The following is a 222,419-nucleotide window of genomic DNA, read 5'->3' as shown; positions in this document are numbered from 1 at the left end:
ACCACGGCCGCATCGCCGCCCTGGCGGACGGTGCGCGCGAAGGCGGGCTGGAGTTCTGATGGCCCCGACCAACGAGAAGAGGAACCACTGATGGCAGCGCAGAGGCGTGGTGGCGGTCAGGGTGGCGACCGTCGCGACGGCCGCCGCGACGACCGTCGTGGTGGCGCCGACAAGGGCCAGTCGTACATCGAGAAGGTCGTCGCGATCAACCGCGTCGCCAAGGTCGTGAAGGGCGGTCGTCGCTTCAGCTTCACCGCCCTGGTGATCGTGGGCGACGGCAACGGCACGGTCGGCGTCGGCTACGGCAAGGCCAAGGAGGTGCCCGCGGCGATCGCCAAGGGCGTCGAGGAGGCCAAGAAGCACTTCTTCAAGGTGCCGCGCATCCAGGGCACCATCCCGCACACCGTCCAGGGTGAGGCCGCCGCCGGCGTCGTCCTGCTGCGCCCGGCCAGCCCGGGTACCGGTGTCATCGCGGGTGGCCCGGTGCGCGCCGTGCTGGAGTGCGCCGGCATCCACGACGTGCTGAGCAAGTCGCTCGGCACCGACAATGCGATCAACATCGTGCACGCGACCGTCGCGGGCCTGAAGGGCCTGAAGCGTCCCGAGGAGATCGCGGCCAAGCGCGGCCTGCCGATCGAGGACGTCGCGCCGGCCGCCATGCTGCGGGCGCGCGCCGCCGGCAGCGAGCCGCGGGCGGAGGTCGCCTCGTCATGAGCCAGCTGAAGATCACGCAGATCAAGTCTGTGATCAGCGAGAAGCAGAACCAGCGTGACACGCTGCGCACCCTGGGCCTCAAGAAGATCGGTCAGAGCACCGTTCGCGAGGACACCCCGCAGGTGCTCGGCATGATCCGGACGGTGGCCCACCTGGTCACCGTCGAGGAGGTCGACTGACATGGCGGACGCTACCGAGGGCACTCCCCTCAAGGTGCACGACCTGCGTCCGGCCCCCGGCGCCAAGAAGGCCAAGACCCGTAAGGGCCGCGGCGAGGCGTCCAAGGGCAAGACCGCCGGTCGCGGTACCAAGGGCACCAAGGCCCGCAGCACGGTTCCGGTCGGTTTCGAGGGTGGCCAGATGCCCCTCATCCGCCGGGTGCCGAAGCTGAAGGGCTTCAAGAACCCCAACCGGGTCGAGTTCCAGGTCGTGAACCTGGACAAGCTCGGCGCCCTCTACCCCGAGGGCGGCGAGGTCACGGCCGAGGACCTGGCGGCCAAGGGCGCGGTGCGCCGTGGCAAGCCGGTGAAGGTCCTCGGCACGGGCGAGATCTCCGTCGCGGTCCAGGTGAAGGTGCACGCCTTCTCCGGTGCCGCCAAGGAGAAGATCGCGGCCGCCGGCGGGACCGCCGACGAGCTGTAAGCGGGAAGACCGATGCCGGGGCCGTGTCCGCCTTGCGCTGAGGGCCGAAAGGTCCGCGCGCTCGGCGGGGCGGCCCCGGTCTCATCTGCTGTTAGAGTCACACCGGCGATAGTGGCCCTGCCTGGGCACTTCGCCGTACCTGGAACCGAAACCGGCCCCTCGGCTGTCATGTTGTCGTCAGTCGCGCAGGAGGAATGGTGCTGACCGCTTTCGCTCGGGCTTTTCGTACGCCTGACCTGCGTAAAAAGCTACTGTTCACGCTCTTCATGATCGTGGTGTTCCGCATCGGCAGCGTGCTGCCGCTGCCGAACGTGAACGTCAAGGTGCTCGCGGACACCGCGCAGGCCGCCAAGAACTCCAACAAGCTGTACGGTCTGGTCGACCTGTTCAGCGGCGGCGCGCTGCTCAAGCTCTCGGTGTTCGCGCTCGGCATCATGCCCTACATCACGGCGAGCATCATCCTGCAGCTGCTGACGGTGGTGATCCCGCGGCTGGAGGCCCTGAAGAAGGAGGGCCAGGCGGGCACCACCAAGATCACGCAGTACACCCGGTACCTGACGGTGGGCCTGGCGATCCTGCAGGGCACCGGCATCGTGGCGATGGCCAGCACCGGGCAGCTGTTCCAGGGGGTGTCCGGTGGCAACGACATCCTGTACGACACCGGCATCTTCCCGATCGTCACCATGGTGGTCTGCATGGTGGCGGGCACCGCGACGATCATGTGGCTGGGCGAGCTGGTGACCGACCGCGGCGTCGGCAACGGCATGTCCATCCTGATCTTCACCCAGGTGGTCGCGGTCTTCCCGGCGCAGTTCTGGAGCATCTACAAGTCCAAGGGCGCGTTCGTCTTCGCCCTGGTGATCATCGTGGGCCTGGCCATCATGGCGGGCGTGGTCTTCGTCGAGCAGGCGCAGCGCCGCATCCCGGTGCAGTACGCCAAGCGGATGGTCGGCCGCCGGATGTACGGCGGGACCTCGACCTACATCCCGCTGAAGGTCAACCAGGCCGGCATCATCCCGGTGATCTTCGCCTCGTCGCTGCTGTACCTGCCGGTGCTGGCGACGCAGCTGTGGCCGAACACCAAGTGGCTGCAGAAGGTGCAGCCCTACCTGCAGCAGGACAACCCCTGGCACATGGGTGTGTTCTTCGTCTTCATCATCTTCTTCACGTACTTCTATGTGGCGATCACCTTCAACCCCACTGAAGTGGCCGACAACATGAAGAAGTATGGTGGGTTCATCCCAGGCATCCGTCCGGGCCGGCCGACCGCCGAGTACCTCGACTACGTGCTGACCCGGATCACCACTCCCGGTGCGCTCTACCTGGGGCTCGTCGCGCTGATCCCGATGGTGGCGTTCGCACTCCTGAAGGCGACCAACGACTTCCCCTTCGGCGGCACGAGCATCCTCATCATCGTCGGCGTCGGACTGGATACCGTGAAGCAGATCGAATCCCAACTGCAGCAGCGCAACTACGAGGGTTTCCTCCGGTAGATGCGCATCGTTCTGGTGGGCCCCCCGGGAGCGGGCAAGGGGACGCAGGCCCAGTTCATCGCATCGCATCTGTCGATCCCGAAGATCTCGACAGGCGACATCTTCCGCGCCAACGTCAGCGGCGGCACCGAGCTCGGCCGGCAGGCGAAGGCGTACATGGACCGGGGCGACCTGGTCCCCGACGAGGTCACCATCGCGATGGTGCGCGACCGGCTCGGCGAGGACGACGCGCAGGACGGCTTCCTGCTCGACGGCTTCCCGCGCAACGTGCCCCAGGCCGAGACGCTGAAGAAGATGCTCGCCGAGTGGGATCTTCGCCTGGACATCGTGCTGGAGCTCGTCGTCGACGAGGACGAGGTCGTCCGCCGGCTGTCGGGCCGCCGCACCTGTGACAAGTGCGGCCGGATCTGGCACGTCGACTTCGACGACAAGCAGGACGACATCTGCGACGACTGCGGCGGTCACCTGTTCCAGCGCGACGACGACAAGGAAGAGGTCGTCCGGCACCGGCTCGAGGTGTACGCGGAACAAACGTCTCCGCTGGTTCAGTTCTACGCCGATGAGGGCATTCTCGTCGGTATCGACGCGACGGGGCCCGTCGAGGAGGTCACCAACCGCGCGCTCGCAGCCTTGCGCCCGCTGGAGAAGTGACCCCCTCGGTCCTGATTCCTTCGAGGGGGAGCACATGTTCAAGCGCCGCAGGCCTGCCGTCCAGGTGAAGACGGCCGAGCAGGTCGAGCTGATGCGTGCGGCCGGCCTGCTGGTGGGCCGCACGCTGGAGCTGCTGCGCGCGTCGGTCAAGCCGGGGATCAGCACCCTGGACCTGGACCGGATCGCCGAGCAGCACATCCGCGACAACGGCGGCATCCCGTCGTTCCTCGGCTACCACGGCTTCACCGGCACGATCTGCGCCTCGGTCAACGAGGAGATCGTGCACGGCATCCCGCGGGCCGACAAGGTGCTGCGGGACGGCGACGTCATCTCCATCGACTGCGGCGCGATCGTCGAAGGGTGGCACGGGGACGCCGCGGTCACCGTGCCGGTCGGCGAGATCACCCCGGAGCTGACCCGGCTCCTGGAGGTCACCGAGACGTCCCTGTGGCACGGTCTGGCGGCCGGCGTGGCCGGGGCCAGGCTGACCGACATGTCGCACGCGATCGAGTCCTACATCCGCTCTCAGGGCCGCTACGGCATCGTCGAGGGCTACGGCGGGCACGGCATCGGCACCGAGATGCACATGGACCCGCTGATCCCCAACCACGGTGAGCCCGGGCACGGACCCGTCCTGGAGCCGGGGATGTGCTTCGCGGTCGAGCCGATGGTGAACCTCGGCACCGCCGACACCCTGGAGCTGGAGGACGGCTGGACCGTCGTCACCACCGACGGCCGCCGCTCGGCCCACTTCGAGCACACCTTCGCGGTCACCGAGGACGGCCCCCGCGTCCTCACCGCCCTTGACGAGGGCCGGGAGTGGTTCGCCAAGCTGGGATTGCACACTTCCTCCTGACCGAAGGACATCGGCATGGCTCCCAACCCCGAGATCCGGGCCTCCGACGCCGATCGTGATCGCGTCGCCACGAGCCTGCGCGAGCACTGCGCCCTGGGGCGCATCACCACCGAGGAGCTCCAGGAGCGCATCGAGGCCGTGTACTCGGCCAAGACGCTCGGCGAGCTGGAGGCGGTCACCCACGACCTGCCCGAGGAGGACCTGCACACGCTGCCGGTCCCGGCGTCGCAGCGGACCCCGGGGAGCGCGTCCGTCGCGGCGCGGCGCGGCGGCGGCGTGGCCCCCCGGCACGACATGCGGACGGCCTGGGCGGGCTGGGCGTCGGTCAGCGCCGTCTGCACGACGATCTGGCTGATCACCGTCGTCACCGGCGGCGGGCTCCAGGGGTTCTGGCCGATCTGGGTGGCCGGCCCCTGGGGCGTCCTCATCCTGGTCGGCTTCCTGTTCGGCCGGCGCCGCGACTGACTACTCCACGTCCATCAGCGGGCGGTAGTTGCCGGTCGGGACGAAGTGCGTGGTGGCCTGGCCGTCGCCGGTGACCAGGTGCACCGCGAATCCGGCCGGCTCGCCGGTGACCGCGGCGCGGCCGGGCTTGCTGAGGTCCAGGAACAGCTGCCGGTAGGTGCTCGGGCAGGTGGTGGCGACGCGCCCGGCGAGCGACCCGGCCGAGCCGCGGTGCACGTGCCCGCTGATGATGCGGACGACCTGCGGGTGCCGGGCGACCACCTCGGCGAACCCGGCGGGGTCCAGGAAGCGCATGTCGTCGATGAACCGGATGCCGATCGGGTACGGCGGGTGGTGGGTGGCGACGACGGTGGGGGCGTCCGGCGCCGCCGCCAGGGCCTCGTCGAGCCAGGCCAGCCGCCCGGCGTCCATCGCCCCGTGCGGCTGCCCGGGGACGGTGCTGTCGCAGCACACCAGCCGGACGCCGGCGACGTCCACCGCGTACTGGACCGGGCCGTCGCCGCTGCCCGCGAGCGCCGGATGGTCGGCGAACGCCTCGCGCAGCGCGGCCGGGTCGTCGTGGTTGCCGGGCATCGGGTAGACGGGCATCGGCAGCGGCGACAGCAGCGCGTGCAGCCGGGCGTACTCGGCGGGCAGGCCGCCGTCGGCGAGGTCGCCGGTGAGCACCACCGCGTCCGGGCGCTCGGGCAGCGACAGCAGGCTCGACACCGCCGTGCGCAGCGCGCGCACCGGGCCGGAGGCGTCGTCCACCCGGCCGTCGCGGCCCGCGGCGAGATGGATGTCACTGAGCTGCGCGATGATCGCCATTGATCCCTACCCCCTTGGTCGAGCACATCATGGACCGCCCGGCGGGGCACGCCGGTCCCCGGTGCCGTGAAGCGCAGGAACGATCTTTGCGCCCGGTTGACCGCACTGTCGACCCGCCCGGGGACAACCTGGTGGTGGTCCCGGTCGGTCCCGGGGCCGGCCCGGGAGGGATCGATGGTCTACAGGCTGGCCGCCGTGGCGGTGCCCGCCGTCCTGGCGGTGGCGGTCGCCGCGCCGCCCGCCGGCGCGGCGCACGGCGACGGCGCGCGGACCGGCGCCGCGGCCTGCGGCGCCCCGTCCGTACCGTGGCGGAACCGGGCCTGGCCCGGCCTGCGCGCGGCGGTGCACTGCGCGAACGGCCGGGGGCCCGGCGGCGACATCAGCGTACGTCGGCCGGTGCCGGGAACGCCCGCGCCGCGCCTGGTAGTGCCCGAGATCACCGTCTCGGCCGGCGCGTCACCGGTGGCCACCGTGCCGACGTCGGTGGTGGTCACCGGCCCGGCGAAGGACGGCCGCCCGGGCGCCGCCGCCCGGCTGCTGGCGGCCGCGGGCCTGCTGCTGGCCGCCGGCGCGGGCGCGGTGCTGCTGGCCGAGCGCCGCCGGCGCGGGGGGAAGGCCGATGAGTGACCCGTGCCCGCAGCGGCGCCACCGCCGCGGCCGCTGCACACCGGCCGCCGGCCAGATCGTGCCCGGCTGCGGGTTCGCCGTCCCGGCGTCGGTGCCGCGCCCCGTCGCCGGGCCGCCGCCCGCGCCACTGCCCGCGCCACTGCCCGCGCCACCGTGGCCCGCGCCGCCGCCGGCCGGACGCGGGCCGGTGCCGCTCGGCGGCGGGCTCGGCCGGGCGCTGCCGGCCTCGGTCAGCATCCCGCGGATCGGGGTGAGCGCGCCGCTCGCCCCGCTCGGCCGGGAGGCCGGCGGCGCCATCGCCGCGCCGCCGCCGGACGAGCCGGGCCTGGCCGGCTGGTTCGCCGGGGGCCCGACGCCCGGCCGGCCCGGCGCCGCGGTGATCGTCGGGCGCCGCGACACCGGCGCGGGCCCGGCGGTGTTCGCCCGGCTGCGCGAGCTGCGGGCCGGCGACCTGGTCGGGATCGTGCGCGCCGACGACACCGTCGCGGTGTTCCGCGTGTCGGGCTCCGAGCAGGCGCCCAAGCACGCCTTCCCGGCGGCCCGGGTGCACGCGGCGGGGGAGCGCCCCGAGCTGCGCCTGATCACCTGCGCCGGCCGCTACGACGCCGCCAGCGGCGCCTACGCCGACGACCTCATCGTCTACGCGGGCCTCGCGGCCGCCTACCGCCTCACCGACCCCGCGCCCACGCGCTAGGCGACGTGCAGGACGGCCGACAGGGCCGAGGTGACGTCCTCGGGGGTGGGGGCGATGTCGGGGACGACGTCGCGCAGCGCCAGCCACCCGTTGATCGCCTGGGCGGTCGGCCGGGCCTCGCGCAGCTGCGGGTCCTCCACGCCGTACCAGGCGGCCACCTTCGACCAGCGCCACAGGCGGTGGCCGCCGGTGGACAGCTCCGAGGCCGGGAAGCCGCCCGGGCCGCGGGCGCCGGTGATCGACATGCGCACCGAGTCGACCGAGCGGCCCACCCGCTCGGCGATGTCGCGGATGGTCAGCAGCGGGTCGACCTCCACCCGCTGCACGTGCAGGCCGGGCGCGCTGGTCTCCAGGTGCGCCACCACCTCCATGATGGCCGCGGCGAGGGTGCCGCCCTGCCAGGTGCAGGAGGCGTTGCCGGTGCGCTCGGCGTGCTGCGGCTCGCTGATGATCGAGACCGTCACCATGCCGCCGGTGCGGTCGAACAGCGGGTCGAGCTCCTCCTCGTAGAGGGGACGGCTGAGCAGCAGCGCGAAGTCATAGCTCGGCATGCCGGTCCTCCTCTGACGTTTCTCTCTTGGAAAGGTACAACGCGCGGGCGAGGTATGCTGTTATCGGGAGACGTCTCCGCAGCCGTACCGTGTGCCGATTTCACGTTCGGCCTTGCGGTGGCGTAGACTCCTTTGTCGGTCCGTTTTCGGCCGCCTTCATCCCGCCCGATCGCCGTCGGCGTCGTGGCGTGGGTGCGGCCGGGTTCCCTCGGTGGCCCCTCCGGGTCCCTCGGGCGTTTCGGGCCGAGTCCAATGAGCCGATCAGCGAAGCGCGGAGGACATGCCCAAAAAGGAAGGCGCCATCGAGATCGAGGGCACCGTCATCGAGTCCCTGCCGAACGCCATGTTCCGGGTGGAACTCGACAACGGGCACAAGGTGCTCGCCCACATCAGCGGCAAGATGCGGATGCACTACATCCGGATCCTGCCGGACGACCGCGTCGTCGTGGAGTTGAGCCCCTACGACCTCACGCGCGGTCGGATCGTCTACCGCTACAAGTAACACCCACTGGGGTTGCCTCTCCTGCGCGTGGCGGCGCGGGGGTGACCCTGTACATCTAGGAGACCCAGTGAAGGTCAAGCCGAGCGTCAAGAAGATCTGCCAGAAGTGCCGCGTCATCCGCCGGCACGGCCGGGTCATGGTCATCTGCTCCGACCCGCGCCACAAGCAGCGCCAGGGCTGATCGCAGGCCCCGGCACCACATAACACGCGCATCGCAAGTCCTTCACACGGTGGCCGTACGGACCCGCTGGGCCCGTACGGCACGGTCGTGTGAAGGGGACCCTCGGACAGACGGAGGCCGAGGCCGCCACCCGGGCAGGGTGTGTGCGGACGCGACGTGCTCATACCTCCGCGATATGAAGGGAACTGCCCACGATGGCACGCCTCCTCGGCGTCGACCTCCCGCGCGACAAGCGCCTCGAGGTCGCTCTCACCTACGTCTTCGGCATCGGCCGGACCCGCGCGCTGGAGACCCTCGCGGGCACCGGTGTGGACGGCAACCTGCGGGTGCACCAGATCGGCGACGACGAACTGGTCAAGCTCCGCGACTGGATCGAGGCGAACTACAAGATCGAGGGTGACCTCCGCCGCGAGATCCAGGCGGACATTCGCCGCAAGATCGAGATCGGTTGCTACCAGGGCATCCGGCACCGCCGCGGCCTGCCCGTGCACGGGCAGCGCACGCAGACCAACGCGCGCACCCGCAAGGGCAAGAAGAAGACCGTGGCCGGCAAGAAGAAGGCCGGCAAGAAGTAGTCCGTCCGGACCTCTTCGGTCCGTCCGGATCGATGACCTCAAGAGTAGAGAGAGCAGATGCCTCCTAAGAGCCGCGTCGGCGCCAAGAAGGTGCGCCGCAAGGAAAAGAAGAACGTCGCTCACGGGCACGCCCACATCAAGAGCACGTTCAACAACACGATCGTCTCGATCACCGACCCCAACGGCAACGTGATCTCCTGGGCCTCGTCGGGCCACGTGGGGTTCAAGGGCTCGCGCAAGTCCACCCCGTTCGCCGCGCAGCAGGCCGCCGAGGCCGCCGCCCGGCGTGCGATGGAGCACGGCATGCGCAAGGTCGACGTCTTCGTGAAGGGCCCGGGCTCGGGCCGCGAGACCGCCATCCGGTCGCTGCAGGCGACCGGCCTGGAAGTGGGCTCGATCCAGGACGTCACCCCCGTCCCGCACAACGGCTGCCGGCCGCCCAAGCGCCGCCGCGTCTGAGGCCGGAGGAAAAGGAATCATGGCTCGTTACACCGGTGCCGACTGCAAGCTCTGCCGTCGCGAGAAGATGAAGCTGTTCCTCAAGGGCAGCAAGTGCGAGGGCCCCAAGTGCCCGATCGAGATCCGTCCCTACCCCCCGGGTGAGCACGGTCGCGGTCGTCCCAAGGAGACCGAGTACCTGCTGCAGCTGCGCGAGAAGCAGAAGGCCAAGCGCATCTACGGCGTCCTTGAGAAGCAGTTCAGCAACTACTACGTCGAGGCGAACCGCCAGGGCGGCAAGACGGGTGAGAACCTGCTCACGCTGCTGGAGCGCCGCCTGGACAACGCGGTCTACCGCGCGGGCTTCGCCAAGTCCCGCGACATGGCCCGCCAGCTGATCCGCCACGGCCACATCCGGGTCAACGGCAAGAAGGTCGACATCCCCTCGTACCTGGTCCGCGTGGACGACATCGTCGACGTCAAGGCCAAGTCGCTGGAGATGACGCCCTTCCAGGTCGCCAAGGCCGAGTCCGGCGAGCGCCAGGTTCCGGCCTGGCTCGGCGTCGACTCCGAGAAGATGCGGATCTTCGTGCACTCCATGCCGGTCCGCCAGCAGATCGACGCTCCCGTCCAGGAGCAGCTGATCGTCGAGCTCTACTCCAAGTAAGGGCTCACCAACGTCGCCGGAGATCCGCGGAATCTTTCCGCGGGTCTTCGGCGATACTGGGATGACACGCGGCGTCAAATAGCGGTCGCCGCTGGAAGAAGGAACACCCATGCTCATCGCTCAGCGTCCCACTCTCACCGAAGAGCAGGTCGACGAGTTCCGCTCGCGGTTCACCATCGAGCCGCTGGAGCCGGGCTTCGGCTACACGATCGGCAACTCGCTGCGTCGTACCCTGCTCTCGTCCATCCCCGGCGCGGCTGTCACCAGCATCCGCATCGAGGGCGTGCTGCACGAGTTCTCGACCGTTCCCGGGGTCAAGGAGGATGTCACCGACATCATCTTGAACCTCAAGGAGCTGGTCGTCTCCTCCGAGCACGACGAGCCGGTCGTGATGTACCTGCGCAAGCAGGGCCCGGGCGAGGTGACCGCCGCCGACATCGCGCCGCCGGCGGGCGTCGAGGTGCACAACCCCGACCTGCACATCGCCACGCTGAACAACAAGGCCAAGCTGGAGATGGAGCTGACGGTCGAGCGCGGCCGCGGCTACGTCTCGGCCGCCCAGAACAAGCAGCCGGGCCAGGAGATCGGTCGCATCCCGATCGACTCCATCTACTCGCCCGTGCTGAAGGTCACCTACAAGGTCGAGGCCACCCGAGTCGAGCAGCGCACCGACTTCGACCGCCTCATCCTGGACGTGGAGACCAAGCACGCGATGCTGCCGCGCGACGCGGTGGCCTCCGCCGGCAAGACCCTGGTCGAGCTGTTCGGCCTGGCCCGGGAGCTCAACGTCGAGGCCGAGGGCATCGACATGGGCCCGTCGCCGACCGACGCCGCGCTCGCCGCGGACCTGGCCCTGCCGATCGAGGAGCTGAACCTCACGGTCCGCTCCTACAACTGCCTGAAGCGCGAGGGCATCCACTCGGTGGGCGAGCTCGTGGCCCGCAGCGAGCAGGACCTTCTGGATATAAGGAATTTCGGCGCCAAGTCGATCGAAGAGGTCAAGCAGAAGCTCAACGACATGGGCCTCTCGCTGAAGGACTCCCCGCCCGGGTTCGACCCGAGCGCGGCGGCCGACAACTACGGCGACGACGACCAGTCCTACGCGGAGACCGAGCAGTACTGATCCGCGTACCCGCCCTGGACCGGGCCTTCCGGTCCAGGGTTTCGGCTGACGCCGGTACCTGACACGGCCGGCGCAGGAAGGAAGCACCATGCCTCAGCCCACCAAGGGCGCCCGCCTCGGCGGCAGCGCCGCGCACCAGCGCCTGATCCTGGCCAACCTGGCCACGGCGCTGTTCGAGCACGGCCGCATCACCACCACCGAGGCCAAGGCCCGGCGGGTCCGCCCGCTGGCGGAGAAGCTGATCACCAAGGCCAAGAAGGGCGACCTGCACAACCGTCGCCAGGTGGCCCAGGTGATCCGGGACAAGAGCGTCATCCACGAGCTCTTCACCGAGATCGCGCCGCGCTTTGAGAACCGTCCCGGCGGCTACACCCGCATCACCAAGATCGGGCCGCGCAAGGGCGACAACGCCCCGATGGCCGTGATCGAGCTGGTGCAGGAGCAGCTGGCCGCGGCCACCGCCCCGGCCAAGGCCGAGCAGCCGGCCGAGAAGCCGGCCCCGGCGGAGGACAAGGCCGCGGACGACACCGCGGCCGAGACCGAGACCGGCGAGGCCGCGGAGGCCAAGGCCGAGTAATCCGGCCGCTCCGCCGCGTCACGCGTGCAGGCCCGCCGTTCCGCAGGGGACGGCGGGCCTCATCTTTGCCAGACTTAGGGCATGGTCGGGTCAGGGGGGCGGCGGTCCGCCGGGGAGCGCGTCAAGGTGGTGTCCGGATGGGCAAGGCGGCACCACAGGAAGCACCGAACCGACCGCGAACGGACAAGGACGACCCCGCTGACATGACGGCTTTGGTAAGGCTCCGGCTCGACATCGGCTACGACGGGTCGGATTTCGCAGGCTGGGCGCGCCAGCCGAAGCAGCGCACGGTGCAGGGCGTCATCGAGGACGCCCTCGGCCGGCTGCTGCGGCTGGACCCGGCCCCGATGCTCACCGTCGCCGGGCGCACCGACGCCGGTGTGCACGCGCGCGGCCAGGTCGCGCACGTGGTGCTGCCCGTCGCGGCCTACTCGGCGCTGAACGGCACCATGCCGCGGCGCCTGGCGGGCCTGCTGCCGCCGGACGTGCGGGTGTGGCGGGTGTCGGTGGCGCCCGAGGGCTTCGACGCCCGCTTCTCGGCGCTGGCGCGCCGCTACGCCTACCGGGTGTGCGACGACCCGGTCGGGGTGGACCCGCTGCGCCGCCACGACGTGCTGTGGCACCCGCGGCCGCTGGACATCGGCCGGATGAACGAGGCCGCCGCGCTGCTGGTCGGCGAGCACGACTTCGCCGCCTACTGCCGCAAGCGCGAGGGCGCCACCACGATCCGCGAGCTGCAGCGCTTCGGGTGGGAGCGCGAGTCGCCGCGGCTGGCGATCGCGACCGTCAAGGCCGACGCGTTCTGCCACTCGATGGTGCGGGCGCTGGTCGGCGCGATGCTGGTCGTCGGCGACGGGCGGCGCGACGTGGACTGGCCCGCGCAGGTGCTGGCCGCGCGCACCCGGGACTCGGCGGTGAACGTGGCCCCGGCGCACGGCCTGACGCTGGAGGAGATCTACTACCCCGACGCGGGCGGGCTCGCGCTGCGCGCGCAGCAGACCCGGCGGGTGCGGACGCTGGGCGCGGCCGCCGACGCCGCCCCGGACGCCGCGGGCGCGGCGGCCGGGGAGCGCTGAGCGCGGCGCGGCGTCAGCCGCGGGCGCGGGCGTCGATCGGGCGGATGCCGTAGTCCAGGAACTGCTGGGTGACGTTCTTCAGCGCCGCCTCGCCGCCGGGCTTGCCGTCGGCGAACTGCGCGTAGGCGTAGATGACGTAGCGGCCGCGGACCGTCCCGGCGGCGTACCCGCCCGCCTGGTCGATCTGCTGGGAACGCTTGCCCTCCATGCCGCGGAACCACTCGTAGCGCTTGGGGTCGCCGGCGCGGCTGACCTTCAGCGCGGCGTCCTGGCGCGGCAGCACCGCGATGCCGGTGGTGACGGCCAGCGACTTGCCCTGGTCGATGTAGGTGACCCGGACGATGCTGCGGCAGCCCTGCTCGGTGAGCGCCTTGGCCATCGCGCCGCGCGCGGCGAGCGCGCACTTGTGGTTGACCGAGGAGCGGTCGCGCAGGTAGGTGCGGCCGCCGAGCTGGAGGGTCGAGGACGGGAACGCCTCGGTGAGGGCGAGCGGGCGGGTGTCGGACTTCTCGTCGGTGATGTCGACGGGCCCGGGCGCCTTGGTCGCGGGCCCGGCCGGGGTCTGGGACGCCGCCGGGGACGGGTCGGGCCTGGCCGCGGCCGGCTTGTCGCTGGAGCCGCCGACCAGGAAGAACCCGGCGGTGGCCAGGATCAGGACGGCCAGCAGGCCGCCGCCGACGAGCAGCGGGACGCGGTTGCCGCGGTGCTCGCCGTTCGGCCGGGGCGCGGCGGGGGCGTCGTCGAAGGGCGGCGGCTGGGCCGGCCGGTAGGATGGCGCGGGGATGCCGGTGCCCTGCGGCGGGGTGCCGCCCTTGGGCGGCGTGCCGCTCTGCGGCGGGGGAGCCGCGGCCGGTTCGGCGTCGATCGGCAGGCCGCCCTCCGCGTGGTACAGCGGAGTGATCACGATCGGGGCGGTGTCCTTGGTGGACGCGGGCTCCGGCGCGGCCGGGTCCTCCTCGGGAGCCGGGGCCGGCACGGCGCCCGCCGGCGGCGGGGTGGTGCCCGCGGGCAGGATCGCGTCCGGCAGGAGGACGGGCTGGGGCCGGGTGGCGTCCGGCCCGGTGGGGGCGGACGCAGCGGTGGCGTCCGGCCCGGGGGTGGACGCGGCGGTGACGACCGGGATGCCGTCCGGGTCGGTGTCGGCGGGGGAGCGCGGCGCGGCGGCGGGCCCGGCCGGCGTGCCGGGAGCGGCGGCGGGCGGCTCGCCGGTGGGAGGCACGGCGGTGGGAGGCACGGCGCGGCGGCCGTCGACGTGCCCGACGCCCGGCCCGGCGACCAGCCGGTCGGTGATCCCGGCGGACCGCTGAGCGGCCGGCGCGGGCGCGGCGGGTTCGGCGGGTTCGGGTGCCTCGGCCTCGGCCTCGGCCGGAGCGGGAGCGGCGGCTGGTTCCGGTTCGCCGCCCGCCTCGGTCTCGGACGCGGAGGCCCACCAGGGCTTCTGCAGGCCGAACGGAGGCAGCTTCAGGGCCGGCTCGTCCTTGGGTGCGGCCGGCTTGCCGAAGCTGGGCGGCGCCGCGGGCCCGGGGGCGGCGGCGTCGTCCACCGCGGGCTCCCGGGCCTCGTCAGATCCAGACATAAGCAGTCAGAGTATTCATACCCTTCAGTTTTTGAAGGGTTTCCCTTCGGTTTCCCGGTAGGCGAGCGCGAACGTCAGGTTGCTGCCCTTGATGATCTGCTGGGCGAACCCCTGCGCCGCGCTCTGGGCGGAGTCGGGGATCTTCTTGCCGCCCGGCCGCTCCACCCAGGTCATCACCAGGTAGTGGCCGCGCGCCTGGGCGGTGCCGACCGCCTCGGCCTTGCCGATGCCCTTGCTCGCGCCGGTGCCCGGCAGCGGCTTGAGGTAGGCGTCCTTGGCGAGGGCGACCTTCTCGGCGGCCTTGGCGGCCTTCTCGGTCTTGAGGTTCAGCACCCCGACGGTGCCGAGCAGCTTGCCGTCGCTGCGCACGTAGGTGGCGCGCAGCGCCTGGCTGCAGCCCGCCTTCTTGACGGTCGCGACGAGCTTGGCGCCGGAGACGGCCCCGGTGCAGGGGTCGGCCTTCCAGCCGGTGCGGGTGTACTTCTTGCCCTCGGCGCTGAAGGCGGACTTGCCGAACGCCTCCTTGAGCGACAGCGGTGTCGGGTCGGTGGCGCGACTGCCGAGTTTATCCGCCTTCAGCGGTGGCGCCGACGTCTGCGCCTTGACCTTCGGCTGCTTGCTGGTGGCGGCGACGGGGGACTTGGCGCCGTCCTTGGGCTTCGGGTCGTCCTTGAGCATCGCCGCCGCGCCGAAGCCGCCGCCGATGAGGACGACCCCGGCGACCAGCGAGCCGCCGATGATGAGGGGCAGGTTGCGCTTGCGGCGCGGCGGCGTCGGGCCGGAGCCGTCACCGAAGCCGCCGCCCTCGAATCCGCCGTTGCCGAAGCCGCCGCCGGCGTTGTAGGGGGAGCCGTCCTGGTTCTGCAGGCCGTAGCTGCCCGCGACCTGGACGCCCTCGCCGTCCTGCGGTCCGGCCGGGGCCGCGCCGAAGGACGGCGGGCCGAAGCCGCCGCCGGGGGCGGGCGCCGTCCGTCCGGCCGCCTCCTCGTCCCAGGAGACGGGGGGCATGCCGCCGGGGCCGCCGGGCGCCTCCCCGCGGGGGGCGAACGGGGCCTCTTCCTTGTCGGTGCCGTGCGAGGCGGCGTCATGCCACTCAGCACCGGGTGCGTACGGCTCCTGCGGCGGCTGCTGTGCCGATGGCCAGCCGCCAGGTTTGCCTTGATCGCCCGGGTAACCCATGACCTGGACCTTACCTAACGGTGGCCGTGACATGGGCGGAAACGACAGCGAGACCGGTCACGGCACCGCTGTGACCAGCAGAAATCCGCGGCGCCGGGCGGGGGGCAGGGGGCGTGGGGCGAGGCGGGCCGTCCCGCCCGGGCGGCCGGTCTCTGCCCGTGCATCCCGGTCGCTGCGGCATACTGGACGGTGGCCGGGAGACTGCCGCAACGAGCCGCTTTGACCCATGCCCGCGCGGCTGGGTATCCTGCCAGTTCGTGGTATGTGTCGACGCCTGCCCTCCGGGGCCGGTGAAGATCGCAACCAGTGTCGGTGCCCGGAGCGGTCCCAGGGCGGCGCGAGAACCAGGTGAGCACTCACGCAAGGTTCCCGCGCGGTCGTGCGTCCGCGACGCACAATCTGCCGGGCCCGGCCTCCCGGAGCGCCATCTCGGAGCGAGATCTGATCGGCGCGAGCAGGATATCCGCTGAGAAGTCGACAAGAAACGAAGGCCACCACCGTGCGCACGTACACCCCTAAGCCCGCTGACGTCCAGCGTCAGTGGCACGTCATCGACGCCACCGACGTCGTGCTGGGCCGGCTCGCCAGCCAGGCCGCGCAGCTGCTGCGGGGGAAGCACAAGCCGATCTACGCGCCGCACCTGGACACCGGTGACTTCGTGATCATCATCAACGCCGACAAGGTCGCCCTGTCCGGTAACAAGCGCGAGCAGAAGCGCGCCTACCGGCACTCGGGCTACCCGGGTGGTCTCCGCTCGGTCGCCTATGGCGACCTGCTGGAGAAGAACCCCGAGCGCGCCGTCGAGAAGGCGATCAAGGGCATGCTGCCCAAGAACACCCTCGGCCGCCAGATGTTCGGCAAGGTGAAGGTCTACCGGGGCCCGAACCACCCGCACCAGGCCCAGCAGCCGGTGCCGTTCGAGATCACCCAGGTCGCGCAGTAGCAGGCGGCGAGTAGCACCCAGCAGCACCCCAAGCCGTACGACCCCGTACGCAGCGCAGTACAGAGGCCGCCGGGGCACCCGCGCGAGCGGGCCAGCCGCCCTGGCTAGAAGACCCAAACAAGGAGAACCGTGACCGAGTTCACCGGTACGGAGACGCCCGCCGAGGGCGCCGAGCTCGACTCGTACGAGGACGCCCCCTCGGAGTACACCACCGAGACCCCCGAGATCGCCGGCGAGGCCACCCTCGGCCAGCCGATCGCGACCGGCCCCGCCGCCGGCACCGGCCGCCGCAAGCAGGCCATCGCCCGCGTGCGCATCGTCCCGGGCACCGGCAAGTGGACCATCAACGGCCGCACCCTGGACCAGTACTTCCCGAACAAGGTCCACCAGCAGATCGTGAACGAGCCGTTCGTCCTCCTCGGCCTGGAGGACCAGTTCGACGTGCTGGTCCGCGTCGGCGGCGGCGGCGTCACCGGCCAGGCCGGCGCGCTGCGCCTCGGCATCTCCCGGGCGCTGCAGTTCGCCAACATCGAGCACCGCCCCGCGCTGAAGAAGGCGGGCTTCCTGACCCGCGACGCGCGCGTGCCCGAGCGCAAGAAGGCCGGTCTGAAGAAGGCCCGTAAGGCGCCGCAGTACAGCAAGCGTTGATCGCCGGCACGAGCCGCCGCACCCGAAGCACGCGCCGCCGACCCCTCCGGTCGGCGGCACCCGGGTGCGGCGGCTCGTCCGCTTTTGCCAGCGTTTTTGGTATGTCAGTGGTTTTGTGCAGCGGTTTTCGGCTGCGCGGAGCGTTCGGGGGCCGTCCCAGCGGTAAGGGGACTCTCGAAGTGTCCGCGCGGCCTTTTTTCGTCTCTGGGAGTTGAGCAACTGTGGGTCGTCTGTTCGGGACCGATGGCGTACGCGGGCTGGCCAACCGCGATCTGACCGCCCCCCTGGCCATGGACCTGTCGGTCGCCGCCGCCCGGGTGCTGGCCTCGACCGGCGCGTTCGCCGGGCACCGCCCCGTCGCGGTGGTCGGCCGCGACCCGCGGGCCTCGGGCGAGTTCCTGGAGGCCGCGGTGGTCGCGGGCCTGGCCAGCGCCGGCGTGGACGTGCTGCGGCTCGGCGTGCTGCCGACCCCGGCGGTGGCCTACCTGACCCACGCGCTGGACGCCGACCTCGGCGTGATGCTGTCGGCGTCGCACAACCCCGCGCCCGACAACGGCATCAAGTTCTTCGACCGCAGCGGGCACAAGCTGCCCGACGAGCTGGAGGACCGGATCGAGGCGGCGCTCGGGCAGGACTGGGAGCCGCCGACCGGCGCGGGCGTCGGCCGGGTCCGCGACGCGCACGGCGCGGTCGAGCAGTACGTGGCGCACCTGCTGTCGTCGGTGCCGGTGTCGCTGGACGGGTTGAAGGTCGTGGTCGACTGCGCCAACGGCGCGTCCGCCGACGTGGCGCCCGAGGCGCTGCGCCGGGCCGGCGCCGAGGTGATCACCATCGGCGCGGCGCCGGACGGGCTGAACATCAACGCCGGCTGCGGCTCCACCCACCTGGACGCGCTGAAGGCGGCCGTCCGCGAGCACGGCGCGGACGCCGGCATCGCCAACGACGGCGACGCCGACCGCTGCCTGGCGGTCACCGCGACCGGCGAGGAGGTGGACGGCGACCAGATCATGGCGATCCTGGCGCTGGAGCTGCGCGAGGCGGGCCGGCTCGCCCGCGACACCGTGGTCGCCACGGTGATGTCCAACCTCGGCTTCAAGATCGCGATGCGCGAGGCGGGGCTGACCGTGCTGGAGACCGCGGTCGGCGACCGGTACGTGCTGGAGGCGATGAAGCGCGACGGCTACAACTTCGGCGGCGAGCAGTCCGGCCACGTGATCATGCTGGACCACGCCACCACCGGCGACGGCGTGCTGACCGGGCTGCACCTGCTGGCCGCGATGGCCCGCCGCGGCCGCCCGCTGGACGAGCTGGCCAAGGCGATGACCCGGCTGCCGCAGGTGCTGATCAACGTCAAGGGCGTGGACAAGTCCCGCGCGAAGACCTCGCCGGAGCTGGCCGCCGCGGTCGCCGCGGCCGAGGCCGAGCTCGGCGAGACCGGCCGGGTGCTGCTGCGCCCGAGCGGCACCGAGCCGATGGTGCGGGTGATGGTGGAGGCCGCCGACGAGGAGCGGGCGCGCGAGCTCGCCGAGCGCCTCGCCGAGGCCGTGCGCACCCACCTGGGCTGAGCGCGGGGACGGGCCGCCCGGCCAGGCGGCCCGTCCGTTCTCAGCAGTGGCCGAGGAAGTCCTGCAGGGCGTCGTGGTCGGCGCGGGTGACGGGCAGCTCGTACTTCTTGGCGACCTCGACGTACTTGACGCCGTAGGCGCACTGGAACGCCTTCTGCGGCTTCCACTCGCCCGGCCCCGAGTCGCTCTTCTGCCGGTTCGGCACGCCCCAGACCGCCAGCAGGTTGTCGCGGTCGTTGGCGAACTGCTCGCGCCGGTCGGCCGGCCACTTGGAGGCGCCCATCCGCCAGGCGAGCGCCAGCGGGTAGACGTGGTCGATCTGCACCTCCATGGCCTTGGCCTTGGTGAAGGCGATGTCCTTGCCGCTGTAGGGGTCGTTCAGCTTGCCCGCGACGACGATGCACCGGCCGCGCTTCTCCACGTCCTTCAGGTCGCGGGCGAGGACGTCGTCGCGCTGGCCGCAGCCGTTGTGGTCGGTGTCCTTCCAGGCGACGCCGAACTGGCGGCGGGTGTAGCCGGTGCCGGCCCCCTCGGCGCCGACGCGCAGGCCCGACAGGTCCTTGCGGGCGAGGGCGACGCTCTGCGCGGGCGGCTTGGACCCCGCCGCACCACCGCCACCGCCACCGCCGCCCCCGCCGCCGGCCGAGGGGGAGGCGCTCTTGTCGCCGTTGCAGCCGCCGAGCGCGACCGGGGCCAGCACCCCGAGCGCGGCCACCGCCATCGCGGTCCTTCTCCGTGCCGACCCGCTACCCGTCATTCCGCCACCGCCCTCTGTCGTCGCCGACGGAAATATCCCCCCGGCACCCGCATTAAACGGCATCGAACGGCGACGCCACACAGGTGGCACCGCACCGGATACGAGATCATGAGGGCGTGCTGCACCTGAGAGCGATCGTGCCCGCGGACCGGACGGAGCGCGCCTGCGCCGCGATGGCCGGCAATCCGGGCGTCACCAACATCGTCGTGGTGCCCGGCGCCGCCCGGGTCCCCGAGGGCGACCTGGTCACCGCCGACGTCGCCCGCGAGGCCGCCAACGAGGTGCTGCGCGACCTGCGCGAGCTGCACATCGAACGCGACGGGTCGGTGGCGATGGAGCACATCGACCTGTCGCTGTCGGTGGGCGCCGACCAGGCCGAGCAGCGCGCGCCCGGCGCCGGCGACGACGCGGTGATCTGGGACGAGCTGGACCACCTCACCGCCGAGGGTGCCGCGCTGACCTGGTCGTTCGTGGCGTTCCTGGCGCTGGCCACCCAGCTGGCCGGGATCGCCGCGCTGATCGACTCGCCGATCCTGGTGGTCGGCGCGATGGTCGTCGGCCCCGAGTTCGGCGCCATCGCCGCCATCTGCTTCGGGCTCTGCTGGAACCGGCGCCGGGTCGTGGTCGCGCTGCGCACCCTGCTGGTCGGCTTCACCGTCGCGATCGCCGTCACCTACGTGTGCGCGCTGGTCAGCCGGTGGATCGGGGTGATCGAGCTGGACCGGCTGCCGGCCGAGCGGCCGCTCACCGCGTTCATCTACAGCCCGGACCGCTGGTCGTTCATCGTGGCGCTGCTGGCGGGCGCGGCCGGGGTGCTGTCGATGACGGCGGGCAAGTCCTCGGCGCTGGTCGGGGTGTTCATCTCGGTGACCACCGTCCCGGCCGCGGGCAACCTGGCGGTGGCGCTGGCGCTGAAGCACCGCAGCGAGATCGACGGATCGCTGCTGCAGCTCGGCGTCAACCTGGCCGGAATGATCATCGCGGGGGTCGCCACGCTCCTCCTGCAGCACGGCGTGTGGACGCTCGTCCTCCGCAGGAGGGGCAGGCGGGCCGCCGGGCCTCGGCCTCAAGGCTGACGCGCGCCGCGCCGCGAGGCGCTAGGTTCGGGGCATGCCGCCGATCATCGCTGCCGAGGGGCTGACGATGAGGTTCCCCAGGGTCACCGCCCTGGACGACCTCACGGTGTCGGTGCCCCCCGGCGTCGTCGGTCTGGTCGGCGCCAACGGCGCCGGCAAGTCGACCCTCATCAAGATCCTGCTCGGGCTGCTGCCGCCGACGTCAGGGCGGGCCGGCGTGCTCGGCCTGGACATCGCCCGCGACGGCCTGCGCATCCGCGAACGCGTCGGGTTCATGCCCGAGTACGAGTGCCTGCCGCCGGACGTGTCGGCCACCGAGTTCGTCGTGCACATGGCGCGCATGTGCGGGCTGCCGCCGGCCGCCGCGCGCGAGCGCGCCGCCGACACGCTGCGCCACGTCGGCCTGTACGAGGAGCGCTACCGGCCGATCGGCGGCTACTCCACCGGCATGCGCCAGCGCGTCAAGCTCGCCCAGGCCCTGGTGCACGACCCCGAGCTGGTGTTCCTGGACGAGCCCACCAACGGCCTGGACCCGGCCGGCCGCGACGAGATGCTCGACCTGATCCGCCGCATCGGCACCGAGTTCGGCATCAGCGTGCTGGTCACCTCGCACCTGCTCGGCGAACTGGAGCGGGTCTGCGACCACGTCGTCATCATCGACGGCGGCAAGCTGCTGCGCTCGCAGGCCGTCGAGGCCTACACCGGGATGAGCGGCGTGCTGACCGTGGAGGTCGAGGAGGGCCGCGACGTGCTCGGGCGGCACCTGTACGACCAGGGCGTCAAGGTGCACCCCGAGGGCCGCTTCCTCATCGTCGAGATAGACGGCGAGGAGACCTACGACCGCATCCGCGACGGCGCGGCCGAACTGGAGCTGCGGCTGATCCGGCTGGAGCAGCGCCGGCACCGCATCGAAGAGGTCTTCACCGACCCGGTGCCGCCGCAGCCGCCGTCCATCACGAAGGGGGTGCCGCGATGACGGTGGGAAGCACCATCCATGACATCGGCTACCGCCACTACGACGGCCGCCGCCTCGGCCGCGGCTACGTGCTGCGCTCGCTGTACGTGCACAACCTGCGCGCCTGCCACGGCTTCGGCCGGCCCGCCCGCGCCAAGGTGATGCCGTCCATCCTCGCGCTGATCATGCTGATCCCCGCGGTGGTGGACGTCGGCGTGGTCGCCTTCACCAAGGAGCCCGGCGCGCTGATGCGCTACTCCTCCTACGCGGTCACCCTGCAGGTGATCATCGCGATCTTCCTGGCCGCGCAGTCGCCGGTGCTGGCCTCGCGCGAGCTGCGCTTCCACGTGGTGCCGCTGTACTTCTCCCGCCCGGTCGGCCCGCTGGACTTCGTGCTGGCCAAGTTCGCCGCCCTGGTCACCTCGCTGTTCGCGCTGATGGCGGTGCCGGTCACCGTGCTGTACGTCGGCGGCCTGATCGCCAAGGTGCCCGGCTCGGCCGACCAGCTGCTGCGCTACCTGGGCGCCCTGGTCGGGTGCGTGGTGTTCGCGCTGGTCCTGGCCGGAATCGGGCTGACGGTGGCCGCGTTCACGCCGCGGCGCGGGTTCGGCGTCGCGGCCGTCATCGCGGTGTACCTGCTGCCCACCACGTTCGTGCTGATCGTGCAGGGCATCGCCGAGGTGCGCACCCAGTTCACCCTGCAGGGCTGGATGGGGCTGTTCGCGCCGTTCAACCTGGTCGACATCGTCCAGGTGCGGCTGCTCGGCGCGCAGAGGTCCGCGGTCGGCGTCCCGCCCGGCATCGCCGGCGGCCTGATCGCGCTGGCGCTGTGCACCGCGATCGTGGCGGGTTCGATCGCCGTCCTGTACAGCCGGTTCCGGAAGGCGGGCCTCTCGTGAGCGAACTGCGGCTGGACCGGGTGTCGCGCTGGTACGGCAACGTGGTGGCGGTCAACGGCGTGTCGATGACGATCGGCCCCGGCGTGACCGGGCTGCTCGGCCCGAACGGCGCCGGCAAGTCCACCCTCATCCACATGATGGGCGGGTTCCTGGAGCCGTCCTCGGGCACCGTGACGCTGGACGGCGCGCCGATCTGGCGCAACCCCGGCATCTACCGCGTGCTCGGCCTGGTGCCCGAGCACGAGGCCGCCTACGACTTCCTCACCGGCCGGCAGTTCATCCTCGCCATGGCCAAGCTGCACAAGCTGCCCGACCCGGGCGCCGCCGCGCAGCGCGCCATCGACCTGGTCGAGATGGACTACGCCGCGTCCCGGCCGATCGGCCAGTACTCCAAGGGCATGAAGCAGCGCATCAAGATGGCCTCGGCGCTGGTGCACGACCCGGCGGTGCTGCTGCTGGACGAGCCCTTCAACGGCATGGACCCGCGCCAGCGCCTCCAGCTGATGGACCTGATCCGCCGGATGGCCGCCGAGGGCCGCACGATCTTGTTCAGCTCGCACATCCTGGAGGAGGTCGAGCGGCTGGCCAGCCACATCGAGGTGATCGTGGCGGGCCGGCACGCGGCGTCGGGCGACTTCCGCGAGATCCGCCGGCTGATGACCGACCGCCCGCACCTGTTCCTGGTCCGCTCGGCCGACGACCGGGCCCTCGCCGCCGCGATCATCGCCGACGGGTCGGCGCGCAGCGTCCGGCTCACCCCGAAGGGCCTGGAGGTCGAGGCGGTCGACTTCCGGCGCTTCACCCTGCTGCTGCCGCGCCTCGCCCGCGACGCGCAGGTCCGGCTGTGGGAGGTCGCGCCCTCCGACGAGTCCCTGGAAAGCGTCTTCTCCTACCTGGTGGCCCGATGAATCCCACGATCGCGATGATCACGTTCCGCGCCATGCTGGGGCGGCGCCGGGCGCTGCTGCTGTTCGCGCTTCCCCTGCTGCTGGTGGTGCTGGCGGTCGCGCTGCGGGTCACCGGCGTGGCCGACCTGGAGATCTCCTCGCTGGTCCTGCAGCGGTTCGCGATCGCGACGCTGCTGCCGCTGGTCGCCCTCGTCGCGGGCACCGGCGTGATCGGCCCGGAGATCGACGACGGCCAGATCATGTACGTGCTGACCAAGCCGATCCCGCGGCACGTGGTCGTGCTGACCAAGCTGGCGGTGGCGATCGCGCTGATCGCGGTGTTCGCGGTGCTGCCGACGTTCGTGGCGGGCCTGCTGCTCGCCGGGACCACCGCGCAGCTGGCCCTGGCGTTCGGCATCGGCATGCTGGCGGGCGGGATCGCCTACGGCGCGGTGTTCGTGGCGCTGGCGGTGGTCAGCCGCAACGCGGTGGTGATCGGGCTGCTGTACGCGCTGGTGTGGGAGGCGCTGCTCGGCAACTTCGCGCCCGGCGCCAAGTCGGCGTCGGTCCAGCAGTGGGCGCTGTCGGTCGCCGACACCTTCACCTCGGCGTCGTACGTGCGCTCGACGGTCGACCTGCCGGTCGCCGTCGTGCTGCTGGTGCTCGTCACCGCCGCGGGCACGCTGCTGGCGGTGCTGCGGCTGCGCTCGCTGACGGTGGCCGGCGCCGACTGAGCGGGCCGCTCCCGGCCGGGTCAGATGCGGCGCAGCCGGACCCGCTGGACGCTGTGGTCGCGGCCCTTGTGCAGCACCAGCGTCGCGCGGGCCCGGGTCGGCAGGATGTTGGACACCAGGTTGATCTCGTTGATGTCGCGCCACACCCGCTGCGCGAACGCCGCCGCCTCGTCCTCGTCCAGCCGGGAGTAGCGGTGGAAGTAGGAGCGCGGGTCGGCGAACGCGGTGCGGCGCAGCGCGAACAGCCGCTCGACGTACCACTGCCGGATGTCCTCCACCCGGGCGTCCACATAGATGGAGAAGTCGAAGAAGTCCGACACGCCGAGGGAGCCGGGCGGCGGCGCCTGCAGCACGTTCAGCCCCTCCACGATCAGGATGTCGGGCCGCCGGACCGTCTGCCGGGCGCCCGGCACGATGTCGTACTCCAGATGCGAGTACACCGGGATCTCGGCCTGCTCCGCCCCCGACTTGATCTCCGAGACGAACCGGACCAGCGCCCGCCGGTCGTAGGACTCGGGGAAGCCCTTGCGGTCCATCAGGCCGCGTTCGGCCAGCACCGCGTTCGGGTACAGGAAGCTGTCGGTGGTGACCAGCTCCACGCTCGGGTGCTCGGGCCGGCGCGCCAGCAGCGTGCGCAGCAGCCGCGACGTCGTCGACTTGCCGACCGCGACACTGCCCGCCACCCCGATGATGAACGGCGTGGGCTGCACCGGCTCGCCGAGGAACCCGCCGACGGTGTCGCGCAGCCCGCCGTCGGCGAGGAAGAACAGGTTCAGCAGCCGTGACAGCGGCAGGTAGACCTCCTCGACCTCGGTGATGTCGATCGGGTCGCGCAGCCCGCGCAGCGCGTCGAGCTCACCGGGCGTGAGGGGCAGCGGGGTGTTCTCGCGCAGGGCGCGCCAGGAGTCGCGGGAGAGTTCCACGTAAGGGCTCGGCACGCTGTCCATCCGCTCGTCATGACCGGGAGCGGCCATGGGTTCCGTTTCGCCGACGGCCCACGGTATATCCCCGTCAAGGCGGCCCTCGCAGGTAGGTCGGGGTGAGGCGACCGAATAGGCTGCTCACCATGTGCGGAATCGTGGGTTACGTCGGCTCCAGGCCGGCGCTGGACGTGGTGGTCGAGGGCCTGGCGCGGCTGGAGTACCGCGGCTACGACTCGGCCGGGGTGGCCTTGCTGGCCGAGGACGCGACGCTGGTCACCGCCAAGCGGGCGGGCAAGCTGGTGAACCTGCGGGAGGCGCTGGCCGAGGAGCCGCCCCCCGCCGGGACGCTCGGCATGGGGCACACCCGGTGGGCGACGCACGGCGCGCCGAACGACCGCAACGCCCACCCCCACACCGACTGCACCGGGTCGGTCGCGGTCGTGCACAACGGCATCATCGAGAACTTCGCCGCGCTCCGCTCGGAGCTGGAGGAGCTCGGCCACAAGCTGGTGTCGGAGACCGACACCGAGTGCGTCGCGCACCTGCTGGAGGACGAGCTGAAGTCCGGCGGGAACCTCGCCGACGCGATGCGCCGCGTCTGCCGCCGGCTGGAGGGCGCCTTCACCCTCGTCGCGGTGCACACCGGCGACCCCGACCTGGTGGTCGGCGCCCGCCGCAACTCGCCGCTGGTCGTCGGCGTCGGGGAGGGCGAGAACTTCCTGGCCAGCGACGTGGCCGCGTTCATCGAGCACACCCGCGACGCGATCGAGCTCGGCCAGGACCAGGTCGTGGAGCTGCGAGCGGGCGGCGTCACCGTCACCGACTTGGGCGGCGCGCCGGCCACGGTGCGCGAGTACCACGTCGACTGGGACGTCTCGGCCGCCGAGAAGGGCGGCTACGAGCACTTCATGCTGAAGGAGATCGCCGAGCAGCCGCGCGCGGTCGCCGACACCCTGCTCGGCCGGATCGGCGCGGGCGGCCGGCTCGTCCTGGACGAGATGCGCATCTCCGACCAGGAGCTGCGCGAGGTCGACAAGGTCGTCATCGTGGCGTGCGGCACCGCCAACCACGCCGGGATGATCGCCAAGTACGCCATCGAGCACTGGGCCGGGCTGCCCTGCGAGGTCGAGCTGGCGCACGAGTTCCGCTACCGCGACCCCATCCTGTCGCGCGGCACGCTGGTCATCGCCGTCTCCCAGTCGGGCGAGACGATGGACACCCTGATGGCCGTCCGGCACGCCCGCGAGCAGCAGGCCAAGGTGCTCGGCATCTGCAACGTCAACGGCTCCACGCTGCCGCGCGAGTGCGACGGCGTCCTGTACACCCACGCCGGGCCCGAGATCGCGGTCGCCTCCACCAAGGCGTTCCTGACCCAGCTGGTCGCGGTCTACCTGATCGCGCTCTACCTCGGCCAGGTGCGCGGCACCAAGTGGGGCGACGAGGTCTTCGCCATGATCCAGCTCCTGGCGCAGATGCCGGAGAAGGTGGACAAGGTGCTGGAGACCATGGAGCCGGTGCGCGAGCTGGCCCGCTCCCTGGCCGGCGAGCGCTGCGTGCTGTTCCTCGGCCGCCACGTGGGCTTCCCGGTGGCGCTGGAGGGCGCGCTGAAGCTCAAGGAGTTGGCCTACATGCACGCCGAGGGCTTCGCCGCCGGCGAGCTGAAGCACGGCCCGATCGCGCTGATCGAGCCCGGGCTGCCGGTCGTGGTCATCGTGCCGCCGCTCGCCCGCGACGTGCTGCACGACAAGATCGTCTCCAACATCCAGGAGATCCGCGCCCGCGGCGCCCGCACCATCGTGATCGCCGAGGAGGGCGACACCTCGGTCGAGCCGTACGCCGACACCCTGATCACGGTCCCGGCGGTGCCGACGCTGCTGCAGCCGCTGGTCACCACGGTGCCGCTGCAGGTGTTCGCCTGCGAGCTGGCCACCGCCAAGGGCCACGACGTGGACCAGCCCCGCAACCTGGCCAAGTCCGTCACGGTCGAGTAGCCGCCGCGCCCCGTTTCCCGGGGTGCCCGAGGGGATCCGCCTCGCCCGGCCACCGCGACGGCGGCGCGGGCGGGACGGATCCGTGCAGGCCGGCGGCTCAGAGGTCGAGCTCGCCGGCCTTCACCCGGTTCAGGAAGCGGCCCCATGCCCGGGGGCCGAAGGTCAGGACGGCTGAGGGAGCGCCGGGTCCGCTGGCGCGGACGCCGACCCGTTCGGCGGCGAGGCGGGAGACCTCGACGCACGCGGTGTTCGATGCGCAGCGACTGCTCTTGATCCAGGGGCGTGCGGATGCATTGCCGACTCGCATCCCACCTCCTACTGGCGCGGTGATAGGGGATGGACGGCGCCGGTGCCGCCTAGGTTGTACCCACTGCCGGTAACTTCACCTGGATCGGATCCGCGCCGGATCCAAGCGGTCACGTCTCTCGTGTCGGCTGGTAAACATGCGGCAGGACTGCCTGTCGATTCGCAATCATGTGGCAGGACTGCCTAATGTGGGCAGATGAGGGGCGGCAACCCCTCATCTGCCCTGTCGTGCTAGCTGCGTACCAGGGTGATGGCGATGGCGATCACGATCGCCAACAGCGCCAGGCGTACGGTCCGGTCTCCGTCTGCCAAGGCATACCGGACCGTACGCTCCCCTGCTCGCACCATGCTGGTCCACCAGTTGTTGTCGGGTTCTGGCATTTCTTACCTTCCCTTCTCAAAGCCCGCGTGGGGCGGGCGTTCTAGAGAGGCGGAGGGGCGTCACCGGATGTGAACCTACCTCCGGTGGCACCCCCGCTTCGTTATGTCCCTGGGATCGCCCTGCTGGAGGAGCGGTCGGACTTCAGCAGTCCAGGTCACCGTTCTTGATGCGAGCGGTGAATGTTCTCCAGTCGCTGGTGCTGAACTGCAGCACCGGGCCGTCCTCTCCCCGCTTGGTGTCGCGGGCGCCGATCTTGGCCGAGCCGAGGCGTGCGACCTCGACACATGTCCCATTTCCACCACATTGCGAGCTCTTGCGCCAAACGGTGCTATTTGCAGGGATAGAGGGCATGCTTGCCGCCTTCAAGAGTGATGGGTTTCTGGAGGCGCAGGTCCGGACCGCCCCTGCCGACATTACCCGGACATGGGTCAGGAAATGCGGTGGCCGGTTCCGTCCTGCGCTATCTGGACGATAGCAGCGTGAACGCGAAGGGCCTGGAAGGCGGTCGTCACTTGTTCGGCCTGCTCAAACACCGCCGCGGGAAAGCCAGTGGTCGCGGGCCTCGGCCAGCAGTTCGCGTGTCTCCGCCGCGCCGAGCGACTCCTCGTCGAGTTGTCCGAAGGCGCGCTTATATCTGTCGGTCTCCTTGTCGTCCTTGTGGAAGGACAGCGTGAGACTCTCGGTATGGACGATGTCGGGGAACTGCACATCGTGCGCGCGTGGGAATTTCAAGAGCGTGAAAGATGTAGCAAGCAGCGCCCTGGGGGTATCCAGCGGGAGGATTTTCAAAGAAACGTTCGGCAGGCGGGAGATCTGGCACAGGTGGTCGAGTTGCTCGGCCATGGTCGCCGGATCGCCGACCCGCCGCTGCAGGATCGACTCGTCCAGGACGGCCGACAGCTCCATCGGCTGCGGTCCGCGCAGCACCTCCTGGCGCCGCATGCGGGCCTCGAAGCTCTCCCTCATCTCCTGGTCGGTGAGGGTGGCCACCACCTCCCAGCCCGCGAGGACGCCGCGGGCGTAGGCCTCGGTCTGCAGCAGGCCGGGGACGACCAGGTTCTCCCACTGCAGCGCCGCGCTGGCCTCCGACTCCAGGGCGATCAGCTCGGCGTAGGTGGCGCCGAGCGAGGAGTACTCCTCCCACCAGCCGCGCCGGGTGGCGTCGTGGGCGAGCGCGACCAGCTCCTCCAGCCGGCCGCCCACCACCCCGTAGAGCTTCAGCAGCTCCACGACGTCGTCCACCCGGATGCCGGTGCGGGCATTCTCGAGCCGGCTGACCTTGGCCGTCGACCAGGAGAAACGCGCGGCGACCTCCTCACCGGTGAGGTCGTTCTGCTCGCGCAGCCGGCGCAGCTCGATGCCGAGACGGCGCTGGCGGACGGTGGGTCCTCGGGAGGTGCTCATGGTTTCCGACCTCTGCCGGGAGGGGGACAGGGGGTGACGGGTGCCGGAGGGGCGCCACGCGGTGGGGCGGTGGGCGGCCCGCCGCGAGGAGGCACGATGCCGGGTATCAGGGTGCTCCCTAGCGTCGCTCCTGATCGGGCGGTCGACAAGACAGTGTCGGGTGGGCAAGGCCGAATATCTCGGTGAAACTTGCAGAGCAACCTACGCTAACGCACACTCGGGATAGCGGCCAGAGTCCCTGCATCCTCATGCGATCCGCCGCGCCGGGCCCCCGCGCCGGTGCGGGGCGGTCGTGCGCGCACAGTCCCCGGCGCCCCGACGACGCGGCGCCCGGCTCCCGGCCACGCCGACCCGTGGCCTTCCTTCCCCGAGTCCTGCCCCACCCGGCAGGAGGGTCCGGCCCGCGCGCCGGAAGAACGGAGGGGTCCGGTGGACAACCTTCCCCTGCACCGGAGCATCCTCGCCGTCGACATGGAGAGGTCGACGAGCCCGCTCCGGACCAACCCCATCAAGGGCGACCTGCGCCGGCTGGTCTACGAGATGCTCGGCGCGGCGATGGCGCACGCCGGCGTCGGGCCGGACCGCCGCGATCCGCTGGAGGACCGCGGCGACGGCGTCCTGGCGCTGATCCACCCCGCCGACGACGTGCCGAAGTCGCGGCTGCTCAGCCGGCTCGTCCCCGAGCTCGGCCGGCTGCTGCTGGAGTACGACCTGGCCCTGCCGCCCGAGCAGTGGCCGAGCCGGGGGCTGCGGCTGCGCGCCGTCGTGCACGCCGGCGAGGTGCACCGGGACGCCTACGGCTGCTTCGGCGAGGCCGTCGACACCGCGTGCCGGCTGCTGGACGCGCCCCAGCTGAAGAAGTGCCTGCGCGACGCCGCGGGCCCGCTCGCGCTGGTGGTGAGCGAGGAGATCTACCAGGGCGTCGTCAAGCACGGGTACGAGGGCATCCCGTGCGGCGCCTACCGGCAGGCCGTGCGGGTCCAGGTGGCGGGGCGGCGGCGCCTCGGCTGGGTGCACGTGCCGGGCGAGGCCGTGGAGGTGGACGAGCCGCGGCCCGCCGCCACCGTCACGCCGCTGCGGCGGGTGGGCGCGGGGCATCCGGCGGCCTGAGGGGTGACGGGCGTGGCACCCTGGGTATGTGATCGTGGGTGTGGGCATCGATGTGGCGGACATCGCCCGGTTCGAACGGGCGCTGGAGCGCACTCCGGGGCTGCGGGCGCGGCTGTTCACCGCGGGTGAGAGCGGCCTTCCGGGGCGCTCCCTGGCCGCCCGGTTCGCGGCCAAGGAGGCGCTCGCCAAGGCTCTCGGCGCGCCGCGCGGCCTGCTGTGGACCGACGCCGAGGTCCGGCGCGGCGACGACGGGCGGCCGAGCCTGCACGTCAGCGGGACGGTCGCGGCGGCCGCGGCCGCGCGCGGGGTCACGCACTGGCATGTCTCGCTCAGCCATGACGGCGGCATCGCGACGGCGGTCGTGATCGCCGAGAGCCTTTAGGGGGCCCGATGCGGTACGCGCACGAGGTCGGCAAGGTACGGGCGGCCGAGCAGGCGCTGATGGCGCGCCTGCCCGAGGGCGCGCTGATGCGGCGCGCCGCGGCCGGGCTGGCCGCCGTCTGCGCGTCGCTGCTGCCGCGCGTCTACGGCGCCGAGGTGGTGCTGCTCGTCGGCGGCGGCTCCAACGGCGGCGACGCGCTGTTCGCCGGCGCGCGGCTGGCGCGGCGCGGGGCGCGGGTGAGCGTGGTGCGGGCCGGCGGGAAGATCCACGAGGCGGGGCTGGCGGCGCTGCGCGCGGCGGGCGGCCGGGTCCGCGCCGACGCCGCGGACGCGGGCGGCGCGGCGGCGGCGATCGACGCCGCCGACCTGATCATCGACGGGCTGACCGGCATCGGCGGCACCGGCGCGCTGCGCGAGCCGTACGCGACGCTGGCCGGGCTCGCCTCGCGCGCGCCCGGCACCGTCGTCGCCTGCGACGTGCCGTCGGGGGTGGACGCCGGCAGCGGCCGGGTCGAGGGCGCCGCCGTGCACGCCGACGTCACCGTCACCTTCGGCACCTACAAGCCCGGCCTGCTCATCGACCCCGGCGCCGCGCACTGCGGCGTGGTCGAGCTCGTCGACATCGGCCTCGGCGCCGACCTGCCCGACCCCGACGTGGTCGCGGCGTGGCCGGTGGACGTGCTGCCGCCCGAGCCGGGCCCCGAGTCCGACAAGTACCGGCGCGGCGTCGTCGGGATCCTGGCCGGCAGCGACGAGTTCACCGGCGCGGCCGTGCTCAGCACCGGCGGCGCGGTGCACGGCGGCGCGGGCATGGTGCGGTTCGCCTCGGTGCCGCACCCGGTGGAGCTGGTCCGGCACCGCTGGCCCGAGGCCGTCACCACGGTGATCGAGCCCGGCCCGAAGGCGCTGGAGAAGGTCGGCCGGGTGCAGGCGTGGGTCGTCGGCCCGGGCCTCGGCACCGGCCCCGAGGCCGAGGGGCTGCTCACCGCGGCGCTCGGCACCGACCTGCCGGTGCTGGTGGACGCCGACGGGCTCACCGTCCTCGCCCGCCGCCGCGACCTGCTGCGCCGCGAGGCGCCGACCGTGCTCACCCCGCACGCCGGGGAGCTGGCGCGGCTGCTCGGCGCCGACCGCGCCGACATCGAGGCGCGCCGGCTGGAGCACGTCCGGCGCGCCGCCGCCGAGCTCGGCGCGACGGTGCTGCTGAAGGGCTCGACCACGCTGGTCGCCGAGCTGGACCGGCCGGTCCGGGTGAACCCGACCGGCACCCCGCGCCTGGCCACCGCCGGCACCGGCGACGTGCTGTCCGGCCTCATCGGGGCGCTGCTGGCCAACGGGATGGCCGCGCTCGACGCCGCCGCGGCGGGCGCCTACCTGCACGGCCTGGCCGCGCGGCTCGCCGCCGGCGGCAAGGAGGAGGGCGAGTGGCGCGGCGAGGCGCCGATCAGCGCCGCCGACGTCATCACCGCGCTGCCGGACGCCTTCCGCGCCCTCGGGTAGGGCGAACCCGGCGCCCGGCGAATGCGTCCAAAAGGTATGGCGGGCGGACCGGCCGGGCGGAGAACGCCCCGGTCACCGCCCAACGGCGGGCACACTGGGTGACCATGAGGAGTCCTGCGGAGGCACGCGTCGACCTCGACGCCATCAGCGACAACATCGCGCTGCTGCGCGAGCGCGCCGGCGGCGCGGCCGTCATGGCGATGGTGAAGGCCGAGGCGTACGGGCACGGCCTGGTCCCGGCGGCGCGGGCGGCGCTCGCGGGCGGCGCGACCTGGATCGGCGTCGCCCGGACCGCCGAGGCGCTGCGGCTGCGCGACGCCGGCGTCACCGGCGTGCCGGTGCTGGTCTGCCTGAGCGTGCCCGGCGAGCCCTACGACGAGATCGTCGCGCGCGACGTCGACCTGTCGGTGGGCTCGCTGCCGCTGCTCGCCGAGGTCGCCGCGGCGGCGGAGCGGGCCGGCCGGCCCGCCCGCGTGCACCTGAAGGCCGACACCGGGATGAGCCGCGGCGGCGCCGCCGCCGCCGACTGGCCCGCGCTGGTCGGCGCCGCGCTCGCCGCCGAGGCCGCCGGGACGGTCCGCGTCGCCGGGATCATGTCGCACTTCGCCTGCGCCGACGAGCCCGACCACCCCGCCAACGAGCGGCAGCTGCGCGCCTTCGTGGAGATGAGCGAGCACGCCGAGAAGGCGGGGCTGCGGCCCGAGGTGCGGCACCTGGCCAACTCGGCCGGCGCGCTGCTGCGGCCCGAGGCGCGCTTCGACCTGGTCCGGCCCGGCATCGCCACCTACGGCCTGACGCCCGCGCCGCAGCTCGGCACCTTCGGGCTGCGGCCCGCGATGACGCTGGTCGCCGATACCGCGCTGGTCAAGCGGGTCCCGGCGGGCAGCGGCGTCTCCTACGGCCACACCTACACCACCGAGCGGGAGACGACCCTGGCCGTCGTGCCCGCCGGGTACGGTGACGGCGTCCCGCGGCACGGCTCCAACCTGCTGGAGGTGCTCGCGGGCGGCCGCCGGCACCGCATCGCCGGGCGGGTGTGCATGGACCAGTTCGTCATCGACCTCGGCGACGGCGCCCTGGCGCCCGGCGACGAGGTGGTGCTGTTCGGGCCGGGCGACCGGGGCGAGCCGACCGCGCAGGAGTGGGCGGACGCGCTCGGCACGATCTCGTATGAGATCGTCACCCGGATCGGTGCACGGGTGCCCCGGGTCTATACGGGGCGGCTCGCGGAGAGGGAGGGCCATGAATAGCGGGCACAGGCGCAGGATCGGCATCGCCGGCGCCGTCGCGGGCGTCGGCGCGGCCGGGGTGGGCGCGGCGGTCGGCGCGCGGCACCTGCTGGTCGGCCGGGTGCGGCTGCGCCCCGACCCCGACCGCGGCGAGCCGTTCGGCCGGCTGCGCGGCCGTCCGCTGGCGATCACCGCCGACGACGGGCTGCCGCTGCACGTGGAGACCGAGGGCCCCGACGACGCACCGCTCACCATCGTGTTCTGCCACGGCTACACCCTCACCCAGCACACCTGGCACTACCAGCGCCGCGACCTGGCCGGCGTGCCGGGCGTGCGGCTGGTGTTCTGGGACCAGCGCAGCCACGGCCGCTCGGGGCGCAGCGACCTGGCCAACGCCACCATCGACCAGACCGGCGCGGACCTGTACACGGTGCTGCGCGCCACGGTCCCCCGCCGCGGGCGGGTGGTGCTGGTCGGGCACTCCATGGGCGGCATGTCGATCCTGGCGCTGGCCGAGCGGCACCCCGAGCTGTTCGGCCGGCAGGTCGCGGGCGTGGTGCTGGTCAACACCTCGGCCGGCGACCTGCGCGAGATGACGCTCGGGCTGCCGCTGGTGCTGGCCAAGGTGCTGCGGCCGCTCGCGCCGGGCGCGCTGCGCGGCCTCGGCCGCCGCGCCGCGCTGGTGGACCGGGCCCGCGGCCTCGGCGCCGACCTGGCGTTCGTGGTCACCCGCCGGATGGCCTTCGCCGACAAGCACGTCAGCCCCACCGTGGTGGACTTCCTGGAGCAGATGATCCGGGCCTGCCCGATCGACGTGATCGCCGAGTTCTACCCGGCGCTGATGGCGCACGACAAGGCGGACGCGCTGCCGGTCCTGGCCAAGGTGCCGGTGGCGGTGCTGACCGGCGGGCAGGACCGGCTGACCCCGGCGGTGCACGGGCGGCGGATCGCGCAGGCGCTGCCGGACGCCGAGCTGACCGAGATCGAGATGGCGGGGCACGTCCTGCCGCTGGAGTACCCGGGCGTGGTCACCGGCGCGGTGCGCCGGCTGGTGGAGCGCGTCCGGGCCGAACCGAAGGAGAAGAGCGCGTGACCGGGGGGACCGGCGTGATCACGTTGACGGTGCCGACGGCCGAGGACATGCGGGCGCTCGGCGTCCGGCTGGCCGGGCTGCTGCGGGCGGGGGACCTGCTGGTGCTCACCGGGGACCTCGGCGCGGGCAAGACGACCCTGACCCAGGGAATCGGCGAGGGGCTGAAGGTGCGCGGCCCGGTCACCTCGCCGACGTTCGTCATCGCGCGGGTGCACCCCTCGCTGGCGGGCGGGCCCGGCCTGGTGCACGTGGACGCCTACCGGCTGGGGGGTTTCGCGGAGCTGGACGACCTTGATCTTGACGCCTCGCTCACCGATTCGGTAACGATCGTGGAATGGGGCGAGGGCCTGGCCGAGGGCCTGGCCGAAGATCGACTCGAGCTGACCATTTCGCGCGGGGCGCAGGACGCGGGCGAGGAGCGCACGGTAGCCCTTACCGGCGTGGGTTCCCGGTGGTCAGGGCTGTCCGCTGATCTTTCCTGAAACGCGAAAAATTCTCGCCTTTTTCCTATAAGTGCGAGAGACCACATTACGGCCGGATGTCGTATCTTTGCCGGAGCGAACCTCACCTTCGCGGTGTCAACACGTTCTCTCGAAACGGGAGTGGATCCGGTGAGTGGTAGCCATCGCAGCGGAAGTCACCGCACGGACAGCTACCGCGGTCCGAGCGGCGGCCAGCCTTCAGGCGACGGCCACCCCACGGGCAGCGGTGCGTATCGGCCAGAGGAGCAGGGCAGCGGCGGGTACGGGCCCGGTGAGCACGGCCCCGGCGGATACGGCTCGGGTCAGTACGGGTCCGGTCAGTACGGGTCGGGCGAGTACGGGTCGGGCGAGTACGGCTCGGGTCAGTACGGTTCCGGCCAGTACGAGACGGACCGGTACCGGACCGTCCGGCCCGAGTCGGGGCAGTACGGCACCGGCGCCGCGACGGGCGGATACCGCTCCCGCGAACACGGTTCCGGCGAATACAGGTCCGGCGAGCACGGGACGGGCCCGCAGCGCCGGGCCGGCTCGCGCCGCTCCACCGGCGGCCGCACCGGCAGCGGCAGCCACCGCGTCATGCGCGAGCGCCGCAGGGGCCGCGGCCTCGGCCTGCTGATCGGCGGCCTCGCGGCCGGCATCGGCGTGTGCGTGCTGGCCGCGTTCGCCATCTTCAGCGGCACCGGCGTGGGCCGCCACGACACCGGGCAGATCGTCGGCAGCAGCGGCGCCGCCGGCGCCGCCGGGACCGGCCCGACCGCCCAGTCCGAGCGCACCAGCGTCCCCGACGCCTGCGACACGCTGCCCGCGGCCGTCGCCGGCCGGCTGGCGCCGAACGCCGACCGCACCCCCGCCGACAACTACCAGAGCAACGACCGGCAGAACCAGTGCGTGTGGGGCGCCTACACCGGCGACCGCAAGCGGCAGCTCACCGTCGAGGTCCGCGCGCTCGCCGGCACCGCCGGCCGCACCCCGACCGACGTGGCCCACCGCTCCTTCGAGAGCGAGCGCGGCGCCGACGAGTCCGGCAAGGCGCTGCTGTCGGGGCAGGAGCTCACCAGCAAGTCCCGGCCGGACGACCTGGGCGACGAGGGCTACGTCATCTACAGCGTCGACAAGGGCGCCGGCGCGGGCGAGGCGATCGCCAACGTCCGCGTCGTCAACGTCCTGGTCACCGTGCACTACTCCGGCGGCAACGACGGCGACCCGCTGAGCTCGGACGAGGCGACCAAGGGGGCCGTCGAGGCGGCCCGCAGCATGGTGGACGCGCTGAACAAGCAGTGATCGGGCGCCCGCACCCGCCCGGCTGGACTAGGCTTCCCTGACGTGCTGGTCTTGGCTTTCGACACCGCGACCGCGGCGGTCTCCGTCGCGCTGTACGAGTGGACGCCCGGAGAGGGCGTGCGCAGCCGCGCCGTGGCCGAGGAGGCCGGCACGCGCAAGCACACCGAGCTGCTGGTGCCGGCCGTCGCGGCCGTGCTGGCCGAGGCGGGCGCGGTCCCGGCCGACCTCAGCGCGATCGCCGTCGGCGCCGGCCCCGGCCCCTACACCGGTCTGCGCGTCGGGCTGGTCACCGCGCGCGCCATGGGCGAGGCGCTGAAGATCCCGGTGCACGGCGTGTGCACGCTGGACGTCATCGCCTGGGCGTCGGCCCGGCAGGCGCCGTTCGCGGTCGCCACCGACGCGCGCCGCAAGGAGGTCTACTGGGCCCGCTACGCCTCGGCGGCCGAGCGCACGACGGCCCCGGCCGTCGGGCCCGCCGCCGACGTGCTGGCCGGGGCCGAGGGCGGGCTGCCGGTCATCGGCGAGGGCGCGGCCCTGTACCCCGATGTCCTCGGCACCTCCGGGCTCGGCCCCGAGCCGCTGCTGCCGTCCGCGGCCGCGCTGGCCGAGGTGGCCATCGCCCGGCTGGCCGGCCGCAAGGGCCCCGACCTGCTGCCGCCCGAGCCGCTGTACCTGCGCCGGCCCGACGCCAAGGAGCCCGGCCCGCGCAAGAAGGTCATGCCGGCGTGAGCGAGCCCGAGGAGGGGCCGGGCGCAGGCGAGGCCATGAGCGCCGCCGAGCCCAAGCTGCGCCCGATGACCTGGGACGACCTGCCGGCCGTGCACGCCCTGGACCAGGAGCTGTTCCCCGACGCCGCCTGGACGGTGGAGATGCTGCGCGGCGAGCTGGCCGACCAGCCGCGCACCCGGCACTACGTCGTCGCCGAGCGGGACGGGGAGGTCGTCGGCTATGCCGGGCTCGCCGCGGCCGGCGGGCAGGCCGACGTGCAGACCATCGGGGTCCGCGCGGACCTGCGCGGCGCCGGGCTCGGCGCGGCGCTGCTGGCCGAGCTGCTGGCCGAGGCCGAGCGCCGCGACTGCGGCGAGGTGTTCCTGGAGGTCCGCGCCGACAACGACCCGGCCCGCCGGCTGTACGAGCGGTTCGGGTTCGCGCGGGTCGGCCTGCGCAAGCGCTACTACCAGCCGTCGGGGACGGACGCCATCGTGATGCGCCGGCCGCGCGGCCGGCGGGCCGTGGGATTCGGCCGGGGGGAACAATGATCATCGATTCGGAGCCGCTGGTCCTCGGCATCGAGACCTCCTGCGACGAGACCGGCGTCGGCATCGTGCGCGGGCACACGCTGCTGGCCGACTCGATCGCCTCCAGCGTCGAGCAGCACGCCCGGTTCGGCGGGGTGGTGCCCGAGGTCGCCTCGCGCGCGCACCTGGAGGCGATGACCGCGACGGTGGAGCGGGCGCTGGCCGAGGCGCGGATCGCGCTCGCCGACGTGGACGCGTTCGCCGTCACCGCGGGCCCCGGGCTGCCCGGCGCGCTGATGGTCGGCGTCGCCGCCGCCAAGGCGTACGCGCTGTCGCTCGGCAAGCCGCTGTACGGGGTCAACCACCTGGCCGCGCACGTGTGCGTGGACCAGCTGGAGCACGGGCCGCTGCCGAAGCCGTGCGTGGCGATGCTGGTGTCGGGCGGCCACTCCTCGCTGCTGCTCGTCCCGGACGTGGCGAGCGACGTGCGCTCGCTCGGCTCCACCGTGGACGACGCGGCGGGCGAGGCGTTCGACAAGGTCGCCCGGGTGCTGGACCTCGGCTTCCCCGGCGGCCCGCACATCGACCGCGCCGCCCGCGAGGGCGACCCGGCGGCGATCGCGTTCCCGCGCGGCAAGTACGCCGACGGCACCTACGACTTCTCGTTCTCGGGCCTGAAGACGGCGGTGGCGCGCTGGGTGGAGGCCAGGCAGCGCGCGGGCGAGCCGGTGCCGGTCGCCGACGTCGCGGCGTCCTTCCAGGAGGCCGTGGTGGACGTGCTCACCGCCAAGGCGCTGAAGGTCTGCAAGGACAACGGGGTGGACGACCTGCTGATCGGCGGCGGGGTGGCCGCGAACTCGCGGCTGCGCGCGCTGGCGCAGGAGCGCTGCGACGCGGCGGGCGTCCGGCTGCGGGTGCCGCGGCCGAAGCTGTGCACCGACAACGGCGCGATGGTCGCGGCGCTCGGCTCGGAGCTGGTCGCGGCGGGGCTGCCGCCGTCGGACCTGGCGCTGCCGGCCGACTCCAGCCTGCCGGTGCAGCAGATCACCCTGTAGTCACCCGGTGGCGGGGGCGCCCAGTTCGGCCAGCAGGGCGGCGAGGTAGTCCTCGTAGAGGGGGACGTGGACCTCGTCGATGACGGCGCCGTCGCGCTCGGGCAGCAGGTCCAGCAGCGCCCGCACGTCCCAGTAGGGGTCGTGGGCGTAGCCGCCGGAGACCTGGTCGAACGCGGCGAGGAAGCGGGTGGCGGCCGAGGTGCCGTACAGCAGCGCCAGGCTGAGCCGCATCGCGGCGATGTCGACGGCGACCGGCCCGTAGGAGGCGTCGGACCAGTCGACCACGCCCTTCAGCCGCCCGTAGGACCACAGGGTGTTGTCGAGCTGGTAGTCGCGGTGGATGAACCGCGACGGCGCCTCGGGGGCGGGGCCGGCGCCGGTCGCGAACGCCCGGTCCCACAACTGCGGGCGCAGCGCGTGCCGGGGCGGGCGCCGCTCGTCCAGGCGGTTGGCGGGGACGTAGGGCGGCATCGAGGACGCGCCGCGCAGCGCGTGCACCGACAGCAGCGCGGCGGCGAGCTGGATGAGGTACTCGGGCAGGTCGCCGGGGGAGGGGCGGGGCGGGTGCCCGTCCAGCTGGGTGATCAGCAGCGTGGGCGCGTCGCAGTAGGCGCCCGCCGGGTCGGCGGCGACCAGCGCCGGGGTGGGCAGCTGGGCGCCGGCCAGCAGGGCCAGCGCGGCGATCTCGCGCTCGGGGGAGAACTCGGCGGCGGCGAGGCCGCCGTCGTGGGGGAGCCAGCGGCGCAGCACCAGCCGGTGCGGGCTGCCGGTGCGGCTCTCCACCAGCAGCGCGTGGTTGGCGTGCCCGGTGCCGCCGGCCAGCGGCCGGACGAGCCGCACCTCGGCGCCCCGGCCGAAGCATTCCTCGACCCAGCGCAGGGTGGCGGGGCTCGGCGGGAGGCGGAAGGCTGACTCGGTCACGAGATCCATCAAAACGGATCCCCATGGGTATTGGGAGTGATTTTGCGAAGACGGAACGTAACAAAGTGCACGTCATCGCCGACCGTTGGGCGGCCGCTTCGGGCGTGCCGGGCGTTCACGGGACAAAACAGAGCAGAGGGCGGGGCGTCCCGAGGGGGTTGCTCGTCGGGGCGCCCCGCGCCCTGCGGGCCCGGGCACCGCTCACGCGGCGCCGGTCATTCCTTTCCGTCGCGGCGCGGGCGCAGCAGCGCCTCGGCCAGGGCGAGCATCGTCTCCTCCAGCGTGGACAGCCGCTTCAGCACGTCCTCGTGCACCGCGGTGACCTGCTTGGTGACGTCGTCGTGCACCATGTCGACCTTGCGGCCGACCTCGTCCTGCACGTCCTCGAACCGGCCGCTCAGCGCCGCCTGCACCGCCTCGGCGCGGCGGGTCACCTCGTCCTGGACACCGTCCACGCGCTTGCCGAACTCCTCCTGGACGCCGTCGACCTGGCGCGAGACGTCCTGCTGGATGCTGCCGACCTGCTTGGTGACGTTCTCGTGCAGGCCCGCCACCTGGCGGGTGACGTCGTCGTGGATGACGTCGATGCGCTTGCTGACGTCGCTGTGCACGCCGGTGACCTGCCGGGACACCTCGTTGTGCACCGACTCCACCTGCTTGGTGACGTCCACGTGCACCGACTCGACCCGGCGGGACACGATGTCGACCTGGTTGGTGAACTCCTCCAGGGCGTCGTCGACCTTCTTGGTGACCTCCTCGTGGATGCCCTCGATGCGCTTGCGGACGTCGTCGTGCACGTCCTCGAAGCGGCGGGAGAACTCGTCCATCCGCTTGGCGACGTCGCTGTAGGCGGTCTCGGCGATCTGCGACATGGTCGCCTTGACCTCGTCCCGGTCCGGCCGCGCGCGCAGCTCCTCCACCAGCGGCTCGACCGCCTGGCCGACCCGCCGTTCCAGCGCGTCGAAGCGCTCGCTGTGGTCGAGTTGCGGGCGCTCGGCCAGCTCGGTCAGCTTGCGGTGCAGCTCGGTGATCTCCAAGGTGGCGGGCAGCTGCCCGATCCGCTCGTCGATGCGGACGAACCGGCCGTCCAGCCCCGTCAGCTTGCCCGACAGCCCCTCGAGGCGGCCATCGAGCCCGTCCAGCCTTCCGTCCAGCCCGTCCAGCCGGCCGCCGACCCCTTCGACCCGGCCGTTGACCGCCTCCAGCCCCTGCTCCACCCGCTCGGCCATCTCGCTCAGCGACTGGTCGACCCGGGTGCTGATCCCGGTGATCGAGTGCTCCAGCCGCTCGGAGTGGTGCCCGAGGTCGGCCAGCGACTTGTCCAGCCGGTTGAACCGGACCGACGCCGCCTCCATGCTGCCCTGCAGCTTGTCCAGGCGCTTGGTCATCTCCGCCATGCGCTGCGACGCCTGGTGGGTGGCGTCGGTGATGTGCTGCGCGGAGTCCAGGACGAGCTGGATGCGGTTCAGGCCCTCGTCGACGTGCTCGGAGACGACGCCGACGTCGGCCCACAGCGCCGGCAGCTCGGCGACCGGTTTGACCCGCTCGCTCACCGCGTCGAGATGCTCGGCGATGCCCTGGGCCCATTCCGGGGGCTTGCCGGTCAGCTCGTCGACCACGCCCCGGACGCCGTCCAGCTGGCCGGTGAGGCCGGTGAGCTCGCGCTCCCGCACCTCGCGTAGAAGCCACTCCATGCCTTCGAGCCGCTGGCGGATCTCGTCCAGCACCTGACCCTGTGTGCGCTGTTCATAGACGTGGTCCTGCGCCGCACGGGCGAGCAACTCCCGCATCCGGTCCGAGACCGGTTGACCCCCCGTCTGCAGGAAGTTGTGATTCGTTTCCACCCGATGCTCCTTCGTGTGCCGACGCGATGAAATGGCGCGCGGCAATGAATCGTGAAGGGCTCACTGTAGTGCGTGCAGAGCACCGCTATAAGACGGAGCAGGGAACATTACGAGTTCGGTGGAATGCGCTTGATATCCCGGAGGGGCGGGACGTGGCGATGATCCGCCGGGGTACCGGTTTCCCCGGGTTGGCGGGGGAATCGAGCATATGCGGTGATGGCGGCCGCACGTCCGGGCGGGACGGCGGCGCCAGGTGCCGATATATGGCGGCAGATCACCAGTTGGCGCGCGGCGGGATGGTCGCGGTCATGCCGGTGGCCATGATCGAATATTGCCCGCCGGGGCGCGTTCGAACCATTTCACGGTCGCATTCTGGGCGCTCACCCTCCGGCGGCGGACCCTATGTGCCGGTCGGCGCCGTGCTTTCCTGCTGAGGCGCGGATTGGCGTCGCCTATACGGCCTTGCCGGACCGCTGTAAATACTGGTCAACGCAATGCCGGAAAGCGGCTTGATTTGCGCGTCCATGGTGGGTTCCAGGGCCGGGCTTGGCGTTCGGCGCGGTCGCGAAGATCTTTGGGCTCGATCAGCGGGCCGGGCGGGCGAGCAGGGCCACCGGAGCCTCCCCGACCCGGGTCAGCACCACCGTCATCGCGGTGGCGCCGCGCGGCGCCCGGCGCGCGAAGCCGAGGTCGCGGCGCAGCTTGTCGACCTCCAGCGCCGACCCCCGCTTCTTGATCGTCAGCACGCCCACCTCGCGGCGCCGCAGCTCGGCCTTCAGCCGCTTCAGCGAGAACGGCAGCACGTCCTCGACCTCGTAGGCGGCGGCGAACGGCGTCGGGCGCAGCTCGTCGGAGGTGACGTAGGCGATGCGCGGGTCGGCCAGGCCGCCGCCCACCGCCGCCGCGACCTCGGCGACCAGATGGGCGCGGATGACGGCGCCGTCCGGTTCGTACAGGTAGCGTCCCCAGCCGCGCACGTCCGGATCGCCGAGGGCCGGGTCGGGGGTGAGGGTGGCGGTCCCGCCGGCGGTGATCAGGGTGGCGCGGCGGCGGACGTCGCCGGCCAGGCCGCCGAGCCACAGCGCCGCCTCCTTCACCTCGCCGCCGACCGAGACCCACTCGGCCTCGGCGCCGTCCGGGACGGCCTCGTGCGGGATGCCCGGCGCGACCTTCGCGCACGCCGCCGGCACCTTCCCGGCCAGGTCGAGGACGACGTCCAGCGGCGGCTCGTAGGAACGCGGGTCGAACACCCGGCCGCGGGCGGTGCGCCGGCCCGGGTCGGCGAAGACCGCGCCGAAGCCGGCCGGATCCTGCTCGGTCGCGTCGCCGACCCGGACCGACGCCAGGTCCTCCAGCCCGAAGACCGCGAGGTTCGCCCGCGCGACCTCGGCCGTCAGCGGGTCCAGCTCGACGCCCTCGCCGCGCAGGCCCGCGCGCGCACGGGCGAGCAGGTCGCCGCCGATGCCGCAGCCCAGTTCCAGTACCGGACCCGTCACGTGCGCGGCGAACCGGCGCGCCCGGTGGTCGGCCACGGCCGACCGGGTCGACTGCTCCAGCCCCGCCGGGGTGAAGAACATCCGCGCCGCGTCGTCGCCGAACTTGGCGCGGGCCCGCTCGCGCAGCCGCACCTGCGTCAGCGCGGCGGCGACCAGGCCGGCCGGATACCGCTCCCGCAGCCGCGACGCGGTGGCCAGCAGGCCGCCTTCGGTCACGTCCGCGCCGGCCGCCTCGGCGAGCACTCGCGCGCCCTCGGGTGTCAGCAGCGCGCGGAACCCCTCGATGTCCATACGCTGGACGTTAGCGACCGCCGGACCATGCCGCGGGTTGACCGTTCCCGTGTTGACGGGCTAGCGGGCGCGGCATAATGTCCATGACTGGCACTCTCCACGGTAGAGTGCCAATCAGCGCGACACAGGTTCGGTCTGGCACCCGCGACGACAGGCCGGTCCCAGGTCGCCTTCTCTGTCACATGTGCCGGACGGCCGACCAGGCCGTCCGAGGACCAATCGAAGGGGAGGTCAGATCATGACGACCGCCACCAAGGTTGTGCTCAAGCCGCTCGAGGACCGCATCGTCGTCCAGCCGCTTGAGGCCGAGACCACCACCGCGTCGGGTCTGGTGATTCCCGACACCGCCAAGGAGAAGCCCCAGGAGGGCACCGTCCTGGCCGTCGGGCCGGGCCGCGTCGACGACAAGGGCGACCGCGTGCCGCTCGACGTCGCCGTCGGCGACGTGGTGCTGTACAGCAAGTACGGCGGCACCGAGGTCAAGTACAACGGCGAGGAGTACCTCGTCCTCTCGGCCCGCGACGTCCTCGCGGTCATCGAGAAGTAATCACCCGTACGTGATGCGCCGCCCCGGCACCGCCCATCTGATGGGGGCGGGTCCGGGGCGGGTCGCGTGAAGGAGGAGTTTTTCTCATGGCCAAGATCCTGGAATTCGAAGAGGACGCCCGCCGCGCCCTCGAGCGCGGCGTCAACGCCCTCGCCGACGCCGTCAAGGTGACGATCGGCCCGCGCGGCCGCAACGTCGTCATCGACAAGAAGTTCGGCGCCCCCACCATCACCAACGACGGCGTCACCATCGCCCGCGAGGTGGAGCTGGAGGACCCCTACGAGAACCTGGGGGCCCAGCTCGCCAAGGAGGTGGCGACCAAGACCAACGACATCGCGGGTGACGGCACCACCACCGCCACCGTGCTGGCGCAGGCGCTGGTCCGCGAGGGCCTGCGCAACGTCGCCGCCGGCGCCTCGCCGCTCAGCCTGAAGCGCGGCATCGACGCCGCCGCCCAGTACGTGTCCGACCAGCTCCTGAAGTCGGCCCGCGAGGTCGAGGAGAAGGGCGAGATCGCGCACGTCGCCACCATCTCCGCGCAGGACGCCCAGATCGGCGAGCTCATCGCCGAGGCGTTCGAGAAGGTCGGCAAGGACGGCGTCATCACCGTCGAAGAGGCCCACACCATGGGCCTTGAGCTGGAGTTCACCGAGGGCCTGCAGTTCGACAAGGGCTACCTGTCGCCGCACATGGTCACCGACCCCGAGCGCATGGAGGCCGTCCTGGAGGACGCCTACGTGCTCATCGTGGACGGCAAGATCTCCAACGTGCAGGAGTTCCTGCCGGTGGCCGAGAAGGTCGCCCAGACCAAGAAGCCGCTGCTGGTCGTGGCCGAGGACGTCGAGGGCGAGGCCCTGGCGCTGCTGGTCGCCAACAAGATCCGCGGCACCTTCCTGTCGGTCGCGGTCAAGGCGCCCGGCTTCGGCGACCGCCGCAAGGCGATGCTCGGCGACATGGCCGTCCTCACCGGCGCCCAGGTCGTCAGCGAGGCCATCGGCCTCAAGCTCGACGGCGTCGGCATCGAGGACCTCGGCAAGGCCCGCCGCATCACCGTCACCAAGGACGCCACCACCATCGTCGACGGCGAGGGCGACCAGGACGAGATCGCGGGCCGGATCGGCCAGATCAAGGTCGAGATCGACAACTCCGACTCCGACTGGGACCGCGAGAAGCTGCAGGAGCGCCTGGCCAAGCTGGCCGGCGGCGTCTGCGTGCTGCGCGTCGGCGCCGCCACCGAGGTGGAGCTGAAGGAGAAGAAGCACCGCCTCGAGGACGCCATCTCGGCGACCCGCGCCGCCATCGAGGAGGGCATCGTCTCCGGCGGCGGCTCCGCGCTGGTGCACGTGGCCAAGGAGGGCTTCGACGCCCTCGGCCTCACCGGCGACGAGGCCACCGGCGCCGAGGCCGTCCGCCGCTCGCTGGTCGAGCCGCTGCGCTGGATCTCCGAGAACGCCGGCCAGGAGGGCTACGTCGTCGTCTCCAAGGTGCAGGAGCTGAAGCCGGGCCACGGCTACAACGCCGCCACCGGCGAGTACGGCGACCTGGTCGCCCAGGGCGTCATCGACCCGGTGAAGGTCACCCGCTCGGCGGTCACGAACGCGGCCTCCATCGCGGGCATGCTGCTCACCACCGAGGCCCTGGTCGTGGAGAAGCCGGAGGAGGCCGACGAGGCCGCCGCCGGCGGTCACGGCCACGGTCACGGGCACGGCCACTAGGCGTATCCGAGGGTGGCCTTCGGGGCACCTTCGTCGCGGCAGGGCCCCCGCCTTCGGGCGGGGGCCTTTGCTGTCCCTTGGGGCGGGTGCCGGGGTTTCGGTGGGGGCTTTGGGGGATTTTAGGGGGACCGTTCCGGCACTGTGACCATTCCGTTGTCACGCGTGGTGGAGACAGGCCGTAGCGCGCTGGGCATCATGCTCTACGTGACCGGTTCCTTGGGCGCAGGCTCTGTTCTCCACGACATGGCGAACCCATCACCCGACGCGGGGCGGGTGCGGCGGTTGCGGGCGGCCAAGGACGACGAGAACGACCTGCGGGAACTGACGCGGCTCGCCGTCGCCGGCGACGACGGGGCCATCGAGGTCCTCATCGGGCACATCCGCCCGATGGTGGTGCGCTACTGCCGGGCCCGGCTCGGGCGGGTGTCGGGGCAGTACCACATCGCCGACGACGTGGCGCAGGAGGTGTGCATCGCGGTGCTGTCCGCGCTGCCCCGGTACCGCGACATGGGCCGGCCCTTCGCGTCGTTCGTGTTCGGCATCGCCTCGCACAAGATCGCCGACGCGCTGCGCAGCGCGGTGCGCGCCGCGGTGCCCACCGAGGACCTGCCCGACGGGCCCGACGACCGGCCCGGCCCCGAGGAGACGGTGGTCCGCTACATCGAGGCGCAGCGCGCCCGGGACCTGCTGACCCGGCTGCCCGAGCAGCAGCGCGAGCTGGTCCTGCTGCGGGTGGTGGCCGGATTGTCGGCGGAGGAGACCGGTAATGTACTGGGCATGTCCGCGGGGGCGGTACGGGTCGCGCAGCACCGGGCCCTGGCCCGGCTCCGGGCGATGGCCAGAGAGGAGTCGATCGCTTGACGGGACGGAGCCCTGGCGCCCCGGATCCGGCCGAGCCTTCGCACTCCGGCGATGCCCCGGCCGAACCGCCGACCGATCCGGACCTGCTGCGCCGCACCGATGCGATCATCGAGGCCCTGGCGGCCCGGTCCGCCGCCACTGAGGCCGACGAGGGCGACCCGGCCGTCCAGGCGCTGCGCGCGCTGCTGGACGACGTGGACGAACCGGGCGGGCTGCGGCTGATCCCCGGCGGGGTGCCCGGCGCCCCCAAGAGCCGCCGCGGCCGCCGCACCATCGTCGCGCTCGGCATCGTCGGCGCGGTGCTGGCCACCACCGGCGTCGCGGCCGCGGGCAGCGGGATCATCGAGCAGCGCCGGCCCGCGCCGGCCGTCGCGCAGGGGACGCCCGCCGGGCCCGGCCCGAGCGCGCCGCCCGCCGAGACCGTCGTGGAACGCCCGCGGGCCAAGCCGAGGCCGGCCAAGCGCGCGGCCCGCAAGACGTCCCGGCCGAACCGCCGCAAGGCGTCCCGCAAGCCCCCCAGGGACGCCATCACCGAACTGCGGCGCCGGCTGGAGAACCTGCTCCCCACCTACCGCGGCCCCCACGGCCGCGGCCACCGGCCGCGGCTGCCCTAGCCCTCGCGCCCTTCCTCGCTGTCGATGACGCCGTCGACGTAGCCGCGGGCGTACTCCCAGCTCACGTAGTCGACGGGGTCGGGCGACAGGGCGGGCTCGTGGACGCGGGGCAGCCCCTGGTCGAGCAGGTGCCGCAGGTTGCCGTGCAGCAGGTCCCAGTCGATGTAGTGCAGCTTGCCGCAGTCGCCGCAGTCGACGGTGAGGCCGCGCACGCCGAGCGGTTCCAGCAGGGCCCGGAACACCTCCAGGTCGGCCAGGTCGGCGAGCACGTCCTCGCGCTCGGTGACACTGAGCGGGGCCGTGTCCTCGTCAGGGTCGCCGAGCGACGCCGCGGGATCGTCGGGATCCCCGGCGAACGGGTCGAGCGGGGCGTCATCGTGCACACCCCCACGCTACTGCCCCTCACCCCGCGAGGTGCACCCCCCGCTCTCTTCTGTGCGCGAACAGGCGCGGAGGGTGACCGGCGCGGGGGCGCCGGTGTCGGCAAGACCACTCCCGCGCCGGCGAGAACGGGCCACCCCGCGGGGCGGTCGCGCCTACCATGGAGGCAAGGTCGCTGTGACCTGGTCAGACGCCACCACCACGCCGGAAGGTAGCCATGAACCCCGCAGCCGAGCCCGCCAAGATCCTGCCGCCGGGCCTGACCTTCGACGATGTGCTGCTGCTGCCGGGTTATTCCGACATGCAGCCGGGGGAGGCCGACACCACGACCCGGCTGACCCGCAACATCTCCCTGCGCATCCCGCTGCTGTCGGCGGCGATGGACACCGTCACCGAGTCGCGCACCGCCGTCGCGATGGCCCGCCAGGGCGGCATCGGCGTGCTGCACCGCAACATGTCCGCCGAGGAGCAGGCCGAGCAGGCCGACCGGGTGAAGCGCTCCGAGGCCGGGATGATCACCAATCCGGTGACCTGCCTGCCCGACGCCACCCTCGCCGACGTCGAGGAGCTGTGCGGCCGCTACCGCATCTCCGGGGTGCCGGTCACCGACGTGCGCGGGGTGCTGGTCGGCATCGTCACCAACCGCGACATCCGCTTCGAGACCGACCTGACCCGGCCGGTCCGCGAGGTGATGACGCCGATGCCGCTGGTCACCGCGCCGGTCGACGTCGGCCGCGACGAGGCGTTCGCGCTGCTGGCCGCCAACAAGATCGAGAAGCTGCCGCTGGTGGACGGCGAGGGGCGGCTGCGCGGCCTGATCACCGTCAAGGACTTCACCAAGAGCGAGCAGTACCCCGACTCCACCAAGGACGCCGACGGCCGGCTGCTGGTGGCCGCCGCGGTCGGCGTCGGCGAGGACGCGTTCCGCCGCGCCCAGGCGCTGGTGGAGGCCGGCACCGACGTCATCATCGTGGACACCGCGCACGGCCACTCCAAGGGCGTCGCCGACACCATCGCCAAGATCAAGGCGAACGCGCGGGTGGACGTGGTCGGCGGCAACGTCGCCACCTACGCGGGCGCCCGGATGCTGGCCGAGGCGGGCGCCGACGGCATCAAGGTCGGCGTCGGCCCCGGCTCGATCTGCACCACCCGGGTGGTCGCCGGCGTCGGCGTCCCGCAGATCACCGCGATCTACGAGGCGGCCCGCGGCGCCCGCGAGGCGGGCGTGCCGGTGATCGGCGACGGCGGCCTGCAGTACTCCGGCGACATCGCCAAGGCGATCGTGGCGGGCGCCGACACCGTGATGCTGGGCAGCCTGCTGGCCGGCATCGAGGAGTCCCCCGGCGAGCTGATCTTCGTGCACGGCAAGCAGTACAAGTCCTACCGGGGCATGGGCTCGCTCGGCGCGATGCGCAACCGCGAGCGCGGCAAGTCCTACTCCAAGGACCGCTACGCGCAGGCCGAGGTGGCCAGCGAGGAGAAGCTGATCCCCGAGGGCGTGGAGGGCCAGGTGCCCTACCGCGGCCCGCTGGCCAACGTGGCGCACCAGCTCGTCGGCGGCCTGCACCAGTCGATGTGGTACGCCGGGGCGCGCACCATCCCCGAGCTGCAGGAGCGCGGCCAGCTCATGCAGATCACCTCGGCGGGGCTGAAGGAGAGCCACCCGCACGACATCCAGATGACGGTGGAGGCACCCAACTACCAGGGTCGCTGACCCCCGGCCGTAGGCTCTGTGGGGCTTGTTCGCCGCCGTGGCGGGAACACTCTCCATCTGTTCGTGGTGTGCGGTCGAGGAAGAGGAAGAAGCGCAGTGGCTGCTGAGGTTGAGATCGGCCGGGGCAAGAGCGGGCGCCGGGCGTACGCGTTCGACGAGATCGGCATCGTGCCGTCCCGCCGGACGCGCGACCCCGAGGAGGTCAGCGTCGCCTGGCAGATCGACGCCTACCGGTTCGGGATGCCGCTGCTGGTGGCGCCGATGGACAGCGTGGTCAGCCCGGCCACCGCGATCGCCGTCGGCAACCTCGGCGGCCTGGCGGTCCTGGACCTGGAAGGGCTGTGGACGCGCTACGAGAACCCCGAGCCGCTGCTGGCCGAGATCGCCTCGCTGGACGACGTGCGCGCCACCCAGCGGCTGCAGGAGATCTACACCGCGCCGATCAAGGAGGAGCTGATCGGGCGGCGGATCCAGCAGATCCGCGACGCCGGGGTGACCGTCGCGGCGCGGCTGTCGCCGCAGCGCACCGCGCAGTTCCACAAGGCCGTCATCGACGCCGGGGTGGACCTGTTCGTGATCCGCGGCACCACCGTGTCGGCCGAGCACGTGTCGGGCCGGGCCGAGCCGCTGAACCTCAAGCAGTTCATCTACGAGCTGGACGTGCCCGTCATCGTCGGCGGCTGCTCGACCTACACCGCGGCGCTGCACCTGATGCGCACCGGCGCGGCGGGCGTGCTGGTCGGGTTCGGCGGCGGCTCGGGGCACACCACCCGCACCGTGCTCGGCGTCGCGGTGCCGATGGCCACGGCCGTCGCCGACGTCGCCGCGGCCCGCCGCGACTACATGGACGAGTCCGGCGGCCGGTACGTGCACGTCATCGCCGACGGCGGCATGACCAACTCCGGCGACATCGCCAAGGCGTTCGCGTGCGGGTCGGACGCGGTGATGGTCGGCTCGCCGTTCGCGCGCTCCACCGAGGCGCCGGGCCGCGGCTACCACTGGGGCAGCGAGGCGCACCACGGCGACGTGCCGCGCGGCGCCCGGCTGGACCTCGGCACGATCGGCACGATGGAACAGATCCTGTACGGACCCTCACACGTCGCCGACGGTTCGATGAACCTCATCGGCGCGCTGCGCCGCGCGATGGCCACCTCGGGCTACACCGAGCTCAAGGAGTTCCAGCGTGTGCAGGTCGTGGTGGCGCCGCAGGCGCACTGAACCGCGCACCGGGTCTCACCCGCACGGGGTGGATGGTCTCTCCTTACTGTTGGGTAGGCAGTAGTCGACACCTACCCGACAGGGGGAGTTCGCGATGACGGGATCACCGGTGACCGGCCTCGGCAGCTCGCGCCTCGGGCCCGCCGAACGGGCCGCGGCGCTGGACCGGATGGCCGGCGAGGAGTTCGACGTCGTGGTGGTGGGCGCCGGCATCGTGGGTGCCGGCGCCGCGCTGGACGCGGCGACCCGGGGCCTGTCGGTGGCGGTGGTGGAGGCCCGCGACTTCGCCTCCGGCACCTCGTCGCGGTCGTCCAAGCTGATCCACGGCGGCCTGCGGTACCTGGAGCAGTACAACTTCGACCTGGTGCGCGAGGCGCTCACCGAGCGCGGGCTGCTGCTGCAGCGGATCGCGCCGCACCTGGTGCGGCCGGTGCCGTTCCTGCTGCCGACGACGCACCGGGTGTGGGAGCGCGGCTACTTCGGCGCGGGCGTCGCGCTGTACGACGCCCTGGCGTTCCAGATGGGCAGCAAGCGCGGCGTCCCGCACCACAAGCACCTGTCGCGGCGCGGCGCGCTGAAGCTGGCGCCGGCGCTGCGCAGGTCCTCCTTCACCGGCGCGATCCAGCTGTGGGACGCGCAGGTCGACGACGCCCGCTACGTCATGATGGCGCTGCGCACCGCCGCCGCCTACGGCGCGCAGATCGCCTCGCGCACCCAGTGCACCGGGTTCCTGCGCGAGGGCGAGCGGGTCACCGGGCTGCGGGTGCGCGACCTGGAGAACGGCACGACGGCCGAGGTGCGCGCCAAGCAGGTGGTGAACGCGACCGGGGTGTGGACCGACGACATCCAGGAACTGGTCGGCGGGCGCGGGCAGATCCACGTCAAGGCGTCCAAGGGCGTGCACCTGGTGGTGCCGAAGGACCGCATCCACTCGGCGACGGGGCTGCTGCTGCGCACCGAGAAGTCGGTGCTGTTCGTCATCCCGTGGGGCCGGCACTGGATCATCGGGACGACCGACACCGCGTGGGACCTGGACAAGGTGCACCCGGCGGCGTCGCGCGCCGACATCGACTACGTGCTGGAGCACGTCAACACGGTGCTGAACACCCCGCTCACGCACGAGGACGTCGAGGGCGTCTACGCGGGGCTGCGGCCGCTGCTGACGGGGGAGTCGGAGGAGACCTCCAAGCTGTCGCGCGAGCACGTGGTGGCGCACCCGGTGCCGGGCCTGGTGCTGGTGGCGGGCGGCAAGTACACCACCTACCGGGTGATGGCCAAGGACGCCATCGACGCCGTCGCGCACGGCCTGGACGGCAAGGTCGCCGAGTCGTGCACCGACCGGGTCGCGCTGGTCGGCGGGGAGGGGTTCCAGGCGATGTGGAACTCCCGGCACCGGCTGGCGGCCCGCTCCAAGGTGCACGTGGCGCGGATCGAGCACCTGCTGCGCCGCTACGGGACGCTGGTGGACGACCTGCTCGGCCTGATCGCCGAGCGGCCCGACCTGGCCAAGCCGCTCGGCGGCGCGGAGGACTACCTGCGCGCCGAGATCGTCTACGCGGCGTCGCACGAGGGCGCCCGGCACCTCAACGACGTGCTGGCCCGGCGGACCCGGATCTCGATCGAGACCTGGGACCGCGGCGTCGGCGCGGCGCAGGAGGCGGCGGACCTGATCGCGCCGGTGCTCGGCTGGTCCAAGAAGCAGCGCGACCGGGAGATCGAGTACTACCGCAAGCGGATCGAGGCCGAGCGGGCGTCGCAGGCGCAGGAGGACGACCAGGAGGCCGACGCGCGGCGGCGCGGCGCCCCCGACATCGTGCCGACGTCGGCGCCCTGACCGCGGCGCCCTGACCACGGCGCCCTGACCACGGCGCCCTGACCGCGCCGCGCCCGCGCCACGGCGCCCTGACCACGAATCCCTGCGCACAGTGAGGGGACACCACAAAATGGGTCATGTGGCCTCATGTGGCTAATGACACGAATGAAAACAAAGCATCGAATGTCGGAATAGCTGGTAATCTCCTCTCTTCGATCATGGTGATCGACGGGGCGGGGAGGCTGGGTAGTGCGGCGTTTCGCAACAGTGGCCGGGGGCTTGTTCATCGCGTTGGCCGTGGCGTCGGTGGACGCCGGTACGGCCGGCGCGGCCATCGCGCAGACTCCCGGACGGGTAGCTCCGGCCTCGCAGACCGCCTCGGCGCAGCAGGCCGTGGGGGTCCGGCTCGCCTCCTCGGTCCGGCTCGCCGCCAAGCCGAAGAAGAAAAAGAAGAAGAAGGCCAAGAAGCGCAAGCGCTACTACGTCAAGCAGGGCGCCCGCTTCAACCTGCCCACCGGCAACACCCAGCAGGCCGGCGCGATCGACCTGTATCTCAAGAAGCTCATCCGGCACGCGCCGAAGGGCTCGGAGATCGACGTCTCGCTGTTCCGGCTGCAGACCGCCGGCATGGCCAAAGAGCTGGTGCGCGCGCAGAAGCGCAAGGTGAAGGTCCGGATCGTCCTCGACTCCGACTCCCTGAACAGCCGGCCGGGCGTCTACAACTACCTGAAGCGCCACCTGGGCGCCGACACCCGCAAGCCGTCGTGGGTGCTGCTGTGCGGCAAGAACCGCGGCTGCATCGCGCCGTCGGTGCAGGGCCAGTGGAGCAAGAACCACAACAAGTTCTACGCCTTCTCCCACACCTACGACTCGCGCAAGGTCGTCGTGCAGACCTCCGGCAACGCGACCGGCGGCATGTACAACCAGTACAACGATGCCTACACCGCCACCGGCAAGCTGTACGACGCCTACCGGCGCTACTTCTATGACCTGGCCAAGCGGCGCCCGAACCCCGACTACTGGCGGACGTCCACTTACGGCAACCGCGCCGTCAGCCACTTCCCGAAGGCCTCCGGGGACCCGGTGGCCGACATCCTGGACCGCGTGCGCTGCACTCCCGGCACCAAGATCCGGCTGTCCAGCGGCATGTTCACCCGGTACGGCGTCGCCAGCCGGCTCTTCAAGCTCGACGAGGCCGGCTGCGAGGTGCGGATCGTCAGCGGGTCGCTCGGGGAGAGCACCACCAAGGCGCTGACCAAGCCCCATGGCAAGAACAACGGCCCGGACGTGCACTACTTCGTCGGCGCCCAGCCCAAGCGGGCGCACTCCAAGTACCTGCTCATCCAGGGCACCTACCAGGGCCGGTACCGCCGGCTGGTCTTCACCGGCAGCCACAGCTACACCGTCGACGCGCTGCGCCACAACGACGAGTCGATGCTGACCCTGGACGAGCGTGCGACGTTCGACGCCTACATGCGCAACTTCGACAGCGTGTTCGCCGCGGCCAAGGGCAAGCTGACCGGCAGCCCGCTCGCGCAGCCGAAGCCCGTCGACGACGACGCGAAGGACGACGACGGCGAGGCCCCGCCGACCACGCCCACCACGCCCACCACACCGACCACGCCGCCGCCGGCGCCCACCCCGACCGAGACCGCGACCCCGACCACGCCGGACGAGGGCCTGCCGCCCTCGACCGGGGACCCGGACGCGTCCCTCCCGGACGTTGACGTGGACGGTCCTCCGGACGCGGACGGCACCACCCCGCAGTAAGCGGGCGTATCGAGCACCACGGGTCCGGCCCGGCGCCATCGGCGCCGGGCCGGACCCGTTCGCGCCGGTCAGTCGGGGAGCGAGGTGCCGAGGACCAGGCGCATGCCGGTCTCGTAGAGGGCCGGGGACACCCGGTCGGGGTCCAGCAGGTGCTGGAAGGCCAGGCCGAGGTCGAGGGCCATCGCCAGGGCGGCGCGGTCGCGGGCTTCGACGGGGCCGGTCCCCGCACCGTCCGGCCCGTCGCCGTCGGGCAGGGCCGCCGCCAGGTGGTCGCGGCGTTCGGCGAACCAGTCGGCGATCCGCCATCCCGCCGCGTAGTCGCGCATGCCGTAGAGCCAGAACTCCACCAGCAGCAGCGGGCGCAGGCGCGCGCCCTCGCCCGTGACGCGGCGCTCGTAGGCCCGTCCGGCACGCTCCAAGCGCGCGCGCAGGGGGCGCGAGGTGTCGCGCAGTTCGTCGCAGACCTCGGTGCCGACGCGGTCGGCGGTGTAGCGCTCCAGCAGGGCGAGCAGCAGGTCGGACTTGCCCGCGAAGTTGGAGTAGACCGCTCCCTTGGTGAGGCCGGCGGCCGAGGCGACGTCGTCCAGCGAGGCGCCGTGGATGCCGCGTTCGGCCCACAGCCGTTCGGCCGCGCGCAGCAGCGCGGTCCTGGTGCGCTCCCGCCGTTCCTGCCTGCTGCCGCCCTTGGGGGCGGCGACCGGGCGGCCGCCGCCGTTGTGCCCTGTACCGCCGTGCCTCGGACCACCGGGTCCGAGGCCGCTGCGGGCGTTGATCATGGGGCTCCCTCCGTCACGGCGCCGGGCCCGCCGGGACGGGCCCGGGCGGGCGGCAGCGGACACCCGGGGCCGTCATGGCGGGGCTCGGCGCCCTCGACTCCTCCTGTATCCGGAATACACCGGAAGGGCGTGGTCGATCCCCCGGTTCGGCAACTCGGTGCGGCTGGAACGGTCCCATGTGCCCGGGGGCCGGAGCCGGGCGACGAAAAAGTGACGAGAGTGTGGCCAATCACCGCAAGTAGGTCATTACCAACGGGTAGCGAGTGGTGGCCGCCTGGTCATAGTCTGCGTGCATGGCAACTCCGACCCCCACCCAAGGCGCTGCGGAGCACCGGCTCCCCCAGAACGTGATCGAGCAGCTCGTCTCCCACATCGCCTCCGGCGGGTCGGAGACCACCACGATCCCGGCGCCCTTCACCGGCGAGCCCCTGGCCACCCTTCCCGTCTCCACGGCGGACGACGTCAAGGCCGCCTACGAGCGCGCGCGCGAGGCGCAGCGCGCCTGGGCCGCCCGGCCCGTCTCCGAGCGCGCCAAGCCGTTCCTGCGCCTCGCCGAGGCCCTGGTCGACCGCCGCGACGAGATCCTCGACCTCATCCAGCTGGAGACGGGCAAGGCCCGCCGCCACGCGATGGAGGAGTTCCTGGACGTCGCGCTCTGCTCGCTCTACTACGCGCGCCGCGCCGACAAGATGCTGAAGCCGAAGCGCCGCCAGGGCATGATGCCCGGCCTCACCCGGGTGCGCGAGCTGCGGCACCCGAAGGGCGTCGTCGCGCTGATCTCGCCGTGGAACTACCCGTTCGCGCTCGGCGCCAGCGACATCGTCCCGGCGCTGCTGGCCGGCAACACCGTCATCCACAAGCCCGACACCCAGACCTGCCTGTCCAGCCTGTGGGTGCTGGACCTGCTGACCGCGCTCGGCCTGCCCAAGGACGTGTGGCAGATCGTCGTCGGCGAGCCCGCCGAGATCGGCGACCCGCTGCTGGAGGAGGCCGACTACGTCTCCTTCACCGGCTCCACCCGCGGCGGCAAGGCGATCGCCGCCAAGGTCGCGCCGCGCCTGGTGAACTACTCGCTGGAGCTCGGCGGCAAGAACCCGATGATCGTGCTGGCGGACGCCGACGTCGAGCGCGCCGCGCGCGGCGCGCTGCGCGCCTGCTTCACCAACGCCGGCCAGCTGTGCATCTCCATCGAGCGGCTGTACGTGCACGAGGACGTCTACGACCGCTTCGTGCCGCGGTTCGCCGAGCTGACCCGGGCGATGAAGCTCGGCGCCGGCCTGGACTTCGACGCCGACATGGGCTCGATGACCTACGCCCGGCAGCTGGCCGCCGTCACCGCCCACGTCGACCAGGCCGTCGCGGCCGGCGCGACCGTGCTGGCGGGCGGCAAGGCCCGGCCCGACGTCGGCCCGCAGTTCTTCGAGCCGACCGTGCTGGAGAACGTCACCACCGACATGGACCTGTGCGCCAGTGAGACGTTCGGCCCCGTGGTGTCGGTCTACAGGTTCCGCGACGAGGACGAGGTCATCGCCCGCGCCAACGACACCGAGTACGGCCTGAACGCCTCGGTGTGGACCAAGGACGTCGCCCGCGGCCGCCGCGTCGCCGCCCGCCTGCAGGCCGGCACCGTCAACATCAACGACGGCTACGGCGCCGCCTACGCCTCCTACGACGCGCCGATGGGCGGCTTCAAGCAGTCCGGCGTCGGCCGCCGGCACGGCACCGAGGGCCTGCTGAAGTTCACCGAGGTGCAGACCGTGGCCAGCCAGCACCTGATGGACCTGGAGCCCCCCGGCTCCATGGGCTACGAGAAGTTCGCCGACCTCATGGCCACCGGCATCAAGACGATGAAGAAGCTCCGGATCAAGTAGGCGGGCGGCGGACATGACCTTCGACTACGACGTGCTGGTCGTCGGCTCGGGCTTCGGCGGCAGCGTCTCGGCGCTCCGGCTGACCGAGAAGGGGTACAAGGTCGGGGTGATCGAGGCGGGGCGCCGCTTCGACACCGCCCCGTCGGCCGGCCCGGGCGCCCGCTACCCCGAGCTGCCGAAGACCAACTGGCGGGTGTCGCGCTACATGTGGGCGCCCGCCCTCGGCCTCACCGGCATCCAGCGCATCCACCTGATCCGCGGCGCCAAGGGCAGCCGCGTCATGGTGATGGCGGGCGCCGGCGTCGGCGGCGGGTCGCTCAACTACGCCAACACCCTGTACGTGCCGCCGGAGCCGTTCTTCAAGGACCGGCAGTGGGCGCACATCACCGACTGGCAGGCCGAGCTCGCGCCGTACTACGACCAGGCCAAGCGGATGCTCGGCGTGGTGCAGAACCCGACGACGACCGCGGCCGACGAGGTCATCAAGAAGGTCGCCGACCGGATGGGCAAGGGCGGCACGTTCGTCAAGACGCCGGTCGGCGTGCACTTCGGCGACGGTCCCGGCGTGGAGTCCGCCGACCCCTACTTCGGCGGGGCCGGGCCGCGCCGCCGCGGCTGCCTGGAGTGCGGCGAGTGCATGGTCGGCTGCCGGCACGGCGCCAAGAACATGCTCACCGAGAACTACCTGTACCTGGCCGAGAAGGCCGGCGCCCGCATCATGCCGCTCAGCCGCGTCACCCAGGTGACGCCGCTGGCGGGCGGCGGGTACGAGGTGGAGATCGTGCGGACCGGCTCGTTCGGCCGCAACCGCAAGACCTTCACCAGCGAGCACGTCGTCTTCGCGGCCGGCACCTACGGCACCCAGAAGCTGCTGCACAAGCTGAAGAGCACCGGCCGGCTGCCGCGCGTCTCCGACCGGCTCGGCGCGCTCACCCGCACCAACTCCGAGGCGATCCTCGGCGCGGGCCGCCGCCACGGCGTGCCGGGACCGGACTACTCCAAGGGCGTGGCGATCACCTCCTCGTTCCACCCGACGCCCGACACCCACATCGAGCCCGTCCGCTACGGCAAGGGCTCCAACCTGCTGGCGGGGCTGCAGACCCTGCTGGTGGACGGCGACCGCCCCGGCGAGAAGCACCGGCCGCGCTGGGCCAAGTTCCTCGGCGAGGTCGCCCGCAAACCGCAGGACCTGGTGCAGCTGTTCGACGTGCGCACCTGGTCCGAGCGGACCGTTATCGCCCTGGTCATGCAGTCCCGCGACAACTCGATCACGCTGAAGCCCAAGCGCGGCCCGCTCGGCTGGGACGTGCGCGCGACCGAGGGCCACGGCGAGCCGAACCCGACCTGGCTGCCCGACGGGCACGAGGCGACCCGGCTGATCGCCGAGGAGATCGGCGGCGTGGCCGGCGGGACGTGGGGCGACCTGTTCGACGTGCCGATGACGGCGCACTTCCTCGGCGGGTGCGCCATCTCCGACACCCCCGAGCGCGGCGTCATCGACCCCTACCACCGCGTCTTCGGCCACCCCGGCCTGCACGTGGTGGACGGCTCGGCGGTGTCGGCCAACCTCGGCGTCAACCCGTCGCTGACGATCACCGCGCAGGCCGAGCGGGCCCTCTCGCTGTGGCCGAACAAGGGCGAGCCGGACCAGCGCCCCGCGCTCGGCGAGGCGTACCGGCGGCTGGAGCCGGTCGCGCCGAAGAACCCCGCCGTCCCGGCCGAGGCCCCCGGCGCGCTGCGGCTGCCGATCGTCGGCATCAGCTGACCCGGTCCCTCCTTCCCCTGGCCTACCCTTTCCTAAGCCCGGCCCGCCGGGCTTAGGAAAGGGAGCCTGTGGACAACGCCGACCTGCGCGGGGACTGCGCGAACTGCTTCGGCCTCTGCTGCGTCGTGCCGGCCTTCGCCGCGTCGGCGGACTTCGCCATCGACAAGCCCGCCCGCACGCCCTGCCCGAACCTGCTGGCCGACTCGCGCTGCGGCATCCACACCGGGCTGCGCGGGCGGGGCTTCACCGGCTGCACCGTCTACGACTGCTTCGGCGCCGGGCAAAAGGTCTCCCAGGTCACCTTCGGCGGCCGCGACTGGCGGGACGACCCCGGCACCGCGCGCCGCATGTTCGACGTCTTCCCCGTCATGCGGGACCTGCACGAGCTGCTCTACTACGCCACCGAGGCCCTCGCGGCCGTGCCCGCGCTGCGCGCGGAGCTGACCGCCGTCCGCGACGAGACCGAGGCGCTGACCCGGCTGTCCCCGGACGAGCTGTCGGCGCTGGACGTGGCGTCCCACCACCGCAAGGTCAACGCGCTGCTGCTGCGCGCGAGCGAGGCCGTCCGGGGCCGGGTGCGGGGGAAGAAGAAGGACCACCGGGGCGCCGACCTGATGGGGGCGCGGCTGAAGGGCGCGAACCTGCGCGGGGCCGGCCTCCGCGGCGCCTACCTGATCGGGGCCGACCTGCGGGGCGCGGACCTGCGGGACGCCGACCTCATCGGCGCCGACCTGCGCGGGGCGGACCTGCGGGGCGCCGACCTGACCGGGGCGATCTTCCTGGTCCAGTCGCAGCTGGACGCGGCGCGGGGCGACGCCACCACGAAGGTGACGCCGCCCCTCGTGCTTCCCGACCACTGGCACCCCGGGCACTGGTCCTAGGTCAGGCGCGGTAGGCCGCCCACTGCTCGCGCATGCGCTGCGCCTGTCCCTTGGTGAACTGGTACATGCACGAGTCGTAGGAGTAGTCCATGAAGTTGTGGATCGGGTCCGTGCCGGGCGCCGGGCAGGTGTCGCGGCCGGCCGGGCAGCCCGATGCGGGGCTCTCCTCCTCCGGGGTGTCGGCGACGCGGTCGCCGGCGGTCCCGCAGCCGTCCTGGAAGGTGTGGTAGAGCCCCATCCAGTGGCCGACCTCGTGGGTGGCGGTGTCGCCCTCGTTGTAGTTGGCGATCGTCCCGCCGGGCAGGCTCTGGTAGTGCACGACGACGCCGTCGAGCCTGGGCGCCGAGGCGTAGTCGCTCGGGAACGTCGCCCAGCCGAGCAGCTGGTCGCCGAGGTCGGCGGTGTAGAGGTTCAGGTCGGCCTTGCCGCCCTGGCGCAGCGCCCTCTTCATCGCGGCCTCGTTGCCCTCGGGGTCGGCGAACCAGGCGGGGTTGTTCGTCCGCCTGATCGACGCGGGCACCATGTAGATGCGGTGCTTGGCGAAGCCCTTGTTCATGACGGCGAGCTGCCGCAGGAGCTGCGACGCCGGGACGTTGCCGGCCGCGCCGTCGTGCACGACCTGGAAGTGCACGCGGACGACCAGCGGCTTCGTCGGGTCGGTGCGGGCGGCGCGCAGCGCCTTGGCCTTCCTGGCGAAGTCCTTCTCCATCGCGGCGGCCTTGGCGGCGCTCGGCTGGTTGCGTTCGACGGTGCCCGTCCCGGCGCGCACCCGGGCGTTCTGCGCGGCGCAGGCCGTGGCGGCGGGAGTGGCGGTGGCGGGGCCCGTGGTGGGCGCGGCCGCGGTGACGGCGATGAGCAATCCGGTGGCGGCGATGACGATCCGGACTCGTTTCACAGGACTCCTCGGGAGCGATGGAAGATCCGAAACCTGCTGCATCCTGCCTACGCCCCGACGAATCGTGCAACTACCGTCAAACTGCGCATGTCGGGCTACGTCCGATCGCGGGCGACACCGGCGTACCTTTGCTCCCATGAACGTCGCGGAGGAGGCCGCCCGCATCGAGGCGGAGCTGCGGGCGCTGGGCGATCCGGTCCGCGCCGAGAACGAGAAACGCTATCTGAAGAGCGATTTCTCCCACTTCGGAGTGCCTCTTCCTGTGCTGCGCAAGGCGGCCCTGTCCGCCGTCCGCACCCGGCCCGGCCGGACCGACCTGCTCGCCCTCGCGACCGCGCTGTGGGCGGTGACCGATGACGGCCGCCCGGTGCACGAGACCCGGATGGCCGCCATCGAGCTGCTCGTCCGCCGCGCCGAGGTGCTGGAGGCCGCCGACCTCGCCTTCGCCGAGCGCCTCATCCGCGCCTCGGCGAGCTGGGTCTACGTCGACGGCCTCGCCGAGAAGGTCGTCGGCGCCCTGGTCGGCCGGTACCCCGAGCTCGCCCGCGACCTGGACGCCTGGGTGGACGACCCCTACCTGTGGATCCGGCGCACCGCCCTGCTGGCGCTGCTGCCCGGCGTCCGCCGGGGCGAGGCGGACCTGGCCCGCATCTCCGGCTACGGCGACCGGCTGGTGCTGGAGACCGACTTCTTCATCCGCAAGGCCCTCGGCTGGGTGCTGCGCGAGCAGTCCAAGAAGGACGCCGCCTGGGTGCGGGACTGGACGGCCGCACGGGTCGGCGTCATGTCGGGCGTCACCCTGCGCGAGGCCGTCCGCCACCTGCCCGAGGCCGACGCCGCCGCGCTGCGGGCCGCGCACCGGAGCCGCTGATGACGGCGTACCGGGGGACGGTGCTGCACTTCAGCGGCGACCCGGCGGAGGAGGAGGGCAACGTCCACCTGGTGGAGGACGGCGCGCTGCTCGTCGACCCGGCCGGGCACGTCGAAGGGGTCGCGCCCTGGGCCGCCCTCACCGCCGAACAGCGCGCGGGCGCCGTGCAGGACTTCCGCGACGACCTGATCGTGCCGGGCTTCGTCGACGCCCACGCCCACTCTGGGCAGATCGACGCGATCGCGAGCCCCGGCGGCGACCTCATGGCGTGGCTGACCAAGAGCGTCTACCCGGCCGAGATGAGGTTCCAGGACCCCGGCTACGCGCGGCGGGCGTCCGGCGCGTTCCTGGACACGATGCTCGCGGCGGGCACCACGACCGCCTGCGTGCACACCACCACCTCCAAAGAGGCGACCGGCGCGTTCTTCGCCGAGGCGCACGCCCGGAACATGCGGGTGGTGGCCGGCAAGGTGCTGATGGACGACGGCGGAGGCGCCGCCCCCGCCGGATACCTGGACGCGAGCGTCGGGCAGGCCGAGGACGACTGCCGGGAGCTGATCGAGCGCTGGCACGGCCGCGGCCGCGTCCTCTACGCCGTCACCCCGCGGTTCGGCCCCACCTCCACCGAGGGCCTGCTGCGGATGGCCGGCCGGCTCTACCAGGAGCACCCCGGGCTGTGGATGCAGAGCCACCTCGCCGAGACCCGCGACGAGGTCGACCAGGTCCTGGACCGGTTCGCCGACCTGAAGCCGCGCTCCTACCTGGACGTCTACGACCGCTGCGGGATGGTCGGGCCGCGCAGCGTGTGGGCCCACTGCGTCTGGCCCGACCACGTGTACCGGGGGACCGGCGGCGGACACGACTGGGACGTGCTGCGCGACAAGGGCGCAGGCGTCGCCTTCTGCCCCACCTCCAACCTCTTCCTCGGCAGCGGCTTGTTCCCCTTCGCCCGGACGCGCCGGGCCGGGGTGCGCGTCGGCCTCGGCACCGACATCGGCGCGGGCACGTCCTACTCGCTGCTGGCCACCGCCGCCGAGGCGTACAAGGTCGCCGCGCTGCAAGGGGAGCCGTTCGACGCGCTGCGCGGCCTCTACCTCGCCACCCGGGGCGGCGCGGAGGCGCTGTCGCTGCAGGACCGGATCGGCGGGTTCCACCCGGGCGCCGAGGCCGACTTCGCCGTGCTGGACTTCGCCGCCACCCCCGTGCTGAAGCGCCGCACGGAGGCGGCCGCGGACCTGCGCGAACGCCTGTTCGCGCTGATGGTCCTGGGGGACGAGCGGGCCGTCCGCGCGGTGTTCGTCAACGGAAGGCGGTCCACGCCCGGTGCATCCGGGCGGCCTGACCCGAGGTGAACCCCCGCATGCAGGTGTCCCACGCGTAGTCCATGAAGTTGTGGACGGGGTCGCCGCCCGCCAGCGGGCAGGTGTCCTTGCCGCCGGGGCAGCCGTTGGTCGGGTCGCGCTCGGCCGGGGTGTCGGCGACGTGGTCGCCCTGCCGGTCGCAGCCGTCCTGGAAGGTGTGGTAGAGCCCGAGCCAGTGGCCCGTCTCGTGCACCGCGCTGAACCCGCGGTCGAAGTGCGCGATCGGGCCGCCGGGCAGGCTCTGGTAGTGCACGACGACGCCGTCCATCCGCGGCGCGCCGCGGTACTTCCACGGGAAGGTGGCCCAGCCGAGCAGCTCGTCGCCCACGTTGGCGCTGTAGAGGTTCAGCGTCCCCGGGCCGCCGCGGTGCAGCCGGTTCTTGAACGCCTTCTCGTGGTTCTCCGGCTCACGGAACCAGGACCCCTCGGCGGTGCGCGTGATCTTCTTCAGGGTGAAGGAGAACCCGGTGCCGGCGCCGCCGTACCCGCCGCCGTACGCGGTGTTCAGCGCCGCGATCTGGCGCCGGATCGCGGCGTCGGAGACGTTCCCCCTGGCGCCGTCGCGCAGCACGTGGAAGTAGACCGGGATGTTGACCCTGAACCCGCGCGTGCGCAGCGCGCTCGTCAGCTGGTCCACCTGGCCGAGCTGCGTCTCGGCGAGGTCGACCTCGGCGGCCGTCAGCTCGTTCGGCTCCCGGACGCCCGGCGCCCCCGGGTGCCGCAGCCGCGCCGCGTCACAGCCCCGGGCCGGCCCCGCCGCCGCGGGCGGGGCGGTGCCGGGCGCGGCGGGCACGAGCGCGGCGGCGAGCAGGACGGCGGCGGCGAACGGCTTCACGACACTCCCCTGAGGCGACACAGAGCGTCATCAACAGGTACCAGAGCGACACCGTCTCGCGCGGCGGCTCGCCGAAACAGAGAGAGGTCCGTTACCGCCGCGTGTCGACCGCCACCGGGATCGGCGCGTCGGCGCAGGCAGGGGCACCATAGACTGGGGTTTCCGGCTCGTGTCCTGCGAAAGGCTTTGTTGGTGGCCGTAGACCAGTCCTTTGACACCGTCATCGTCGTCGACTTCGGCGCGCAGTACGCGCAGCTGATCGCGCGGCGCGTGCGGGAGTGTCATGTGTTCAGCGAGATCGTGCCGTCCACCATGCCGGCCGCCGAGATCCTCGCCAGGAAGCCGAAGGCGATCATCTTGTCGGGCGGCCCCGCGTCGGTGTACGAGCCGGGCGCCCCCGACGTCGCCGACGGCCTGTTCGAGCTCGGCGTGCCGACGCTCGGCATCTGCTACGGCCACCAGGTGATGGCGCGCGCGCTCGGCGGCACCGTGGCCAACTCCGAGATCGCCGAGTACGGCGGCGCGACCGTCGCGCTCGCCGACCCGGGCATGCTGTTCGACGGGCTGCCCGCCGAGCAGGCCGTCTGGATGTCGCACCGCGACTTCGTGTCCGAGGCGCCCACCGGGTTCACCGTCACCGCGCGCACCGACGTGACGCCGGTCGCCGGCATGGAGGACCGCGCGCGCGGCCTGTACGGGGTGCAGTTCCACCCCGAGGTGCTGCACAGCGAGCACGGCATGGAGATCATGCGGCGCTTCCTGTACGAGGGCGCGGGCTGCCGGCCGAACTGGACGATGGTCAACATCGCCGAGGAGTCGATCGAGGCGGTGCGCGCGCAGATCGGCGACGGGCGCGCCATCTGCGGCCTGTCGGGCGGCGTGGACTCCGCGGTCGCCGCCGCGCTGGTCCAGCGCGCCATCGGCTCCCGCCTCACCTGCGTGTTCGTCGACCACGGCCTGCTGCGCAAGGGCGAGGCCGAGCAGGTGGAGAAGGACTTCGTGGCCGCCACCGGCGTCAACCTGCACGTGGTGGACGCCCAGGAGCGGTTCCTGGCCGCGCTCGCCGGGGTCACCGACCCCGAGGAGAAGCGCAAGATCATCGGCCGGGAGTTCATCCGGGTCTTCGAGGCGGCCGAGCGGGAGATCGTCGGCGAGTCCGACGAGCCGGTGCAGTTCCTGGTGCAGGGCACCCTGTACCCCGACGTGGTCGAGTCCGGCGGCGGCACCGGCGCGGCCAACATCAAGTCGCACCACAACGTCGGCGGCCTGCCCGAGGACCTGCAGTTCCAGCTGGTCGAGCCGCTGCGCACGCTGTTCAAGGACGAGGTCCGCGCGCTCGGCGAGCAGCTCGGCCTGCCCGCCGAGATCGTGTGGCGGCAGCCGTTCCCGGGGCCGGGCCTCGGCATCCGCATCATCGGCGCCGTCGACCGCGAGCGGCTGGACATCCTGCGCGAGGCCGACGCCATCGCCCGCGAGGAGCTCACCCGGGCCGGCCTGGACCGCGAGGTGTGGCAGTTCCCGGTGGTGCTGCTGGCCGACGTCCGCTCGGTCGGCGTGCAGGGCGACGGCCGCACCTACGGCCACCCGATCGTGCTGCGCCCGGTGACCAGCGAGGACGCCATGACGGCCGACTGGGCCCGGCTGCCGTACGACGTGCTGCAGAAGATCTCCACCCGGATCACCAACGAGGTCCGCGAGATCAACCGCGTCACCGTCGACATCACCAGCAAGCCCCCGGGCACGATCGAGTGGGAGTAGCCGACAACACGAGGGTGCCCTGCCAGGGCTCCCTCGAGCGTGGGTAGTCGGTACCCCGAGGCTGTGCCGCCCGGCTCTGTCGAGCAGGGGTAGCCGGTATCGCCAGGCTGCACTGCCCGGGCATGCTCGATCAGGAGTGAGAGCCCGAACGAAAGCCCCACGTGGAATCCACGTGGGGCTTTCGCATGCGCCGGCCGTTCAGCGGTCTTCGACCGTGAGCCGGACCAGCATGTCCACCAGGCTGTCGCGCTCGGCGGGCGAGAGGGCCGCCAGGAACTCCTCGTGGACCTTCGCGTTCGCCTGCGTCAGCGCCCCCGCGAACAGCTTCTCGCCCTTCCCGGTGAGGGTGACGGCGTAGCGGCGGCGGTCCTTGGGGTCGCGGGTGCGCTCGACCAGGCCCGCGCCCTCCAGGTCGTCGATGATCGAGACCATCGTGGTGCGGTCGATCCGGACCGCCTCGCCGATCTGCTGCTGGGAGAGCGCGCCGCGCCGGTGCAGCAGCGACAGCACCCCATAGTCGCGCGCCCGGATCCCGAAGGGGTGCAGCGCGTGCTCGAAGTCGGCGGTGACCAGTTCGGCCGCCTTGGCAAGCAGAAAGCCCACCGACCCCGACAACTCGGGCGAGAGCAGCTCCTCGCGCAGCGTGGGGCGGGCCGTGGGTTCCGCTTTCATCGAGCTCCTCAAAAGTCGTGGCGGGCCGCTCGTCGCGGGTCCCGCATGGGCAAGCGCACCGCGCCGCCGAGGAGGGTCCTCCGGTCGGCCTCGGCGGTCTCACGCTCGCCTCCAGAAAACCGTCATCTTTAGTGATGCTCAGTATAGGTGATTATCAAGGTTCTTCTAGAACCCGGGCGGCGGGGCGGCGGCGAACGCCCGGCGCGCCCTGCTTCGGCACTTGTGACCGACCGGCCTGCTCAAGGATTCCCGGCTTCATGGTGGCGGACCCGCTGACAATCATCTAGAGTGATGCTCAGTAAAGCTGATTATCACTCGACCGGCACATAGGGATGCCGGCGGCCGGTCACGAACGAGGAGAAGCGCGATGACCGATGTCAAGGGACTGGACTTCGCCGCCCTGCAGGTACGTGACCTGGAGCGCTCGGCCGCGTTCTACACCGACGTGGTCGGCCTGGTCCGGGCGCCGGCCTCGCCCCCGGGCGCGGTGGTGTTCGCCACCGAGCCGATCCCGTTCGCCGTCCGCACGCCGCTGGTGGACCTGGACGCGGTGGACCGGCTCGGCTGGGGCGTGGGGCTCTGGCTGCGCGCCGACGACACCGACGCCGTCCACGCGCGGGTGGTGGCGGCGGGCCGGCCCGTCGTCACCGAGCCGGCCGACGGGCCGTTCGGGCGGATGTTCGCCTTCGCCGACCCCGACGGCTACACCATCACCGTCCACGACAAGGGCTGACCGAGGAGCCGTCATGCAGATCCCGATCACGCCGCGGGGCCCGTTCTCGCTGGACGCGGCCCGGCGCTTCCAGGAGGGCTTCGCGCCCGCCGACTACCGCAACAACGGCGCGGCGCCGGCCTGCTCGGCCGGCGTCGCGGGCACGGACGGCACGCTGCGCTTCGCCTTCGCCGAGGAGTCCGGCTGGGCGCCGGGCGGCGCGGTGGTGCGGGCGGACGGCGCGCGCGTGCTCGTCGAGCCGTACGGGGAGGCCGCGCCCGAGCGGGTCGCCGCCCAGGTCGCCCGCATCCTGTCGCTGGACGTGGACGGGACCGGCTTCCCCGCGGTCGGCGAACGCGACCCCGTCGCCGGCGACCTGCAGCGGCGGTACCCGGGGCTGCGCCCGGTCTGCTTCAACTCGCCGTACGAGGCGGCCGCGTGGGCGGTCATCGGGCACCGGATCCGGATCGTCCAGGCGGCGGCGATCCGCACCCGGATCAGCCGCGAGCACGGCACCGCCGTGGACGTCGGCGGCGCCCAGGTCGCCGCGTTCCCCGCACCGGACCGGCTGCTCGCGCTGCCGTCGCTCCCGGGGCTGCCGCAGCTCAAGACGGACCGGCTGCACGCGGTCGCCCGCGCCGCGCTGGACGGCGAACTGGACGCGGCGACGCTGCGCTCCCTGGACGGCGGCGAGGCGCTGGCACGGCTGTGCCGCATCCCCGGGATCGGCCCGTTCTCGGCGGAGCTGATCCTGGTGCGCGGCGCGGGCGCGCCCGACCGGTTCGCCGCCACCGAGCGCCGCCTGCACGATTCGATGGCGGCGGCCTACGGCGTGCCCGCCGGCGACACGGCCGCGCTCGCCCGCATCGCCGAGGGGTGGGCGCCCTACCGGAGCTGGATGGCGCTGCTGTTCCGCTCCGACCGGGAGCGCAGTACCGGCGAGATCGCGAGCGGCCGCCGCGTCGTCGCGGCGTGAGGGCGGGGCCGCTTCACCGCCGGCTTCTCCCGCGCCCCACGGCACCGAAACCGCTGAGGCGGAGCAGCACCGGCGCGAGGACGAACAAGGCGGCCGCCAGGGCCGCGACCGCGACCATGGCCCCGCGCAATCCCACCGCGTCGGCCCACAGCCCGACATAGACCGGCCCGCCGAGGAACCCCAGGTAGGACACGGTCGTCACGATCGAGGTCGCGCGGCCGCGGCGGGACTCGCGGGCGTTGCGCGCGACGATGCCGAGCAGCGTCGGGAACAGCACCGCCGTCCCGGCGGCGGCCATCGCCAGCCCCAGACCCGCGACGAGCAGCGTGGGCGCGGCGGCGATGAGGAGCGTGCCGGCCGCGGCGGCCGAGGCGCCGGCGAGCAGGACGGCGCGCGCGTGCGCGGCCGTGAGCCCGCCGGCGGAGAACCGGGTGACCGCGACCGCCCCGGCGAAGACGGCGGGGGCGACGGCGCTCAGCCCCGCGCCCGAACCGAGCTCGCCCTGGGCGAAGACCGCGCTCCAGCTCTGGTGCGCGTTCTCGCCGGCGAACGCGAGCGCGCCCAGCACCCCGAGGAGCAGGAACGGGACGGCCGCGCGCCGGCCGAGCGGCGCCGGGGCGCACCCGTCCTCCCGGACGTCGCCGGCGGGCGGCGTTGTGAGCAGGAAGGCGCCCGCCGCCGCCGCGAGGACCGCGACGGCCGCGAACGGGACCACGAGCGGCAGCGACGCCGCCGCCCCCGTGGCGAGGCTCCCGAGGACCACCAGGGTGGAGAAGACGCCGTGGGCGCGGGTGATGACGGGCCGCCCGGCGGTCTTCTCGGCGCGCCCGGCGACCGCGTTCATGGCCACGTCGGCCGCCCCGCTGGTGGCGCCGACGAGGGCCAGCCCGGCGCACAGGCTCGGCAGGTCCACCGCGGTCAGCGCCACGACGGCGCCGGCGCCGCCGAGGGCGGCGATGGCCACGGCCGCGACCGGCGGCCCCCACCGGTCGAGCGCCCGGCCCGCCAGCGGCATCGCGGGCAGGGCGCCCGCGCCCACGAACAGCAGCGCGAGGCCGAGCCGGCCGTCCCCGATGCCGGCCTGGTGCTGGACCCGGGGCACCGCGGCGCCCCACACCCCCCAGAACGCGCCGAAGGCGGCGAAGACGATGACCGTCGAAGCGAGCAGGCGGCGGGTCGGGGGCATATGTGTAACGATACACAAGCCCGCTAGGCTGACCCCATGGAACCGTCCGCGGAACCGAGGCGGGTCACCCTCGCCCAGGTGGCCGAACTGGCCGGCGTGTCGGTCATGACCGCCTCCTACACCTACAACCGGCCCGACCGCGTCTCGGACCGGGCCCGCGCGAAGGTGCTCGCCGCCGCGGACCGGCTGGGCTACGCCGGCCCCGACCCGAGCGCCCGCTCACTGCGCCGCGGCAGCACCCGCACGCTCGGCGTCGTGCTGGGCGAACACCTCAGCTACGCGTTCGAGGACCCCGCGGCGGCGTCCTTCCTGGCCGGCATCGCCGACGTCTGCGCCGACCGCGGCTACGGCATGACGATCCTGCCGGCCACGGGCCCGCCGACCACGGCCGCCGTCGACGGGTTCATCGTCTGGACCACCTCCGACGACGACCCGATCCTGCAGGCCGTCCGGGCGACCAAGCGCCCCGCGGTGGTCCACGGCGGACCGGCCGTCCCCGGCATGGGCCTGGTCGGCATCGACGACCGCGCGGCGGCGCACGCGGTGGGCGCCGCCGCGTTCGCGGGCGCCCGCCGCCCGGCGGTGGTGAGCTTCCCGCTCTCCCGCGACCGGACCAGCATGATCACCACCGGCGCGGACATCACCGGCGTCGCCTTCCCGGTGACCCGCGCCCGCCTGGCGGGCTACCGGCAGGCGGCCGAAGACGCCGGCATCGCCTGGCACGACGTGACCGTCGCGGTGTGCGCGCGCAACGACGCCGCCGAGGCCGAACGGATCACCGCGACCCTCCTGGCCGCCGCCGCACCACCCGACGCGATCGCCGCGATGAGCGACCAGCAGGCCGCCGGCGTCGTCCGCGCGGCCGGGCGCACCATCGCGGTCACCGGATGGGACGACTCCCCGACAGCGGCGGAACTCGGACTCACCACCGTCGCGCAGTCACTGCGCGACCAGGGCGCCGCCTGCGCCCACGCCGTCCTCGGCCGCAGAACAGACACCCGGCCCGCGCCCTGGACCGTCGTCCACCGGGAAAGCACAAGGCCCGGCCGCTCCACATGAGCGACCGGGCCTGCAGCGTCCGTGCGTCAGACGGTGGCCGGAGCCAGCGCCGCCTCGCCCTCCAGCGTGAGGGCGACCGCGTGCACCACAGAGGCGATCTTGATGGCCTCCTGGATCTGCTCGCGCGGCATGCCCGCCTCGCGCAGCACCTTCTCGTGCGAGTCCAGGCACATGCCGCAGCCGTTGATGGCCGACACCGCCAGGCACCACAGCTCGAAGTCGACCTTGTCCACACCCGGCTTGCCGATGATGTTCATCCGCAGCCCGGCGCGCAGGGTCCCGTACGTCTCGTCGCTCAGCAGGTGCGTGGAGCGGTAGTAGACGTTGTTCATGGCCATGATCGAGGCGGCGCCCTTGGCCGCGGCGAACGCCTCGGCCGACAGGTAGTCGCCCGCCTCCTCGGCCAGCTCCCGGATGACCACCGGGTTCCGGCTGGCCAGCGCGGTGGCCAGCACGGTGCCCCACAGCTGCTGCTCGGTGAGCTGCGAGGTGGAGGTCACCGAGCCGAGGTTCAGCTTGGTGTCCTTGGCGTAGTCCGGGAGGGACGACTTCAGCGCGTCAACGCTCATGCTGTGGTCCTTTCGTGCGAACGGCCGGCCGCGGCGTCGCGGCCGGCCGTCGGAGTTGCCGTGGTGCGAGCCCGGATCAGGCGCCGGCCATCAGCTTGGTGGCGTCCAGGGTCGACTCGCCCTTGTTCCAGTTGCAGGGGCACAGCTCGTCGGACTGCAGCGCGTCCAGGACCCGCAGGACCTCCTTGACGTTCCGGCCGACGGAACCGGCGGTCACCATGGAGAACTGGATCTCGTTGTTCGGGTCCACGATGAAGGTGGCGCGCTGGGCGACGCCGTCCTCGGTCAGGATGCCGAGCGCGGAGGACAGCTCGCGCTTGAGGTCCGACAGCATCGGGAAGGGCAGCTCGCGCAGGTCCGGGTGGTCCTTGCGCCACGCGAAGTGGACGAACTCGTTGTCGACGGAGGCGCCGAGCACCTGGGCGTCGCGGTCGGCGAACTCCTCGTTGAGCCGGCCGAACTCGGCGATCTCGGTCGGACAGATGAACGTGAAGTCCTTGGGCCAGAAAAAGACGACTTTCCAGCCTTCGTAGGACTTGTGGTTGATCGTCTCGAACGCGTTGTCCGGGTCCAGCGAGACGCAGGCGGTGAGCTCGAACTCGGGGAACTGGTCACCGACAGTAAGCACGCACGGCTCCTTTGGTTTGCGAGTCTGTCGCCCCGGCGGACGGGGCAGGTGAGGTGGGAGGCGCCGCGGCGGCGCGAAGCGCCTGCTGCGGCCTCCGTGACTCAGAGTGCCGCACCCGCATTGAAAAGAGAAATCAACTATCCACATGAGTCTGATAGGTGATGCCTATCAGCCCTTGCGGCAGGGCCTTCCGGCCCCCAGGGCGCCGGCCGCATGACGAAAGTCACACCGCGGCCGCACCGTCCCGACAAAAGAGCGTGAAAACGAGTTCAAGTCAGAAATGCGCCATTCATCGTTCCCGTGCCGTCCACTCGATTTCGATCAGGCCCGGGTCGAACGGCCGGCGCCCGCGGCCCTGAGGATGGACGACCACGGCGCGGACGTCCTGCCTGAGGTGGTGCTTGCGTTCGCCGGCCGAGTAACCCTCCCACTCTTTGAGCAGAGCCGGGTGGCCGGTCCTGCGCTGCACCTTCGGCGGCACGCACCTGTCCATCAGTTCTGCCCGTTCCGTCTCCAGTTCCTCCATTAGATCGAGCGCCAGGGTGAGGGTGATGCGCTTGGCCAGGCGCCGCCGGTTGACCTCGGCGATCTCCCGCTCGACCTCGGCCAGGCGCTCGACGTGGACCGCGTCGGCCTTGACCGTCGCGCCGAGCGAACGGCGGACCTCGCCGAGGAAGGCATCGACCACGAGTTCTTCGATGGGCGGGCCGACCCGGGTGACGCCGCCGCAGCCACCGAGGTTGCTCAGGCAGGCGTAGCGGTAGCCGTAGCGCTCGTAGGAGGGGGACCGCTTGGGGTACTGGTTCGCGGTCAGCGGGAAGAGGCACTTCCCGCACCGGGCGATACCGGACAGCAGGTACTTCACCGCGGTCTCGTGCGGCCTGCTCAGCGCGGCCTTGTGCCCCGCCTTACGCTCCTTGATCACCTCCACGCAGGCCGCCCACTCGGCGGGCGTCACGATCGGCTCCCATGGCCCCATGACCGGCTTGCCGTCCATGTAGACGATGCGATCGGGCATCCATGGCTGCCCGCCGGCCTGCCGGTCCGCCTGCGGCAGGTGGGTGACATAACCGCAGTTGCGCGGGTTCACCAGCCGGGCTTCAACGGTGGAGTGCGAAAGGCTGTGCCTGGACGCGCTGTTCTTGTTCCGCTTGGGCGCGTAGCCCTCGGCGATCCATTCCTTGCGGACGGCGCCGACCTTCTTTCCGCCGGGAACGGCGCGGATCGCGGCGGCGAGGATTTCGGCCTCCTCGGGATGGAGGTGCAGCCGGTCCTCGTCCCAGCCGAAGGGGCGCGGGGCGCCGCGCATGACGCCCGCCCTGGCGAGGCGCTTGTTGGCGGCGGAGGCGCGGACCTTGTTCCGGTGGACCTCCATGCCGCCCATGGTGGCCTGCATCATGAACAGGGAGCGGCCTTCCTGCGTGGGCAGGTCGGTCCCGCCGGTCACCGCCCTGCCGGCCAGGCCGGGGTCGATCGCGTAGAGGCGGTTGATCCGGGCCGCGTCGTACTCGAGACGCGCGATGCGGTCGGAATGGTAGAAGCAGATGCCCCGGATGACGCCGGCCTCGAGATCTCGGAGCATCTCCTCGAAGCCCGCGCGGACGAGCAGGGGATCGGACGCCGGGGTGTTGTTGTCGTTGTAGACCTTGGCGACGTACCAGCCCTGCGCGGCGGCGAAGCCGCCGATCTCTTCCAGTTGAACGGCCACCTGGTCGCCTTCGCGTCGCCACGAGGCGGCGTTGGCCTTGAGCGCCTTGTCCTCCGACAGGCGCACATAAGCCCCGACGGGAACCAGGCCGGCAGGAGTTCGATTCGTTTGGGAGGTATTGAGGATTGCGCTATCGGGGGGCATGGGAATCAAAGTACTGCGCGAGCGGTGTCCTTGTTCGGCGGAATCCGGAACGCTGTGCGCCTTCGATTTAATAACCCGAAACCTGCTTTTAGGGCAAATGCGGCATTGACCTTGGCCATGATCGGTTGGCCGATGCGGGCTGGAAGCGCCTCCGGGTGCGCTCTACACTCCGGGCGTGCAGATCCCTACTGATGAGCAGATCCGTGCGTTGCACCTCAAGTACGCCCCCACCCCCGACGCGTTCGACATCGTCCACACCCACTGCGAAATCGTGTGGAAAGTCGCAGAGCAGCTCCTGGAGCAGGGCGCGCTGAGCCTGGACGCCGAGCTGGTGCGGGCCGGGTGCCTGTTGCACGACATCGGCGTCTACCGGCTGTACGACTCCGCGGGCGGGCTCGACCACGCGAGCTACATCCGGCACGGGGTGCTCGGTTACGAGGTGTTGCAGGCGGAGGGGTTCCCCGAGATCCTCTGCCGGTTCTGCTCCTGCCATACGGGGGTGGGCATCACGCGGGAGGACGTGCGGGAGCAGGGGCTTCCGCTGCCGGTGGCCGATTACGTGGCGGAGTCGGGTGAGGAGGAGCTGGTGATGTACGCCGACAAGTTCCACAGCAAGACCGATCCGCCCACGTTCGTCTCCGCCGACACGTACGCCGGCAACGTCCGGCGCTTCGGAGAGGCGAAGGAGGCGGCCTTCAGGGGGATGTGCGAGGTGTTCGGGCTGCCCGACCTCGCCCCGCTCGCCGACAAGTACGGGTACGCGGTGGTGTGACGGCCGTCCCGGGCTGATCGGCCGGTTCCGGCTAGACGGGGGTGCGGGCGTGGTCGGCGAGCAGGGCCGCGTACCGGCCGCCGCGCGCGGCCAGGTCGTCGTGGGTGCCCTGTTCGACCAGGCGGCCCTCGTCCAGGACGAAGATGACGTCGGCGTCGCGGACCGTCTCCAGCCGGTGGGTGATGGCGATCGTCGTGCGGCCGGGCAGGAGCGGGGCCAGGGCGTCCTGGACCTGGTGGGCGTTCTCGGTGTCGAGCGACGACGTCGCCTCGTCCAGGACGAGGATGCGCGGGTCGGTGAGGAGGGCGCGGGCGATGGCCAGGCGCTGCTTCTCGCCGCCGGACAGGCGCGAACCGCGCTCGCCGACGATCGTGGCGTAGCCGTCCGGGAGCGCCGCGACGCGGTCGTGGATGCGCGCCGCCCGGCAGGCGGCCTCCAGTTCCGCGTCGGTGGCGTCCGGCGCGGCGTAGCGGAGGTTGTCGGCGATGGAGGCGTGCAGGAGCACGGGTTCCTGGGTGACGACGCCGAACAGCGTGGCCAGCGACGCGCGGCGCAGGTCGCGCAGGTCGGCGCCGTCCAGCAGGACGCGGCCGGAGTCCGGGTCGTGCAGCCGCAGGACCAGGTGGCTCAGCGTCGTCTTGCCCGAGCCGCTGCCGCCGACGATCGCGGCGAACCGCCCGGCCGGGATCGTCAGCGACACGTCGTCCAGCACGGCCCGGTCGCCGTGCCGGAACGTCACGCCGTCCAGCCGGATCTCGCCGCGCACGTCCGCCTTGCCGACGGCCCGCGCGCCGGGCCGGTCCGGCGCGGCCGGGGCCAGGTCGAGGTACTCGAAGATCCGCTCGAAGACCGCCATCGCCGCCCGGTACTGCACGGCGACCTGGAGGAGCTGGCCCGCCGGAAGGAACAGCCGGGCCTGCAACGAGGTGAACGCCAGCAGCGTCCCCGCCGTCACCGCGCCGGTGAAGCCGGCCGCGACGTAGACGACCAGCGGCATGACCAGGAACAGTGCCTGGAGCGCCGTCGTCAGCGCCTGCGCCGACATCGCCGCCCGCAGTTGCAGGCCCGACAGGCGGCGGCTCTCGCCCTGGAACCGCCGCGCGCCGTGGTCGGCGCGGCCGAAGACGCGGGCGAGCAGGACGCCCGACACCGACAGCGTCTCCTCGGCGATGACGTTCATCTCCGCCCGCGACCGCTGCACCGCGCCGATCATGCGGCGCTGGTGGACGGCGACCTTCGCCGTCAGCCACGCCGTCACCGGCAGCAGCGCCACGGTGACCAGCGCCAGCCGCCATGACAGGACGAACAGCGCCGCCAGCGTCGTCAGGCACGTCACGGCGTTCGCGAGGATCGTCGGGACGGTGCTGCTGACGGTCGACTGGACCTCTCCCACGTCGCCGATCACGCGGGACTGCACCTCGCCCGTCCGGGTGCGGGTGAAGAACGTGAACGGCAGCCGTTGCAGGTGCGCGTACAGGTCGCCGCGCAGGCGCTCCATGACGTCCTCGCCCATCCGGCTCGCCAGGTAGGACTGGAGGACGCCGAGCCCGGCCGCGGCGGCGGCGAGCGCGATCATCACCGCGAGCAGCCCGCAGAGGAGGCCGATGCGCGGGCCTCCGGGGGCGAACAGCCCGTCGTCGATCAGGTCGCGGGTCAGGAACGGCAGCGCCGCGCCGAGCAGCGCCGCGACCAGGATCAGGCAGGTGATGACGCCGATCCGGCCCCGGTAGGGCCGGAACAGCGCCAGGACGCGGCGGTTCACCGCACCGCCCGCCCGTACAGGAAGTCGGTGAACGCGTCGATCAGCGGCAGCCCGGTCATGCCCTCGACGAACAGCCACTGCCCCTGCGGGTTGACCTCCAGCCAGACGTACTCGCCGTCGTCGGTGAGCTTGAGGTCGAAGATGCCCATCGTGAGGCCGAGGCGGCGCAGGACGGCGCGCAGCGCGTCCTCGATCCCGGACGGCAGTTCGTGCGGCACGGCCGGGATGTCGAGGTTGGGGCGCCAGTCCAGGTCTTCGGACTCCAGCAGCGCGGCCAGCACCCGGTCGCCGAAGACCTGCGCCCGGACGTGCCGCCGTCCCGGCACGAACTCCTGGTAGATCGCCGGGCAGACGCGCATGGCGGCGTCGTCGGCGAGCAGTTCCGCGCCGACCGTGACGGTCGCCGCCGGGGCCTGCATGACGCCCGCGACCGCCTTCACGATCGCCTTCGGATGCGCGTCGCAGAAGGCGCGGATGCGTTCGGGCGACTGGCTGATCAGCGTCGCCGGGAGGCGGAGCCCGATCTCGTGCGCCGCGCGGAGCTGGACGACCTTGTTCTGCGCCGTCCAGCAGGTGTCGGGGTGGTCGACCCAGCGGCCGTGGAACTCGGTGGTGAGCATGCCGAGCGCGGCGGCGCTGGTGTCGGTGGAGATGAGTTCCCGGTGGACCGGGTCGGTGACCTCGGGATTGGCGGACGTGCGCTGGTTGCGGAGCCGCCGGAACCAGATCGCGTCGAGTTCCCGCAGATTCACCGCCGTTCCGTCGGCGGCCGGGAAAACCGACACGTCCTTTTCCGCCGGCGACCAGCTCAAGCCGGGCGCACGGCTGAAATGGTCGCATTCGAAAATGTGCACCTGTGCCGGGTGGCGGCGTTCCAGCTCCGCTTTCACCGCATAGGCGTGCAGGTCGCGCTCATGCGTGACGACGGCGATCCGGGCGGGACTTTCGTGGCGACGCATGAGCGCGACCCTCCTTCTACTCAGTTACGGGCGACCAGGTCAGCGGGCGTAGTCGCAGTCGTCCCAGCCGTCGCCGGAGCCGCTGATCGTCTCGTTCGGGTGCATCGACTCGATGGTGTGCAGGTCCCACTCGATCTCGAGCCGCCCGATCAGCTCCCGCTCCCACGCGGCCAGCTTCGGCGCCGGCGTCAGCGCCATCCGCTCCTGCCCCACGTAGATCGCGGGCCGCACCGTGGTGTCCACCGTCATCGGCTTTTCCTTTCCCCGTGGCGACCGGCTTCTCCGTTCGCCTACGAAAGAAAGATTCGCCGACCCGGCAGACAGGCAGAAGGGACGCTGGTCCTTGCCGAAACGGGACTCAGAATGGCGTCGATCCCGCCCTTCCCGGGACGCGCGTCCCGGTTTCCTTTCGTGACGCCGAAGACCGAACCGATCCGTCTCCGCCGGCGTCCGCAGAACGGGCGGGACCAGCTCGGAAGAGGACGCGGAGGAACGCCGCCCTTGGTCTCGGCTCCCCGCCGTTCGTTGCGGACCACCGCTCGGCATGCCCAGGAGCAGCGGCCTCGCGGGTGGCGGCTTGTTCCTTCACCGCCTTGGGGGCGGGTCGTAGTAGCCGGGGCCGGCGAGCAGGACGGTGGTGAAGGTGGTGTAGCGGGCGATGGTCTCCTCGTCGTCCTCGTCCGGGTCGGGGACCATGGGGCGGGACATGCCGATGGAGAGGGACGGCACGGCCAGGTCGTGGCCGTCGTGCTCGTCCACGACGTCGTGGTGGGCCCGCAGGTGGGCGATCACCTGTTCGGCGGGGGTGGCGAATACGTCCAGGCCCAGCAGGAGGACCTGGGCCTGCGGGGTGGTTTCGGGGTGGCGGTAGAGCTCGATGGTCTGCACCGTGCCCTTCGAGCCGCAGTGGACGTGGGCGCCGACGGCCGAGTCGGCCAGCCGCCAGTCCAGTGGTTCGGCGCCGGGGTAGGGGGCGTAGGGCTGCGGGGTGCCCCAGGCCGCCAGGGCGCGGCCGGCCTCCTCGAACGGGGCGCCCAGGGGGATCGGGCCTGCGCCTTGCAGGGGTTCCAGTTCGATGATCAGCGGTGTCATGGCGCCTCCGGGGGCGGGGTTCTTCTCCGGGCTCAGCGGACATTCTCTGATGCTGTGCGCGCGGCGTCCGCGCAGGGTGGTGGGTATATTGGCGATCCGTTCGTCGATAGGGGTTTGTTATCAGTAGGCCGACCGTCGCTCAGCTGCGCGCGTTCCTGGCGCTGGCCGAGCATCTGCACTTCCGGGACGCGGCGGCGGCGCTGCGGATGAGCCAGCCCGCCCTGTCGGGGGCCGTGGCGGCGCTGGAGGAGACGCTCGGCGCGCAGCTGGTCGAGCGGACGACGCGCAAGGTGCTGCTCACCCCGGCGGGGGAGCGGGTGGCGCGGCGGGCCGAGGCGGTCATCGCCGAGATCGACCGGATGGTGGACGAGGTGCACGCGGTGAAGGGCGTGCTCGCCGGGCCGCTGCGGGTCGGGGTGATCCCGACGGTGGCGCCGTACCTGCTGCCCGCGGTGCTGCCGCGGCTCGCGGCCGACTTCCCCGAGCTGGAGCTGTCGGTGCACGAGGAGCAGACCGAGCAGATCACCGCCGAGCTGCTGGCGGGCCGGCTGGACGTGGTGCTGCTCGCGCTGCCCGTCCCGGCGCCCGGGGTGGCCGAGCTGCCGCTGTACGACGAGGACTTCGTGCTGGTCGCGCCCGCCGGGGCGGGGCTGGCGGGCCCGCTGGACCGGGACGTGCTGAACGACCTGGACGTCATCTTGCTGAACGAGGGGCACTGCCTGCGCGACCAGGCGCTGGACGTGTGCCGGCAGGTGGGCGCGCGGGCGGCGGCCGCGACCTACGCCACCAGCCTGGCGACGCTGGTGCAGCTGGTGTCGGGCGGGCTCGGCGTCACGCTGGTGCCCGAGACGGCGCTCGGGGTGGAGACGCGGCGGGCGCCGGGCCTGGCCGCGCACCGGTTCACCGCGCCCGCGCCGTACCGGCGCATCGGCCTGGGGTTCCGGCCGTCGTCGCCGCGCGCCCGGGAGTTCGAGCTGCTCGCCGGGGCGGTGCGCGAGGCCGTCGCCGCCGAGATCCCCGATGTGCGCCCGGTCCGGTCATGACCGTGTAAATCGTCGGTGTCCGGGCGTCAAGGGTGGGTCAGGCGATGGCCCGGCAATCTCTATGCGTGTCCGGCGTGTGACCCTGTGTGTCCATGCTTGCGGGCGTGCGGCGTTCCCCGAGCGCCGCCGTACCCCGCGCCGGACCCCTGGAGGGTGCCATGTCCGTCAAGCTCAGCGTCGTCGTGCCCGTGTACAACGTCGAGGAGTACCTCCGCGAGTGCCTGGAGTCGCTGGCGGGGCAGACGCTGCGCGACCTGGAGGTCGTGGTGGTGGACGACGGGTCGCTGGACGGCTCGGCGACGATCGCCAAGGACTTCGCCGCCCGCGACGACCGGTTCCGCCTCGTCCAGCAGCCGAACCAGGGCCTCGGCGGCGCGCGCAACACCGGCGTGCAGCACGCCTGCGGCGAGTACCTGGCGTTCGTGGACTCCGACGACGTGGTGCCGCCGGGCGCCTACGAGCTGCTGGTGTCCTCGCTGGAGCGCACCGGCTCGGCGCTGGCCACCGGCAACGTGCTGCGGATGGACGGGGACCGCACCTGGCAGTCGTTCCTGCACGAGAACGTCTTCAAGACGGCCGAGGAGCGCACCCACATCACCCGCCGCCCGCTGCTGGTGCGCGACCGCTGCGCCTGGAACAAGGTGTTCCGCCGGTCGTTCTGGGATGAGCAGGGCCTGGTGTTCCCGTCCGGCCTGTACGAGGACTCCCCGGTGGTGCTGCCGGCGCATCTGGCCGCGGCGTCGGTGGACGTGCTGGAGGACGTGGTCTACCACTGGCGCAAGCGCGAGGGGTCGATCACCGAGGGCCGCTCGGGCCTGGACAACTACCGGCAGCGCACGGACACGGCGCTGTCGGTGCGCGACCACGTGAAGCAGGCCGCGCCGGGCCTGCTGCCCGCCTACGACGAGCACGTCCTGATCGACGTGGAGCTGCGGGTGCTGCTGGAGGGACTGCCGCGGGTCCCCGACGAGGAGCTGGCGGGGCTGGTGGAGCTCGGCGGGGCGCTGGCGGCGCTGCCGGGCGAGGACGTGGTGGACGGCCTGCCGTCGCTGACCCGCGTCCAGCTGCACCTGCTGGAGCGCCGGATGACCGCCGAGCTGCTGGAGTTCCGGCGGTTCCTGCAGCTGGGCGGCGCCGAGCGCACGCGGCTGGTGCGGCGGGGGCTGCGGCCCCGCTGGTACGCCGAGTACCCGTTCTTCGAGGACCGGGAGCGGGGCGTTCCGGCCGACCTGTACGACGTCACCGACGAGCTGGCGGCCGTCGCGCGGGTGGACCGGTTCGAGTGGGCGGGGGACCGGCTGCGGGTGGAGGGCCACGCCTACATCGAGGGCCTGGACGCCCCGGACCGGTCCGACAGCCGGGTCCGGCTGTGGCTGGTGGCCGACGACCGGCGCGGCCTGCTGCGCGTCCCGGCGCAGCGGGTGCGGCGCCCGGACGTGACGGCGGCGGCGGGCCGGTCCACCGCGTCGCACGAGTGGGCGGGTTTCACCGCGGAGATCGATCCGGACGCGCTGACGGTGTTCGGGCGGCGGCGGCAGGTGGACTGGCGGCTGGTCGCCGAGATCTCCTGCCGGGGCGTGCGGCGCCGCACCGCGGTCGCCGCGCCGCGCGCGGCCCGGTACCGGTGGCCGCTGCAGCGGGAGATCGGCGGCGGGCTGCGGGTGCAGGCGATCGGGGCGAAGGGGTTCCGGCTGCGGGTGCGCCGGCACGGCGCGGTGCTGACCGGGCACCGGCGGGACGGCGGTGACCTGGAGCTGACGGGCGTGCTGCCGGACGGCCCGGGCCGCGGCGTCGCGCTGGTGGCGCTGGCGCCGAAGGAGAACCTGACGGTCGCGGGGCTCACCGCCCTCGCGCCGCTGCCGGAGGGCGGGTACCGCTTCACCGCGCGGTTCCCGCTGGCGATGCTGGCGGCGGCGGGCCAGTGCGGGAGAACAGAGGGCGCGGGGACGCAGCGCGAGACGACCTGGACGTTCGAGCTGACCGACGGCACCAAGCTGCTGCTGGACGACGGCCCGTCCGACGCGCGCCACCTCGTCGGCGAGGGCCGCGAGCTGGCGCTGACCCGCACCAAGCACGGCAACCTGTCGGCGGTGGTGCGGCCCGTCATGCCGGTGCTGGTGCGGGCCCGCTGGGAGCCGGGCGAGACGCTGGCGCTGACCGGGACCTGGAGCGGCGGGGATCCCAGGCCGGACACGCTGGTGCTGCGGCGCCGCCGTTCCAGCCAGGAGCATGTGCTGCCGCTGAGCTGGTCGGGCGAGCGTTTCTCGGCGGTGCTGTACACCGGGCGGCTGCCGGTGGCGGGCGTGGAGCTGCCGCTCGGCCGCGGCCACTGGTACGTGTTCGCGCGGGCCGGTGAGCGCGAGCTGTCGGTCCTGGTGGAGCGTGCGGCGATGCGGGAGCTGCCCGAGCCGCGTGTGGCGGGGCTGCACGAGATCGACGTGCACGCCACCAAGACCGACGCGCTGCTGCTGCGCGTGAAGGTCGCGCTGGCCGACGACGAGCGCGGCCCGTACGCGCAGGAGCGCCTGCAGACCGTCGACTATCCGTACTACCGGACGCTCCCGGTGCGCGACATGGTGCTGTTCGACGCCTACAACGGCCGTCAGCTGTCGTGCAATCCGCGCGGCGTGTTCGAGGAGCTGCGCCGCCGTGAGACCGGGACCGAGTGCGTGTGGGTCACCCGCGACGGCCAGTTCCCGCCGCCCGAGGGCGCACGCACCGTTCTGGCGGACAGCCGGGAGCACTACGAGGCGCTTGCGCGCGCGCGGCTGATCGTGGGGAACTGGCGGCAGCAGCCCTGGTTCGCCAAGCGGGAGGGCCAGACGTACGTGATGTGCTGGCACGGCACCCCGCTCAAGAAGGTCGGCTACGACCTGAAGGAGATGCCCTACAAGCGGACCGAGGGCGTCGACTGGATGAAGGACGACGTGCCGCAGTGGGATTTCCTGCTGGCGCAGAACGAGTTCTCCGTCCCGCTGCTGCGCAGCGCGTTCCGCTACGAGGGCGAGATCCTGGTCAGCGGCTATCCCCGCAACGACCTGCTGAAGCGGCCGGGCACCGAGGAGATCGCGGCGCGGGTGCGTGAGCGGCTCGGCGTCCCGCCCGGCAAGCGCGTGGTGATGTACGCGCCGACCTGGCGCGACGACTTCCACTTCGAGGTGGGCAAGCGCGCGTTCCAGCTGGAACTGGACGTGGAGCGGGCCGCGGCCGAGCTCGGCGACGACCATGTGCTGCTGCTGCGCACCCACTACCTGGTGACCGACAAGCCGCGCCGGGGCGAGAACCCGTTCGTCATCGACGTGTCGGACTACCCCGACATCGCGGATCTGTACCTGATCACGGACGTGTTCGTCACCGACTACTCGTCGTCGATGTTCGACTTCGCCGTCACCGGCAGGCCGATGCTGTTCTACACCTACGACCTGGAGCGCTACCGCGACCACGTGCGCGGCTTCTACTTCGACTTCGAGGCCGAGGCGCCCGGGCCGCTGCTGCGGGACTCCGGCGAGGTCATCGCGGCGCTGCGCGACCTGGACGGCGTGCGCGCGCGCCACCGCGACGCCTACGCGGCCTTCCAGGCCAAGTTCTGCCCGCACGACGACGGCCGGGCCGCCGCCCGGGTGCTCGACCGCGTCCTTTGAGCCCTGGCTCTGATTCCTGGCCCCGGGAGGGACCCGTGCCCGTCGAACCCAGCCGTTCCGTGGAGCCCCGTGGTTCTGTGGAGCTCAGCGTCGTGGTGCCCTTCCACGACGCCGAGCCCCACCTCGCCGCATGCCTGGAGTCGCTGGCCCGGCAGACGCTGCGCGACCTTGAAGTGATCATGGTGGACGACGGGTCGGCGGACGGCGGCGCGGTCGTCGCCAAGGCCCGGGCCGCGCGCGACCCCCGGTTCACGCTCCTGCAGCGCGACCGCCGGCCGGACGGCGGGCAGGGCCTCGGCCCGGCCCGCGACCTCGGGGCCCGGCACGCCTCCGGCACCTACCTGGCGTTCGTGGACGGCGGCGACGTCGTCCCGCGCCACGCCCTCGAGCTGCTGGTCGGCTCGCTCCGGCTGAGCGGCTCGGACCTGGCCGGCGGCGGGGTGCGGCGGCCGGCGGACGGCCGCCCGCTGGTGCCCGGCGCGTACCGGGAGACGGCCGTCGGCACGCACGTGCGGCGGCGTCCCGCCCTGGTGGAGGACGGCATCGTCGGCAACAAGGTCTACCGCCGCTCCTTCTGGGACGAGCACGGGTTCGCCTTCCCGGGCGGCCCGCACGAGGACGCGGCCGTCGCGATCCGCACGCACGTGCGGGCCCGCGCCGTCGACGTGCTCGCCGACACCGTCTGCTACCGGCGCGCGGAACCGCCGGAAGGGACCCGCGCGGAGCTGGAGCTGCGCGCCGCGTCGGTGTGCGCCGTGCGGGACCTGCTCGCCGGGCTGGCGCCCGACCTGCTCACCGCCTACGAGACGCACGCGCTGCGGACCGACCTCGGGGCGCTCGCCGAGGCCGTCTGCCGGATGCCCGCCGGGCCCGACCGGGACGCGGTGATGGCGTGCGGGCAGCGGCTCCTGCACGGCGTCGCGCCCGAGGCGCTGGCGGCGCAGCGCGCGCACGACCGGATCCGGTTCCGGCTGTTCGCCGCCGGGCTGCTCGACGAGCTCGCCGAGTTCCACGACTTCCGGCGGCACCGCATGCAGGACCTGCGGTACGTGCGCCGCGGCCTGTTCCGCCCCCGCTGGTACGCGGCCTACCCGCTCTTCGAGGACGCCGAGCGCAACGTCCCGCAGGACGCCTTCGAGGTGACCGCGGAGATCGAGGCGCGCGGCGCGGTCGACGAGGTGTCCTGGTCCGGCGGCCGGCTGCGGATCAGCGGGCACGCCTACCTGGACCGCGTCCCGATGACCCCGGGCGACCAGCACACCGTCAAGGTGTGGCTGCGCGAGCGCCGGTCCGGGCGGCGCGTCCCGCTCGCGGTCCGGCGGACGGTGCGGTCCGACGTCACCGCGCGCGCCGGGCACGCCCTGGTCTGCTACGACGGCAGCGGCTTCACCGCCGAGCTGGAGCCGGACGCGCTGCGCGTCGGCGGCGCCTGGCGGGAGGCGCGCTGGGAGCTGCACGCCGAGGTCGCCGTCCCGGGGCGGCGCGGCGAGCGGCGGCTGGGCAACCCGGTGCGGGGCCGCGGGCACTGGCCGCCCGCCACCGAGGTCGCGCCCGGTGTGCTGCTGCAGCCGGTCGCGGAGCCCGGCGCGGGCTTCCGGCTGGACGTCCGCCCGGTCAGGGCGATGGTCACCGGCTGGCGGACGGCGGACGGCACCGTGGAACTGACCGGGTTCACCCGGTTCGCCCCGCTGCCCGAGGCGCGCCTGACCGCGCGCCGCGTCCGGGGCGGCGAGGCGGCGACGGCCGAGCTCGACTGCATCCCGGCGGGCGACGGCACCCACGCCTTCCACGCCGTCCTCCCGGCGGCGGCGCTGCACTCCGGCGGCGACGCGGCGGAGGACGAGGTGCCCCGCTGCGTCGACGACGTGTACTGGCGCATCACCCTGCACGACGGCGCCAAGGACCTGCCGCTGACCCTCGATCCCGCGCTCCGCGAGCACCGCTTCACCGTGGCCGACCGCGAGATCGTGCTGACCCGCTCCCGCTACGGCAACCTGCGGGCGGTGGAACGCGCGCACCGGCCCGTCGTCCGCGACTGCGCCTGGCTGGCCGACGGCACGCTGCACCTCGGCGGCGACCACCTCGGCGGCCGGCCCGCCCGCCTCACCCTGCGCCGCCGCACCGGAGAGACCCGCACGGTGCCGCTGAGCTGGGACGGCGCCGCCTTCACCGCCGAGTTCGCACCGCACGCGGTGCTGACCTCGGGCACCTGGGAGGCGGCGCTGGACGGCCGGCCCGTCATGGTCGCGCGCGACCGCATCGCCGCGCTGCCCGCCCCCCGGACCGGCGAGCGGCACGAGATCGAACCCGGCGTCCGCGAGGGCGACGCGCTGCGGCTCACCGTCCGCCCCGCGCTGCCCGAGGAGGAGCGCGGCCGGTACGCGCAGGGGCTGATCCAGCGGGGCCTGTACCCGGTGCTGTGCGGCACGCCGCTGCGCGACACCGTCGTCTTCGACGCCGACGGCTTCGCCCGGTACGCGGGCGACCCGCGCGCCGTCCACGAGGAACTGCTGCGGCGCGGCACCGACCTGGACTGCGTCTGGCTGAGCCGGCGCGGCGACTTCACCGTCCCCGACGGCGGCCGCACCGTGCTGCTCGGCACCCGCGAGTCCTACGAGATCCTCGCCACCGCCCGCTACATCGTCGGGAACTGGTGCCTGCCCGAGTGGTTCGTCAAGCGGCCCGGCCAGTTCTACGCGCAGTGCGGCCAGGGCACGCCGTTCGAGCGCGGCCGGCCCGGCCGGTGGCCGTCGGGCGAGCCGGCGCGCTGGGACCTGATGGTCGCGCCCAACGAGTTCGCCGCAAAGGTGTGGCCCGCCCGGTACGGGTACGCGGGGCCGATCACCGTGACCGGGGCGCCGCGCAACGACGTCCTGCACCGGCCCGACCGCGCCGAGACCGCGGCGCGGGTGCGCGCCGGGCTCGGCCTGCCGGCCGACCGGAAGGCCGTGCTGTACGCGCCCGCCGGGCCGCCCGCCGACCTGGACCTGGGCCTGCTGCGGCGCGCCCTCGGCCACGACCACGTCCTGCTGCTGCGCACCCGCCCGGCCGCCCCCGGGGACGGCGAGGCCGTCGTCGACGTCTCCGGCCACGGCGACATGGCCGACCTGCTGGCCGTCGCCGACGTGCTCGTCACCGACCACTCACCGGTCATGGCCGACTTCGCCGGGACCGGCCGCCCGATCCTGCTGTTCGGGCGGGAGACGCCCCGGGACCTGATCGTGGACCTGGACAAGGAGGCGCCGGGCCCGCTGCTGCGCACCTGCGGCGAGCTCGCCGACGCGATCGGCGACCTGGACGCCGTCGCCCGCGCCCACACCGCCGCCCGCCGGGCGTTCGCCGCGCGGTTCTGCGCGGCCGACGACGGGCACGCCGCCGCCCGCGTGGCCGACCTGGTCTTCGGCCCCGACGCGGGCACGGGGCGGCCCGCATGAGCGCGGCCCCGACCGACAGACAGGAGACCACCACCGTGTCCGAGCCGGCACAGCCAGCGCCGCCGACCACGCCCGACGACGTCGAGGGCTGGTTCACCGCGCTGGACCAGCACCTGTTCACCTGGTTCCTGGACCGCCAGGAACGCCTGGACCAGCAGGGCGACCTGCTCGAGCTCGGCGTCTACCTCGGCCGCAGCGCCGTCCTGCTCGGCCGGCACCTGCGGGGCGGCGAGCGGTTCACCGTCTGCGACCTGTTCGGCTCGCCCGCGCCCGACGACGCCAACGACCGCGAGGTGGCCCGCGCCTACCCCGAACTCACCCGCGCCGCGTTCGAGCGCAACTACCTGGCCTTCCACGAGCGGCTCCCGGTCGTGGTGCAGGCCCCCACCTCGGTGATCACCGACTACGTGCGCCCGGACGGCTGCCGCTTCGCGCACGTGGACGCCTCGCGGCTGCACCGGCACGTCATCGCCGACCTGGCGGCCGCCCGCAGCGCGCTGCAGGCCGACGGCATCGTGGTCTGCGACGTGCGGGGCCCCGCGCACGCGCCCGGCATCGCCTCCGCGGTGTGGGCGGCGGTGGACTCCGACGACCTGAACCCGGTCTGCGTCACCGACCAGAAGCTCTACGGCACCTGGGGCGACCCCGAGCCGCTCCGCGCCGAGCTGCTGGAGCACCTGGCGGCCGAGGGCGTCCGGCACCGGGTCGAGGAGATCGACGAGCACCCCGTCATCCGGGTCAGCGAGCCCGCGCTGGAGCTGGAGCACGGGGACGGCGGGGACGAGACCGAGCGGGAGCTGGCCCGGCTGAAGGCGCGGCTGGACGCCTACCGGCGCGAGGTGGCCCGGCTGGAGGGGGAGCTGCGCAGCCGCAAACGGCAGGTGCGGGCGATCCGCCGGTCGCACAGCTACCGGATGGGGCGCGTCCTCACCGCCACGCCCCGCGCGGTGCGCCGCATCACCGGCGGCTCCTGAGCGGCCCTCACTCCGCGGGCCGGTGCGCGCGGGCGACCAGCCACGTCCCCGGCAGCCCGCCGGCCGCCGGGAGCCGCCGCTCGGCCGCCATCATCCAGCCCAGCACCCGGTTGGCGACCGGGCCGCGGTGCCGCGTCTCCCAGCCGTCCACCCGGTGCCGCCGCAGCCGCACCACCGGCCGCAGCAGCACGTTGCGGCTCCACATCGCGTCCAGGCTGAGCCCGGCGCCGGCGATGAGCGCGGCGAGGGTGTCGCGGCTGTGCCGGCGGACCCGGCCGAGCGCCACGTCGTGCGCCGACCAGAGCGTCAGGTCGCACGGCACCGTGATCAGCGCGGTGCCGCCCGGCCGCAGCACCCGGGTGAGCTGCGCGGCGGCGACGTGGTCGTCGTCGTAGCGGGCCAGCACGTCGAACGCCAGCGCCAGGTCGTAGGCGCCGGACGGCAGCGGCAGCAGGCGCGGGTCGGCCCAGTACGCCTCGGCGCCGCGCGCCCGGCACAGCTCCACCGCCCGCTCGACGGGGTCCACCGCGGTGGCCGACCAGCCGTGCGCGAGCAGGACCGCGCACCCGTCGCCGGTGCCGGGGCCGATGTCCACCGCGTGCCCGGGGCCGCCGAGGCGGCGCAGCTCGCGGGCGACCAGGTCGCGGCGCTCCCGGTACCACCAGTGGTCGGGCCCGGCGCCGGTGATCCGCTGCAGCTCTGCGATCTCCACGCGCCCAGTGCATCCGGTCCGTCGCGCTCAGTCACCGCCGACACCAATGATTGACCGGTCTTTTGCGAACGGCGGGGGCGGGCGGCCCGCGCGCTCAGCGCCTGCGGCGCCGGGCCAGGAACCGCAGGACGAGCAGCAGCGCCACCAGCGCACCGGCCGCCGGGAGGGCCCGCTTGGCGACGGACGGCCCGGCGACCTGCAGCAGGTCGATGGCGTCGTCGTCCGTGCGCCGCCGCATCGGCGTCACCGGCGCGAGCCTGGGCTCGGCCTCTTCCTCGACCGCAGGCTCGGCGACGGGCTCCAGCACCACGGTCTCCGTGACGATCTCCGTGACCTCGGCGTCCTCGCCGTAGGCCTCCTCCACGCGCGCGGCGGCGGCCGTGACCACCGTCGGCGCGGGCGCCTCCCTCGGCTCGGGCTTCGCAGCGGGCGCCGGAGCGGCCTCGGTGACGGCCTCGGTGACGGCCTCCACGACGGCCTCGGCGACCTCTCTGGCCTCCTCGGCGTCGACGGCGTAGGCCTCCTCCACGCGGGCGGCGGCGGCCGTGACCACCGTCGGCGCGGGCGTCACGTCCGGCTTCTCCGCGGCCGGGGACTCCAGCTCGGCGGCCAGGTTCCTGGCGAACCGCGCGATCAGCTTGGCGCCGACCTCGGCCAGGATGTTGCGGCCGAACTGCGCCGGCCGACCCGTCACGTTCAGCTTGGTGTGCACGGTGACGCGGGTGGAGTCGCCCTCAGATGCCGTAGAACCGCGCGAAGCGCGCCCCTCGGGCTCCCGGGGGGCGTGGGGGGGCGTCCCCCCTCGGGCAACAGGGTGCAGCCTCGCCTGCACGGTCGCCGCCGCGGTGCCCGGGCCGCGGGCCTCCTTGGCGGCGGCCTCGATCGTCACGGTCCGGGCCGCCTCGTCGGCCGAGGTGATGCGCGCGGTGCCCCGGTAGGTGATGGTCATCGCGCCGACCTTCACCCGCAACCGTCCCGCGTACTCGCCGTCCTCGGCCGAGTCCAGCGTCGCGCCGGGCACGCAGAGGGCCACCCGCTGCACGTCCAGCAGCACCGACCAGGCCTGCTCCACCGGCACCGGGACGGTGAATTCGTGGTCGAGCTCCATGGTTTTCCGTCCATTCTCGTCGGGACCTGCTCCCGCGACCCTACGACCGGCGCCGGAGCGGCCGCCAGGCGGTCCCCGGTCAGCCGCCCGCGGCGGCCGTGAGCGCCCGCGCGGTGAGCACCTTCGCCAGGTGTGCCCGGTATTGCGATGATCCGTGCAGGTCGGCGGGGGGATCGGTGCCCGCCGCGGCGTGCTCCCCGGCGGCGCGGAACGCGTCCCGCGAGATCGTCCGGCCCTCGGCGAACCGCTCCACGGCCGACGCCCGCACCGGCGCCGGGCCCATGTTGGTGAGCGCGACCCGGGCGTCCTCGACCGCGCCGTTCACCCGCCGCACCGCGCACGCGACGCCGACGACCGCCCACGCCTGCGCGGTGCGGTGGAACTTCTCGTAGTGGACGCCCCAGCCCGGCCCGGCGAGCTTGGGCACCCGCACCGCGACCAGCAGCTCGTCCGGTTCCAGCGCCGAGGTCATCCAGTCCACGAAGAACTCCGCCGCCGGGATCTCCCGCTCGCCGCGCGCGGACCGCACGTGCAGCACCGCGTCCAGGGCGAGCGCGACGGCGGGCAGGTCGCCGGCCGGGTCGGCGTGCGCGAGCGACCCGCCGAACGTGCCGCGGTGCCGGACGGCCGGGTCGGCGACGGTGGCGGTGGCCCGCGCGATCAGCGGCAGGTGCTCGCCGACCAGCGGGTCGTGCAGCACCTGGTGGTGGGTGGCCGTCGCGCCGATGACGATGGCGTCGCCGTCGTCGCGGATCTCGCGCAGCGCCTCGATCCGGTCCAGGTCGACCAGCACCTCGGGGTAGGCGAGCCGCAGCCGCAGCAGCGGCATGAGGCTCTGCCCGCCGGCGATGGCCTTGACGTCCTGGCCGGCGTCCTCGCCGGCGTCCGCGAGCGCGGCCACCGCCTCGTCGATCGTGGCGGGCCGGACGTAGTCGAACGTCGCCGGGATCATCGGGCACCTCCGGCGGAGCCGAGGCCGCCGCCCGCGCCCGGTTCCGCGCTCTCCTCGGGTTCGGCCCGCTGATTCAAGGCCCGCCAGACCCGCTCGGGCGTGCACGGCATCGGGACGTCGGACACGCCGAACGGCCGCAGCGCGTCCACGATCGCGTTGACCACCGCCGGGGTGGAGGCGATCGTGCCGGCCTCGCCGACGCCCTTGACGCCGAGCGGGTTGCCGGTCGCGGGCGTCTCGGTGCGGTCGGTGGTGAAGGACGGCAGGTCCGGCGCGGCCGGCACCAGGTAGTCGGCCATGGTGGTGGTCGTCAGGTTGCCCTCCTCGTCGTAGACGGCCTCCTCGTAGAGCGCCTGCGCGATGCCCTGGGCGAGGCCGCCGTGCACCTGCCCCTCCACGATCAGCGGGTTGACGACCTTGCCGACGTCGTCGACCGCGACGTAGGAGCGCAGCCGCACCCTCCCGGTCTCGGTGTCGACCTCGGCGGCGCACAGGTGCGTGCCGTGCGGGAAGGAGAAGTTGCCGGGGTCGAAGGTGGCGTCGGAGTCCAGCGACGGCTCGACGCCGTCGGGCAGGTCGTGCGCGGCGAACGCGGCGAGCGCGATCTCCTGGATCGTGGCGCCCGCCTCCCGGACGCCGCGCACGCTGAACCGGCCGCCGGTGAACTCCAGGTCGTCCTCGGCCGCCTCCAGCAGGTGCGCGGCGAGCACGCGCGCCTTGCCGACCACCTTGTCGCAGGCGTTGAACAGCGCGACGCCGCCGACCGCCAGCGACCGCGACCCGTAGGTGTCCATGCCCTTGTGCGACACCGCGGTGTCGCCGTGCAGCACCTTGACGTCCTCGAACGGCACGCCGAGCCGGTCGGCGGCGATCTGCGCCCACGCCGTCTCGTGGCCCTGCCCGTGCGCGGACGACCCGGTGATCACCTCGACCTTGCCCGACGGCAGCATCCGCACCGCGGCGTGCTCCCAGCCGCCCGCCCCGTACGACAGGGACCCGAGCACCCGCGACGGCGCGAGCCCGCACATCTCGGTGAAGATCGACACTCCGATGCCGAGCTGGACGGGGTCGCGCCGCTCGCGCCGGTCGGCCTGCTCGGCGCGCAGCTTGTCGTACTCGAACAGCGCGAGGGCCCGCTCGGTCGCGGCCTCGTAGTTGCCCGAGTCGTAGGTGAGCCCGGCGACGGTCTCGTACGGGAACTCGCCGTGCCCGATCCAGTTGCGGCGCCGCACCTCGATCGGGTCCAGGCCCAGTTCGGCGGCGAGCTCGTCCATCAGCCGCTCGATGGCGTAGGTCGCCTCGGGGCGGCCGGCGCCCCGGTAGGCGTCGGTGGGAGTCTTGGTGGTGAACACGCCGGTGCAGGTGAAGGAGTAGGCGCCCATCTTGTAGATGCCGGGGAACATGAACGCGCCGAGCAGCGGGATGCCGGGCGTCACCAGCATCAGGTAGGCGCCCATGCCGGCCAGCAGGTCGACCTTCAGGCCGCGGATCCGGCCGTCGGCCTCGGCGGCCAGGGCGAGCCGCTGGATCTGGTCGCGGCCGTGGTGGGCGGCCATGTTGCCCTCGCTGCGCGACTCGGTCCACTTCACCGGGCGGCCGAGCCGCCGCGCGAGCAGCAGGCAGAGCACCTCCTCGCCGTAGACCTGCAGCTTGGAGCCGAACCCGCCGCCGACGTCGGGCGCCACGACCCGGATGCGGTGCTCGGGGATCTGGGTGACGGTCGCCAGCATCAGCCGCAGGATGTGCGGGATCTGGGTGGCGGAGTAGAGCGTGAACTCCTCGCCGTCGGGTTCGCACAGCACCGCGCGCGGCTCCATCGCGGCCGGGATGAGCCGCTGCTGGACGTAGCGGCGCTCCAGCGTGACGGGCGCGTCGCGGAACGCCGCGTCCAGGTCGCCGTTCTCGAACACCCACCGGTAGCTGCGGTTGGTGCCGAGGTCCTCGTGCACGAGCGGCGCGCCGTCCTGGACGGCCCGCTCCATGTCGACGACGGCGGGCAGCGGCGCGTAGTCGACGTCGATGTCCTCCAGCGCGTCGAACGCCGCGTACCGGTCGCGGGCGACGACGCACGCGACGGGCTCGCCGGCGTAGCGGACCTCGTCCACGGCCATCGGCGGGTGCGCGGGGTGCTTCATGTCCTCGGTGACGACCCAGGCGCACGGCAGCGAGCCCTGCTCCGCCGCCAGGTCGGCGCCGGAGAGGACGGCGACCACGCCGGGCCGCTCCCGGGCGGCGGTGGTGTCGACGCCGGTGATGCGGGCGTGCGCGTGCGGGCTGCGCAGGAACGCCACGTGCAGCGTCCCGGCGGGCTGCAGGTTGTCGGTCCAGCGGGTCCGGCCGGTGACCAGCCGGGCGTCCTCGGACCGGCGGCGGGGGGTGCCTACCTCCGTCACGGGGTCACCTCCTGCCCCGGCGCCGGGGCGCGCATCTCGGCGGCGGCGCGGCGGACCGCGCGGACGATGTTCTGGTAGCCCGTGCAGCGGCACAGGTTGCCCTCCAGGCCCGCGCGGATCTCGTCCTCGGCGGGGTCTGCGTTCTCGCGGAGGAGGTCGATCGAGGCCATGATCATGCCGGGGGTGCAGTAGCCGCACTGCAGCGCGTGCTCCTCGTGGAAGGCCCGCTGCATCGGGTGGTGCGTCCCGTCCAGGCCGAGGCCCTCGACGGTGGTGATCGCGCGGCCGTCGGCCTGCACCGCGAGCACGGCGCAGCTCTTGACGCTGAGGCCGTCCATCAGGACGGTGCAGGCGCCGCAGTTGGAGGTGTCGCAGCCGATCGGGGTGCCGGTCTTCCCGAGCCGGTCGCGCAGATGGTGGACGAGCAGCAGCCGGGGCTCGACCTCGTCCTCGTAGGTGGTGCCGTCGACCTCGATCCGGATTCGTGGCATGCGTCGTCCCCCTGGGACGTCTCGGTTGTCGGCCTGCCGTGCTGTGACCGGACTCACATGTCGGCCACTAACGCACGTTATGCCGGACATGCCCGATCGACCAGACCCTGGCGGTCCTCGATCGCTACCGGTCCTCGGCCGGCGGGCCGAGCTCGATCCGGATCCGCGCGCCCCCGGCCGGCGACCGGCCGAGCTCCAGCGCGCCGCCGCTGTTCTCGGCCAGCCGCCGCACGATGTCCAGCCCGAGCCCGGACGACCCGCCCCCGCTGCGGCCGCGCCGGATCAGCCTGGTGTCGGGCAGGCCCGGGCCCTCGTCGTCGACGGTCAGCACCGCCCCGCCGCCGTCGCGGGGGACGAGCTCGACGGTGAAGGCCGTCCGCGGCGGGGTGTGCCGGAAGACGTTGCTGACCAGCACGTCGAAGACGTCGCGCAGCTCGGCCGCGGGGGCCGCCACCGGCAGCGGCCGGGCGGCGGTCCGGGTCGTCATCGGGCGGTCCTCGGCGTGCGTGAGCGGCTTCCAGAACTCGATCCGCTCGGCCACGACGGCCGACGCGTCGCTGGTGCCGCGCTCGCGCCCGGCCGCCCGCACGGCCGCGATGGCCTCGGTGACGGTGGTCTCCACGGCGTCCACCGCTCGGTTGAGCCGCGCGCGCTCGCCGTCGTCGGTGAGCAGGTCGGCCTCCAGCCGCAGCGCGGTCAGCGGCGTGCGCAGCCGGTGCGACAGGTCGGCGATCCGCTCCCGCTCGCCGGTGACCAGCGCGCCGATCCGGCGCGCCAGGAAGTTGAGCGCGCCCGCCACGTCGACCAGCTCCACCGCGCCGCCGCCCCGCGCCCGCGCGGACAGGTCGCCGGACGCCAGGCGCCGCGACACGTCGGCGACCTCGCGGATCGGCCGGGCCAGCAGGGTGGCCAGCACCGACGCGACCGCGACGCCGAGCCCGAGCAGCAGCACGCCGAGCAGGGTCAGCGCGGTCAGCGCGGGCCAGATGCCCTCGTACAGGCGGCCCTGGCTGAGGTAGGCGCGGATCACCGCGGTGCCGCCCTCCCGCGTGACGACCGCGATCAGCACCTCGCGCCCGCCGTCCACCTCGGTGGACAGGCTCTGGCCGCGTTCGGCCAGCCGCACCGCGGGCGTGCGCGCGAAGTACGGGCCGAGCACGGCCCCGTCGGAGTAGCGCACCGAGAAGTCGCCGACGTGCCGCAGGTTGAGGTCGCGCACCGACGACCCGACCACCGCGGGCTCCTCGCCGGCGACGGCGACCACCAGGGGCTGCGTCACCACGGCGGTGTCGATCACGGTGTCGTCGGCGGAGATCGTCCGCATGACCAGCAGCAGCGGTACCAGGAAGGCGACGAGCACCAGCGCGACGGTCCCGCCGACCAGCATGACCAGCTCGCGCCTGATCGGTGTGCGCCGCACGCTCTCCCCCTCCCGGCTCTCCCTCCGCACCCTAACCGACCTGCGGTTTCATGGCCTTCGCTTGACCTGCGGGCGGGATCCGGCGTGGCACGCTGGCGCGATGACGGACAGGCGGGTGGTGCTGGCCCTGATCGCGATCGGCGCCGTCGGGCTGGCCGTGGTGTCGGGCACGATCACCATCCGGGTGGCCACCGAGGCGATCACCGGGCCGCTGCTGCGGCCGCTGGGCCACGACCAGGTCGAGCGGGGGCTGCGCGGGCGCCCCGAGATCACCCCGGCGGCCTCGCCCGTCCCCGGCGCGGGCCGGACGCACTTCATGGCGACCCGCGCGGGGCGCGTGCTGGTCCGCTGCGTGGGCCGGGACCGCATCGTGCTGGCCGGGTGGAGCCCCGGCCTCGGCTACGCCGGGCTGCCGCGGGAGCCCGGCCCGGGCGCGCGCGTCGCGATCGAGTTCCGGGGCGCGGACGGCACGTACCGCATCATCGCGGCCTGCACGAACTCCGTCCCGCGCCTGCTGGAGTGACCCGCGGAGGCGGGAACGAGAACGCCCCGGCCTCGCGAAGAGGACGGGGCGCTCGCACCGGATGGGCTTCCCCTCCCACCGGCGACTCCAGTTTACCCCGCGGGGCGCGTCCTGCCGGGGAACCGGCCGGAGCGGTTCAAAACTTCGGCTCGACTCGCCCAGGAACGGGTTCGGGGGCCGAAGAGAGATCAATGCTGGACGGGTGAGCGAACACGACACGGCCGTCTCGGTGGTCGTCACCGGGACCGGCCCCGACCTGTCCGCGACGGTCGCCTCGGTGCTCGGCCAGACGCTGGCGGGCGTCCAGGCCGTGCTCGACTCCACCGCACTTGAACCGCCCGCGTCGGGGGAGTGGCGGGACGACCCGCGCGTGGCGGTGGGCGGGGAGCCCGCCGGCGAGTACCTGATGTTCGTGCGGGCCGGGCAGGTGCTGGACCGGCACGGCTGCCTCACCCTGCTCTCGGCCGCCGAGCGGGGCACCGCGCAGATCGTCTGCGGGGACGCCGACCGCTTCCCGGCGTCCCGGCTGTACCGGCGCGACCTGCTGTCCGACCTCGGCCTCTGGCCGGTCGAGGACGAGCACGCCGCCAAGGCCGTCCTCATGGCCGACCGCGTCCTGGTGCTGCCGCACGAGATCGTGCGGTACCCGGGCGGTCACCGGCCCGCCGGCCGGCCGCGGCGCCGCGCGCGCCTGCTGGACGTCGAGCGGCTGAAGCGGGTCGCCTACCGCCAGGTGCTGATGCGGCTGCCGGTCCGGCAGGGCAGCGCGGTGTTCGAGAGCCACGGCGGCCGGGCCTACGGCGGCTGCCCCCGCGCGATCTACGAGGAGCTGCGCGCGTCCGGCCACCGGGGCCGGATCACCTGGGCCTACACCGGCTCCCCGGACGGCTTCCCCGGCGGCGCGGACCTGGTCGAGCGGTTCTCCTGGGCGCACTACCGGGCGCTGGCGCGGGCGCGGTACTGGGTGGACGACCACGGCCTGCCGCCCACGCTCGCCAAGCGCCCCGAGACCGTCTACCTGCAGACCTGGCACGGCGCACCGGTCGAGTACACCGGGCTCGACGCGCCCGCCGCGAAGCTGGCGTCGCGCGCCGCCCGCAAAAGCATGCGGCGCGCGGCGGCCCGCTTCGACTACTTCGTGGTCGGCTCGGCCTATGAGGAGGAGACGCTCGTCCCGGCCCTCGGCGTGCGGGCCGAGCTGCTGCGGGTCGGGCGGCCGGGCAACGACCTGCTGGTGGAGGACCGCGAGCCCGACCGGGTGCGGCGGCTGGCCTGGGACCTCGGGCTGGACGGCCGCCCGTGCGTGCTGTACGCGCCGCGGGGCCCCGCCGCCGACCTCGGCGCGCTCGCCGCGGCGCTCGGCGACGACGTCGCGCTGCTGGCCCGCTGCGAGGGCGCGGCCCGGCCCGGCACCTGGACCGACGTGAGCCGCGTGCACGACCTGGCCACGCTGCTGCGGCTGGCCGACGTCCTGGTCACCGACCGGTCGCCGCTGCTGTTCCGGTACGCGCTGCTGGACCGCCCCATGATCTTCCACGCGCCGGACCTGGCCGGGCACCGCCACCGCCACGGCGCCTACCTCGATCTGGCCGCCGAGGCGCCCGGCCCGTTCGTGGCCGACCTGGAGGAGCTGAGCGAGGCGGTCCGCGCGCGGGCGGAGATCGCCGAGCGCTACCGCGACGCCCGCCGCGCGTTCGCCGCCCGCTACGCCGGTTACGAGACCGGCGCCGCCGCCGAGACGATCGTCCGCCGCGTCTTCCAGGACGGGGGATGAGGGGGCGGCTCGCGGTCGCCGCCGTGCCCGCGCTCGCCGCGCTGCTGCTCGGCGCGTGGGGCACCGGGCGGCCCTCGCTGTGGACCGACGAGATCGTCACGATCGACGTCGCGCGCCGCCCGGCCGGCCGGATCTGGGAGCTGCTCGGCAACATCGACGCGGTCCACGGCCTGTACTACCTGCTGATGCACGGCTGGGTGCAGGCGGCGGGCTTCTCGCCGGCCGCGATGCGGGTCCCGTCGGTGCTGGCGGTCGCGGTGACGGCGGCCGGCATCGGGCTGCTCGGCCGCGCGCTCGCCGGGCCCGGCACCGGCCTGCTCGCCGGGCTGGTCTACGCGTGCCTGCCGGTCGCCGGCCAGTACGCGCTGGAGGCCCGTTCGTACGCGATGGTCGCGGCCGTCGCGGTGCTGGCGACGCTGGCGCTGGTGCGCGCGGTGCGCTCACCGCGCTGGTTCGCCGGCTACGCGCCGGCGCTGGTGCTGCTCGGCTATCTGCACCTGTTCGCCGTCCTGCTGATCCCGGCGCATCTGGTGACGGTGCTGGCGCTGCGCCCCGGCCGCCGCGTCCTGGCCGCGTGGACGGCCGCCGTCGCGGCGGCTTGCGGGGCCATCGCCCCGCTCGCCTACGTCGCGGCAGGCCAGCGGGGCGCCGTGAAGTGGATCCAGCCGCGCGACATGGAATACCTGATGCACGCGGTGGTCTCCATCACCGGCGGCGTCGCCGCGACCGGCCTGGCCGGGGTGCTGTGTGTGTGGGGACTGGTGCACTGGCGTGCGGGGGAGCTGCCCAAGGTCGCCGTGCCGTGGCTGGTACTTCCGCCGGTGATCCTGCTGACGCTGTCGGAGCTGGAACCGCTGTTCGTCAACCGGTACCTGCTGTTCTGCGTTCCCGCGCTGGCGCTGCTGGTGGCGGCGGGCCTGACGTCCTGCCCCCGCCTGGTGGCGGTTCCGACCGGGGTCGTCCTGCTGCTGCTGGTGATGTCCGTGCAACCCGGCCTGCGGCGGCCCGACAGCAAATACCACGACGTCACCCCGGTGGTGCGGGCGCTGGCGCAGAACGCGCGGCCCGGTGACGGCCTCGTCATGGAGCCGTCGGTGACGCGCGGACTGGAATCGGCCTACCCCAAGGTGTTCCGCCCGCTGGTCGACCTGACGCTCGCCGTCCCGGCCGCCGACCGCGCGGCGCTGCTGGCCTCGCAGGTCGGTCCGCGCGTGCTGGCGCAGCGCCTGCGCGGCGTCGATCGGGTGTGGATGATCCGCCGCTACAACGGAAACCGGCAGGTCGCTGCGCGCGCGCGGGCCCGCGTCGCTCAGTTCCGCGCGGCGGGCCTGACGGTCCGCGCGGGGCAGTGGCGGGCCAAGCGGATGAAGCTGACCCTCTACGTCCGGTCCGGCCCGGCCGCCTCCCAGGGCGCGGTGACCGGGAAGTAGCGCTCCAGGAAGCCCGCTGCGGCCTCGTCCTTCTGCTCCTCGGTGAGGTCGCCGGAGGCCATGTCGTTGAGGCAGAACACCTCGCGGTCGCGGGCCTCCAGCAGCCGCGCCAGCGTGGGCAGTCCGCTGCCGCGGCTGAGCGGGACGGTGTCGGCCGACAGCTCGCCCGCGACGGCCTGCCCGGTGCACAGGCCGTAGTGGTGGTACAGCGACGACACCACCGACAGGTCGCGGCCGGACCGGATGCGGCTGCGCGCCGTCGCCGCGAATTCGGCCGCGAACCGCCGCTCCAGCTCGTCCAGGACGCTGCGCCGCAGCGCGTAGGGGGCGTGCTTGAACGCGTGCACGGTGCCGCGCCCGAACGCGCGCCGGATCAGCTCCCGGTTGTTCTTGGCCGCCGCGATCCAGGTCGGGTCGCGGTCGTCGCGCGGCCCCTGCGGGATCGCGGTCGGCGACGGGAAGCAGCGGGTCAGCCCGGCCGGGTGGAAGAACCGGCCCGGCGTCAGCGGCCGGCCGAGGAAGAAGTCGTCGTTGAGGTACAGGAAGTGCTCGCTGAGGCCGTCGATGTGGTGCAGCTGCGTCTCGATGGCGTGGGAGTTGTAGGTGGGCAGCGCGTCCGCGTCGGTGAAGACGTCGCGGTGATCGACGACGGCGATCCGCGGGTGCCCGATGTTCAGCCACGCCGGGACCTGCCGGTCGGTGACGATCCAGATCCGGCGCACCCACGGCGCGTACATCGCCAGCGAGCGCAGGGAGTACCGCAGCTCGTCGCGGCTGCGGTAGCGGCTCTCGCCGCCGTCGGCCGGGTGCGGGACGCGCTCGCCGAGCGCGGCCGCGCGGCGCTCCCGCCACGCCGGGTCGGCGCCGTCCACCCAGGTGTAGACGGCGTCGACGGGGAAGTCGGGCTCGTCGGTGAACGTCTGCGTGAACACCGCCAGCGAGGGGTGGCGGCGCCCGCCGACGGCCAGTTCGGCCGGTTCCAGGGCGCTCGCCGGGATGTCGCGGCCCACCAGGGTGGGGCGCGTGGCGCGCAGGCCGCCCGCCGGCGTGGACTCCCAGAACTCCAGGTCGCAGCCGCAGTCCGCGGCGAAGCGCAGGGCCTCGCTGGGCTGGGTGACCGGCCGGTACAGCCGGATGTCGTGGTCGGGCCAGCCGGTGACGTCGCGGGCGTGGCCGCCGGGTGGGGCGCCGCGTCCGATGGGCTCGGCGTAGACGGGGGCGTCCGCCAGCGCGCGCGCTATGGCGGCCAGCGCGTCGGCCCGCCGCTCCCGGCGGACGGCGATGCGGTGCCGCACCTCCGGGTCGCGCACCAGCAGGTAGGGGACGCCGGCCGCGTCCAGCACGTCCGAGACCGTCTCCAGGTTGAGGCGGGCGACGTCGTGCGGGCCGAGGTCGCCGCGCACGAGGACTTCCTGGTCTGGGGCCGGGACGGGATCTACGGCCACATTGGCCCGCAGCACGCGCGCCAGCCGCTGGACGAGCGTCCGGGTGTCCGCCGGTCCGGTGGTCGGCGGCGCAGTGACGGGCTGGACGAGAGGTGGTTCGCCGGATCGTGGCACGGAGTGCTTCTAGCCGGGATCGTGCCAAGGCAAGCGTCCAGGATCCGGCAAAGGATGGCCCCTACTCGATCAAGTGGAGTTAGAAGCGCCTTTCCGCGGCCCATGTCTTGAAAGGGGGCAACGGCCGCTTCGGGGGGTTCGCCGGGGGAGGGGTGCGGATGGAGGAGGGGCGCGATCTCTTTCTGGTCTGCAACAACATCGAGGTCCTCGGCGGCGTGCAGACGTGGGCGCACTACATGGCGCGGCTCTTCACCCGGCGCGGCCACCGCGTGCACCTCATCGGCATCGTGCGCCCGAAGCGCGTCCACGACCACGGCACGGACTTCCCCTATGCGCGGACCGTCCTGCACGAGCGGCCACCGGGCGGCAGGTGGGAGCTGCGCGGCGTCCGGGCGCGGGCGAGCCGGCGCAAGCGGGCCGCCCACGCCGAGCAGTGGCGCGGCGTCCGGCGGCTCGCCGAGATTCTGAGGGAGGCGCGGCCCGGCGGGGTCGTCGTCTGCGCGGAGGTGTGGGCGATGGAGTGGGTGCAGCGCGCCCTGCCCGAGCACCTGAAGGTCGTCGGGATGGTGCACGAGTCGTACCAGGCGTCCAAGATCGCGGGCCGGCATCCGCGGATCCTGCGGCACTTCGCGGGCGCCGACCGGCTGCTCGCGCTGACCCGCGCCGACGCCGACGACTTCGCCCGCGACGGCATGACCAACGCCGACTTCATCCCCAACCCCCTGCACGTCGTGCCGCGCCGGTACGCCGAACTGGACGCGCCCGTCGTCGTCCGGCTCGGCCGGCTGGACTACGAGAAGGGCCAGGACCTGCTGCTGGAGGCCTGGGCGCGGATCGCCCCGGACCGCCCGGACTGGACGCTGCGCATCCACGGCGCCGACAAGTCGGGCGGCAAGGAGGAGCGGCGCCTGCTCGCGCTGACCGAGGAGCTCGGGCTGGCCGGCCGCGTCGAATGGCCCGGCCCCACCAGCGACATCGAGACGGCCCTGTGCGCCGGGTCGGTCTTCGCGCTGACCTCCCGCGAGGAGGGCTTCCCCATGGCGATCCTGGAGGCGATGGCCTACGGGGTGCCGTGCGTCGCGTTCGACATCGCGCCCGGCGTCGGCGAGCTCATCACCGACGGCGTCGACGGCCTCGTCGTCCCCGCCGGGAACATCACCGCGTTCGCCGCCGCGCTGCACACCCTCATCGAGGACGGCGAGCTGCGCCGCAAGATGGGCCGCGCCGCCCGCGACTCGGTGCAGCGCTTCGCCCCCGACCTCGTCGCGGCCCGCTGGGAAGGGCTCTTCGACCTCCTCTACCGCTAAAGGGGCAAGTGAAATGGCACCCACGCTCAGCGTCGTCGTCCCCTTCCACAACGTGGAGGACTACTTCCTGCAGTGCCTGGAGTCCCTGGCGGCGCAGACCTTCGCCGACTTCGAGGTCGTCATGGTCGACGACGGCTCGCCGGACGGCTCCGCCGTCATCGCCAAGGCGTTCGCGGCCCGCGACCCGCGGTTCCGGCTCGTCCAGCAGGACAACCAGGGCCTCGGCCCGGCCCGCAACACCGGCGTCCGGCACACCGACGGCCGGTACCTGGCGTTCGCCGACAGCGACGACATCGTCCCCCCGCACGCCTACGAGCGGATGATCGCCTCGCTGGAGGAGACCGGATCGGACCTGGTCAGCGGCGCCGTCGACCGGTTCACCGCCGGCCGCCGCACCCGCGCCCGCTTCTACGGCGAGGCGTTCGGCCGCACCCGCCTGCGCACCCACGTCTCACGCGACCTGGAACTGCTGAACGACCGCACCGCCTGGAACAAGGTGTTCCGGCGCTCCTTCTGGGACGCGCACGGCTTCGCGTTCCCGGCGGGCGCCTACGAGGACGCCCCCGTCACCATCCCCGCGCACGTCCGCGCCGCGAGCGTGGACGTGATCAGCGACGTCGTCTACCACTACCGCGTCCGCACCACCGCCGACCGCTCCATCACCCAGCGCCGCACCGAGCTCGGCAACCTGCGCGACCGGCTCGACTCGGTGCACCGGGTGTCGGAGTTCCTGCGCGCCGAGGCGCCCCGGCTGAAGGACGCCTACGACCTGACCGCCCTGGGCAACGACGTGATGCTCTACATCGACGTCGTCGAGGAGGCCGACGACGCCTACCGCGCCGAGCTGTGCCGGCTCGTCCGCGACCACGTCCGCGGCGTGAACCCGCGGCTGATGCGCCGGCTGCCCGCGCTGAAGCGGCTGAAGTACCGGCTGGCCTACCTCGGCCGCCACGCCGACCTGGTGGCCGTCCGCGAGTACGAGCGCACCGGCCTGCCCGCCGGCCGCCCCGAGCGCCGCGGCCTGCTCCGCCGCCGCTGGTACGCGGGCCACCCCTTCCGCGGCGACCCGGCCATCCCCGACTCGATCTACGACATCACCGACGAGCTGCGGCTGGACGCGAAGATCGACACGGTCGCCTGGGCCGGCGACGAACTGGAGCTCACCGGGCACGCCTACGTGCCGGGCCTGCCGATGACGCCCGCCGCCCGCATCGACGTCTGGCTGGAGCACACCCTGTCGGGGCGCCGCGTCAAGCTGCCGGTGCGGCGGGTGCGCGTCCCGCAGGTCACCGCGGCCTCCGGGCAGCCCGCCGTCTCCTACGACCACTCCGGCTTCGCGGTGCGCGTCGACCCGGCCGCGCTGCGCGGCGTGCCGAAGTGGCGCGGCGCCGACTGGAAGGTGTGCGTCGCGGTCCGCGCGGACGGCGTCCGGATGTCGCAGCAGGTGCGCGGCTGCGGCCCGGCGGCGCAGTGGACGCCCTACCGGCACCTGTTCGAGGGCGTGCGGGTGCAGGTCGTCCCGGCGGACGGCGGCGTCGTCGTCCGGTTCCGCCACCCGCGCGCCGTCGCCACCGACGTGGCCGACGGGTGCGTCCGCGGCACGGTGCGCGGTGCGACCGGGCCGGACGACGCCGCGCTGCTGACCTGCCGCGAGCGGGGCACCGAAGCACGCGTTCCGCTCGAATACGACGACGACGGGACCTTCCGCTTCCGGCCGCCGCTCAGCGACCCGGCCGGGCAGGTCCACCACGACGTGTGGATCGTGGCGGGCGGCCGGAAGATCCGCCTGGCCGCCGGGGACGCCTTCCGCGAGCAGGCCCTCGGCCCGCTCGCGCTCACCGCCACCCGCTACGGCAACCTCACACTGGTGGAGGGCCCGTCCCAGCTCCTGATCACCCACGTCGAGTGGGACGGCGACGAACTGGTGGTCTCAGGCGACACGGGCGCCCGTCCCGCACGGGCGACCCTGCAGCGGCGCCGCGCGGGCGACCGGTACACCTTCCCGATGACCTGCGACGGGACCCGCTTCACCCTGCGCCTCCCGCTCGGCGCGATCCCCTCGCAGGCGGGCGTCCTGCCGCTCTTCACCGGCAAATGGGAGATCCACGCCGAGGACGCCGACGGCGCCCCGCTCGACATGCTCGCCGCCCGCTCCTGCCTGGCCGCGCTCCCGCCGGACCACGACGTCGCGGGGTTCCGCTACCGGGTGTGGCCGACGCGCGGCGGCGGCGACGGCCTGCACATCCACGCCCAGGTCGCACGCGCCGCCGACGAGCAGGGCCGCTACGCCCGCCGGATGCTCGAAGAGCACCACTACCCGGCGCACCGCCGCCGCCCCGTCCGCGACCTGGTGCTGTTCGAGAGCTACTTCGGCTGGCAGGGGTCATGCAATCCCCGGGAGATCTGGGAGGAGTTCCGGCGGCGCGGCACCGGCCACGAGCTCGTCTGGGTGCGCGGCGACCGGCACTTCGCGCTGCCGGAGGGGACGCGCACCGTCCAGCGCTTCTCCCGCGAGTACTACGAGCTGACCGCGACGGCCTCCATCATCGTCAACAACGTGGCGCAGCCGCCCTGCTACCGGCCCCGGCCCGGCCAGCTCTACGTGCAGACCTGGCACGGCACGCCGATCAAGAAGGTCGGCTTCGAGACGGACTGGTCCCGCGTCGAGTGCCGCGACCAGCGCCACCGCGAGCTGGCCGAGGACGTGTCCCGCTGGGACCTGCTGATCTCCCAGAACCCGTTCAGCACCGAGGTGCTGCGCCGGGCGTTCCGCTACGACGGCGAGGTCCTGGAGAGCGGCTACCCGCGCACCGACCCGGCGCACCGCCCCGGCCACGAGGAGCTCCGCGCCGCCGTCCGCGACCGCCTGGGCATCCCGGACGGCAAGCGCGCGATCCTCTACGCGCCCACCTGGCGCGACCACCTGCAGACCGACCGGTACGGCATCGCCGAGCACGACCTGTCCTTCGACCTGCACACCGCCGCCGAGGCCCTCGGCCCCGACACCGTGATCCTGCTGCGCCTGCACCACCTGCTGAACGCCGAGATCCCCTCGGACCTTCAGGACTTCCTCATCGACGTCACCGCCTATCCCGACGTCACCGGCCTCTACCTGGCGGCCGACGCCCTGGTCACCGACTACTCCTCGGCCATGTGCGACTTCGCGGGCCTCGGCAAGCCGATCCTGCTGTTCGCCCCGGACCTGGAGGAGTACCGCACCGGCATCCGGGGCCTCACCTTCGACCTCACCGAGAAGCGCCCGGGCCCGCTGCTGAGCACCTCGGCCGAGCTGATCGCCGCCCTGTCCGGACCGTTCACCGACCACGGCCGCCTGGCGGCCTTCGCCGCCGAGTTCGCCCCCCACGACGACGGCCGGGCCGCCGCCCGCGTCGTCGACCGCCTCCTGCGCTGAATCACCGCAGCGCGGCGACGATACGGGACAGTTTCGCGGGGTTGCGGACGTAGTAGAGGCCCGCGACGCGGTCGCCCTCGACGCGGACCGCCATGACGCCGTCGACCTCGCCGTCGACGCGGACGACGAGCGCCGGCCCGCCGTTGACCTCGGCGGGCTCGGCGGTGAACTCCAGGCCGTGCTTGGCGATGCCGCCGACGATGAAACGGGCGATCTTCTCGGCGCCGACGACCGGCCGCGGCGCGGCCTGCTTGATCCCGCCGCCGTCGCTCACCAGCACGACATCGGGCGCGAGCACGTCGAGCAGCCCCTGCGGGTCCCCGGTCTCCAGGGCGCGCCGGAACGACTCCAGCGCCGCCCGCGCCTGCCCCGGCGCGACCGCCGCGCGCGGCCGGCGGGCATCGACGTGCTTGCGGGCCCGGTGCGCGATCTGCCGCACGGCGGCGGGCGACTTCCCAACGGCCTCGGCGATCTCGTCGTAGCCCACGTCGAAGACCTCGCGCAGCACGAACACGGCCCGCTCGGTCGGCGCGAGCGTCTCCAGCACGAGCAACAGCGCCATCGACATGCTCTCGGCCAGCTCGGCGTCCTCGGCCACGTCCGGCGAGGTCAGCAGCGGCTCGGGCAGCCACGGGCCGACATACGACTCCCTGCGCCGCTTCATCGTGCGCAGCCGGTTGAGCGCCTGCCGGGTCGTGATCCGCACCAGGTAGGCGCGCTCGTCCCGCACCTGCGCCGCGTCGACCCCGGCCCACCGCAGCCAGGTCTCCTGCAGCACGTCCTCGGCGTCGGCCGCCGACCCGAGCATCTCGTAGGCGACGGTGAACAGCAGATTGCGGTGGGCGACGAAGACCTCGGTCGCGTGATCGCTCATGTCCGGCCCGGCTCCGGTGTTCTCAGCCATGGTCTCTCCTCCGCTTCGACCACAGGACACCGCGTATCCGCCCGCTGTGACACATGTGTCCCGGATCACCGCCCGAGCGTCCGGGCCAACACCTCCGTCCACCAGGCCAAGGTGTCGGCCGAGGTGGCGTCCTCCAAGCCCGCACTACGCCGGAACTCGGCGCCCACCACGGGATCCAGCGCGACGCCCTGGTGCAGCGCGGCCACCGCGAGCTGGACCTGCCGCCGGTCGACCTGCCCCCGTGCGCAGAGCGCGTCGACGACGGGCGACAGCATCCCGCTGCCGGGGTCGCGCCACCCCGACTGGTGCAGCGCGAGGGCCAGTTCGGCGTACCCGTCGGCGTACACCGCGGCGAGCGACCCCACGATCTGCCCGATGTCGTCGCCGCCGACCTTCTCCAGCCGCTCCTTGAGTCGGACGCCGCCATGCTTGAGCAGCGCCTCAAGGAGCCGGTCGCGGTTGCCGAAGTGGTGGTTGACCGCGGCGTCGGTGATGCCGACCCGCGCGGCGACGGCACGGACCTGGACCGCGGCCACCCCGCCGGTGGCCAGCAGCCGCTCGGCCGCCTCCAGGATGAGCCGCCTGGCCTCCGCCGGGTCCCGCCGCACGCGTGGTGTCATGGCGCCCACCATACCTTGACATCTCAAAGTAGCGCGCTACATTGAGGCTCCAAGGTAACTGCGAAGGGACGCGAGATGCCGACCACCGAAGAGATCCTCGCCGAGCTGCCCGCCACGCCCGAGCCGGCGGGACTGAAGCCCCTGTTCCGCGGCGTCTGGCGGCTGGCGCCGCCCCTCCCGGCCGGCCCCCGGGTGATCATCGGCATCACCGAGGGCGTCATCCAGGGCCGCGGCCTCACCGCCCGCCTCACCGGCCCCGCGGCGGACTGGCTCACCGTCGCCCCCGACGGCATCGGCACCCTGGACTGGCGCGGCCAGCTCGTCACCGACGAGGGGGCGGTCATCTACCTCCACGGAACCGGCCGCATGGACACCACCCAGGGCACCGGCGCCCTGGCCGTCGGCTCCTGCCTGTTCGAGACCGGCGCCAAGGAACTCCGCTGGCTCAACACCGTGCAGGCGGTCTACCGCTCCAGGACCGTCGCCTTCGGCACCCCCGAGGCCGCCTACCACGACGAGTACTTCGAACTGGTCTGACCCCGAGCCAGGACGCGGTGGCCGAACCGAGAGAGCCCTGGTCCTTGACCCGCCCGGCAGAGCGTCCGACGCTGTTCGCCGGAGGACCATGGTGAAACTGCTCGCCCCCGAAGACTGGATGCGTCTGCTGACCGGCTGCCGGCGGGAGGCGGTCCATCTCGAGATGCGCGACGTCTACGCCGTCGCCGACGAGAAGGACCGCTTCGCCCGCTGGCAGGCCGGACGTCCGCCCACTCCCGCCGAGGACGAGGAGTACTGGGCGGACTGGACGGACATGATCGGGCAGATCACCGGCTCGGGCCGCATGGTGCGACGGGCCCGGATCGTGTCCGAGCCGGTCACCGACTACATCCGTTACGAGCACGAAGGCACCGCCTTCAACATCGCCGCCGGCGAGCAGGTGCGCTGGCTTCCCCGAAGACACGCCTCGGACCTGGCCCTGCCCGGCAACGACTTCTGGCTGATCGACTCGGCGACCGTGGTGTTCAACCACTTCACCGGCGACGGCGAATGGGCCGCCAACGAGATCACCGCAGACCCCCGCGCCGCAGCGTTGTGCGGGACGGCATTCGAAGCCGTATGGCAGCGAGCGATCCCGCACCAGGACTACCTTCTGGCATGACGGCCCAGAACCATCACGCGAAGGGCCGACCATGCCCGACCTGCTGACCGGTGACCAGTTCGGCGAGCTGTTCCGCACCGTCCGGCATTCGGCGTTCCGGCTGGAGACACGTGATCGCTACAACGTTCCCGGTGAACGCGACTCGTTCGAGCGGTTCATGGCAGGAAGCCCTGATCTGCGTTCGGTCAGCGGCCGGCCTTGGCATGACATGACGCGCCGGGCCGCCGCAGAAGGGCGGCCCTTCTCCCGCGTGCGGGTGGTGTCGGTGCCGCTCGGGGATTACTCCCGCTACGCCCTGTGGGCCGCCCAGGGAAATCTGGAGGCCGGCGAAGAGATCCGCTACCTGGACCGCGAACATGCCGCCGAGCTCGGACTTCCCGCCCGGCCGCCGCTGGACGTCTGGCTGTTCGACGACGAACGCGCCGCGGTGCTCCACTTCGACGGTGACGACGCGTTCGTCGGCGCGGAGCTCATCGATGACGCGGCCACGATCGAGCAGTGCCGGCAGTGGCGCGAGACCGCGTGGAAGGCCTCGGTCAGCCGGGAAGAGTTCATGCGGAGCCTGTGACCCGCGTCCACGGCCACCCCTCATCAGCAGCTCGCAAGACGCTCGATGCGCGACTGCGTGAGCCACTCAAGATCGAGCCCGGACGGCGGATGAGGACAGAGGTACCGTCTGTCGGGTGACGCGCCCTCCCTCCGAACGGACCAAGTGGACGATCCATGGTGAGCGCGTGGTGGACGAGAACCGACACATCCGCCTCTCGGTCGCCAGCGTCGAACTGCCCAACGGAGTCGAGTTCGAGCAGTACGTCTTCCGGATCCCGCGATGCGTCATGACGCTTGTGCTGGACGACTCTGGCGAGAACGTGTTGCTCATCTGGCGGCACCGGTTCGTCATCGACCAATGGGAGTGGGAAGTACCGGGCGGATACGTCGACCCGGACGAGGATCCCGCCGCGGCCGCCGCGCGGGAGGCCGAAGAGGAAACGGGCTGGCGTCCCCGGAACCTGGAGTTCCTGTTCTCGTTCCAGCCGATGATCGGGTCGGCCGACGCGCCTCAGGATCTCTATCTCGCACGCGGTGCCGACCTGGTCGGCGAACCCCATGTCGACGAGGCCGAGGCCGTCCGCTGGGTTCCGCTGGGCGAAGCACAGCGGCTCATCCAACAGGGCGAGATCGTCGGCGCTGCCACGATCATGGGCATTCTCCACGCACTTGCAGCGCGGGCGCCCGCTGCTCGACCCGCGCGGAGATGAGCCCGGTGAACCTCAAGGTCGCGCCCTCTGACAGGGCGCCGGTGACCATTACGGCCGGTGGCTGCTGCCTGCGCCAAGCGGCCAGGACGGGCTCGGCAGGATGAAGCTGCGTTTCTCAGGGCGTAGGTAGGGTCGCCGGCATGACGGACTACCTCCAGGTATCCACCACCGTCGACAGCCGTGACGCGGGCATGGCGCTGATCCGGTCCGCGGTCGAGGCCAGGCTCGCCGCGTCCGGGCAGGTGTTCGGCCCGGCTGGGTCGGTGTTCCGGCACCTTGACGAGCTGGGGACGGGCGAGGAGTGGCAGGTGTTCCTGCGCACCACTTCGGACCGTTATTCCGAGCTGGAGAAGCATCTCGTCGACGAGCATCCGTGGGACAACCCCGAGGTGACGTACACCGTCATCGACGGCGGGTCGGCGCGGTACCTGGAGTGGCTCAGGCGGGAGACGACGTCGTAGCCCGCTCGATGACGGCGGCCACACGTCGACGGGGCCGCGCGGAGGTGGCTTCGGCGCCGATGGGAATCGAGGTCAGTACGACTGTCCTCACCGCGCGGTTGTACTGACCAGCCTTGACGAAGCGCTCGGGTCGGCCGAAGCTCCCGTTAGAGCAAGTCCGGGCAAGGGCCTGCGGGAGGACGGGATCATGCGGCTACGGTTTCTCGGAACGGATTCCGATCAGGGCGGTTGCCCAGCGATGTACGCCACTGACCGCGGCACCTACGTCGTGCAGGGCAAGCGTGTCATCGACGACACGGCCCTTGCAGACGTGCGCGACCTTGCCGACGATGAGACGGTCGTTGAGATCGAGCCTTCACTGGTCCGGCATCTGATCGAGCACTACAGCGACCACCACGCGAAGGGCTGACCGTGGCCGACCTGCTGACCGGAGAGCAGTTCAACGAACTGTTCCGCGCCGTCCGGCACTCAGCGTTCCGGCTGGAGACCCGCGACCGGTACAACTCACCCACCGAGCAGGAGCCCATCCGCCGGTTTCTGGCCGGCGATCCCGATGAGGACTACCTCGGCTCGCACGCCTGGAACGACATGACCCGGTCCGCGGCGGCAGAAGGACGCCCGTTCACGCGCGTTCGCATCGTCACGGTCCCGCTCGGGGACTACTCGCGGTACGCGCTGTGGTCCGCGCAGGGCAACATCGCTTCGGGCGAGGAGATCCGCTACCTGGACCGGGGCCGCGCCGCCGCGCTCGGCCTGCCCGTTCACCCGCCGCATGACGCATGGTTGCTGGACGAACAGCGGGTCGCGATCCTGCGGTTCGACGAGAATGACCGGCTGCTCGGCGCCGAGCTGCATGACGACTCGGCGACGGCCGAGCAGCACTGTCATTGGCGCGACACGGCTTGGAAGGCCTCCCTCAGCCGAGACGAATTCCTGCGGAGCCTGTAAGCCTGCATCCAATGCCCACCTCTCACCAACAGGCACGCAAGGACTTCGGGCAGCGGTTGCGCGAACTGCGCAAGGACGCACAGCCACGCCTGACACAGCGGCGGCTCGCCGAGCTGGCCGGCTGGCACGAGTCCAAGGTCTCCAAGATCGAGCACGGCACACAAACGCCATCAGAGGATGACGTCCATGTCTGGTGCCGCCTGGTCGGTGCTGATGAACACCTGCCGGATTTGATCGCCACCATCCGCAACATCGACTCGCAGTACCGGGAATGGCGACGTGAGTGGCGCGCGGGTGCCCGCCGCGGACAACAGGCATTCGGTGCCTATGAGGCCGATACCACGCTGTTCCGCGTCTTCGAGCCGTTCGTCATCCCTGGTCTTCTCCAGACCCGTGCGTACGCCTCCGCGCGGTTCCGCGACAACATCGCTTTCCACGGCATCGGCGGCGATGTCGAGGAGGCCGTACAGGCGCGCATGGACCGCCAGGATGTGCTGCGCAGAGGCGACCGCGACCGCCGCTTCCACATGCTGGTGTGCGAGGTCGCCCTGACGATCGGACTCGCCGACGATGAGGTGATGGCCGAACAACTGGATCGGCTTCTCACTCTGTCGATCATGCCGAGGCTAAGTTTGGGAATCATCCCGACCCGTGCTCGGCACCGCAGGGCGCCGCACTCGGGATTCTGGATCTTTGACGACCGCCTGGTGCTCGTCGACACTGCCGCCGCCGAACTGGCCATCACGCAACCACGCGAGGTCGCGGTATATGTCCAGGAATTCACAGTGTTGGCTGAATCTGCGGTCTATGGCAAGGCGGCTCGCGAGCTGATGACCGCCGCAATCCGGGCACTTCGAGGAAGCTGAAGCAAGTCCCTGGAGCCTGGCGCGCCCATGCTCTTAGCGTCGCTGATGTAGGCATCCGCCCACTCAGATGATGCGGTCCGGCCTGATGAGCCGGGACCCTGCCAGGAAGGGAGCCCCGGCTGTGGATCACCGTTTCGACCCGTACAGCACAGCAACCAACGCGCGGTCTCCGCTCTCGATCCCTGGGTTCGACGTTGAGGAACTCGGTGAAGACTGCTGGCGGGCGACCACCCGCTACGAGCTCACCGACTTCATGGCCAGCGTGGGCTGCCAGGGGACCGTCCACGGGGGAAGCCCCGAGGATCTGGCTCTGAACTGTGCGGCCGAGCGGATCAAAGCCGGCTGGGTTCGAGCGGCTGAGGCGCGGACGGACGAGGCGCCGTGAGCGGCCAGCCGCGTGGTGACGCGGGTGTCCTGGGCTACCTGCTGGGGAACGCGGGCTGGGAGGCCAGGCAGGTCGGGCATGAGCTCGTCCTGCAGGTTCCCGGCGGGCAGTTGCGGATCACTATGGTCACGCCGCACGGGAATCTGTCCTGGTGGAGCTGGCTTTTGCCCGACGGGTCCGTGATCCCGATCTGTCCGACGAACTTCTATGACCACGCGACCACGTTGATCGTCCGAACCCTCCGCAAGCACGTGGCTGCTGCTTATGGAGCGACACCGCCCGCTCATGAGTTGAGCGGGCGCGCATGAACGCCGTGCAGCCGCCCATCCACTGGCCGGCCAGGACGCAACGGCGCGGGCCGTTCGCACCGGACCTCGTGCTGCGGGGCTGGGAGGCCGCGCGTCCTCTGGACCTGGCGCGGGCGCATGGCGGGGGCTGCACGGCTCGGCACAACTCTCTTCGTGAAAGGAAACCCGACATGGCCAGGCACGGTGGCAAGGACGGCGACGGCAAGACCCCGGTCGACGGCGACTCGCCGCAGGGCGGCAAGCGTGGTTCGGGCGAGTCCACCAAGGACAACAAGGACGACGGGAAGCCGAGCAAGTGAGCGTCCCCACCCCAGGCGAGTATGTCAACGGCCTGGCCAGACACTTGTCCGCGATCGGCGCACTCACCCAGGACGAGTGGCGGGACGCCTTCGCCGCCGTCCCCCGGCACCTTTTCGTGCCGGACGTCGCCTGGGCGTCCCCCAACGGCCCCGGCAGCCCGTACCTGGTAGACCGGGCGGCCGACCCCGTGGCCTGGTGGGAGGCGGTCTACAGCGACACCGTCCTGATCACCCAGTACGACGACGGCGCGAGGGGCCTGGCCGCTGGCGGGACGATGCCCACCTCGTCCAACTCGGCCCCGAGCCTGGTGGCCAAGTTCCTGGAATGCCTCTCCGTGGCGGACGGCGACCGGATTCTAGAGATCGGCACCGGAACCGGCTGGACCGCCGGGCTCATGGCATCCTGCGTCGGTGCGGAGAACGTCACCTCGATCGAGGTCGACGAATCGCTCGCGAAGCAAGCGGCAGACAACCTCGAATCAGCCGGTCATACGCCCCACCTCATCGTCGGAGACGGCGAACACGGCCTGCCGGCCATGGCCCCCTTCGACCGGATTCACGCCACGTGCTCGGTGGCCCGCATCCCCTACGCATGGGTGCAGCAGACCCGCCCCGGCGGAGTGATCGTCGTCCCCTGCGTCAACGAGTTCAGCGACGGCGACGGCCATCTCGCCTGCCTGGAGGTCGGCGACGACGGGACCGCCACCGGGCGGTTCCCGCACGTCGCGAGCTTCATGATGCTCCGCGGCCAGCGCTACGACCCCCGCCCCCTGGCGTCCTACCTCCACCACGAGGACGACGCCGACAAAACCCGCACCACCCTCGATCCCCGGACCATCGGCCAGGCCGGTTATGCCGCAGAAATCGCCATCGGCGCCCGCGTCCCCGGCTGCCAGGCCCGGCTCTGCGAAGCAGACAACGGCTCGGGCGAGATGACGTACTGGCTCGTCACCCACAACTCCTGGGCCGTGGTCGAATACGTCCCCGGCCAAGCCACCTACGAAGTCGAGCAGTACGGCTCCCGTCGCCTCTGGGACGAAGTCGCCGCTGCCCACCAATGGTGGATCGACGCCGGAACCCCCGGACTCGACCGCTACGGCCTCACCGTCACCCCGGAAGAGCAGTACGTCTGGCTCGATTCGCCCCGCAATCTGATCCGGGCCGGAAGCTAGTACCGCATCAGAGAACCTTTGCCCGTAGTGACGTGGCGCGCCGCTCGGATGCTGGTCCGTGCGGCGCGAGATCAAGAAGATCGCCAAGTCCAAGCCGGCCGAGCACGGCCTGCCGTACTCGACCTGGAGCCTGGCCAAGCTGCCGGCTTCCTGGCCGCCGAGAGGGTGGTCGACGAGATCGGCCACGAGGGCCGGCGGGGCTTGCTCCGGGAGGAGGGCGTGTCGTTTCAACGCATAAAAGAGCAGGGCGGCATGATCCGCCGTTACGTCATCCGGCGGAAGCGGCACGCCGCTCGTCAGGGCAGGCGGGCGTGTTCGGCTCGGGTGGCGGCGATCCGCTCACGCGCGAGCGCACGGGCCCGCTCGGTGTCGTCGCCGGTGAGCCGGGCGAGGATCGTTGCGAGCGGCCTGCTCTGGCCCCCGCCGCCCCAGTGGCCCTCGGGGATCTCGGTGGGGAACACCCAGATCCGGCCGGCGTCACGCGGCCAGGCGCCGTTCTCCGCGTCGAGGATCGCCTCGGTGACCTCGGCGATGACGCTCGCGCGCTTCCGTTCGTCGAGCTGGCCCTCGGGGACGGACGGGACGACCTTGTAGCGAGGCGCGTCCGCGGGTTCTCCGCCGACATAGACGGCGGCGGGCCGGTGCAGCCAGAGCCAGGAGACGGAACGGGTCACCGGGTCGGCGGGGTCGAACCCCTCGTTGCGGATCAGGATCTCGGTGATGCGGTCCAGCAGGGCCGCCTCGGCGTCCGGCTGGAGCGCGCCGTCGGGAATGTACACGTCGAGCATGGGCATGGGGCGATCTCCTTTTGAGTTTAGTTTTTCAACTCAGGCCGGAGCCTACGCAGGCTGAGTACATCTTGTAAACCCAGATGGGTACACTCGCCCCATGGAGACGCGGCGGATCGACCCGGTGAACTGCTCGGTGGCGCGCGCCCTCTCGGTGGTGGGGGAGCGCTGGTCGCTGCTGATCGTTCGTGAAGCGCTGGACGGCGCGCGCCGGTTCGGCGAGTTCCACTCCCGCCTCGGGATCGCCAGAAACCTCCTGGCGACCCGGCTCGAGACCTTGGTGACCGCGGGAGTGATGCGCCGCGTGCCCTATCAGGAGCCCGGGGACCGGCAGCGCTTCGCCTACGAGCTCACCGAGCAGGGCCGGGCGTTGCGGCCCACACTCGTGGCGCTTCTGGAATGGGGCGACACCTACCTCGCCGACCCGCAGGGCCCGTCGGTCATCGTCCGGCACCGGCCCGCCGACGATGCGGGCTCCTGCGACGAGCCGGTCAAGGTCGTCCTCGAGTGCGCTGCGGGGCACGGCCATCTCGCCCCGGAAGACGTGTGCCGCACGCCCGGACCGGGGGCGCGCTTTGTGGAAAGCTCCTGAGATCCGGGCTCGTACTGAGCGGCTCATGATGCCGCGGCACTGGAAAGGGTTTGAAGAGGAGACGATCAGCCTGCTAGCTTCCAGTTGCTCGTGACACCGCCTGAGGAGGTGAGACCCCCATGAACGCTGTATCTCTGTGGGTGCTCCCCCTTCCGTCACGGCCGGGCGATTGATGTAGGTGTCGCCGGGAGCGCCTCGACAACAAGGCTCTCCCGAAAGGCAACACCGATGCATTCTCTTCAGTTCACTTCAGTGTCGTCGTCGAACGGCATGGTCGAGCGCGATTTCATCCTGGGCGACGTTCCCGGGGTTCTCTGGTCGCCGGTTTCCGGAGCCGAGCGCGCGCCTTTGGTCCTGATGGGCCACGGCGGCGGCACCCACAAGAAGCACCCGGCGATGTCCGGCCGCGCTCGTCTTCTCGTGGACGGCTGCGGCTTTCACGTCGCCGTCCTCGACGCGCCCGGTCACGGCGACCGCCCGCGCACGGCGCACGACGAGGCGGAAATCGCCGAGCTGTTCCGGGCGCGCGCCGCCGGCGAGCCGGAAGGCCCGATCGTCGTCCGCTACAACGACCATTTGGCGCGGCTCGCCGTCCCCGAGTACCGGACGCTTCTGGACGCCCTTCAGGAACTGCCGGAGATCGAGGGGCCGGCCGGCTACTGGGGCATCAACATGGGCACCGCGATCGGCATCCCGTTCGTGGCGGCCGAGCCCAGGATCACGGCCGCGGTCTTCGGCCAGCACTGGCCCGATGCGCTGGCCGAGAAGGCGAAGCAGATCACCGTCCCGATCGAGTTCGACCTGCAGTGGGACGACGAGCACATCTCGCGCGAGGAAGGTCTCGCGCTCTTCGACGCCTTCGCCTCGAAGGAGAAGTCCCTGCACGTGAATTCGGGCGGGCACAAGGAGCTGCCCCGGTTCGAGGCCGACAGCGCGGTCCGCTTCTTCGCCCGCCACCTCGGCGAAGCGGCCTGACGGAACGCCGCAGCCCCCGGTCCGGGCCGGGGGCTGCGGCTCCTGGGATGGCTAGCGGGCCGGGGTGAGCGGGGTCGAGTGCAGGACCTTGCCGTCGATGTCGCGCAGGTTGACGGTCAGGACGCCGCTCTCGCCGTCGATCTGGACCTGGCCGAAGAACTGGAAGCCCTCCGCCGGCGAGGTGTTGGCGTGCGGCGGCGCCTGCTGGAACTTCAGTTGCGGGCCGAAGGTGCCGTCGAGCTTGTTGGGGCCGAAAGCGCCCGCGTTCAGCGGACCGGAAACGAACTCCCAGAACGGGTCGAAGTCCTGGAACGCCGCCTTCGACGGGTCGTAGTAGTGCGCCGCCGTGTAGTGCACGTCCGCCGTCAGCCACACCATGTTCCGCACGCGGTGCTTCTTGGCGTAGGACAGCAGGTCGGCCAGTTCGCGCTCGCGGCCGAGGGGCGCTCCGTTGTCGCCCTGCGCCGCAGCCTCCAGCGCGGTGCCGTCCGGGACGACCAGGCCGAGCGGCAGGTCGTTGGCGATGATCTTCCAGGTGGCCTTGGAGGCGCGCAGCTCGCGCTTCAGCCAGGCGGTCTGCTCGGCGCCGAGCAGGCCGTCGCGCTGGGTGGCGGAGGTGTCCGCGCCGTTGGCGTCCTTGTAGGTGCGCATGTCGAGCATGAACACGTCCAGGAGCGGGCCGTAGGAGACCTTGCGGTAGACGCGGCCGCCCTTGGTGGCCTTGACGGCCGTCGGGGTGTATTCAAACATCGCGCGGCGGGCGCGGGCGGCGAGGACGTCCACGCGCTTCTCGGTGTACTGCGCCAGGTCCAGGATTTCGCCCGGGTACCAGTTGTTCAGCACCTCGTGGTCGTCCCACTGGTACAGCATCGGCACCTTGGCGTTGAACGCGCGCAGCGCGGTGTCCTGGAGGTTGTAGCGGAACTGCCCCCGGTACTCGGCGAGCGTCTCGGCGACCTTGGTCTTCTCCTGCGTGACGATGTTGCGCCAGGTGCGGCCGTCGGGGAGCTTGACCGTCTCGGCGAGGGGCCCGTCGGAGTAGACGTAGTCGCCGCTGCACAGGAAGAAGTCGGGGTCGACGGCCTCCATCGCGCGGAAGATGCGGTAGCCGCCGAGCTCGGGGTTGATGCCCCAGCCCTGCCCGGCCAGGTCGCCCGACCAGACGAACGAGACGTCGCTACGGGTCCGGGGCGCGGTGCGCAGCCGGCCGGTGACGGGCTCGGAGTCGTCCAGGCGGACGCGGTAGTGCAGTTCCTCCCCGGCGGGCAGGCCGCGCAGGAACGTCTTGCCGGTCAGGTCGGTCTCGGGGGTGACGTAGGGCCCGGCGTAGGTGCGGAAGTGCCGGAAGTCGGCGGTGCGGCTCACCTCGACCCGCATCCGGGCGGGCCGGTCCGCGCGCGCCCACACGACGGCCTCGTGCGCCGTCACCTCGCCCGCCTGCACGCCGTGCGTCAGGCCGGGGCGGCTGCGGATCAGCGCGGGCGCGGCCTGCGCGGCCGCCGTCCCGGTGCCGCCGAGCAGCGCCGCACCTCCCGCGATCATCCCGCCGCGCAGCACACTCCGCCGGTCCAGCTCCATCGATCACTCCGTTTCAGCAAGGTTCGGCGTCCGCAGGATCTCGGCGTGCGACGGCGGGCGGGCGGCCCGGAACCGGCCGTGGAGTGAACGGAAGGAGGATGGTCCTTCCGTGTCCGACTTGACAGCGCTCGGTGACGGAGTGTCTCCTAGGCGTATGCCAGCGCGTCTTTCCGTCTGCAGCCCCGTGGCCCTGCGCCGCGTGGCCAGCGCGCTGTGTCCTTCGTGTTGTTGTTGTCGCTGACCTCGGCGATCTTCCGCGGGTGACGTCTCCCCGCCGTTCTCTTCCGTCTTGACACACGAAGGACCTGTGATGGTTCCCGACCTCACCATGCGCGGCCAGGACGATCCGCACGGCCGCGTGCTGGCGCGCCGCCCGCCGACCGTCGGCCAGCTCGCCGCCCGCATCCTCGACCTGGCCGCCCGCCCCGGCGACTGGTGGGCGCTGGCCCGGTTCGAGCCGGACGCGCCCGTGCGGGTGCGCATCGGCGACGTCGACGGCGTCCGGCTCTGGCTGACGACCTGGCCGCCCGGCCACCGCACGTCCCTGCACGACCACTCCGGCACCGAGGTCAGCGCGCTGACCTCGGGCGAGCTCGCCGAGACCGTCATCTCCGCCGACGGCGTCACCGGGCGGCCGCTGCGCACCAACCGGGTCCGGGTGCACGGCGGCCGGCACACCCACGGGCTGGCCAACCCCGGCCCCGGCTACGCGATCACCCTGCACGCCGGCCTGCCGGCCTAGGAACGACGGAACGCCCCCGCGCGGACTGCGCGGGGGCGTTCCTCACGGGGGTCAGGCGAGGGCGGGCACCTTGTGCTCGGCCTCCTCCTTCGCCTCGGCCTCGGCGGAGGTCAGCTCGACGGGCGCGCCGTTGTAGACGTCCTCGTCCAGCAGCCCCTGCGACCGCGCCACGATCACCGGGACGGCCAGCTGGCCGGTCACGTTCAGCGTGGTGCGGGCCATGTCGATCACCTTGTCGATGGCGATCAGGTAGCCGACCGCGGCGAGCGGCAGGCCGACCGTGGTCAGCGTCAGCGTCAGCGCGACCAGCGCCGGGCCGGGGGTGCCGCCGGTGCCGAGCTGCCCGATCACCGCGGCGAGCGCGATCAGCAGGTACTGGCCGATGCTGAGGTGCACGCCGGTGTACTGCGCGACGAACACCGCCGCGACGGCCGGGTAGATCGCGCCGCAGCCGTCGAACTTGATGGTCGCGCCGAGCGGCTGGACGAAGCTGGCGTACTCGCGCTGCACGCCGTTGCGCTCGACCTGCACCCGCTGCGCGATCGGCAGCGTGGCCAGCGACGACGACGACACGAACGCGAACTGCAGCGCCGGCCAGGTGTTGCGGTAGAACTTCAGCGGCGAGACGCGGCCGAAGACGCGCAGCAGCACCGGGTAGCCGACGACCAGCATGATCGCGACGGCGAGGTAGATGGCGCCGGTGAACTTGGCCAGCGGGGCCAGCGTGCTCGGGCCGTAGGTCGCCACCACCGAGGCGATCAGGAAGAACGAGCCGATCGGGGTGAGCCGCACCACCCACCAGACGATCTTCTGCATGACGGCGTAGACGTCGTCGACCAGGGCGGTCAGCCGCTCGCCGCGCTCGCCGAGCGCGACCAGCGCCGCGCCGAACAGGACGGCGAAGGTGACCACGCCGAGCACGTTGCCCTCGGCCATCGCCTTGACGATGTTGGACGGGAACAGGTTGTGCAGGATCTGGGTCCAGGTGACCGCCTCGGTCTCGGCGCTCTCGCTGGCCAGCTTGCCGACGCCCTTGCCGGGGTCGACCAGCAGCGCGACGGCGAGGCCGACCGCGGTGGAGATCGCCGAGGTGACGACGAACCAGCCGAGGGTCTTGCCGGTCAGCCGGGCCACGCCGCCGACGCCGCGCAGCCGGCCGATGCTCACCACGATCGCGGCGAACACCAGCGGCACCACCACGACCTTCAGCAGGCTGGTGTAGACGCCGCCGAACGGGTCGAGCCAGTCGGTGGCGATCTTCTCGCCGTCACCGAGGTTGTTGATCAGTGCGCCGGCGGCCACGCCGAGCACGAGGGACAGCACGATCTGCTGCCAGAACTGCCACTGCCAGACACGCAGGTTCACGGGTAGGGACTCCGCAGGTCAGAGGGACGCCGTCCGGGCACGACACGGACGGCGCGGGGAAGAGGGGGGAGCGGTCAGCCCCGACACAGCACGCTCGCCAGGCGGCACAGATCGATGTGCAGCCGGGCGACGAGCCATACCCACTTCGCGGAGAACCTCACGGGGACATTCAACCCCGGTGTCCGTTTCGACTGTTCCCGATCGCGGAGTGATTCGCGTCACCTGCGGAAGCGGCGGGTCAGGATCCGCACGAACCCGGTCAGCCCGAGCCCCACCACGACCGCCGGGGCGAGGATCTCCAGCCGCACCGGCAGCCGCCCCGCCAGGCCGCCGGCCAGGAAGATCCCGGCCACCGCCAGGAAGAACAATCCGGTCACCACCGTGCCGGCGTCGAATCCGCGCCTAGCCATGCGACACCTCCACGTCACCGAACCGGCCGCGCACCCGCAGCTCGATCACCGGCGGGTCGGCCGGGCCGCCCTCGGGTTCCAGCACCTGCGTCGTCCGGGCGTTCGGGCCGCTGAACGTGCGCTGGCGCACCTTCAGGTCGCCGAGGCCGACCTGGGCGTTCAGCTCCACCCGCGCGCCGGCGGGCAGCCGCACGTTCAGCTCGCCGAACAGCACCTCGGCGCTGACGACGACCCGCTGCCCGGACCGGACCGGCAGCGCCGTCAGGTCCAGCGTCGCCGTCCCCACCCCGAGCCGGTAGGCCTGCTGGGCGCTGGTCATGTCGACGGGCCTCCACTCGACGTCGCCGAAACGGCTTCCCTTGGGCACTTCGTTCGCCACCCCACCCGCCAGCAGTGTGAAGGTCAGCAGCGTCCCCACCGTGGCGAGGCCGTGGACCCGGAAGAAACCGCCGAGCAGCAGGCCGCCGCCGACGACCGCGAGGGCGGCCGCCGCCACGATCATGAGCGCCTGCGGCTCCGGGTGGCTGCGCGCCAGCGGCACCGTCGCCGCGCCCACCCCGCAGGCGGCCAGGACGGTGAAGAAGGTCAGCGGGGACCGCTTGTCCTTCCGGGGGGCCGCCGGCGGCCGCGTCAGCGTGTCGGACGCCCCGTAGGCGGCCAGGTCGATCATCCCGTCGGGCACGCCGCCGCCGGAGGGGACGTACTTGTCGAGCGAGATCGGCCCCGGGGCCGGATCCGGATCGGCCCCCGGCGTGGGCGGATGCCCCTGCATGCGCTCGGGCAGGCCGCGCGCCACGCCGGCCAGGTCGACGCCGCGCGCGTGGGCGACCAGCAGGACCAGGCCGAACACCGTCAGCGTCGCGATCGAGTCGGTCGAGACGCCCCCGCCGACCAGCGTCCCGGCGACGCCGAGGCAGAGCAGCGCGCCGAGGAGGGCCAGCACCGCGTTCCCGTCGAACCAGCGCTTGAACAGCTGCTCGGCGAGGGAACCGGTGTCGGGCGCGGCCGGCATGAGGAGCGCGGCCGCGATGTAGAGCAGGATGCCCTGCCCGTGCGCGAGGACCAGGATGCCGAACCCGACCCGGAACACCACGGGGTCGATCCCGGTGTACCGGCCGAGGCCGGTGCACACGCCGGCGATGATGCGCCCCTCGGGGACGCGGGCGATCCGCTTGTAGGTCTGTTCTTCCTTAACGGGCTGCTCGGCCATGTCCACCATGGTGGTGGCCCTGGCACCCCGCGCGGTATCGGGGACGCCCCTGACCCGACCCTGGGGTTACCCGGATTGAGGCAGGAGCCTCGGCAGTGCGGCGAGCCCGACGATCGCCGCGGCCCCCGCGAGCAGCGCGGCGGCGGGCATGAGCGCGCCGCCGATCCCGGCCAGCGCCGCCGACGCCACGGCCGGGGCGTGGAAGCGCTTGGCCGCCACCATCGCCGCGACCGAGACGCCCGCCGCGACCGTTGCCGCGAGCGGGCCGGGCCCGGCGGCGAACGCCGCGGCGAGCCCGGCCGCGACCGACACCAGATGGCCGAGCAGCACCGCCGACGGCCGGGCGGGCGGCGCGTCGGGGGTGGTCGCGACCAGCGCGGCGGACGCGGCGAGCGGCGGCGCGAGCAGCGGCTCGGCGGCGACCGCCTGCACCACGGCGAGCGGGACCAGGAAGACCAGCGTCGTCCAGGCCGGGCGCAGCAGGGCGGTCACGCCGGCGGCCAGTCGTTCTCGGTCCCGCCGACCTTGTTGACGTAGTTGGTGAGGGTCTGCAGGGCGACCAGCGCGATGATCTCCAGGATCTGCTCGTCGCTCCATCCGGCGGCGCGGGCCGCGGCGGGATCGGCGTTGCCCCGCGACTCCGTCAGTTCCCGGGCGAAGGCGACGGCGGCGGCCTCCTTGGGGTCGGCGGAGGCGCCGGCCTTGGCGGCCTCGACCTCGGCGTCGCTGAGGCCGGCGGCCTTCTTGCCGCTGTAGGTGTGCGCGGCGACGCAGTAGCCGCAGCCGTTGGCGGCGCCGACGGTGAGGGCGATCCGCTCGCTGGTGGCGGCGGGCAGGGTGCCCTTCTTCAGCGAGCGGGACAGGCCGAGGTAGCCGTCCAGCACGGCGGGGGAGTTGGCCATGACGCGCAGCATGTTGGGCACCCGGGGGAGGCGCTTGGCCAGGTCGTCCAGTTTGGGGTCGTCCTGCACGGGCTTGATCATCATTGATCCTTATAACGGAACCTTGCGACGGATACCGTTATAACACAACGGAACTTTCATCGTCCATCCGTTAGAATGGGGGCATGGACGATCCGCTGGCCCTGCGCTTCGCGAGCACGATCCGCGCCACCCGGAGCGGCCTGACCGACGCCCTCGACACCCCCGAGGGCCTCGCTGCCTGGCTGCAGGCCCAGGGGCTGCCCCCCTCTGATGACCACGCCGGGATGGTGGCGCTCCGCCAGGCCGTCCGGGCCCTGTTCGCGCGGGCCGTCGCCCCGGCCCCGCCGAGCGCGGCGGACGCCTCACGGCTGCCGCCGTTCCCCGAGGCGCTCGCGCTGGTCAACGCCGCTGCGGCACCCGTCGTCCGCCGCCTCGACTGGACCGACGGCTGGCAGGAGCGCACCCAGGACACCGCCGCCGACGCCCGGCTCGCCCACGCGGCCATCGACTTCTTCGCGGGCCCGGAGGTGGAGCGGGTCCGCGCCTGCCCGGCGCCCCGCTGCGTCCTGTACTTCATCAAGCGGCACCCGCGCCAGGAGTGGTGCTCGGTGGCCTGCGGCAACCGGGCCCGCGCCGCCCGCCACTACCGCCGCGCCGACTAAGGCCGTTTCGGGCGGAACTCGGGCGGACTCGGGGAGCGCGACCGGTGCGACCGCGGATCTCCGGGAAGCGGCGCGGTGCTCCGAGGCATGTCGGATCACCCTGGTGAAACGCGGTCACTATGTGGCCGGAGAGTTCTTCCAATCCCCGGAACCAGGCGCAGGGGTCCCCGCTCCCGTCCCGTTTTCTGTCCCGCTGGGAGGGGGACGCGGAGCCCTCCTGGGCGGGTGGGGTTCCCGCTTAGCGTGCGCGTCATGACCACCTTCCAGCGCAATGCCCTTGGTGCCGCCATCGCCGTCGCACTCGCGTTCCTCGTCGGCACCTGCGGGTTCCAGCCCCGCTTCGGTTACAGGTCCCTTCCCGAAAAGCCCGGGAGGCATATGAAGACGTACCGGTTGCCTGAGGACAAGGTGCTGCCCTCCACGTTGGAGGGCAGCCCCGTGGTCCGGGACGAAAAGCTCGCGATCCGCCCGGCGAAGTCGGGTGTCCTCACTGAGGCGGAACTGTCCGGTGACCGGGCCAAGCAGGTCCAGAGCAGGTCGGGCAAGCTGACCTACCGCCAGGTGGAACGGGTCCGGGCCCCCTGCGAGGACATGCTCTGGAAGCTCGACAAGGTACTGCCGGGCACCGGCTGCACCCAGGTCGCCCGCACCGTCTACCACAGCACCGACGGCTCCTACCATGCGCTGCTGGCCGTGATCGACGTACGCGACCAGAAGTCCGCCGAACGCCTGCGCCAGGCGCTCACCCGCAAGACCGGCTTCGTGAGGATTCCGATGACCGTCAATTTCCCCAAAGGGGCAAGGTGGGAGCGCGCGCACGTCACCGGCCTCGGCCACTACGTCACCGTGACCTGGCTCCAGCCCACGTTCCCCAACCGCACGTCCCCCGACACCGCAGCCGAGTTCGCCCGCAGTGCACCCCGCGACCCCTGGGCCCCGATCCTGCGCGCCCACCGCTGAGCCCGCGGGCGGTGGAACGCGGACGGCGACCGGAGCCCGATCTTGATCGCGGCAATGGTGAGGGTGCGGTTGAAGACGTAGTCGCGCTTGATGTGCCCGGCATGACCCGAGATCCAGCAGAAACGCCCTAGCCGCCTACGCCTCTTCCGGGGCGAGGACGCCGAGCTCGACCTCCTCGAAGACGCGCGACCACCAAGAATCCTCGTCTTCGAACACGCGCGGATCGCTTTGCCGGGCCCGCTCGATCACGTCTTCGACGTAGTCCTCGTAGTCGTCGTCCTCGTCGCTCCTGCCCGAGCGGGTGAACGCCACCCACGCCGCCAGGATCTGCTGCAGGCCCTCGACCGACGAGTTGACCAGCCCGTACTGCCGGCCTTCATAGCCGCGGGCCATCCAGACTTCGCCGCTGTCGATGAGCAGCCAGTACGTGTTGACGCCGTCCTCGAACGCGCCCAGGAACGCCGCCCGGCCCTGCGGAAGATCGCGGACCTCCAGCTCCCGGGCCGGGTCCCGCACGAACATGCGGTTGCAGTCGGCCGGCAGCCCCTGCCCGCCCAGCGCGGACGCCGCCTCGCCGCCCAGCCCCAGCCGCTCCAGCGAGCCCGCGTCATACGGCGGCCACAACATGCCCGGCAACCTCCACCGCTCGATCCCTTCACCTGGCCTTATCTTCTCAGCCGCATCGGCGGGACCTGGACGACCTCCCACACCACGTGCCCGGTGACCTGATCGCGCCGCGCCCGCCCGACTTCTGCGACCAGCAGGTAACCGGGAACAAGCCCGATGGACAGTTGCACCCGCTTCACGACCGCGCAGGTGCCCGGGGGAGAAGAGGCCAGCGCCGTGTTCACATGGTCGATGGCGCGCACCGGATCGTCGGTCACGCCCCCGGCCCCGCCCTGTTCGACGTCCCACGAGTACAACCGAGGCACATCCATCCGGTAGCCACTCCTTCACGCTGGGTCGATGAAGTCCAGCTCATCGGCTGCGCGGAGCGCCCGGAAGGCGGAGACTGAAGAGGCCGCCCGGAGGGTTGAGCGTCCGGGGTCCTCCGGGTGTAGCGAGGTGAGTGTGACGACCACCGAGACCGGCCCGCGCCTGCGTGCCGAGCGTGAGAAACGCGGCTGGAACAAGCACCGCATGGCGCGCGAGCTGCTGAAGGCCATCGGCGCCCCGCCGGAGCGCAGGCGCGTTTCGTCGCTGGTGCGGCAGATCCTCGACTGGGAGCGCGGCAGGCACCACCCGCGCGACTGGGCGTCCGCCTACGCCACCGCGTTCACGCTGAATGAAGCGGACCTTTTCCCCGCGCCGCCGCCGGGTAGCTTGAAGGAAACGGCCTCCCCCGAAAGCGAGGACGAGGTGAGACGGCGCCGGCTCATGCAGGACGCCGCGGCCGTCGCCCTGGGCGCCACGGTCGCACCGGTCCTGGCCCCGCTGGAAGAGCTGCGCGCCGGACTCGGGCGGATGTTCGGGGACATGCCCGACCTCGACGGCTGGGAGCGCACCGTTCAGGAGTACGGTCACGCGTACTGGACCGGGGTCACCGGTCGCCTCGCCCCCGAGCTGGCGGTCGAACTGGGCGAGTTGCGGGATGTCCTTGAGCGCGATCTGCCGGAAACGACACGGGCCGGCCTGTGCCGGGTCGCCTCCCGGTTGTCGGCGCTGCTGGCCGAGGACCTGTGCGATCTCGGCGAGTACCGCGCCGCGTGGCGGTGGTGGCGCACCAGCCGCCGGGCCGCCGACGCCTCGGGGGACCGCGACCTCGCGGTGTGGGTGCGGGCCCGTGAGGGCCTGCGGTCGCTGCACGGCGGGCGCCCCCTGCCGGTCACGGCGGGGCTGGTCGACGAGGCGGTCACCCTGGCGCGCGGGCGGCCCGGCGTCGGGCTGGCGCGGGCGCTGACTGCGCGGGCCTACCTGGCCGCCGAGGTCGGCGACGCCCGCGCGACGCAGGCCGCGTTGCACGCCGTCGAGCGGGTGGCGGAGGCGCTGCCGGACGCCGACACCCGTGACCAGATCCCCGCCTGGTCATGGCCGGAGTCCACGCTGTGGGCCGTCCAGGGGGCGACGCTGGCGCGCATCGGCGACGCGCGGGCCGCCGACGCGCTCGACCGGGCGCTGGCCCGCTACCCGGCCGAGCTGACCCACGCTCGGGCGCAGACCGCCCTATACCGTGCGATGGCGCTGATCCAGCGGCGGGACGTCGGCGAAGGCCTGCGCCACGCCCTGGCCACTCTCGCGCCCGTCGTGGAGGCGGGTCAGCGCACGACGCTGATCGGCCACCAGACAAAGCGCATCATCCAGGCACTCCCCGGGCCGGCGCGGGCGTTGCCCGCCGCGCGGGAGCTGCGCGCCCTCACCGGCGGCTGACCCTGGGGTCAGGGCAGCCGGACGTGCAGGACCGACGCGCTGGCCTCGGGGCCGGTCTGCGGTTCGACCAGCATGCCCGCCGCGGTCAGCACCATCGTGTACGCGGCGAGCTGCGCGGCCGGGCTGAGGCGCCGGTGGCGCGTCCGGCTGGCGCACCCCACCAGGAACGGGCCGTCGTCATGGCCGCCGTCGACGTAGAAACCGTCGCCGGGGTGCCGGAACTCCGGGCATCCGGCCTTGCGGAGCGCCTTGCGGATGGTCTCGGCGTCACGATCGCGCTGGGTGTGAAGCGGCTGCTGCCATCGTCCGTATCCGAACGCGGGGGATTCCACGGAATGCGTGATGCTCAAGTCTGTTCTCTTTTCACGCGTGGCGACCGGGGCCGCTATATCCCCTCGGAAAGAGCGCTTAATCAGGGTGTGCTCTACTTCACCGCCGGTATGAGTTCCGGCCGTCGGCTGGCCGGGGCCAGCGCGGCCACGGCCAGCACCAGCAGGCCGCAGCCGGCGACGAGGAGCCAGCCGGGGCGGGACGCCTCGGCGAGGCGGGCGGGGGGAGTGCCGGCGATCAGGCTGCCCGCGAGGGCGATGCCGAGGGCCGAGCCGAGCTGGCGGGCGGTGGAGGTGATCCCGCCGGCGACGCCGGCGCGGGCGGGCGGCAGGCCGCTGACGGCGGTGTTGGTGATCGGCGCGTTCGCGAACCCGAACCCGACGCCGATGAGCAGGTAGGCCAGCGACAGGTAGGCGGTCCCGGTGCCGTCGTCCAGGCCCAGCAGGCAGAGGCCGCCCGCCGCGATGAAGGCGCCCGCCAGCAGCAGCGGCGGGCGGGGGCCGACGCGGCCGACGAGCACACCCGAGAGCGGCGCGCAGACGGTCGCGGCGACGGCCATCGGGAGCGTGACGAGCCCCGCCGCGAGCGCGGTCATGCCCCGCGCGTGCTGCAGGTAGAGGGTGTTGAGCAGCAGCGTCGCGCTGAGGGCGACGAACACCACGACCGCGCCGGCGACGGCGGCGGCGAACGGCGGGCGGCGGAACAGCCGGGGGTCGATCAGCGGCTCGGCCCGCCGGGTCTCGACCCGGCCGAAGGCGAGCGCGGCGACGGCCACGACGGCGTAGCCCGTGACCGCGGCGGGCGAGCCCCAGCCGAGGTGCGGCCCCTCGATCAGCAGGGCGACCGAGCCGCCGACCAGCACGATCAGCAGCAGTTGCCCCGGGACGTCCAGGCGGCGCGGCCGCTCGGAGCGGGACTCGGGGACGTAGCGCGCCGTCAGCGCCAGCGCCACCGCGACGACCGGCACGTTGACCCAGAACAGCGAGCGCCAGCCGCCGGCCGCGACCAGCGCGCCGCCGACGAGGGGCCCGGCGGCCATGCTGACGCCGAAGACGGCGGCCCACACGCCGATCGCGCGCGCCCGCTCCCGCGGGTCGGTCATCACGTTGACGACGATCGCGAGCGCCACCGGGCTCAGCATCGACCCGCCGACCCCTTGCAGGACGCGCGCCGCGACCAGCACGCCGATCGACGGCGCGACCGCGCACGCCACGGACGCGGCGGCGAACACGACCAGGCCGAGCCGGAACACGCGCCGCCGCCCGACGCGGTCGGCCAGCGCCCCGGAGGTGATCAGCAGGCCGGCCAGCACGAGCGTGTAGGCGTCGACCGTCCATTCCAGGCCGCGGGTGCCGACGCGCAGGCCGGCGCCGATCGCGGGCAGGCCGATGTTCACGATCGTGGTGTCCAGGCCGACCAGGAACAGGCTCAGGCTGCAGATCGCCAATACCGTCCAGCGTCTTGGGTCCTTGTTCATGGCCTCACTGTCGGGCCGCCGCCTGTCGGGGCGTGAGGGAATTTGCAGAAACCGCAAAGAGGGCCACACTGGCGGGCGTGGACGCCGAACTGGACGAACTGCTCGCCGCGATCGGCCCCCGGCTGCGCGCGCTGCGCCATGAGCGCGGCATGACGCTGGAGGCGCTGTCGGCCGTGACGGGCATTTCGGTCAGCGGCCTGTCCCGGCTGGAGTCCGGCAAGCGGCGGCCGACCCTGGAACTGCTCATCCCGATCGCGCGGGCCCACCGCGTCGCGCTCGACCGGCTCATCGACGCCCCGGCCACCGGCGACCCGCGCGTCCACCTGACCCCGCGCCGGCACCGCGACGGCAGCGTCCTGGTGCCGCTGACGGAGTACCCGGGACGCCTCCAGGTCTTCAAGCAGGTGATCGCGCCGAAGCCGCGCAGGCTCGTCTCCCACCCCGGCTACGAGTGGCTGTTCGTCCTGGCGGGGGAGCTGCTGCTCGTCCTGGGGGAGCGCGAGATCACGCTCGGCCCCGGCGAGGTCGCCGAGTTCGACACGGCCGAGCCGCACTGGTTCGGCCCGAGCAGCGACCGCACCGTCGAGATCCTGCACATCCACGGCCCCCGGGGCGACAAGGCCCGGGTGCGCGCGAGCCCGGCTTAGCCGCGGAGCGTCTGGCCGATGCCGTGCAGGTTGCCCTCGCTGTCGCGGAACCACGCGGCGCGTTCGCCGAACCCGCCGGCGGAGGGGTAGTTGCCGGCGACCTCGGCGATGCCGCCGGCGGTGCGCAGCCCCGGCAGGTCGTACTCCTCGAACTCCACGCCCCGCTCCCGCAGTTCGGCGACGGTCGCGGCGAGGTCGGGGACGTGCCATCCCATCTGCGTGTGCTCCCCGGACGGCTTGCCGGCGGACCGGAACACCGCGAAGCCCTCATAGCGCAGGCCGCCCGGACGCGTTTCGAGCGGCTCCAGCCCCAGCTTCTCGGCGTAGAAGCGCCGGGCCCGCTCCAGGTCCTGGGCCGGGAGCCGCGTCGTGACGGACGCCGCCGCCAGCACCGGGCCGCCGAGCCGCTTCCGGCGGGCGGCCCAGTAGGCCGGGGTCAGCTCGATGATCTGCACGTGGTTGCCGTCCGGGTCGGCGAACGTGGCGAACCAGGCGCCGGCCGGCTCCCGGTACTCCAGCGCGGCCACCCAGGTCGCGCCGAGCGCGTCCAACCGCCGGGCGGTCGCGCTGGCGTCGCCGACGTGCAGGTTGATGATCACGCGGGCGGGCTCGGCGGCCGTCGCCGCGATGTCGTCGCGGCCGTCGATCAGCAGGCCGACCCCGCCCAGCCGCAGGAACCCGTCCCCGTCGGCCTCCGCCTCGAACGCCTTCTCGTACCAGGCGCGCAGGCGTCCGGGATCGGTGCTGGCCAGCAGGATGCTGCCGATGGCCGGTGAGTTCATGCTTCCCCCTCGTTCGGATCCGTCATGAACGCAGACCACCGGCCCCACCGGAACTCATCGCGGAGCCCCCTGTGCGAGCCCGAACCGACGGCACGTCAGGGGCGGATGTAGGGGCGGGTCATGATCTCCATGTTGTGGCCGTCGGGGTCGGCGAAGTAGGCGCCGCGGCCGCCGAACAGGGTGTTGGCCCGGCCGGGCTCGGTGTGGTGGGGGTCGGCGTAGTAGGTGACGCCGATCCGCTCCAGGCGCGCGATCATGGCGTCGAAGGCGTCCTCGGGCACCAGGAACGCGTAGTGCTGGCCCTGGATGGGCTCGTCGGTCTTCTCGTAGTAGTCGAGCGTCACGCCGTTGCCGAGGTCGATCGGCAGGAACGGCCCGAACGGGGCGCCGACCTCCAGGCCCAGGATCCCGGCGAGGAACTCGGCCGAGACGCGCCTGTCGCGGGCGTGGACGACGGTGTGGTTCAGCTGGACATGCTGCATGAAGGTGCCTCTCCGGAGTTTCGGTGGGAAGGGGAAACAGCGGAGAGGAGCGGCGGGCCTCGCGCCCGCCCCGGGCTCATGCGGGGGCCGGGCGCCTCACTCGTGCGTGGCCCATGGCCGACCCGGCAGTCACGGGGACGATCCTAGCGCGGCTCGGCAGGCATGCCCGGGAATGAAAATGGTTACCGTTATTGTTGGGCAGGTCGAAAGGAGGCCTCATGGCCCGCAACGAACTCCGTCCCGTGGTCAAGCTCCGGTCCACCGCCGGCACCGGCCACACCTACGTGACCCGCAAGAACCGCAGGAACGACCCCGACCGCCTCACCCTGCGCAAGTACGACCCGGTCGCCCGCGAGCACGTGCTCTACCGGGAAGAGCGCTGACGGCCGAGAAGAGCAGGACCGCGGCGACGGGCGGCGGGTGACCGCGGACGGACACGCGGCCCGCCGCCCCGGGCCGCCCGCCCGGCCAGTGCATGGTCCTTGAGTCTGACGCGGGTATGCCCTGAGGCCGACGGAGGCGCACTCGGGATCGGCCCTGTGGCGGACGTGCCCGGGGCCGATTCGCGAAAGGGTCGTCCCAGCCCGCGAACCCTCTGGCCGGGGAGGCCCGATGCCCGTTCTCCGCCGCGTCACCGTGATGGCCACCGCGCTGGCCCTCCTCCCGGTGGCGCCCGCGTCCGCAGCGCCCCGTCCCCCAGCGCTCCGTCCTCCGGCGCTCCGTCCCCCAGCACGGGCGCTCACCATGACGCTGCCCGCGCCGACGGGCCGGTACCCGGTCGGGACGCTCCCCCTGCGCCTGGTGGACCGGTCGCGGCACGACTCGCTGCGCCCGTCGCGGCCCTACCGGGAGCTGATGGTGAGCCTCTGGTACCCGGCGCGCGGCCCCCGCGAGGGCCCCGCGGCCCCGCAGATGCCCGCGCGGGCGGCGGCCGACTTCGACCGGAACACGGCCTCCGACCTCGGCATCGCACCGGGCCGGGTGGACTGGGCGGCCACCCGGACCCACGCGCGGACGGCCGTCCCGGCGCGCCGGGGGAGGCGGCCCGTCATCGTGTACTCGCCGGGCCTGGACGGTCCCCGCACCCTGGGCACCGTGCTGGTCGAGGACCTGGCCTCCCGCGGGTACGTCGTCGTCGCCGTCGACCACACCTACCAGCCCGACCAGGTGGAGTTCCCCGGCGGCCGCGTCGAGCGCGGGAGGCTCCCGGACGACCCCACCGAGGAGGAGTTCGACGCGCTGGTGAAGACCCTCTTCGCCACCCGGCGGGCGGACATCGGCTTCGTGCTCGACCGGCTGGCGCGCATCGACCGCGGCGCCGCCGCCGCGGCCACGCCCCTCGGGAGGGCGCGCCTGGCGGGCACGATGGACCTGTCCCGGGTCGGCGTGTTCGGCCACTCCTTCGGCGGGGCGGCGGCGGCCCAGACGGTCCATGACGACCCCCGTGTCGACGCGGGCGCCAACCTCGACGGCAGGCTGGTCGGCCCGGTCGTGGCGACGGGCGTCACCAAGCCGTTCCTCCAGGTCGCGGGCGAGACGACGACCCGGGAGACCGAGCCGTCCTGGCGGGACTTCCGGGCGCACTCCACCGGCTGGAAGCGGGAGGTCCGGATCGCCGGCACCCGGCACCTGTCCTTCATGGACCTGCAGGCGATGCTCCCGCAGCTCGCCCGGCGCCTGCCCGGCCTGCCGCTGGCCGATCTCGTCGGCACCATCGATCCGGCGCGCTCCGTCGCGGTCCAGCGCGCCTGTCTCGCCGCCTTCTTCGACCTGCACTTGCGCGGGCGCCCCACCGCCGCGTTCGACCGCCCGGATCCGGCCACGCCCGAAGTGACGCCGATCCCCTGACCCGCGCCCGCAGCGAGGCCACCTCGCGGCACGGGTGGCGCCTGGCGTTCTGGCGACCCTGAGACGAGATCGGGGGCGGCCCCTGATGCGTTCGCCGGTCGGGCGTGTGACGATCGGTGACGTGGGGATCGATCGATGACCGCCGAGGCGGTGCCGCCGCTGGAACGGCGGAGCGAGGGCCGGCTGGTGGCCGGGGTGTGCCGCGGCCTGGCCGCGCACCTCGGCCTGGACGTGCTCATCGTGCGGTCGGCGTTCGTGCTGCTCGCGGCCGCCGGCGGCCTCGGCTTCGCGGCGTACGGGGCGTTCTGGGTGCTGGTGCCCCGCGACGCCGCCGAGCCGGCCCGGGTGCGCGGCCGCGACTGGGGCCAGCTGCTCGCCTACGCGGCCGTCGCGGCCGGGCTGTCGGGCCTGACGTCGGGCGCCGGCATCGCCGAGGTGGCGCTCTGGCCGTTCATCGTCGGCGGCGTGGGCGCCGCGATCCTGTGGCAGCAGGCCGACCGCGACCAGCGGCAGCGGTGGGTGGTGCCGCTCCGGCGGATGTGGCTGCGCAGCGTGTTCGGGCTGCTGCTGGTCGTCGGCGGCATCGGCGGGTTCGTGGCGCGGCAGGTCGATCCCGGCCAGGCCCGGTTCGTGGTGATCGCCACGCTGATCATCCTGACCGGGGTGACGGTGATCGTGACGCCCTGGGTGGTCCGGCTCTGGCAGGACCTGGACGCCGAGCGGCACGAGCGGATCCGCTCCCAGGAGCGGGCCGAGCTCGCCGCGCACATCCACGACTCGGTGCTGCACACGCTGACGCTGATCCAGCGCAACGCCGCCGACCCCAAGGAGGTGCAGCGCCTGGCCCGGTCGCAGGAGCGCACCCTGCGGACCTGGCTCTACCAGCCGAAGGCCGACCCCGACCGGACGTTCGCGGCGGCCGTCCGCGAGGCCGCCGGGGAGGTCGAGGACCAGCACGGCGTGCCCATCGAGGTCGTGGTGGTCGGCGACACCGTCCTGGACGAGCCCGTCGGCGCCGCGCTGCAGGCCGCCCGGGAGGCGATGGTGAACGCCGCCAAGTACTCCGGCGCGCCCTCGGTGTCGGTGTTCGCCGAGGTGGCGGGCGAGGAGGTGGCCATCTTCGTGCGCGACCGCGGCAAGGGCTTCGACATGGACGCCGTCCCGCAGGACAGGATGGGGGTGCGCGGGTCCATCATCGGACGCATGCAGCGCAACGGCGGCAAGGCCACCGTCCGCACCGCCCCCGGCGAGGGCACCGAGGTCCGTTTGGAGATCAAGAAGTGAGCAACCGTGTAGTCCTCGTGGACGACCACCAGATGTTCCGCACCGGCGTGAAGGCCGAGCTGGGCGGGTCGGTGGAGATCGTCGGGGAGGCCGGCGACGTGGACGAGGCCGTCGCGGTGATCAAGGCCGTGCAGCCCGACGTCGTCCTGCTGGACGTGCACCTGCCCGGCGGCGGCGGCATCGAGGTGCTGCGCCGGCTGCACGGCACGGTGCAGGCCCGGTTCCTGGCGCTGTCGGTGTCGGACGCCGCCGAGGACGTCATCGGCGTGGTACGCGGCGGCGCCCGCGGCTACGTCACCAAGACCATCTCCGGGCCCGAGCTGACCGACGCGATCGGCCGGGTGGCCGAGGGCGACGCGGTGTTCTCGCCGCGCCTGGCCGGCTTCGTGCTGGACGCCTTCGCCGCCAGCGACGTCCCCGCCGTCGACCCCGAGCTGGACCAGATCACCCAGCGGGAGCGGGACGTGCTGCGGCTGATCGCCCGCGGCTACGCCTACAAGGAGATCGCCAAGGAGCTGTTCATCTCGGTCAAGACGGTCGAGACGCACGTGTCGAGCGTGCTGCGCAAGCTCCAGCTGTCCAACCGGCACGAGCTGTCGCGCTGGGCCGCCGCGCGCCGCCTGGTCTAGCGCGGGCCGGGGCCGGCGGGACCGGACCGCCGGGCTAGGACAGCGCGGCGCGGGAGTCGGCGGCCCAGTGGGGCGCGCCCCAGCGGCCGGCGATCTCGGCGGCGCGGGCGAAGTGGGCGTCCGCCGCCGCGTCCCGGCCGAGCAGGCGGGCGAGGCCGCCGAGGGCGTGGTCGACCGGGTGCAGCGCGAGCGACAGGCTCTCCAGGCCGGCCGGCGGGCCGCCCCGGTAGGGGAGCAGCAGCTCGTAGAGCCCGGCGGCGGCGGCGCGGTCGCCGAGCGCGACAGCCGTCATCGTGCGGAAGGACGCGAACAGGGTGACGAAGAAGTCCGGGCGGATCGGCTCCAGGCGGGCGAAGGCGGCGCGGGCCTCGTCCAGGCGGCCGGCGGCGGCGAGCGCGGCGGCGCGCAGGTCGGCGTCGCCCGCGATCACGGGGCCGCCGGCGAAGTCGGCGAGGCGGCCGGCCGAGACCGCGAGCGTCGCCCGCGCCAGGCGCAGGAACGCGGTGGCGTGCAGCGAGCCGAGGCGGGCCATCTCCTCGGTGGCGGCGGTGTAGCGGCGCCCGGCCTCGTCCGGGCGCCCCTCGATGTGCGCGAGCGTGGCGACGGCGCATTCGGCGACGAGCGCGGCCTCGGGCATGCCGTGGCGGCGCGCGGTCTCCTCGGCGTCGCGGACGAGCCGCCGCACCGTGTCCGGGTCGCCGTCGCGGACGTCGGCGCCCGCCAGGTTCAGCGTGCCGGCCCAGCGCGCCGCCGGCAGGTCGATGGCGAGCAGCTCGCGGGCGAGCCGGGCGCGCGCGGCGGTGTCGTGGTAGGGCAGCTCGCGCAGCAGGGTGGGCGTGGTCAGCGCGCGCAGCCGCGGGTCGCCGAGGTCGCCGGCGATCGCGACGGCCTCCTCGGCGGCGGCGCGGGCGGCGGGGTCGCCTTCGCCGGACAGCTCGCCGGCGTAGGCGTCCAGCAGCAGGCAGCGGTCGGCGGGGGCGAGGTCCTCGCGGCGCAGCAGGCGGGCCAGGTGCGCGACGGTCGCGGTGTCGATCCGGCCGTAGGGGCGGGTCTGCCAGGGCGTCGGCTCGGTCCAGGCGGTGAACGCGGCGATCAGCAGGTCGTCGCGCCCGGCGGCCGCCTCGATCGCGCGCCGGCGGGTGGCGCGGGCGGCGGCGACGTCCCCGGCGCGGACCTGCGCGCGCAGCAGCGTGCCGAGCAGTTCGACATGGCGGGCGGCGGTGCGGCCGGGGATCGTCTCGAACGCGGCGAGGGCCTGGGCGAGCAGCCGGGCGGCGGTCTCGTGCGCGTACCGGTCCTCGGCGAGGGCCGCCGCGCGGACGCCGTACTCCACGGCCTTGTCCGGGACGGCGGCGCGCGCGTAGTGGTGGGCGAGGGCGGTGACGTCGCCGGGCGTGCGGCGCTCCAGCGCGGCGGCGAGGCGGGCGTGCATGCGGGTGCGGCGCAGCGCGCTGAGGTCGGCGGTCATGGTGTCGCGGACGAGCGCGTGCACGAACCGGATCCGGCCCGGCGCGGGCTCGGTGAGCAGGCCCGCCGCCAGGCCCGCGTCGAGGGCGTCCAGCACCCTGTCCTCGTCGGTGTAGGCGGCCTCGACCAGCGGCTCGACGGCCGGTTCGGGCCCGGCGAGCGCGGCCAGGCGCAGCACCGCGACGGCCGGTTCGGGCAGCCGGGCGAGGCGGCGGCGCAGCACGTCCCGCACGCCCTCGGGCACCGTGCCGAGGCCGCCCTCGCTGTCCAGCAGCCGGGCGCTCTCGCGCACGTAGAAGGGGTTGCCGCCGGTGCGCTCGGCGAGCGCGGCGAGCGTCGCGCCGTCCACGGGGGCGGTGGTCTCGGCGGCGACCAGCCGCGCGACGGCGGCCGGGGCCAGGCCGTGCAGCGCCATCCGCGTGGGGGCGCGGCGGGCCAGCACGGCGAGGGCGCCGGTGAGCCGGTCGCCGGTCTCCTCGGCGCGGTAGGCGGCCACGAGCAGCAGCGGCGCGTCGGTGACGGCCGCCAGCAGCGCGAGGGTCTCGGCGTCGGCCCAGTGCAGGTCGTCCAGCATGATCGTCAGCGGGTGGCGGCGGGCGGCCTCGCCGAGCCAGTCCCACACGGCGCGGTGCATGCGGAACCGGCCGCCCGCCGAAGCCGGGGGAGGGGTGTCCGACAGCAGCGCGGCGGCCTCCGGCGGCGGCGGGACGGCCGCGGCGACGGTCCGCAGCGCCTCCGCCCACGCCCACGCGGGCGGCGCGCCGGGATCCTCGGGGCAGGCGCCGGCGGCGACCAGCCCGCCGTCGCGGCGCAGCCCGGCGGCGAACCGCGCCAGCAGCGACGACTTGCCGAGCCCGGCCTCCCCGGTGACGAGCACGACCCGGGGCCCGGGCTCGCGCGCGACGCCCCGCAGCACGGCCAGTTCGGCGTCCCGGCCGACGAACAGCTCCTCCTCGGGCCGGACGATCGGCGGTTCGCGCAGCGCCCAGGCCTCCGCCGGGTGGGGCGTGCCGGGGGCCGGCGGGTCGAAGGTGTCGGTGTCCTGCCGCAGGATCGCCTGCTCCAGGTCGGTGATCGCCGGGCTCGGGTCCAGGCCCAGCTCCTCGGCGAGGACGGCCCGGCCCCGGCGCAGCGTCGCCAGCGCGTCGCCCTGGCGGCCCGTGCGCCACAGCACCAGCGCGTGCAGCCGCCAGCCTTCTTCGAGGAGCGGCGCGTCCAGGGTCAGGCGCTCGGTCTCCAGGACGGCGCCGGGGTCCCCGAGGCGCAGCGCGGCGGCGGCGCGCAGTTCACGGGCGGCCAGGCGGAGTTCGTTCAGGCGGGCGATCTCGGCCTGGGCCCAGGGGGAGTCCGCGGATTCGGCGAACGCTGGGCCTCGCCATAGCGACAGCGCCTCGTCCACAAGCGCGCGCGGGTCGGGGGCCTTGCGCGCCTCGGCGAGCAGCCGTTCGAAGCGCCAGGCGTCCACGGCGTCCTCGGGAAGACGCAGCGCATAGCCGGGCGGGGCCGATACCAGCAGCCGGGCGGGCGCGCGCGGGGGACGGTCCGGTTCCAGCAGCTTGCGCAGGTTGGAGATGTAGGCCTGGAGGGAGGCCGGGGCCTGGGCGGGCGGCGCGCCGTCCCACACGTCCTCGACCAGCCGTTCGGCCGGCACCGCCTCGCCGCGCGCCGCCACCAGCCGGGCGAGGACCGTGCGCTGGCGCGGCCCGCCGAGCCGGGCCGGTGCGCCGCCGGTCTCGGCCTCCACGGGGCCGAGCACCCGGATCCAGATCATCGCGGTGATCATCGCAGACGTCCCGGCCCGCTTCCAAGCGGCCGGCGCTACGCCCCGGCCAGCTCGCCGAGCAGCTTCCAGGTGCGGGCGCGGGCCGCGGGGCCGAGCAGACCGGTCCCGGTGAACACCACCTCGGTCGCGCCCGCGTCGAAGTGGGCGCGCACGGCCGCCGCGAGGGTCTCCTCGTCGCCGACCACGGCGAGGTCGGCGGCCCGCTCCGCCCCGCTCAGCGCGATGACCCGCTGGTAGGACGGGATCCGGTCGTAGATCGCGGTGGCCTCGGCGACGGCGTCGCGGGCCGCCGCCGGATCGTCGGTGACGACGCCGCTGACCAGCGCCACGACGCGCGGCGCGGGCCGTCCGGCGGCCTCGGCGGCGGCGGTGAGCTGCGGCACGATGTGCTCGCCGAGCGCGCGCGGGGCGGCCAGGTAGGGCAGCGTCCCGTCGGCCAGCTCGCCGGTGACGCGCAGCGCGTTCGGGCCCATCGCGGCGACCAGCAGCGGCGGCGGCGTCGCGCCCGCCAGCGTGGTCGGCAGCGGCGGCGCGGCCGTCAGGGTGTCGCCCTCGAAGGCGGCGGTGCCGTCGGCGGCGAGCCCGCGCAGCACGGTCAGGAACTCGCGCAGCCGGGCGACCGGCCGGTCGTAGGGGACGCCGTAGACGGGCTCGACGGAGACGCGCGCGCCGAGCGCCAGGCCGAGCTGCAGCCGCCCGCCGGTGGCGGCCTGCGCCGTCTGCGCCTGGGCGGCGACCACCAGCGGGTGCCGGGGGAAGATCGGCACCGCGGAGGTGCCGACGGTCAGTTCCGGCACCTCGCGGCCGACGAGCCCGGCGAGGGCGATGGCGTCGTAGTCGTAGCGCTGGCCGAACCAGACCGAGCGCAGGCCGGCGTCGGCGGCCTCGCGCGCCTGCGCGGCCACCGCGTCCACGGCGTTTCCGGTCGGGGGAGGGGAGAGGGCGACTCCGATTGTCATGCCCCCGGCAACCCCGCCGAATTGGCGACTATTCCCGTAGGAAAGACTCAGTTCAGCCGGCCGGGGCAGCCCGGCTCGCAGCGCTCCATGTGCCGGGCGAGGCCGGACGTGAACGAGCCGAGCATCCGGCCCATGACCACCTTGGCGAGGGGGCCGGTGCCGGGGACCAGCGGCTCGAACGAGCCGGACCACTCCACGCGGGTGCCCTCGCCCCGCGGCTCCAGCGTCACGTCCGCCCGGTAGCGGCGGAGCGGCAGCCCGGCGAGCGCGACGTAGGAGTAGCGGGTGGACGGCTCGTACGCCACCACCCGCTCGCGCGCCGGGAAGATCCGCCGGACGGCGCCGACGCCGTTCGGCTCCGGCGCGCCGTCCCGCTCGCGGTGCGCGCGGGTCGGGAACCGGCCCCAGACGTTCCACGCCTCGGCGACCGCGATGTGGTTGAAGATCGCCTCGGCGGAACCGCGCACGGTGGCGGTGGCCTGGACTCGGTACGGCATGGACGGCTCCCGGGGAGGTCGGATCCGCGCACGGTAGCAGCAGCGGCGGCGGTCCCGGCTAGGCGGTGTCGACGACCTGGAACACCTCGGCCAGGCGCCCTTCCGGCAGGCCGCCGGCGCGGGCGTTGCCCGACAGCCAGCCGCGCAGCATCTCCGGCAGCCCGTCGCCCATGTGCCCGGTCTGGCTGGCGTGCGCGCGCAGCGCCGCGACCTTGCGGTCGAACTGCCCGGTGACGTCCACGTAGTGCTCCGGCGCCGGCCCGCCCGACAGCCACACCTCGCGGACGGTCCAGGCCTCCAGCCCCTCCTCGGCGAGCAGCTCGGGGAAGGCGTAGGGGTTGCGCGCGTCGGGGTAGACGGCGTCCAGGGCCGCCGCCCCGGCGGCGCGGTGGTCGGGGTGGCTCGGCGCGATGCGCACGTAGTTGCGCTCGGGGGACTGCGTCAGCACCCGGTCCGGGCGGACCTGCCGGATGACCCGGGCGATGTCGCGGCGCAGGTCCAGCGTCGCCTCCAGGCGGCCGTCGGGGTGGCCGAGAAAGCGCACGTCGGTGACGCCGGCGCACTTGGCGGCGGCGCGCTGCTCGTCGCGGCGCAGCGCCGCCATCTCTTCGCGGGTGACACCGTCGTCGAAGCCGCCGGCGTCGCCGTCGGTGACCATGAGGTAGGTCACCTCGATGCCGCGGTCGGTCCAGCCGGCGACCGTGCCGGCCGAGCCGAAGTCGACGTCGTCGGGGTGCGCCATCACGACGAGGATGCGCTCGATCTCGCTGTCGTCCAGAACGTCGCTCACGGCCTCACTTTATGCGGATCGGGCGTTTTTCTTCTGCCGCCGGGCCTGTCGTCCGAATCCGGCTTGTTCGGCTTGTGGCTGCGCTTGGGCTTCTTCGTGGGGTTCGCCGGACCCCCCGGGTGATGCGCGTTCTCCCGGTCCTTCCCCTTCCAGCCCGGATGCGGGGAGGGCGACGGCGCCAGGCCGGGGGACGGCGGCGGGCCGGCCGGGGCCGTGCCGGTGACCCGGGGCCGGGGAGCGGGCTCGGGCGCCCGGCCCGAGCCGGCGCCGTGCCCCGGCGCCGGCGTGTGCCGCCGCCCGTGGGACGGCTCCGGCGCCTGGCCGGGCAGGTTGCCCGTGCCCGCCGCCACCGCGACGCCGCCCGCCGCGAACGTGACGCACACCACCGCGGTGACCTTGGCGGCCAGGCGCCCGCCCCACCGGGCGGCCCGCGCCGGGAGCGGCCGGGCCGCGCGGAACGCCGCGACGGCGGCGTCCTCGCCCGGGACCGGCCCGGGCGGCGCGGGCGCGGCGGCGTCCGCGAGCAGCCCGGCGAGCCGCTCGTGGCCCGGGACGCGCCCGCCCGCCAGCAGCAGCTCGGCGTCCTGCGGGCCGGGGCCGTGCCCGGCCCGTTCGTCGCTCATCGCGCCCCTTCCGTCGCGCCCAGCCTGTCCGACAGCCGCCGCAGGCCCCGGTGGGCGGCGGTGCGCACCGCCCCGGGGCGCTTGCCGAGCACCCGCGCCGCCGCCGGGGCGTCCAGCCCGATGACCACCCGCAGCAGCACCGCCTCGGCCTGGTCGCGCGGCAGCTCGGCGATCAGCGCGATCGCCTCCCGGGTGGCCAGGCCCTCGAGCGCGAGCATGGCGGTGTCGCCGTGCGCGGGCAAGGCCAGCAGCGCCTCGGCGTCGGGCCCGGCGGCCGGGCGGCGGGCGCTGCGGCGCAGCAGGTCCATCGCCCGGTTGCGGGTGATCGTGGCGGCCCAGCCGCGGAACCCCTCCAGGTCGCCGCGGAACCCCGCCAGGTCGCGGGCGATCTGCAGCCACGCCTCGGAGGTGACGTCCTCGGCGTCCGTGCCGACCAGCGAGGCGGCGTACCGGACGAGCCGGGGCTGCAGGTCCCGGTACAGCAGCCGGAACGCCCCCTCGTCACCGCCCTGGGCGGCGCGGAGGGCGCGACCGAGGTCGTCGTCCGCCGCGTCCGTCACGCCCGCCATTTTGCAGGCATTTTCCGGGTGGTGTGACACTTCCGGGGATGGTGGCGCTGAACGGTCGAGATCTCCCCGACCAGTGATGGACGAGATGACCACCGACACCCTGACGACCACCGGCGAGCCCGAGGGCACCCGCGCCCCGGCGGTCCCGGCCCCGCCGCTCGACGCCCCCGCGCCGCCCGGCGACCCGCTCCGGCCGCCGGTCTTCGTCGACTCCACCGGCCGCCGCGCCCGCCTCGGCCGCCGCGTCGGCCTGGTGCTGGCCGGGCTGCTGGTGAGCTTCCTCGGCTCGATCGGGATCATCGTGGCGACCGGCGCGTCCGTCCCCCTGACACCCTGGAGCGGGCACGGCCCCCGGCACACCGCCAAGCCGGAGCCGCCGCCGAGCCTGAAGAGCATCCACCGCGGCCCCGACGGGCGCGTCATCAGCGGCCCGGGCGCCCCGGTCACCCCGCCCGCGGCCCGCCGCTCGGGGCCCCCGGCTCCCGCCCCGACCGATACCGAGCGCGGCCGGACGACACCGGCGCCCGTCGACGCCTCGGCCACCCCCACCCCCACCCCCACCCCGTCGGCCACCACGCCGACGGCGGTCCCCACCCCGACCCCGTCGGCCACGCGCCCCGGCCACGGCCGCGCGACCCCGCCCGGGCGGGCCAAGAAGAACCGCTGACATGGGACGCGGAGAACCGAAGGGCCATTGGCTCCTGCTCGCGCTCGGCGCGCTCGCGCTGACCGTCCTGCTGCTGCTGGACGGCTTCGCCAACGGCGCCGTCGGCGAAGCGCCCCGTAAGGAGCCCGCCCACCCGGCGGCGGCGCCCGCCGAGGCCACCTCCGCAGGCCCGGTGATCAACCTGGCCGGCGGCAAGACCCAGAGCCGCCGGATGCCCGCCAAGACCGTCGCGCTGACCTTCGACGACGGCCCCGACCCCGAGTGGACGCCCCGCATCCTGGACGTGCTGCGCCGCCACAACGCGCACGCCACGTTCTTCTCCATGGGCGCGCACATCGCCCAGCAGCCCGCGCTGACCCGGCGCATCCTGCGCGAGGGCAACGAGATCGGCTCGCACACCTACACCCACATCGACATGGCGGCCTCGCCCGCCTGGCGCACCCGCTTCGAGCTCGACCTCACCCAGCGCGCCCTCGCCGGCGCCGCGGGCGTGCACACCCGGCTGATGCGCATGCCCTACTCCTCCCGCCCCGACGGCCTGACCGCCGGGGAGTGGAGGGCGGCGCGGCTGGCCGGCGCGGACGGCTACCTGACCGTCCTCACCGACCGCGACACCGAGGACTGGGCCAGGCCCGGCGTCGACCGGATCGTCCGCGACGCGACGACGGCCGGGCGGCGCGGCGAGGGCGCGATCGTGATGCTGCACGACGCGGGCGGCGACCGCACCGAGACCGTCGCCGCGCTGGAGCAGATCATCGTCCGGCTGCAGGCGCAGGGCTACCGGTTCACCGGCGTCGCCGAGGGCCTCGGGCTGCCCGCCGCCACCGTCAAGGTCGGCGGCGGCGAGCAGGCCATCGGGACGGTGCTGGTCGCCGCGCAGCGCACCGCGGGCTGGCTGACCGGCTGGTTCGGCCTGCTGTTCCTGCTCGCCGGGATGCTCTGCGCGATCCGCCTCGGCGTGCTGCTGGTCTTCGCGCACGTGCACATGCGGGCGGTGCGCCGCCCGCAGCGCCGCCGGACGCAGGGCGAGCCGCCCCCGCTGTCGGTGATCGTCCCGGCCTACAACGAGGAGGCCGGGATCGCCGCGACGGTCCGCTCGCTGCTGGACACCGACTACCCGGCGCCGTTCGAGGTGATCGTGGTGGACGACGGGTCCACCGACCGCACCGCCGAGATCGTCGAGGCCCTCGCGCTGCCGGGCGTGCGGCTGATCCGCAAGCCCAACGGCGGCAAGCCGAGCGCCCTCAACACCGGCGCCGCCGCCGCGCGCACCGACGTGCTCGTCCTCGTCGACGGCGACACCGTCTTCCAGCGCGACACCCTGCGCCACCTGGTCGCGCCGCTGGACGACCCCAGGGTCGGCGCGGTCAGCGGCAACACCAAGGTCGCCAACCGCGGCGGCGTCCTCGGCCGCTGGCAGCACATCGAGTACGTGATCGGGTTCAACCTGGACCGGCGCATGTTCGACGTGCTGCAGTGCATGCCGACGATCCCCGGCGCGATCGGCGCGTTCCGGCGCGCCGCGCTGCTGGAGGTCGGCGGCGTGCACGACGACACCCTCGCCGAGGACACCGACCTCACCATGGCGATCTGCCGCGCGGGCTGGCGCGTGGTCTACGAGGAGAAGGCCCTCGCCTGGACCGAGGCGCCCGACTCGCTGCGCCAGCTGTGGCGGCAGCGCTACCGCTGGTGCTACGGGACCATGCAGGCGATGTGGAAGCACCGCCGCTCGGTCGTCGAGCGCGGCCGGTCGGGCCGGTTCGGCCGCCGCTGCCTCACCTACCTGGCGGTCTTCCAGGTGGTGCTGCCGCTGTTCGCACCAGCGGTGGACCTGTTCGCGCTGTTCGGGCTGGCGTTCCTGGACCCGACCGCGCCGCTGCTGATGTGGGCGGCGTTCACCGCCGCGCAGGCCGCCGCCGGCGCCTACGCGCTCTGGCTGGACCACGAGCCCGTCCGGCCCCTGTGGACGCTGCCGCTCCAGCAGGTCGTCTACCGCCAGCTGATGTACCTGGTGGTGCTGCAGTCGGCGGTGACGGCGGTCCTCGGCGCGCGGCTGCGCTGGCAGACGATCCGCCGCACCGGCACCTTCGCCGGGCCCGGCGGGGAGGAGGCCCGGTTGGGTCTGGGAGGGCAGTCCGTCGCGGGGTAAGGCTGAGGACATGCGCAAACTCATCAACGCCCCGGCGGACGTCGTCGCCGACGCGCTGCGCGGCCTGGCCGCCGCGCACCCCTCGCTGCGGGTCGACGTGGACACCCGCACGGTCGTCCGCGCCGCCGCGCCGCGCCCCGGCAAGGTCGCCCTGGTGTCGGGCGGCGGCTCCGGCCACGAGCCGCTGCACGCCGGCTTCGTCGGGTTCGGGATGCTGGACGGGGCGTGCCCGGGCGAGGTCTTCACCTCCCCGACGCCCGACCAGGTCGTCGCGGCGGCGATGGCGGTGCACGGCGGCGCGGGCGTGCTGCTGATCGTCAAGAACTACACCGGCGACGTGCTGAACTTCCAGCTGGCCGCCGAGCTGGCCGAGGACGAGGGCATCGAGGTCGCCACCGTGCTGGTCGACGACGACGTGGCGGTGCGCGACAGCACCTACACCGCGGGCCGCCGCGGCACCGGCGCCACCCTGTTCGCCGAGAAGATCGCCGGCGCGCTGGCCGAGGAGGGCGCCGGCCTGGACGCGGTCGCCGCCGTCGCCCGCGAGGTCGTCGCGCGGACGCGCTCCTTCGGCGTCGCGCTGTCGCCGTGCACCGTCCCGGCCGCCGGGGAGCCGACGTTCGAGCTCGGGCCGGGCGAGATCGAGCTCGGCGTCGGCATCCACGGCGAGCCGGGCCGCGAGCGCGCCGCCGCCGCGCCCGCCGCCGAGATCGTCGCCGCCGCGCTCACCGCGATCGACCAGGACATGCCGCTGGCCGGCCAGGAGCTGCTGGTGCTGGTCAACGGGATGGGCGGCACCCCCTTGATCGAGCAGTACATCGCCTACGGGGCGGCCGAGCGCTGGCTGGCCGGGCGCGGCGCGACCGTGGCCCGGCCGCTGGTCGGCGGCTATGTGACCAGCCTGGAGATGGCCGGCGTCATGATCAGCGTCTGCCGGGCCACGCCCGAGATGCTGCGCCTGTGGGACGCGCCCGTCGAGACCCCGGCCCTCAGGTGGGGCCGATGAACGCACCGGGAGACTGAGAGCAGTGAACACGGCCGAGTGGATCAGACTGGCCGCCGAGCGGATCGCCGCCGACGCGGCGCACCTGTCCCGGCTGGACGCCGCGATCGGTGACGGCGACCACGGCCACAACCTGGAGCGGGGCTTCGCCGCGGCGGTCGCGGCGCTGCCGGAGGGCGACGCGCCGCCCGGCAAGGTCCTGCTCGCCGCCGGCCGGGCGATCGTGGCCAAGACCGGCGGCGCGTCCGGTCCCCTGTACGGGACGGCGCTGCGCCGCGCGGGCAAGGCCCTCGGCGACACGCCGGACCTGGACGCCGCCGGGCTCGGCGCGGTGCTGCAGGCCGCGCTGGAGGGCGTCCGCGAGCTCGGCCAGGCCGGCGAGGGCGACAAGACCATGGTCGACGCGCTGGCGCCGGCCGTCGCGGCCTACGAGGAGGCCCTGGCGGCGGGCGGCGACCTGGCGGCCTGCGCGGCGGCCGCCGCCGAAGCGGCCGACCAGGGGGCACAGGCGACCGTGCCGATGCAGGCGCGCAAGGGCCGCGCCAGCTACCTCGGGCCGCGCAGCACCGGGCACCTGGACCCCGGCGCGGCCTCCACCGCCCTGCTCCTGCGCGCGCTGGCGGACGTGGCGTGAGCGTCGGCATCGTGATCGTGTCGCACAGCCGGGCGCTCGCCGAGGGCGTCGCCGAGCTGGCCGCGACCATGGGCGCGGGCGAGGCCGCCGTGGCGGCGGCCGGCGGCGACGGGCGCGGCGGCCTCGGCACCAGCGCCGAGCTGATCGAGGAGGCGGTCGCGACGGTGTCGGCGGGGGCGGGCGTGGTGCTGCTCGCCGACGTCGGCAGCTCCGTCCTCACCGCGAAGCTGGTCGTGCAGGACGCGGGCGGCGAGGTCGTGCTCGCCGACGCGCCGCTGGTGGAGGGCGCGATCGCGGCGGCCTCCGCGGCGGCGGCGGGTGCCGACATGGCCGCCGTGGTCGCCGCGGCCGAGTCCGCCCACGGCTTCCGTAAGACCTAGCCCCGACAAGTCCTAAAGGCCCGACGGGCTGGGCGGGGCCTGCTGCCGGCCCTCGTCCTCGGGGCGCTCCTCGGGCTCGACCGGGCCCTGCAGCAGGGTCGTGATCGGGCCGTCGATGTCCTCGCCGGGGTCGGCCGGCACGGCGAAGACGCGCGGGTCCCGCCCGTCGTCCTCGACGGTGATCCGGTAGCCGGCGGCGTCCCCGTCCCCGCCGGTCTCCCCGGCCTCCGCGCACGCGTCCGTGCCGGCCAGCGCGCTCACCGCCTGCTCGATCCGCCCGGCCTGGTCGCCGGGCAGATCGGCGGTGTCGTACACGGCCACCATGTTCTCGCCGCCCGCGAACCCGCCGGTGCTCTCGATCTTCACCCGCATCCGCCCACCTCCGGGTCCACGGTCCGTCCGGCGCGGGGATCGGTCAACCCCGCCGCTTTTGTCCTCTTGTGGGGCAAAGGCGGGGCTGTCGTGGCGCGCATCGGCCCGGAGCCGACCGTATTCGTCGGCCACGCCACGTACACTCGCACGTGATGTCGAAGACCGAAGTGAACCCCCTGCTGGACGGGCTGAACCCGCAGCAGCGCGCCGCCGTGGAGCACGCCGGCGGCCCCCTGCTCATCGTCGCGGGCGCCGGTTCGGGCAAGACCCGCGTGCTCACCCACCGCATCGCCCACCTGCTGGCCGAGCGCGACGTGCACCCCGGCCAGATCCTGGCCATCACCTTCACCAACAAGGCCGCGGCCGAGATGAAGGAGCGGGTGGACGCGCTGGTCGGCCCGCGCTCGCGCGCGATGTGGGTGATGACCTTCCACTCGGCGTGCGTGCGCATCCTGCGCCGCGAGGCCGGGCGGCTCGGCTTCCCCACCGGCTTCTCGATCTACGACCAGGCCGACGCGCAGCGCCTGATGGCCCTGGTCTGCCGCGAGCTGGACCTGGACCCCAAGCGCTATCCGCCCAAGTCGTTCTCGGCGCAGGTCAGCAACCTCAAGAACGAGCTGATCGACTACGAGACGTTCAAGGCGCGCGCGTCCACCCACATGGAGCAGACGCTCGCCTCGGCGTACCAGATGTACCAGGCGCGGCTCGCGCAGGCCGGCGCGATGGACTTCGACGACCTGATCATGATGACGGTCAACCTGCTGCAGGTCTTCCCCGAGGCCGCCGAGCACTACCGGCGCCGGTTCCGGCACGTCATGGTCGACGAGTACCAGGACACCAACCACGCCCAGTACGAGCTGGTCCGCGAGCTGACCGCGCCCGTCGAGGGCGTGGGCGCGGCCGAGCTGTGCGTGGTCGGCGACGCCGACCAGTCGATCTACGCCTTCCGCGGCGCGACGATCCGCAACATCCTGGAGTTCGAGCGCGACTACCCCGAGGCCACCACGATCCTGCTGGAGCAGAACTACCGCTCCACCCAGACGATCCTGTCGGCGGCCAACGCGGTGATCGAGCGCAACGCCGACCGCAAGCCCAAGCGGCTGTGGTCCGACCAGGGCGCCGGCCACAAGATCATCGGCTATGTGGCCGACAACGAGCACGACGAGGCCGCGTTCGTGGCCCGCGAGGTCGACCGGCTCACCGACGCCGGCGACGCCCGCCCCGGCGACGTGGCGATCTTCTACCGCACCAACGCGCAGTCGCGGGTGTTCGAGGACGTGTTCATCCGGGTCGGCCTGCCCTACAAGGTCGTCGGCGGCGTGCGCTTCTACGAGCGCAAGGAGGTCCGCGACCTGCTGGCCTACCTGCGCGTGCTCGGCAACCCCGAGGACACCGTCAGCCTGCGCCGCATCCTGAACGTGCCCAAGCGCGGGATCGGCGACCGCGCCGAGGCCGTGGTGGAGGCGTACGCGTCCCGCGAGCGGATCTCGTTCTGGCAGGCGCTGCGCCGCCCCGAGGACGTCCCGGGCATGGCGACCCGCTCGATCAACGCGGTCCGCGAGTTCGTGGCGCTGCTGGACGAGCTGCGCGAGCAGGTCGCGGCGCTCACCCCGGGCGAGCTGGTCGAGCAGATCCTGGTCAAGAGCGGCTACCTGGCCGAGCTGCAGGCGTCCAAGGACCCGCAGGACGAGACCCGCATCGAGAACCTCCAGGAGTTCGAGGCGGTCGCGCGCGAGTACGAGGAGCGCCTGGACGGCGAGTCGGCCGCGGGCCGGCTGGTCGACTTCCTGGAGCAGGTCGCGCTCGTCGCCGACGCCGACTCCATCCCCGGCGGCGCCAAGGGCAACCCGGCCGCGCCCGCCGACGAGGCCGCCGCCGAGGCCGACCAGGGCGTGGTCACGCTGATGACCCTGCACACCGCCAAGGGCCTGGAGTTCCCGGTGGTGTTCCTCACCGGCATGGAGGACGGGGTCTTCCCGCACCTGCGCGCCATGAGCAACCCCAAGGAGCTGGAGGAGGAGCGCCGACTGGCCTACGTCGGCATCACCCGGGCCCGGCAGCGCCTGTACGTGAGCCGCGCGACGATGCGCTCGTCGTGGGGCGCGCCGCAGGTGAACCCGCCGTCGCGGTTCCTCGGCGAGGTGCCCGCGACGCTGATCGACTGGGAGCGCGAGGGCTCCTCGCTGTCGGGGTCGGCGCTGACGTCGGTGGCGTCGCGGCCCGGCGGCCGGCTCGGCGGCGGCGGCCGCCCGGCGGCCCGGTCGGGCAAGGCGGTGCCGAACCTGCGGCCGGGCGACAAGGTCACCCACGACTCGTTCGGGCTCGGCACGGTGGTGTCGGTCGACGGCCAGGACGACAAGATGCGCGCCAGCATCGACTTCCGCGGCGAGTCCGAGATCAAGGTCGTCGTGGTGAAGTACGCGCCCCTGGAGAAGCTCTAGCCTTCGAGGCAGGCCCGCTCTCCGCCGCACGGGGGAGGGCGGGCCTTCGTGCGTCCGGGCAACTGGACTCGTAGTCCAATTGTGACCCGGCGCACATACAAGCAGGGTTGCTTGGATATGCGGGCGCTCGTACCTTCGGACAAGGCGCCAGTAAGTGTCCCCCGACGCCGGTGCAGTCTCCCCGAAGCAGGAGAGCCCCATGAGCCACGCCGCCGCCCGCCCCCGCCCCCTGATCCGCCCCCGCAGCGTGCGGACGCGCCGGATCGCCTTCGACTACCCCGCCGAGACGCTGCCGCGCCACTACGTCAGCGGCGACCTGGTGATGAGCCACGTCGTCTCGGTGCTGTCGTCGTTCTTCCCCGAGGGCGAGGACTTCTTCATCCGCACCGTCCGTAACTACCGCGACCGGATCACCGACCCCGAACTGAAGGAGCAGGTCGCCGGCTTCATCGGCCAGGAGGTCACGCACGGCCGCGAGCACCGCGCGTTCAACCGCCGCCTCGCCGCGCTCGGCTACCCGACCCGCAACATCGACCGCCGCCTGCACCACGGCCTGCGGTTCGGCGAGAGGGTGCTGCCGAAGGCCGTCCAGCTCGCGGTCACCGCCGCGCTGGAGCACTACACCGCCACCCTCGCCGAGGTGCTGCTGACCGACCCGGAGGCGCAGGCCCTGTTCGACGTCGACGAGGTCCGCTCGATGCTGCAGTGGCACGCCCTGGAGGAGAGCGAGCACAAGTCGGTGGCGTTCGACGTGTTCCAGACCGTCAGCGGCGACCAGGCCCTGCGCATCTGGGTCATGCGGTTCACCACCGCCGGGTTCCTGGCCGCGACTGTCGGCAACACGATCTTCTCGATGCTGCTCGACCGCGCCACCTACGACGGCCCCCGCCTGGCCGAGAGCCTGCGCAGGCTGCGGCACTCGCCCTGGCTGAAGCCCGAGGTCGCCCGCCGCATCCGCGACTACAACCGGCCCGGCTTCCACCCCGACGACCACGACAACACCGCGCTGATCGAGGAGTGGAAGAACCGGCTGTTCGGCGAGGAGGGCGCCCTGGCGGACCGCACGAAAGGCCCCGCCTGACAGGGCTTGACCGCTTCCCTGACCGGTGCGATGTTCGCGTCGTGAAAATCATCGGCGCAGGTTACGGACGTACCGGGACGCTGTCCCTCAAAGCGGCCATCGAGCGGCTCGGGTTCGGGCCGTGCCACCACATGACCGAGGCGGTCCGAAAGGAACAGCTCGGCGGCTGGCTCGCCAAGACCAAGGGCCGGCCCGTCCCCTGGGACAGGCTGCTCGGCGGGTACGAGTCCTGCGTCGACTGGCCGGCCGCGGCCTACTGGCGCGAGCTGACCGAGCACTACCCCGCCGCCAAGGTCGTCCTCAGCGTCCGCGATCCCGGGCGCTGGGCGGCCAGCATGCGCGCGACCATCCTGGCCCACCACCGCCGGGGCCGGACGCTGCCGGGCCGCGCCCTGACCGGCCTGTCGGCCCTGCTCGGCACCGACCTCGCCAGGTTCATCGAGATGACCTCCAACATGCCCGAGGTGCCGGGGTTCGCCGACCTGTCCGACGAGGAGCTCGCCAAGGCCTTCGAACGGCACACCGAGGAGGTCCGGGCCGGCGTCGACCCGTCCCGGCTGCTGGTGTTCGAGGTCGCGCAGGGCTGGGAGCCGCTCTGCGCGTTCCTCGGCGTCCCGGTGCCGGACGAGCCGTTCCCGCGGGTCAACGACACCGCCCAGTTCCAGGAGCAGGCCAAGGCCATGATGCGGCAGCTGATGCTGCGCCGTTAGCGGCGCCGCAGCCCGAGGATCACGATCGCGCCGACCAGCAGGTGCATGGCGGCCAGCGCCGCGCCGGCGGCGGCCGTCGCGGCGCCGAGCGGGCCGCCCAGCGACAACGCCAGGGCGAGCACCGCGACGGCGGTCCAGATCGCCCGGGCGCGGCCGGTGCGCCGTTCCAGGACCGCGAGCAGCGCCCACGCGGCGAGCGCGGGGAGCAGGCTGCCGATGATCACCGGCGCCACGCCCACCCGCCGCCCCTGGGCCTCGAGGTCGATCCCCGCCACCGGCACGACGGCGATCCACAGGGCCACCGGGGCGAGGACGGCGGCGGCGACGGTGAGCGCGCGGGAGGACGTGGTCTGCGTGAGAGTCGTCATGCCCGCAAGAGTGCGGGCCACGGCCCCGCCGCCACATCGGCCGACGGATACCGCGGCTTCCAACTTTGGTAGCTGTCGCCCTCGCGGCGGCGTCCGTAGCCTCGCTCCCGTGAACCTCTCCCCGGCCTGTACCTCCGGCACCCCGCGGGCGCGCGGCACGACCGTGCTGATGGCGGCCGTCGGCGTCCCGATCGCGCTGACGCTCTGGGGGCGGCACGACCTGCTGCTGCTGGACGCCGCGGCCGGCCTGGCGTCCTGGGCGCTGCTGCCGCTGCTGGTCCGCCGCCCGGTCGCGGTGACGCTCGTGCTGGACGTGCTGGCGGTCCTGTCGCCCTCCGCCACGCCCGCCTCGACCGTCGGGACGCTGCAGGTCGCGGGCGTGCGGAGCGTCCGCGTCGCGGTGGCGGTCGGCCTCGCCGGGATCGCCGCGCACGCGGCGCGCCCGCTGGTCCAGCCGATCCCGCTGCCGTTCGGCTGGTGGCTGCTGCTGGTGGCCATCGCGCACGCCGCGCTCATCGGGTGGGGCGCGCTGATCCAGGCGCGGCGCGCCCTCATCGCGTCGCTGCGCGACCGCGCCGAGCGCGCCGAGGCCGACCGGGACCGCCGCGTCGCCGAGGCCCGCGCGCTGGAGCGCGCCCGGATCGCCCGCGAGATGCACGACGTCCTCGCGCACCGGCTCTCCCTGCTCGCCACCTACGCCGGGGCGCTGGAGTACCGGCCCGACGCGTCGCCCGAGAAGCTCGCCCGGGCCGCCGGGGTGATCCGCTCCAGCGCGCACCAGGCCCTCGGCGAGCTGCGCGACGTGCTCACCGTGCTGCGCGCCGACGACGCCGAGGACGCCGCGCCCCAGCCCGTCCTCGCCGACCTGCCGCGGCTGCTGGCCGAGGCCGAGGACGCCGGGACGCCGGTCGCCTTCACCGACCGGACGGCCGGCACCGGGACGCTGCCGCCGACGCTGTCCCGCACGGTCTACCGGGTCGTGCAGGAGGGGCTGACCAACGCCCGCAAGCACGCGCCGGGCAGCCGGGTCCGGATCGTCCTGGACGGCGAGCCCGGCGGCCGGCTGACGGTCGAGCTGAGCAACCCCCTGGGACCCGGGCCCGCTGACACCGCCTCGCCCATCCCCGGCTCGGGCACCGGCCTGATCGGCCTCACCGAGCGGGTCCGCCTCGCGGGCGGCGCGCTCGACCATGGGGCGACCCCGGGCGGCTTCGGCCTGCGGGCCTGGCTACCCTTCCCCGAGTGCGCACCGTGACCCGGGTCCTGCTGGTGGACGACGACGCCCTCGTCCGGTCCGCGCTGGCGATGATGCTGGACGGCGCCGAGGGCATCGCCGTCGTCGCCGAGGCGTGCGACGGCGCCGAGGTGCCGGACGCCGTGGCGGCCCACTTCCCCGACGTCGTCCTGATGGACCTGCGGATGCCCCGGGTCGGCGGCATCGAGGCGACCCGCCGGCTGCGCCGGCTACCCCGCCCGCCCGAGGTGATCGTGCTGACGACCTTCGACACCGACGACAACGTCGTGGCGGCGCTGCGCGCGGGCGCGGGCGGGTTCCTGCTGAAGGACTCGCCGCCCGCCCGGATCGTCGCGGCGATCCACCGGGTGGCGGCGGGCGAGCCGATGCTGTCGCCGCAGATCACCCGCCGCCTGATGGAGAGCGTCACCACCCGCGCCGACGCCTACCGCCGCGCCGTGGACGCCCTGGCGGCCCTCACCCCGCGCGAACACGAGGTCGCCCTGGCCGTGGCGCGCGGCGAGGGCAACGCCGAGATCGCGGGCACCCTCGGCATGAGCGTCCCGACGGTGAAGTCCCACGTCTCGCGCATCCTGGCCAAGCTGGCCCTGAACAACCGCACCCAGCTGGCCCTCCTCGCCCACGACGCCGACCTGATCTGAGCACCGGGCCCTGGGACGCCGGTCCCGGACACGACAGGACGCCGCTCCCTGCCGCCGCAGGGCGGCCCCCGCCTAACGTTTTCCCCGTTGCTGAAACGCCGGGGGGCAGAAAGCAAGGGGGCCGAGAATGGCAATCGGATGGAAGCGGCGGACGGCCGCGATCGGCGTGGCCACCGCGGCGGTTCTCGCCACGGGCGCCGCCACGGGGACGGCGCAGGCGAGCACGCGCGTCATGAACGCGAAGTTCAAGAACGAGCTGGGATGCGTGCTCGACCTGTCGGCGGCCGACCCCGGGGGCACGCGCGCCGCTTGGGTGCAGCGGCCGCCGACGACGGTCGGCCGCCTGAGCGATGGCGCCTGGTGGTCGGTGAGCGCGAACCTGGGGCTTTGGGGGACGGCGAAGGGGTCCGCCGAATACGTCACCCGGGACTGCAATTTCCCGGCCTGGAACGGCATCACCGTCCGGCTCGAATGGACCCTGATGCCGACCGGCGTCAATTCCTACAGCGGCTGGACCAGCAACACGGTCCTCGAGGCCCGGCTGGAGACCCAGCACTACGGCCTGTCGCCGGTGTTCCTGCTCACGCAGCGGCCCACCTGATCCGGCGGCCGGCGGCGACGCGTTCCGACGCGTCGCCGCCGGCCGGGCGTCAGCACATCTCCGGGGAAATCGTGCACCCGGCCGAGTGACCACGGTGCAAGTAATCACTTACACTGATCGCGCTCAGCCTCCCTTCCCCCAGGAGACCCCATGAGACGTCTCGCCGCCGCGGCCCTGCTGGCCGCGGGCGTCCTCGCACCGGCCCGGGCGCAGGCCGCGCCCGCCGCCTACGACGTGGTCGTGCAGAAGGACGTCATGGTCCGGATGAGCGACGGCGCCGAGCTGGTCGTGGACGTCTACCGCCCCGCCCGCGGCGGCAAGGCGGCGGCCGGCCGCTTCCCCGTCGTGGTCAGCCAGACCCCCTACAACAAGTCGGTCCCGGGCGCCTCGATGCAGGCCGACTTCCTCGTCCGGCACGGGTACGTGCAGGTCGTCGCGGACGTGCGCGGCACCGGCGGCTCGCCCGGCGCCTGGGACGCGTTCGGGGCGCGCGAGCAGAAGGACGGCAAGGAGCTGGTGGAGTGGGCGTCCTCGCGCGCCCGGTCCTGGAGCGACGGCCGCGTCGGCCTCATGGGCGCCTCCTACGGCGCGATCAACCAGCTGTTCACCGCCGCGCAGCACCCGCGCGGGCTGAAGGCGATCTTCCCGGTGGTGCCGATGGGCGACGCCTACCGCGACGTCGTCGGCACCGGCGGCCAGCTCGGCCTGGCGTTCGTGCCGCTGTGGATGACCGGCGTCGGCGCCCTCGGCCTGCTGCCGCCCACCTACGCCGGCAAGGACCCCAAGAAGGCGGAGCAGGTGCTGCGCCGGCACCTGGGCAACATCCCCGACTTCGAGATCAGGATGATCCTGAACGCCCTCACCGGCGGGGACAAGGCGTTCGACTCCTCCTTCTACCGGCTGCGCTCGCCGCTGGAGGTCATCGACAAGGTGAACGTGCCGACCTTCCTGGTCGGCGGCCAGTTCGACATCTTCCAGCGCAGCGAGCCGCTGCTCTACCAGCGGCTCGCCGCGCGCGGGGTGCCGTCCCGCTTCGTCTACGGGCCCTGGTACCACATCGACGGCGCCGCGCCCGCGCTCGGCCTGCCGCTGCCGAACGCCCAGACGCCGCCCGGCATGACGCTGCCCGAGCTGGCCCTGCGCTGGTTCGACCAGCACGTCAAGGGCCTCAAGGACACCGGCCGGCCCATCGCGCCGGTCACCTACTACGAGCAGGGCCCGGGCGCCTGGCGCACCTCCGCCACCTGGCCGCCCGCCGTCACCTACCGCAAGCTGTACCTGGGCGACCGCCGCTCCCTGTCCTGGACCGCCTCGGCCGGGAAACCGGACACCGTCCCCTTCGCCCCGTTCGCGGGCCTGTGCAGCCGCTCGGCCGTCCAGTGGACGATCGGCGTCGGCGCCCTGCTCGGCCTGTCGTGCGCCACCGACCAGCGCGACAACGACAGGCAGGGCATCGTCTACGACCTGCCGGTCACCAAGCCCCTCAGCCTGACCGGCGCCGTCAACGCGCACCTGTGGGTGAGCTCGGCCGCCCGCGACGGCCAGCTCGCCGTCCGCCTGGAGGACGTCGCCCCGGACGGCAAGGTCACCCAGCTGTCGGCCGGCTGGCAGGTCGCCTCCCTGCGCGCCCTGGACGAGAAGCGGACCGTCCGCCGCAACGGCATGATCATCCAGCCGTACCACCCGTACACCAGGAAGTCCGGCGCCGCGATGAAGCCGGGCGTCCCCGTCCCGGTCGACGTGGAGATCTACGGCTTCGCCGGCACCCTCGCCCCCGGCCACAGGCTGCGGGTGTCCATCCAGACCGGCGACTTCCCGCACCTGTTCCCCAACCTGCCCCAGCTGGGCAGATCCGGCGCCCTGAAGATCTGGCACGACCCCGCCCACCCCAGCTGGGTCGCCCTGCCCGTCCGCTGACCCGGTTCACTCCGTGGCGTGGACCGCGGGCGGCACCGCCACAAGGTCGCGCAGGGCGGTGGCCGAGGGGGCGTCGAGGACCCGGTCGGCGATGGCGAGGACGCCGTCGACGACGGGCGGCGGGGCGGTGCGGGCCATGCCGGTGACCAGGGCGGCGCGGGTCGCCGGGTCCACCGCGGGCAGCACCAGCTCCAGGGTGGTGGCCTGGACGCCCGGCGGGGTGGCGGCCATGAAGGCGGCGCGGGCGGCGGCGATCTCCGCGTCGGTGCAGTGCGCCCAGATCCGGGGCATCACCCCCGTCTCCTCCTCGTGCAGGTGGGGCAGGTAGGCGGCGACGAACCGGGCGAGGTCGCGGTAGAGGTCCAGGCCCGCGGCCGGGTCGCCGGGCGCCTTGTCGAAGGACTCCGCCAGGTGCTCCAGCAGGTCGTCCAGGTCGCGGTGCTGGTCGGCGATGACATCGGTCGCCGCGTGCTCGTAGGGGTCCAGGACGCGCAGGATGTGCTCGTCCTCGTGCTCGGTGTGCACGCGCAGCAGCGCCAGCAGGGGCCGCCACTCCGCCTGCAGCCCGGCGACCTGCTCCGGGTCGGTCCAGTCGGTGGCCCCGGCCCGCATCGTGACCAGGAACAGGCCCCGGCGCAGGGCCTTGTGGATGAGGGTGAACAGATCGTCGCGTTCCATGCCGGCTCCTTGGTGTTCGGTCGGGCGCCCCGAACGTAGGCGGGCCGGGCAAGGCGGCGATATCCCCAGTTCGAGGGGGTACCGAGCGGTGGTGGGGCCGGGCCATCCTGAGGGCATGGATCTCCCCGCGCAGGTCCGGCGGCTGGCCGCCGAGGACCTCGGCCTCACCGAGGTGCGCGTCCGGCTGGACCGGCTGCTGCGCGCGGCGGTCGGCTACGACATGGCCGCCGTCTCCACGCTCGACCCGTCCACACTGCTGTGGACGAGCTGCTTCGTCAGCGGCGCCGACGCCGCCGGGGCGGCCGACCGCGAGCGGGTGCTGTTCGACATCGAGTTCCGCGGCACCGACGTCAACGGGTACCGGGAACTGGCCGCGGCCCCCGTCCCGGTCGCGGGCCTGCACGCCGCGACCGGCGGCCGGATCTCCCGGGCCGAGCGGCACCGGGAGCTGCTGCACGACCTCGGCGTCAGCGACGAGGCCCGCGTCATGCTGCGGACGCGGACGGGCTGCTGGGGCTCGCTCACCCTCTACCGGACCGAGCCGTCGCCCCCGTTCTCCCCGGCCGAGCTGGCCTTGCTCGCCGAGATCAGCGGCCCCGCGGCGGACCTGTTCCGCCTCACCCTGCTGCGCGCGGCGCTCGCCGCGCCGGGCGACCTCACCGGCCCGCCCGGCCTGCTGCTGGTCGGGCCGTCCGGGCAGACCCGCACCGTGACCGACGACGCCCGCCGCTGGCTGGCCACCCTGGACGACCGCGACCGGCTGCCGAGCGCCGTCCGCGCCGTGGCGGCCGCCGTGCGCGGCGGCGACGGCCTGGCCCGCGCCGCCCTGCCCGCCCGCGACGGGCGCTGGGTGGTGCTGCACGGCTCCGCCGCCGGCGACCAGACCGCCGTCATCGTCGAGGGCGCGCGCCCCGCCGTGATCGGCGAGGTGATCACCCGCGCGTACGGGCTGACGCCCCGCGAACGGGAGATCACCGAGCTCGCCGCGCAGGGCCGCACCACCCGCCAGATGGCGGCCCGCCTCGGCTTGTCGCCCTTCACCGTCCAGGACCACCTGAAGGCCACCTACGCCAAGATCGGCGTGCGGAGCCGCGCCGAGCTCGTGGCCGCCCTGTACACCCGGCACTACTCGCCCCGCGCCGCCGGCCGCCCGAGCCCCTACGGCTGGTACCTCGACGACGCGGTCGTGACGTGAGTCAGTCCAGGCGGGACCGCAGGAGGCAGAACTCGTTGCCCTCCGGGTCGGCCAGGACGTGCCAGCTCTCCTCACCGGTCTGGCCGACGTCGGCCGGGCGCGCCCCGGCGGCCAGCAGGCGCTCGAGCTCGGCGTCCTGGTCGCGGTCGGTGGCGTTGACGTCGAAGTGCATCCGCAGCTTGCCGACCTTCGGGTCGGTGGTGGGGCTGAAGAGCAGCGTCGGCTGCACCCCGCCGGCGCCCTGCGGAGGCCCGATCTGTATCGAGCCGTCGACGTCGGTACCGAGCACGCTGAAGCCCAGCACCTCGCACCAGAAGTCCGCCAACCGCTGCGGATCGTGGCAGTCGATCAACAGTTCGGAAATACGGCAAGCCATGATCGACACCCTACGAGGCGACGGCCGCCCGCCGGTACGCTGCCGCGCATGAGCGACACCGACGAGCAGGGCCGCCCCGAACCGCCGCCGGCGGGCGACGAGACCGCCACGCTGCTGGGCTTCCTGGACTTCCAGCGCGCCACGCTGGCCTGGAAGTGCGGCGGCCTGGACGCCGCCGGGCTGCGCGCGACCGTCGGCGCCTCGTCGATGACCCTCGGCGGGATGCTCAAGCATCTGGCCTACGTGGAGGACGAGTGGTTCACCCAGCGGTTCCGCGGCGAGGGGATGCCGTCCTCGTGGCAGGAGGTGGACTGGCGGACCGACCCCGACTGGGACTGGCGGTCCGCGGCCGACGACAGCCCCGAGGAGCTGTTCGCGCTGTGGCGGGAGGCGGCCGACCGCTCCCGCGCGGTGGTCGGCGCGGCCTTGAGCGACGGCGGCCTGGAGCAACTGGCCCGCTGGAGCTGGCCGGACGGGCAGGTGCCGAGCCTGCGCTGGATCCTGTGCCACATGATCGAGGAGTACGCCCGCCACAACGGGCACGCCGACCTCCTCCGGGAAGCCGTGGACGGCCAGACCGGCGAGTGACGGGCGGACTGGCGATGGGGGGCCGGACCGGTGATGGGGGGGCCGGGCCGGTGAGTGGCGGGCGGAGCGGTGGTGGGGGGCCGGACCGGTGAGTGGCGGGCGGACCGGTGATGGGGGCCGAACCGGCGAATGACGCCGGACCGGTGATGGAGGGGCGGACCGGTGAATGACACCGGACCGGCGAGTGACGGCCGCGCCTACTCCAGGCCGGTGATGAGTTCCCACAGCGCGGAGCGGCAGTGCTGCGCGCGCTGGTGGCCGACCTGTTCGACCAGTTCCCGGTCGATGGCGTCGGCGCACCGCTGGGCCGTGGTCGCGGCGGCCAGGCCGGCCGGGGTGAAGTCGACGATCCTCGCCCGCGCGTCCTGGGGGTCCGGCAGGCGGGACAGGTAGCCGAGTCTGACCAGCTCCTCGACGAGGGGCCCCACCGTCTGCTTCGTGGAGCCGAGGCGCTCGGCGATCCGGGTGATCCGGGCCGGGCCCTGCTCGATCGCGGCGAAGATCCGCAGGTGGGTGGGCCGCACGTCGGTGATGCCCGCCTCCGCCAGGCCCTCCTGCACGCGGTGGGTGACGAGGGCGGCGAGCCTGCGCGCGAGCGCGCCGATGCGCGAGTCGGGCCCCACCGCGCTGTCGGCGAGCGTGTCCGGCCCGGGGACGGGAGGAGTCGTTGACATGTTAGTCAGGTCACCGTACCATCTCGGAAAATTAGTCAGGTCACCGTACCAATCGGGAGCCGGGGGCGCCATCGCGCCGCCTCCGCCGGTGGCCGTTTCCGCAGATGAGCAGATGAACGGTGATGACATGAAGGCCATGGACCAGGCCGCGCCGCCCCGGCCCCCGGCATGGACCGCCCGCGCCCGGCAGACCGCCGCCTGGCTGCTGCTCCTCTCCGCGGTCACCCACGTCCTCCAGGTCCCGGTCTACGGCACCGAGGGCAACGTCCTGGGAGCGGCGGGGTTCGGCGTCGTCTACGCCGTCCTCGGAACCGGCCTGCTGCGCGGCTGGCCGGGGGCACTGCCCGCGTCCATCGTGCTGCCGGCGATCGGAGGGACCCTGGGCGTCCTGCGCTTCCTGTTCCTGCACAACAACCCGTTCAGCGTCTGGCACGTGGTGCTGGACCTGGTGATCGTGCCGCTGGCGATCGCCTGCTACCTCAAGGGCCGGGCCGGCTGACGAGGGCGGCCGCACGGCATCCGCTTCGCTCTATGGGGTCCAGATGCTCTTGAGCGGTGTTCCAGGTGCTTTTGAGCGATGTTCCAGGTGCTCTTGAGAGGTATCGTGCCGCCATGGCGTTGATCAGAAAGGCCGATGCCGCGTAGACGGCCATCGCAGGTGCGGGCCTCCACCCGTCGCCGTGCCCCCAGAGTCATCGGAGTCCCCGCCCGGCGCGCGCCCGGTCTGCCTTCGGGGTCGGCGGGCCTGATCTCGGCACTCGCCAGGGTCGAGCAGGAACGCCTCTGGCCGGGGGCGATCGCACAGGCGTTGCGTCGATGGGCGTGGTTTGCCCGCGACCCTGATGGCCCCCAAGTAGGGGCGTGCGGTTGCCCGCTGTGCGACCCGTTCTTCCTCGATGACGGACGCCAGACCCTCCAGACCGCCTTGCACGCCTTGCCTCGGCGCGCTGCGAGGGAGTTGAGGGAGATGATCCGGCCGCTCGACGAGCTCTACATGGCGCGGACGAGCCCGGATCCGTTCGCCGATCTGAACCGGTCGTGGTGGCTGCGCCGATACCGCGACTGAGCGGTGGTGGCCAGGAGAGAGGGCAGCGCTGGGACTTGATGGTTTCGAGGAGGGGGCGCAAGTGCGGGGCGGGGGGCAGGTGCGGGGCCAGGGCGGCGAGGCGGGGCCACACTCCGGCTCCGGCCCAGTCCGCAGCCGCCGCCAGCAGGTGATCACGGAGCGGCCAAACCATCCAGCCGGCACGTCCGCCCAGGCCACTCCCACGCGCCGACCACCAGGCACAAGGTCGCTGTTCACTTCCGGAAGAGTGGCAGAGCAAAGCGATTGAGGTGGGCGAACTGGTCCGTCACTCTCGTCTGATGAGCCACAGCACCGCACCCGGCACCTGGGACGGCACCTGGGACCGACCCTGGTATCGCGTCCATACGGAGCAGTTCGAGGCGGCGTTCTTGCCGGGCGCCGGAGAAGATCCCGAGATGGTGGACAACGTCGATGTCTTCGTGGACCTCAAAGACGGCTCCAAATGGAGCGCGACCAGCATCACCCTCGCCCAGGTCGAGATCCTCATGAAGCGATGGGCCGCCAGCGGGGAAGCCCTCGGAGGCCGCTACTTCTGGGTCTCGGACGGACTCATCGTCCGTGACGCCGGTGTCAGTAGCATGACCCGGGTTCTCATCGGCCTGATTGAAAACGACGAGTTCACGCGCATCCTCCAACGCCTCGACGACTGAAGATCTCCCGGCAGCCATTCTTCGTTCTGAAACGACTAGCAAGTGTCTGTTTGTTGTGCCAGGAACCCTGGGGTGGGTGACATGGCTGGCGGTCGTGAGTTGGTCGGCTGGGCGTAGCGCTGTTGGCAGAGCGCTTGCGATGAGGCTTTGGATGGTGGCCGTTGAAAGCGCTCGCCGGGGATGGTGAGGGTTGGGGCCGGGAAGCTTGGATGGCCGCTTGCTGCACCTTGGCGCCCGGGCTTGCCAGGTTGGGCTTCGCTTTTGTGAGTCTGCGGGGCTGCGTGCTGGGCTGCCGGCGGCTGCGCGGCTGCGGCTGGCGGTTGGGCGGAAGAGGCCGCTGTCGAGTGCGCATACTGCGGTTTTTGGCTGGTGACCCCTAAGACTCGGCGAGGGCGGTGGGGGTTGGGGGCGGAGTGCTTGGGGGCCGCTTGTTGCATCTTGGTGCTCGGGCTTGCCGGGTTGGTGGTCGGCCGTCGCGGTCATGGTGAGTTTGGGGAGCGCGGCGCTTTGTGGAGTGAGGGAAAGCCAGCCTGCGGCGCGGTGGTTGGGCTGGGTGGGTTGGGCTTCGCTTTTGTGAGGCTGCGGGTTTTGCGAGCTGGGCATCTGGTGGCTGTGCGGCTGCGGCTGGTGGTTGGGTGGAAGCGGCCGCTGTCGAGTGCGCATACTGCGGTTTTTGGCTGGTGACCCCTAAGACTCAGCGAGGGCGGTGAGGGTTGGGGGGCGAGGTGCGTGGGTGGCCGCTTGCTGCATCTTGGCTTGCTGGGCCGGCCAGTGGCTAGGCGGTGCGGTCATATTGCGCATTGGCGACACGACGCATTGCGAAGATATGGAAAAGCCAGCCTGCGGCGCGCTGGCCGGGTTGGGTGGGTTGGGCTTCGCTTTTGGGGAGCTTCGAGGCTTGCGCGCTGCGCGGCTGCGGCGGGTGGTTGGCGGGAGTGGTCGGAGTAGTCGCTGTCGAGTGCGCATGCTGCGGTTTTTGGCCGGTGGCCCTTAAGACTCAGCGAGGGTGGTGAGGGTTGGGGGCGGGGTGCTTGGGTGGCCGCTTGTTGCACCTTGGCGCTCGGGCTTGCCTGGCTGGCCGGTGGTTGGCCGTCGCGTTCATGGTGCGCATTGCTGGCGCGGCGCATTGCGAAGAGAGGGAAAAGATAGCCTGCGGCGCGGTGCGGTGGCTGGGCTTGGTGGGTCGAGTTCCGCTTTTCGTCGGGGAAGCGGGGGCGGGTTCGCTGGGCACATGGTCGATGCGTCTGGCCGCATTGGATAAAGCCGACAAATTGCCGATGGTAAAGAATGGTTTCGCGGGTGGCGCTTGATTGTGGACGATCTTCGCTGGATTTAGAATAGTGGGGAGAAGGGAAGGGGGTGGGCGGGAATGGCTTCTCTGGCCGAGGTCAAGGCGTTTCGTGGTGAGGAGCGGGAGTGGGAGGACCGTTCGTGGTTCCCGCCCGGTCCGCAGTTGGCGGTGTGCCTGTCGGGCGATAAGAACCGGCTGGCCGACCTGAGTGATGCGGAGTTGTGTGAGCGGATGGCCGCGGCGCGGCGCCAGGCTTCCTGGGCGCAGGCGCAGGAGCTCGCGGCGATCGCCGAGCTCGCCGCCCGCCGCCACGCCCAGGACGAGCACCACGATCCCGACTACCGGGTGTTGTCGGCGCGCGAGTCGCTGTTGGAGGAGGTCTCGGTCGCGCTGGCGGTGACCGGGAACGCCGCGGCGACGCTGGTGCACCTGGCCGAACGCCTCACCCACCAGCTTCCCGGAACCCAGGAGGCACTGCAGGCCGGGCGGATCGACCTGGCCAAGGCCCGCGCCATCAGCGACGCCACCGACCACCTGCCCGACTCGCTGTGCGCCCGCGTCGAAGACACCGTGCTGGACGGGGTGGAGGAGCGCACGACGGGTCAGCTGCGCGGCAAGATCAAGCGCCTGGTGCGCCGCCTGGCGCCTGCGGAGCTCGAGGAGCAGACCCGCAAGACGGTCAAAGGGCGGCGGTTGGAGTTGTGGGAGAGCGGCCACGGCGCCGCCGGCCTGGCCCTGATCGACATCCCCGCCGACGACGCCACAGCCGTCCACAACAAGCTCACCGCTGTCGCGCACGGCCTCAAACAGGACGGCGACGCCCGGCTGATCGACCAGATCCGCGCCGACCTGGCCCTGCAACTCCTGCGCGGCATCCCGCTTCCCGAGGCCCTCCACGCTCCCCCGGTGGATGCGGAGCCTCCGGCCTCGACGCCCGCCGTCCCGGACACGTCCGAAGAGATCGGTGACTCGGTCGCCGAGATGGTCGGCCACGCCGCACAGCGCAGGCTGGAAGAACTGCGCGCGCACGTGGAGTTCCACGGGCGACTGGCCGACCTGCCCCGCCTCGCCGCACGCACCGTCCAAGACCTGCACGAACGGCTGGCCCCGCTGCGCGACACCACCTGCGGGCACGGCAAGCCCGGCTACCGGCCACCCGCCGCGCTGCGGCGCCAGATCGAAGCCCGGCACGCGACCTGTGTGTTCCCCACCTGCAACCGGCGCTCCGAACACTGCGACATCGACCACACCACGCCTTACGGCACACGCGGCACCACCTGCGGATGCAACCTCGCACCGCTGTGCCGACGCCACCACCGGACCAAGCAGACAACCCGGACCAACGAGACAACCGGATGGCGCCTGTTCCAGCCCTGGCCCGGCGTCCTCATCTGGATCACCCCCGCCGGAACCTGGCACATCACCCTCCCCAGCAGGCAGTGAGCGTTTTCAACCTGGTGGGAGCAGTCTGCGATCACCGGTTGGACCCCGGCCATCGGTCTGGCGCTGAACGCGGTGAACTCCTAGGTCGTGTCCGGCAGATCTTGGTGTTTGGCTGAGGTCGATCTGTTGGCTGGGTTGTGAAGGTGAGCATGGTGCGTCGTCATGAGCTCACTGATGCCGCGTGGTTGCGGATCGGGCCTCTTCTTCCTGGTCAGCCGCGTCAGGGTGCCCGTTGGCTGGATCATCGGACGGTGTTGAACGGGATCCTGTGGAGCCGGCGACGGGTGCGCCGTGGCGGGATCTGCCGGAGCGGTATGGCAACTGGAAGTCGGTCTACGAGCGCTACCGCGGGTGGGCGGCCGATGGGACGATCGGCCGGCTCGACTGGACCGTCAGCGTGGGTTCCACGATCGTGCGGGCGCATCAGCACGCTGCGGTCTCCGAACTCATGGTCGACAAGAAGTACAGCGGGCGCGGCATCGGCCACGCCCTGCGCGAAGATCTCCTCGCCCCCCGCCAAGAGGAACGGGCCACGCTGCTCGTGCGGCCGGACAACACTGCGACCGCCGCCTACACCGGCTGGGGCTGGAAACAGCAAGGACAACTGCGCCCCGACGCCCCGCTCTTCAACGTACTGATGCTGAAACTGTCCCTCCAGCCAGGGCGATCCTGAACACCACAATCGTGCGGTATTGAAGCTGTCGGATGGGCCAGCAGGCGATGAGGCGGCCGGTGTGGTCGAGCCAGATGCGGCTGTGGTCGGGGGTGACGGTCAGGTCGTAGCGGTCGCGACCGGGACGGCCGCAGGCCGGCCACCACCGGTAGGCGCTCTCGAGTTCGTCCCACAGGTTCCGGTCGTCGTGCTGGACGACGTCGTAGTCCGCGGCGCCGGCGGCGTGCACGGTGGAGGCCCAGCCGTTGCCGGATTTGTTCCAGGTAGTGGCCGTGGCCAGGCCGGGGATGTGCGCGGCCAGGGCGAGCTGTGCGTCGCCATCAGCGACGCGGATTTCTGCGCGTCGGCTTCGTCCTCGAACGGCATCCAGCTATCAGCGGCCGAGGGCACGTCAGCGGTTAGTGCAATACCTCGGAGGGGCAAGGGTGCTGTGATTGGGGTTGATTATCACCCCCTTGGAGAGATCGGCGACAGCGTGAGCAACCGACAGACCGGCACTGTGAAGTTCTTCAACGATGAGAAGGGGTTCGGCTTCATCGCCCCTGACGGTGGGGGCGAGGACCTGTTCGTCCACTTCAAGGCCATCGAGGTTGACGGCTTCAAGGCCCTCAAGGAGGGGCAGAAGGTGTCCTTTGTCGCCGAACAAGGCCAAAAGGGCATGCAGGCCGCGCAGGTCCGTCCCGAATAGCTTTTGTAGCGTGGTCGCGCCTGCGGGTTCCGCTCGGGCGCGACTACACGAACCAGCCGGCATCCCCCGGGCAGGTGGCGCTCGAACATCGATGGCACAGGACGCTTAGCGCCAACCGCTGTCCTTTTGTAGAGGCCGTTGCCGGGGCAGCATCGAGATCTTTGGGTTCACAGCCCGACATGCCGCAAAACCGAATATTCATGCGATATGGGGTGGTTCGGGCTCGCCCGACACGCCTTCATGCCACGGCTGAAGTGCTTCGAGATGGAGACCAGATGACGGCGAACACCAGCACGTGGCAAGCATCTGTCGAGGGCGGGCAGGAGCGCTTGGACCGATGGCGGCGGATGCTGGCGGGAGCGCCGGCTGTCGCGTCACGTCGGCGGCAGCGGCGCCAGAACCCGGAAACGAATGTGGCGACAGGGTGTGGCTGCACACTGCGGCGCGCGCGGAGACGGGGCGGGAGCTGACCGAGTGGGAGCAGTCGTTCCTGGCGCCGCTGGTCGGTGTGCTGGGGGAGGGCGAGGTGTGGGCGCTGGGTCAGGCCTACCGTGAGCAGCGGGATGCGGGCACGGTGGCGCTGGTGCCGCAGGCGGTCGTGCGGCGTGGCCTCGACGAGCCGTTCACGCCCGAGGACGTCGCTGAGCGCATCCGGGCCGTCGGGGAACTGGCGGCCGACCAGCCCAACGTCGCGTGGGTCAACCGCACCCGCCTGCTGGCGGGGGAGCAGTTGGAGACAGATGCGTTCAGCGAAGCAGCCGATGCCTACGGCTACGGCCTGACCCTGTTCAACGGCGCCCAGTTCGGTACCGCTGCTCAGGAACAGACAGCTGGCAGCGCGCCCACGGATGAGGCGGCATCCAACACGCCGTTCAGGGCGAAGCTGGAGTGGGCCGGGTTCCGCTGCCGCCAGGCGGCCGGCGACCAGTGGGGCGGACGGGACGAGATCTACTGGACCGCGGCCTGTCAGTCCCACAACTACAAGTTCCACACGCGCACCGGCGAGACCCGCCAGGTGTCCGGCAACAACGACTACCCCATCCCCGGCGAACACGGCACCGGGAGGATGGCGTTCTTCGACGCCGGTTTCACCGGCAATCTCAGCGCCTTGATGATCACGTGCTGGGAGGCCGACCAGTCCAACGACGCGTGGTACACCGCGCTCGGGAAGGCGCTCGGGGACGCCGTCGACTCGCTGAGCCTGGTCGACTTCGCGCTGAACTTCGTCCCCGGTGCGGACATGCTCGGCTACATGATCGTCGCGATGGACCTCCTGGCGACGTTCTGGGAAGCCCTGCGCAACCACGACGACATGGTCCTCACCCGCGGCTTCGCCCTCAACCGATCGGACCTGAAGGCGCTGTATTACACCGAAGGCCAGCGCATGACCTTGCAGTTCAATGCGCGCTCCTCGGGGATGGGCCACTTCGCCCTGCACGTGAAGTACACGGGCGAGACCCCTCCGGGACCTCCTCCGGAGGGGAGCTTCCAGTTCCTCGCCACCGGCTGGACCGGGCTGCTCGGCTCCTCTTTCACCCGCGATCTCGACGCCGCCTGCCTCGCTCCGGGCAGCCCTACGGACGTCTACCTGTTCCAAGGAGATCAGTACGTCCGCTACGACTGCCGCAGCGAGGACATCGGCTACGGCACCAAGAAGCTCTCCGACGGCTGGCCTGGTCTGAGGGGCACGAACTTCACCCGCGACCTCGACGCCGCCTGCCTCATTCCGGGCAGTACGACCCACGTCTACCTGTTCAAAGGCGACCAGTACGTCAACTACGACTGCCGCAACGAGCGGGCCGGCATCGGCAGGCTCTCCGACGGCTGGCCTGGCCTGAGGGGCACGAACTTCACCAGCGACCTCGAGGCCGCCTGCAGCGTCCCCGGCAGCTCCACCGACGTCTACCTGTTCAAAGGCGACAAGTACGTGCGCTACGACTGCCGCAACGAACGGATCCGCAACGGCGTCCAGAACATCATCACCGGCTGGCCGCGACTGGCCGACACCGAGTTCGCCTATAACCTCCAGGCCGGCTGCGCCGGCCCCGGCAGCGGAAAGGACGTCTACCTGTTCAAGGGCGAGCGTTACGTGCGATACACCATCTGACATGCCCCTCCCATGTGGTCCGTCCCCGCGTGGTGCAACGGCGGCGGGCCACAAAGCAGTAGAACCAACAGTGCGCCGCAGGCACGGCCGGCGCGCTGCCGCCCGGGGCCAGCTCACGCGGGGACAGACGGACGGGCGCCGGCCACCGGGACAGCACCCCGCCGCTGATGAACGGGCCCCGAGTGCCGGGCGAGGAATCGGGGCCGCACGAGTGTGCCGCCGGGAGGCGCGCACCCCCCAGTGCAAAGCGCCCGGCCCAGGAGAGGTCACGCCGGACACACCCTAGGTGTGTTGTCCCGGAAGTAGATCTTGTGTCCTGTGGCACGTGGAGATCTGACGGATGCGCAGTGGGCCCGGCTGGAGTCGTTGTTGCCGATGGGCGCGAAGCCGGGCCGGTCGCCGATCTGGGCCAGGCGGAGGCTGGTCGCCGGCATACGGTGGCGGACGCGAACCGGGACGCCGTGGCGGGATGTGCCGGAGCGGTACGGGCCCTGGGGTCGGATGTACGACCTGTTCCGACGCTGGCAGCGGGACGGCACCTGGCAACGGATCCTCGCCGAGCTGCAGGCCCAGGTTGACGCGAAGCAGCTGATCACCTGGGACATCAACGTCGACTCCACCGTCTGCCGGGCTCACCAGCATGCCGCCGGGGCGCGGAAAAGGGGGGCCTGCGGGTCGAATCGCCCGGTGGTGTCGCCACCGAGCCGGACGACCACGGGCACGGACGCTCGCGTGGCGGCCTGACCACCAAGCTGCACCTGGCCGTCGAGCAGGGCCAGAAACCCATGTCGATCGTGATCACGGCCGGGCAGCGTGGCGATTCCCCGCAGTTTGAACCCGTCCTGAAGAAGATCCGCGTGCGTCGCCTGGGGCCGGCCAGAGCACGCACCACGCCGAACCGAGTACGTGCCGACAAGGCGTACGCCTTCCGCAAGGACCGCTCCTACCTGCGCAGACACGGCATCCAGTGCACCATCCCGGACAAGGCCGACCAGGCCCGCAAGCGAAGGAAACTTGGCTTCTGCGGCGGCCGTCCACCGAAGTTCGTCCTGGGGGGCTACAAGGCTCGGAACGCAGTCGAGTGCGGCATCAATCGCCTCAAGGGACATCGTGCCGTGGCCACGAGGTACGACGAACTCGCGGTCGGATACGAGGCAACCGTCCTGGTGGCGGCCATCAACGAGTGGCTGTGACCAGCACATTCGACGCCATGCCCTCTCCGAGGCGGCCAGCAGCTGATGAACAGCTCGCCCAAGCCTGAGCGCTATGGCATCTGACGGGGGGTTCCTGTCACGCCGACGATGTCAGGAAGACGTCAGGCAGAAGGGGTGACCAGCCGGATCCAGGAGGACCCGCCAGCGTCCGTCGCCGGGCTGATGGTCTGGTTTGGTCGCGCCGAGTTCCAGCGCCAGCTCTTCCATCGCATCGAGGTCGTCAGCGCGGAAATCCAGGTGGAACTGTTGTGGCACGTCCTGACCCGGCCACTGCGGAGCCCGGTATCCGTCAACCCGCTGGAATCCCAGATCACAGCCGGAGCCGTTCGTCAGAGCGACGAACTCGCCCGTACTGAAGAGCTCGCGCATCCCGGTCAGTGCACCGTAGAAGCCCGCCAGCGTCTGCGGGTCGGCACAGTCCAAAGTCACCCCTCGCAGCTCAGCACCTGGCACTATTCGCCCCTTCGCGTCCGCGAATCCGTCTCCGTGAGCCGCCGCTGCACGCGATCCCCGGCCCACAGCCACACCGTACTCGCCACATCCACCGCTGAAGTAGCGGTTTATTCCTGCCTCAGAACAACGGGGCTGTGACCGGCGCTTTCGATACACGCCCTAGCGGACGGGTTGAACGACCCAGCACAACCTGTCATCACCAGGGGCTTTGGATTGGGCGTGGTTTGCCCGATGTGCGCCCCGTCCTTCTTCGATGACGACCGGCAGACCCTCCAGATCGCTCTGGACGTCTTGCCTCGGCGCGCTGCGAGGGAGTTGCGGGAGCTGGTCCGGCCGCTCGACACCAGAGGCTTCGGACGGCGCGGTTTGCCCGCGCTCCTGTCGGTCCGCTGGTGGGTGAGGGCGGTTGTCCGATGTGCGACCTGTCCTCCCTCGGTGACGATCCTCAGCTCCTCCAGCCCTGACGTTTTGCCTCGGCGTGCTGTGCGGGAGTTGCGGGAGCTGGTTCGGTCGCTCGACACCAGAGGCTTCGGACTGGGCCTGGTTTGCCCGCGCCCCTACTGATCCGCTGGTGGGTGAGGGCGGTTGTCCGATGTGCGACCCGTCCTCCCTCGGTGACGACCCTCAGCCCCTCCAGCCCTGAACGTCTTGCCCCGGCGCGTTACGCGGGAGTTGCGGGAGATGATCCGGCCGCTCGATGAGCTCTAGCTGACGCGGACGAGCCCTGATCCGTTCGCCGACCTGGATCAGCCGTGGTGGCTGCGCCGATGCCGTAACTGAGCGGCAGTGGTCAGCGCTGGGTCTTGATGGTTTCGAGGAGGGTGCGCCAGGTGTGGGGAGCCAGATCGAGGCGGGGGCCTTCGGGGTCGGTCGAGTCGCGGACGGCGATGGCCTCGTCAAGGCCGCGGACCTCGACGCAGGAGCTTGGGTCGCTGCCACTGCTGTAGGTGCTCTTACGCCACGTGTTCATATTTCTGATCGTAGTCGCTGGATTAGCGTCCGTGAGTCGACCTCGTCCAAGGCAAGCGAATTGAGTTCGGTGAAGACGCGAGCGAAGCCTCGGACCTCATCTCCGTCCTCGACATACGACATACCTCGATGGTCCTCGATCATCACGACGGTCAACTTGCCTACGGTGCCGATCTCCAGCATGGTGAAGGGGCCGAGGAGACCCGGGTGGAAATCGATGCCCAAGGGAAGCGTCCGTAGGTTGACGTTCGTTCGCTCGGATACGGTGATGAGGTGATCGAGCTGTCCTTGCATCGTGGTGGATCCGCCTGCCATCTGCCGCAAGGCCGCCTCGCTGATGATCACATCCAGTTGTGGCGCATGAGGCTTATGGATCACGCTTTGGCGGGCCAAGCGTACTTTGAGTGCACCGCGCGCGATTGAAGGCGTCGCGTCGCGGAAAACGGCTTGTGCGTACATCGGGGTCTGGAGCAGGCCAGGGATGATCAGAGTTTCGTAGGTGCGGATGTGCCTGGCGTCGTCCTCCAGGGAGATGAAGTCCATGTGCTCCGGCGACAGCACTCCTGTGTAGCTGCGCCACCAGCCCTTTTTCCTGCCATCGCGGGCCAGCTCGAGCATGGCCTCCTTGAAGGCTCCCTCGGGCTGGTTGCACTGGCGGAGGATGAAGTCCAGCTCGCGCGGCCGGATCTCGCAGAGGCCGTTCTCCAGGTGGCTGATCGAACTGGGCGACCGGTCGAGGAGAATGGACGCTCTTCGCTGGGACAGGCCGGCCTCGATCCGCAGCCGCCGGAGCTCCATGCCGATGCGCCGTAGCCGGGCCGAAGGCGCAGGGGGAGAGGCCATGGCAACAGTCTGAGCACATGTGTGAACGCTGCGCTACTGATCACGAGAAACGCTGAATGTTCAGCGTTCCGGGGTTATGAAGTAGCGGCTCAGGAGGTCGTCCAGCAGGGCGATCTGCCGTTCTGGCGGAAAGCGGACCGTATCAAACAAAGCCTGGACAACCAGGCCATGCGTGAAGGCCGCGACCGTCGCCACGATGTCGTCCACATCGGCATCGGCCGGCAGTTCCCCCCGCTCCCGCGCCGCCTCGGCATGCACCCGCAAGCGCCCGCGCCAGCGCTCGTACCGGGCCGTCTCCCGTGTCCCCAGGTCCGGATCGCCGAGCGCCCCGTCCCAGGAGCTCACCCAGACGCGGTTCATCGCCGCCGAGACCTCGGTGAGCGGCAGGACGTCCAGCAGTGCCGCGCGCAGTGCCGCCGCTCCCGGGGCCGCCGGGGTGCGGCGGGCGAGGGCCTCGGTGTGTTCGTCCGCGAGGTCCAGGGCGTGCGTGAGCAGCGCCTTCTTGTTCGGGAAGTAGTGCGTGAGCAGGCCGGTGGACGCGCCCATCTCGGCGGCGACGGCGCGCAGGGTCAGGCCGTCGAAGCCGCGGGACGCCAGGACGCGCCAGACGGCCGCCGACACGTCGCGGCGGCGGGCCTCATGATCACCTCGGGCGGGCATGCCGCTATGGTACGTAACGAACGTTTGGTATGTATGGGGAGGTCCTATGTTCTCGCTCGCACTGGGGGAAGGCGCCGAACTCCGTCCGCTGGAGCCCTGGCACGCCGCGGAGTTCGCCGCGCACGCCGACCGGGTGCGGCGGATCCTGATGCCGTGGATCCCGTGGGCCAGGACCGTGGTCGACGAGGCGTCGGCCCGCGAGTACCTGCAGAACTACGCCGACCGGCAGGCCCGTGACGAGGGCCGCCTCTACGGCATCTGGGTGGACGGCGTCCTCGCCGGCGGCGTCCTGTTCCGCGTCTTCAACACCGCGCTCGGCGTCTGCGAGGTCGGGGTCTGGCTGGACGAGGCCCACCAGGGCCGCGGCCTGGTCACCACGGCCGTCCGCCACATGATCGACTGGGCGGTGCGGGAGCGGGGTATGGCCCGGGTGGAGTGGCGCTGCGACCCCCGCAACGCGCCGAGCGTCGCGACCGCCAAGCGCCTCGGCTTCGTCCACGAGGGCACCCTCCGGTCGGCGTTCGTCATGGACGGCGAGCGCCGCGACGAGCAGGTCTGGGCCCTCCTCGCCGACGAATGGTCATGAATTCCGCGAACCCGCCGGTTACCGGCGGCACGCTGCGGACGGCACCGAGTGACCCGGCCGAATACTGACGGACCCCGTTGTTACCCTCCCCGCACAGTGGAGACAGGTCAGAGCGCTCATCCGAGCCCGCTGCTCAAGGGGGGCGGGTCAAAGTAAGTTCCCGGACGCAGTCCCGGAGCTGAAATCAATCCCAGTGTCCCCGCCCCCCTCCACTGGGGACCTGCGGCAGGTGCGTGGTTGCATAGGCGTACAGGAGAGCGATCAGGAGGATGCTCACGACCGGCGAGACGGTGTTCGGGCTGGAGCGGGTGACGGTGCAGCGCGGTGGCGCGCTGCTGCTGGACGACGTGAGCTGCCGGATCCCGGCACGGTCCTGCACTGCGCTGGTCGGGCCGTCGGGTGCGGGCAAGTCGACGCTGCTGCGGCTGCTGAACCGGCTGGAGGAACCGAGCGATGGCGTGGTGCGCCTGCACGGGCGGCCGCTGCCGGAGTTGGACGTCCTCGCGGTGCGGCGCCGCGTCGGCCTGGTGGGCCAGCAGCCGGTCCTGCTCACCGACCGGATCCTGGACGACCTGCGCGTCGGCCGCCCGGACCTGGACGCCGAACAGGCCGCCGGGCTGCTGGAGCGGGTCGGGTTGCCGCCGGGCATGCTGGAGCGCGCCACGGCCGGGCTGTCGGGCGGGGAGGCGCAGCGCGTCTGCCTGGCCCGGGCGCTGGCGGTCGGTCCCGAGGTGCTGCTGCTGGACGAGCCCACCTCCGCGCTCGACGCGGTCAGCGCCAAGGCCGTCGAGACGGCCGTGCGCGACCTGGTCGCCGCCGGCACCACGGCCGTGCTGGTCAGCCACAACACCGCGCAGGCCCGCCGCATCGCCGGCCACGCCCTGGTCCTGGACCACGGGCGGCTGACCGCAGCGGGCGCGATCGACCGGATCGCCTACCTGGACGAAGGACCATGAACCCCGCCGTCCCCACCTGGGCGGGGGTGGGCGCCTCGCTCGTCCTGGTCGCCGTCGCGGTCGCGGTGGCCTGGCGGCAGCAGCTGCACCTGGCGCGCGAGATCGCCGTGGCCGCGCTGCGCGCCGGTATCCAGCTGGCCGCGGTCGGCGCGGTGCTGCTGCTGGTGCTGCGGCACACCGGCCTGGCGGGCGCTGCCGGGTGGCTGGTGGTGATGGTTCTGATCGCCGGGCGGGTCGCCGGCCGCCGCGCCGCCGGCCTGCCCCGGGCGCTGCCGGTGGCCACCGCCGCGATCGCCGCCGGCACGGCCGCGACGCTGGGCGTCCTGCTGGCCCTCGGGGTGGTCTCCGCGCAGGCGCGGGTGGTGATCCCGGTGGGCGGCATGGTCGTCTCCGGCGCGATGCAGGCCACCGCCCTGGTGCTGACCCGGCTGCGCGAGGAGGTCCGCACCGCCCGCCCGGCGATCGAGGCCCGCCTCGCCCTCGGCCTGAGCTCGGCCGACGCCTTCGCCCCGCACCTGCGCACCACCGTGCGCACCGCGCTCATCCCGGTGGTCGACGCCACCAGGACCGTCGGCCTGATCAGCCTGCCCGGCGCGATGACCGGCCTCATCCTGGCCGGCGTCGACCCCCTCACCGCCATCCGCTACCAGATCGTGGTGATGTACATGCTGCTCGCCGCGGCGGCCCTGGCCGCCCTCATCGCGGCCCGCTTGGCCGAACGCGCCCTCTTCGACGACGCCCACCGCCTCCGCCCGGCCGACGCGGACGGCTAGGCCGTCACCGCCTTCCGTGCCCTTCGGTCGCTGGATCGTGATGCGCGGGCACAGACCGGGCGGACGGGGCGGGGGACAGGACCGCGGCCAGTAGCGGCGTCAGGGCCGCGAAGGCCCAGACAGCCGGCCAGGACGCCGCGTCGAGGAGGGCCGGGACGGCCAGCGGGGTGACGAAGGCCGCCGCGAAGATCGTGGTGCCCTCCAGGCCGAGGGCCGCGCCCGCCCGGTCCGCGCCCGCCATGACGGCGATCTCGGTGTAGGCGACGCCGTGCCAGGCGTTGGCCAGCAGCCCGCCGAGGGCGAGCGCGGCGGCGGTCAGGGGCAGCGGCGCGTGGGTCAGCACCGCGGCGGCGGCCATGGCCAGGGCCGTGAGCAGGCCGATCACGCGGATGCAGGTGCGGCGGTCGGCGCCGCGGTCGGTGCGGCGGCCCGTCCAGATCCGGGCCGCGCCGCCGCCCAGCTGCGCGACCAGGACGACGCCCGCCGCCACGGCGCCCCCCACGCCGCGCGCGTCGTGCAGGAAGACGGCGGTGAACGACAGCACCGCGAACTGCGGGACGGTCAGCAGCCCGCTGGCCAGCGCGAGCCGCCACACCTTCCAGCGGCGCAGCGGAGAGGGGCCCGGCTCCGGCGCGGCGGCTGCGGCGGGGGCGTCCGGCGCGTGCAGCCACCAGGCCACCGAAAGGGCGCTGAGCAGGCAGAACGCCGCGAGTGTCGCGTACGCCGGCCGGAATCCCCAGGTGGTGGCCAGGACGGGCAGCAGGGCCACGCCGACCGCGCCGCCCGCCGGGATGGCGGTCTGCCGGATGCTCATCGCCAGCCCGCGCTGCCCGTCGGTGAACCAGGTCATGACCGCGCGGCCGGACGACCCGTTGACGCTCCCGCCGAGCGCCCCCGCCACGAGCAGGCAGGCCGCCAGGGTCGCGGTCCCGGCCCCGGCCGATGGGACGGCGACGGCGGCCATCCCCAGCAGCAGCGCGCCGGTCGACACCAGCCCCGTCAGCAGGATGCGCCGGTCGCCGAACCGGTCGGTCAGCAGGCCCCACACGATGTCGGACACCGCGGTCCCGAGCCCGAGGCAGCCGAGCACCAGCCCGAGCGCCGCCGTGGACAGGCGGTAGTCCGCGCGCATCACCACCGCGGTGACCGGGAGGCCGGAGAACATCGCCGAGAAGCTCGCCTGCGCCCCCACGCCGACGGCCAGCACCGTCCAGCGGTGCCGTGGGCCGAAGCGCCGTGCCGGGATCGTCATCGTCATCGCCATGGACCCTCCAAGTAACCGGCTGGAATGGTTAGCAGGGTGGCACGGCATGAAATAACCCGTCAAGCCGGTTACTATTGGCCCATGAAGTTCACCTTCGTCAGCGGCAACGTCGGCCTCGACCTGGCCGGCACGGTCGGGCACCGGCGCGGCGCGCGCATCGACCTGCTCCCGGCGCCGGCCGACCTGGCCCGCTGGACGGTCGCCGCGGGCCTGCTCGACGACGAACCCCCGGTGACCATGGAGGACCTGGCCGGCGCGAAGGCCCTGCGCGAGGCGATCTACCGCCTCGCCACCGGCGACTCCTTCGACCCGGCCGACCTCGGCACGCTCAACCGGGCCGCCGTCCCCGCGCTACCCGCCGTCGCCCTCACCGAGGACGGCCCCGTCCGCTCCGGCGACCTGCCCGCCGCCCTGTCCGCCGCCGCCCGTGCCGCGATCGACCTGCTCGGCGGCCCCGAGGCGGCCCTGATTCGCGAGTGCGAGGCGTCCCCCTGCACCCGGCTGTTCGTCGACACCTCACAGCGCCGCACCCGCCGCTGGTGCGACATGCGCGGCTGCGGCAACCGCGCCAAGGCCGCCGCGTTCCGCGCCCGTCATGCCTGACGGGCCATCGCGTGCAGACGGGCGGCCATCGCCTGGCCGAAGGCCGGGTCGTTGACGTCGGTGTCCAGTTCGCGGATCTCGACGGCGGATCCGTCCAGGCCTGAGCGGACGGCGTCGAACAGCGCCGCGTCGGCCGCCGGGCAGTGGTACGGCCCGCCCGGTGAGCCCAGCGACGACAAGCCGCGTAGTGGCAGGTAGAGGGCGGTCGGCCCGGTGGCGGCGCGCAGTCTCGCGGCGACCAGGCGGCCCAGTTCCGCGCACTCGGCCGGGGTGGTGCGCACGACCATCACCGACGGGTTGTGCATGTGGACGTGCCGGTTCCGCAGGCGCTCGGGCACCGACGGCCCGAACTTGCCCATGTCCAGGCCCCCGAGGCCGACCACCTGCGGAACGCCCGCCCGGCCCGCGGACGTCAGGCGCTCTGGCCCGGCCTGGCCGACGCCGCCCAGCAGGCCCGTGGAGACCTCCAGCAGCGTCGCATCCAGCACCCCCACGAGCAGGCCGCTCGCCGCCATCGCCTCGAACGACCGCCCGCCGGCCCCGCTCGCGTGGAAGACCAGCACCTCGTAGCCGAGGGCGGACAGGTGGCCGCGCGCCGCGTCCACGCCCCCGGTGGTGATGCCCGCCATCGTCGCGCCGATCACCGGCCGCTCGGCGGGCGCCTCCCGCCCCGCCGCGTAACCGGCGGCCATGCCCGCGACGGCGTCGGCGGCGTTGGCGAGGACGCGCGCGGAGACGCGGTTGATGCCCGCGATGTCCACCACGCTGTACATGAGCGTCACGTCGTGGCCGCCGACGTAGGGGGAGACGTCGCCCGAGGCCATGCTGGACACCATCAGCTTCGGCACGCCGACCGGCAGCGCCCGCATCGCCGCGGTCGACAGGGCCGTGTTGCCGCTGCCGCCGACCGACAGCACCCCGTGCAGGCGGCCCCGCGCGTGCAGGCGGGTCAGCACCGCGGCGGCACCGCGCGCCATCGCGGCGACGGCGGCGCCCCGGTCGGCGACGGCGGCCAGATCGAGCCCGGCGGCGCGGGCGACCTCCTCGCGCGGGACGTCGGGGACGACGCGCGGCGCGTCCAGGGTGCCGGTGTCCACCAGGACGACGTCGGCGCCGAGCGCGCGCAGCCGGTCGCGCAGCCAGCCGTACTCGGTGCCCTTGGTGTCGAGCGTCCCGATGAGCACCACGAAGGCCATGCCCTTCACCCTTCGGCGGGCACGGGGTGCGGGCAAGGTGACGGCCGGGTGGCTCCTGGGGGAGAGCGGCCTTTCCCCGGGGCGGTAGGGTCACGCGCGACAAGTTGTTTGACTCCTTACCCCCCGGGAGCCGCCTTGCAGGTCGAGCATGTGGTGCTGTTGCTGGTGGCCGCCGCGGCCGCGGGCTGGGTGGACGCGGTGGTCGGCGGCGGCGGGCTGATCCAGCTCCCCGCGCTGCTCCTGCTCAACCCCGGGCAGCCGGTCGCGGCCGCGCTCGCCACCAACAAGCTCGCCGCCGTCGCGGGCACGTCCTCGGCGGCCGTCGCCTACCTGCGCAAGGCCAAGCCCGACCTGAAGGTCGCGCTGCCCGCCGGTGGCCTGGCGGTGGTGTTCGCCGCGGTCGGCGCGCTCTGCGCCGCCGCGATCTCCGCCGCCGTGCTCAAGCCGCTGATCATGGTGGTGCTGCTCGGCGTCGCGGCGATCGTGGTGTTCAAGCCGGGCCTCGGCCGCACACCCCGGCTGGTGCTGCGCACCCGCCGCCGGCTCGCCGCCGCCGTGCTCGTGCCGGGCCTGGCCATCGCCTTCTACGACGGCCTGGTCGGCCCGGGCACCGGGACGTTCCTGGTGCTGGCCTTCACCGGCCTGCTCGGCGCCGACTTCGTCAACGCCTCGGCCAACGCAAAGATCATCAACACCGGGACCAACCTCGGCGCGCTGGCGGTGTTCGCCGCGCAGGGCCACGTGCTGTGGGCGATCGGGCTCGGCATGGCGGCCTGCAACGTCGTCGGCGCGCAGCTCGGCGCCCGGATGGCGATCAGCCGCGGCGCCGGGTTCGTCCGGGCCGTCCTGCTGTGCGTGGTGACGGCGATGGTGGCCAAGCTCGGCTGGGAGCAGTTCGGCTAGACGCCGGGGACCGGCAGCGGGCGCTCCAGGGCGGCCAGGCTCAGCACCACCAGCGACGCCGTCCAGCCGAGCGGCGCCACCGCGGCCGGGCGGCCGTTCTCGTCCACCTTCTCGGGCAGCGCGCCGAGCGTCGTGCGGTGCCCGGCGAGCCAGTCCAGGCGCCCCACCGCCTCCCGCGTCCGCCCCGACGCCGCCGCGGACAGCGTGAACAGGGCCATCTCCGGCGTCCAGGCGACCTTCTGGTTGCCCGACCAGCGCTCGCCCGGCAGCACCCCGCCGTTCGGCAGCGCGAGCCGGCCCGCGGCCCGCGTCACCGCCGCGGTGACGGACGGGTCGGCGGGCGCGAACGGCGGCGTCAGGAACGTCACCGAGGTGTCCATCAGCCCGCCCCGGACCGGCGAGCGCGGGTAGCCGAACGGGGCGAAACGCCGCGTCACCGCGTCCGACAGCGTCCGCGCGGCGTCCTGCCAGTGCGCGCTCTCGCCGCCGTGCCCGGTCTCGCGCGCGTACGCGCTGGCGGCGCGCAGCCCCGCCAGCGCCGGCCCGACGACACCGAGCGTCGCCCGGTCCGGGGCCTCCTCGCTGGACGGCTTGCGCTCCCAGTAGTCCGACGACGGCGGCGGCAGCCCGTCCGGCCCGAGCGAGGCGGCGAGCCGGCCCGCCGCCCGCCGGACCATCGGCCACAGTTCCGGCATCTCGGCCGCCGCGTCCGGGTCCAGCTCGTGGAAGAGCCAGGCCGCCCACAGCACCCAGCCGAGCGAGTCGAGCTGCGGCGCGCGGCCGTCGGCGACGGCGGTCCCGTCGGGCTTGTAACGCGCGGCCCACATGCCGTTGGGATGCTGCACCCGGGCCAGGAACCCCAGGACGCGGCGGGCCTCGACGCGGTGCTTCGTCACGGTGAAGGCGGCGGCGGCGAAGGCCGAGTCGCGCGGCCACGAATACCGCCACAGCCCGTACCAGGACGCCAGCGACGCCCCGTTGGGCTGCGTCAGCAACCGCAGGTCGAGCAGCGCGCGCGCTGCCATGTCCCGGTACTGCTGGTTCGACTGCGTGACGACCTTCTTCGGCGGCCGCGTCGCGGGAGAGCCCAGCTGCGCGGGCGGCCGCGGCGGCGTCACCACGTTCTCGGGCAGCACCGGCAGCCGCAGGCCCGGGACGCTCCCGCGCGCCAGCCACGCGGCGTCGGCCTCCGCCGCCGCACCGACGCGCGGGTCGGACGCCGCCACCGTGATCGGCGTATCGCCGCCGAACGGGATCAGCCGCACCCGCCCGTCGCCGAGCCGCACCACCGAGCTGTCGGGCAGGTAGACCGCGCCCGCCGCGTCCGCCGGATCGAGCGGCGCCGAGGCGAACGGCCACCCACCGCCGCCGACCAGCCCGGGACTGGCCCATTCCGGCCGTCCGCGCCGGGGCATGTTGACCGCGCCGAACGTCGTCAGGAGCACGGCGACCAGCACGAACACTGTGATCCGCCGCACCGCGCGCGGCCCGTCCGCCGCGCGCCGGCCCCCGCCGACGCCCACCGTCGCCTGCCCCCCATCGCCCCAAAAGCGTTACGGGGCGCCACTAAACCGAATAAAACCCTCCAAGCGGAACGGTATCCACAGAGTCGCCCTACCCCGTCCACGGCCCGCGCCCACACCCGACCCGGCCCCGGCGGCATGACCATGGAACTGGGAGGACTAGGCTGCGTCGACGGAGCGGACCGCAGAGTGGCGGCCACACGGAAAGACCCGTGTCCCCCCACTCGAGTGGTCATTGGCTGTCAATCCGTTAAGGACGCCTCGTGGACCTGTTCGAACATCAGGCGAAGGAACTCTTCGCCGAGTACGGGGTACCGGTGCCTACCGGCAAGGTCGCCCATACTCCCCAGGAAGCCCGGGCCATCGCGGAGGAACTCTTCGCCGCTGGTAGCCGGAAGGTCGTCGTGAAGGCCCAGGTGAAGACCGGGGGCCGCGGCAAGGCGGGCGGCGTCAAGCTGGCCGACGACGCCGCCGAGGCCGAAGCGCTCGCGAACCAGATCCTCGGCATGGACATCAAGGGCCACACGGTCCACAAGGTCCTGATCGAGGAAGGCAGCGCGATCGCGCAGGAGTACTACTTCTCCTTCCTGCTGGACCGGGCCAACCGCACCTTCCTCTCCATCTGCTCCGTCGAGGGCGGCGTGGAGATCGAGGAGGTGCCGCACGACCGGCTGGCCCTCGTGCCCGTCTCGCCGCTGCAGGGCATCGACCGGGCCACCGCCCGCTCGATCGCCGAGCAGGGCCGCCTCCCCGAGGAGGCGCTGGACGGCGCGGCCGAGCTGATCGAGCGCCTGTGGGCGGTCTTCACCGACGAGGACGCCACCCTCGTCGAGGTGAACCCGCTGATCCTCACCGCCGACGGCGAGGTCAAGGCGCTGGACGGCAAGGTCACCCTGGACGACAACGCGTCGTTCCGCCAGGAGCACGACAAGCTCGAGGACAAGGCCAGCGCCGACCCGCTGGAGGCGGCGGCCAAGGCCAAGGACCTCAACTACGTCAAGCTCGACGGCAGCGTCGGCATCATCGGTAACGGCGCGGGCCTGGTCATGTCCACCCTGGACGTGGTCTCCTACGCCGGCGAGGAGTTCGGCGGCCAGAAGCCGGCCAACTTCCTCGACATCGGCGGCGGCGCGTCCGCCGAGGTCATGGCCGACAGCCTGGAGATCGTGCTGTCGGACGCGGACGTGAAGTCGGTGTTCGTCAACGTCTTCGGCGGCATCACCGCCTGCGACGCGGTCGCCAACGGCATCGTGTCCGCCTACAAGCTGCTCGGCGACCGCGGCGAGACCGTGAACCGGCCGCTGGTGGTCCGCCTGGACGGCAACAACGCCGAACTGGGGCGGCAGATCCTGACCGACGCGGCGCTGCCCGGCGTCCAGCAGGTCGACACCATGGACGACGCGGCCAAGCGCGCCGCCGAACTCGCTGCGGCAGGTGCATGAGCATGGCCATCTGGCTCACGGAGAACAGCAAGATCATCGTGCAGGGCATGACCGGCTCGGAGGGCATGAAGCACTCCCGCCGCATGCTCGCCTCCGGCGCGCAGGTCGTCGGCGGCGTGAACGCCCGCAAGGCCGGTCAGTCCGTCGACTTCGACGGCACCAGCCTGCCGGTGTTCGGCACCGTCAAGGAGGCCATGGAGCAGACCGGCGCGGACGTGTCGGTCGTGTTCGTGCCGCCGAAGTTCACCAAGGACGCCGTCGTCGAGGCCGTCGACGCCGAGATCCCGCTCTGCGTCGTCATCACCGAGGGCATCCCGGTGCACGACACCGCCTACTTCTGGGCGTACGCGGGCGACAAGGGCAACAAGACCCGGATCATCGGGCCGAACTGCCCCGGCATCGCGTCCCCGGGCAAGTCCAACGCCGGCATCATCCCGGCCGACATCACCTCGCCCGGCCGCATCGGCCTGGTGTCGAAGTCGGGCACGCTCACGTACCAGATGATGTACGAGCTGCGCGACATCGGCTTCTCCACCTGCGTCGGCATCGGCGGCGACCCGATCATCGGGACCACGCACATCGACGCGCTGCAGGCGTTCCAGGACGACCCCGAGACCGACGCGATCGTGATGATCGGTGAGATCGGCGGTGACGCCGAGGAGCGTGCCGCGGCCTACATCGAGCAGCACGTGACCAAGCCGGTCGTCGGCTACGTCGCCGGGTTCACCGCGCCCGAGGGCAAGACGATGGGCCACGCCGGCGCCATCGTGTCCGGCTCGGCCGGCACCGCCCAGGCGAAGAAGGAGGCGCTGGAGAAGGTCGGCGTGCGCGTCGGCAAGACCCCCAGCGAGACCGCCCGCCTCATGCGGGACATCATGAAGAACCTCTGACGGTCCGCCTGAAAAGACGCCCGCACCGCCCCTTTCGGGGTGGCGCGGGCGTCTTTCGCGTTCGGCCCCGTGGTGTCAGCCCTGGTGGGCGGTGGCGAGGCGGACGGCGAAGCCGATCAGCAGGACGCCCGTCACGCGCTCGATGCCGCGCTTGACCTTCGGGCGGCGCAGCCAGCGGCCGAGGCGGTCGACCGCGCCGACGTACAGGGTGAACCAGGCCAGGTACAGCACGGCGAACACCAGCGACAGCAGCAGCGCCCGCGCCCAGGGGGCGGCGGCGTGCGGGTCGAGGAACTGCGGCAGGAACGTCACGAAGAACAGCGCGATCTTGGGGTTGAGGGCGTTGGACAGGAAGCCCTGCCGCAGCGCGGTCCGGCCGCTCAGGCTGGACCGCTCCACCGGCTCCTCGGCGGCGCCCTCGCGGCGCGCCCGGGCCGCCGCGCGCAGCGTCTGCACGCCCATCCACACCAGGTAGACCGCCCCGACGATCTTCATGGCGGTGAACGCGGTCGCCGAGGCGAGCAGCAGCGCCGACAGGCCGGCCGCGGCGGCGGTGGCGTGCACGGCGAGGCCGAGGACACCGCCGAGCGTGGTCAGCAGGCCCGCCCGCCGGCCGCCCGTGAGGGCGCTCTTGGTGATCAGCGCCTGGTCCGGGCCGGGGATCATGATCAGCACCAGCGCGGCGAGGGAGAAGGTGAGCATCGCCCCAGTAACGGGGGCGGTGGACCGTTCCGTCAAGAGGGTGACGGTGACGACAAAGGCGACACGCCGGACGGGCAGGGCCGTTCGGGCGCGGCCCGGTGCCAGCATGGGACGGGTGAGCGACGACACCCGAGGACAGCGAGCGACCACCGGCCCGGCCCGACCCGCGCCCCGGCCGACCGGCCCGCAGCGGCCGCTGTACGTGTCGGGGCTGGTGGGAGCCCTGTGGTGCGTCGGCATCGGGCTCGCCGTGCTCGTCACGATCACGCTGGCCGGCTGGATCGCCGCGCCGCGCACCGCCCTCGGGCACGGCCTGCCGGGGGTGTTCCGGACGGCGGTGAACTTCTGGCTCGTCTCCCACCACGCCGGGTTCTCCTACGGCGGCGGCCGCATCGGGCTGCTGCCGCTCGGCCTGCTGGTCTTGCCCGGCGTGCTGCTGCACCGCAGCGGCGGCTGGATCATCCGCTCCGCCGGGGCGGCACGGTCCTCGCGCCGGGGCGTGCTGCACGTCGCCATCGCGCTGGCCGTGCCCTATGCGGCCCTGGCCGGGCTGCTGGCGCTCGCGGCGTCCTCCCCGCGGGTGAAACCCTCTGCCTGGCAGGCGCTGCTGACCTGCTTCCTCGTGGCGGCCATCGCGGGCGGGCTCGGCGCAGCGCGCGCGCTGGTGGCGTCGCGCGGACGGGTGCGCTCCGGCCTCGGCGCGCTCCTGCGGTTGCTGCCGCCGCGGGCCGGCTCCCTGGTCATCGGGGTCACGGGGGCGCTGGCCGTCCTGCTCGGCTCGGGCGCGATCCTCGTCGGCGCCTCGCTCGCCCTGCACATGTCCGAGGCGACCCGGCAGTACGACATGCTCGCGCCCGGAATCGTGGGCACCGTGCTGCTGCTGGTGGTCGAGCTGGCGTACCTGCCGAACGCCGTCATCTGGGGGGCGTCCTACGCGATCGGCCCCGGCTTCGCCGTCGGCGCGGGCAGCAGCGTGTCCGCGACGGGCGTCTTCCTGGACTCGGTGCCGGTCTTCCCGCCCCTCGCCGCCCTGCCCGACCCCGGCCCCGCGCCCGCGCTGTCGCTGGTGGCCCTCGCCGCGCCGTTCCTGGCGGGCATCATCGGCGGCACCCTCACCATGCGCGCCCTGCCGACCCGCGGCTACGAGATCGCGCCGCTGTGGGGCTTCGCCACCGGCGCGCTGACCGGCGGCGTGGCCGCCGTCCTCGCCGCCCTGTCGGGCGGCCCCCTCGGCGGCGCCCGGATGGCCACCGTCGGCCCCTCGGCCTGGCAGGTCGGTCTGCTGGCGGCCCTGGAGGTCGGCATCTCGGCGGCCCTCGCCGCCTGGCTGACCAACTGGCGCATCCAGCGCCGCCCGGAAGCACCCCCGGCCCGCCCGGTCCCGCCGAGGGCCCCCGCCCCGGCCCCGGCACCGGCCCCGCGAACCCAGCCGAAGCAGACGGGCCCCTACACCCCGCCCCTGATGGAGTTCGAAGAGGCCGAGCCGATCCTCACCCCCCGCCGCCAAGCCCGCCGCCGCCCCCGCCCGCAGGAAGAGGCGCGCGCCGAAACGGCAGAGCCCGAGACCGAGGCCACCCCGGAAGCGCCGGAGCCCGAAGAAGTAAGGGAACTCACCGAACCGCTGCCTGCGGAGGCTCCGGCCCCTAACGGCGACGGCCCCACCGAAAACCGAGGTGGAGCCATCTACGTCCTAAGGAACGACCCAAGGGACTAAGGGAGGCCTCCCATAGAGACAGCCCCGCGCTCTTAGAACATCCAGTCCAGGCTGCCCGGCTTGGCGCCGAACTTCTTCTCGATCTGGGGGATGTAGCGGTCCTTACAGGCCTGCTCGTCGGTCATCGTGTTGGCCGAGTCCAGGCAGCGCGTCATGTCGTTGGCCTGCGGCCACACGTAGATGAGGCTGGCGACGCCGATGGCGGCGAGGACGGCGCCGATGCCGCCCGCGACGATGCCGGCCATCGCGCCGGGCGCGTGGGCGGCGCGGCGGCGGGCGCGGAGGCCGACGATGATCCCGGCGATCGACAGCACCAGCCCGAGGGGCCAGAAGAACAGGGTGAGGACGAGGCCCCCGACGCCCAGCCAGGCCGCGCGGCGGCCGGCGTTGTCCCCTGGGGGCCGCCCGGCGGGCTGCGGCCGTTCGGGCGTCCCGACGCCGTTGCCCTGGCCCGGCTGCTCACTCACGTCATTCCTCCTGGTGTCGTGCGATGGGGCCGAGCTGGGCCGATAGGCTTCGTGGTGGCTTGCCGCGGGAGACGCCGCGGCCTCCGAACCCCAACCCCACAGCAGGGAGTCATGGTGTCCGCCCGGCTCGTCGTCCTCGTCTCCGGCGCGGGGACCAACCTACAGGCGCTGCTCGACGCGTGCGCAGATCCAGCCTACGGTGCGAAAGTCGTGGCCGTGGGCGCGGACCGGTCCGACATCGCCGGCACCGAGCGCGCGCGCGAAGCGGGACTGCCCACGTTCACCGTCCGCATCCCCGACTTCCCCGACCGAGCGGCCTGGGACGCGGCCCTCGCCGAGGCGGTCGCCGCGCACGAGCCCGACCTGGTCGTGTCGGCCGGGTTCATGAAGATCCTCGGGCCGCGGTTCCTGGAGCGGTTCGGCGGCCGGACCGTCAACACCCATCCCGCGCTGCTGCCGGCGTTCCCCGGCGCGCACGCCGTCCGGGACGCCCTGGCGTACGGCGTGAAGGTGACGGGCTGTACCGTGCACTTCGTCGACGAAGGAGTGGACACCGGACCCGTCATCGCCCAGGAGGCCGTGACCGTGGGCTGGCATGACGACGAGGACTCCCTGCACGAGCGCATCAAGCAGGTGGAGCGCCGCCTCCTGGTCGACGTCGTCGGCCGGCTCGCCCGCGACGGCTGGACCGCGCGGGGACGGCGGGTCTCCATGAAATGCCGCACCTGCACCACGACAGCAGACGATGAGGGGAGCTCGACCGGTGAGTCGGGTCGCGATTAAGCGCGCACTGATCAGCGTTTACGACAAGACGGGGCTGGAGGAGCTGGCGCGCGGGCTGCACGCGGCCGGCGTGGAGATCGTCTCCACCGGCTCCACGGCGGGCCGGATCGCCGCGGCCGGCGTGCCGGTGATGAAGGTGGAGAAGCTCACCGGATTCCCCGAGTGCCTGGACGGCCGGGTGAAGACCCTGCACCCGAAGGTGCACGCGGGCCTGCTGGCCGACCGGCGCAAGGACGACCACGTCCAGCAGCTGGAGGACCTGCACGTCGAGCCGTTCGACCTGGCGGTGGTGAACCTGTACCCGTTCGCCGACACCGTCGACTCGGGCGCCAAGCCGGACGAGTGCGTCGAGCAGATCGACATCGGCGGCCCGACCATGGTCCGCGCCGCCGCCAAGAACCACGCCAGCGTCGCCGTCGTGGTCAGCCCGGCGGCCTACGGCGCGGTGCTGGAGGCGGTCCAGGGCGGCGGGTTCACGCTGGAGGAGCGGCGCCGCCTGGCCGCCGAGGCGTTCAGCCACACCGCGTCCTACGACGTGGCGGTGGCGTCGTGGTTCGCGAGCAGCTACGCCAAGGACGCCGACGCGGCCGAGACGGGCTGGCCCGACTTCCTCGGCGCCACCTGGCAGCGCTCCAACGTGCTGCGCTACGGCGAGAACCCGCACCAGCGGGCCGCGCTGTACACCGACACCGGCGCCGCCAAGGGCCTGGCGGGGGCGCGGCAGCTGCACGGCAAGGAGATGTCCTACAACAACTACGTGGACGCCGAGGCCGCGCGCCGCGCCGCCTACGACTTCGCCGAGCCCGCCGTCGCGATCATCAAGCACGCCAACCCGTGCGGCATCGCGGTGGGCGCGGACGTGGCCGCCGCGCACCGCAAGGCCAACGCCTGCGACCCGGTGTCGGCCTACGGCGGCGTGATCGCGGTGAACGCCCCGGTCACCGCCAAGATGGCCGAGCAGGTCGCCGAGGTGTTCACCGAGGTGCTGGTCGCGCCGGCGTTCGACGCCGACGCGCTGGAGATCCTCACCCGCAAGAAGAACATCCGGCTGCTGGAGTGCCCGCAGGGCCCGGCGAACGCGACCGAGTTCCGGCGTGTCGACGGCGGTGTTCTGCTGCAGACGGTGGACCGGGTGGACGCCGACGGCGACGACCCGGCCACCTGGGAGTTGATCACCGGCGAGGCCGCCGACGAGGCGACCCTGCGCGACCTGGCGTTCGCGTGGAAGGCGTGCCGGTCGGTCAAGTCCAACGCGATCCTGCTGGCCCACGACGGCGGCACCACCGGTGTCGGCATGGGCCAGGTGAACCGGGTCGACTCGGCGCGCCTGGCGGTGGCCCGCGCGGGCGCCGAGCGCGCCGCGGCGTCGGTGGGCGCCTCCGACGCCTTCTTCCCCTTCCCCGACGGCCTGCAGGTGCTCACCGAGGCGGGCGTGCGGGCGATCGTGGAGCCGGGCGGGTCGGTCAACGACCCCGACGTCATCGAGGCGGCGAAGCAGGCCGGGATCACGCTGTACTTCACCGGCGTGCGGCACTTCTTCCACTGACGGGCGGACGAGGCCCTGCCCCCGGCGACCGGGGGCAGGGCTTTGTCACTCCCAGGTGAGGTTTAGAGATCTTGGAGGGTTTTACTCTGCGGCGTTGGTAGCCTCGGCCGGGTCGCACCCCTTGACCTTTCTGTGACCTTGGTGCGGCCTTTCCTTTGGGAGGCCCCGTGGACTTCATGCTGTCCCTGTGGACCGGTGTGACCGTGCAGACCTCGTCCCTGCTGATGGAGTCGCGCCAGGTCATCGGCCTGATCGCGGCCGTGCTCGCGGCCGTGCTGGCCGGGCAGCTGGGGTGGCACGGCACCGACCGCCTGATCGCCTGGCGCGGCCGCCCCGACGAGGACTGACGCGGGCCACCACCACGGGCCACCACCACGGGCCACCACCACGGGCTAGCGCAGCCGCGCGCGCAGTGCGGCGCGCGCGTCCGGCCACTCGGTGTCGATCATCGCGTAGGTGGCGGTATGGCGCAGCGAACCGTCCGGCATGATCCGGTGGTTGCGGTGGATCCCCTCGAAGGACGCGCCGAGCCGCTCGATGGCACCCCGGGAGCGCTCGTTGCGCGCGTGGGTGTGCCAGCCGACGCGCAGCGCGCCGAGCTTTTCGAAGGCCCGCTCCAGCAGCAGCAGCTTGGCCTCGGTGTTGACGCCCGTGCGCTGCCAGCGCGTCCCGAGCCAGGTGTGGCCGATGTACAGGCCCCGGTTGCGCGGGTCGATCTCGTAGTACGACGTCGTCCCGGCGACCTCGCCGGTCACCGCGTCGACCAGCGCCCACGGCGCCCGGTCGGCGGTGGCGAGGGCGGCGTCGACGGTCGCGCGCACCGCGGCGACGTCGGCCGGCGGCCGCTGGGTCTTCCACGTCCAGATGGCCGGGTCCTTGCCCGCCTCGAACAGCCCCTCGGCGTGCCCGGGGGCCAGCGGCTCCAGCCGCACGTAACGGCCGGTCAGGACGGGCCGCTCGAACCATGCATCGGTCATGGCGTTCACCGTAGGAGCCCGCGCCCGTGCTCCAGCAGGGCCACTCGCGGCCGTTTTCGGGGAACCACCCACCCTCCCTCCGCGAAACGTCAGTGGCGTGCGTCACACTGAACGGTATGGACGGGGAGAAACTGCTCGCCTGGTGGGCACACAAACAAGGCCTGGACGGCACCCTGGCCGGCGCGCCGCCCGCCGAGGTGCTCGCCCGCACCGGCTGGGCGCGGGCGGCCGGCGGCGCCAACCCCTACCTGCAGCTGTTCGCCCGCGCCGGCACCTCCCGCCAGGACGCCGACCGGGCCGCCGCCGACCTCCGCATCCACATGCTGCCCGCCGCCCGCGGCTGCTGCTACCTGCTGCCCGCCGCCGACTACGCGATCGCCCTGCGCGCGGCCGAACGCGGCGCCCTCGCCGAGGCCGCCGCCGCGGCCCGCCTCGGCGCGCCCCGCGCCGAGATCGACCGGGTCGCCGAGGCCGTCCTCGCCGTGCTGGAGCAGAACGCCAGGCCGCTCGGGCCGCGCGAGCTGCGGGTCCTGCTCGGCGGCCTCGTCCGCGACCTGGGGGAGGCGGGCCGCCGCAAGGGCCTCGCCAGCACGCTGCCGGTCGCGCTCGGCCTGCTGCAGTCCGCCGGCGAGATCCGCCGCGTGCCCGTGGACGGCCGCCTCGACACCCGCGAGCACGCCTACGTCCGCTGGACCCCGCCGCCCCCGGTCGGCGCCGACGAGGCCCGCGCCGCGCTCGCCCGCCGCTACTGGACGTGGACGGGCGGCGCCACCCTCGCCCAGTTCCGCGGCTTCTGCGCCGCCACCGCCAAGGACGCGCGCGCCGCCGTCGAACCCCTCGGGCTCGTCCCGCTGGCCGGCACCGGCCTGCTCGCGCTGCCCGCCGACGCCGCCGCGTTCGCCGACTTCGCCCCGCCGCCCGGCCCCGCCTGCACCCTGGTCGGCTGGCTCGACGCCCTGGTCCTGCTGCGCCGCGACCTGCCGTCCCTGCTCGGCCCCGCCGACGCCGCCCGCCCGCTGCCGCCCGCCCTCGCCCGCTCCACCCTGAGCGGCCTCGGCGAGCTGCCCGCCCACGGCATCGTCGACCGCGGCCGGGTGGTCGGACTGTGGGAGTACGACCCGGGCGCCGCCGAGATCGCCTGGGCGTCGTTCGTCCCGCCGGACGACGCGCTGCGCGCCGCCGTCGCCCGCACCGAGGAGTTCGTCCGCGTCCAGCTCGGCGACGCCCCCGGCAGCGGCCTGGACAGCAGCGCCCGCCGCCGCCCCCGCATCGAGGCCCTGCACGCGCTCGCCGCCGCATAGCGGCCGTTAGCATGGGCGGACACGCGACTGGCGCGGTCAAGGTGGGCTCGACCACCGGGGAGCGAACCGAGTCCGGACACCGCGCGCCTGGGTGACCGGCATCGCAGCCGTGGGCACGGCCCCGGTGGGATTGGCGCGGAGGAAGCACATGACGGCACAGATCCTGGACGGCAAGGCGACGGCGGCGGAGATCCGGGCCAGGCTGAAGATCCGCGTGGCGGCGCTGCGCGACCGCGGCGTCGGCGTCGGGCTCGGCACCGTCCTGGTCGGCGACGACCCCGGCAGCCAGGCCTACGTGAACATGAAGCACCGCGACTGCGCCGAGGTCGGCATCGAGAGCATCCGCCGCGACCTGCCGGCCGACGCCGCCCAGGACGACGTCGAGCGCGCCGTCGCCGAGCTGAACGCCGACCCGGCCTGCACCGGCTACATCGTGCAGCTGCCGCTGCCGAAGGGCCTGGACGAGCAGCGCGTGCTGGAGCGCATCGACCCGGCCAAGGACGCCGACGGCCTGCACCCGGTCAACCTCGGCCGCCTGGTCCTCATGCAGCCCGGCCCGCTGCCGTGCACCCCCAAGGGCATCGTGGAGCTGCTGCGCCGCTTCGACGTGCCGCTGAAGGGCGCCGAGGTCACCGTGGTCGGCCGCGGCATCACCGTCGGCCGCGCGCTCGGGCTGCTGCTGACCCGGCGCAGCGAGAACTCCACCGTCACCCTCTGCCACACCGCCACCCGCGACCTGGCCGCGCACACCCGCCAGGCCGACATCGTGGTGGCCGCCGCGGGCGTCCCCGGCCTGATCACCGCCGACATGGTCAAGCCCGGCGCGGCCGTGCTGGACGTCGGCGTGTCCCGGGTGGACGGCAGGCTCGCCGGCGACGTCGCGGGCGACGTGCGCGAGGTCGCCGGATGGGTGGCCCCGAACCCCGGCGGCGTCGGCCCGATGACCCGCGCGATGCTGCTGGCCAACGTCGTCGAGGCGGCCGAGAAGGCCGCGGAGTCGCTTTAGGCCCGGCCGGGTGGCCGCCCTCCCGATGCGCTGCCGGGGGAGGGCGGCCCCGTACGTGCCGGGCTAGCTCGCCCGGCGGCCCGCCGTGGTGGTGGGCCGCGGGCCGGGCACGCGGCCCGGTCCGTGCCCGGCGGCGCCCGGTGGCGCCGGGCGGCGCACGCCGCCCGCCGGCTGGCCGTCCAGCGGCCGGCCCTGCTGGGGCACGTGCACCGGCGGCAGCGGCCGGACGAGCCCCATCGCGATGACCTCGTTGGCGAGCCGGGTGCGCCGGTTGGGTCCCTCGGGGATGCGGAACTTCTGGTAGAGACGCAGCAGGTGCTGCTTCACCGCGGCCTCGGTGACCACGAGGTCGCCGGCGATGTCACGGGCGGTGGCGGGTGCCACGAACGCCTCGTCGGACAGGGCGGGCCGGCAGAGCGAGGTGAGCACGTCGACCTCCCGCCGGGTCAGCTCCGGCGCCACCGCGCGCCGCAGCTCGACGTCGGGATCGACCTCCTCGCGGGGGATGCCCCCCAGCCGGCAGCGCGCCGTGCCGAAGCTCACGACGTCGCCGTCCTCCAGGACGCGGCGCGCGATCGGCCGGCCGTTGACACGGGTCCCGTTGCGGGACAACCCCATGTCGACGACGTACACGTACGGGCCGCGCCGAACAATCTCTGCGTGCAAACGGGACACACTCGGGTCGTCGAGGTGGACGTCAACTCCTCTCCCTCGCCCGACCGTCGTGACGTCGGGGCGCAGCGGTATGACCAGCCCGCTGTCCTCGATCCGCATGAACGGCCCCTCCACGGCAGTCCTCCCAGCTAGTTAGCGACCCCTGTCTGCCGAGTTACCCGGGTCGCCACCCATCACACCCTCTTACTGGCGAGTAGGGACTGTGGCATAAGGGTTCTCGCGCCTCGGGACAGCTGCCGCGCCCCACTTGTCCCGCCTCGTCCGGATGCGTGCCCCGGGCCGAGGCGGCACGTGCCGGCGCGCCGCGCGGTCGTGCGATGTCGTGACGGGTCCCGATTCCCACTAACGTAGAAAGTGGACGGAACTGAGCGGAGCGCGGGGACCGCCCGCCGCGCGGCACCCCGCGTGACCGGCCCCCGACCAGCGCCCGCGGGCCTGCGAGCGGAGCGAGGCATGAGCACGGAGCTGCACCGGCGACGGCGCCGGGCACCCCGGCGCCGGGGAGCGGCGCCGCACTGGCTCGGCCAGCTGCCCTACCTGATCGTGCTGTGCGGCGTCGCCGGCGGGCTGACGCTCTGCGCACTCGACTACTTCCGCAAGGGCTCGGGGCTGATGGCCGCCGCCGTGCTGTTCGGCGCGCTCGCCCGGCTCGTCCTGCCGCCCAGCCAGGTCGGGATGCTGGAGACCCGCAAGAAATGGCTGGACGTGACGACGATGGCGACCTTCGCCGTCGCCATCGCGGTGGTCGCCTGGGTCGTGCCGCCGCACCGATGACCCCCCGCGCCGCGGGCCCCGACCTGCGGCCTTTATGGCGATAGATCCAAATTGGTGGGGCGAGGTCTAGACCTTTGGCCTCGCTCGGATAGCCTCCCAGTGAGCCTTACAAGGACTGCTGGCCGGTGTAGGAAAGGGACAGCAACACATGCCCAAGATCAAGGTAGCGGCCCCCGTCGTCGAACTCGACGGGGACGAAATGACGCGGATCATCTGGAAATTCATCAAGGACCAGCTGATCCTGCCGTACCTGGACGTCGATCTGAAGTACTACGACCTCGGGATCGAGCACCGTGACGCCACGGACGACCAGGTCACCATCGACTCCGCCAACGCCATCAAGCAGTACGGCGTCGGCGTGAAGTGCGCCACCATCACCCCCGACGAGGCCCGGGTGGAGGAGTTCGGCCTCAAGAAGATGTGGCGTTCCCCCAATGGAACGATCCGTAACATCCTCGGCGGTGTGATCTTCCGCGAGCCGATCATCGCCCGCAACGTGCCCCGCCTGGTGCCCGGCTGGACCAAGCCGATCATCATCGGCCGCCACGCCCACGGCGACCAGTACAAGGCGACCGACTTCGTCGTCCCCGGCCCCGGCAAGGTGACGCTCAGCTACACCCCGGCCGACGGCGGCGAGCCGATGGAGTTCGAGGTCGCCGACTTCCCCGGCGGCGGCGTCGCGATGGGGATGTACAACTACGACGACTCGATCCGCGACTTCGCGCGGACCAGCATGCGGTACGCGCTGGAGCGCGAGATGCCGCTGTACCTGTCGACGAAGAACACCATCCTCAAGGCCTACGACGGCCGGTTCAAGGACATCTTCCAGGAGGTGTTCGACGCCGAGTTCAAGGCCGACTTCGAGGCCAAGGGCCTGACCTACGAGCACCGGCTCATCGACGACATGGTCGCCGCCGCGCTCAAGTGGGAGGGCGGCTTCGTCTGGGCGGCCAAGAACTACGACGGCGACGTCCAGTCCGACACCCTCGCCCAGGGCTTCGGCTCGCTCGGCCTCATGACCTCGGTCCTGATGACGCCGGACGGCAAGACCCTGGAGGCCGAGGCCGCGCACGGCACGGTGACCCGCCACTACCGGCAGCACCAGCAGGGCAAGCCGACCTCCACCAACCCGATCGCGTCCATCTTCGCGTGGACGCGCGGCCTGGAGCACCGCGGCAAGCTCGACAACACCCCCGAGGTCATCGGCTTCGCCCGGGCCCTGGAGCAGGTCTGCATCGAGACCGTCGAGGCCGGCCAGATGACCAAGGACCTGGCCTTGATCGTCGGCAACGACACCCCCTGGCTGACCACCGAGCAGTTCCTCGAGGCGCTGGACACCAACCTCCAGAAGAAGATCAACGGCTGACGGCCGCTTCGCGCCCCGGCGTGACGCGGCTCACCCGCCGCACCGCGCCCGCATGATCCCAAGGCCGCCCCGGCCACCCCGGGGCGGCCTTCGTGCTTCCGGCCGCGACGCGCTGATATGCCGGTCCGCGTACCTGGCGCGTCCGGCACCGGCGGCGCGCGATAGCCTGGCGGGTGGATATCTCGACGACGAGAGACCCGCATGGCGGCGCTCCTCTCGGGCGGTCGGGTCCCCAAGGATGGCCGCCTGAGCCCCGTCAGGTCACTGCATGGAGATGATTCAGACAATGACGCGCACCCCTGTCAACGTCACCGTCACCGGAGCCGCCGGCCAGATCGGCTACGCGCTGCTGTTCCGCATCGCGTCCGGGCAGCTGCTCGGCGCGGACGTACCCGTACGCCTGCGGCTCCTGGAGATCCCGCAGGCGGTGAAGGCCGCCGAGGGCACCGCGATGGAGCTGGACGACTGCGCGTTCCCGCTGCTGGCCGGCGTCGACATCTTCGACGACGCCACCAAGGCCTTCGACGGCGCCAACGTCGCGCTGCTGGTCGGCGCCCGCCCGCGCACCAAGGGCATGGAGCGGGGCGACCTGCTGGAGGCCAACGGCGGGATCTTCAAGCCGCAGGGCGAGGCGATCAACGCCGGCGCCGCCGACGACATCAAGGTGCTGGTGGTCGGCAACCCGGCCAACACCAACTCGCTGATCGCGCAGCAGCACGCGCCCGACGTCCCGGCCGAGCGGTTCACCGCGATGACGCGCCTGGACCACAACCGCGCCCTCGCGCAGCTGGCCAAGAAGACCGGCGTGTCGGTGGCCGACATCAAGAAGCTCACCATCTGGGGCAACCACTCGGCGACCCAGTACCCCGACATCTTCCACGCCGAGATCGCCGGGAAGAACGCCGCCGAGGTGGTGAACGACCAGCAGTGGCTGGCCGACGACTTCATCCCGACCGTCGCCAAGCGCGGCGCCGCGATCATCGAGGCGCGGGGCGCGTCGTCGGCCGCGTCGGCCGCGTCGGCCGCGATCGACCACGTCCACACCTGGGTGAACGGCACCGCCGAGGGCGACTGGACGTCCATGGCCGTGGTGTCGGACGGCTCCTACGGCGTGCCCGAGGGCCTCATCTCCTCCTTCCCCGTCACCACCAAGGACGGCAAGTGGGAGATCGTCCAGGGCCTGGAGGTCAACGAGTTCTCCCGCACCCGCATCGACGCCTCGGTGGCGGAGCTGAGCGAGGAGCGCGACGCGGTCCGCAAGCTCGGCCTGATCTGACCCGTTAGCCGAGAAGGCCCCGGACCGCGCAGCGGTCCGGGGCTTTTCGCTGCCGCAGCGCAGATGGTGAGCGCCTGGGGCGTGGTTCAGTCGAAGATCTGGTCGGTGGTCTCGGCAACGGCGGCGCGCTGGACCCAGGCGCGGAGCTGGTCGGGGTCGTCGCAGGTGTTGATGCGGTCCTTGGCTGCGCTGGAGACCGTCAGGCCCCGCGCCTCCAGCACGGCGAAGAGGCAGATGACCTCGCCCTCGACCTTGCCTTGGGCGATGTGGCGCTTGGCGAATTCGCTGCGGAGGGGCAGGTCGGTGGTGGTCATGAGCTGCTCCAGCTGGGTGCGGACGGAGACGGCGGACATGTTGGTCGCGTAATCGAAGTATCGCATAGCGTGTTCGGTTTCGATGGCGTCCAGCCCTTCGAGGTAGGCGGGGCCGACGTCCTTCTCCAGGCCGTGGGCCATGACCGCGAGGGTGGCCAGGGCCGGGTCGGCGGCGACCTGGGCGGGCTCGGTGATGACGGGGAGCTGGGCCGGGCCGACGATGACGGGCTTGAGGGCGACGCTCACGTCGCCGCGCGTGATCGTGACGGGGGCGGAGAACCGGTCGGCCCTGGGGTCGGGGGTGAACATCACGACGTGGACCGGCTTGTTGTACTGGACGAGGAGGATCGCCCCGTAGCGGGCGCACTGCTCCAGCTTGGCCTTCGTCAGCCTGGTCTCGACCTCGCTGATCAGGAGCCGATGGGGGGAGTGGAAGGGGCCGTCGACGAAGAGGGTGTCAGCCTGGCGGTCGGTGGAGATGCGGTCGTTGAGCTCTCCTTTGTGGACTCTCAGGCGTCCCGAGGTGACCACGTCCGCGCCGGCCACGGTGCGCAGTGCCCACAGGGCAAGGTCGGGGTGGGTGCGGATCAGGTCGTTGATCGCGTCATGCTGACGTCCGGGCATGTCACGGAAAGTTAGCAATGATCGCCGTGGGTGTTCGATGGTTCGGAGAAATCCGTTCGCTGCCAACCTTTTCGCGGGGCCGTGGCGTTCGAGGGACGTGAGTGAGACGACGCAAGACGCCGCGTACACCGCTTTCGTCGAGGCGGCGCTGAACGGGCCCGCCGGATCCCTGCTGGCGACGGAGCTGCTGTGGTCGGGGCCGGGGCGGCTGCTGAAGGTCCTGGACCACCTCGGCGCGGTGAAGCAGGTGCCGGGCGCGCCCGGCCGGTACCGGTTCGCCTACACCGCCAGGCCCGGTGACCCGAACCTGGCGTACGAGCCGGGCGGCAACAGGGTGAGCGGCTCGGTCGAGGTGGCCGGCGGGCAGGTCAAGGTCATCGACCTGAGCACGACGCCGGCGTCCCCGGCGCCGGGCGTGGCCGACCGCAACCCGGTGACCAGGTCGTTCCGGATCGGGTTCAGCGACTACGGCACGCCGGTCCAGGTGGAGCAGCCGTAGCCGGGGCGCCGGAAAGCGGGAGGTTTTGTCGGACCCGCCCCGATAGGCTGCCGTCGTTTGCGACGGGAGGGGCGGGTTTGGCGGAGCAGGCTTTCCAGGTCGATCTGCGGGGTGTGGTCGATCTCCTCAGCCGGCATCTGTACTCGAGCCCGCGGGTGTACCTGCGGGAGCTGCTGCAGAACGCGGTGGACGCGATCACGGCGCGGGGTGCGGGCGGCCGGGTGCGGATCGAGACCGGCGGCGGGGTGCTGCGGGTCCATGACGACGGTGTCGGGCTGACCGAGGACGAGGTGCACCGGCTGCTGGCCACGATCGGCCGGTCGTCCAAGCGCGACGAGCTGGGGTTCGCCCGGCACGACTTCCTCGGCCAGTTCGGCATCGGCCTGCTGTCGGCGTTCCTGGTCGCCGACGAGATCGAGGTCGTGACGCGGTCGGCGAAGGGCGGCGCGGCCGTCCGGTGGGTCGGCCTGGCGGGCGGCAGCTACCGGGTGGAGCCGGGGGAGCGCGACGAGCCCGGCACGACGGTGTCGCTGCGAGCCCGGCAGGACGCGGGGGAGCTGCTGTCCCCGCCGGTGGTGCGGGAGCTGGCGGCGGCCTACGGGAGCCTGCTGCCGATCGAGCTGACCGTGGACGGCGAGGCCGTCACGGGGGACGGGCCGCCCTGGCAGGGGTCGTATCCGGACCCGGCCCGGCGGCGGCGGGCGCTGGACGCCTACTGCAAGGAGCTGTTCGGTTTCGAGCCGTTCGACGTCATCGACCTGGACGTGCCCGAGGCGGGCTTGACGGGAGTGGCGTTCGTGCTGCCCCAGCCCGTCGCGCCGAGCGCGCGCGGGGCGCACCGCGTCTACCTCAAGCGGATGCTGCTGGCCGAGGGCGTGGAGGGCCTGCTCCCCGAGTGGGCGTTCTTCGTCCGGTGCGTGGTGGACGCCGGTGAGCTGCGTCCTACGGCGAGCCGTGAGGCGCTGTACGAGGACGAGCTGCTGGAGTCCACCCGGGACGCCCTGGGCGACCGGCTGCGGCAGTGGCTCGTCCGCCTGTCGGAGACCGACCCGGCGCGGCTGCGCGGGTTCCTGCGCCTGCACCAGCTCGGCGTGAAGGCGATGGCGCTGCACGACGACGACATGCTGCGCCTGGTCGACCGCTGGCTGGAGTTCGAGACCTCGGCCGGGCCGATGACGCTGGCGGAGTTCCGCCGCCGCCACCCGGGCGCCCGGTACGTGACGAGCGTGGAGGAGTTCCGGCGGCTGTCGGCGGTGTCGGCCGCGCAGGGCGTCGGGCTGGTCAACGGCGGCTACGTGCACGACACCGAGATCATCGAGCGGCTGCCGGCGATCGACCCCGAGATCGCGCTGCGCCCGCTGGACGCGGCCGAGCTGACCACCCACTTCGGCGTGCTGGACCCGCAGGCCGAGCTGGCGCTGCGGCCGTTCCTGGCCGCCGCGCAGCGGGCCGTGGAGAGGCTCGGCTGCGAGGTGGTGATCCGCGACTTCGACCCCGCGTCGCTGCCCGCGCTGTACCTGACGAGCCGCGCCGCGCAGCACCGGGCCGACATGGCCGAGGCCCGCGAGCTGGCGGGCGACCTGTTCGCCGACGTGCTCGGCGCGCTGCAGGGCGCCGTCCAGGCCGACCGGCCGCAGCTGGTGCTGAACCACCGCAACCCGCTGACCAGGCGCATCACCGCGCTGGCGGAGGACGGGCTGATCGAGCTGGCGGTGCAGGGCCTGTACGGGCAGGCGCTGCTGCTCGGCCACCATCCGCTGCGCGCGGCCGACACCGCCGTGCTGAACCGTTCCTTCCTCGGCCTGCTGGAGTGGGCCGTGCACTCCCCGGAGGCGGGCCGATGAGCGTCGACGAGCTGATGCAGCGGGCGTACGCGCTGCCCTACGGCGAGGCCCGCACGGTCCTCACCGAGGAGGCGGTGCGCCGCGCCGAGGAGACCGGCGACCGCGAGCTGGTCTTCCGGGCCCGGATGGAGCTCGGCACCGCCTACCAGTACGGCGGCGAGCCGATCAAGACGTTCACCACGTTCAGCCGGTGCCTGGCCGACTTCGACGCCGCGCCCGGCGAGGTCGGCGAGCACGCCGAGCACCACCTGCTGTGGCAGTTCAAGTGGATCGTCCACTCGATGACGCTGTTCCCCGAGGTGCCGCTGGACCGCACCCGGGCGGTGCTGGACGACATGGAGCGCCGCTACCGCCTCGGCGGGCACAGCCTGCAGGCCGTGCACGCCCGCCGGACGCGCGTCGCCCAGCATCTGGGGGACGAGGCCGAGGCCGACCGCTGGTACGGCCTGTGGCACGCCACCCCGCGCGACCGGCTGTCGGACTGCGCGGGCTGCGACCCGAGCGCCAAGGCCGACTACCTGGCCTGGCGGCGCCGCGACGACGACGCGCTGGCCGTCGCCGAGCCGATCCTGAGCGAGGAGCTGAGCTGCACCGAGCAGCCGGCCGACATCCTCACCACGCTGCTGCCGGTGTACCTGCGCCTCGGCCGGCTGGAGGAGGCCCGCGTCGCGCACCTGCGCGCCTACCGGCAGATCCGGACGCAGCTGAGCGAGCTCGGCACGATCGGCGAGCACGTGGAGTTCTGCGCCCGGACGGGCAACGAGGCGCGCGGGCTGGAGATCGTCCAGCGGCACGTGGCGTGGCTGGACCGGGCGCCGAGCCCGCACGCGGCGATGCGGTTCGCCGCGTCGGCCGCGCTGCTGCTCGGCCGGGTCGACGGCGCGCACCCGCTGACCCGCCGCCCCGGTGAGAAGACCACGGCCGGGGCGCTGCGCGAGGAGCTGGCGGCGCGGGCGGCCGAGCTGGCGGGCCGGTTCGACGCCCGCAACGGCACGCCCCGCCAGGGCGAGATCATCCGGGAGATCCTGGACGCCGAGCCGTACGTGGCGCACCTGCCGCTGACCGGCGACCGGCCGGCGCCGCAGCGGCGCCCCGAGCCGGTCGTCCCCGACCTGGCGCCCGTGCAGGACCTCGGCGCGGCGCTGGAGCTGGCCGACGCGCACTGGAAGGCGCGCGAGATGGCGGCGGCGCTGGCGGCCTGGGCCCGCTACGACGAGCTGGAGGCGGCGGGCGCGGAGCCCACCATGCACCAGCGGGCGTGCCGGCTCGACGGCCAGGGCATCGAGTGGCTCTCGCGCGGCGAGCCCGCCGCTGCGGCGGCCTCCTGGGAGAGCGCCATCGCGCTGTTCGAGGTGATGGGCGACTCCGAGCGCCTGCACTCGGTGCGCGGCCGGCTCGGCATGCTGCTGTTCCAGGAGGGCGACGACGAGAAGGGCACGGCCCTCATGGAAGAGGCCGTCGCCTACCTGGACGAGCACGCCGCCGACGCCGACCGCGCGCAGGCGGCCCGGCTGCGGCTGGCGTCCGCGCGCCTGGCGCAGCAGCGCCCCGCCGACGCGCTCGGCCTGCTGGACGGCGCCGACGGGGCCGCCGTCCTGCTGCTGCGCGGCAAGGCGCTGCTGGAGCTGGACAAGATCGCCGAGGCGATGGACGTGCTGCGCGAGTGCCGCGCCGCCGCCGAGGACGAGGAGACCATGGCCGAGGCGAGCCTGCTGCTCGGCCAGCTCCACGCGCGCCACCCCGACGGCGATCGCGCCGAGGCGCTGCCCGCCCTCGACGACGCCGTCGCGCACGCGTCCGGCCCGTTCCGCACGATCGCGCACGCCGAGCGCGGCAGCCTGCTGCTCGCCTTGGACCGCCCGGCGGACGCGGCCGCCGACCTGGCCGAGGCCGTCGCGGGCTACACCGCGCTCGGCGCGGCCCCGCAGGCGACGCACGCCCGCGTGGAGCTCGCCGCCGCCTACTACGGGACCGGCCGCCACCTGGAGGCGGCCGAGGTCGCCGAGCAGGCGCTGCCCGACCTGCCCGCGCTCGGCGACCCCGACACCGAGCGGCGCGGCCGGCTGATCGTCGCGCACGCCCAGCGCGAGCTCGGCGAGCCGCAGGCCGCCGACTCGTTCGCCGCGCTGGCCGAGGCGGAAGAACACCCTGCCGGCAAGGGAAGCTTCCTGGAACTGGCCGCGGAGGTCCTGACCCGGCTGGACAAGGACGAGGAGGCCGCCGAGCGGTTCGCCGAGGCCGCCGCGCGCTTCGCCGAGGGCGGCGACCCCTACGGCGCCGTCCGTGCCCTGCGGCGCGGCGCGATGTGCCGGTGGTGGAGCCACCAGCCGGACGAGGCGATGAACCAGATCGCCCGCGCGCGCACCGCCCTGGACGACCTGCCGCGCGACAACGGGCCCGCGCTGACCTGGGAGACCGCGCTGGTCGACTACGACAACGCGCGCCTGCTGGCCAACGCCGGCGACCTGGCCGAGGCCCTGGAGCTCGTGGACCGGGCCATCGCGGGCTTCACGTCCCTGGGCGAGGACGGCGCGGTGCAGGAGGCGTCCGGCCTGCGCGAGAACCTGCGGGAGGCATTGGAGGGCTGACCGCGTGTCTCCCGGAAACGGCGCTCTGTAACCGGTACACTGCGTTCCGCATACGGGATTCAGAGGTTGCGGCGCGTCCCGTCTCGGACGCGCCCCCTTCATTTCGGGGACGTTCACCATGGGTCGGGTTCTGGCCGTTCGCCTTCTTGCCGTCTACGGCTCCGCCATCGCGGTGCTCCTGCCCGCGGCGGATCCGGCGCAGGCCTTCGGCCGCGGCGCCGACCTGGGCGTCTCGCTGGCCGGGCCGCGCAGCGCGACGGCGGGCCGCGAGGCCGACTACACCCTCACCGTCCGCAACGACGGGCCGGCCGGCGCCCGCGACGTCACGGCGACGTTCGCGCTCCCGCGCGGCGTCGAGGTGATGGGGCTGGACACCCCCGACTGCCGGGAGCGGCCGGGCAACCGGCTGCGCTGCCGGTTCCCCGCGCTGGCCCCGGGGGAGAAGCGCGCCGTGCAGGTCCGCGGGATCGTCGCGCCGGACGCCACCGGGCCGCTGCGCGCCACCGCGCGGGTCCGGTCGGCCACCGCCGACCCGGCCGCCCACAACGACCGCGCCGCCCTCAGCACACCGCTCGCGCCGGGCACCGACGTGACCGTCCGGCCGGCCGTGGGCCGCCCGACCCAGCGCGGCGGGCCGAGGCCGGTCCACCTGGCCGTCCGCAACCAGGGCCGCCACCCCGCCGGGCAGGTCGTGCTGAACCTCGGCGCGTACGGGGCGCGGCTGATGACCTCGGCCGCCGACCACTGCCGCACCGTCCGCGAGACCGGCCACGACCAGTTCCAGCGCTGCGAGCTCGGCCCCCTCGGCCCGGGCCAGACCCGCATGGTGCGCACGGTCGTCCTGCCCGCCCCGGTCGCGCGGCGCCTGGTCGCCGCCGTCGACACCGACACCGGCGACACCGAGCCCGCCAACAACACCGCCACCACCGAGCTGAAGGGCTAGCGGACGCGGCCGGCCCCTGCGGAGGGCAGGGCCTCCAGGAAGAGGGGCGACGGCCACGTGCGGGTGGTGTAGGCGGTGGCGATGGCCGCGCGGACCCGGTCGGCGCGGTCCTGGGCGACCAGGACGATCACCGAGCCGCCGAAGCCCGCGCCGACCATGCGGCCGCCGCGGGCGCCCGCGCGCAGCGCCGCGTCCAGCGCCGCGTCCGCCTCGGGCCACGACACCTGGAACTGGTCGCGCAGCGACAGGTGCGAGGCCGTCAGCATCGCGCCGAGCTCGGCGACCGCGCCCGCCCGCAGCAGGCCCGCGGCGGCCTCGACGCGGTGGTTCTCGGTGACGACGTGCTGGACGCGGCGCCGCAGCACCGGATCGTCCAGCGTCGACAGGGCCCCGGCCAGGTCGGTGACGTCGCGCAGCGCCGCGACGCCGAGCTCTTCGGCGGCGCGCTCGCACTCGGCGCGGCGGTTCGCGTACTCGCCGCCGGTCAGCGCGTGCCGGGCGCCGGTGTCGACGGCCAGCAGCGTCAGCCCCGCCGCCGCCGGGTCGAACGGCACCCGCCCCGACAGGCCGCTGCGGCAGTCCAGCAGCAGCGCGCGGCCCGCCTCGCACAGCAGCGACGCCGCCTGGTCCATCGGCCCGCACGGCACACCGGCGTAGTCGTTCTCGGCGCGCTGCGCCAGCCGCGCCAGCTCGGCCCGCTCCAGGTCGATCCCGTACAGGTCGCAGAGCGCGACGGCCGCCGCGCACTCCAGCGCCGCCGACGACGCCAGGCCCGCGCCCTGCGGCAGGTCCGAGTCGAACAGCAGCGACGCGCCGCGCACGCCGTGCTCGCGCAGCAGCTCGGCGACCCCGGCCGGGTAGGCGGCCCAGCCGGTGACGCGGTCGCCGGGACCGGCCGCCGCGCCCTGGCCGGCGGCCTGCAGCGAGCGGACCTCGACGACGTCGTCGTCGCGCCGGGCCGCCGCCGCCCACACGCCGCGCGGGAGCGCGAACGGCAGCACCAGCCCGTCGTTGTAGTCGGTGTGCTCGCCGATCAGGTTGATCCGGCCCGGGGCGCGCCACACGCCCTCGGGCGGCCGCTGATACGCCTCGGTGAAGGCGGCGGCGAGCGTGTCGGCGTCGACAGGGTCGGGGGCCCGGCGCGGCTCGGGCGCGGGCCGGGGACGGCGCAGGAACCGCATCACCGGGACTGCGCGAAGGCCCAGGCGTCGGTGACCATGGCGGTCAGGTCGCGCTCGGGCTTCCAGCCGAGCGCCGCCTCGATCTTGGCGGACGAGGCCACCAGCACCGCCGGGTCGCCGGGGCGGCGCGGGCTCACCTCGGCCGGGATCGGGTGCCCGGTCACCCGCCGGCACACCTCCACCACGTCGCGGACCGAGTAGCCGGTACCGCTGCCGAGGTTGAAGATCTGGTGGGAGCCGGGCGCGCAGGCGTCCAGCGCCAGCAGGTGTGCGGCGCCGAGGTCGACCACGTGCACGTAGTCGCGGACACAGGTGCCGTCGGGCGTCGGATAGTCCTCGCCGAACAGCTGCACCGACGCGCGCTCGCCGAGCGCGACCTTCAGCACGTTCGGGATCAGGTGCGTCTCCACCGCGTGCCGCTCGCCCTGCGCCCCGTGCGCGCCCGCCACGTTGAAGTAGCGCAGCGACACCGCGCCGAGGCCGTGCAGCCGCGCCGACTCGGTGAGCGCGGTGTCGATGGCCAGCTTGGACGCGCCGTAGGGGTTGGTCGGGCGGGTCGGGTCGGTCTCCAGGATCGGGGTCGACTCCGGCTCGCCGTAGGTCGCCGCCGTCGACGAGAACACGATCTTGTCCACGCCGGCCCGGCGCATCGCGTCCAGCAGCGCCAGCGACTCGCCGAGGTTCTTGTCCCAGTACAGGCCGGGCTTCTGCACCGACTCGCCGACCAGGGACTTGGCCGCGAAGTGCAGCACCGCGTCGAACCCGGCGCCCTCCAGCACCTCGGACGCGCGCTCGCGCAGCGTGCCGCGCTCCAGCCGCGCGCCCGGCGGGACCGCGTCGGCGTGCCCGGTGGACAGGTCGTCCAGGACGACCACCTCGTGGCCGGCGGCCAGCAGCTGGGCCGAGACCACGCTGCCGATGTAGCCGGCGCCTCCGGTGACGAGCAGCTTCACAGGCGAACCTCCGAGAGATCGAGATGCTGGGGAAGGGCGTGCGCGGGAGGCGTCCAGGCTATCGGCCCGGCTCCACGGGGAAGAAAAGCCTCATGGAGCAGAGGCCACGGCGCGCCGCCGTCCCGCTGGTGTGGCTGCTGTCGCGGTCCACCGACCTGGCGGTGCGGCTCGGCGGCGGCGACCCGCGGGCGCTGCGCGAGGAGCCGACCGCCGAGCTGATGGCCGCGCTCGTCGCGGAGAACACCCGCCTCACCGCCGAGGAGCGCGCGCTCGTGGGCAGGGTGTTCGCCGCCGGGGACCGGCCGCTGCGCGAGGTGCTGGTGCCGCGCACCGAGGTGGAGTTCCTGGACGCGGAGCTGCCGCTGGCGGCGGCCGCCCGGATCGCCGCGGGCAGCCCGCACTCGCGGTTCCCGGTGTGCCGCGGCTCGCACGACGAGGTGATCGGGTTCGTGCACATCCGGGACCTGCTGGTGCCCGAGGTCGCCGACCGGCAGGTCCCGGTCGGGGAGCTGGTGCGGCCGGTGAAGTTCCTGCCCGCCTGGCAGCGGGTGCTGCCGGTGCTGTCGGAGATGCGGCGCGAGCAGTGCCACCTGGCGATCGTGCTGGACGAGTACGGCGGCACCGCCGGGATCGTCACGCTGGAGGACCTGGTCGAGGAGCTGATCGGCGACATCCGCGACGAATATGATGTCCAGGACGCGCAGGCGCGGCGCCTGCACGACGGCGTGGTGGAGGTCGACGGCCTGCTCAACCTGGACGCCTTCGCCGCCGAGACCGGGCTCCGGCTGCCCGCCGGGCCGTACGAGACCGTCGCCGGGCACATCATGGCCGTGCTCGGCCGGGTGCCCGCCGAGGGCGACGCGGTGCAGGCCGCCGGGCGCCGCCTGGTGGTCGCCCGGATGGACGGCCGCCGGATCGCCCGCGTGCGCGTCACGCCGCCCAAGGCCGGTACGAACACCCCCGTGCGCGGGGGCGTCACAGCAGAGGGGGGCCCGCCCGCCGCGGCGGGCCCCGCCACCGGCGACGCCGCCCCGGACGGGGCCTGAGAGAATCGAACCGTGCACATGCCTGAAGCGTCCAGCCCCGAAGCGCCCGTCCCGGGCGGCCCCGTCACGCCGCGCGTCCTGTCGGGCATCCAGCCGACCGCCGACTCCTTCCACCTCGGCAACTACCTGGGCGCGCTGCGGCAGTGGGTGGCGCTGCAGGACTCCCACGAGGCGTTCTACTGTGTGGTCGACCTGCACGCGATCACCGTCGAGCACGACCCGGCGCTGCTGCGCCGCCGCACCCGGGTGTCGGCCGCGCAGCTGCTGGCGATGGGCCTGGACCAGGACCGCTCCACCCTGTTCGTGCAGAGCCACGTCCCCGAGCACGCCGAGCTGGCCTGGGTGCTGAGCTGCCTCACCGGCTTCGGCGAGGCGAGCCGGATGACCCAGTTCAAGGACAAGTCGGCCAAGCAGGGCGCGTCGGCCGCCAGCGTCGGGCTGTTCACCTACCCGATCCTGCAGGCCGCCGACATCCTGCTGTACTCGCCGGAGGCGGGGCCGGGGGAGCGGGTCTTCCAGGTCCCGGTCGGCGAGGACCAGCGCCAGCACCTGGAGCTGACCCGCGACCTGGCGCAGCGGTTCAACCACCGCTTCGGCGAGACGTTCGTGCCGCCGGCGGCCTACATCCCCGAGACCGCCGCCAAGATCACCGACCTGCAGGAGCCGGCCGCCAAGATGAGCAAGTCGGCGTCCTCGCCGCAGGGCATCCTGGACGTGCTGGAGGAGCCCGGCCCGATGCGCAAGAAGATCATGCGCGCGGTCACCGACACCGGCACCGAGGTGCGCTACGACGAGGAGAACAAGGCCGGCGTCACCAACCTGATGCGCATCTACGCCGCGCTCGGCGAGACGTCGTACGCCGACATCGAGGCCCGCTACGCCGGGTCGGGTTACGGCCAGTTCAAGAAGGACCTGGCCGAGCTGGTGCTGGACACCTTCACGCCGATCCGCGAGCGCACCCAGAAGCTGCTGGCCGACGAGGAGCAGCTGGACCGGCTGCTCGCCCAGGGCGCGGAGCGGGCCGGGGCCGTCGCGCGGCGCAACATGGAGATCGTGCGCGATCGGGTGGGATTCGTGGGACGTGGCCGCTGACCGAGCGGACGCGACGGGGGCCGCGGGCGCGCGAGCGCCCGCCGGCTCGCGCACGATCGGGGTGGCCGTGCAGGTCCCCGAGCCGTTCGGCGGCTGGCTGCAGCGCACCCGCGAGTCGTTCGGGGACCCGCTGGCGGCGGCCATCCCGACGCACATCACGCTGCTGCCGCCCACCGAGGTCGGCGACGACGCGCTGCCGGGCGTCGAGCACCACCTGACCGCGGTCGCCGGCACCGAGCGGCCGTTCTGGATCAGGCTGCGCGGCACCGGAACGTTCCGGCCGGTGTCGCCGGTGGTGTTCGTGGCCCTCGCCGACGGGATCGGCGACTGCGAGCGGCTGCAGGAGCGCGTCCTGTCGGGGCCGCTCGCCCGCGAGCTGCGCTTCCCCTACCACCCGCACGTCACCGTCGCCCACCACCTGGCCGACGAGCTCATGGACCGGGCGTTCAAGGAGCTGGCCGGGTACCGGGCGGACTTCGAGGTGCGCGGGTTCTCGCTGTACGAGCACGGCCGGGACGGGGTCTGGCGGCCGCGCAGCGAGTTCGCCTTCGCGGCCGCCGGGTAGCGGCCCGCGGGCGTGCGGGCAAGGGTGTGCATCGCCCGTCCCCGTCCGGGTACGGTCCGTACATGCCCGAGGTGATCAGCAAGGTCCAGCACCGGATCGAGGACGCCACCGACGCGGGCAAGGGCGTGCTGCGCGCCGCGCGGGCGCGCTGGCGCTGGTTCGACCATCTGGCCCGCGCCTACGTCCGCTACCAGGACCGGCGCGGCGACCGCCTCGCCGCCGCGCTCACCTGCTACGGCTTCCTGTCGTTCTTCCCGCTGCTCGCGCTCGCCTACTCGCTGCTCGGCTACCTGGTCGGGGTGAGCCGGCAGGCCCGTGGCTACTTCGTCGAGGCGGTCGCGTCGATCCTGCCGGGGCTGTCGGACAAGCTGCAGGTCGACCAGATCGCCCAGTCCAAGGGGACGGCCGGGCTGATCGGCCTGGCCGGCCTGCTGATCACCGGGCTCGGCTGGGTGCAGGTGCTGCGCGAGTCGCTGCGCGACATCTGGGGCAACGAGCCGACCCCCGAGGGCAACTTCTTCGTGCTGAAGCTCTGGGACGCCGGGGTGCTGGCCTTCCTCGGTGGCATGCTGATGATGAGCGTCGCGGTGTCCAGCCTGGCCGGGCAGGCCACCCACACCGTGCTCGGCTGGTTCGGGATGGCCGACGTTCCCGGTGCCGGTACGGGCCTCTGGCTGCTGTCGCTGGCCGTCGCGGGCACCTTCGACACGATCATCTTCCTGGTGCTGTTCACCCGGCTGTCGGGCACTCGCGCGCCGTGGCGGCGGATCATCAAGGGGGCGCTGCTCGGCGGCGTCGGTTTCGAGCTGCTGAAGCAGGTCGCCACCCTGCTGCTGGCCCGCACCACCCAGAACCCGGTCTACGCCTCGTTCGCGGTGCTGGTCGGGCTGATGGTGTGGATCAACATCGTCTCGCGGTTCATGCTGTACGTCGCGGCCTGGACGGCCACCCGCAGCGTCGTGCTGAAGGCCGACGAGGCCGCGCCGGAGCAGGCCCCGGGCACCGGCGCCACCGCCGTCGGCACGGCCTGAGCGCTCCGGGCCGGGCTCAGGACCAGAACGCGTCGTCGGCGTACTGGTCCTCGGCGATCGAGCGGATCTCGGTGATGCGGCCGTCGCGGATGCGGAAGACGTCCACCGCGCGGCCGTCCAGCACCTTGCCGGGGCGGGCGGCGCGGGTGTGCACGAGCGCGACGCCGTGGTCGTCGCCCGCCATCACCGCGTACGGCTCGGTGCGGAACGTCCCGCCCGACAGCTCGAACAGCCGGACGTAGAACCCGAGGACCTCCGCGGCGGTGCGGTACACGCCGCAGAGCGGGCCCCGGCCCGGCACCCGGTGCACCACGTCGTCGGCGAGCAGGGCGCGGATCAGGTCCATGTCGCCCTTGGCGAAGGCGGTGTACCCCTCCCACAGCAGGGAGGTGTTGGGGTGCTCGACGGACGGGCGGGCGGGTGCGGGGTTCACGGGACCTCCTCCCGTGGCGCCGGCCCGCCGTCCGGCGGCGACGCGGTGACCGGCACCACTCGCGAGGGTATGCCGGGGTCCGCGCCGAGGCCAGCGGCGGCTCCCTTACGGACGGTCCTCGGCGTCCGCCGGCGGCGCCTCCGGGGCCGTGCGCACTGCGTGGGCCCCGTGCACCTCGGGCATCTCGGGGGCCGGCGGCCGCGCGGCGGGCCGGCGGCGGCGCAGCACCAGGAACAGCGCGACGATCGCCAGCAGCACGCCGGCCGCGCCGCCGCCGATCAGCCACATGCCGCCCGCGTCCTTCTTGCCCAGCGGGCCGCCCGGCAGCAGGCCGTGGCCGTCGTCCTTGCCGTCCTTGCGGGACGCCTCGTCGCCGGGCGCGACCAGCGTGCCGACCGGCTTGACCTTGCCGCGCGCCGCGAAGCCCCAGTCCAGCAGCTTGGCCGCGTACGGCGACGGCGGCTGGTCGGCGCGCATCAGCGAGATGATGATCGTGTGCCCGCCGCGCCGGGCGGCGGCGACGAAGGTCTGCCCGGCGGCGACGGTGTAGCCGTTCTTGCCGCCGATCATCCCCGCGTAGGCGTGCGGCTGGCCCGGCAGCATCCGGTTGTGGGTGTGGATCGGGTAGCCGCCGACCTTCTTGCCCTTCTTGCGCTCCTGCTTGGTGGGCGGCGCGGGGAAGGGGAAGTCGATGGTGGCGACGTACTTGCGGAAGTCGGGGTTCTTCAGCCCCTCGCGCAGGATCAGCGCCAGGTCGTAGGACGAGGTGTGCTGCGTCCGGATGTTCAGCTTGAGGTCGACGTCCAGCCCGTTGGGGGACCCGGCCAGGGTGTCGCGGGCGTTGATCCGCTTGGCCTCGGCGTTCATGTCGGCGAGGGTCTTGTGCACCCCGCCGTCGGCCTCGGCGAGCGTGACGGCGGCGTCGTTGGCCGACATCATCATCAGCGCGTGGAACAGGTCCGACACCTTGTACTGCATCTTCGGCGTCATGCCGACCTTGGTGCCCTCGACGTCGCAGGCCGCCTGGGAGGGCCGCACCAGCCGGTTGGGGTCCAGCTTGGGCACCAGGGTGAGCGCGGTCAGCGTCTTCAGCGTGCTGGCGGGCAGGTACTGCCCGTGCGCGTCCTTGGCGGCCAGCACCTCGCCGGTGTCCATGTCGGCGATCAGGTAGGAGGACGCCTTGATGTTCGGCGGCGCCTTCACCCCGGGCGCGCCGTTGACCACGATGCCCTTGCCGGCCAGCTGCGGACCGCCGACCGGCCCCGGGACGTGGTGCCGCGGCCCGGCCAGCGCGGGCGTGGCGGGCAGCACGGCGGTCGTCGCGAGCGCCGGCACGGCGAGCAGGGCGGCGGTACGGCGGACGGCCCCCGGCCGTGCCCGGTGTCGTTCTGGTCGCAAGCTCCCCGCACCCCTCACTCCGGCCGCCGCGCCCCTGCGCGCACGGGTCATGATTCCCGAAGAGTAGGCGACCCATTCATGACATCGGAACCCGCGCCCCCGGTGTCTGATTTGTCCGTTAAGGGGGCCGGGCCGGGCCGCCGCGGCCGCCCGGCCCGGGCGCACCGGAAGGGCGGGCCGGCGCCGGCCTCGGTACACTGGTCGTGGCGCCTGCCGGAATCCGCCCGCCGGCCGGCCGGCGCGACGGAGCCGCCGCCGATCGGCGCGGCCGCCGGGATGACCACCGGACGCTGGTCATTTCGGATGACTGGGAAATGACACCCGGTGACCGGAACCGATGGCCGAAAATGATCGTTACCGGTCCGTGCGAGTCAAATGATCCTTCAAGGGCATGCAATCTCGCGGCGCGGCGGACGCCGGACGGCATGATGGGGACAGGGGACGGCGCCTGAACCGGCGTTTGTCCAGGCTTAGGGACCCGCTGGCCGAATCGCCCCACGTGCCAGGCATCGACCTGGAAGGATTGCGGACGGAGGTTGGCCGTGGCCATTGACTTCAACCCATCTCGCGGCGCGACGCTCGGCGTCGAGTGGGAGCTCCAGCTCGTCGACGAGCGCACCAGGCACCTGCGGCAGGACGCGCGCGAGGTGCTGGCCGCGCTGCCGTCGCTCAGCGAGGGCGGCGACAACCCGCGGATCCGGCACGAGCTGATGGAGTCGACGGTCGAGATCGTCACCGGCATCTGCCACACGGTCGGCGAGGCCAAGGACGACCTGGCCGCGACGCTGGCCGAGCTGCGCACCGCCGCCGCCGCCCGCGAGACGACGCTGGCGTGCATCGGCACCCACCCGATCAGCGACTGGCGCGACGCGGTGATGGCGCCCATGCGCCGCTACGCCGAGCTGGTCGAGCAGATGCAGTGGCTGGCCCGGCGCATCCAGACGTTCGGCGTGCACGTGCACGTCGGGGTGACCGGCGCAGACAAGGCGATCCCCATCGTCAACGCCCTGTCGGCCTACCTGCCGCACTTCCTCGCGCTGACCGCCTCCAGCCCGTTCTGGAGCGGCGCCGACACGGGCCTGGCGTCCAGCCGGGCGGTGGTGTTCGGCCAGCTCCCGACGGCCGGCCCGCCGCACTCGCTGGACGACTGGGCGGCGTTCGAGGAGTACATGGCCACCCTGCTGCGGGCCGGCACGATCCGCAGCATCAAGGAGGTGTGGTGGGACATCCGCCCGCACCCGGACTTCGGCACCGTCGAGATCCGGATGTTCGACGGCATCCCCACCCTGCGCGAGGTCGGCATGGCCGCCGCGCTCTGCCAGAGCCTGGTGACGCTGTTCGACCAGCAGCTGGACCGCGGGTACACGCTGCCCCGGCCGGCCGCCTGGGTGGTGCGCGACAACAAGTGGCGCGCCACCAGGTACGGGCTCGACGCCGTCGTCATCACCGACGACACCGGGCGCACCGCGCCGCTCCGGGACGAGGTGTACGAGCTGGTCCGCGAGCTGGAGCCGGTCGCCGACCGGCTCGGCTGCGCCGAGGAGCTGAAGGTGGCCGGGGAGGTCCTGGAACACGGGGCCCCCTACGAACGCCAGCGCGCGATCCGCGCCGAGGGCGGCAGCTTGGAGGACGTGATCGACGCGGCGATCACCGAGCTCGCGCAGGACCGCTTCGTCACCTTCGGGGAGGCCGCCCATGGCGGGCGCTGAGGGGCCCGCCGAGCCGGCGGGAAGCGGCGGTTCGCCGGAGCCCGGCGAACCAGGCAACGACCAGACCAGCGGGCGGGCGCCGTTCGGCTCCGCCCTCGCGCAGGGGGCGCACATGACCCATCCAGGACCCGGGGTGATGCCCGGCCTTGAACCAGCGGCTCTCGAGGCCGAGGCCGGCGGGGCGCCCGCGCCCCGGGCCGGCGAGCCCGCGGGCGCGGCGCTGCAGCCGCAGCTCGACGCGTTCCTCGCGCGTCACGAGGAACGCCTGATCGGCTTCCGCCGCGACCTGCACATGCACCCCGAGCTCGGCTACGCCGAGTACCGCACCACCGGCCGGATCGTCGACGCGCTGGTGGCGGCGGGGCTGAAGCCGCAGGTGCTGCCGGGCGGCACCGGCCTGTTCTGCGACATCGGGCCCGAGGACGGCCACACCGTCGCGCTGCGCGCCGACATCGACGCGCTGCCGCTGCAGGACGAGAAGGAGGGCGTGCCCTACCGGTCCACGGTGCCGGGCGTCGCGCACGCGTGCGGCCACGACGTGCACACCACGATGGTGCTCGGCGCGGGCCTGTTCCTGGCCCAGCAGGCCGAGGCGGGGCTGCTGCCGGGCCGGGTGCGGCTGCTGTTCCAGCCGGCCGAGGAGACCCCCGGCGGCGCGCTGGACGTGATCGCGGCCGGCGGGCTGGTCGGCGTGGACCGCGCGTTCGCGCTGCACTGCGACCCGCGGGTGGAGGTGGGCGGGCTCGGCCTGCGCACCGGGCCGATCACCGCGGCCTGCGACAAGGTGTACGTGAAGGTGACCGGGCCCGGCGGGCACACCGCCCGCCCGCACCTGACCGCCGACCTCGTCTACGCCCTGGCCAAGATCGTCACCGAGCTGCCGGCGGCCCTGTCGCGCCGGGTGGACCCGCGCTCCAGCCTGTCGCTGGTGTGGGGCCGGGTGTCGGCCGGGTCGGTCGCCAACGCCATCCCCGACGACGGGGTGGCCGAGGGCACCGTGCGCTGCCTGGACGACGAGGCCTGGCACCGCGCGCCGGAGATGATGAAGTCGCTGCTGGCGTCGGTGGCCTCGGCCTACGAGGTGGAGGCGACGCTGGACTACGTGCGCGGCGTCCCGCCGACCGTCAACGAGGCGGCCAGCGTGCAGATGTTCCGCGACGCGGCGGCGCAGGTGCTCGGCGAGGACGGCGCGGTGCCGACCCCGCAGAGCCTCGGCGGCGAGGACTTCGGCTGGTACCTGGAGTCGGTGCCGGGCGCGTTGGCGCGGCTCGGCGTGCGCACGCCCGGCTCCGCCGTCGAGTACGACCTGCACCGCGGCGACTTCGACGTGGACGAGAGCTGCATCGCGGTCGGCGTCCGGGTGCTGACCGCCACCGCGCTCACCGCGCTGTGGGACGGCCGCCGGCCCGGCGACGCCGAGCCGGTGCAGGACGCCTCCCTGGCGTGACCTGCCGCGCGGCGTCGTCACGCCGGGTGACCGGCCGGTCCGCGGACCGGCCGGTTTCGCGTTTCTGACCTGCGGGGATATGACTACGCGTTGGTAACGGACGCTAACGGACGCGTTGCGAAACGGTGCATGTGGACCGTTTTGTGTCACTGACGAGGTAACTTCCGATCGATTCCAGCGGCCGGAGGGGGCCGCCATGCCTTGGGGCGGGGAACGAAGGGAGCGCCACGTGCGCCGTGCAATCAAGATCTCGCTCGTCACGCTGACGGGCGCCGCGCTGTCGCTCGGGGCCTCCGGCTGCGGGGGCAAGAAGAGCAGTTCCGGCAGTGACGAGGGCGGCAAGAAGACCGTCAAGGTCGGCCTGGCCTTCGACATCGGCGGCCGCGGCGACCAGTCGTTCAACGACTCGGCCGCGGCGGGCCTGGACAAGGCCAAGAAGGACCTCAACATCACCACCGAGGAGATCTCGGCCAAGCCCGACGAGCCGGACGCCGACAAGGAGGCGCGGCTGAAGCTGCTGGCCGGCAAGGGCTACAACCCGGTGATCGGCGTCGGCTTCGCCTACACCAACGCCGTCAACAAGATCGCCAAGGAGTACCCGAACACCAAGTTCCTGGTCGTGGACGCCGACCAGTGCAAGGTCGAGGGCGCCAACGTCGAGGGCGCGTGCTTCGCCGAGGAGCAGGGCTCCTTCCTGGTGGGCGCGGCCGCGGCGCTGAAGTCCAAGTCCGGCAAGATCGGCTTCATCGGCGGCGTGAACGTGCCGCTGATCCACAAGTTCTACGCCGGGTACGCCGCGGGCGCCAAGAAGGCCAAGCCGGGCGTCACCGTGCTGCCGGCCAAGTACCTGACCCAGCCGCCGAACTTCGACGGGTTCAAGAACCCCGCGCTCGGCAACGAGGCCGCCAAGGGCCAGCTCGACGCGGGCGCCGACGTGATCTTCCACGCGGCCGGCGGCGCGGGCATCGGCGTCATCAAGACCGTCGGCGCGGCCAAGAAGTGGGCCATCGGCGTCGACTCCGACCAGTACAACCTGCCCGCCGTCGCCGAGGCCAAGGAGCAGATCCTGACCTCCATGCTGAAGCGCGTGGACGTCGCGGTCTTCGACTTCGTCAAGTCGGTGTCGGACGGCACGTTCAAGGCCGGCACCAAGAAGTACGACCTGTCCAACGACGGCGTCGGCTACGCCACCTCCGGCGGCAAGGTCGACGACATCAAGGCGAAGCTGGACGAGCTGAAGGCCGACATCGCGAGCGGCAAGATCACCGTCCCGACGTCCTGACGAGCGGTCCGGCGCGGCGCGGCGCGCGTCCGGTGATCCCCGCGGCCGGGGACGCCGGCCGCGCGCCGCGCCGCACGCTCCACTCGACCCCGATCCAGGAGGGCACTCGTGCCTGACCAGGTGCCGGCCGTCCGGCTGTCATCGATCACCAAGCGGTTCCCCGGCGTCGTCGCCAACCGCGACATCGACCTCGTCATCGCGCGCGGCGAGGTGCACGCGCTGTGCGGCGAGAACGGCGCCGGCAAGTCCACGCTGATGAAGATCCTCTACGGGATGCAGCGGCCGGACGAGGGCGAGATCGAGATCGACGGGCAGAAGGTCTCCTTCCGCAGCCCCGCCGACGCGATCGCCCGCGGCATCGGCATGGTGCACCAGCACTTCAAGCTCGCCGACAACCTCACCGTGCTGGAGAACGTGATCCTCGGCGCGGAGCCGACCCGGCTGGGCCGGATCGACTTCGCCGCGGCCCGCGCGCGGATCAGGGAGATGTCGCAGGCGTACGGCCTGCGCGTCGACCCCGACGTGCTGGTGGAGCGGCTCGGCGTCGGCGACCGGCAGCGGGTGGAGATCCTCAAGGTCCTGTACCGGGGCGCCAAGATCCTCATCCTGGACGAGCCGACCGCGGTGCTGGTCCCGCAGGAGGTCGAGGAGCTGTTCGCCAACCTGCGCGAGCTGCGCGCCGAGGGCCTGACGGTGCTGTTCATCTCGCACAAGCTGGACGAGGTGCTGTCGGTCGCCGACACCATCTCGGTCATCCGGCGCGGCACCACCGTGGCGACCGGCCTGCCCGCCTCCGGCGTCACCGCGCCGCAGCTGGCCGAGCTGATGGTCGGCTCGGAGCTGCCGACGCCGGAGCTGCGCGAGTCGACCGTCACCGACGAGGTCCAGCTGGAGGTCGCCGGGCTGACCGTGCGCACCGCCGAGGGCCGCGCGGTCGTGGACGAGGTGTCGCTGCGCATCCGCCGCGGCGAGATCGTCGGCCTGGCCGGCGTCGAGGGCAACGGCCAGGGCGAGCTGATCGAGGCCCTGATGGGCATCCGGCCGGCCGACTCGGGCACCATCGTCTACGGCGGCGAGGACGTCACCGGGTGGCCGACGCGCCGCCGCCGCGAGGCCGGCATCGGCTACATCCCCGAGGACCGGCACCGCCAGGGGCTGATCCTGGAGGGCACGCTCTGGGAGAACCGGATGCTCGGGCACCAGACGCGGCGCCCGAACTCGCGCGGCCCGTGGATCGACAAGCGCGGCGCGCGCCGCGACACCACCCGGATCGTGCGCGAGTACGACGTGCGCACGCCCGGCATCGACGTGCCCGCCGCCGCCCTGTCGGGCGGCAACCAGCAGAAGCTGATCGTCGGCCGGGAGATGTCCGGCGAGCCGCGCCTGCTGATCGCCGCGCATCCCACCCGCGGCATCGACGTCGGCGCGCAGGCCGCGATCTGGGACTACCTGCGCAGCGCCCGCGCCGCCGGCCTCGCCGTACTGCTGATCAGCGCCGATCTTGAGGAACTCATCGGTATGTCCGACACGCTGCATGTGATCCTGCGCGGCCGGCTGGTCGCGCAGGTCGATCCGGGGACCGTCACGCCCGAGGAGCTCGGCTCGGCGATGACCGGCGCCGGCCGGGCCGGGGACGCCGGATGAGCGACCCGACCACGCCGGCCGGCGAGCCCGGCAAGAGCCCCGAGTCCCTGGGCGGGCCGCCCGCCGGCACCGAGGACGTGCCGTCCTGGAAGGCGGTCCTGCAAGGCCTCGGCCCGCGCGCGCTCGCGCTGAAGGTCGGCGCGCCGGTGCTGGCGCTGCTGATCTCGCTGCTGATCACCGTGGGGCTGCTGCGGATCACCGGCGCCGACCCGGTCAGCTCGATCCAGAGCATGATCGACTACGGCACCACGCCGAACTCGGTCGTGGACATCCTCAACCGCGCCACCCGCTACTACCTGTCGGCGGTCGCGGTCGCGATCGGCTTCCGGATGGCGCTGCTGAACATCGGCGTGGACGGCCAGTACCGCATGGCGGCCATGCTGTCGGCCTCGCTCGGCGGCGCGCTCACCCTGCCCGCCCCGTTCGGGCAGCTGCTCACCATCGTGGCGGCGATGCTGGTCGGCGGCCTGTGGGCGGCGATCGCGGGCGTGCTGAAGGTGACCCGCGGGGTCAGCGAGGTGCTGTCCACGATCATGCTGAACGCCATCGCGACCGGCCTGATCGCCTACCTGCTGAACGACAAGCGCCTCGCCGAGGTGCGGCCCGGCAGCAACAACGTGGCCACCCCCAAGATCCCCGAGTCGGGGCGGGTCGGGCCGCTGAACGGGTTCCTGGCCTCCATCGGCATCGACCTGCCCGGCCAGGTGTACGGGCTGCTGCCGCTGGCGATCGTCGTCGGCATCGTGTTCTGGGTCGTCATCAACCGCACCCGGTTCGGGTTCGACCTGAAGGTGTCGGGCCTGTCGCCGACGGCCGCGCAGGCCAGCGGCGTCAGCGCCGCCCGGATGATCGTCATCACGATGGTCGCCTCGGGCGCGGTGGCCGGCCTGATCGGCATGCCCGAGCTGCTCGGCGCGTCCTACGAGTACTCGCTGAACTTCCCCGCGGGGCTCGGCTTCACCGGCATCACCGTCGCGCTGCTCGGCCGCAACCACCCGGTCGGCATCGCGCTCGCCGCGCTGCTGTTCGCCTTCCTGGACCAGACCTCCGACGTGCTGCAGGAGGTCGACGTCCCCAAGGAGATCGTCGGGGTGATGCAGGGCGTGGTCGTGCTGACCGTCGTCATCGTCTACGAGCTCGTCCGGCGCTGGGAGATCCGGCTGCAGCAGCGGGCCGTCGCCAGTGAGCTGGCCACCGGACACGACCTGGCCAGGGAGACCTCATGAGCGCCGTCCTCGACAAGGTGCGGGCCGGCGGGCTGAAGCCGGCCGGCGGGCTGCGGCTGCCGCACTACCTGCTGCTCACCGCCGCGCTGCTGGTGCTGCTGTCGCTGGTGCGGGTGATCGACGGCGCCAACGACGTCACCTCCAGCGGCACCGTCAGCGCCGCGCTGCGCCTGGCCGTGCCGATCTTCCTGGCGGGCCTCGGCGGCCTGTGGGCCGAGCGCGCCGGCGTGATCAACATCGGCCTGGAAGGCATGATGATCCTCGGCACCTGGACCGGCGCGTGGGCCGGCTACCAGTGGGGGCCGTGGATCGGCGTGCTGGCCGGCGTCATCGGCGGCGCCCTCGGCGGGCTGCTGCACGCGGTCGCGACGGTGTCGTTCGGCGTCGACCAGATCGTGTCCGGTGTCGCGATCAACATCCTCGGCCTCGGGCTCACCCAGTTCCTGGCCGGGCTGATCTTCAACACCGGCGAGGCCAAGGCGCTCGGCGGCGGCCCGCGCCAGTCCCCGCCGGTCGAGGCGATCCAGACGCTGACGCTGCCGGTGCTGTCCGGCGGCAAGATCGGCGACTGGCAGAGCCCCGACTGGCTCGGCGCGCTGGAGAAGCACCACTGGTTCCTGGTGTCGGACATCGCCGGCATCCTGCGCGGCCTCACCTCGCAGATGTCGCTGCTGACCCTGGTGGCGATCCTGCTGGTGCCGGTCAGCGTCTTCGTGCTGTGGCGCACCGCGTTCGGGCTGCGCATCCGCTCCTGCGGCGAGGACCCCTACGCCGCCGAGTCGCTCGGCGTGAAGGTGTACCGGATGAAGTACATCGCCGTCGTCATCTCCGGCGCCCTGTCGGGCCTGGCCGGCGCGTTCCTGGTGACCGTGGCCGCGCCGCTCTACCAGGACGGCCAGACCGGCGGCCGCGGCTTCATCGGCCTGGCCGCGATGATCTTCGGCAACTGGCGGCCGGTCGGCCTGGCCGCCGGGTCGCTGCTGTTCGGCTACACCGACGCGATGAACGTGCGCGGCGGCGGCGAGGCGGTGCACGCCCTGCTGCTGTTCGTCGCGATCATCCTGGTCGCGGTCGGGGTCCGGCAGTTCCTGCGGGCCCGCCGGCTGAGCACGCTGCCCGACCTGGCGATCGAGAACAGCGGCGGTGTGGAGCGCCGCGCCGTCCGCGGCGCCTACATCGGCGTCGTGCTGTCGCTGGTCGCGGCGGCGGCGCTGGTGGTGTGGTTCCTGCTCAGCGACACCGTGCCCGGCGAGCTGGTCTCCTTCACCCCGCACCTGACGACGCTGCTGGTGCTCGCCCTGGCGTCGCAGCGGCTGCGGATGCCGGCCGCCGACGGCGTCCGGTACCGGCGCGGCGAGGCCCGCTGAGATCATGGCCTGATGAGCGACATCGACTGGCCCGCGCTGCGCACCGCGGCGCGGGCCGCCATGACCCGCGCCTACGCGCCCTATTCGAACTTCTCCGTCGGGGCCGCGGCCCTGGCCGACGACGGCCGCGTCGTCACCGGCTGCAACGTGGAGAACGCCTCCTACGGCGTCGGCCTGTGCGCCGAGTGCAGCCTGGTGTCGGCGCTGCACGGCGAGGGCAAGTCCGGCGACCGGCCGCGGCTGGTGGCGATCTCGATCGTGGACGGCCACGGCGCCCCGCTGATGCCGTGCGGCCGCTGCCGCCAGCTGCTGTGGGAGCACGGCGGCCCGGACCTGCTGGTGGAGACCGTCTCGGGCGTGCGCCCGATGTCGGAGGTGCTGCCGGACGCGTTCGGCCCCGACGACCTGATCACCCGAGCCTAAGGAAGGCCCACATGGATGCCATCGACGTCATCCGCGCCAAGCGCGACGGCCTGGAGCTCACCCCGGCCCAGATCGACTGGGCCATCGACGCCTACACCCGCGGCGCCATCGCCGAGGAGCAGATGTCGGCCCTCGCCATGGCGATCCTGCTGAACGGGATGAACCGCGCCGAGGTGGCGCGCTGGACCGACGCCATGATCCGCTCGGGCGAGCGGATGGGCTGGTCCGCGCTGGACCGCCCGACCGCCGACAAGCACTCCACCGGCGGCGTCGGCGACAAGATCACCCTGCCGCTGGCGCCGCTGGTGGCCGCGTGCGGCGCGGCCGTCCCGCAGCTGTCGGGCCGCGGCCTCGGCCACACCGGCGGCACCCTGGACAAGCTGGAGTCGATCCCGGGCTGGCGGGCGGCGCTGTCCAACGCCGAGATGCTGGACGTGCTCGCCTCGACCGGCGCGGTGATCTGCGCGGCCGGCTCGGGCCTGGCGCCCGCCGACCGCAAGCTGTACGCGCTGCGCGACGTGACCGGCACGGTGGAGTCGATCCCGCTGATCGCCTCCTCGATCATGTCCAAGAAGATCGCCGAGGGCACCGGCGCGCTGGTGCTGGACGTCAAGGTCGGCTCGGGCGCCTTCATGAAGACGGTCGGCAACGCCCGCGAGCTGGCCGAGACGATGGTCGGGATCGGCCGCGACAACGGCCTGAACACCGTCGCGCTGCTGACCGCGATGGACCGCCCCCTCGGCAACGCCGTCGGCAACGCCCTGGAGGTCACCGAGTCCGTCGAGGTGCTGGCGGGCGGCGGCCCGGCCGACATCGTGGAGCTCACCGTGGCGCTCGCCCGGGAGATGCTGGACGCCGCCGGCATCGCGGGCAAGGACCCCGCCGAGGCGCTGCGCGACGGCTCGGCCATGGACGTCTGGCGCCGGATGATCTCCGCTCAGGGCGGCGACCCGGACGCCGAGCTGCCGGTGGCGGCCGAGACTCACACCGTGACGGCGCCGGCCGGCGGCGTGCTGACCTCCCTGGACGCGTTCGGCGTCGGCGTCGCGGCCTGGCGGCTCGGCGCGGGCCGCGCCCGCAAGGAGGACCCGGTCTCGGCCGGCGCGGGGATCATGTGCCACGCCAAGCCGGGCGACCGGGTCACCGCGGGGCAGCCGCTGCTCACCCTGCACGCCGACGACGCCGCCCGCTTCGAGCGCGCCCTGGAGGCCCTGGACGGTGCCATCGGCGTCGAGGAGGACGGCAGGCCCGACCTGCTCCCGCTGGTCATCGACCGCATCGCCTGACCGACGGGCGGCCGGGTCAGGGGACGCGGGCGACGGCGCAGAGCATGGAGACGTCCGCCACGCTCGGCCGGTCCTGCGGCTCCTGCTCCGGCCGCCACTCCACGACCGAGGTGATCCCCGGCGGCAGCAGCTCCAGGCCGGTGAAGAAGCGGGCGAACTCCTCGCGCGAGCGGAGCCGGAACGGCACCCCGCTGCGCTCGTTGGCCGCGACGTTCTCGGCGTACTGCTCGGGCGTCAGGTAGTCGCCGGTCGCCTGCGTCACCACGACGTGGCTGCCGGAGGGGAGCGCGTCCACCAGCGTGCGGAACAGGCCGTAGGGGTCGTCGTCGTCGGTCATGAAGTGCATGACGGCGACCAGCATCAGCGCGACGGGGCGGGACAGGTCCAGCGTCCGGGCCAGGTCGGGGTGCTCCAGGATCTTGCGGGGCTCGCGCAGGTCGGCGTCGATGTAGCTGGTCGCGCCCTGCGCGGAGCTGGTGAGCAGCGCGCGGGCGTGCACGAGCACGATCGGGTCGTTGTCGACGTAGACGACCCGGGCGGCCGGGGTGATCGCCTGCGCGATCTCGTGCACGTTGCCCGCCGAGGGCAGCCCGGTGCCGATGTCGAGGAACTGGTCGACGCCCGCCTCCCCGGCCAGGTAGGTGACCGCGCGGCGCATGAAGGCGCGGTTCTCCCGGGCGGCCAGGGCCACGGTCGGGAACGCGTCGGCGACCACCTGCGCCGACGCGCGGTCGGCGGCGTAGTTGTCCTTGCCGCCCAGCCAGTAGTTGTAGCGGCGGGCGGGGTGGGCCTTGCTCGGGTCGATCCCGTGCGGCACCTGCGGAGTGGTCACGATCACCTCGGGTGTGCGGGGAAGAGGGAGATCGCTCCCATTATGAACATGGTTCACAGGTCATCGGTGACATCCGCCGTCGTATGGGCGGAATCGCTGGTATGTCGCGCTGAATCACGCCATGATCGCTGCGGTGGCGCGACGACGTGGAGGGGCCGGGACATGGACCTGCATTACAGCCCGTACGACTTCGGGATCCAGGACGATCCCTACCCCGTCTACGCGCGGCTGCGCGAGGAGGCGCCGGTCTACCGCAACGACGCCGACGACATCTGGGTGCTGTCGCGGCACGCCGACATCGCCGAGGCGCTGCGCGACACCGCCCGCTACTCCAGCCGCAACGGGCTGCGCATCGAGCCGGCGTTCTGGGGCCCGCAGGCCGAGCGGTTCTTCTCGTTCGTGGCGATGGACCCGCCGAAGCACACCCGCATGCGCGGCCTGGTGTCGCGGGCCTTCACCCAGCGCCGCGTCCAGGCCCTGGAGCCGCGGCTGCGCGAGATCGCCCGCGGCTACCTCAAGCCCGCGCTGGACGGCGAGCGGTTCGACCTGATGGCCGACTTCGCCGCGCGCTTCCCCACCGACGTGATCTCCGAGCTGGTCGGGGTGCCCGAGGCCGACCGGGACCGGGTCCGCGACCTCGGCATGGCGATCATGTACCGGGACGAGGAGGACACCGGCCCGGTCACCGACCTGCCGCCGCAGGCACTGCAGGCGATCGGCGAGCTGGTCGGCTACTACACGCAGCTGACGATCGACCGCGCCGGGCGCCGCCAGGACGACCTGCTGTCGGGCCTGCTCGACGCCGCCGACGGCGACGACAAGCTGTCCCCCGAGGAGATCGTCGGGGTGCTGATCCTGCTGGTCGGCGCGGGCATCGAGACCACCATGCTGCTGCTCGGCAACGCCTGGCACGCCGCCTGGAAGCACCCGGAGCAGCGCGCGGCGGCGCTCGGCGGCCGGATCGACGACTGGATCGAGGAGACGCTGCGCTACGACCCGCCGTCGCAGTCGCTCGCCCGCACCACCACCGAGGACGTCGAGCTGCACGGCGTGCGGATCCCGGCGGACTCGCGGGTGCTGCTGCTGGTCGGCTCGGGCAACCGCGACCCGCGCGTGTTCACGGGCCCCGACCGGTTCGACCTGGACCGCGACACCGGCGCCTCGCTGTCGTTCGGCGGCGGCCGCCACCACTGCCTCGGCGCCAACCTCGGCCGGCTGGAGGCGCGGGTGGCGTTCCAGGAGCTGGCCGCCGTCGTCGCCGACTACGAGATCGACGACGACGCCGCCCAGCGCGTGCACTCCACCAACGACCGCGGCTTCGCGTCCCTGCCGACCCGCATCACCGCCCGCCGCTGACCCGCCCGGCGGCGCGCGGGCCCGCGCGCCGCCGTTGGCGGAACTTGCCGGAGATCAGGGGCGTGTCCTGCGGGTATCTTCTGCAGATGGACGAACGCCCGACTCTCGACGACATCCGCCGCGCACCGAAGGTGCTGCTGCACGACCATCTCGACGGCGGCCTGCGGCCCGCGACGATCGTGGACCTGGCCCGGGAGAACGGGTACGAGGGGCTGCCCACCACCGACCCCGACAGCCTGGGCGCCTGGTTCGCCGAGATGTCCAACTCGGGGTCGCTGGAGCGGTACCTGGAGACGTTCTCGCACACCGTCGGGGTCATGCAGACCACCGAGGCGCTGACGCGGGTCGCCTACGAGTGCGCCGAGGACCTGGCCAAGGACGGCGTGGTGTACGCCGAGGTCCGCTACGCGCCCGAGCTGCACACCGCCGAGGGGCTGTCGCTGGACCAGGTCGTGGAGGCCGTCCTGGAGGGCTTCGCGCAGGGCGGCCGGGACTTCGGCATCCGGGTCGGCGCCCTGGTCACCGCGATGCGGCACCAGGCGCGGTCGATGGAGATCGCCGAGCTGGCCGTCCGGTACCGCGACGCGGGCGTCGTCGGCTTCGACATCGCCGGCGCCGAGGCCGGCTACCCGCCCACCCGCCACCTGGACGCCTTCGAGTACCTGCAGCGCGAGAACGCCCACTTCACCATCCACGCCGGCGAGGGCTTCGGCCTCCCCTCGATCTGGCAGGCGATCCAGTGGTGCGGCGCGGACCGGCTCGGCCACGGCGTGCGGATCATCGACGACATCGAGGCGGGCGACCCGCCGGTGCTCGGCCGGCTCGCCGCCTACGTGCGCGACAAGCGCATCCCGCTGGAGATGTGCCCGACCTCCAACATCCAGACCGGCGCGGCCAAGTCGATCGCCGAGCACCCGATCGGGCTGCTGCGCGACCTCGGCTTCCGCGTCACCGTCAACACCGACAACCGGCTGATGAGCGGCACCTCGCTGTCGGAGGAGTTCGCCAAGCTGGTCGAGGCGTTCGGGTACGGCTGGGACGAGCTGCAGTGGTTCACGGTGAACGCGATGAAGTCGGCGTTCGTGTCCTTCCCCGAGCGGCTGGAGCTGATCAACGGGGTGATCAAGCCGGGGTTCGCCCAGCTGAAGTGGCGCGGCGCCCGTCCGGTCGCCTGACCCGGCCCGCCCGAACCGACCCTGGGATGATCTGAGCATGCTCACGTTCCGTTCGACCGCCGGACGCGTCGCCGCCTGGGCGTGGCTGGTGTTCGCCCTGCTCAACCTGCTCGACCTGGCGTTCGGGCTGACCGGCCGCACCCGGTTCGACCGGACCACGGCCGTCATGGGCGCGCTGCTGCTGTTCGGCTGCGGCATCGCCTACGTGCTGGGGTTCCGGCCGCTGGTGCGCGGCGACGAGGAGGGCGTGACCGTCCGCAACCCGCTGCGCGACGTGCGGGCGCCGTGGGGCTCGGTCCGCGAGATCGCCGGCGACAGCGCGCTGACGGTCCGGTTCGCCGGGCCGGACGGCCGGGAGCTGAAGACCCGCGCCTGGCTGCTGCAGACCTCGCCACGCGCGCAGGCCAAGGCCGAGCAGCGGCTGAAGAAGGAGGGCGCCGCGGCCGTGCACGCCAAGGGCCGCACGCCTGCCGGGCACGCCGCGCAGCAGCTCAACGAGGCCCGCGACCGGGCGCGGGCGCCGTCGCGGTCCGGCGCGCCCGGCAAGGCGGCGCAGGCCGCGGCGGCGGACGCGCCGCGCACCGGGACGGTGGAGTGGTCGCCCGAGGCGATCGCGGCCCTCGCCGTCCCGCTGGTGCTGCTGGTGCTGGCCGCCCTGTTCGCCTAGCACGGGGTTCGCCTGGCACGGGGTTCGCCTAGCACGGGGTTCGCCTGGCACGGGGTTCGTCTGGCACGGGGTTCGCCTGAGCGCGGGCCCCGGCTAGCCGCGGCGGACGCCCGCCAGGCACGCCGCCGCGGCGTCCAGGAAGACCTCCAGGGCGTGCGGGTAGCAGCTGTTGCGCATCTCGGCGCGCAGCAGGCCCGCCATGGCGGCCATGTTCGGGTGGGTGGCGGCCGGGAGCCCGCTGTAGGTCTCCTCCCACACCCGCCGCTCGGCCTCGCGGGCCTCGCGGGGGAGCGCGGCCGACGCCGCGTCCATCGCGGCGTGCGACAGGGCCTGGTCCACGAACAGGTGGTAGAACCGGACGGCCTCGCGGCCGGGGAAGCCCGCCCCGAGCAGCACGCCGAGGATCGCCTCGATCGCCCGCGCCTCGTGGCGGCGGCCGGTGACCCGGTAGGTGGCGAGCGCCGCGGCCTGCGGGTGGGCCAGGTAGCCCTCGTACATGCGGCGCCCGAGGTCGCGCAGGTCGGCCCGCCAGTCGCCGGCCGGCCGCCACCCGGCGAAGGACCGGCCGATCAGCTCGTCGGCGACCGCGAGCGCCAGATCGTCGGTCCCCCGGAAGTAGCGGTACAGCGCGCTCGGGTCCGCGCCGAGCGCGGCGCCGAGGCGGCGGGCCGTCAGCGCCCCGGCGCCGTGCTCGCGCATCAGCCGCAGCGCCGTCTCCACGATCAGCTCCTCCGACAGCACGACGCCCTGCTTGGTCGGCCGCCGCCGCCGGCGCGGCCCGGCGGCCACACGTCCCTCGGTCATGCGGGCACCTTACGTCAACACCATTGACCTGAACAGGGAGTGACGGATTTCATAGCGCAGCAACCAGCGGCGCACTCCCGGAAGGCGGTCCCCGATGACCGATCCGAACGGCTCTACCAGCACGGACACCCGAACAGGCGGCGTTCTGCCGCGCTCCCTCGGCCTGCTCGACGGCGCGGTCATCGCCGCGTCCAGCACCGCCGCCACCACCAGCATCGGCATCGGGATGGGCCTGATGGCCGGCATCGTCGGGCTGCACCTGCCGATCCTGATGGCGCTGGCGTTCCTGCCGGTGCTCTGCATCGCCGGCGCCTACGCCCGCCTCAACCGGGTGCAGCCGAACGCCGGCAGCGCCTACGTCTGGGTCGGCCGCTGGCTCAGCCCCTGGCTCGGCTTCCTCACCGGCTGGGTGAACCTGGTCGGGACGATCGTCTTCCTGTCCTACACCACCGCCGTCACCGGCTCGGCGCTGCTGCAGCTCGCCCGCGAGGCGCACCTGCGCGACCTCGGCCCGCTGGCGCTGAACCCCGACTCCACGCTGCAGGCGACCGTGCTCGGCATGGCGGTGCTGCTCGCCGTCACCGCGACCGCCGTCGCCGGCGTGGACCTGGCCGCCCGGTTCCAGCGCTGGCTGCTGGTCTTCGAGTACCTGGTGCTGCTCGGCTTCTGCGGGTACGGGCTGTTCGCCGGGACGCACCCGTTCAGCCTGGAGTGGCTGAACCCGTTCGGCATGCCCTCGGCGGCCGCGCTCGCCCAGGGCATGGTGCTGGCGGTCTTCTGCTACTGGGGGTTCGACGCGGTGTTCAGCGTCAGCGAGGAGGTCCGCGACTCGCGCGACGCCTCGCGCGCCGGGTTCGTCGCGCTGTTCACCATGCTCGCGCTGTTCCTGCTCGGCGCGGTCGCCTTCCAGCGGGTGCTGTCCGCCGGGGAGCTCGCCGACCACGGCGCGGAGGGGCTGGCGTTCTTCGGCAACCGGCTCGCCGGGCAGCCCCTGGCGGTGCTGCCGCTGATCGCGCTCACCCTCTCGGCCGTCGCCTCGCTGCAGGCGGGCCTGATCCCGACCGTGCGCGGGATGTTCGCGATGGGCCGCGACCGCACCCTCGGGCCGGTCTGGACCCGGGTCCACCCGCGCTTCGGCACCCCCGCCGCCGGGACGGTGCTGGTCGGCTCGATCGCCGCGGTGATCGCGCTGCTGTCCCTGGTCATCCCGAAGGTGCACGAGCTGATCAGCGCCGCGGTCAACGCCATCGGCATCGTGGTCGCGCTGTACTACGGCCTGACCGCGCTCGCCGCCGCCGTCCGCTTCCGCGGCCTGCTGCGCACCGCGCCGCTGGAGGGCGTGCGCGCGGTGGTGCTGCCGCTGCTCGGCGCAGCGGCCCTGTTCGGCCTCGGCGGCTACCTCTGCTGGACCTTCTACCGGTCGGCCGACCACTTCGCGCTGACGGCCCAGAACGGCTGGTTCCAGCTCACCATGCCGGTCCTGATGATCGTCTCGGGGGTGGTCGCCGCCGCCTGGGCCAAGTGGGTCCGCCGCTCCCCGTACTTCACCACCGGCGAGCCCGCCGACCCGGGCGCGCCCGACCTGCTCCCGTCCCCCGTCCAGCCGTAACCGCCCCGTCAAGGAGAACACCCCGATGGACCACGCCGACCTCGTCTTCACCGGCGGCACCGTGCTCACCATGGACCCGGCCCGGCCGCGGGCCGACGCCCTGGCCGTCACCGGCGAGCGGATCACCGCCGTCGGCCGCGCGGACGCCGAGCGGCTGACCGGACCCGGCACCGAGGTGGTGGACCTGGCCGGCGGCGCGCTGCTGCCCGGCTTCCAGGACGCGCACGTGCACGCGGTGTTCGGCGGCCTGGAGCTGAACGCCTGCGACCTGACCGGCACCGTCGACCTGGCCGAGTACCGGCGCCGCATCGCCGCCTACGCCGCCGCGCACCCCGAGCGCGCGTGGATCACCGGCGGCGGCTGGTCCATGGAGAGCTTCCCCGGCGGGCTGCCCACCCGGCAGATGCTGGACGAGATCGTCGCCGACCGGCCCGTCTTCCTGGCCAACCGCGACCACCACGGCGCCTGGGCCAACACCCGCGCCCTGGAGCTGGCCGGGATCACCGCGGCCACGCCCGACCCCGCCGACGGCCGCATCGAGCGCGAGCCGGACGGCGGCCCGTCGGGCATGCTGCAGGAGGGCGCGA

223 protein-coding genes, 1 pseudogene and 1 riboswitch (2 of these 225 running past the window's edge) are annotated in these 222,419 nt (G+C 73.0%); of the genes and pseudogenes, 146 read left to right on the top strand and 78 right to left on the bottom strand.

Features of this window, described 5'->3' with window-relative positions; genetic code table 11:
- The 8 genes from rplR to ACRB68_RS28415 form a co-directional block, all read left to right on the top strand.
- Nucleotides 1-59, top strand: the final stretch of a protein-coding gene (gene rplR, locus ACRB68_RS28450; RefSeq protein ID WP_153537468.1) for a 50S ribosomal protein L18. 328 nt of this gene lie to the left of the window's left edge; only the last 59 of its 387 coding nucleotides appear in the window; its start codon lies off the left edge, out of view; it ends in the stop codon at nt 57-59.
- 31 nt (nt 60-90) lie between these two features.
- The gene (gene rpsE / locus ACRB68_RS28445; protein ID WP_456356039.1) at nt 91-714 is read left to right on the top strand and encodes a 30S ribosomal protein S5; all 624 of its coding nucleotides are present in this window, start codon (nt 91-93) and stop codon (nt 712-714) included.
- The gene (gene rpmD / locus ACRB68_RS28440) at nt 711-893 is read left to right on the top strand and encodes a 50S ribosomal protein L30 (RefSeq protein ID WP_153537466.1); all 183 of its coding nucleotides are present in this window, start codon (nt 711-713) and stop codon (nt 891-893) included. The genes rpsE and rpmD overlap by 4 nt, the downstream gene beginning before the upstream one ends.
- A gap of 1 nt (nt 894) precedes the next feature.
- Nucleotides 895-1,356, top strand: coding sequence for a 50S ribosomal protein L15 (gene rplO / locus ACRB68_RS28435; protein WP_153537465.1), 462 nt, complete (start codon nt 895-897; stop codon nt 1,354-1,356).
- A 197-nt stretch (nt 1,357-1,553) separates the two neighbouring features.
- Nucleotides 1,554-2,849, top strand: a complete 1,296-nt coding sequence (gene secY, locus ACRB68_RS28430) for a preprotein translocase subunit SecY (protein ID WP_328594912.1) — start codon at nt 1,554-1,556, stop codon at nt 2,847-2,849.
- Nucleotides 2,850-3,500 (top strand): adenylate kinase, encoded by a 651-nt coding sequence (locus tag ACRB68_RS28425; protein ID WP_153537461.1) that lies wholly within the window; start codon nt 2,850-2,852, stop codon nt 3,498-3,500.
- A 34-nt stretch (nt 3,501-3,534) separates the two neighbouring features.
- On the top strand, nt 3,535-4,356 hold the full coding sequence (gene map / locus ACRB68_RS28420; protein ID WP_153537459.1) for a type I methionyl aminopeptidase: 822 nt from the start codon (nt 3,535-3,537) through the stop codon (nt 4,354-4,356).
- Between the two features lie 15 nt (nt 4,357-4,371).
- Entirely contained in the window at nt 4,372-4,821 is a 450-nt protein-coding gene (locus ACRB68_RS28415) for a DUF1707 SHOCT-like domain-containing protein (RefSeq protein ID WP_153537457.1), read from the top strand.
- Here the strand turns inward: ACRB68_RS28415 and ACRB68_RS28410 are convergent, their stop codons facing one another.
- The gene (locus tag ACRB68_RS28410; RefSeq protein WP_153537455.1) at nt 4,822-5,628 is read right to left on the bottom strand and encodes a phosphodiesterase; all 807 of its coding nucleotides are present in this window, start codon (nt 5,626-5,628) and stop codon (nt 4,822-4,824) included.
- 174 nt (nt 5,629-5,802) lie between these two features.
- Here ACRB68_RS28410 and ACRB68_RS28405 point away from each other — a divergent pair, with 174 nt between their 5' ends.
- Together ACRB68_RS28405 and ACRB68_RS28400 are read left to right on the top strand one after the other, a co-directional pair.
- Nucleotides 5,803-6,255, top strand: coding sequence for a hypothetical protein (locus ACRB68_RS28405; RefSeq protein WP_153537453.1), 453 nt, complete (start codon nt 5,803-5,805; stop codon nt 6,253-6,255).
- Nucleotides 6,248-6,949, top strand: a complete 702-nt coding sequence (locus tag ACRB68_RS28400; RefSeq protein ID WP_153537451.1) for a class F sortase — start codon at nt 6,248-6,250, stop codon at nt 6,947-6,949. Before ACRB68_RS28405 ends, ACRB68_RS28400 begins: the two co-directional genes overlap by 8 nt.
- Here the strand turns inward: ACRB68_RS28400 and ACRB68_RS28395 are convergent.
- Nucleotides 6,946-7,500: an RNA-binding protein gene (locus ACRB68_RS28395; protein WP_153537449.1), complete on the bottom strand. Its 555-nt coding sequence runs from the start codon at nt 7,498-7,500 to the stop codon at nt 6,946-6,948. The two genes, ACRB68_RS28400 and ACRB68_RS28395, sit on opposite strands and share 4 nt — an antisense overlap.
- Before the next feature lie 280 nt (nt 7,501-7,780).
- Here ACRB68_RS28395 and infA point away from each other — a divergent pair, with 280 nt between their 5' ends.
- The 8 genes from infA (at nt 7,781) to truA (ending at nt 12,639) form a co-directional block, all read left to right on the top strand.
- Complete coding sequence (infA, locus tag ACRB68_RS28390; RefSeq protein ID WP_018657567.1) at nt 7,781-8,002, top strand: translation initiation factor IF-1; 222 nt, start codon at nt 7,781-7,783, stop codon at nt 8,000-8,002.
- Nucleotides 8,003-8,069: 67 nt separating this feature from the next.
- On the top strand, nt 8,070-8,183 hold the full coding sequence (gene rpmJ, locus ACRB68_RS28385) for a 50S ribosomal protein L36 (protein WP_018657566.1): 114 nt from the start codon (nt 8,070-8,072) through the stop codon (nt 8,181-8,183).
- Nucleotides 8,184-8,377: 194 nt separating this feature from the next.
- Nucleotides 8,378-8,758 (top strand): 30S ribosomal protein S13, encoded by a 381-nt coding sequence (rpsM, locus tag ACRB68_RS28380; protein WP_153537447.1) that lies wholly within the window; start codon nt 8,378-8,380, stop codon nt 8,756-8,758.
- Nucleotides 8,759-8,815: 57 nt separating this feature from the next.
- Entirely contained in the window at nt 8,816-9,217 is a 402-nt protein-coding gene (rpsK, locus tag ACRB68_RS28375; RefSeq protein ID WP_021596710.1) for a 30S ribosomal protein S11, read from the top strand.
- A gap of 19 nt (nt 9,218-9,236) precedes the next feature.
- Nucleotides 9,237-9,863 carry a 30S ribosomal protein S4 gene (gene rpsD / locus ACRB68_RS28370; RefSeq protein ID WP_153537445.1) on the top strand — a complete coding sequence of 209 codons (627 nt, stop codon included), beginning with the start codon at nt 9,237-9,239 and terminating at the stop codon, nt 9,861-9,863.
- Nucleotides 9,864-9,972: 109 nt separating this feature from the next.
- Nucleotides 9,973-10,986 (top strand): DNA-directed RNA polymerase subunit alpha, encoded by a 1,014-nt coding sequence (locus tag ACRB68_RS28365; RefSeq protein ID WP_153537443.1) that lies wholly within the window; start codon nt 9,973-9,975, stop codon nt 10,984-10,986.
- 88 nt (nt 10,987-11,074) lie between these two features.
- On the top strand, nt 11,075-11,563 hold the full coding sequence (rplQ, locus tag ACRB68_RS28360; protein WP_153537441.1) for a 50S ribosomal protein L17: 489 nt from the start codon (nt 11,075-11,077) through the stop codon (nt 11,561-11,563).
- Between the two features lie 203 nt (nt 11,564-11,766).
- Nucleotides 11,767-12,639, top strand: coding sequence for a tRNA pseudouridine(38-40) synthase TruA (gene truA, locus ACRB68_RS28355; protein WP_194293472.1), 873 nt, complete (start codon nt 11,767-11,769; stop codon nt 12,637-12,639).
- A gap of 13 nt (nt 12,640-12,652) precedes the next feature.
- Here truA and ACRB68_RS28350 read toward each other — a convergent pair whose 3' ends face one another.
- Complete coding sequence (locus tag ACRB68_RS28350; RefSeq protein WP_153537439.1) at nt 12,653-14,215, bottom strand: hypothetical protein; 1,563 nt, start codon at nt 14,213-14,215, stop codon at nt 12,653-12,655.
- Nucleotides 14,216-14,239: 24 nt separating this feature from the next.
- Nucleotides 14,240-15,394: a hypothetical protein gene (locus tag ACRB68_RS28345; RefSeq protein WP_153537437.1), complete on the bottom strand. Its 1,155-nt coding sequence runs from the start codon at nt 15,392-15,394 to the stop codon at nt 14,240-14,242.
- A gap of 499 nt (nt 15,395-15,893) precedes the next feature.
- On the opposite strand from ACRB68_RS28345, the gene rplM reads away from it, so the two are divergent.
- From rplM to glmM, 3 genes are all read left to right on the top strand, one after another.
- Nucleotides 15,894-16,337, top strand: coding sequence for a 50S ribosomal protein L13 (rplM, locus tag ACRB68_RS28340; protein ID WP_328594891.1), 444 nt, complete (start codon nt 15,894-15,896; stop codon nt 16,335-16,337).
- 129 nt (nt 16,338-16,466) lie between these two features.
- Complete coding sequence (gene rpsI / locus ACRB68_RS28335; RefSeq protein ID WP_328594890.1) at nt 16,467-16,985, top strand: 30S ribosomal protein S9; 519 nt, start codon at nt 16,467-16,469, stop codon at nt 16,983-16,985.
- Nucleotides 16,986-17,206: 221 nt separating this feature from the next.
- Nucleotides 17,207-18,550: a phosphoglucosamine mutase gene (gene glmM / locus ACRB68_RS28330; protein ID WP_328594889.1), complete on the top strand. Its 1,344-nt coding sequence runs from the start codon at nt 17,207-17,209 to the stop codon at nt 18,548-18,550.
- Nucleotides 18,551-18,590: 40 nt separating this feature from the next.
- Here glmM and ACRB68_RS28325 read toward each other — a convergent pair whose 3' ends face one another.
- Entirely contained in the window at nt 18,591-19,271 is a 681-nt protein-coding gene (locus ACRB68_RS28325; protein ID WP_153537433.1) for an HNH endonuclease family protein, read from the bottom strand.
- 152 nt (nt 19,272-19,423) lie between these two features.
- On the opposite strand from ACRB68_RS28325, the gene ACRB68_RS28320 reads away from it, so the two are divergent.
- The 5 genes from ACRB68_RS28320 to ACRB68_RS28300 are packed head-to-tail and all read left to right on the top strand — an operon-like array spanning nt 19,424 to nt 23,858.
- Entirely contained in the window at nt 19,424-20,383 is a 960-nt protein-coding gene (locus ACRB68_RS28320; RefSeq protein ID WP_328594888.1) for a DUF389 domain-containing protein, read from the top strand.
- Between the two features lie 34 nt (nt 20,384-20,417).
- Nucleotides 20,418-21,359 carry an ABC transporter ATP-binding protein gene (locus tag ACRB68_RS28315; protein ID WP_153537431.1) on the top strand — a complete coding sequence of 314 codons (942 nt, stop codon included), beginning with the start codon at nt 20,418-20,420 and terminating at the stop codon, nt 21,357-21,359.
- Nucleotides 21,356-22,237: an ABC transporter permease gene (locus ACRB68_RS28310; RefSeq protein WP_153537429.1), complete on the top strand. Its 882-nt coding sequence runs from the start codon at nt 21,356-21,358 to the stop codon at nt 22,235-22,237. Before ACRB68_RS28315 ends, ACRB68_RS28310 begins: the two co-directional genes overlap by 4 nt.
- Nucleotides 22,234-23,145 (top strand): ABC transporter ATP-binding protein, encoded by a 912-nt coding sequence (locus ACRB68_RS28305; RefSeq protein WP_328594887.1) that lies wholly within the window; start codon nt 22,234-22,236, stop codon nt 23,143-23,145. Before ACRB68_RS28310 ends, ACRB68_RS28305 begins: the two co-directional genes overlap by 4 nt.
- On the top strand, nt 23,142-23,858 hold the full coding sequence (locus ACRB68_RS28300; RefSeq protein ID WP_153537427.1) for an ABC transporter permease: 717 nt from the start codon (nt 23,142-23,144) through the stop codon (nt 23,856-23,858). Before ACRB68_RS28305 ends, ACRB68_RS28300 begins: the two co-directional genes overlap by 4 nt.
- A gap of 20 nt (nt 23,859-23,878) precedes the next feature.
- On the opposite strand, the gene coaA is transcribed toward ACRB68_RS28300, so the two are convergent.
- Complete coding sequence (gene coaA / locus ACRB68_RS28295) at nt 23,879-24,832, bottom strand: type I pantothenate kinase (protein ID WP_207709833.1); 954 nt, start codon at nt 24,830-24,832, stop codon at nt 23,879-23,881.
- Between the two features lie 92 nt (nt 24,833-24,924).
- Between coaA and glmS the strand changes: the two genes are divergently transcribed.
- Nucleotides 24,925-26,772: a glutamine--fructose-6-phosphate transaminase (isomerizing) gene (glmS, locus tag ACRB68_RS28290; RefSeq protein ID WP_153537425.1), complete on the top strand. Its 1,848-nt coding sequence runs from the start codon at nt 24,925-24,927 to the stop codon at nt 26,770-26,772.
- A gap of 97 nt (nt 26,773-26,869) precedes the next feature.
- Here glmS and ACRB68_RS28285 read toward each other — a convergent pair whose 3' ends face one another.
- The 4 genes from ACRB68_RS28285 to ACRB68_RS28270 all read right to left on the bottom strand — a co-directional run bounded on the left by ACRB68_RS28285 (nt 26,870) and on the right by ACRB68_RS28270 (nt 28,864).
- On the bottom strand, nt 26,870-27,079 hold the full coding sequence (locus ACRB68_RS28285; RefSeq protein ID WP_153537423.1) for a DUF397 domain-containing protein: 210 nt from the start codon (nt 27,077-27,079) through the stop codon (nt 26,870-26,872).
- A 230-nt stretch (nt 27,080-27,309) separates the two neighbouring features.
- Nucleotides 27,310-27,459: a hypothetical protein gene (locus ACRB68_RS28280; protein WP_153537421.1), complete on the bottom strand. Its 150-nt coding sequence runs from the start codon at nt 27,457-27,459 to the stop codon at nt 27,310-27,312.
- A 142-nt stretch (nt 27,460-27,601) separates the two neighbouring features.
- Nucleotides 27,602-27,811: a DUF397 domain-containing protein gene (locus tag ACRB68_RS28275; protein WP_153537419.1), complete on the bottom strand. Its 210-nt coding sequence runs from the start codon at nt 27,809-27,811 to the stop codon at nt 27,602-27,604.
- A gap of 174 nt (nt 27,812-27,985) precedes the next feature.
- The gene (locus ACRB68_RS28270; RefSeq protein ID WP_153537417.1) at nt 27,986-28,864 is read right to left on the bottom strand and encodes a helix-turn-helix domain-containing protein; all 879 of its coding nucleotides are present in this window, start codon (nt 28,862-28,864) and stop codon (nt 27,986-27,988) included.
- A gap of 429 nt (nt 28,865-29,293) precedes the next feature.
- Between ACRB68_RS28270 and ACRB68_RS28265 the strand changes: the two genes are divergently transcribed.
- From ACRB68_RS28265 to tsaD, 10 genes are all read left to right on the top strand, one after another.
- Nucleotides 29,294-29,974 (top strand): hypothetical protein, encoded by a 681-nt coding sequence (locus tag ACRB68_RS28265; RefSeq protein WP_194293471.1) that lies wholly within the window; start codon nt 29,294-29,296, stop codon nt 29,972-29,974.
- A gap of 28 nt (nt 29,975-30,002) precedes the next feature.
- Nucleotides 30,003-30,356 (top strand): holo-ACP synthase, encoded by a 354-nt coding sequence (locus ACRB68_RS28260; protein WP_328594886.1) that lies wholly within the window; start codon nt 30,003-30,005, stop codon nt 30,354-30,356.
- Nucleotides 30,357-30,364: 8 nt separating this feature from the next.
- Entirely contained in the window at nt 30,365-31,855 is a 1,491-nt protein-coding gene (locus ACRB68_RS28255) for an NAD(P)H-hydrate dehydratase (protein ID WP_153537415.1), read from the top strand.
- A 104-nt stretch (nt 31,856-31,959) separates the two neighbouring features.
- Nucleotides 31,960-33,105, top strand: coding sequence for an alanine racemase (gene alr / locus ACRB68_RS28250; protein ID WP_153537413.1), 1,146 nt, complete (start codon nt 31,960-31,962; stop codon nt 33,103-33,105).
- Nucleotides 33,098-34,177, top strand: coding sequence for an alpha/beta fold hydrolase (locus tag ACRB68_RS28245; protein WP_153537411.1), 1,080 nt, complete (start codon nt 33,098-33,100; stop codon nt 34,175-34,177). Before alr ends, ACRB68_RS28245 begins: the two co-directional genes overlap by 8 nt.
- Nucleotides 34,174-34,659 (top strand): tRNA (adenosine(37)-N6)-threonylcarbamoyltransferase complex ATPase subunit type 1 TsaE, encoded by a 486-nt coding sequence (gene tsaE, locus ACRB68_RS28240; RefSeq protein WP_407924311.1) that lies wholly within the window; start codon nt 34,174-34,176, stop codon nt 34,657-34,659. Before ACRB68_RS28245 ends, tsaE begins: the two co-directional genes overlap by 4 nt.
- 129 nt (nt 34,660-34,788) lie before the next feature.
- Entirely contained in the window at nt 34,789-35,940 is a 1,152-nt protein-coding gene (locus ACRB68_RS28235; RefSeq protein WP_153537409.1) for a hypothetical protein, read from the top strand.
- Between the two features lie 42 nt (nt 35,941-35,982).
- Entirely contained in the window at nt 35,983-36,669 is a 687-nt protein-coding gene (gene tsaB, locus ACRB68_RS28230) for a tRNA (adenosine(37)-N6)-threonylcarbamoyltransferase complex dimerization subunit type 1 TsaB (protein WP_328594885.1), read from the top strand.
- Nucleotides 36,670-36,704: 35 nt separating this feature from the next.
- Nucleotides 36,705-37,199, top strand: coding sequence for a ribosomal protein S18-alanine N-acetyltransferase (rimI, locus tag ACRB68_RS28225; protein ID WP_153537987.1), 495 nt, complete (start codon nt 36,705-36,707; stop codon nt 37,197-37,199).
- A complete protein-coding gene (tsaD, locus tag ACRB68_RS28220; RefSeq protein WP_153537407.1) occupies nt 37,196-38,233 on the top strand; it encodes a tRNA (adenosine(37)-N6)-threonylcarbamoyltransferase complex transferase subunit TsaD in 1,038 nt (345 codons plus the stop codon). The genes rimI and tsaD overlap by 4 nt, the downstream gene beginning before the upstream one ends.
- Here tsaD and ACRB68_RS28215 read toward each other — a convergent pair whose 3' ends face one another.
- The 3 genes from ACRB68_RS28215 to ACRB68_RS28205 form a co-directional block, all read right to left on the bottom strand.
- Nucleotides 38,234-39,163 carry a phosphotransferase family protein gene (locus ACRB68_RS28215; RefSeq protein ID WP_153537405.1) on the bottom strand — a complete coding sequence of 310 codons (930 nt, stop codon included), beginning with the start codon at nt 39,161-39,163 and terminating at the stop codon, nt 38,234-38,236.
- A 206-nt stretch (nt 39,164-39,369) separates the two neighbouring features.
- Entirely contained in the window at nt 39,370-40,998 is a 1,629-nt protein-coding gene (locus ACRB68_RS28210; RefSeq protein ID WP_328594883.1) for a hypothetical protein, read from the bottom strand.
- A gap of 584 nt (nt 40,999-41,582) precedes the next feature.
- Nucleotides 41,583-42,785 (bottom strand): class I SAM-dependent methyltransferase, encoded by a 1,203-nt coding sequence (locus ACRB68_RS28205; RefSeq protein WP_153537403.1) that lies wholly within the window; start codon nt 42,783-42,785, stop codon nt 41,583-41,585.
- Nucleotides 42,786-43,023: 238 nt separating this feature from the next.
- Here ACRB68_RS28205 and groES point away from each other — a divergent pair, with 238 nt between their 5' ends.
- The 4 genes from groES (at nt 43,024) to ACRB68_RS28185 (ending at nt 46,522) form a co-directional block, all read left to right on the top strand.
- Entirely contained in the window at nt 43,024-43,332 is a 309-nt protein-coding gene (gene groES, locus ACRB68_RS28200; protein ID WP_153537401.1) for a co-chaperone GroES, read from the top strand.
- A gap of 86 nt (nt 43,333-43,418) precedes the next feature.
- Complete coding sequence (groL, locus tag ACRB68_RS28195; RefSeq protein WP_153537399.1) at nt 43,419-45,047, top strand: chaperonin GroEL; 1,629 nt, start codon at nt 43,419-43,421, stop codon at nt 45,045-45,047.
- A gap of 243 nt (nt 45,048-45,290) precedes the next feature.
- Nucleotides 45,291-45,908 carry a sigma-70 family RNA polymerase sigma factor gene (locus tag ACRB68_RS28190; RefSeq protein ID WP_153537397.1) on the top strand — a complete coding sequence of 206 codons (618 nt, stop codon included), beginning with the start codon at nt 45,291-45,293 and terminating at the stop codon, nt 45,906-45,908.
- A complete protein-coding gene (locus tag ACRB68_RS28185; RefSeq protein ID WP_153537395.1) occupies nt 45,905-46,522 on the top strand; it encodes a hypothetical protein in 618 nt (205 codons plus the stop codon). Before ACRB68_RS28190 ends, ACRB68_RS28185 begins: the two co-directional genes overlap by 4 nt.
- On the opposite strand, the gene ACRB68_RS28180 is transcribed toward ACRB68_RS28185, so the two are convergent.
- Nucleotides 46,519-46,905: a DUF5319 domain-containing protein gene (locus tag ACRB68_RS28180; RefSeq protein ID WP_328594882.1), complete on the bottom strand. Its 387-nt coding sequence runs from the start codon at nt 46,903-46,905 to the stop codon at nt 46,519-46,521. The two genes, ACRB68_RS28185 and ACRB68_RS28180, sit on opposite strands and share 4 nt — an antisense overlap.
- Nucleotides 46,906-47,120: 215 nt before the next feature.
- Between ACRB68_RS28180 and guaB the strand changes: the two genes are divergently transcribed.
- The 4 genes from guaB to ACRB68_RS28160 all read left to right on the top strand — a co-directional run bounded on the left by guaB (nt 47,121) and on the right by ACRB68_RS28160 (nt 53,418).
- Nucleotides 47,121-48,617: an IMP dehydrogenase gene (gene guaB, locus ACRB68_RS28175; protein ID WP_153537393.1), complete on the top strand. Its 1,497-nt coding sequence runs from the start codon at nt 47,121-47,123 to the stop codon at nt 48,615-48,617.
- 96 nt (nt 48,618-48,713) lie between these two features.
- Complete coding sequence (locus ACRB68_RS28170) at nt 48,714-49,835, top strand: GuaB3 family IMP dehydrogenase-related protein (protein WP_328594881.1); 1,122 nt, start codon at nt 48,714-48,716, stop codon at nt 49,833-49,835.
- A gap of 94 nt (nt 49,836-49,929) precedes the next feature.
- Nucleotides 49,930-51,669 carry a glycerol-3-phosphate dehydrogenase/oxidase gene (locus tag ACRB68_RS28165; protein ID WP_153537391.1) on the top strand — a complete coding sequence of 580 codons (1,740 nt, stop codon included), beginning with the start codon at nt 49,930-49,932 and terminating at the stop codon, nt 51,667-51,669.
- Between the two features lie 258 nt (nt 51,670-51,927).
- Nucleotides 51,928-53,418 (top strand): phospholipase D-like domain-containing protein, encoded by a 1,491-nt coding sequence (locus tag ACRB68_RS28160; RefSeq protein WP_235959915.1) that lies wholly within the window; start codon nt 51,928-51,930, stop codon nt 53,416-53,418.
- Between the two features lie 68 nt (nt 53,419-53,486).
- On the opposite strand, the gene ACRB68_RS28155 is transcribed toward ACRB68_RS28160, so the two are convergent.
- Nucleotides 53,487-54,194 carry a TetR/AcrR family transcriptional regulator gene (locus ACRB68_RS28155; RefSeq protein WP_153537389.1) on the bottom strand — a complete coding sequence of 236 codons (708 nt, stop codon included), beginning with the start codon at nt 54,192-54,194 and terminating at the stop codon, nt 53,487-53,489.
- A 293-nt stretch (nt 54,195-54,487) separates the two neighbouring features.
- Between ACRB68_RS28155 and ACRB68_RS28150 the strand changes: the two genes are divergently transcribed.
- The 3 genes from ACRB68_RS28150 to ACRB68_RS28140 all read left to right on the top strand — a co-directional run bounded on the left by ACRB68_RS28150 (nt 54,488) and on the right by ACRB68_RS28140 (nt 58,711).
- The gene (locus ACRB68_RS28150) at nt 54,488-56,065 is read left to right on the top strand and encodes a succinic semialdehyde dehydrogenase (protein WP_153537387.1); all 1,578 of its coding nucleotides are present in this window, start codon (nt 54,488-54,490) and stop codon (nt 56,063-56,065) included.
- Between the two features lie 13 nt (nt 56,066-56,078).
- Nucleotides 56,079-57,830 (top strand): GMC oxidoreductase, encoded by a 1,752-nt coding sequence (locus tag ACRB68_RS28145; protein WP_153537385.1) that lies wholly within the window; start codon nt 56,079-56,081, stop codon nt 57,828-57,830.
- A gap of 68 nt (nt 57,831-57,898) precedes the next feature.
- Entirely contained in the window at nt 57,899-58,711 is an 813-nt protein-coding gene (locus ACRB68_RS28140; protein WP_328594880.1) for a pentapeptide repeat-containing protein, read from the top strand.
- Between the two features lies 1 nt (nt 58,712).
- Here the strand turns inward: ACRB68_RS28140 and ACRB68_RS28135 are convergent, their stop codons facing one another.
- Nucleotides 58,713-59,606 carry a zinc metalloprotease gene (locus ACRB68_RS28135; protein WP_328594879.1) on the bottom strand — a complete coding sequence of 298 codons (894 nt, stop codon included), beginning with the start codon at nt 59,604-59,606 and terminating at the stop codon, nt 58,713-58,715.
- Between the two features lie 136 nt (nt 59,607-59,742).
- On the opposite strand from ACRB68_RS28135, the gene ACRB68_RS28130 reads away from it, so the two are divergent.
- Nucleotides 59,743-60,477, top strand: a complete 735-nt coding sequence (locus ACRB68_RS28130) for a DNA alkylation repair protein (RefSeq protein WP_194293470.1) — start codon at nt 59,743-59,745, stop codon at nt 60,475-60,477.
- Complete coding sequence (gene guaD, locus ACRB68_RS28125) at nt 60,477-61,829, top strand: guanine deaminase (RefSeq protein WP_153537379.1); 1,353 nt, start codon at nt 60,477-60,479, stop codon at nt 61,827-61,829. Before ACRB68_RS28130 ends, guaD begins: the two co-directional genes overlap by 1 nt.
- On the opposite strand, the gene ACRB68_RS28120 is transcribed toward guaD, so the two are convergent.
- A complete protein-coding gene (locus tag ACRB68_RS28120) occupies nt 61,777-62,673 on the bottom strand; it encodes a zinc metalloprotease (protein ID WP_328594878.1) in 897 nt (298 codons plus the stop codon). The two genes, guaD and ACRB68_RS28120, sit on opposite strands and share 53 nt — an antisense overlap.
- A 192-nt stretch (nt 62,674-62,865) precedes the next feature.
- On the opposite strand from ACRB68_RS28120, the gene guaA reads away from it, so the two are divergent.
- Nucleotides 62,866-64,431 carry a glutamine-hydrolyzing GMP synthase gene (gene guaA / locus ACRB68_RS28115; protein WP_328594877.1) on the top strand — a complete coding sequence of 522 codons (1,566 nt, stop codon included), beginning with the start codon at nt 62,866-62,868 and terminating at the stop codon, nt 64,429-64,431.
- Nucleotides 64,432-64,629: 198 nt separating this feature from the next.
- Here the strand turns inward: guaA and ACRB68_RS28110 are convergent, their stop codons facing one another.
- Nucleotides 64,630-65,103 (bottom strand): MarR family winged helix-turn-helix transcriptional regulator, encoded by a 474-nt coding sequence (locus tag ACRB68_RS28110; protein ID WP_153537375.1) that lies wholly within the window; start codon nt 65,101-65,103, stop codon nt 64,630-64,632.
- Nucleotides 65,104-65,470: 367 nt separating this feature from the next.
- Between ACRB68_RS28110 and ACRB68_RS28105 the strand changes: the two genes are divergently transcribed.
- Both ACRB68_RS28105 and ACRB68_RS28100 read left to right on the top strand, forming a co-directional pair.
- The gene (locus ACRB68_RS28105; RefSeq protein ID WP_153537373.1) at nt 65,471-65,836 is read left to right on the top strand and encodes a VOC family protein; all 366 of its coding nucleotides are present in this window, start codon (nt 65,471-65,473) and stop codon (nt 65,834-65,836) included.
- A gap of 13 nt (nt 65,837-65,849) precedes the next feature.
- Nucleotides 65,850-66,791: a DNA-3-methyladenine glycosylase family protein gene (locus ACRB68_RS28100; protein WP_153537371.1), complete on the top strand. Its 942-nt coding sequence runs from the start codon at nt 65,850-65,852 to the stop codon at nt 66,789-66,791.
- A gap of 13 nt (nt 66,792-66,804) precedes the next feature.
- Here the strand turns inward: ACRB68_RS28100 and ACRB68_RS28095 are convergent, their stop codons facing one another.
- A complete protein-coding gene (locus ACRB68_RS28095) occupies nt 66,805-67,977 on the bottom strand; it encodes an MFS transporter (RefSeq protein ID WP_153537369.1) in 1,173 nt (390 codons plus the stop codon).
- A gap of 36 nt (nt 67,978-68,013) precedes the next feature.
- Here ACRB68_RS28095 and ACRB68_RS28090 point away from each other — a divergent pair, with 36 nt between their 5' ends.
- Nucleotides 68,014-69,036: a LacI family DNA-binding transcriptional regulator gene (locus ACRB68_RS28090; RefSeq protein WP_153537367.1), complete on the top strand. Its 1,023-nt coding sequence runs from the start codon at nt 68,014-68,016 to the stop codon at nt 69,034-69,036.
- 26 nt (nt 69,037-69,062) lie between these two features.
- On the opposite strand, the gene ACRB68_RS28085 is transcribed toward ACRB68_RS28090, so the two are convergent.
- The 3 genes from ACRB68_RS28085 to ACRB68_RS28075 all read right to left on the bottom strand — a co-directional run bounded on the left by ACRB68_RS28085 (nt 69,063) and on the right by ACRB68_RS28075 (nt 72,085).
- Nucleotides 69,063-69,605 carry an alkyl hydroperoxide reductase gene (locus ACRB68_RS28085; RefSeq protein ID WP_153537365.1) on the bottom strand — a complete coding sequence of 181 codons (543 nt, stop codon included), beginning with the start codon at nt 69,603-69,605 and terminating at the stop codon, nt 69,063-69,065.
- A 76-nt stretch (nt 69,606-69,681) separates the two neighbouring features.
- Nucleotides 69,682-70,233, bottom strand: a complete 552-nt coding sequence (locus ACRB68_RS28080) for a peroxiredoxin (RefSeq protein ID WP_328594876.1) — start codon at nt 70,231-70,233, stop codon at nt 69,682-69,684.
- 289 nt (nt 70,234-70,522) lie between these two features.
- Entirely contained in the window at nt 70,523-72,085 is a 1,563-nt protein-coding gene (locus tag ACRB68_RS28075) for a recombinase family protein (protein ID WP_153537363.1), read from the bottom strand.
- Nucleotides 72,086-72,260: 175 nt separating this feature from the next.
- On the opposite strand from ACRB68_RS28075, the gene ACRB68_RS28070 reads away from it, so the two are divergent.
- Nucleotides 72,261-72,857 carry an HD domain-containing protein gene (locus tag ACRB68_RS28070; protein ID WP_328594875.1) on the top strand — a complete coding sequence of 199 codons (597 nt, stop codon included), beginning with the start codon at nt 72,261-72,263 and terminating at the stop codon, nt 72,855-72,857.
- A 31-nt stretch (nt 72,858-72,888) separates the two neighbouring features.
- On the opposite strand, the gene ACRB68_RS28065 is transcribed toward ACRB68_RS28070, so the two are convergent.
- The 4 genes from ACRB68_RS28065 to ACRB68_RS28055 form a co-directional block, all read right to left on the bottom strand.
- Nucleotides 72,889-74,619 carry an ABC transporter ATP-binding protein gene (locus ACRB68_RS28065; protein WP_328594874.1) on the bottom strand — a complete coding sequence of 577 codons (1,731 nt, stop codon included), beginning with the start codon at nt 74,617-74,619 and terminating at the stop codon, nt 72,889-72,891.
- Nucleotides 74,616-75,578 (bottom strand): ATP-grasp domain-containing protein, encoded by a 963-nt coding sequence (locus ACRB68_RS41600; protein WP_194293493.1) that lies wholly within the window; start codon nt 75,576-75,578, stop codon nt 74,616-74,618. The genes ACRB68_RS28065 and ACRB68_RS41600 overlap by 4 nt, the downstream gene beginning before the upstream one ends.
- A 39-nt stretch (nt 75,579-75,617) precedes the next feature.
- Entirely contained in the window at nt 75,618-75,827 is a 210-nt protein-coding gene (locus ACRB68_RS28060; RefSeq protein ID WP_153537357.1) for a hypothetical protein, read from the bottom strand.
- 336 nt (nt 75,828-76,163) lie between these two features.
- A complete protein-coding gene (locus ACRB68_RS28055; protein WP_153537355.1) occupies nt 76,164-76,670 on the bottom strand; it encodes a hypothetical protein in 507 nt (168 codons plus the stop codon).
- Nucleotides 76,671-76,789: 119 nt separating this feature from the next.
- Here ACRB68_RS28055 and ACRB68_RS28050 point away from each other — a divergent pair, with 119 nt between their 5' ends.
- The 4 genes from ACRB68_RS28050 to ACRB68_RS28035 all read left to right on the top strand — a co-directional run bounded on the left by ACRB68_RS28050 (nt 76,790) and on the right by ACRB68_RS28035 (nt 85,762).
- A complete protein-coding gene (locus tag ACRB68_RS28050; RefSeq protein WP_328594911.1) occupies nt 76,790-77,713 on the top strand; it encodes a LysR substrate-binding domain-containing protein in 924 nt (307 codons plus the stop codon).
- A 158-nt stretch (nt 77,714-77,871) separates the two neighbouring features.
- Nucleotides 77,872-81,354, top strand: a complete 3,483-nt coding sequence (locus ACRB68_RS28045; RefSeq protein WP_153537351.1) for a bifunctional glycosyltransferase/CDP-glycerol:glycerophosphate glycerophosphotransferase — start codon at nt 77,872-77,874, stop codon at nt 81,352-81,354.
- A 35-nt stretch (nt 81,355-81,389) separates the two neighbouring features.
- Nucleotides 81,390-84,788, top strand: coding sequence for a bifunctional glycosyltransferase/CDP-glycerol:glycerophosphate glycerophosphotransferase (locus ACRB68_RS28040; protein WP_153537349.1), 3,399 nt, complete (start codon nt 81,390-81,392; stop codon nt 84,786-84,788).
- 35 nt (nt 84,789-84,823) lie between these two features.
- Nucleotides 84,824-85,762, top strand: coding sequence for a class I SAM-dependent methyltransferase (locus tag ACRB68_RS28035; RefSeq protein ID WP_207709832.1), 939 nt, complete (start codon nt 84,824-84,826; stop codon nt 85,760-85,762).
- A gap of 7 nt (nt 85,763-85,769) precedes the next feature.
- On the opposite strand, the gene ACRB68_RS28030 is transcribed toward ACRB68_RS28035, so the two are convergent.
- The 6 genes from ACRB68_RS28030 to ACRB68_RS28005 all read right to left on the bottom strand — a co-directional run bounded on the left by ACRB68_RS28030 (nt 85,770) and on the right by ACRB68_RS28005 (nt 92,838).
- The gene (locus ACRB68_RS28030; RefSeq protein ID WP_328594873.1) at nt 85,770-86,474 is read right to left on the bottom strand and encodes a class I SAM-dependent methyltransferase; all 705 of its coding nucleotides are present in this window, start codon (nt 86,472-86,474) and stop codon (nt 85,770-85,772) included.
- Between the two features lie 94 nt (nt 86,475-86,568).
- Nucleotides 86,569-87,582, bottom strand: a complete 1,014-nt coding sequence (locus ACRB68_RS28025; RefSeq protein ID WP_153537345.1) for an SRPBCC family protein — start codon at nt 87,580-87,582, stop codon at nt 86,569-86,571.
- Nucleotides 87,583-87,661: 79 nt separating this feature from the next.
- Nucleotides 87,662-88,534 (bottom strand): FAD binding domain-containing protein, encoded by an 873-nt coding sequence (locus tag ACRB68_RS28020; RefSeq protein ID WP_153537343.1) that lies wholly within the window; start codon nt 88,532-88,534, stop codon nt 87,662-87,664.
- The gene (locus ACRB68_RS28015; RefSeq protein ID WP_328594872.1) at nt 88,531-90,927 is read right to left on the bottom strand and encodes a xanthine dehydrogenase family protein molybdopterin-binding subunit; all 2,397 of its coding nucleotides are present in this window, start codon (nt 90,925-90,927) and stop codon (nt 88,531-88,533) included. Before ACRB68_RS28015 ends, ACRB68_RS28020 begins: the two co-directional genes overlap by 4 nt.
- Nucleotides 90,924-91,418, bottom strand: coding sequence for a (2Fe-2S)-binding protein (locus tag ACRB68_RS28010; RefSeq protein ID WP_153537341.1), 495 nt, complete (start codon nt 91,416-91,418; stop codon nt 90,924-90,926). The genes ACRB68_RS28015 and ACRB68_RS28010 overlap by 4 nt, the downstream gene beginning before the upstream one ends.
- 124 nt (nt 91,419-91,542) lie before the next feature.
- On the bottom strand, nt 91,543-92,838 hold the full coding sequence (locus tag ACRB68_RS28005; protein ID WP_153537339.1) for a HAMP domain-containing sensor histidine kinase: 1,296 nt from the start codon (nt 92,836-92,838) through the stop codon (nt 91,543-91,545).
- A gap of 100 nt (nt 92,839-92,938) precedes the next feature.
- Between ACRB68_RS28005 and ACRB68_RS28000 the strand changes: the two genes are divergently transcribed.
- From ACRB68_RS28000 to ACRB68_RS27990, 3 genes are all read left to right on the top strand, one after another.
- Entirely contained in the window at nt 92,939-93,361 is a 423-nt protein-coding gene (locus ACRB68_RS28000; protein WP_153537337.1) for a hypothetical protein, read from the top strand.
- A gap of 202 nt (nt 93,362-93,563) precedes the next feature.
- On the top strand, nt 93,564-95,135 hold the full coding sequence (locus tag ACRB68_RS27995) for a CDP-glycerol glycerophosphotransferase family protein (protein ID WP_153537335.1): 1,572 nt from the start codon (nt 93,564-93,566) through the stop codon (nt 95,133-95,135).
- Nucleotides 95,132-96,565: a glycosyltransferase family 39 protein gene (locus ACRB68_RS27990; protein WP_153537334.1), complete on the top strand. Its 1,434-nt coding sequence runs from the start codon at nt 95,132-95,134 to the stop codon at nt 96,563-96,565. Before ACRB68_RS27995 ends, ACRB68_RS27990 begins: the two co-directional genes overlap by 4 nt.
- On the opposite strand, the gene ACRB68_RS42600 is transcribed toward ACRB68_RS27990, so the two are convergent.
- Nucleotides 96,514-98,124, bottom strand: a complete 1,611-nt coding sequence (locus ACRB68_RS42600) for a stealth family protein (RefSeq protein ID WP_153537332.1) — start codon at nt 98,122-98,124, stop codon at nt 96,514-96,516. The genes ACRB68_RS27990 and ACRB68_RS42600 overlap by 52 nt on opposite strands.
- 158 nt (nt 98,125-98,282) lie before the next feature.
- On the opposite strand from ACRB68_RS42600, the gene ACRB68_RS27980 reads away from it, so the two are divergent.
- A complete protein-coding gene (locus ACRB68_RS27980) occupies nt 98,283-99,431 on the top strand; it encodes a glycosyltransferase (protein ID WP_153537330.1) in 1,149 nt (382 codons plus the stop codon).
- A gap of 13 nt (nt 99,432-99,444) precedes the next feature.
- Nucleotides 99,445-102,843, top strand: a complete 3,399-nt coding sequence (locus ACRB68_RS27975; protein ID WP_153537328.1) for a bifunctional glycosyltransferase/CDP-glycerol:glycerophosphate glycerophosphotransferase — start codon at nt 99,445-99,447, stop codon at nt 102,841-102,843.
- A 1-nt stretch (nt 102,844) separates the two neighbouring features.
- Here the strand turns inward: ACRB68_RS27975 and ACRB68_RS27970 are convergent, their stop codons facing one another.
- The gene (locus ACRB68_RS27970) at nt 102,845-103,747 is read right to left on the bottom strand and encodes an RNA polymerase sigma-70 factor (protein WP_235959910.1); all 903 of its coding nucleotides are present in this window, start codon (nt 103,745-103,747) and stop codon (nt 102,845-102,847) included.
- 65 nt (nt 103,748-103,812) lie between these two features.
- A complete protein-coding gene (locus ACRB68_RS27965; RefSeq protein ID WP_153537326.1) occupies nt 103,813-104,367 on the bottom strand; it encodes a TetR/AcrR family transcriptional regulator in 555 nt (184 codons plus the stop codon).
- A 75-nt stretch (nt 104,368-104,442) separates the two neighbouring features.
- Between ACRB68_RS27965 and ACRB68_RS27960 the strand changes: the two genes are divergently transcribed.
- The 12 genes from ACRB68_RS27960 (at nt 104,443) to ACRB68_RS42175 (ending at nt 111,224) form a co-directional block, all read left to right on the top strand.
- Nucleotides 104,443-104,904: a DUF3237 family protein gene (locus ACRB68_RS27960; protein ID WP_153537324.1), complete on the top strand. Its 462-nt coding sequence runs from the start codon at nt 104,443-104,445 to the stop codon at nt 104,902-104,904.
- Nucleotides 104,905-104,995: 91 nt separating this feature from the next.
- Nucleotides 104,996-105,526, top strand: a complete 531-nt coding sequence (locus ACRB68_RS27955) for a DUF6879 family protein (RefSeq protein WP_328594871.1) — start codon at nt 104,996-104,998, stop codon at nt 105,524-105,526.
- A gap of 31 nt (nt 105,527-105,557) precedes the next feature.
- Nucleotides 105,558-106,094 (top strand): DUF6879 family protein, encoded by a 537-nt coding sequence (locus ACRB68_RS27950; RefSeq protein WP_153537322.1) that lies wholly within the window; start codon nt 105,558-105,560, stop codon nt 106,092-106,094.
- Between the two features lie 166 nt (nt 106,095-106,260).
- On the top strand, nt 106,261-106,785 hold the full coding sequence (locus ACRB68_RS27945; RefSeq protein ID WP_328594870.1) for an NUDIX domain-containing protein: 525 nt from the start codon (nt 106,261-106,263) through the stop codon (nt 106,783-106,785).
- Between the two features lie 140 nt (nt 106,786-106,925).
- Complete coding sequence (gene cutA / locus ACRB68_RS27940; RefSeq protein WP_153537320.1) at nt 106,926-107,246, top strand: divalent-cation tolerance protein CutA; 321 nt, start codon at nt 106,926-106,928, stop codon at nt 107,244-107,246.
- A gap of 238 nt (nt 107,247-107,484) precedes the next feature.
- The gene (locus ACRB68_RS27935) at nt 107,485-107,655 is read left to right on the top strand and encodes a hypothetical protein (RefSeq protein WP_328594869.1); all 171 of its coding nucleotides are present in this window, start codon (nt 107,485-107,487) and stop codon (nt 107,653-107,655) included.
- Between the two features lie 2 nt (nt 107,656-107,657).
- Nucleotides 107,658-108,194 (top strand): DUF6879 family protein, encoded by a 537-nt coding sequence (locus ACRB68_RS27930; RefSeq protein ID WP_153537316.1) that lies wholly within the window; start codon nt 107,658-107,660, stop codon nt 108,192-108,194.
- Nucleotides 108,195-108,205: 11 nt separating this feature from the next.
- Nucleotides 108,206-109,060 (top strand): helix-turn-helix domain-containing protein, encoded by an 855-nt coding sequence (locus tag ACRB68_RS27925; RefSeq protein ID WP_153537314.1) that lies wholly within the window; start codon nt 108,206-108,208, stop codon nt 109,058-109,060.
- A 121-nt stretch (nt 109,061-109,181) separates the two neighbouring features.
- A complete protein-coding gene (locus ACRB68_RS27920; protein WP_153537312.1) occupies nt 109,182-109,445 on the top strand; it encodes a hypothetical protein in 264 nt (87 codons plus the stop codon).
- Nucleotides 109,442-109,753: a hypothetical protein gene (locus ACRB68_RS27915; RefSeq protein ID WP_153537310.1), complete on the top strand. Its 312-nt coding sequence runs from the start codon at nt 109,442-109,444 to the stop codon at nt 109,751-109,753. The genes ACRB68_RS27920 and ACRB68_RS27915 overlap by 4 nt, the downstream gene beginning before the upstream one ends.
- A 170-nt stretch (nt 109,754-109,923) precedes the next feature.
- Nucleotides 109,924-110,052 (top strand): hypothetical protein, encoded by a 129-nt coding sequence (locus ACRB68_RS42180; RefSeq protein WP_268890452.1) that lies wholly within the window; start codon nt 109,924-109,926, stop codon nt 110,050-110,052.
- The gene (locus tag ACRB68_RS42175; protein ID WP_153537308.1) at nt 110,049-111,224 is read left to right on the top strand and encodes a methyltransferase domain-containing protein; all 1,176 of its coding nucleotides are present in this window, start codon (nt 110,049-110,051) and stop codon (nt 111,222-111,224) included. Before ACRB68_RS42180 ends, ACRB68_RS42175 begins: the two co-directional genes overlap by 4 nt.
- 296 nt (nt 111,225-111,520) lie before the next feature.
- On the opposite strand, the gene ACRB68_RS27900 is transcribed toward ACRB68_RS42175, so the two are convergent.
- Entirely contained in the window at nt 111,521-112,018 is a 498-nt protein-coding gene (locus ACRB68_RS27900; RefSeq protein ID WP_153537306.1) for a tautomerase family protein, read from the bottom strand.
- A 94-nt stretch (nt 112,019-112,112) separates the two neighbouring features.
- Here ACRB68_RS27900 and ACRB68_RS27895 point away from each other — a divergent pair, with 94 nt between their 5' ends.
- Together ACRB68_RS27895 and ACRB68_RS27890 are read left to right on the top strand one after the other, a co-directional pair.
- On the top strand, nt 112,113-112,604 hold the full coding sequence (locus ACRB68_RS27895) for a winged helix-turn-helix transcriptional regulator (RefSeq protein WP_153537304.1): 492 nt from the start codon (nt 112,113-112,115) through the stop codon (nt 112,602-112,604).
- 228 nt (nt 112,605-112,832) lie between these two features.
- Nucleotides 112,833-113,579 (top strand): alpha/beta hydrolase family protein, encoded by a 747-nt coding sequence (locus tag ACRB68_RS27890; protein ID WP_153537302.1) that lies wholly within the window; start codon nt 112,833-112,835, stop codon nt 113,577-113,579.
- Nucleotides 113,580-113,630: 51 nt separating this feature from the next.
- On the opposite strand, the gene ACRB68_RS27885 is transcribed toward ACRB68_RS27890, so the two are convergent.
- The gene (locus tag ACRB68_RS27885; protein ID WP_153537300.1) at nt 113,631-115,157 is read right to left on the bottom strand and encodes an alkaline phosphatase D family protein; all 1,527 of its coding nucleotides are present in this window, start codon (nt 115,155-115,157) and stop codon (nt 113,631-113,633) included.
- 310 nt (nt 115,158-115,467) lie between these two features.
- On the opposite strand from ACRB68_RS27885, the gene ACRB68_RS27880 reads away from it, so the two are divergent.
- Nucleotides 115,468-115,899: a cupin domain-containing protein gene (locus ACRB68_RS27880; protein ID WP_153537298.1), complete on the top strand. Its 432-nt coding sequence runs from the start codon at nt 115,468-115,470 to the stop codon at nt 115,897-115,899.
- 51 nt (nt 115,900-115,950) lie between these two features.
- Here ACRB68_RS27880 and ACRB68_RS27875 read toward each other — a convergent pair whose 3' ends face one another.
- The 6 genes from ACRB68_RS27875 to ACRB68_RS27855 form a co-directional block, all read right to left on the bottom strand.
- The gene (locus ACRB68_RS27875; RefSeq protein WP_207709831.1) at nt 115,951-117,264 is read right to left on the bottom strand and encodes a dicarboxylate/amino acid:cation symporter; all 1,314 of its coding nucleotides are present in this window, start codon (nt 117,262-117,264) and stop codon (nt 115,951-115,953) included.
- Between the two features lie 74 nt (nt 117,265-117,338).
- Nucleotides 117,339-117,425 (bottom strand): putative leader peptide, encoded by an 87-nt coding sequence (locus tag ACRB68_RS42880; RefSeq protein WP_407924313.1) that lies wholly within the window; start codon nt 117,423-117,425, stop codon nt 117,339-117,341.
- Nucleotides 117,426-117,482: 57 nt separating this feature from the next.
- The gene (locus ACRB68_RS27870) at nt 117,483-117,674 is read right to left on the bottom strand and encodes a hypothetical protein (protein ID WP_153537296.1); all 192 of its coding nucleotides are present in this window, start codon (nt 117,672-117,674) and stop codon (nt 117,483-117,485) included.
- On the bottom strand, nt 117,667-118,884 hold the full coding sequence (locus tag ACRB68_RS27865; protein WP_194293467.1) for a PspC domain-containing protein: 1,218 nt from the start codon (nt 118,882-118,884) through the stop codon (nt 117,667-117,669). Before ACRB68_RS27865 ends, ACRB68_RS27870 begins: the two co-directional genes overlap by 8 nt.
- Before the next feature lie 66 nt (nt 118,885-118,950).
- Nucleotides 118,951-119,376, bottom strand: a complete 426-nt coding sequence (locus ACRB68_RS27860) for an HPP family protein (protein WP_194293466.1) — start codon at nt 119,374-119,376, stop codon at nt 118,951-118,953.
- Nucleotides 119,373-119,870, bottom strand: a complete 498-nt coding sequence (locus tag ACRB68_RS27855; protein ID WP_153537291.1) for a carboxymuconolactone decarboxylase family protein — start codon at nt 119,868-119,870, stop codon at nt 119,373-119,375. Before ACRB68_RS27855 ends, ACRB68_RS27860 begins: the two co-directional genes overlap by 4 nt.
- A gap of 80 nt (nt 119,871-119,950) precedes the next feature.
- Between ACRB68_RS27855 and ACRB68_RS27850 the strand changes: the two genes are divergently transcribed.
- Together ACRB68_RS27850 and ACRB68_RS27845 are read left to right on the top strand one after the other, a co-directional pair.
- Nucleotides 119,951-120,469 (top strand): ABATE domain-containing protein, encoded by a 519-nt coding sequence (locus ACRB68_RS27850; protein WP_153537290.1) that lies wholly within the window; start codon nt 119,951-119,953, stop codon nt 120,467-120,469.
- Between the two features lie 252 nt (nt 120,470-120,721).
- Nucleotides 120,722-121,429: a hypothetical protein gene (locus tag ACRB68_RS27845; RefSeq protein WP_153537288.1), complete on the top strand. Its 708-nt coding sequence runs from the start codon at nt 120,722-120,724 to the stop codon at nt 121,427-121,429.
- Between the two features lie 135 nt (nt 121,430-121,564).
- Here ACRB68_RS27845 and ACRB68_RS27840 read toward each other — a convergent pair whose 3' ends face one another.
- Both ACRB68_RS27840 and ACRB68_RS27835 read right to left on the bottom strand, forming a co-directional pair.
- Nucleotides 121,565-122,056, bottom strand: coding sequence for an SUKH-4 family immunity protein (locus tag ACRB68_RS27840; RefSeq protein WP_153537286.1), 492 nt, complete (start codon nt 122,054-122,056; stop codon nt 121,565-121,567).
- Between the two features lie 38 nt (nt 122,057-122,094).
- Entirely contained in the window at nt 122,095-122,313 is a 219-nt protein-coding gene (locus ACRB68_RS27835; RefSeq protein WP_153537284.1) for a hypothetical protein, read from the bottom strand.
- A gap of 187 nt (nt 122,314-122,500) precedes the next feature.
- Between ACRB68_RS27835 and ACRB68_RS27830 the strand changes: the two genes are divergently transcribed.
- Complete coding sequence (locus ACRB68_RS27830; protein WP_153537282.1) at nt 122,501-123,796, top strand: hypothetical protein; 1,296 nt, start codon at nt 122,501-122,503, stop codon at nt 123,794-123,796.
- Between the two features lie 8 nt (nt 123,797-123,804).
- Here ACRB68_RS27830 and ACRB68_RS27825 read toward each other — a convergent pair whose 3' ends face one another.
- Nucleotides 123,805-124,146 (bottom strand): hypothetical protein, encoded by a 342-nt coding sequence (locus ACRB68_RS27825; protein ID WP_153537280.1) that lies wholly within the window; start codon nt 124,144-124,146, stop codon nt 123,805-123,807.
- 74 nt (nt 124,147-124,220) lie between these two features.
- Nucleotides 124,221-125,603 (bottom strand): MFS transporter, encoded by a 1,383-nt coding sequence (locus ACRB68_RS27820; protein ID WP_153537278.1) that lies wholly within the window; start codon nt 125,601-125,603, stop codon nt 124,221-124,223.
- 77 nt (nt 125,604-125,680) lie between these two features.
- Here ACRB68_RS27820 and ACRB68_RS27815 point away from each other — a divergent pair, with 77 nt between their 5' ends.
- Nucleotides 125,681-126,250, top strand: a complete 570-nt coding sequence (locus tag ACRB68_RS27815) for a helix-turn-helix transcriptional regulator (RefSeq protein WP_328594868.1) — start codon at nt 125,681-125,683, stop codon at nt 126,248-126,250.
- Here the strand turns inward: ACRB68_RS27815 and ACRB68_RS42595 are convergent.
- Together ACRB68_RS42595 and ACRB68_RS27805 are read right to left on the bottom strand one after the other, a co-directional pair.
- A complete protein-coding gene (locus ACRB68_RS42595; protein WP_194293465.1) occupies nt 126,247-127,032 on the bottom strand; it encodes a VOC family protein in 786 nt (261 codons plus the stop codon). The two genes, ACRB68_RS27815 and ACRB68_RS42595, sit on opposite strands and share 4 nt — an antisense overlap.
- A gap of 95 nt (nt 127,033-127,127) precedes the next feature.
- Nucleotides 127,128-127,514, bottom strand: a complete 387-nt coding sequence (locus ACRB68_RS27805) for a VOC family protein (protein WP_153537276.1) — start codon at nt 127,512-127,514, stop codon at nt 127,128-127,130.
- Nucleotides 127,515-127,732: 218 nt separating this feature from the next.
- Between ACRB68_RS27805 and rpmG the strand changes: the two genes are divergently transcribed.
- The 4 genes from rpmG (at nt 127,733) to ACRB68_RS27785 (ending at nt 131,275) form a co-directional block, all read left to right on the top strand.
- Nucleotides 127,733-127,897: a 50S ribosomal protein L33 gene (gene rpmG / locus ACRB68_RS27800; RefSeq protein WP_153537275.1), complete on the top strand. Its 165-nt coding sequence runs from the start codon at nt 127,733-127,735 to the stop codon at nt 127,895-127,897.
- Nucleotides 127,898-128,126: 229 nt separating this feature from the next.
- The gene (locus tag ACRB68_RS27795) at nt 128,127-129,362 is read left to right on the top strand and encodes an alpha/beta hydrolase family protein (protein ID WP_153537273.1); all 1,236 of its coding nucleotides are present in this window, start codon (nt 128,127-128,129) and stop codon (nt 129,360-129,362) included.
- Nucleotides 129,363-129,497: 135 nt separating this feature from the next.
- The gene (locus ACRB68_RS27790; protein WP_153537272.1) at nt 129,498-130,646 is read left to right on the top strand and encodes an ATP-binding protein; all 1,149 of its coding nucleotides are present in this window, start codon (nt 129,498-129,500) and stop codon (nt 130,644-130,646) included.
- Complete coding sequence (locus tag ACRB68_RS27785) at nt 130,643-131,275, top strand: response regulator transcription factor (RefSeq protein ID WP_328594867.1); 633 nt, start codon at nt 130,643-130,645, stop codon at nt 131,273-131,275. The genes ACRB68_RS27790 and ACRB68_RS27785 overlap by 4 nt, the downstream gene beginning before the upstream one ends.
- Nucleotides 131,276-131,309: 34 nt before the next feature.
- On the opposite strand, the gene ACRB68_RS27780 is transcribed toward ACRB68_RS27785, so the two are convergent.
- From ACRB68_RS27780 to ACRB68_RS27755, 6 genes are read right to left on the bottom strand one after another with little or no spacing between them, the layout of a single operon-like run.
- On the bottom strand, nt 131,310-134,513 hold the full coding sequence (locus ACRB68_RS27780) for a BTAD domain-containing putative transcriptional regulator (protein ID WP_153537270.1): 3,204 nt from the start codon (nt 134,511-134,513) through the stop codon (nt 131,310-131,312).
- A gap of 47 nt (nt 134,514-134,560) precedes the next feature.
- Complete coding sequence (locus ACRB68_RS27775) at nt 134,561-135,484, bottom strand: TIGR03564 family F420-dependent LLM class oxidoreductase (protein WP_153537268.1); 924 nt, start codon at nt 135,482-135,484, stop codon at nt 134,561-134,563.
- A gap of 47 nt (nt 135,485-135,531) precedes the next feature.
- Nucleotides 135,532-135,981 carry an SRPBCC family protein gene (locus ACRB68_RS27770; RefSeq protein ID WP_153537266.1) on the bottom strand — a complete coding sequence of 150 codons (450 nt, stop codon included), beginning with the start codon at nt 135,979-135,981 and terminating at the stop codon, nt 135,532-135,534.
- Between the two features lie 58 nt (nt 135,982-136,039).
- Nucleotides 136,040-136,723: a PIG-L deacetylase family protein gene (locus ACRB68_RS27765; RefSeq protein ID WP_153537956.1), complete on the bottom strand. Its 684-nt coding sequence runs from the start codon at nt 136,721-136,723 to the stop codon at nt 136,040-136,042.
- A gap of 44 nt (nt 136,724-136,767) precedes the next feature.
- Nucleotides 136,768-137,394 (bottom strand): hypothetical protein, encoded by a 627-nt coding sequence (locus ACRB68_RS27760; RefSeq protein ID WP_153537264.1) that lies wholly within the window; start codon nt 137,392-137,394, stop codon nt 136,768-136,770.
- Nucleotides 137,391-137,954, bottom strand: a complete 564-nt coding sequence (locus tag ACRB68_RS27755) for an RNA polymerase sigma factor (RefSeq protein WP_328594865.1) — start codon at nt 137,952-137,954, stop codon at nt 137,391-137,393. Before ACRB68_RS27755 ends, ACRB68_RS27760 begins: the two co-directional genes overlap by 4 nt.
- A 94-nt stretch (nt 137,955-138,048) precedes the next feature.
- Between ACRB68_RS27755 and ACRB68_RS27750 the strand changes: the two genes are divergently transcribed.
- From ACRB68_RS27750 to dhaM, 5 genes are read left to right on the top strand one after another with little or no spacing between them, the layout of a single operon-like run.
- Nucleotides 138,049-138,630, top strand: coding sequence for a hypothetical protein (locus ACRB68_RS27750; RefSeq protein WP_153537260.1), 582 nt, complete (start codon nt 138,049-138,051; stop codon nt 138,628-138,630).
- A gap of 1 nt (nt 138,631) precedes the next feature.
- Nucleotides 138,632-140,779: a bifunctional polysaccharide deacetylase/glycosyltransferase family 2 protein gene (locus tag ACRB68_RS27745; RefSeq protein ID WP_153537258.1), complete on the top strand. Its 2,148-nt coding sequence runs from the start codon at nt 138,632-138,634 to the stop codon at nt 140,777-140,779.
- A gap of 10 nt (nt 140,780-140,789) precedes the next feature.
- Nucleotides 140,790-141,785 (top strand): dihydroxyacetone kinase subunit DhaK, encoded by a 996-nt coding sequence (gene dhaK / locus ACRB68_RS27740; protein WP_153537256.1) that lies wholly within the window; start codon nt 140,790-140,792, stop codon nt 141,783-141,785.
- A gap of 22 nt (nt 141,786-141,807) precedes the next feature.
- On the top strand, nt 141,808-142,416 hold the full coding sequence (gene dhaL / locus ACRB68_RS27735; RefSeq protein WP_328594862.1) for a dihydroxyacetone kinase subunit DhaL: 609 nt from the start codon (nt 141,808-141,810) through the stop codon (nt 142,414-142,416).
- Nucleotides 142,413-142,796, top strand: a complete 384-nt coding sequence (gene dhaM / locus ACRB68_RS27730) for a dihydroxyacetone kinase phosphoryl donor subunit DhaM (RefSeq protein WP_328594861.1) — start codon at nt 142,413-142,415, stop codon at nt 142,794-142,796. Before dhaL ends, dhaM begins: the two co-directional genes overlap by 4 nt.
- Before the next feature lie 12 nt (nt 142,797-142,808).
- Here the strand turns inward: dhaM and ACRB68_RS27725 are convergent, their stop codons facing one another.
- Nucleotides 142,809-143,168, bottom strand: a complete 360-nt coding sequence (locus ACRB68_RS27725) for a protealysin inhibitor emfourin (protein ID WP_153537253.1) — start codon at nt 143,166-143,168, stop codon at nt 142,809-142,811.
- Between the two features lie 152 nt (nt 143,169-143,320).
- On the opposite strand from ACRB68_RS27725, the gene pcrA reads away from it, so the two are divergent.
- From pcrA to ACRB68_RS27710, 3 genes are all read left to right on the top strand, one after another.
- A complete protein-coding gene (pcrA, locus tag ACRB68_RS27720; RefSeq protein WP_153537251.1) occupies nt 143,321-145,609 on the top strand; it encodes a DNA helicase PcrA in 2,289 nt (762 codons plus the stop codon).
- Between the two features lie 199 nt (nt 145,610-145,808).
- Nucleotides 145,809-146,690 (top strand): metal-dependent hydrolase, encoded by an 882-nt coding sequence (locus ACRB68_RS27715; RefSeq protein WP_153537249.1) that lies wholly within the window; start codon nt 145,809-145,811, stop codon nt 146,688-146,690.
- A gap of 41 nt (nt 146,691-146,731) precedes the next feature.
- Nucleotides 146,732-147,400 (top strand): sulfotransferase family protein, encoded by a 669-nt coding sequence (locus tag ACRB68_RS27710; protein ID WP_328594859.1) that lies wholly within the window; start codon nt 146,732-146,734, stop codon nt 147,398-147,400.
- On the opposite strand, the gene ACRB68_RS27705 is transcribed toward ACRB68_RS27710, so the two are convergent.
- Nucleotides 147,397-147,768, bottom strand: coding sequence for a DUF6069 family protein (locus ACRB68_RS27705; RefSeq protein WP_153537247.1), 372 nt, complete (start codon nt 147,766-147,768; stop codon nt 147,397-147,399). The genes ACRB68_RS27710 and ACRB68_RS27705 overlap by 4 nt on opposite strands.
- A gap of 109 nt (nt 147,769-147,877) precedes the next feature.
- On the opposite strand from ACRB68_RS27705, the gene ACRB68_RS27700 reads away from it, so the two are divergent.
- From ACRB68_RS27700 to ACRB68_RS27685, 4 genes are all read left to right on the top strand, one after another.
- On the top strand, nt 147,878-149,023 hold the full coding sequence (locus ACRB68_RS27700; protein ID WP_328594857.1) for a sensor histidine kinase: 1,146 nt from the start codon (nt 147,878-147,880) through the stop codon (nt 149,021-149,023).
- Nucleotides 149,011-149,664, top strand: a complete 654-nt coding sequence (locus ACRB68_RS27695; protein WP_407924310.1) for a response regulator — start codon at nt 149,011-149,013, stop codon at nt 149,662-149,664. The genes ACRB68_RS27700 and ACRB68_RS27695 overlap by 13 nt, the downstream gene beginning before the upstream one ends.
- Nucleotides 149,665-149,791: 127 nt before the next feature.
- Complete coding sequence (locus ACRB68_RS27690; RefSeq protein ID WP_153537245.1) at nt 149,792-150,265, top strand: hypothetical protein; 474 nt, start codon at nt 149,792-149,794, stop codon at nt 150,263-150,265.
- A 150-nt stretch (nt 150,266-150,415) separates the two neighbouring features.
- A complete protein-coding gene (locus ACRB68_RS27685) occupies nt 150,416-152,182 on the top strand; it encodes a CocE/NonD family hydrolase (protein ID WP_153537243.1) in 1,767 nt (588 codons plus the stop codon).
- Between the two features lie 6 nt (nt 152,183-152,188).
- On the opposite strand, the gene ACRB68_RS27680 is transcribed toward ACRB68_RS27685, so the two are convergent.
- A complete protein-coding gene (locus ACRB68_RS27680; protein WP_194293464.1) occupies nt 152,189-152,860 on the bottom strand; it encodes a hemerythrin domain-containing protein in 672 nt (223 codons plus the stop codon).
- Between the two features lie 115 nt (nt 152,861-152,975).
- On the opposite strand from ACRB68_RS27680, the gene ACRB68_RS27675 reads away from it, so the two are divergent.
- Entirely contained in the window at nt 152,976-154,055 is a 1,080-nt protein-coding gene (locus ACRB68_RS27675; RefSeq protein ID WP_194293463.1) for a response regulator transcription factor, read from the top strand.
- Nucleotide 154,056: 1 nt separating this feature from the next.
- On the opposite strand, the gene ACRB68_RS27670 is transcribed toward ACRB68_RS27675, so the two are convergent.
- Nucleotides 154,057-154,431, bottom strand: a complete 375-nt coding sequence (locus ACRB68_RS27670) for a VOC family protein (protein ID WP_153537237.1) — start codon at nt 154,429-154,431, stop codon at nt 154,057-154,059.
- A gap of 48 nt (nt 154,432-154,479) precedes the next feature.
- On the opposite strand from ACRB68_RS27670, the gene ACRB68_RS27665 reads away from it, so the two are divergent.
- On the top strand, nt 154,480-155,019 hold the full coding sequence (locus tag ACRB68_RS27665; RefSeq protein ID WP_153537235.1) for a DinB family protein: 540 nt from the start codon (nt 154,480-154,482) through the stop codon (nt 155,017-155,019).
- A gap of 197 nt (nt 155,020-155,216) precedes the next feature.
- On the opposite strand, the gene ACRB68_RS27660 is transcribed toward ACRB68_RS27665, so the two are convergent.
- A complete protein-coding gene (locus tag ACRB68_RS27660) occupies nt 155,217-155,693 on the bottom strand; it encodes a MarR family winged helix-turn-helix transcriptional regulator (RefSeq protein ID WP_194293462.1) in 477 nt (158 codons plus the stop codon).
- A 112-nt stretch (nt 155,694-155,805) separates the two neighbouring features.
- Here ACRB68_RS27660 and ACRB68_RS27655 point away from each other — a divergent pair, with 112 nt between their 5' ends.
- From ACRB68_RS27655 to ACRB68_RS27615, 8 genes and pseudogenes are all read left to right on the top strand, one after another.
- Entirely contained in the window at nt 155,806-156,192 is a 387-nt protein-coding gene (locus ACRB68_RS27655; RefSeq protein WP_194293461.1) for a hypothetical protein, read from the top strand.
- A gap of 866 nt (nt 156,193-157,058) precedes the next feature.
- The gene (locus ACRB68_RS27645) at nt 157,059-157,430 is read left to right on the top strand and encodes a hypothetical protein (RefSeq protein ID WP_153537229.1); all 372 of its coding nucleotides are present in this window, start codon (nt 157,059-157,061) and stop codon (nt 157,428-157,430) included.
- Between the two features lie 1,369 nt (nt 157,431-158,799).
- Nucleotides 158,800-160,164 (top strand): HNH endonuclease signature motif containing protein, encoded by a 1,365-nt coding sequence (locus ACRB68_RS27640; protein WP_153537227.1) that lies wholly within the window; start codon nt 158,800-158,802, stop codon nt 160,162-160,164.
- Nucleotides 160,165-160,313: 149 nt separating this feature from the next.
- Nucleotides 160,314-160,600, top strand: a pseudogene (locus ACRB68_RS41585) (transposase); the annotation flags it as partial.
- Nucleotides 160,601-160,612: 12 nt separating this feature from the next.
- Nucleotides 160,613-160,837 carry a GNAT family N-acetyltransferase gene (locus tag ACRB68_RS41580; protein WP_235960300.1) on the top strand — a complete coding sequence of 75 codons (225 nt, stop codon included), beginning with the start codon at nt 160,613-160,615 and terminating at the stop codon, nt 160,835-160,837.
- A gap of 187 nt (nt 160,838-161,024) precedes the next feature.
- Nucleotides 161,025-161,525, top strand: a complete 501-nt coding sequence (locus ACRB68_RS42975) for a cold-shock protein (RefSeq protein ID WP_456356038.1) — start codon at nt 161,025-161,027, stop codon at nt 161,523-161,525.
- A gap of 424 nt (nt 161,526-161,949) precedes the next feature.
- Nucleotides 161,950-163,632 (top strand): hypothetical protein, encoded by a 1,683-nt coding sequence (locus tag ACRB68_RS27620; protein ID WP_153537223.1) that lies wholly within the window; start codon nt 161,950-161,952, stop codon nt 163,630-163,632.
- A 318-nt stretch (nt 163,633-163,950) separates the two neighbouring features.
- Nucleotides 163,951-164,825 (top strand): IS5 family transposase gene (locus ACRB68_RS27615; protein WP_407924309.1). Its coding sequence is split into 2 segments (ribosomal slippage): nt 163,951-164,341 and nt 164,341-164,825, totalling 876 coding nucleotides; the frame shifts between segments, so codons are not numbered across the junction.
- Between the two features lie 111 nt (nt 164,826-164,936).
- Here ACRB68_RS27615 and ACRB68_RS27610 read toward each other — a convergent pair.
- The 4 genes from ACRB68_RS27610 to ACRB68_RS27595 all read right to left on the bottom strand — a co-directional run bounded on the left by ACRB68_RS27610 (nt 164,937) and on the right by ACRB68_RS27595 (nt 167,771).
- The gene (locus tag ACRB68_RS27610; protein ID WP_328594908.1) at nt 164,937-165,275 is read right to left on the bottom strand and encodes a VOC family protein; all 339 of its coding nucleotides are present in this window, start codon (nt 165,273-165,275) and stop codon (nt 164,937-164,939) included.
- Nucleotides 165,276-166,089: 814 nt separating this feature from the next.
- On the bottom strand, nt 166,090-166,269 hold the full coding sequence (locus ACRB68_RS27605) for a DUF397 domain-containing protein (protein ID WP_153537222.1): 180 nt from the start codon (nt 166,267-166,269) through the stop codon (nt 166,090-166,092).
- The gene (locus ACRB68_RS27600; protein WP_153537220.1) at nt 166,266-167,111 is read right to left on the bottom strand and encodes a helix-turn-helix domain-containing protein; all 846 of its coding nucleotides are present in this window, start codon (nt 167,109-167,111) and stop codon (nt 166,266-166,268) included. Before ACRB68_RS27600 ends, ACRB68_RS27605 begins: the two co-directional genes overlap by 4 nt.
- A gap of 60 nt (nt 167,112-167,171) precedes the next feature.
- Nucleotides 167,172-167,771, bottom strand: a complete 600-nt coding sequence (locus ACRB68_RS27595; protein ID WP_153537218.1) for a TetR/AcrR family transcriptional regulator — start codon at nt 167,769-167,771, stop codon at nt 167,172-167,174.
- A gap of 46 nt (nt 167,772-167,817) precedes the next feature.
- Here ACRB68_RS27595 and ACRB68_RS27590 point away from each other — a divergent pair, with 46 nt between their 5' ends.
- From ACRB68_RS27590 to ACRB68_RS27580, 3 genes are all read left to right on the top strand, one after another.
- A complete protein-coding gene (locus ACRB68_RS27590) occupies nt 167,818-168,357 on the top strand; it encodes a GNAT family N-acetyltransferase (protein WP_153537216.1) in 540 nt (179 codons plus the stop codon).
- Between the two features lie 269 nt (nt 168,358-168,626).
- Nucleotides 168,627-169,313 (top strand): ABC transporter ATP-binding protein, encoded by a 687-nt coding sequence (locus ACRB68_RS27585; RefSeq protein WP_153537214.1) that lies wholly within the window; start codon nt 168,627-168,629, stop codon nt 169,311-169,313.
- Nucleotides 169,310-170,086, top strand: coding sequence for an ABC transporter permease (locus ACRB68_RS27580; RefSeq protein WP_153537212.1), 777 nt, complete (start codon nt 169,310-169,312; stop codon nt 170,084-170,086). Before ACRB68_RS27585 ends, ACRB68_RS27580 begins: the two co-directional genes overlap by 4 nt.
- A gap of 4 nt (nt 170,087-170,090) precedes the next feature.
- Here the strand turns inward: ACRB68_RS27580 and ACRB68_RS27575 are convergent, their stop codons facing one another.
- Nucleotides 170,091-171,350 carry an MFS transporter gene (locus ACRB68_RS27575; protein ID WP_207709830.1) on the bottom strand — a complete coding sequence of 420 codons (1,260 nt, stop codon included), beginning with the start codon at nt 171,348-171,350 and terminating at the stop codon, nt 170,091-170,093.
- 81 nt (nt 171,351-171,431) lie between these two features.
- Between ACRB68_RS27575 and ACRB68_RS27570 the strand changes: the two genes are divergently transcribed.
- Nucleotides 171,432-171,953 carry a CGNR zinc finger domain-containing protein gene (locus ACRB68_RS27570; RefSeq protein ID WP_153537210.1) on the top strand — a complete coding sequence of 174 codons (522 nt, stop codon included), beginning with the start codon at nt 171,432-171,434 and terminating at the stop codon, nt 171,951-171,953.
- On the opposite strand, the gene ACRB68_RS27565 is transcribed toward ACRB68_RS27570, so the two are convergent.
- Nucleotides 171,944-173,149 (bottom strand): Tm-1-like ATP-binding domain-containing protein, encoded by a 1,206-nt coding sequence (locus tag ACRB68_RS27565; RefSeq protein WP_153537208.1) that lies wholly within the window; start codon nt 173,147-173,149, stop codon nt 171,944-171,946. The two genes, ACRB68_RS27570 and ACRB68_RS27565, sit on opposite strands and share 10 nt — an antisense overlap.
- A gap of 135 nt (nt 173,150-173,284) precedes the next feature.
- On the opposite strand from ACRB68_RS27565, the gene ACRB68_RS27560 reads away from it, so the two are divergent.
- Complete coding sequence (locus tag ACRB68_RS27560) at nt 173,285-174,052, top strand: sulfite exporter TauE/SafE family protein (RefSeq protein WP_153537206.1); 768 nt, start codon at nt 173,285-173,287, stop codon at nt 174,050-174,052.
- Here ACRB68_RS27560 and ACRB68_RS27555 read toward each other — a convergent pair.
- On the bottom strand, nt 174,049-175,575 hold the full coding sequence (locus tag ACRB68_RS27555; RefSeq protein WP_194293459.1) for a glycoside hydrolase family 15 protein: 1,527 nt from the start codon (nt 175,573-175,575) through the stop codon (nt 174,049-174,051). The two genes, ACRB68_RS27560 and ACRB68_RS27555, sit on opposite strands and share 4 nt — an antisense overlap.
- 263 nt (nt 175,576-175,838) lie before the next feature.
- Here ACRB68_RS27555 and sucC point away from each other — a divergent pair, with 263 nt between their 5' ends.
- On the top strand, nt 175,839-177,017 hold the full coding sequence (sucC, locus tag ACRB68_RS27550) for an ADP-forming succinate--CoA ligase subunit beta (RefSeq protein ID WP_328594854.1): 1,179 nt from the start codon (nt 175,839-175,841) through the stop codon (nt 177,015-177,017).
- A gap of 2 nt (nt 177,018-177,019) precedes the next feature.
- On the top strand, nt 177,020-177,907 hold the full coding sequence (gene sucD, locus ACRB68_RS27545; RefSeq protein ID WP_153537204.1) for a succinate--CoA ligase subunit alpha: 888 nt from the start codon (nt 177,020-177,022) through the stop codon (nt 177,905-177,907).
- Nucleotides 177,908-177,982: 75 nt separating this feature from the next.
- Here sucD and ACRB68_RS27540 read toward each other — a convergent pair whose 3' ends face one another.
- Entirely contained in the window at nt 177,983-178,645 is a 663-nt protein-coding gene (locus tag ACRB68_RS27540) for a LysE family translocator (protein WP_207709829.1), read from the bottom strand.
- Between the two features lie 79 nt (nt 178,646-178,724).
- Between ACRB68_RS27540 and ACRB68_RS27535 the strand changes: the two genes are divergently transcribed.
- Entirely contained in the window at nt 178,725-180,323 is a 1,599-nt protein-coding gene (locus tag ACRB68_RS27535) for a cell division protein PerM (protein ID WP_328594853.1), read from the top strand.
- A gap of 32 nt (nt 180,324-180,355) precedes the next feature.
- Here the strand turns inward: ACRB68_RS27535 and ACRB68_RS27530 are convergent, their stop codons facing one another.
- Nucleotides 180,356-180,790: a hypothetical protein gene (locus ACRB68_RS27530; RefSeq protein ID WP_153537202.1), complete on the bottom strand. Its 435-nt coding sequence runs from the start codon at nt 180,788-180,790 to the stop codon at nt 180,356-180,358.
- Between the two features lie 111 nt (nt 180,791-180,901).
- On the opposite strand from ACRB68_RS27530, the gene purN reads away from it, so the two are divergent.
- The 3 genes from purN (at nt 180,902) to ACRB68_RS27515 (ending at nt 183,466) form a co-directional block, all read left to right on the top strand.
- The gene (gene purN / locus ACRB68_RS27525) at nt 180,902-181,573 is read left to right on the top strand and encodes a phosphoribosylglycinamide formyltransferase (protein WP_153537200.1); all 672 of its coding nucleotides are present in this window, start codon (nt 180,902-180,904) and stop codon (nt 181,571-181,573) included.
- Nucleotides 181,554-183,119 (top strand): bifunctional phosphoribosylaminoimidazolecarboxamide formyltransferase/IMP cyclohydrolase, encoded by a 1,566-nt coding sequence (purH, locus tag ACRB68_RS27520; protein ID WP_328594852.1) that lies wholly within the window; start codon nt 181,554-181,556, stop codon nt 183,117-183,119. Before purN ends, purH begins: the two co-directional genes overlap by 20 nt.
- Before the next feature lie 167 nt (nt 183,120-183,286).
- Complete coding sequence (locus ACRB68_RS27515; RefSeq protein ID WP_153537196.1) at nt 183,287-183,466, top strand: hypothetical protein; 180 nt, start codon at nt 183,287-183,289, stop codon at nt 183,464-183,466.
- Nucleotides 183,467-183,511: 45 nt separating this feature from the next.
- Here the strand turns inward: ACRB68_RS27515 and ACRB68_RS27510 are convergent, their stop codons facing one another.
- The gene (locus ACRB68_RS27510) at nt 183,512-184,096 is read right to left on the bottom strand and encodes a GNAT family N-acetyltransferase (RefSeq protein ID WP_153537193.1); all 585 of its coding nucleotides are present in this window, start codon (nt 184,094-184,096) and stop codon (nt 183,512-183,514) included.
- Nucleotides 184,097-184,212: 116 nt separating this feature from the next.
- Between ACRB68_RS27510 and ACRB68_RS27505 the strand changes: the two genes are divergently transcribed.
- Together ACRB68_RS27505 and ACRB68_RS27500 are read left to right on the top strand one after the other, a co-directional pair.
- Nucleotides 184,213-185,397 carry a DNA glycosylase AlkZ-like family protein gene (locus ACRB68_RS27505; protein WP_153537191.1) on the top strand — a complete coding sequence of 395 codons (1,185 nt, stop codon included), beginning with the start codon at nt 184,213-184,215 and terminating at the stop codon, nt 185,395-185,397.
- Between the two features lie 18 nt (nt 185,398-185,415).
- Nucleotides 185,416-185,497: riboswitch (ZMP/ZTP riboswitch) on the top strand.
- 48 nt (nt 185,498-185,545) lie between these two features.
- The gene (locus ACRB68_RS27500; RefSeq protein ID WP_153537189.1) at nt 185,546-186,403 is read left to right on the top strand and encodes a bifunctional methylenetetrahydrofolate dehydrogenase/methenyltetrahydrofolate cyclohydrolase; all 858 of its coding nucleotides are present in this window, start codon (nt 185,546-185,548) and stop codon (nt 186,401-186,403) included.
- A gap of 63 nt (nt 186,404-186,466) precedes the next feature.
- Here the strand turns inward: ACRB68_RS27500 and ACRB68_RS27495 are convergent, their stop codons facing one another.
- Entirely contained in the window at nt 186,467-187,192 is a 726-nt protein-coding gene (locus tag ACRB68_RS27495; RefSeq protein WP_328594851.1) for an FHA domain-containing protein, read from the bottom strand.
- A 339-nt stretch (nt 187,193-187,531) separates the two neighbouring features.
- Between ACRB68_RS27495 and ACRB68_RS27490 the strand changes: the two genes are divergently transcribed.
- From ACRB68_RS27490 to ACRB68_RS27480, 3 genes are all read left to right on the top strand, one after another.
- Nucleotides 187,532-187,852, top strand: coding sequence for a DUF3017 domain-containing protein (locus tag ACRB68_RS27490; protein WP_153537185.1), 321 nt, complete (start codon nt 187,532-187,534; stop codon nt 187,850-187,852).
- A 148-nt stretch (nt 187,853-188,000) separates the two neighbouring features.
- On the top strand, nt 188,001-189,218 hold the full coding sequence (locus ACRB68_RS27485) for an NADP-dependent isocitrate dehydrogenase (protein WP_153537183.1): 1,218 nt from the start codon (nt 188,001-188,003) through the stop codon (nt 189,216-189,218).
- Nucleotides 189,219-189,504: 286 nt separating this feature from the next.
- Entirely contained in the window at nt 189,505-190,494 is a 990-nt protein-coding gene (locus ACRB68_RS27480; RefSeq protein WP_153537181.1) for a malate dehydrogenase, read from the top strand.
- Between the two features lie 86 nt (nt 190,495-190,580).
- On the opposite strand, the gene ACRB68_RS27475 is transcribed toward ACRB68_RS27480, so the two are convergent.
- Nucleotides 190,581-191,432, bottom strand: coding sequence for a hypothetical protein (locus ACRB68_RS27475; RefSeq protein ID WP_153537179.1), 852 nt, complete (start codon nt 191,430-191,432; stop codon nt 190,581-190,583).
- 97 nt (nt 191,433-191,529) lie between these two features.
- Between ACRB68_RS27475 and ACRB68_RS27470 the strand changes: the two genes are divergently transcribed.
- The 4 genes from ACRB68_RS27470 to ACRB68_RS27455 all read left to right on the top strand — a co-directional run bounded on the left by ACRB68_RS27470 (nt 191,530) and on the right by ACRB68_RS27455 (nt 197,306).
- A complete protein-coding gene (locus ACRB68_RS27470; RefSeq protein WP_153537177.1) occupies nt 191,530-191,931 on the top strand; it encodes a hypothetical protein in 402 nt (133 codons plus the stop codon).
- Nucleotides 191,932-192,008: 77 nt separating this feature from the next.
- On the top strand, nt 192,009-193,775 hold the full coding sequence (locus ACRB68_RS27465) for an HSP90 family protein (RefSeq protein WP_153537175.1): 1,767 nt from the start codon (nt 192,009-192,011) through the stop codon (nt 193,773-193,775).
- A complete protein-coding gene (locus ACRB68_RS41570; protein ID WP_153537172.1) occupies nt 193,772-196,363 on the top strand; it encodes a hypothetical protein in 2,592 nt (863 codons plus the stop codon). The genes ACRB68_RS27465 and ACRB68_RS41570 overlap by 4 nt, the downstream gene beginning before the upstream one ends.
- Nucleotides 196,364-196,481: 118 nt before the next feature.
- Nucleotides 196,482-197,306, top strand: coding sequence for a DUF11 domain-containing protein (locus ACRB68_RS27455; protein WP_153537170.1), 825 nt, complete (start codon nt 196,482-196,484; stop codon nt 197,304-197,306).
- Here ACRB68_RS27455 and galK read toward each other — a convergent pair.
- Both galK and galE read right to left on the bottom strand, forming a co-directional pair.
- Nucleotides 197,303-198,487 (bottom strand): galactokinase, encoded by a 1,185-nt coding sequence (galK, locus tag ACRB68_RS27450; RefSeq protein ID WP_153537168.1) that lies wholly within the window; start codon nt 198,485-198,487, stop codon nt 197,303-197,305. The two genes, ACRB68_RS27455 and galK, sit on opposite strands and share 4 nt — an antisense overlap.
- A complete protein-coding gene (galE, locus tag ACRB68_RS27445) occupies nt 198,487-199,440 on the bottom strand; it encodes a UDP-glucose 4-epimerase GalE (protein ID WP_328594850.1) in 954 nt (317 codons plus the stop codon). Before galE ends, galK begins: the two co-directional genes overlap by 1 nt.
- 92 nt (nt 199,441-199,532) lie before the next feature.
- On the opposite strand from galE, the gene ACRB68_RS27440 reads away from it, so the two are divergent.
- The 4 genes from ACRB68_RS27440 (at nt 199,533) to ACRB68_RS27425 (ending at nt 203,174) form a co-directional block, all read left to right on the top strand.
- On the top strand, nt 199,533-200,486 hold the full coding sequence (locus ACRB68_RS27440) for a hemolysin family protein (protein ID WP_153537166.1): 954 nt from the start codon (nt 199,533-199,535) through the stop codon (nt 200,484-200,486).
- Between the two features lie 18 nt (nt 200,487-200,504).
- Nucleotides 200,505-201,578: a tryptophan--tRNA ligase gene (gene trpS / locus ACRB68_RS27435; RefSeq protein ID WP_153537936.1), complete on the top strand. Its 1,074-nt coding sequence runs from the start codon at nt 200,505-200,507 to the stop codon at nt 201,576-201,578.
- Nucleotides 201,568-202,143: a 2'-5' RNA ligase family protein gene (locus ACRB68_RS27430; RefSeq protein ID WP_328594849.1), complete on the top strand. Its 576-nt coding sequence runs from the start codon at nt 201,568-201,570 to the stop codon at nt 202,141-202,143. The genes trpS and ACRB68_RS27430 overlap by 11 nt, the downstream gene beginning before the upstream one ends.
- 62 nt (nt 202,144-202,205) lie before the next feature.
- The gene (locus ACRB68_RS27425) at nt 202,206-203,174 is read left to right on the top strand and encodes a YihY/virulence factor BrkB family protein (RefSeq protein WP_153537164.1); all 969 of its coding nucleotides are present in this window, start codon (nt 202,206-202,208) and stop codon (nt 203,172-203,174) included.
- A gap of 16 nt (nt 203,175-203,190) precedes the next feature.
- Here the strand turns inward: ACRB68_RS27425 and ACRB68_RS27420 are convergent, their stop codons facing one another.
- Both ACRB68_RS27420 and ACRB68_RS27415 read right to left on the bottom strand, forming a co-directional pair.
- Nucleotides 203,191-203,607: a nuclear transport factor 2 family protein gene (locus ACRB68_RS27420; RefSeq protein ID WP_153537162.1), complete on the bottom strand. Its 417-nt coding sequence runs from the start codon at nt 203,605-203,607 to the stop codon at nt 203,191-203,193.
- Between the two features lie 105 nt (nt 203,608-203,712).
- Nucleotides 203,713-205,005 carry a D-alanyl-D-alanine carboxypeptidase family protein gene (locus ACRB68_RS27415; RefSeq protein WP_235959905.1) on the bottom strand — a complete coding sequence of 431 codons (1,293 nt, stop codon included), beginning with the start codon at nt 205,003-205,005 and terminating at the stop codon, nt 203,713-203,715.
- Between the two features lie 542 nt (nt 205,006-205,547).
- Here ACRB68_RS27415 and ACRB68_RS27410 point away from each other — a divergent pair.
- From ACRB68_RS27410 to ACRB68_RS27375, 8 genes are all read left to right on the top strand, one after another.
- The gene (locus tag ACRB68_RS27410; protein ID WP_328594848.1) at nt 205,548-206,714 is read left to right on the top strand and encodes a glutamate--cysteine ligase; all 1,167 of its coding nucleotides are present in this window, start codon (nt 205,548-205,550) and stop codon (nt 206,712-206,714) included.
- Entirely contained in the window at nt 206,701-208,161 is a 1,461-nt protein-coding gene (locus ACRB68_RS27405) for a M20 family metallopeptidase (RefSeq protein ID WP_235959902.1), read from the top strand. Before ACRB68_RS27410 ends, ACRB68_RS27405 begins: the two co-directional genes overlap by 14 nt.
- A gap of 229 nt (nt 208,162-208,390) precedes the next feature.
- Nucleotides 208,391-209,443 carry a BMP family lipoprotein gene (locus ACRB68_RS27400; RefSeq protein WP_328594847.1) on the top strand — a complete coding sequence of 351 codons (1,053 nt, stop codon included), beginning with the start codon at nt 208,391-208,393 and terminating at the stop codon, nt 209,441-209,443.
- Between the two features lie 108 nt (nt 209,444-209,551).
- Nucleotides 209,552-211,087: an ABC transporter ATP-binding protein gene (locus ACRB68_RS27395; RefSeq protein ID WP_328594845.1), complete on the top strand. Its 1,536-nt coding sequence runs from the start codon at nt 209,552-209,554 to the stop codon at nt 211,085-211,087.
- Nucleotides 211,084-212,313, top strand: coding sequence for an ABC transporter permease (locus tag ACRB68_RS27390; protein WP_153537154.1), 1,230 nt, complete (start codon nt 211,084-211,086; stop codon nt 212,311-212,313). The genes ACRB68_RS27395 and ACRB68_RS27390 overlap by 4 nt, the downstream gene beginning before the upstream one ends.
- Entirely contained in the window at nt 212,310-213,680 is a 1,371-nt protein-coding gene (locus ACRB68_RS27385; protein WP_153537151.1) for an ABC transporter permease, read from the top strand. Before ACRB68_RS27390 ends, ACRB68_RS27385 begins: the two co-directional genes overlap by 4 nt.
- Before the next feature lie 12 nt (nt 213,681-213,692).
- Nucleotides 213,693-214,103 (top strand): cytidine deaminase, encoded by a 411-nt coding sequence (locus ACRB68_RS27380; RefSeq protein WP_153537149.1) that lies wholly within the window; start codon nt 213,693-213,695, stop codon nt 214,101-214,103.
- An 11-nt stretch (nt 214,104-214,114) separates the two neighbouring features.
- A complete protein-coding gene (locus tag ACRB68_RS27375) occupies nt 214,115-215,389 on the top strand; it encodes a thymidine phosphorylase (protein WP_153537147.1) in 1,275 nt (424 codons plus the stop codon).
- A 16-nt stretch (nt 215,390-215,405) separates the two neighbouring features.
- Here ACRB68_RS27375 and ACRB68_RS27370 read toward each other — a convergent pair whose 3' ends face one another.
- On the bottom strand, nt 215,406-216,221 hold the full coding sequence (locus ACRB68_RS27370) for an SAM-dependent methyltransferase (RefSeq protein WP_328594844.1): 816 nt from the start codon (nt 216,219-216,221) through the stop codon (nt 215,406-215,408).
- A 162-nt stretch (nt 216,222-216,383) separates the two neighbouring features.
- Here ACRB68_RS27370 and ACRB68_RS27365 point away from each other — a divergent pair, with 162 nt between their 5' ends.
- The 3 genes from ACRB68_RS27365 (at nt 216,384) to ACRB68_RS27355 (ending at nt 219,419) form a co-directional block, all read left to right on the top strand.
- Nucleotides 216,384-217,577, top strand: a complete 1,194-nt coding sequence (locus ACRB68_RS27365; protein ID WP_153537145.1) for a cytochrome P450 — start codon at nt 216,384-216,386, stop codon at nt 217,575-217,577.
- An 86-nt stretch (nt 217,578-217,663) separates the two neighbouring features.
- The gene (locus ACRB68_RS27360) at nt 217,664-218,752 is read left to right on the top strand and encodes an adenosine deaminase (protein WP_153537143.1); all 1,089 of its coding nucleotides are present in this window, start codon (nt 217,664-217,666) and stop codon (nt 218,750-218,752) included.
- A gap of 37 nt (nt 218,753-218,789) precedes the next feature.
- Nucleotides 218,790-219,419 carry a PH domain-containing protein gene (locus ACRB68_RS27355; RefSeq protein ID WP_153537141.1) on the top strand — a complete coding sequence of 210 codons (630 nt, stop codon included), beginning with the start codon at nt 218,790-218,792 and terminating at the stop codon, nt 219,417-219,419.
- A 93-nt stretch (nt 219,420-219,512) separates the two neighbouring features.
- Here the strand turns inward: ACRB68_RS27355 and ACRB68_RS27350 are convergent, their stop codons facing one another.
- Nucleotides 219,513-220,223, bottom strand: coding sequence for a TetR/AcrR family transcriptional regulator (locus ACRB68_RS27350; RefSeq protein WP_153537139.1), 711 nt, complete (start codon nt 220,221-220,223; stop codon nt 219,513-219,515).
- Nucleotides 220,224-220,317: 94 nt separating this feature from the next.
- On the opposite strand from ACRB68_RS27350, the gene ACRB68_RS27345 reads away from it, so the two are divergent.
- Entirely contained in the window at nt 220,318-221,832 is a 1,515-nt protein-coding gene (locus ACRB68_RS27345) for an APC family permease (protein WP_153537137.1), read from the top strand.
- A gap of 25 nt (nt 221,833-221,857) precedes the next feature.
- Nucleotides 221,858-222,419, top strand: partial view of an amidohydrolase gene (locus ACRB68_RS27340; RefSeq protein ID WP_153537135.1) — the 5' end (the start) only. The gene runs 1,064 nt beyond the window's last position; 562 of the gene's 1,626 nt are visible here — the first part of the coding sequence; it begins with the start codon at nt 221,858-221,860; its stop codon lies beyond the right edge, outside the window.

Origin of the sequence: Actinomadura macrotermitis, assembly GCF_009604375.1 — a bacterium.
GTDB classification, from domain to species: Bacteria; Actinomycetota; Actinomycetes; order Streptosporangiales; family Streptosporangiaceae; genus Spirillospora; species Spirillospora macrotermitis.
The sequence above is the reverse complement of the archived record's forward strand: the minus strand, read 5'-3'. Positions and strand labels throughout refer to the sequence as shown.

Coding starts and splice junctions, on each gene's coding strand:
- ACRB68_RS27820 (WP_153537278.1), bottom strand. CDS start 125,603: ATGAACAAGGACCCAAGACGCTGGACGGTATTGGCGATCTGCAGCCTG.
- dhaK (WP_153537256.1), top strand. CDS start 140,790: ATGCGCAAACTCATCAACGCCCCGGCGGACGTCGTCGCCGACGCGCTG.
- ACRB68_RS27795 (WP_153537273.1), top strand. CDS start 128,127: ATGCCCGTTCTCCGCCGCGTCACCGTGATGGCCACCGCGCTGGCCCTC.
- ACRB68_RS28150 (WP_153537387.1), top strand. CDS start 54,488: ATGGCAACTCCGACCCCCACCCAAGGCGCTGCGGAGCACCGGCTCCCC.
- ACRB68_RS28000 (WP_153537337.1), top strand. CDS start 92,939: ATGACGGACAGGCGGGTGGTGCTGGCCCTGATCGCGATCGGCGCCGTC.
- ACRB68_RS27480 (WP_153537181.1), top strand. CDS start 189,505: ATGACGCGCACCCCTGTCAACGTCACCGTCACCGGAGCCGCCGGCCAG.
- ACRB68_RS42595 (WP_194293465.1), bottom strand. CDS start 127,032: ATGAACTCACCGGCCATCGGCAGCATCCTGCTGGCCAGCACCGATCCC.
- ACRB68_RS27965 (WP_153537326.1), bottom strand. CDS start 104,367: ATGACACCACGCGTGCGGCGGGACCCGGCGGAGGCCAGGCGGCTCATC.
- ACRB68_RS28020 (WP_153537343.1), bottom strand. CDS start 88,534: ATGATCCCGGCGACGTTCGACTACGTCCGGCCCGCCACGATCGACGAG.
- ACRB68_RS28270 (WP_153537417.1), bottom strand. CDS start 28,864: ATGAGCACCTCCCGAGGACCCACCGTCCGCCAGCGCCGTCTCGGCATC.
- ACRB68_RS28145 (WP_153537385.1), top strand. CDS start 56,079: ATGACCTTCGACTACGACGTGCTGGTCGTCGGCTCGGGCTTCGGCGGC.
- ACRB68_RS27360 (WP_153537143.1), top strand. CDS start 217,664: ATGGACGAACGCCCGACTCTCGACGACATCCGCCGCGCACCGAAGGTG.
- ACRB68_RS27655 (WP_194293461.1), top strand. CDS start 155,806: ATGAACGGTGATGACATGAAGGCCATGGACCAGGCCGCGCCGCCCCGG.
- ACRB68_RS27960 (WP_153537324.1), top strand. CDS start 104,443: ATGCCGACCACCGAAGAGATCCTCGCCGAGCTGCCCGCCACGCCCGAG.
- pcrA (WP_153537251.1), top strand. CDS start 143,321: ATGTCGAAGACCGAAGTGAACCCCCTGCTGGACGGGCTGAACCCGCAG.
- ACRB68_RS27600 (WP_153537220.1), bottom strand. CDS start 167,111: ATGGCCTCTCCCCCTGCGCCTTCGGCCCGGCTACGGCGCATCGGCATG.
- ACRB68_RS28165 (WP_153537391.1), top strand. CDS start 49,930: ATGACGGGATCACCGGTGACCGGCCTCGGCAGCTCGCGCCTCGGGCCC.
- guaD (WP_153537379.1), top strand. CDS start 60,477: ATGACGGCGTACCGGGGGACGGTGCTGCACTTCAGCGGCGACCCGGCG.
- ACRB68_RS27790 (WP_153537272.1), top strand. CDS start 129,498: ATGACCGCCGAGGCGGTGCCGCCGCTGGAACGGCGGAGCGAGGGCCGG.
- ACRB68_RS28130 (WP_194293470.1), top strand. CDS start 59,743: ATGAACGTCGCGGAGGAGGCCGCCCGCATCGAGGCGGAGCTGCGGGCG.
- ACRB68_RS27775 (WP_153537268.1), bottom strand. CDS start 135,484: ATGACAATCGGAGTCGCCCTCTCCCCTCCCCCGACCGGAAACGCCGTG.
- coaA (WP_207709833.1), bottom strand. CDS start 24,832: ATGGCCGCTCCCGGTCATGACGAGCGGATGGACAGCGTGCCGAGCCCT.
- ACRB68_RS27660 (WP_194293462.1), bottom strand. CDS start 155,693: ATGTCAACGACTCCTCCCGTCCCCGGGCCGGACACGCTCGCCGACAGC.
- rpmD (WP_153537466.1), top strand. CDS start 711: ATGAGCCAGCTGAAGATCACGCAGATCAAGTCTGTGATCAGCGAGAAG.
- ACRB68_RS27675 (WP_194293463.1), top strand. CDS start 152,976: ATGGATCTCCCCGCGCAGGTCCGGCGGCTGGCCGCCGAGGACCTCGGC.
- ACRB68_RS27865 (WP_194293467.1), bottom strand. CDS start 118,884: ATGGCCGAGCAGCCCGTTAAGGAAGAACAGACCTACAAGCGGATCGCC.
- ACRB68_RS28075 (WP_153537363.1), bottom strand. CDS start 72,085: ATGCCCCCCGATAGCGCAATCCTCAATACCTCCCAAACGAATCGAACT.
- glmS (WP_153537425.1), top strand. CDS start 24,925: ATGTGCGGAATCGTGGGTTACGTCGGCTCCAGGCCGGCGCTGGACGTG.
- ACRB68_RS27375 (WP_153537147.1), top strand. CDS start 214,115: ATGGATGCCATCGACGTCATCCGCGCCAAGCGCGACGGCCTGGAGCTC.
- ACRB68_RS41600 (WP_194293493.1), bottom strand. CDS start 75,578: ATGCGTCGCCACGAAAGTCCCGCCCGGATCGCCGTCGTCACGCATGAG.
- ACRB68_RS28315 (WP_153537431.1), top strand. CDS start 20,418: ATGCCGCCGATCATCGCTGCCGAGGGGCTGACGATGAGGTTCCCCAGG.
- ACRB68_RS27950 (WP_153537322.1), top strand. CDS start 105,558: ATGCCCGACCTGCTGACCGGTGACCAGTTCGGCGAGCTGTTCCGCACC.
- ACRB68_RS27380 (WP_153537149.1), top strand. CDS start 213,693: ATGAGCGACATCGACTGGCCCGCGCTGCGCACCGCGGCGCGGGCCGCC.
- ACRB68_RS27990 (WP_153537334.1), top strand. CDS start 95,132: ATGAGGGGGCGGCTCGCGGTCGCCGCCGTGCCCGCGCTCGCCGCGCTG.
- galK (WP_153537168.1), bottom strand. CDS start 198,487: ATGCGGTTCCTGCGCCGTCCCCGGCCCGCGCCCGAGCCGCGCCGGGCC.
- ACRB68_RS27980 (WP_153537330.1), top strand. CDS start 98,283: ATGGAGGAGGGGCGCGATCTCTTTCTGGTCTGCAACAACATCGAGGTC.
- ACRB68_RS27880 (WP_153537298.1), top strand. CDS start 115,468: ATGGTTCCCGACCTCACCATGCGCGGCCAGGACGATCCGCACGGCCGC.
- ACRB68_RS27890 (WP_153537302.1), top strand. CDS start 112,833: ATGCATTCTCTTCAGTTCACTTCAGTGTCGTCGTCGAACGGCATGGTC.
- ACRB68_RS27690 (WP_153537245.1), top strand. CDS start 149,792: ATGGCAATCGGATGGAAGCGGCGGACGGCCGCGATCGGCGTGGCCACC.
- ACRB68_RS41570 (WP_153537172.1), top strand. CDS start 193,772: ATGAGCGTCGACGAGCTGATGCAGCGGGCGTACGCGCTGCCCTACGGC.
- ACRB68_RS27715 (WP_153537249.1), top strand. CDS start 145,809: ATGAGCCACGCCGCCGCCCGCCCCCGCCCCCTGATCCGCCCCCGCAGC.
- ACRB68_RS28100 (WP_153537371.1), top strand. CDS start 65,850: ATGCAGATCCCGATCACGCCGCGGGGCCCGTTCTCGCTGGACGCGGCC.
- ACRB68_RS28085 (WP_153537365.1), bottom strand. CDS start 69,605: ATGAGCGTTGACGCGCTGAAGTCGTCCCTCCCGGACTACGCCAAGGAC.
- ACRB68_RS27605 (WP_153537222.1), bottom strand. CDS start 166,269: ATGAACACGTGGCGTAAGAGCACCTACAGCAGTGGCAGCGACCCAAGC.
- purN (WP_153537200.1), top strand. CDS start 180,902: ATGGTGTCCGCCCGGCTCGTCGTCCTCGTCTCCGGCGCGGGGACCAAC.
- ACRB68_RS27505 (WP_153537191.1), top strand. CDS start 184,213: ATGGACGGGGAGAAACTGCTCGCCTGGTGGGCACACAAACAAGGCCTG.
- ACRB68_RS28155 (WP_153537389.1), bottom strand. CDS start 54,194: ATGATCAACGCCCGCAGCGGCCTCGGACCCGGTGGTCCGAGGCACGGC.
- ACRB68_RS27925 (WP_153537314.1), top strand. CDS start 108,206: ATGCCCACCTCTCACCAACAGGCACGCAAGGACTTCGGGCAGCGGTTG.
- ACRB68_RS27350 (WP_153537139.1), bottom strand. CDS start 220,223: ATGACCGAGGGACGTGTGGCCGCCGGGCCGCGCCGGCGGCGGCGGCCG.
- ACRB68_RS28310 (WP_153537429.1), top strand. CDS start 21,356: ATGACGGTGGGAAGCACCATCCATGACATCGGCTACCGCCACTACGAC.
- ACRB68_RS27585 (WP_153537214.1), top strand. CDS start 168,627: ATGCTCACGACCGGCGAGACGGTGTTCGGGCTGGAGCGGGTGACGGTG.
- ACRB68_RS27425 (WP_153537164.1), top strand. CDS start 202,206: ATGCCCGAGGTGATCAGCAAGGTCCAGCACCGGATCGAGGACGCCACC.
- ACRB68_RS27900 (WP_153537306.1), bottom strand. CDS start 112,018: ATGCCCATGCTCGACGTGTACATTCCCGACGGCGCGCTCCAGCCGGAC.
- ACRB68_RS27440 (WP_153537166.1), top strand. CDS start 199,533: ATGGAGCAGAGGCCACGGCGCGCCGCCGTCCCGCTGGTGTGGCTGCTG.
- ACRB68_RS27455 (WP_153537170.1), top strand. CDS start 196,482: ATGGGTCGGGTTCTGGCCGTTCGCCTTCTTGCCGTCTACGGCTCCGCC.
- ACRB68_RS27580 (WP_153537212.1), top strand. CDS start 169,310: ATGAACCCCGCCGTCCCCACCTGGGCGGGGGTGGGCGCCTCGCTCGTC.
- ACRB68_RS27885 (WP_153537300.1), bottom strand. CDS start 115,157: ATGGAGCTGGACCGGCGGAGTGTGCTGCGCGGCGGGATGATCGCGGGA.
- ACRB68_RS27475 (WP_153537179.1), bottom strand. CDS start 191,432: ATGCCCGGACGTCAGCATGACGCGATCAACGACCTGATCCGCACCCAC.
- ACRB68_RS27850 (WP_153537290.1), top strand. CDS start 119,951: ATGGACGATCCGCTGGCCCTGCGCTTCGCGAGCACGATCCGCGCCACC.
- rpsK (WP_021596710.1), top strand. CDS start 8,816: ATGCCTCCTAAGAGCCGCGTCGGCGCCAAGAAGGTGCGCCGCAAGGAA.
- rpmG (WP_153537275.1), top strand. CDS start 127,733: ATGGCCCGCAACGAACTCCGTCCCGTGGTCAAGCTCCGGTCCACCGCC.
- ACRB68_RS28395 (WP_153537449.1), bottom strand. CDS start 7,500: ATGCCGAGCTATGACTTCGCGCTGCTGCTCAGCCGTCCCCTCTACGAG.
- alr (WP_153537413.1), top strand. CDS start 31,960: ATGAGGAGTCCTGCGGAGGCACGCGTCGACCTCGACGCCATCAGCGAC.
- ACRB68_RS28255 (WP_153537415.1), top strand. CDS start 30,365: ATGCGGTACGCGCACGAGGTCGGCAAGGTACGGGCGGCCGAGCAGGCG.
- ACRB68_RS27770 (WP_153537266.1), bottom strand. CDS start 135,981: ATGCCGTACCGAGTCCAGGCCACCGCCACCGTGCGCGGTTCCGCCGAG.
- groL (WP_153537399.1), top strand. CDS start 43,419: ATGGCCAAGATCCTGGAATTCGAAGAGGACGCCCGCCGCGCCCTCGAG.
- rpsD (WP_153537445.1), top strand. CDS start 9,237: ATGGCTCGTTACACCGGTGCCGACTGCAAGCTCTGCCGTCGCGAGAAG.
- truA (WP_194293472.1), top strand. CDS start 11,767: ATGACGGCTTTGGTAAGGCTCCGGCTCGACATCGGCTACGACGGGTCG.
- ACRB68_RS27355 (WP_153537141.1), top strand. CDS start 218,790: ATGCTCACGTTCCGTTCGACCGCCGGACGCGTCGCCGCCTGGGCGTGG.
- ACRB68_RS27595 (WP_153537218.1), bottom strand. CDS start 167,771: ATGCCCGCCCGAGGTGATCATGAGGCCCGCCGCCGCGACGTGTCGGCG.
- ACRB68_RS27365 (WP_153537145.1), top strand. CDS start 216,384: ATGGACCTGCATTACAGCCCGTACGACTTCGGGATCCAGGACGATCCC.
- ACRB68_RS28280 (WP_153537421.1), bottom strand. CDS start 27,459: ATGCCAGAACCCGACAACAACTGGTGGACCAGCATGGTGCGAGCAGGG.
- ACRB68_RS27345 (WP_153537137.1), top strand. CDS start 220,318: ATGACCGATCCGAACGGCTCTACCAGCACGGACACCCGAACAGGCGGC.
- ACRB68_RS28110 (WP_153537375.1), bottom strand. CDS start 65,103: ATGAAAGCGGAACCCACGGCCCGCCCCACGCTGCGCGAGGAGCTGCTC.
- ACRB68_RS27390 (WP_153537154.1), top strand. CDS start 211,084: ATGAGCGACCCGACCACGCCGGCCGGCGAGCCCGGCAAGAGCCCCGAG.
- ACRB68_RS42180 (WP_268890452.1), top strand. CDS start 109,924: ATGGCCAGGCACGGTGGCAAGGACGGCGACGGCAAGACCCCGGTCGAC.
- ACRB68_RS27500 (WP_153537189.1), top strand. CDS start 185,546: ATGACGGCACAGATCCTGGACGGCAAGGCGACGGCGGCGGAGATCCGG.
- ACRB68_RS27840 (WP_153537286.1), bottom strand. CDS start 122,056: ATGTTGTGGCCGCCGTATGACGCGGGCTCGCTGGAGCGGCTGGGGCTG.
- ACRB68_RS27575 (WP_207709830.1), bottom strand. CDS start 171,350: ATGGCGATGACGATGACGATCCCGGCACGGCGCTTCGGCCCACGGCAC.
- ACRB68_RS27705 (WP_153537247.1), bottom strand. CDS start 147,768: ATGACGACTCTCACGCAGACCACGTCCTCCCGCGCGCTCACCGTCGCC.
- rimI (WP_153537987.1), top strand. CDS start 36,705: ATGAGCGCCGCCGAGCCCAAGCTGCGCCCGATGACCTGGGACGACCTG.
- map (WP_153537459.1), top strand. CDS start 3,535: ATGTTCAAGCGCCGCAGGCCTGCCGTCCAGGTGAAGACGGCCGAGCAG.
- ACRB68_RS28285 (WP_153537423.1), bottom strand. CDS start 27,079: ATGCGAGTCGGCAATGCATCCGCACGCCCCTGGATCAAGAGCAGTCGC.
- ACRB68_RS27855 (WP_153537291.1), bottom strand. CDS start 119,870: ATGATGATCAAGCCCGTGCAGGACGACCCCAAACTGGACGACCTGGCC.
- ACRB68_RS27970 (WP_235959910.1), bottom strand. CDS start 103,747: ATGGCTGAGAACACCGGAGCCGGGCCGGACATGAGCGATCACGCGACC.
- ACRB68_RS27760 (WP_153537264.1), bottom strand. CDS start 137,394: ATGAGCGACGAACGGGCCGGGCACGGCCCCGGCCCGCAGGACGCCGAG.
- ACRB68_RS28105 (WP_153537373.1), top strand. CDS start 65,471: ATGACCGATGTCAAGGGACTGGACTTCGCCGCCCTGCAGGTACGTGAC.
- ACRB68_RS27590 (WP_153537216.1), top strand. CDS start 167,818: ATGTTCTCGCTCGCACTGGGGGAAGGCGCCGAACTCCGTCCGCTGGAG.
- infA (WP_018657567.1), top strand. CDS start 7,781: ATGCCCAAAAAGGAAGGCGCCATCGAGATCGAGGGCACCGTCATCGAG.
- ACRB68_RS27385 (WP_153537151.1), top strand. CDS start 212,310: ATGAGCGCCGTCCTCGACAAGGTGCGGGCCGGCGGGCTGAAGCCGGCC.
- rpsM (WP_153537447.1), top strand. CDS start 8,378: ATGGCACGCCTCCTCGGCGTCGACCTCCCGCGCGACAAGCGCCTCGAG.
- ACRB68_RS27665 (WP_153537235.1), top strand. CDS start 154,480: ATGAGCGACACCGACGAGCAGGGCCGCCCCGAACCGCCGCCGGCGGGC.
- trpS (WP_153537936.1), top strand. CDS start 200,505: ATGCCTGAAGCGTCCAGCCCCGAAGCGCCCGTCCCGGGCGGCCCCGTC.
- ACRB68_RS28045 (WP_153537351.1), top strand. CDS start 77,872: ATGTCCGTCAAGCTCAGCGTCGTCGTGCCCGTGTACAACGTCGAGGAG.
- ACRB68_RS27725 (WP_153537253.1), bottom strand. CDS start 143,168: ATGCGGGTGAAGATCGAGAGCACCGGCGGGTTCGCGGGCGGCGAGAAC.
- ACRB68_RS28325 (WP_153537433.1), bottom strand. CDS start 19,271: ATGGCGGTGGCCGCGCTCGGGGTGCTGGCCCCGGTCGCGCTCGGCGGC.
- ACRB68_RS27565 (WP_153537208.1), bottom strand. CDS start 173,149: ATGGCCTTCGTGGTGCTCATCGGGACGCTCGACACCAAGGGCACCGAG.
- ACRB68_RS27685 (WP_153537243.1), top strand. CDS start 150,416: ATGAGACGTCTCGCCGCCGCGGCCCTGCTGGCCGCGGGCGTCCTCGCA.
- ACRB68_RS28350 (WP_153537439.1), bottom strand. CDS start 14,215: ATGTCTGGATCTGACGAGGCCCGGGAGCCCGCGGTGGACGACGCCGCC.
- ACRB68_RS28090 (WP_153537367.1), top strand. CDS start 68,014: ATGGAACCGTCCGCGGAACCGAGGCGGGTCACCCTCGCCCAGGTGGCC.
- ACRB68_RS28245 (WP_153537411.1), top strand. CDS start 33,098: ATGAATAGCGGGCACAGGCGCAGGATCGGCATCGCCGGCGCCGTCGCG.
- ACRB68_RS28190 (WP_153537397.1), top strand. CDS start 45,291: ATGGCGAACCCATCACCCGACGCGGGGCGGGTGCGGCGGTTGCGGGCG.
- ACRB68_RS28205 (WP_153537403.1), bottom strand. CDS start 42,785: ATGGACATCGAGGGGTTCCGCGCGCTGCTGACACCCGAGGGCGCGCGA.
- rplO (WP_153537465.1), top strand. CDS start 895: ATGGCGGACGCTACCGAGGGCACTCCCCTCAAGGTGCACGACCTGCGT.
- ACRB68_RS28415 (WP_153537457.1), top strand. CDS start 4,372: ATGGCTCCCAACCCCGAGATCCGGGCCTCCGACGCCGATCGTGATCGC.
- ACRB68_RS28010 (WP_153537341.1), bottom strand. CDS start 91,418: ATGCCACGAATCCGGATCGAGGTCGACGGCACCACCTACGAGGACGAG.
- ACRB68_RS28275 (WP_153537419.1), bottom strand. CDS start 27,811: ATGCCCTCTATCCCTGCAAATAGCACCGTTTGGCGCAAGAGCTCGCAA.
- ACRB68_RS27680 (WP_194293464.1), bottom strand. CDS start 152,860: ATGGAACGCGACGATCTGTTCACCCTCATCCACAAGGCCCTGCGCCGG.
- ACRB68_RS27750 (WP_153537260.1), top strand. CDS start 138,049: ATGACCACCGACACCCTGACGACCACCGGCGAGCCCGAGGGCACCCGC.
- ACRB68_RS28410 (WP_153537455.1), bottom strand. CDS start 5,628: ATGGCGATCATCGCGCAGCTCAGTGACATCCATCTCGCCGCGGGCCGC.
- ACRB68_RS27975 (WP_153537328.1), top strand. CDS start 99,445: ATGGCACCCACGCTCAGCGTCGTCGTCCCCTTCCACAACGTGGAGGAC.
- ACRB68_RS27570 (WP_153537210.1), top strand. CDS start 171,432: ATGAAGTTCACCTTCGTCAGCGGCAACGTCGGCCTCGACCTGGCCGGC.
- ACRB68_RS27845 (WP_153537288.1), top strand. CDS start 120,722: ATGACCACCTTCCAGCGCAATGCCCTTGGTGCCGCCATCGCCGTCGCA.
- ACRB68_RS28365 (WP_153537443.1), top strand. CDS start 9,973: ATGCTCATCGCTCAGCGTCCCACTCTCACCGAAGAGCAGGTCGACGAG.
- ACRB68_RS28060 (WP_153537357.1), bottom strand. CDS start 75,827: ATGACGGTGGACACCACGGTGCGGCCCGCGATCTACGTGGGGCAGGAG.
- groES (WP_153537401.1), top strand. CDS start 43,024: ATGACGACCGCCACCAAGGTTGTGCTCAAGCCGCTCGAGGACCGCATC.
- ACRB68_RS28425 (WP_153537461.1), top strand. CDS start 2,850: ATGCGCATCGTTCTGGTGGGCCCCCCGGGAGCGGGCAAGGGGACGCAG.
- sucD (WP_153537204.1), top strand. CDS start 177,020: ATGGCCATCTGGCTCACGGAGAACAGCAAGATCATCGTGCAGGGCATG.
- ACRB68_RS28400 (WP_153537451.1), top strand. CDS start 6,248: ATGAGTGACCCGTGCCCGCAGCGGCGCCACCGCCGCGGCCGCTGCACA.
- ACRB68_RS27780 (WP_153537270.1), bottom strand. CDS start 134,513: ATGATCTGGATCCGGGTGCTCGGCCCCGTGGAGGCCGAGACCGGCGGC.
- ACRB68_RS27510 (WP_153537193.1), bottom strand. CDS start 184,096: ATGACCGATGCATGGTTCGAGCGGCCCGTCCTGACCGGCCGTTACGTG.
- rplQ (WP_153537441.1), top strand. CDS start 11,075: ATGCCTCAGCCCACCAAGGGCGCCCGCCTCGGCGGCAGCGCCGCGCAC.
- ACRB68_RS28025 (WP_153537345.1), bottom strand. CDS start 87,582: ATGGAGCTCGACCACGAATTCACCGTCCCGGTGCCGGTGGAGCAGGCC.
- ACRB68_RS27405 (WP_235959902.1), top strand. CDS start 206,701: ATGGCGGGCGCTGAGGGGCCCGCCGAGCCGGCGGGAAGCGGCGGTTCG.
- ACRB68_RS28055 (WP_153537355.1), bottom strand. CDS start 76,670: ATGACACCGCTGATCATCGAACTGGAACCCCTGCAAGGCGCAGGCCCG.
- ACRB68_RS28345 (WP_153537437.1), bottom strand. CDS start 15,394: ATGGGTTACCCGGGCGATCAAGGCAAACCTGGCGGCTGGCCATCGGCA.
- ACRB68_RS27935 (WP_328594869.1), top strand. CDS start 107,485: ATGTACGCCACTGACCGCGGCACCTACGTCGTGCAGGGCAAGCGTGTC.
- ACRB68_RS28215 (WP_153537405.1), bottom strand. CDS start 39,163: ATGGATCTCGTGACCGAGTCAGCCTTCCGCCTCCCGCCGAGCCCCGCC.
- ACRB68_RS27895 (WP_153537304.1), top strand. CDS start 112,113: ATGGAGACGCGGCGGATCGACCCGGTGAACTGCTCGGTGGCGCGCGCC.
- rpsE (WP_456356039.1), top strand. CDS start 91: ATGGCAGCGCAGAGGCGTGGTGGCGGTCAGGGTGGCGACCGTCGCGAC.
- ACRB68_RS27745 (WP_153537258.1), top strand. CDS start 138,632: ATGGGACGCGGAGAACCGAAGGGCCATTGGCTCCTGCTCGCGCTCGGC.
- ACRB68_RS28405 (WP_153537453.1), top strand. CDS start 5,803: ATGGTCTACAGGCTGGCCGCCGTGGCGGTGCCCGCCGTCCTGGCGGTG.
- ACRB68_RS28300 (WP_153537427.1), top strand. CDS start 23,142: ATGAATCCCACGATCGCGATGATCACGTTCCGCGCCATGCTGGGGCGG.
- guaB (WP_153537393.1), top strand. CDS start 47,121: ATGAACCCCGCAGCCGAGCCCGCCAAGATCCTGCCGCCGGGCCTGACC.
- cutA (WP_153537320.1), top strand. CDS start 106,926: ATGACGGACTACCTCCAGGTATCCACCACCGTCGACAGCCGTGACGCG.
- ACRB68_RS27485 (WP_153537183.1), top strand. CDS start 188,001: ATGCCCAAGATCAAGGTAGCGGCCCCCGTCGTCGAACTCGACGGGGAC.
- ACRB68_RS27490 (WP_153537185.1), top strand. CDS start 187,532: ATGAGCACGGAGCTGCACCGGCGACGGCGCCGGGCACCCCGGCGCCGG.
- ACRB68_RS27805 (WP_153537276.1), bottom strand. CDS start 127,514: ATGCAGCATGTCCAGCTGAACCACACCGTCGTCCACGCCCGCGACAGG.
- ACRB68_RS28095 (WP_153537369.1), bottom strand. CDS start 67,977: ATGCCCCCGACCCGCCGCCTGCTCGCTTCGACGGTCATCGTCTTCGCC.
- ACRB68_RS27645 (WP_153537229.1), top strand. CDS start 157,059: ATGAGCCACAGCACCGCACCCGGCACCTGGGACGGCACCTGGGACCGA.
- ACRB68_RS27670 (WP_153537237.1), bottom strand. CDS start 154,431: ATGGCTTGCCGTATTTCCGAACTGTTGATCGACTGCCACGATCCGCAG.
- ACRB68_RS27870 (WP_153537296.1), bottom strand. CDS start 117,674: ATGGCTAGGCGCGGATTCGACGCCGGCACGGTGGTGACCGGATTGTTC.
- ACRB68_RS27640 (WP_153537227.1), top strand. CDS start 158,800: ATGGCTTCTCTGGCCGAGGTCAAGGCGTTTCGTGGTGAGGAGCGGGAG.
- ACRB68_RS41580 (WP_235960300.1), top strand. CDS start 160,613: ATGGTCGACAAGAAGTACAGCGGGCGCGGCATCGGCCACGCCCTGCGC.
- ACRB68_RS27765 (WP_153537956.1), bottom strand. CDS start 136,723: ATGGCGCACCCCGACGACGTCGACTTCGGCTCGGCCGGCACGGTCGCC.
- tsaD (WP_153537407.1), top strand. CDS start 37,196: ATGATCATCGATTCGGAGCCGCTGGTCCTCGGCATCGAGACCTCCTGC.